Raw genomic sequence first — 221,162 nt, 5'->3', positions numbered from 1 at the left:
GTCTTCAGTCCCGGGGGAGGTTTTTGCAGGCGGTGAATACGGAAGAAAGAAATCTGCTGCGGGGACCGCTTCCGCTTATGGAATGCGCAGCGGATGCTAAGGCGCCATAATACAGCACCCAAGCACCGGCGGATTCCAACATCCCCTCCGCAGATTTTTTCTTCCTCCTTCCCCACGGGCAGATTATGGACCGGGACTGAAGACGCGTAGTTTTTTCGCCATCCCTCCCAGCGGCCTGCTGCCGCTGGATTGTCTGCATTTTTCAAAGGGGATGGGGGTTGCTGCCACTATGTAATACTGATGCGCAGGCTGATACATGGTGCTGATATTGTTCAGTTTTTTTTTGTTCTGGGAGAATTAATAGTTGAAAAGATACCGGTTTCCGTTCTTTCTGATTATTACTCTATCATCACATTAAGAATGTAAAAGCTGTCACAGAACCCCAAAAAATCATCTTTATGCAGTGACTGCGGCCATACTTTCCCCCTTGAAGAAAGGGGACAGATTAGCCTCCGCAGTCCGCTCGGAATGGCGAAAAACCTTCGCGTCTTCGGTCCCGGTCGGAACCTTCCCGGTGGGGGTGGAGGAAGAAAAAATCTCCGAAGGGGACGTTGAAGTCCGCCGCTTCTTAGCGAGGTTTCTTACGAGCTTAGAAGCGCTGCGCACTTCATCAGCGGGAGCGGTCCCCGCAGGAGATTTCTTTCTTCCGTAACCTCCACCCACAACATCATACAGCCCGGGACCGAAGACTCATAACCTCCCTCTCACCATTCCTCCCGCCCACCCCGGCGGCGTCTCCTGTCTCAATCAACTCTCCACTCGGTTACTTCCTCTATTCCTTTCCTCGGCCTCGCGGCAGGCTGCTCATCCGCATAACCCAGCGCCAGGGCCGCAAACAATTCTCCTTCGGTTCCCAGAAAGCGGTTCAGCTCTTCGTAGGCAAAACAGGTGTCACAAATCCACAGGCTGCCCAGCCCCTGCTCTTCCGCTGCCAGGCACATGTTCTCGATGGCCGCTCCGATGGACTGGGCGTTACACATCTCGTATATGCGCTCCTCCGGGGTCAGTACGGAGTGGATAGAGAGGCCGAGCGTGTTGATAATGAAAATAACGATGGGCGCCTGCTCCATGATCCGGAGTGTGTTTTTTGCGCCGCCGATATACTGGGTGCAGCCGGGAAGGAGCGGAGTTTCTTTTTCTCTATGAAGTCCTCTCTCCATGGCGGTAAGCGCCTCTCTTTTTGCCGTGCCCGACGTCACGATAAATTTCCAGGGCTGCCTGTTTTTGGAAGAAGGGGCAAGTATCCCCGCCTCTATAATCTCTTCTATCATCTTCCTTGGCACATTCTGGTTTTTGTATCTGCGTATGCTGCGTCTGTTGTTTATGGCTGTTATCATCGATTCTTCCATTCCTTTCAGATGTATCTCTTTATCGAGTCTCTTTATAATAACTCTTTGTTCTATTTCTCTTTCGCTATCCTGTTAGCTGCCGTGCGAAAAGAAAACAGCAAGTCTCTGCCCGGCCCGCTGGCCGTTTCATTATACCGTTTGAAATCTTAAAAGGCAAGGAGCGGAAAGACAGCAACGTGAATCCTTTTATATTTTAAAATAAGACAGATGTAGTATTGACATTTCCATAAGACTATAGTAGTATATGAATACAAGATACTACTACAGTCTTATAAATGGAACGAGGTGAATTGAATGGATATTAAACTGGTGGACAGCGAAATTAAAGTTATGGATGTTCTCTGGAAAGAGGGGGACACAATGGCAAAGCACGTTGCCGACGTGATGAATGAGAGGTATGGCTGGAATGTCAATACCACCTATACCCTGCTGAAGCGCTGTATCAAAAAGGGAGCCGTGGAACGGATCGAGCCAAACTTTGTATGCCGTGCGCTTATTCCGCAGGAACTGGTGCAGGAACAGGAAACCGAAGAGCTGCTGCACAAGGTGTTCGATGGCTCCGTTGATAAATTGTTTGCCTCTCTGCTGGGGAGGAAAAATCTGTCTGCGGAGCAGGTTAGAAAGCTGAGACAGATGGTAGAGGAGTTAGGGGGTGGCGAATCATGAGTCTGCTGCAAATGAGTTTTTCTGCTGCCGTTATGATTTTGATTATTACGGTTATCCGGGCGCTTTTCATCAACCGCCTTCCCAAGGCGACGTTTATTGCCCTGTGGGGGATTGCGCTGATACGGCTGCTGGTTCCATTCTCGCTGCCTTCGCCGCTGAGCGTCTATTCCCTTGCCAACCGGTCGGAAGCCATACACATTCCCGTTGTTCCGGCATCAGGCATGCCCGGCACTCCGGCGGCAGGCATTCCGCCGCTTATACCAACAGCCTCAGCCATGCCGGTTTCCGCCTTTGCCGCCGGAATTACACTGTGGGGATGGATCTGGATCGCCGGCACGGCTTTATGTGCTCTCTATTTTACAATTGCCTACATCAGATGCCGCCGCGGTTTTATGACTTCCCTCCCGGCAGAGAATGATTTTGCCGTGGAATGGCTGGCCTCCCATCGTTGTAACCGGCCGCTCTCAATCCGCCGGTCAGGCAGCATTACGGCCCCTCTTACCTATGGATTATTCCGACCCGTTATCTTGATGCCGGTACAAACGGATTGGGCCGACACAAAAAAATTACGGTATATTCTTACCCATGAATATGTGCATATCCGGCGCTTTGACGGGGGAACAAAACTTCTGCTGGCCGCCGCCCTGTGCATTCACTGGTTCAATCCCCTGGTCTGGGTGATGTATATTTTAGCAAACCGGGATCTCGAACTGTCCTGTGATGAAAAAGTAGTCCGGATGTTCGGAGAAACCGTAAAATCCGCCTATGCGCTCACGCTGATCGACATGGAGGAACAAAGAATCGGACTGACTCCGCTATGCAGCCATTTTAGTAAAAATGCGATCGAAGAAAGAATCGAGGCCATTATGAAAATCAAGAAATTTTCAATGTTTACCATAATCATTGCTTTTGCTGTTGTAGCTACTGTTGGAAGTACATTTGCCACTTCCGCCGCCGCTGCGGAGAATAAACCATATGATCCCGTTCTCACAAAAGAGCATATTGTTTTGTCTCCCGATTACACCTATGCCTACAAATTCCTGCCCGCCCCCGACATCTACGCAAAGTATTCTTCCTATGGAATTTCCATCTCGGACGACGGAACAGCGCTGCTTTACAATGGACAGAAGGTAAAGCTTTTCATGGACCCGTATTCCGATACCGAGGCCTTCTACTATGATGAGGATGGCGCCGCCTATCTGTCGGCCTCACGCGATTCATCCGGTAAGATTACCGGCGTAAATACGATATCGAAGAAGGACGCAGAAACGTACCGTGACGCATTTTTCGACTATGACGCAACGAATGGCAACGTTATAAACGGAATCAAAGACAGTGTAAAGAATGAAGCCGGGACAAACGGGACGAAATATGACGAATACCTGCCCTATGGCATTACCCTGGATGCAGAAAAAGACAGTATCTATTTTAACGGCCAGCGTGTAAGAATGCTTGTAGATGAGAGAAAAAAAGACGGTTTCTTTTATACGTTCTGGGCCGATGAAGCCGGGACGGTTGATTTATCCGTCGTGCGGGACTCCTCCGACCGGATTACCCGGATAGAGGCTCTTTCAAAAGAAAAGGAGCAGGAGTATCTCGAATCTGCCCGCAGGCAGGAACAGGATGAACCGGAGGATCTGGAGGACAGAGTAACAGAACGGGCAGAAAAACGAATTCATGATTTATATCCGGATTTATAATACCGGTAATAGGCATGCCGCAGAGTTCCATCACTCTGCGGTTTTGTCTTTTGCGGTTTTGTCTTTTGCGGTTTTGTCTTTTTCACTTGCATCCGGTCCGGTTTCTGTTGTTTTGTATTTATATTCTGCAATTCTCGTATACTCCCTGAGCGCGAAGGTTCCGTCATGGGAGCCTGTAATTTCAAATTCACTCATATTGTCCAGACCACACAGATTGGTCAGGCCGCACTGTTCGAACAGCCGGCCCAGTTCCCGGCTCTCCGGATACATTCCCACCGTTTGAAGATGGCGTTTGGACGAATAGAGGGCGGTAATAATCTGTTCTCTCGGAAGGGGTTTGACAAGGACGTTGCCGAACTGGCCGGAGACCTCCAGCTTATTATCATCTATGCAGATAACGCTGCCGCTTCCGGCCCTGTACACACGGCATGACGGCGCCTTCCCTGATGCGCTGTTTGCCTGCGCCTTCCCTGCCGCCCGGCTTACCTGCGTCTTCTCTGATGCCCGGCATCCTGTCCCGCTCACCCGTTCCAGTCTTCTGGTCATCAGCTCCACCGTGACTTTCCCCTGAACAAAAAGTGAGCTTCCTTCTGTCCCCTCCTCCCGTTTCATTATCTCTGCAAAATATCTTCCAAACCGCTTTACTTCCTCAAAATCATCCGTATTTAGATAAATCACCTGACAGGAACTGCAGAGCAGCTGTTTTGTGCCGAAAATGTGGCGTGCCAGCGCACCTAATTTCTCCTCCGGTGGGTCAAGGTCATCAAGATAGGCGAAACTGAGGCGGTGCCCCCATTCTATCAGCTTTACATTAGCGGGTGCGCTTCTTCTCACCGCCAGGATAGTCTCGTCGGAGCCCCAGACGGCAATGCCTCCGGCCAGCCGCATCATCATTTTCATCGTCTTTTCATCCCCGGAGGGCGTGTCCACCACGTAAATATACTCTTTCAGGACCGGTTCATATTCCGTCAGTTATTTCAGTATAAAAAGCGACAGTCCGTCATCCCCGGCCGGAAGTTTCAAAATATTGATATTACCGGCCAAAAGGCCCTCCAATACGCTGTATGCAGGCAGACCCTCCGCATTTCCCGCCGCGATATGGAGGAGCACGCCAATCGGAAGGCGGCGAAAACGTTTTCCTTCCGCACTGTTGTCCGGGAGCCCGGACAGTTCCAGTTGAAACTTCTTTCTCAGAGAGTCCGCGCAGAACAATTCCGCCATTGAAGCAGACAGGCCGTCGTGAACGTTCAAAAATTCCTTCCCCGGTTGACTGCCGCCCGGCTGCAGATACCGTGCAAACTCCCGGTCGAATTTCCCCGCCATGGCATCCTGCGCCATCCTTCCGGCCGCGTTTATCACTCTCTCCGGGTCAAGCTTCTCCCCGGAGAGGGTTCTTTTAATCCGTTTGTCCATCAGCCTGATTGCCATTCTGTAATTCACGGAATCAGATATTTTTCCGTTCATAAAAATCATATGGTACCCTCTCGTTATTGTTATTCTTTTCTCAGAAACCAGCTTACAGCCAGATCCATAGCCGCCCTGCATGCATTAGTCTGATCCAATGCGTTCAGCATCACAAAATCGTGGATTGTCGCCCTGACGCGCACCGACGTCACATCGACCCCGGCCTGCAAAAGCTTTGAGGCATAGGCCTCCCCGTCGTCGCGCAGCACATCCGCCTCCCCGTTAATAATCAGGGCCGGTGGAAGTCCCGAAAGCTCTTCGAGTCCGGCTCTCAGCGGAGATGCCGTAATCTGGGACCGGTCGGCTTCGCACCGGGTATACTGGTTCCAGAACCAGATCATGCCCTCCCGGTACAGATAATAGTCCGTTGCAAATTCGCAGTAAGTGCAGGTGTCAAAACAGGCATTGGTAACCGGATAAAAAAGAAGCTGCCTTGCAATCCCGGGACCGCAGCGGAACTTAGTCATCAGCGTCATGGCGATCGCTATGTTGCCTCCGACGCTGTCTCCCGCAACGCTTAAGCGATCCAGGTTAAACGGTCCTCCCGTCTCCCGGGTAAACGCGGGAAGGGCGCACAGCAGACTGTAACACTGCTCAATGGCTGTGGGATACTTTGCCTCCGGCGACAGGCTGTACTCCGGGAAAACAACGACGGAACCCGTACGCGCCGCCAGCTCCCTGACCAGCTTCTCATGGGTGTGGAAATTTCCGAATACCCAGCCCGCGCCGTGGATATAAAGGATCGTATCGGCATCCGGGGAACAGTTTTCCGGCCTCACAATGTAAACGCGGATCATTCCCCATCTTCCCGTATTAAAATTCATCATGCCGACGGAGGCCGGGTACATGTAAACGGGGGCATTCTGCGCCTCATCCAGCTTTATCCTGCCCTGCCACGGCGGCAGCTGAAAAATCAGGGGCGGTTTTGAGTTGTCAATGCAGACCTGCAGGGCCGCCTTTTCCAGCGGAATTCTCTTTATCATATCAATATCCTTTGGTGGCTTTACTTCTATTTTATACAGAGCCGACCGGAAATGCCGCTTGTACCGGCTTTTTTTCTTTCTTTCCCATATGGCTGTGTCGGCTGCACCGTCACTCCGCCTGCCGCCAGTACTCCGCAGCTCCGGCGGCACACGTTTTAACGCCTTTTACCCCGGTCCGCCCAAGGAGCTTAAGATAAGGGGACTCTATGCCGCAGCCGCAGTCTTTTCCCTCATACAATACACCGATATCGTCGGTCATCACACTCATCAGGGGCAGATCCGAACCGATGGGAGTCATCAGATTTACCAGGCCCGCCCGGCCTTTCGGCAGGACTTTCAAGGTTTTCACGTCCCGGATCAGTACGTCTGCATACGCCGGTATATGGAAATGGTGGTTCCTGCAGCTGCAGTAAAGAACAGGATGTTCCGCTGCGCCGAAAAATTCATGGACATGGTCCTCACCGACGCCGAGCACCTCCCGGATCAGGGAATACAGCTCCCCCTTTGAAATTTCATCCCCGGCAAACTGTTTCCAGCCCCCGCCCAGCATCACCCTGGAACCGGCAGGAAGTTTACAGCTTATTCGCTCCTCCTTCATCTTTCTAAGCAGGAAATACGTATAGGACGGAAAGCCCACAATCCTGATCGGATTCCTTCCTGAAGAAAAAGATACCAGCTTATCAAGAATCCCCTCCAGATTCAGCCTGTACCCTCCTCCGGAGCCGTTTCTCCCTCTTCTGTATTCCAAAGCATACGCCCGGTCAAGGCCCGGAGCATACCAGGTTGAAAGATAGGCTGTTTTGGAGATAACCGCTTTATTCTCCCTCACCGGCTGATATCCCAGCATGATATAATGGACCGGTCTCAGAGAAAAAAGGCGGTGCACCCGCCCCAGGTTTGCCGCCATTGCTGCCAGAAGGCACAGTTCCCCTGCCGTGTACCGGATCCGGCTGACGGAGCCTCCCGTACCGGAGGAAGTCACTAAAATGGCCGGCCCCCGCCTGATTCCCGCGTGATTCCTTTTAAAATACAGTGTCGGAATGACGGGGAGCTTCCTCAGATCTCCCGCACTTTTCAGGCTCCGCAGGCTAAAACCGGCATCGTCGCAGATAGCGCGGTATTCCGGGGAGCGCTTGATAAAATATAACGTCTTCCGTTTCATTGCACGAAAAAAACGTATTCTGTTTCTTTCCGCACCGTAGGGCCGCCGCGTTGCAAACAGCCTCATTAAATCTATATCCATATTGTCTCCGTTTTTCTTCTTAACACTTGTATGTCCGCAGACCAGGCAGACGCCATGATCCCCTTTTCCCAGCCATTATATCATTGCTGCAGACAGGCTGGCAATATCAATTGGAGCTGCCGCTGCGCACCACAAAAAAATGAGTTGTCCACCGCCCGAATATCCCGGCAGCGGGCAACTCATTTTTTAATGGTTTCCCTGCATTTATTCATTTTTCTGACTACTCCTAATCAGTCCATGCTTTTTTGTACTTGACTTTTCTGTAAAACTTCCAGATAATCAGCGCCGGCAGGCTTATTGTTAAAACAGCAGTGGAAAGCCCTCCAATCACCGCGTAAACAATAATAAGTAAAATCGCAACCAGATTCATCTATTATCCCTCCTTCTCTACCTACCTCCATTCTATTCATGTTTTGAAAAAAGGGAAGAGATTTGGGCGTTCCTTTGCGGCGTTTTAATGATCCTTTCACTGTCTTTAAATAAAATAAAGAAATTCGAAAGATAGGTTAGCGCAGAGTTAATGAAAGGTGAAACATATACGGTATTTCTTAACGCGATCGTTTCAGGCGGAATTTAACCGGGGCAGCCGGGCGGCTTTTCCGCCTCCTGAACATCAGGTGCTTTCCGCCGCCCCGGCATGTTTCTCATTCCTTCACCTTACTCCCACAAAATCCGTCCGTCATCCGCCCGGATTGAGAGAATAATCCCATCCTGTTGTGTCATCTCCCCGCCGACGCTCTCTATCAGCTCCGCCTCTGCTGCCGTTTCCTGCCCGCGTGAGACACTTCCGTAAAAATTCCATACAGGAATCAGTTCCTGCTCCGTCGCCTTTTTCCTGTTTTCACGTCCAATGAAGGCATATTCCATCTTTACTTTGCTGACATTCACCATGGTCACAGGCTCTGTCCATCCGGCAGGCGCCTTTTCATCTTTCTGGTAGGACTGCAGCCCGCTCTCGCTGTTCCTGCCATAGGAATCCTTGCAGTACTGCTCGAATAACTCATGGATTGCTTCAAAGGGAAGCAGAAAGGTTCCGTCATTAGCACTGACTTCCAGCTCCTCTTTATCAATCAGTTTGAGGTGAGTCAAGGTTCCGTCTTCACTGTATACCACATCGATATAGGGTCCTTCCAGGCTTGAATTGGCAGGCAGGTTGAGACTTGGGCAGGTTACTCCGACACCGTCAATGGAAGGGGTGAACGTGATCCGGTATTTAAAATCCGATACGCGCTCTCCGTCTATTGTATAAAACGCCTCCCTCCATCTTGTGTCGTAAATCTTATATCCCTTTATACCGAATTGTTTGAGCAGCTCTTCCGCCTTTTTTTCAAGCTCTCTGGCTTTTCCCGCCCGTGAAACGGCGGCCGCATCGTCATTCTCATAGACAGCCGACGGCTTTTCCGTATGGCGGCCGTCATTATATATTTCGGTCAGCCAGATCAGGGAAATGGGCGGGCGAAAATCTTCTGTTCCCGTACGGTAGGTGAGCTGGTAAACCGATCCCGATTCATTCTCTCCCCAGGTATTTATACTTTCGCCATATACGTCACCGTTTTTCAGAGGCATTTCATCCGAACCGGCAGCAGCCGCATCACCGCCAGCAGCCGCACTGTTCTCTATGCTGATTGAAGTCTCTTCCTCACCTTCGTAAAAATACAGGGTGTTGACCTTCTCTTCTTCCCAGGTAACTCCCAGCGCTTCCGCCAGAGTCTTTTTTACCTGCTCATACTCTTCTTTTGTATAATTTACGGATTTAGCACTTTTGATCACGGCCTGTTTGAGTTCCGGGACCGTGACCGGGGCATTAGCCGAGAGTATCATTCCTTTTTCTTTTACTTCCGTCTTATAATGTTCCGGCGCCTGCACCTGTTCCGGCACACTGAGTTCATGGTTTCCGGCCGTCTCGTCTTCCGCGCTTCCGCTCCCGCCGCCTGCGCTCTGGTCCACAGCGGAAGACTCTGTTTTTTCTCCGATTACCTGCTTATCCCCTCCCGTGCCGCAGCCGGCAGTAAGAGCTGCAATAGCAGCCGTTAGCAGGATCAGACAGGACATGTTTTTCCTTTTCACTTTTTCTTCTCTCCTTATCACTTGTAACGGTAAATCATCACCTGTAAACAGTGAATTAAGCATCCGTCGGACGCCTCATTACCGTTTGATATAGAGATTCTACCTTTTTATGCAGGCAAAGTCCTCATCAAAATGTAAACGTTTTGTAAATGCGGTCCTCAGCTCTGCGGCTTCCCGCCAGGCTGTAAATTGCAGTGGAGGATGACCTGCGTTCCGCATTCTTGCTCCGGAAATCCGTCCGCCTTGTGCCGGCTCTTAATTTCCATTCTCACGCCGTGCAGTGAGGCAATCTTTTCACAGAGGGCCAGCCCCAGCCCGGAGCCGCCCTCATTCCGGCTTCTGGACTTATCCGCCATGTAGAACGCTTCCGTCACATGGGACAGATCCCGGGCCGGAATCCCGCAGCCCTCATCCGTGATGACAATTCGGTCTTCTCCGGCTTCAATTCTGATTTTCCCTCCCGGTTTCGATGCCTTCACCGCATTGTGGATCAGATTAAAGAGAAGGGACAAAAACAGCTCCCTGTCCGCCTGAATCATCGGCTCCGTTTCCTGCGCCTTTTTCCCTGTTATAAGCGGTTTCTCTATTATAACCTTTTTGGCGCTCCATAGCGGTTCCGTCTCCTTTACAGCGGCGTCAATCAGCTCCCATACCTGCAGCGGTTCAAAGCGCACTTCCTCATTTTCATACCGGCCGAGGAGGCTCAGCATCTTGGAGGAAAGGCGTTCCAGGCGCAGGCCCGCGTCATGGATTTGCTCCAGGGAGCGTTTCTTTTGCTCCTCGGACAGTTTGACGTGCAGCAGGCTGTCTGAATACCCTATCACCGCCGTCATCGGAGTTTTAATCTCATGGGCCAGCGCCCCTAAAAGCAGCTCCAAATCTTCTACCTGCTTTTCCACCTTTTCCGTCATCTGGTTGAATGCCCCGGCAAACTCTCCGATTTCATCCCGGCTGTTCACCGGCACCCGCTCACCAAGGCTGCCGTTGCCAATCTTGACGGCGGCTCTCGTCAGCTCCTCCAGCGGTTTCAGCGCTTTATGGGTCATGAAAAGAGCCGCAGCGGCGGTCAATACCCAGACTCCTGCGCATAACAGCGCCAGAAATATTCCCCTGCGTTCTATCTCCTGATAATAGGGGGTGATATTCTGTGCCATCAGCACATCATAGCCCGGAAACTGGCTGATCTCACGCTTCATCAGGAGCACCGCCTTTTTTCCCAGGCGCTGGATTTTGTACGGACCATCCAGGGCTCCCGGATCCAGAATCTCAAAATCGGTCAGATTTACAATACACTCCTCCCCCTTCAAAAGGGCATACCCGTCCTTATAACATTTCCTGAACTGGTATTTCAGATAGGCCTCGGCGGCAATGTCTCCCATGGCCTCAAAATCCTCTCTGGTCCCTATCTCAGAAAATGCATAGGAAATGGAGTCCATCTGCCTGTCGTAGTTATCCACGGCCACGGAAATACTCTGGGAGCGCATCTGCCAGAACGCCAGAATACTGACGGCCAGAAAGGCCGCCGCCAGACTGGCGGAGAGAATCACAATCAGTTTTTTCGTTAGTTTCATATGGCAGTTACACCTCCAGGCGGTATCCCAGCTTCGGTATAGTCTGTATTCTCGATGCGGCTTTAAGCTTCTTTCTCAAACTGGCGACATGGACGTCCACGGTCCTTGTCTCTCCCCCATAGTCGCCGCCCCATATCTTATCAAGCAGCTGGTTTCTTGTAAAGGCAACATTCCGGTTGCGGCAGAGAAACAGGAACAGATCGTATTCCATCGGCTTTAACTGGATTTCCTCACCGTCCTCATAAACCTTGTGTCCCGCCAGATCGATCCGGCAGCCGTCAAGTTCTACCGTGCTTTTCAGTTTTCTCCTCCGCTTCAGGACGTTCTCCACCCTGGCGAATAATTCCATCATTTCAAACGGTTTGACGATATAGTCCTCCGCACCCAGCCGGAGTCCCTTGACCTTCGACGCCACGTCGGCTTTTGCCGTCAGGAAAATACAGGGAATCTCCTTTCCGTTCAGCCCTTCAATCAGATCAAAACCGTCCGGTCCGGGCAGCATCACATCCACCAGCGCCAGATCGTATTCTCCCCTGTCTTCCCGGATTTTCCGCTCCGCCTCCGTGCCGTCACAGGCTGTCTCCGTCTCATACCCGACCGCCTCCAGGTTCATGCAGAGCAGTTCCCTGATTGCGGCCTCGTCTTCTATAATGAGGATCTTATTTTTCTCCATGTCTCCCCCTGTATCCGCCGTAATTTTATCTTCCCGCGGCTTTTCATCAGTCATCCAGCTTAAGTCCTTTAAAAGCCTCCGCAAACGCATTGTTGAGCGGCGCCTCCGCCTCTTTTTTCTGCTGGTTCAGGTATTTTGCCACGTCTTTTTTTGATACTCCGGCCCCCTCTTTTTTCCTGCGTTCCTGGAAGGCGGACAGTTTCTCTTTATATCCGCAGCGGCAGACAAAAATCTGCCCTTCCCCTTTTCCGCGCAGTTCCAGTTTCTTATGGCAGACCGGGCATCTGGCATTGGATGTCCTGGAAACGGTCTCCCTGTGGCCGCACTCACGGTCCTGGCAGACTAACATTTCACTGTTTTTTCCTTTTACAGAAAGCATCCTTTTACCGCAGACCGGGCATTTTGTATTCGTCAGGTTGTCGTGGCGGAAGTTCCCCTCACCGGCCTTAATCTGTGCAATCAGCTCCACCGAATACTCCCTGATATCTCTCATAAATGCATCGCGCTTTAAACCGCCCTTCGCCATCTTTGAAAGCTTCATCTCCCATTCGGCCGTCAGTTCCGGTTTCTTTAAATCCTCCGGAACCAGATTCAGAAGCTGCCTGGCCTTGGAGGTGAGATAAATATCTTTTCCCCGTTTTTCCAGAAGAAAGCTTGAAAAGAGTTTTTCGATAATATCGGCCCGTGTCGCAACCGTCCCGAGTCCGCCCGTCTCGCCTAATGTCTTCACCATCTCACGGTCCTTTGATTCCATGTAGGCCGCCGGATTTTCCATTGCCGAGAGCAGGGTGGCCTCATTGAACGGGGCCGGAGCTTTCGTCTTTCCTTCCGTCAGCTGGAACGTAAGGCCGCTCAGCACATCACCCTTCCCGATATCCGGCAGTTTCTGAGATTTGATCTCCTGCCCGTCCTCATCCGGTTCTTCTTCCTGATTCCCGTTCTCATAGACCTCATGCCAGCCCGGTATCTTCACAATCTCACCTCTGGCCGTGAACCGCTCCCCGCCTGCCTTTACTGTAAGAGAAGTCTGTTCATATTCAAACGGAGGATACAGAACAGCCAGGAAACGGCGGACTACCAGATCATAGATACGCCGTTCATCCACGGTCATATGATCCAGCTGTACGTACTGCTCGGTCGGGATGATGGCGTGATGATCCGATACCTTGCCGTTATCCACGAAAAACAGCTTCTCCGGCAGGGCGCGCCCCTGAAGGCGTCCGGCCAGCGTCTTATAAGGCCCCGTGCCGCAGGCCTTTAACCGTTCTTTCAGGGTCGGCACAATGTCTGCGCTCAGATATCTGGAATCCGTTCTCGGATACGTCAGGACCTTGTGGTTTTCATACAGCCGCTGCATGATGTTTAACGTCTCCTTGGCCGAATAATTAAACCGTTTGTTCGCATCCCGCTGGAGCTCCGTGAGATCGTAGAGAAGCGGCGCCCATGTCTTCTTCGGCGTGCGCTTTACCTCCTCCACTCTTCCCTTCTCCCCCTGCAGGGAGGAGAGAATCCCTTCCATCCTGTTTTTGTCGAAGGAGCGGGCGCTTCCCGATTTCTCATCCTGCCACGTCAGTGTCAGGGAAGGAGCCTGGCTTTTTGCGCGGATGCCGAAATAAGGCTGCGGGACAAATTTCTTTATCTCCTCCTCGCGCGCCGCAATCATGGCAAGAGTGGGAGTCTGTACACGGCCGCAGGATAACTGGGCGTTGTATTTGCAGGTCAGCGCCCTTGTCGCGTTGATTCCCACCATCCAGTCCGCCTCGGCGCGGCACATGGCGGCATCGTAGAGGTTGTCGTATTCCCTCCCGTCCTTCAGATGGGCAAATCCCTCCCGGATCGCCTTATCCGTAACCGATGAAATCCACAGTCTCCGGACGGGTTTCCTGCTGCCGGCCTTTTTAAGGATCAGACGGGCCACGAGTTCTCCCTCCCGCCCCGCATCCGTAGCTATGATGACGTCTCCCACATCATTCCTGTAAAGCTGCGTTTTCACCGCGTTATACTGTTTCGCCGTCTGCTTTATGACCTCCAGCTTGAAGGTGTCCGGCAGCATCGGCAGATCTTCCATCTTCCATTCCTTATACTTGGGACTGTAGTCCTCCGGATCGGCCAGCGTGACGAGATGGCCCAGTCCCCATGTTACGATATATTCCTGGCCTTCGATGGCCCCGTTAAGCGATTTTCCGCATTTCAGGACCCGGGCTATGTCGCGGGCCACCGACGGTTTCTCTGCTATTACTAATGATTTCATCTGTTAAATTCTCCTCTGCTTCCCGGTTCTTCACCGTCATTTCTTTCTCTGATAAATGGGGCGTACATCATAATGTTAGATATCCTCCTCTTCTCAAACGACACGGACGGTACATCATTTATTCTAACATGGGCGATTGCTTCTGACAACTGCGCCATATATTTCCTGATGCCGCCCCAGCCTTGTAATTCCCTCCGTCCTGTGCTATGATTTTTGTTAGCAGAAACTAACTCTTGAAAAATAACAGTATCCGGCGCGTATCCATGATCGTTTTGCCGGACCGTCCGGCAGGAGGCATACCGATGAAACATCACAATGATAAAAATTACTGGAAACATATGTCACGGTTCTACACCTTTTTCGCAAGGAGCCATTCCGCGCTCTACCGGAGTATCTGCGGCCGTATCGCTCCATACCTTAATCGGGATATGAACGTACTGGAGGTGGCCTGCGGCACGGGTCAGCTCTCCTTCCCGCTCTCCTGCCGCGTGCGTCTTTGGGAGGCCACCGACTTCTCGGAACAGATGATTGAGCGCGCAAAAAAGCAGGCGGGTTCTTCCCGCCTGCACTTTACCGTACAGGATGCAAATTCTCTGCCTTATGCGCCCCAGACATTCGACGCTGCCGTCATCTCCAACGCCCTCCATATCATGCCCCATCCGGAGCAGGTCCTGTCCGAGATACACCGCGTACTGAAGCCGGGAGGCCTGCTCTTTGCCCCCACCTTCATTCACGGCGGAAAAACACGTTCCCGTTTCAGGATGCATCTGGTAAACATGACAGGCTTCCAGTCTTATTATAAGTGGGATGAACAGGAATTCATAAAGTTCCTGTCAGGACACGGGTTTACCGTGACGGAGCACGCCGTGCTGGGCGGAGGCCCCGCGCCGGTCTGTTTTGCCGCAGCAAAGAAAGGGACACCTCATCCTTCCAATTGATTTCATCCCGCCCTGCGCGCTTCCTTCTTCTCTTCCAGTCTGGATACAATCAGGGCACAGGCTGCGTCGCCCGTAATATTGACGGTTGTCCTGCCCATATCAAAAATCCGGTCAATTCCGGCCACAAGGGCAATTCCCTCAATCGGAAGGTTAACGCTCTGAAGAACCATCGCCAGCATAATCATACCGGCTCCCGGAACTCCCGCGGTGCCGATTGACGCCAGCGTGGCGGTCAGGATAATCGTAAGCTGCTGTCCCAGCGTCAGATCCACCCGGAAACAGGCCGCGATAAAAATCGCGCATACCCCCTGATAAATAGCGGTTCCGTCCATGTTAATCGTAGCGCCTAACGGAAGCACAAAGCTGGCCACATCTCTCCTGCCCCCCATCTTCTCCACACACTCCAGATTCAGAGGCAGCGTCCCCACCGAGGAAGCGCTTGAAAAAGCCATAATCATTGCAGGCGCCATGCCGCTGAAAAAGCGGAGAGGACTCATTTTACCGAGCATACTCACCGTTGCGGAGTATACCACAACCATGTGAATGATATATCCGGCATAGGCCACCAAAAGGACCGCCAGCAGGTTTCCCAGTATGTTGGGGCCGTTCTCGGCCACCACAGGCGTGATCAGGCAGAATACGCCGATGGGGCTGAATTTGATGATCGTTTCCATAATCACCATCGAAACGGTATTGGCGCTCTCCACAAAATCGGCGAACGGTTTTCCCTTTTCCCCCACCGAGATAACGCCGAAACCAAAGAACAGGGCAATCACAATGACCTGAAGCATGTTTGCCTCCGACATGGGGCCTATGATATTGCTTGGGAAAATATTGACCAGGGTTTCAATGAAGCTGGGCGCCTCTTTCGCGGTATACTCAAGCTCCGTCACGGAAATCGCTTTAAAGCTTCCCTTGAACAGATTGGCAAGTACAAGGCCAATCACTACCGCAACCGCCGTCGTGCACATGTAATAGACGATCGTCTTGACTCCGATGCTGCCCACCTTGCGTATGTCTTTCATGGCGATCACGCCGGACATGATGGAGAAGAGGACAATCGGAACGACAATAAATTTGACAAGATTCAGGAACAGCGTACCAAAGGGCTTGATGTATTTTACCGCGATCTCGGGCGTCTTCATCAACCCGATTCCGGCTAAGATACCTAACAGAAGACCTGTGAAAATCCAGAAAGCCAGCGGTAACTTTTTCTTTTCATTTGCCATAAACACTTCCCCCTATTTTGTTTTCTTAAATCAACAGTTGCGTTTCCTCTATTGTACCTTAAAAAATACAATTGTGCAATTTTATCATTTATTTAACATAGTTGACTTTATCAGAATATTGTGATATCCCCCGGGCGTAATTATCCGCCTGAGGGGCCGCTTGAGCGGTATAATTCCCTTCCGCCGCAGGACTTTCCGGCCTATTTTCACAAAAACTGAAAAAAACTGAATAAAAAGTAATTTGAACCGCTTATAAATCTTGACAAACTCGATTTTGCGTGCTATATTGAATGAGTATTTTTCATAAAGCTTAGATTTCACATATTTGTTGTAAATCGGTTTGTTGATTTACAAGGATATGTGAATTTTGTTTTATAAAGAAATATAATATTTTAACAGGAGGTATCTTTCATGAATAAAGGTACAGTAAAATGGTTTAACTCTCAGAAGGGATATGGCTTCATCAGCGATGAGCAGGGCAACGATATTTTCGTTCACTTCTCCGGACTTGCAATGGACGGTTACAAAACATTAGAAGACGGCCAGTCCGTATCCTTCGAAGTTACTGAAGGCGCTCGTGGATTACAGGCAGTTAACGTTACAGTTAACAACTAATTTTTGCATGATGCAAAGACGATATAAGGCGCGCTCTGCGGACCTTATGGCGTTCACAATAAAAAGGGATGAAATCAGTTGAATGATTTTATCCCTTTTTATTGTCTTCCGACTATTTTCACTTATAAGATCTCTCCAGAATTCCTTCGATATCCTCCGCCGTCAGAGCCTCCGGATACCGGTCCATATCGGCAATGCCTGTATTATTGACGGTCATATCCGCGATCTTTTTGCAGTCTTCCTTCCTGATTCCGAATTCACTCATGGTCAGGCAATCCATTCCGGTTACGTGCAGCAGTCCGGTAAGCGCCGTGACAAAGCCTGCTCCCGGATGCTCCGGATCCGCTTTCACTCCCATGAATTCTCCCATCTCGTCAAACAGCTCCGGGAAATACCGGCAAACGCGTTTATAATATTCCTCTGCAATCAGAATCAGGCTGGCGCCGTGGGCTACATTGGGAAATAAACCGCCCATGGTCTGGCCCGTGATATGATGGGAGGTGCAGTTGATGAGGGACTGTGTATAACCGGCCAGAATATTAGCCGCATAGGACATATTGACGCGTCCTTCCAGGTTCGATCCGTCTTTTGCCACAATCGGGAGCCATTTTGCAACCGCCCTGATTCCGTCCTCGGAATAGATATCCACCAGCCTGTTTTCATGGTTATTGGTGATATAACATTCCGATAAATGGAACAGCGCATCAAAGCCCTGATACAGCGTCAGGCTTCTCGGCAGCGTTACCATCAGTTCCGGATCAATGACGGAAATCACCGGGAAAATTGCATCCACTGCAAAATCAAGTTTTTCATTCGTATCGGTTCTTGTGATGACACAGTAGGGATCGGTCTCTGTGCCGGTACCTGCCGTAGTCGAGATGGTTACAACCGGAGCCGCAACCTTAATCTCCTTCCTGCCTCCCGTTCCCGTGTAGGCATAATCCCACAGATCGCCCTCATTTGCCATCATAATTGCGGCTGCCTTCGCCGTATCCACGCTGCTGCCGCCGCCGAGGCCGATGAGGAAATCGCAGCCTTCCGCTTTTGCAAGAGCCGTCGCAGCCTCCACGCCGGCCTTGGTCGGGTTGGGCGTCACCTTATCAAAGACAACGGCCTCAGTATGGTTCTTTGCAAGAAGTTCAAGCACCCTCTGCTGAATCCCCAGTTTTTCCATCAGACCGTCTTCCGTCACGCAGATCAGCGCCTTTTTCCCCGGCAGTTCCACCTCTGCCAGTTCTTTTAACCTGCCTGCGCCAAAGATTACCCTCGTTGGGGTGTAATTATTTACTGTAAACATCATTCTCTCTCCTGTATCAGAGCCGCAGCTGCGGCCAAATCATTTTAGTTACAACTCACTGCCACAAATCACTGCCAGCTGAAGGCATCATCCGAACATTCCGACTGAAACGCTGACAAAATATGCGAGTAAAACGGAAATCGGTCCGGTAATCATACGGCTGAACAGAAATGCGGGAACCGCCATTTCCACCGTCTCATCTTTTGCCTCGGCAAGCGACAGGCCGACCGGAATAAAGTCCGAGCCAACGTGCGCGTTGATTGCAAACAGGGCCGGAAGCGCGTAGACCGGAGAAATTACCCCTGCCGCGATCTGCGTGCCGATCAAAATACTGGCAACCTGGCCAACCGCGGCGGCCGGCGCAAGAATCGGAGCCAGGAACGGCAGAACACAGACAAAGCTCATAACCATCATACTAGGAAGGTTTGACATAACCGGAGCAATCAGTCCGGCCAGCCAGTTTCCAACGCCCGTATAATTTACGATTCCGACAATCAGACTGATAAATACCATAAACGGGAGCACTGTCTCAAGAACCATTTTCACGGCATCTTTAGCAGAATCCATAATTTTCTCAACGACGCTTCCTACCGCTGCGCCTATATTCGCAATGATATCCAATAATTTATTCATGGACCTGGCCTCCCTTCTTATTCTTTCTTCCCTGCATCACAGCAAACATTTTTTCCGTAACAATACCCCTGATCAGGCACAGTACGATGCCGACGGCAATATACCAGATTGCCAGGATATTTTTGTCGAACCCGAGTTCCGTAATACCACTTGCAATTCCCATAAAGATGAACAGCTCGGCCGGACATACATGAGGAAACAGGCCGGTCAGCGGATGGAGAATCGTCATTTCGCAGTCATACAGAGCAATCTTGTATTTTTCCTCCACAAACCGGTTCATGGTATGGCACATGGGATCCGTTAAGAAAATCTGGGCCAGCAGCGGGTAAATGGTATATCTTGTAATCGCGTATTTCGTACATTTTCTAAGGAAATTTGTGATACGCTCCTCTCCGACCAGGCGGATTAAAAGGTTGATAAACGTTAAAAGGACCAGCAAGGTTGGAATAATTCCCGCAACCAGATCCAGAAAATAAGAGCCTCCGGCATTAAATATCCCGATGAAGCTTGCCGCCGCGGCAGCTAATTTTTCAATCATATGACCCCTCCATATACCGGACGGCCTGTACGACGCAGGCCATCCGTTTGTCTTTGCTATAGTAGTCTTTGACGGCGGAATAATGCTCCCCGTCATGGCCGGATAACTGCTTAAGCTTTGCAAAAACCGTTATACCGGATAAAATATACGCCTCGTTAAGAATCCCCGAGGAATTAAAGCCAAGCACAGCCGTTCTGTTCATGCCCCTGTATGTACTCTTGCCCACGGAAACAACTGCGTTGCGTTTTCTGATTTCCTGATAGTCCCTGGTGACCCGTTTATACTGCGCCAGACTTCCCCATGTCTGCAGAAAGAGGGCCGCCGCAAGGCAGATTCCAAACATCAGTGCTGAATTCATTTCCTTCTCCTATTATGCATCCTCACAGTTACAGGCTTAACAGCGTTTCAATCTCCTCTTTCGGAAGATCCGCCGGCTCCCCGATCAATTTGGCCAGGGTACAGATTTTACATGCGTTCTCCACCGACTCCAGCTTATTCATCGCGTCGAATACCGTGGTTCCCACAGACAACACCCCGTGGTTGGCCAACAGGCAGATGTCTCTTCCTTTCTGGAAAATCGTTTCCGCTCCCTTATAGATATCATCGGAACCCGGCCTTCCGTAAGGCACCACTTCCACTTTCTTGTGATCCCAGAGCATTTCGGCATGGGCAAAAGATTCAAACGGTTTTGCACAGAGCGCATAGGCGGTCAGGAACGGTGTATGTGCATGTACTACGCCTCCTATATTATCCCTCATCTTATAAACGGCCGTGTGCATTTTAAGCTCTGAGGACGCCGGGAAAATGCCGGACACCTGGTTTCCCTCCTCGTCAAATACGGCGATCATCTCCTCCGTAAGCGTTGCTTTATTCTTGCCCGATGGCGTAATATAAAGGAATCCGTCTCTTTTTACCGATACATTTCCCTCAAATGCATTACACAGTCCCTTGTCATCCAGTCTCTTAGCAATAGTTAATACTTCATGAATCGCCCTGATATCCATTCTTTTTCCTCCTGATTTCCATACCGTATTATTAGTTAATCGTTCTGATCCTTACTCTGCAACAGCCGCCCGGATCTCGTCCAGATGCTCCCGCATAAAGTGAACGCTCTCCACAAACCTCCATGTGTTGACGAACATTCTGTGCACTTCCGACTCGTGGTTTTCATAGCAGGTGAAGTCCATAATAACCTTGACCGCCCCGATAATCATCATGACCGGATAGAACATCCGCTCCGCGCCGTTCAGTTCCCCGAGTTCGCAGCCCGTCTCTTTCATGGTCTGGTTGTAGATGGAAATGAATCTGCCGATTTTCTCCACAGCCACATCTCCGAAGGATGCCGTATCCCAGGACGCCAGCGCCTGATAACTCATCCATCCCAGATCATAAAGCCTGTAATCCGTGTTAACCCAGTCCAGATCGAACACCGCAATGATTTTGTCATTTTTATCAAACATGACGTTACCGGGATTCAAATCCTTATGGCAGATGCACTTTTTAAGCTGTTCCCTGCACTTTGCAAGCTCGCTGTCACAGAAATCAATGGTATCGATGAGATACGGAATCTCTTTTTCAAAATAATCCGTAAAACGCTTAAATACCTTCGGATTCTGTTTCTTCTCCGCCTGTGCGGCCGGAAGATCCTGCTTCCATACTTTAAACTGCTCCTCTAACTCCGGTTCACTTCTTCCGCTGCCCTCCGGTCCCACAAAACCGTATGCCCATGACTGGAACCTGGCGCATATCTCGGCGCAGGAATCCTTGGCTTCCTGCGGCATCTCGTTGTACTCCCAGGAATACGGCTCCAGTCCGCTGATGGTGTTAAATACCGCATAGAAGTTGCTCTGGCCTTCAAACTCCGCCACCAGCCACGTTTTACCGGTGCGGTTTACCACCGGAGTCATGGTCTGCATCGCGCCGTTTACATTAGCCGAATAATATTTCTCAAATGCATGTTCATAAATGATATCCTGCTCCTGTTCGGCCGTGTTGTACTGGCGCACATACCATTTTTTCTTTTCCCCGTCTTTATTGGCAATAGCGAAAAAGCTGTTGTTCGTATCCCCCGCCTTAATCGGCTCTACCTCTGTGATTTCCCCCAAATCATAATTTTCCTGCAGTAAACCCTGTACAAATTCCGCTACATGTCTCATATTGGCGCACACCCTTTCCTTTTCGTGTTTTATACCTTCTCATCTATTGCTTTTAACCCCGGACGCTTTTACTGATTAGACAGCACGATGTCCACCCCTGTGTCCAGAATATTTTCAATCACTGTTTTCCCCACATAGAACGGCGGGGTTGCCACTGCTTTCTGAATCTCGGCCATTGCGTCGAATATCTTTTCCTTCGGCATCGGTTTATTGGAGCGGACCGCGATGATCGGGCAGCTGTACCCCTCCGCCTTCACGGTGGTGGCCAGAGTCCGCATCGGCGAGATATACTCCGCCTCCGCATAGTCCTTCCCTCGTTTACAGGTGTAACCGCTTATCTCACTGACTGTTTTCCCGTCTCCTTTTACGGTGACATGGCAGCTGGACGGACAGATGACACAGATTACTTCTTTTTCGATCATGCCTTCACCTCCTCCTTTGTGACATTCACAATGATTTCCCCTTGCGTCAAACCGGAAAGTTTTTCGGCCGGTATCCTGATCTGCTCAATTTCCCCCGGATTTACAAATGCTTTTCTGGCCTTATAGAGAACCTTATCTCCGCAGGACGCTTCGATCGTTACCTGCTTCGTCGGAGCCAGCACACGGAAATACATCTTTACTTCCTTCTCCGTCTTATCCGGTTTGACGGACTGCGGAACCATGTACCGCACCAGATTTCCCGGTTTGACAGGTATCACCGTCCCGCCTTCTCCGCTCTGTCCGGCCGCATAGCGGGCCGCATAAGTACCGGCCAGTTCACTTTCCGTGGACACATTGTCCACCAGATCATTGACATGGACCACATTACCACAGGCAAAGATTCCGGGTATATTCGTCATCATCGTGTTATCTACTACCGGGCCGTTTGTCACGCGGTCAAGGGCCACGCCGGCCGTCTTCGACACCTCATTTTCCGGTATCAGTCCAACCGACAGGAGTACGGTATCGCAGTCAATCTTAAACTCCGTTCCGGGTACCGGCTGTTTCTTTTCATCCACCTTTGCCACCGTCACGCCTTTTACACGGCGCTTTCCGTCGATATCAACGATGGTATGGCTTAAATAGAGCGGAATTCCAAAATCATCCAGGCACTGTACCCTGTTTCTGGTGAGTCCCGCCAGGTAAGGCATCACTTCAATAACCGCCTTCACTTTCGCGCCCTCTAACGTCATCCTGCGGGCCATGATCATTCCGATATCACCGGAACCGACAATCACGATTTCATTACCTACAATATGGTTCTGCACATTGCAGAAGCGCTGTGCCGTTCCCGCCGTATAAACGCCTGCGGGACGGGAACCAGGAATTACAATCTGCGCCCTTGTGCGCTCCCGGCAGCCCATGGAGAGGATAATCGCTCCCGCCTCCACCAGTACGGCCCCCGATTTATTCGCCGCATGGATCAGATGGTTCGGTCCGTCGATGCTTAAAACCATCGTGTTTAACATCATCTCAATGCCGAGCTCATCACAGACCTTTATAAAACGCTCCGCGTATTCAGGCCCTGCCAGCTCTTCACCGAAATATTTAAGTCCGAATCCGGTATGGATGCACTGCTCCAGAATTCCGCCCGGACGGAAATCGCGCTCAATCAGAACTACTTTCTCTGCGCCTTCTTTTTTCGCTGCCGCCGCTGCCGCCAGGCCCGCGGGTCCCGCTCCAATGACAGCTACGTCCACATATCTCTCATTCATCCTGTCATCCTCACTTTCTGTTTACGCGAACCAGCATTTCTGAACCCGGCTCATTCTTGCAGATTTCTTCCTCGGTTACCGCAAGCTCACGCGCAAGAATTTCCACAACACGCGGTCCGCAGAAGCCGCCCTGGCAGCGTCCCATTCCGGCGCGCAGCCTGCGCTTGATAGCGTCTACGCTCCTCGCCCCCGGTCCTTTATGGATCGCCTCCACAATCTCTCCCTCCGTGACCGTCTCACAGCGGCAGATAATATTTCCATAACTGGGGTTCTTCCGGATTGCCTCGTCCCGTTCCTCCTCGGTCATCGAGGCAAAGCGTCTGATTGCCTTTCTTTCGGAAATCCAGTTTTTCTTCTCCGTCATTTCAAGACCTTCATCATCCAGCAGTTCGCCCACATATTTGGCAACCCCCGGCGCCGCGCTGATTCCCTGGTTAATTCCAACCGCTTCTATGTATCCCTTACATCCGTCTACCGTGCGGATTCTCCAGTCCTTTTTCGGGTAAATCGCAGGGCGCACGCCGCAGAACTGCGTCACGGAATCAAACGGGCTCACGGCCGGTATCATCTTCCGGCAGTCCGAGACAATGCTGTCCATGGTCTCTTTATCTGTCTTGGTGCACTCCCGGTCACTCATGTTATCCGCCGATGGCCCCACCAGGAGGTTCCCGTGTATGGTAGGCGTCAAAAGACGGCCGCGGCTCACCGGTGTGGGAAGGGGAACGATGATATGTTCCGGTTTGTATGGTAAATTCTTATCAAGAACGAAAAACTGCCCTGTGCGGGGATAATTGTAATAATCACAGAAACCGACCGACTGTGCCAGCTTATCCGCATAGATTGCCGCGGCATTAATTGCAAACCGGCATTCAATCTCTCCCTTATCGGTCACCACCGATTTTACGGCATGCGTTTCCGGGTCCACATTGATCCGGGAAACGGTTGTGCCAAGCATAACCTTAACCCCGTTATCCATCGCATTCTCGACAAAGGCAAACAGCAGCTCCATCACATCCACAATCGCCTCGTTCGGCACCAGCAGGCCGCCGACAATATCCGGGTTCAGGGAAGGCTCCATCTGATGAACCTTTTCTCCCGAAAGCATTTCCACATTGTACTCGCCGTTCAGGATGGCTTTCTTCCTGATCGCCTTAAGCTGCTCCAGCTCTTTTTCATCATGGGCCACATAAATCATACCCAGCCGCTTCATCTCCACATCCAGATCTTTACAGACCTGGTCGTAAGCCCGGTTGGAAGCCGATGTAAGTCTCGCCTCCAGGGACCCCGGCTCCGCATCGTGTCCGCTGCACAGTGTCGCGCTGTTACACTTCGATGCGTATCCGCCCACATCCTCATTCCGCTCAACCAGAATGACATTTAACTCGTAGCGGGAAAGCTCCCTTGCGATGGCAGAACCCGTCGCGCCTGCACCAATAATCACAACATCCGCCTGCATTATTTCATCCCCTCCTCATATCTTCCATGTATCTTTTTTCCAAGGACACGTTGTCTGTCCTGTTCACAGGCTTAAATTAGCACAAAGAAAACCGTCTGTCAACTCATGCAAATGTTTTAACAGACGGGATATTTTTAACTATTTTCTCTCTATTGTGTGGCCATATTTCAATAAAACCACAAAATTCCAAACAGGGGCGGGTTACTGTTCACGAGGGAGCGAACACTGTGTCCCTGATCATTTCGCCGCGCAGTAAACCTTGATTCCCATGGATGTATAATAGGACAGCTCTTTTTTTGTAATATGCCAGTCCGTTATCATCTGATGTACGGCCTCAATTCCGGCAAACCGGCAGAATGCCACCACTCCGAACTTTGTGGAGTCATTTAAAAGAATTCTCTCGCGGCTCATCTCGATTGCCGCCCGCAGAAGTTCACTCTCCTCCTCCGTATACTCCGTGAGCCCGTCGGACGGTGAGACTCCGGAAACGCTGAAAAACGCCTTGTCCACCCGGTATCTGCGGAAACAGTATGCCGTCAGTTCCCCCATTGTCTTCTGCTGGTTATGCCAGATATTGCCGGCAGTGAGTATGACGTGGTTACTCATATTGGAAGATATCTGGTTTCCAAGCTGGATGGAGTTCGTCACAACGGTCAGGTTGTTTTTAGCCGCCAGATACTTCCCGAGCGGCAGAGTCGTCGTGGAGGCCAGAATCGCCAGGGACTGGCCGTCCTGCACCAGCTCCGCCGCCTCTCTGCAGATCGCCTCTTTCTCCATCGGGTTATTATTGATGCGCACCTCCACCTCATATTCATTAGCCGTAAAGGAATCATACACCGCGCCGCCGTGGACGCAGCGCAGCAGCCCCTGCTTTTCAAGCTCCATCAGATCTCTCCGGATGGTTTCATCGGAAACCTGGAAATATTCTTTCAAATCTTTGACACGTACGTTCTGCTGCTCGCGAATCTTGTTAACAATAAATTTAAGGCGTTCGTTTTTTAGCATAAATGATTCTCCTTTATTCAGTGAGTGGAAGATGTTGAAAATCCGCAAAAATCCGCATTTTTCCATTTGTGCATATTGCATAATTTTTCATTGGTATCAGTCTTCATTTTTCTATCTTTAGTGAAATGCCAAATGCGGATTCCCGGTTATATTTGATACATTCTTAACAATTTTATCATATTCTTCTTCAGATATTATATCATATCATACAGTTTCCGGATGTAAAATCGCGCCATTTTTTTCCGGTTTAAATGTGGGATTATGCTTCTGTTCACAGGTGATGTCCCGCAAGATTTTTCACCCGCCTTTTGTTCCGCACCATAAAGTGACGGATCTCTCACCTGAAAGTCACGCAAAAGTAAGCCAGATGTTCTATAATACAGATAAAGGAAAGGAGGAGCACAGAATGGATTTTTTAAAGGTTGAAAATTTATGCAAGGTTTACGGCAGGGGAGAAAACCAGGTAACCGCCCTTGACCATGTGAATCTTACGATTGGTAAAGGAGAATTCACCGCCATCATCGGGTCTTCCGGCTCCGGTAAATCCACGCTTCTTCATGCAATTGCCGGTGTGGATGTGCCGACGGACGGTAAAATATTTCTGGACGGACAGGACGTATATGCAAAAAGCAATGAAAAGCTCGCCGTGTTCCGCCGGAGGCAGGTGGGGCTGATTTACCAGTTCCATAATCTCATTCCCACCCTGAATGTGGTGGAAAATATTACCCTGCCTATTCTGATGGACCGGAGAAAGGTGAATGAGGAGCGTTTAAATGATCTGCTTGATCTTTTGGGGCTTCAGGATAGGAAGAACCATCTGCCCAACCAGCTTTCCGGCGGACAGCAGCAGCGTGCCGCCATCGGCCGCGCCCTGATGAACGCACCGGCCGTCATGCTGGCGGATGAACCGACGGGCAGCCTGGACAGCCGCAACGGCAAAGAAATCATCCATCTGCTGAAGGAGAGCCACAAAAAGTACCGTCAGACCCTGATTATCGTCACCCACGATGAGAATATCGCCCTGCAGGCGGACCGCATTATCACCATCTCAGACGGCAGGGTGGTCCGGGATGAGAGGCAGGTGGGGAGCTCATGAATATTTTTAATAAAACAGCATTGCAGGGACTGAGGAAGAACCGCGCAAGAACGCTTGTGACAATAGCCGGAGTGGCCCTGTCGGCCGCCCTGATTACGGCGGTTGCAACCTTTTCCGTGTCACTGCAGACTTATCTGATTAACGGAGCCATCGAAAAAACCGGGGACTGGCACGTTGAGTTTTACGGCGCCGACTCCTCTTTCGTGCAGGGGCAGGCCGCAGACAGCCGGATTAAAAATGCCTCATTTTTTGAAAATATCGGCTACACAGCGCTGGACGGCGGAATCAATCCCGACAAACCGTATTTATTTATAGCGGGTTTCAACCGTGAAACCTTTGATATGATTCACATCCATCTCCTCTCGGGCCGGCTGCCGGAAAACAGCAATGAAATCCTGGTTCCGGCGCATGTTGCCGCAAACGGAGGCGTAAAGATTTCGATCGGCGACACCCTTATCGTGCCGGTCGGAACCCGGCAGACGGGAAATCTCACTCTCAGCCAGCACGATCCTTACCGTCCCGGTGAGGAAACGCTGACCCATGAGGCAGTCCAGACCTATAAGGTCGTCGGAATCTTCCAGAGACCCGCATTCGAAGAGCGTTCCGCCCCCGGATATACCCTGATAACAAGAGCAGATTCAGCAGATCCCGGGAATAGCCTGAGCGCCTTTGTCACACTGAAAAAGCCTCGCAGTGTCCGCGCCTACACAGACGGTGCAGCCGGAGGGCTGTCTTATGTTCTGAACGACGATGTGCTCCGTTTTATGGGAATCTCGGACGACACCATGTTTAATACTCTGCTCTATTCAACCGGCGCCATTTTAATCGCTCTGGTTATGACAGGATCCGTATTTCTCATTTATAATTCATTTCATATCTCACTCAACGAGCGCACGCACCAGTTTGGAATTCTCATGTCGGTCGGAGCCACGGAAAAACAGCTTCGCAGTTCCGTTTTATTTGAGGGACTGGTAATCGGCGCAATTGGTATACCGATCGGTATCCTGATCGGCATACCCGGCATCCAGTTTGTGATTTCCCTGGTGGCCGGGAATTTTAGAGCCGTCATGTATGACAGCGTTCCTTTGACCCTGTGTATTTCTATACCCGCAATCTGCGCCGCCGCGGTCATCAGCATGATTACGATTCTCATATCGGCTTATATTCCGGCAAGGAAAGCCGCACGCACCCCCGTGATGGAATGCATCAGCCAGACCAATGAGATAAAAGTCGATCCGGGAGCCGTGAAGACGCCAAAATTCGCGGGAAAAATATACGGCCTTGAAGGAACTCTTGCACTAAAAAATTTCAAGCGGAACAAGGGGCGTTACCGCAGCATTGTCCTGTCGCTCACCTTAAGCGTCGTACTGTTTGTATCGACAAGCTCCTTTGCAATGAATTTAAGCGGGGTTGCGAATCAGTCGGCTGTGGAAATGGACGGGGATATTGTGTTTTATACAAAGGATACGGACGAAAATGAACTGCTCCGTCTATACGGTGAAATGAAAACCGCAGATGGCGTCTGCAAAAGCACCCATCAGACGGTCTCAACCTATTCCTGCAGGGTGGACACGGGTGATTTTACAGCTGAATTCCGTGACTATTACCTGGAATCACAGGGGTTAGACCCGGACTGCCAAACGGTGAACCTGTTCATGGATGTCCAGTTTATCGAGGAGGACATCTATAAGGACTTTCTTGAAAGCCTCGGCCTGCCTGCATCAAATTCCGGCGGACAGGATGGAACTATGATCATTGTGGGAAAAAGGCCGGGTAATATTGATATTTTCAAAAATAAAACCATGGATTTCACAATCCGCAACGAATCCGGGGAAGCGGCCCGGACAATCCATACATTTTTTGCCGACACCTACCCGCTGGATCCGCCGCCCCTCGATCCGCCCGCAAAAAGGGACTACGTTTTAATGGTAGTTGCCCCTTACGGGATGAAACCGCAGTTTGACCTTCCGGGTGCGTCACAACGGCAGGCCTTCACCTTCTGGTCCAAAACGCCCGGACTGTCTGCCGCACAGATGCAGACCATGATCGACGGATCCGGCATTACCTCCACCTACAACCTGTTCAACCTCCATGCCGTGCTGGAGGAAAACCGCAATATCATATTTATTGTAAATCTGTTCACCGTTGTGTTTGTTATCATGATCTCGCTGATTGGAACGGCCAATGTGTTCAATACGATTTCCACCAACATCAGGCTGAGAAGACGGGAACTGGCTATGCTCCGCTCCGTGGGCCTGTCCGACCGCTCTTTTAACCGGATGATGCGTTTCGAGTGTGCCCTTTACGGCATAAAAACACTGCTGTTCGGGCTGCCGATCTCGGGTGTTCTATCCTGGCTGATTTACAAGGGGATGGTACTCGGGGGCGGGGAAATCCGGTATATTTTCCCCTGGGACAGTATCGCGGTCAGCGTGCTTGGCGTATTCATCGTGATATTTATTACCATGTTGTATGCTACGGGGAAGATTCGGAAGGAGAATATTATTGAGGCGCTGAGGGATGATATGACGTGATGGCGGGTGAAAAATGAGAACGCCGCCGTCAGGTCGGGGGGCGGGGTGGTGAGAAGGAAGCTATGAGTCTTCAGTCCCGGGTTTTAGGTTATCGCGGGTGGGGAATCCAGGAGAAAAAATTCCTACGGGGACTCGCTCCCGCTTGTGGAATGCGCAACGGATGCTAGCTTCGTAAGAAACCTCAGCAAGCACCGGCGGATTCCAATGTCCCCTTCGGAAAGTTTTCTCCTTCCTTCCCCGGGCAGGTTGCCGACGGGACTGAAGACGCGAAGGTTTTTGCCATCCTGATGAACTGTCCCCTTTGTCAAGGACACTTTATGAAGTGGGGGACCCGTTTTTTCAGACACCCTTCCTTCCGTGTAGCCTTGATCATGGACACTGAAACAGAGGGAATCCCCCCGGTTGGATAATCGGCCCAAAGTGTATCCTGATTCTTAGACACACGCTCTCCCCTGCCATGGTATTCTATATGATTGGGTGACTCTCGGTACGGGAGGGGCCCGCACTGGCACCAAGTTCCTCCGGTTTCCGGGCAATCGCCGGAAGTGCCGGTACGTTGGGAATATCCAGTGGATATTCTCCGGTGGTGATAAAGTGGTAAAACTCATTGGGGGCAAGCTTTGCAAGATGCCACTGGTAACGCCGGTTATTGTAATACTCCATATAGTCATCAATGATGGACTGTACTTCGCGAAAAGTCCCGCATCCAGCCAGTTTCGCCCGGATGTGGTCTTTCATATGGCCAAAGAAACTTTCCTGTGGGGCATTGTCCCAGCAGTTGCCCCGGCGTGACATGGACTGGCGCAGCTTCTTGTCGGAAAGGATGCGGATAAATCGGTAGCTGGTATAATGGCAGCCCTGGTCACTGTGGACAATGGTTTCCTCATGAAGGGAAAGCCCATGGTTTTTAACCAGCTGCTTCACCGTTTCAAGGACAAAATCCACTTCCAGGGATTCACTCAGCACATACGAAAGGATTTGCCGGGTGAAGGCGTCCAGGACCGTTGATAAATAAGCAAAGGTCCCGTTATAGGGCAGGTAAGTGATATCGGTTAACAGGACCATCCTGGGCCCATAGCAGTCGAACTCCCGCTTTAGCAGGTTATCAGCGACATGGCTGGTTTTCAGGGCCCTTGCCATCCTTTTATAAGGGTTGGGGCCCCGGTGCGGGCAGGAAAGCTTAAACTTATCCATCAGCCTCCGGATCTTTTTCAGGTTCATGACGGCCGGCGGGGTCATATGGAGCAGGGCCATGTAGATCCCTCTGGCCCCTTTGGTGTAACCGTGGAGCCCGTAAGCCGCCAGGATCCGCTCAAAATCCGCACGGTCCTTCTGTTCCTGAAGTTCTCTGGCCGGGGCCGCTTTCAGCCAGGCATAATAACCGCTCCTGGAAACACCGGCGGTGGAACAGAGTTCTTTCACTGAAAGGACATTTCCGCTTTGCTGCAGGGTGTTACTGATGATTTCGAAGACACAGGAAGAATCGTTCATTAGCCATGCACCTACTTCCTTGTGGTTCGGATGGAGGAAATTTTTTTTAAAAAGGCAACTTCCTGTTTCAGGTAATCAACCTCGTGCCGGAGCTGTTTGAGTTCCTCTTTTCCCGATACAGGCATACCAGAGTCCGAAGAGGCGGGATTTGCCCTGCTGGAAGAGACACTCCCATCGTGGAAACCGCCATATTTGTTGTACTGCTCTCGGATATGGCCGGAGATGCCCCATACCCTGCGCTGGCCGAGGACGGCGGGATCGTAGCCGTATTTCTCGAGGATCTGCCGAGGGGGCATCCCCGCCTGATACTCCGAATAAAAGAGTTCCTTGAATTCCTTGGTAAAAGCTAACCTGGCCTGGTCCACCCGGTAGGTGAAAGGGTTTTCACGCAGCACCAAAACCTGCTCAGCGGTGAAAAGATTTTTAATCATGGGATTCCTCCTGTTCTTGCTTAAGAATACCATAGGCGGCGGAATGTGTCGAAAGGAAAAGGATGTGCGGCCATCATCCAGGTCAGATACGTCCCTCCTGTCTTTCCATAAGGTGTGTCCACGATAAGGGGAATGGGATGTGGGGGATGTCTAAAAGATGGGGCCCCCACTTCGTTCCGTGTCCACACTTATGGGTACATTATATGAACCCCGGCCTGCGGCCGCTGATTTGTTCTTATTCCTTCAAAGGGGGAGGTATTATCGCTGCCACTACTTTTCTCGAATACCAGGAGAATGCCTCCTATTTGGTATTAAATTGGTTAGTTTGAGCTTTAGCACCTGACCTATCCTTAAATAACCACTTAATTTTTAATCAATCGTAAAATATTACTTTATATTATCTCTGAATACAGCCCGAAATACCTCAAGGTAAAAGATTCACGACTACATAGTGACCGCGATAAGACCTCCCTCCGCACTGCTTGACGAAAGAGACAATCAACCTCTGAAGACGACGGACAGGGCGACAACCTTCACTGAGTTTTCAGTCCCGTCGACAACCTGCCCCGGGAAGGAAGGAGAAAACTTTCCGAAGGGGACATTGGAATCCGCCGGTGCTTGATGAGGTATTTTCGAATCTAGCACCCGTTGCGCATTCCACAAGCGGGAGCGAGTCCCCGTAGGAATTTTTTCTCCTGGATTCCCCCTCACCACAACTTCCCGCCGGGACTGAAGACTCATCCATCCAACCTCCCCCCGTCCGCCGTCTTACAGAGGCGTCCTCTCATCTCAACCAAACCCAAAAAAGGAACTTTACCGGAGCAGAATCCTACTCCTGCTCCGGCAAAGTTCCCTGTCCGTTGGCAATCCCCGGCGCGCCTCTATCTGCGCAGGGTCATTCCTTCTATATATGTTATCATCTCTTCCAATCCATTGCACAGCCGGTTTTTGTACCGCATAAAGTCAGTTAAGGCCATCAGATAATACGCTCTCTCTGTGTTATCCCTGGTAATTCCTCCAAACTGCGCTATATCGGCAAATACCCCGAACGGGCATCCGCAGTCGTGGGTATAGGCGTCTTTCCTGCAGTAAAACAGGTGGAGCGCCTTCCCCACAACCGTCTTTATATCTAAATCTTCTGCCAGACCCTTTTCTGTCATTCCCTCAAATGCAGTCAGGCTCTCTTTGGCTCTCTGCCATACTTCTCTGATTTCACGGCCGTCAAAGTCTTTTGTCAATGAAGCCAGAATCCGGTTCAGCCGTTCGTCCATATCCCGGGTGAATTCCGGGATGTTGACCGGCAGGATCTCAGCCCCCTCAATGGCTTTGATCAGTTCCAGATTGATTCCGGCATCACGCATCATGATTGTCTCATCCAGCTTATCGAGCGTGTCCTCCGGTGTGTGCCACCACGGGCCTCCGCTGGGGCAGTCCGACAGACGCCTGTCTTTTTCCGGCTCATACTTTAACATAATCGTGATGGGGATATCGGCTCCCCAGAAGGACTGGTCCGCGCCGCGTATCATCGGAACGTAGGCGTCGGGCCGTTTTCCCGTGTATTTCTCAATCAGTTTTCCGGTAAAATCAAGTCCCTCCGTACCGGCAGTGCGCGCCACGATTTGCTCCGCATTTCTGCATCCTGTCAAATCCAGGTTGACATGGGCTACGCAGCGCTTTTTAAGCTGGCTGTAATGGCTGTCGCAGTACCAGGCGGAACCGGAAAAACGTCCGTCGGAATGGCCCGACCACCAGGCAATCCTGATTCCGCGGCGCAGGAGGCCGCGTCGTTTATTCAGAATCCGTGCATACTCCAGAAGAATCGCATCGCTGACGGCATTATCCGTAATTCCCTCATACCAGGAATCATAGTGCCCCGACACCAGGACAAAATTTTCACTTTTCCCGGGTATGTCGGCAATAACCATCGTACTCTTCCTGATTCCGGTGTCCATCTTAACCGAGAGAACGGCTTCCCGTTTTCCTTCTGCCAGAATCCCGATTAATTCCTCCCCGTCCTCACGGCTGATTCCGGCCGACGGAAGAAAACGCATATAAACAGCTTCATCAAGCCCCGGCATTCCCCAGACACTTCCGATATTGCTGTGATGGATATAGCCGCCTTTCGTGCCGCAGATATGTAGGACCGCCAGCGCTCCGGCATCCAGGGCTTTTCTTGCAAAATCACCCTTTCCATCCCAGGTCAGGACGATTTTGCCGAAAAATGCCCTGAAACGTTCATGTTCCTGCCTTTGCGACCGTTTTTTCTCCCTGCACGGAAAGTCGTAATACAACTCGCCGGACAGTCCGTCGGCCTCCTCACTGTACACATCGCCAACAAGACGGTATTGTTTTCCCTCCACCGTCACCTCTGCGGACAAGGGGGTACTGAAGAATCCCTCATATTCACAAAGCTCATACGGAACACCGTAACAGTCCAGCTTCTCTTTCAGGTAGCCGGCCGCTTTTTCTCCGTCCTCCGTGCCGCTGTAACGGAACAGCTCATTAAACCGTCCCACCGTTTCCAGCATATTATCTCTGCTGATTTCATTTAACAGTTCTGTCTCTGTCTGTTTCATCTTATACTCTCCATCAGAATGGACCGTAGTGGATTACCTGGGCGATTACCATACCCACACATGATATGACAATCCAGGCGGCAAAAATCCTGCCCATGAATTTCATCCATTTGTCGTAAGGAACGCCCGCAGCCATCAGATTGGCCATCAGTGCGGACGACATCGGCAGGATATAATTACCCAGGCCGTCTCCGAAATTAAATGCCAGTACAACAGACTGCCTCGTCATGCCGATCAGATCCGCCACCGGGGTCATCAGAGGCATCACGGCCGCCGCCTGTCCCGAACCGGACGGAATAAATACATTGATAATCAGGTTGGCAAAGAACATCAGCGGACCCTGAAGGAATGCCGGGCATGCCATCAGCACTCCCGCAATCGCATTGACTATCGTATCGATAATTTTACCCTCCGTCAGGATACTGGAGATTGCCGTTGCAATGCCGATCATGATGGCCGCAGTCATCATTTTAGCAGCCCCTTTGCTGAATTTCTTTGAAATATCGCTGGGAGACAATCCGCCGGCAAGGCCGCCGATTACCGCAAGCCACACAAACTGTACCGCCGTCTCCGTATTCCCCCATCCGAGTTTGATTCCGCCGTATACCTGGAGCGCCGTGCTTGCCAGAAACACAAGAAGCACCGCGATTTGGCGCCTGGAAATCGTCTGTTCCCTGTCAATGCTTAAGTCGTAGCCGCCCTTTCTGGCTTCTTCCTCTATCTCGAATATGATACTGTCCTTCGGATTTTTCTTAACCTTCATGGCGTATGACACGATGAAATACCCGTTGACCACGAGGAGCGCCGCACACAGTAAAAGGCGGTATCCAATTCCCGAAAAAATTGGGAGGTCTGCAAATCCCTGGGCAATTGCCGTCGTTGCCGGGGCCACGGGGCCAATGCTCTGGCTGCCTCCCGCTGCCAGGATTATGATAGCGGATGCCACAATCGCATCATAGCCGCACATACGGCAGAACAGCACGAGAATCGGTATAAATCCCACCATGCCCACCGGATTCTGCCTCATCCCGTAAATCCCAAATACAGCAATCGTGACAATTAAAAGCATTTTTTCGCTGTTCTTGTATTTGTGGATCATCCTGTTGATAGCCGCGTCAAACGCTCCCGTAGCCAGCAGCACTTCAATTGAAGCCGCGCTGAAAATAGTCATCCAAATCAGACTGGAACCCGACAGAGCCTTCACAATATAGTTGGGTATCTTTAAGAAACTGATTGGATTCTGCGCTACCCAGGCAAATGATCCCGGATCTACCATCTTCTTTCCCGTAGCGGCATTTTCAATCCTGGCATACTCCCCTGCCGGCACAAAATACGTCATCGCCGTAACGATTACCACAAGCATCACCAGAATGACAAACACATGCGGAATTTGGAATTTTTTTTTCGTCTCGTTACTCATCTTCCCCTCTTCTCCTTTGCTTTTGATAGCGAAAACTATATCAGATATGCCCGAAGTATCTCAACAAAATTTGTAACAGTGTAACTTTTGTTACACCACTTCCCCGAGCCGTTTCTTGACGGACCGTCTATTCAATGATAAAATTTCCAATAAGACAAACGACAGCTTAGAATCGGCAGATACCGTAGACAGACGAATTTCGAGGTAACGATGTGGATAGAGAATATTGTGTGAATTTTGAACCCCGGGAAAATGAAGAACTGAAGCTCCTGATAGAACGATATGCCAGACGAGAGGATATCCCGCAGGGAACCTACTATGTGAAACCGGGCGACATCCTTCGGGAAATCTCCTACCTGTATGCAGGCCAGAGCGCCCATACGATGTTCAACGGAGACGGGCAGGAGAAGCTTTCCTACATATTGACGGACGGCTGGTTTCTCGCAGAAGGCCTGTTCAGTGACGGCGCCGATATAAGAATCGCGGAGCGCTACTCCTGGGCCCGGACGCCGCTGACCCTGTACCGGATTGACCGGAACGTCTATCGGACGCTGATCGAAAACCCCGTGTTCCGCAACGCCCTGATTAACAGCATCAGCGCCAAAAGGGCATATCTGCAGAGGGAGCTGGAAAGCGTCATACTGGAACGCACCAAAGACCGCCTCAAAAAGCTGTTTATCATGCTGTCTGATCCGTCCTCCAGCGCGGACGGCGAATGGTATCCCCTGTCCCATGATTATTACCATAGAGACATTGCCTCCATCATCGGAAGCAACCGTGTGACGGTCAGCCGCTTCGTAAGCGAGCTCGCCCAGGAAGGTTTCCTCCGGGTGGTAAATAAGAGGATACAGATTAGTAAAGACCATATAACAGACTGCTGAATGCCGCCGGACGCCCTCCTGGTCCGACGGCGTTTCTGCGGTTTCTGCCGCCTCTGTATTAAAATTCCCGCGGTATCACTGTAACATTTGTTACACTGTAATGAATCCTATCGATCACAGGCCGTTTATTTACTATAATGAGGCGCAGTGAAAGTGAACAGTACTGTTATTATATCCAGTACAGGAAGGTTTTATGGAGGTCGTTATGGAAAACATGATGCAGGAAATTTTTGACTATGTTGATCAGCATTTTGGGGAAATGGTGGAAGAACTTGTAGAACTCTGTTCCTACCGCAGTGCAGCCGGGGATGAACAGGGTCTTTCGCAGACAAGGGAATGGATTTTAAATAAATTAGGCCGCTTAAACATTCCCCACAGATGTCATCCGGTTGAGGGAGGAAATGCCGTCATATCTGCCTGTATAGCCGGAACATCACGGAAAATACGGGAAATACCGCAGGAGGGAAGCTCAATGCAAGTCAACACCGCCGGGAATCCGCTCCCCACCCTGCTCTTTTATAACCATTATGACGTTGTCCAGGAAGGAAAGAAGGAACTTTGGAGCTCCTCCCCCTTTATTCCTGAAATCCGTGACGAAGTCATGTACGCCAGGGGAGTTTCCGACAATAAAGGGCCTCTTCTGTCCCGCATACAGGCCGTTCAGGCCGTTCTTGCAGTCACGGGGAAGCTTCCGGTCAATGTGAAATTCTTTTTCGAGGGAGATGAGGAAACCAGCAGCCCTTCCCTGGGTAAGTTTACAGCCCGGCAGCCGGAACTTTTTAAGGAACTCACGAAAGCCGATGCCTGCCTGTGGGAAAACGGGCGCAAAGACAGCAAAGGACGTCCGTGGGCCAGATTCGGCGTGCGCGGCAGCATCAGTTTTGATTTGTCCGTGGAGACGTCGGCAAAGGATGTCCATGCCAGAATGGGAACCGTAATCCCCAGCGCCTCCTGGCGTCTTGTCTGGGCCCTCGCCAGCCTGAAAAATGAGGACGAGCGGATTGCCATCGACGGATTTTATGAAGACGTGCTCCCCGTCACCACAGACGATGAAAAAATTCTGGAATCATTTCCCTACGATGAGGATGATTTAAAGAATAAGATGAAGCTCGGCTCCTTTCTCAGGGATGCCACAGGCCTTCAGTTAAAAAAACAGATTTATATGGAACCTTCCGTTTCCATATGCGGCCTGGAGGCCGGGGAAATGTACAACGGAATCCGCGGGATTGTACCGCACAAGGCCTCGGCCAGGGTCTCCTTTTATCTTGTCGCCAACCAGGATCCGAAAAAGGTGGAGCGCCAATTCCGGGAACACCTGGACCGCCGCGGCTTCTCCGATATCATAATATCAGCCCGCGGAGTGAACACCCCGGTCCGCACGCCGGTCGATATCCCGTTCAAAGACCAGCTCATCCGTGCGGCCGCAAAGGTATACCGGGAGCCCATGGTCATTGAACCGACACAGCTCGGCGGAGGCCCTGCCATCTATTTCCACCGCGCGTGGCCCCAGATGCCTATCGTTGGGGCCGGCCCCGGAAATACCGACGGAAACCACCATGCCCCGGATGAAAACATACGCCTCCTGGATTATAAAGAATCCATCAAACATATGATTGCCCTTCTTTATGAGATGGGCGGCTGCAGTGAATAGCGGGAAAAACAGACTATGAGATAATCTTTAACATAGTCGCTATGTCCTCGGCAGCCATCTGCGCTTTTGACTTTTCAATCAGGATATTGCCTCCTGTCATGATGTAAGACGGCAATATCCTGATATTACCGTAATAGAGCTCGGTATTTCTTAACTTGTACGTGGAAACAGCCGGAACTGCGTTCTTCTTTGCTGCTTTTTTTGTAATCGCATTAAAAGCTTTCTTCGCCACATCCCCCATCAGCATGATGACCATGAGGTTGGGAAACAGGGCAATCTCCTTTTCCAGACAAGGCAGGCTTTTTTCAATGCTGCTTTTCTCTACGGCGTACTCCGACTTTGGAGTTTTAACCGCATTCGTAATATAAATTCCCTTCTGCAATATGTCCTGAATGGACGTTACAGCCGCCCCCGCATCCCGAAAAAGAGGAATTGTGGTTTTCATGTAGTCTGCGTCCGCCGGTCCGTAAAAATCCTGAAGCGGATCCGCCGGGACCACCTCGTTGATCATCATCGCTTTCACCGCCGACGGATCAATCTCGATGTCATTGAGATATAGGCCATCCGTTATCCCGGCTGTTTTTTCCAGCTCTTTTTTAATATTCATTGTTTCACTCCTTTGTGGTGATTCAGCGCGGCTTCACACCGCTCTGTCAGCCTGCGGCGCACGGACTCCGGACGGAGCACCGTGACTCTGCTGCCAAAAGACAGAAGGAAGTCATAAAGCCATTCATTTTCCGGGAGCGTAAGCTTTACCAGATAGCTGTCATCCTTTTTTCTTATGGCACTGTCTTCTAATAGATCGAATAACTTATATCCTGTTTCCAGGGAACATTCCAATTCCAGCTCGACAGGCTCCCCCATATCCTGCACTTTAGGAAAGACCATTCTGCCTTTTTCCATACTGCGTGTAAAATGCTGCTCTGTCAGGGACAGATTTTTTATCCGGGTAAGGCGGAACAGTCTGTAATCGTTCCGCGAAAGACAGAAACCGTACAGATACCATGCCCTGTCTCTGTAAACCAGTTTACCGGGATGTACATCCCGCCTGGTATGTTCCCCGTTCGAACTATAATAGTCAAAAATAATTTGGCGGCTTTCAAATATCGCCTGCTTTATCTCACGATACAGCCTGTCCTCTTTTTCCGCTGCGCTGCCCCAGCGGGAAAAATCAACGCTGATCCAGTCGGTGAGCGTGGTTTGGAAGACCGCGCCCAGTTTCCGGAGGATCGCGTCTTCCTCCGGGTTTTGTACCGCAGAAAGACTTTGCAGGCCGGATAAAATCGCCTGCTTCTCACTGTCTGAAAAGAGGGATTTATCAAGTACATAACCGTCCAGAAACCGTATGCCTCCGCTTCTTCCGGCCGTCACGTAGACGGGGATGCCCACGCCGCTGAGAACATCAATATCCCGATAGATTGTACGGACGGACACTTCAAATTTCTCCGCTAATTCGGGCGCCGTGGCATGTCCCCGCTCCAGCAGGTAATACAGTATTTGAAACAGTCTTCTCTCCTGCAATCTTACACCTCCCGCAGTTTCTGTCTTATACAGTTTCTCTCTTATTCAGTTTCCGGCTCCTGTAGTTTCCGGCTCCTATAGTTCCAGGCTCCTGTAGTTCCCGGCAGTTTATCTGCCTTTGCAGCCCATCGGTTCCTGACGCTTTCCGCCTCACCCAATTCCCTTGTTTTCACAAGTCATTCCCACTTACCGGTTTCTGCTCCCACAAGTTTATTATATTGTACTAACCATGACAACGTCATGTCAAGGTTAATACCAAAAGGACAAAAAGGCTAAAATTCCCTCTGAAAATGGATAACTTCATCTCCCGCACCGGCAGTTAAAAACAGACCATATTCACGGATTATTTCCGCTAGTTTCCTCCGCAGCCTAATAAGATCCATATAATTATCCCGGAAGTCCGGGAATATGCCAGGCACGGCAGAAATAAAGGAGGAAACATATGGGGGCACAAATTGTGGATTCTGTTTTTACATTGTCATTTGACAGTATTGGCACCATGACGCTGGGCGCTATCTTGCTGCTGATTGGTTACTGGATTAAAGGGAGGGTATATTTTCTGGAGAAATTCTATATTCCGGCGCCTGTTGTCGGAGCATTCCTGATCGACGTATTTTATCAGCCCTTTGTCATCTGGTGCATCAACGTGCTCTGCTAGTTTACCAAATACCGCGTAAACGGTAACAATACAGCGCCTTTTATATCCATTCGCTTTTCATGGGGAATACAAAACAGCGTTTCTATGGTATTCTCTTATTAAAAACAGGGTGGTGATTTGAATGAACCAGAAGAAAATCGGAAATTTTATATCGGAGGTCCGCAGGGAAAAAGGAATGACTCAGGCAGAACTCGCAGAAAAACTCGGCGTTACCAATAAGACCGTTTCCCGGTGGGAAACAGGCAATTATATGCCTGACTTATCGACAATTCAGTCATTGTGCACGGAACTGGACATCGGCGTAAATGAATTTATAAGCGGGGAACGGATCAGCAGTGAATCGTTCCGGGAGCATGCCGACAACAATGTCATCTCCGTTTTAAACAGGGAAGCCCAGATGTTGAAGGAAAAAAGAATAAGTGATTTTTTAAGCGGCGGCGGAACCGGTCTGCTTCTGTCCGCCCTGTCGTCTGCCAATGGTCTGGGAAGAACCGTCGTTACTGTCACAGGGCTCCTGATGATATTTACAGGGTGGTATTTCAGGTCGAAACTCGATAAGAGGATTTTATCGGCCCCTGGTACCGAAAAATAATCAGGTCGGAAAACCGCCACGGATTTTCCCTCCTGTCACACCGTTTCTGTCAAATGCATTCAAAAAGCTCCCGGAAGTCAAATCTCCCCGGAGCTTTTTCCGACGAAATACCTCGTCATAAACATGCCTATTTGCGTAACACGTCGACCGCATGGCTCGTAATACCCACCATATCTTCGCGTTCGCAGGTGGCAAAATGATAATTCAAATATAACCGGAATGTTTCGTTATCCATCGCATCCACCGCTTCCCGCATCAATAAGGCGCAGCCGTCGGCCGCAACGTAATGAAGCCTTGTCACCGGCAATTCAGCCATCAAATCATCGATCTCTTCCCTGCGGACAAGTTCAAACAAATCCCTGGGTTCCGACTTTGCGGCAAATGTCCGGGAATCCAGCAATCCCCGGCTGATATAATCGGCAACGCTGATATTACCCCGGTTGAATCCTTCATCAAGGAGACAGCCGTCGGATATCACATAGGCGGCAAATATAATGCCTCCCTGCTTTGTGACCCGGACTGCCTCGCGAAGCGCCTGCAGTTTATCTTCTCTTTTGTAGAGGTGATACAGAGGACCTAATAACAGTGTAATGTCATATCTATTATCCGGGAAAGCAGATAAATCCAGGGCATTCCCCTGGCTTACCGATATGTTTTCATCCGGCATGGTATTTTGGCGGAAAACCTCTATATTATGTTCAACCAGCTCCACTGCGTCGACATCATATCCCCGCCGTGCCAGCGCATGGGAATACCGGCCGGTACCCGCACCGACTTCAAGGACGCGGTCACCCGGTTTTAAGTATTTCTCTATATAGCGCATTGTTGTAAGAAATTCGACGGTCCCATGCTTTAACTTAAGCCGCCTGTCCTCGTCGTAGTGATTGTAAAAGTCAATTACATATTGATTCGTTCTCATATGATATTCCAATCCGGCTTTTCCTGCCTGATAACAGCTGACAATACATTTACCAACATTTTTTCGGCGCTGTTTCGATCCAACGACATTTTTTTCGTCGCTGTTAAAACCGCTATGCCATGGGTATAGAGAAACAAATCCAGGAAAATTACCTTTCCGCGCTCCAACTCTATCCCAATCTGTTCTGAAAAAACCGCCGCCCTCTTTTCATTATCCGCCTCGTTATAGAAATCCTTCGCCTTCTCCATTTTTAAATCCATATCATTTATAAAAAGGAGCTTGAATAAATGCGTCTCCTCCCGTGCAAATTCAATATAAGAAAGGGGCAGAACTAAAATAGGACTGACACCCGCGGAATTACTGTAATGAATGACATACCGACTGTAAAATTCATACGCATAGTCGAGGAATTCCTGTTTCAGCTCCTCCATATTCTCATAACACGTAAAAATAGGGCGTGTAGAACATTTCAGTTTTCCTGCAATACTTCTCGCATTGACAGTTTCAAATCCGGTTTCTCTTGTTATGTCTAAAACCGTATTTAATATCATTTCTTTTGTTATTTTCGCTGTAGGCGGCATATGGGTACACCTTTCTTTAAAAATTTCGTTATGACACATACGTTATGTAACTATTGTTACATATTGCATCCGTTTTGTCAAGCATGCTCTTTCGTGGTTTTCGTCTTCTCTTCTTCCGCAACTTAATTTAGAAAGCCATTGACAAGTAAACGAACGTTCACTATAATACAATCATAAGCAGTAAACGATCGTTCACATCAAGGGAGGCATTGGGTATGACCGACACAAAGGAAAATATTCTGATGACATCTCTCCGTCTGTTTGCACAAGACGGGTATGAGGCGGTTTCCGTCAGTAAAATTGCAGGGGAACTGGGTATGACAAAAGGCGCATTGTATAAGCACTACAAGAATAAGCGCGCCATTTTCGACAGTATTTTTGAGCGCTTATGCCGGTTGGATATCGAGCGTTCCAAAGAGGCCGGCATGCCGGAACAAAAGGTTAATGAGGTTCCGGTTTTTCAGAGTGCTTCCGTGGAAAGTGTGAAAGCATACATGGTATCTCAGTTTTATTACTGGACGGAAGATGAAACCGCCTGCAATTTCCGAAAAATGCTGACTCTGGAACAGTACAGGAACCCTGAAATGACGAAATTATATCAAAAGGTTTTAACCGGAGGACCGGTTTCCTTTGTGGAGGCTTTGTTTCATGAAATGATGGAACAGGGAACCCTGCGCAGCGGAAGTCCCCGGCAAATGGCCGTTGAATTCTTTGCCCCGTTCTATCTGCTTTTAAGTCTTTCGGACGCAGCGCCGGACAAAGAAGAAAAAAAGAAGATAAATAATCTTTTTCTGGCACATATTGATTGTTTTACCGGAAAATATGCTGCCGAAGAACCGTAAACATCCAACAAAAGTTGTGATTAAATAAAAGAAAACAGGAGAATTTTTATGAAAAAATATAGCAGCCGGAGTATTGTGCGCTGACCGGGAGGTTTGCATGAAAACAAGTTCCGACAGGCCTCCCAAAAAGGAATCTGATAACCGCTTTTTGGAGGATATAATCTTATGAACAGAGAAAATAAACGAAAACAATATGAAAAAGGATATTACAAATCCCACGCCTGTAACGACAGCTTTACCTGCAAGGTCTGTGACAGACCCGTCATGGCAGCAGGCGCAGGGAGCGATCACCGCAACCACTGCCCTAACTGCCTGTGCAGTCTTCACGTGGACCTCGAACCAGGCGACCGCGAATCAGACTGCGGAGGCATTATGGATCCGATAGCAGTCTGGGTGCGGAAAAATGGCGAATGGGCCATTATTCACCGCTGCCGCAGATGCGGGCAGCTTTCATCGAACCGCATAGCGGCCGACGACAATCCTATGAAACTGATGTCTATTGCAATGAAACCGGCCGCTCTTCCACCGTTTCCCCTTGAGAGGATTGAGGAAATGACGGAACTGATGGGCGGCGACGGGAATTTAAAATAAGCACCGGAATAAGAAAAAGCCTATGAATTATGATTCCACATATATCATAGGCTTTTTCTTAACTTTAAGGATATTCAGATTTTAGTCTGATTCGATCCAGTTAAACTCCATCTGTTCCTTTCTGAATATTATCAGAAGACCAAATAAATATTTGTTACTTTGCACTTAATGGGCGCAACTGCTTTCTTCTACCGTTTCATTCCCTTAGAACTTTCCAGCCTCAGAAGCTTCCTGCACACTGACTGCAACGGCTACCGTCATTCCGACCATCGGGTTATTGCCTGCGCCGATCAGACCCATCATCTCAACGTGAGCCGGAACGGAGGAGGAACCTGCGAACTGAGCGTCGGAGTGCATACGGCCCAGTGTATCCGTCATACCGTAGGAAGCAGGACCTGCCGCCATGTTGTCCGGATGAAGGGTACGGCCTGTACCGCCGCCGGATGCAACGGAAAAGTATTTTTTACCTTTTTCAATACATTCTTTCTTGTAAGTACCTGCCACCGGATGCTGGAATCTTGTCGGGTTGGTGGAGTTTCCGGTGATGGAAACGTCTACGCCCTCTTTCCACATGATGGCAACGCCTTCTGTTACGTCATTTGCGCCGTAACAGTTAACTTTCGCTCTCAAGCCTTCGGAGTAGGATTTTCTCCACAGCTCTTTCACTTCGCCCGTATAGTAGTCCATCTCCGTCTCAACATAAGTAAAGCCGTTGATACGGGAAATGATCTGGGCTGCGTCTTTGCCAAGTCCGTTTAAGATGACACGGAGCGGTTTCTGACGTACTTTGTTGGCCTTCTCGGCAATACCGATAGCGCCCTCTGCGGCTGCAAAGGACTCATGGCCTGCTAGGAAACAGAAACAGTCGGTCTCTTCTTCCAGAAGCATCTTGCCAAGGTTGCCGTGGCCTAAACCAACTTTACGCTGGTCGGCAACGGAGCCCGGGATACAGAAGGACTGAAGTCCCTCACCGATTGCCGCCGCTGCGTCTGCCGCTCTTCTGCATCCTTTTTTGATGGCAATAGCAGCGCCTACTGTGTAAGCCCAGCCTGCGTTCTCAAAGCAGATAGGCTGAATTTTCTTCACCTGGTCATATACGTTCAGTCCAGCATCTTTCGTGATTTTCTCGGCCTCTTCAATGGAAGCGATGCCATAGCTGTTTAATACGGAATTGATTTTGTCAATTCGTCTCTCATATGATTCAAATAATGCCATAACTCTATGATCCTCCTTAATATTTTACCTGCTATTAAGTCTTTGTCTATGTAATACCTTTACTGCTCCGTAATGATAACCGATTATTCCTGTCTCGGATCGATAATCTTCACAGCGTCGTCCACACGGCCGTACTGGCCTTTGGATTTCTCATATGCAGTAGCCGGATCGTCGCCCTTCTTAATGAAATCCGTCATCTTGCCAAAGTTTACGAACTGGTAACCGATGATCTGATTCTCGTCATCAAGAGCGATTCCTGTTACATAGCCTTCCGCCATCTCCAGGTAACGCGGACCTTTCTTTAATGTTCCATACATTGTACCAACCTGAGAACGAAGTCCCTTGCCCAGATCCTCAAGACCTGCACCGATTGGAAGACCATCCTCTGAGAATGCACTCTGTGTTCTTCCGTATGCGATCTGAAGAAAAAGCTCTCTCATTGCCGTATTAATTGCATCACAGACAAGGTCGGTGTTCAGCGCCTCCAGAACGGTTCTTCCCGGGAGAATTTCTGCTGCCATGGCTGCGGAGTGTGTCATACCTGAGCATCCGATTGTCTCTACTAAAGCTTCCTGAATGATTCCCTCTTTTACATTCAGAGTCAGCTTACAGGCGCCCTGCTGGGGAGCACACCAGCCCACGCCGTGAGTTAAACCGGAGATATCTTTCACCTCTCTGGATTTTACCCATTTTGCTTCTTCCGGAATCGGAGCACAGCCGTGATTAACGCCCTGCGCTACTGGACACATACTTTCAACTTCGTGTGAATAAATCATTTTAAGACTCCTTTCAAAATGAATGTGTTAGTACTTTGTTAATTTTATCACATCATACTTGTTCCTATTATCTCACGTATCTTTTAATTCGTCTATAGTTTTTTCGAGAAAACTTTTCACAAAAACACCAGCCGTTTTTTGAAGTTTTACGTCGTTTTTTGTAATGGAATTCCCATCCTTTTTTCCATTTTTTTCAATGTTATTTTATAAGCAATGTAGAAAATGATTCCCTTTGCCACGCTGGATACGGTGAGCGCCCACCAGATGCCGTTTAAGCCAAGTCCCATGGCGGAAAACAGCATCGCCAGCGGGATTCTGGCCGAGGTCAGGGTAATGCTTAACACAGACGGGATGGAAGTCTTTCCAAGGCCGGCAAAGGCGCCGACCGACGTTACCTCTATCAGCATAAAGAACTGGGAAAGTCCGAGAATTTGAAGATATTCCACTCCGGCCTGAAGCACTTCCGGTTCATGGATGAATATTCCAAAAATCGGCCTCGCCATGAAAATCAGCAGTGCGGTTGTCATCAGTCCCCATACCCCCATCATTTTTACCGCTGCCGAGAAACCTTTCTTAACGCGGTCAAACATTCCCGCGCCGAAGTTCTGCCCGGTAAATGAGTTGACGGCGGCTGCAAAACCTTCCCCCACCATCCAGGAGACGGATTCCACCTGTCCGCCTACTCTCTGGATCGCCACCGCCGTATCTCCCCAGCTTGTCACCAGCCTCGTCAAAATCATCGATATTCCCGCATAGATCAGGTTCTGTATCGATGCCGGGAATCCAATAGTCACAATCTCTTTTATGTACCGGATTGGAGTCCTGGAAAACAGCCTGAACTGTTTGAAAAGCGCCGTATCCCGGCTGACCGCCAGGATAAAAATGACAGAAACCGTGATCTGCGCCGTCACCGTCGCAATGGCGGCTCCGACCACTCCGAGAACCGGAAACGGACCGATCCCAAAGATCAGGACAGGGTCGAGGACCATATTGGCCGCCAGACCGATGACATTAGCCTTAAACGGTGTTTTGCTGTCACCGGTGGCCGTCAGGATACCGGTCAGCACCGAGTTGATATAGGGAAAAATAATCAGGCCGCAGACAATCCGAAGGTAATTCTCCGAATTTGCTATGATTGCCGGATCTTTAAGCCCGAAGAACCCAATCAGATGTTTTGCCCCAAACAGAGATATCATTCCAAAGATCACGGCGAATAAAAGCCCCATCTGGATGGCGCCTTTTGCATACTGTGCCGCTTCCTTGTCATTACCGGCGCCCAGCGCATGGGCCACCTTAACCTGGCCGCCAATTTTAGCCAGATCCACAATCCCCTGTGAAAGCCAGCTGTACATTCCGGCGGTTCCTACGGCCGTCACTGCGCCGGCTCCCAGTCTGCCAATCCATGCCATATCCGTCAGGTTATAAGCCATCTGGACCAGCGACGTGGCCATAATCGGCACTGCCAGCCGCGTCAGCGCCGGCAGAATCGGCTCATGGAGTAAATCTACCTTTTTATTCATCTTTTTTCCCTCTAAATTGATTATTTGTAACAGTTCAGACAGCATGAACTGTTACGATTATTTCCACCATCACAAAACAGCCCCGGCCATCACAAATAAGCTCCGGCCAGGGCTGCACTTCATACAAATGCCGGCTGCTAAAGCTGTTGTGCTAAAGCTTTCGCAAACCGCATCATTATTTACCTGAAAGGTACTCGTCAATCCCGCGCGCCCCGGCACGTCCCGCCTCCATGGCAAGGATGACGGTCGCCGCACCGGTCACGGCATCTCCGCCCGCATAGACGCCCTCTTTCGTCGTCTTTCCATCCTTCTCATCGGCGATAATGCATTTCCAGCGGTTTACGGACAGGCCCTCCGTCGTGGCGGAGATCAGCGGGTTCGGGGACGTCCCAAGCGCCATGATCACTGTGTCGGCGTCGATCCTGAAATCCGATCCCGCCTGCTCAACCGGCCTTCTCCTTCCCGATTCATCCGGCTCGCCAAGCTCCATCCTCCGGCAGATGATGCCGCTCACCCAGCCGTTATCATCCGTCAGGATCTCCACCGGGTTGGTCAGGAGGTCGAACTTAATCCCCTCCTCCTTTGCATGGTGGACTTCCTCTGCCCTGGCCGGCAGCTCCTTCTCACTTCTCCTGTATACGATATGTACCTCGGCCCCAAGGCGAAGCGCCGTCCTGGCCGCGTCCATAGCCACGTTCCCGCCGCCGACTACCACCACGTTTTTCCCAATCATCAGCGGGGTGTCATAATCGTCTCGGAACGCCTTCATCAGGTTGCTCCTGGTCAGGTACTCATTAGCCGAGAACACCCCGTTGGCATTCTCCCCCGGGATCCCCATGAATTTCGGGAGGCCCGCCCCCGAACCGATAAATACGGCTTTGAACCCTTCCTCTTCCATCAGTTCATCGATGGTAACCGACTTCCCGATCACCACGTTTGTCTCGATCCTGACGCCCAGCTTCTTTACGTTGTCAATCTCCGGCTGGACCACATCCGCCTTCGGCAGACGGAACTCCGGGATTCCGTAAGTGAGCACGCCGCCCGCCTCATGGAGGGCCTCGAAAATAGTCACTTCATATCCCAGCTTTGCCAGGTCTCCGGCGCAGGTCAGGCCGCAGGGGCCGGAGCCGATCACGGCCACCTTCTTCCCGTTCGTCTTCTCCGGGGCCTCCGGCACAAAGCCGTGTTCCCTCGACCAGTCCGCCACAAACCGCTCCAGTTTGCCGATGGAGACCGGCTCCCCTTTGATTCCCCTGATGCAGAGCCCCTCACACTGGGTCTCCTGCGGGCAGACGCGGCCGCAGACGGCCGGGAGGGCAGACGCCCTGGCAATCACACGGGCCGCTCCCTCGATCTCCCCGTTCTTCACTTCCTGGATAAACGCCGGGATGTCGATGGACACCGGGCAGCCAGCGATGCACTTTGCATTTTTGCAGTTTAAGCAGCGCTCCGCCTCCGCCATGGCCTCCTCTTTATTATAACCCAGGCACACCTCCTCAAAGTTAGCGGCGCGCACCTTTGGATCCTGTTCCCTTACCGGGACCTTTACCATCATGTCTCTCTTCGTTTCCATCTATTCTTCACCTCCGCAATGTCCGCATCCGCCGTGGTGGGTATCCCCCTCCTGAATCCTGAGCATGGCCCGGCCCTCCTGGGTGCGGTACAGCTGCTGGCGTTTCATGGCTTCGTCAAAATTTACCAGATGGCCGTCGAATTCCGGGCCGTCCACGCAGGCGAATTTCACCTTGTCTCCCACTGTCACGCGGCAGGCCCCACACATCCCGGTCCCGTCCACCATGATCGGGTTTAAGCTGACCACCGTTGGAATTGCCAGCTTCTTTGTCAGCAGACAGACGAATTTCATCATAATCATCGGGCCGATCGCCACACAGGTGTCGTATTTCTTCCCCTGGCTCTCCACCAGGTCCGTGATGACCTCCGTCACCATTCCCTTATGGCCGAAGCTGCCGTCATCGGTTGTTATGTAAAGGCTGCCCGCCTGTTTTTCCATCTCTTCCGTCAGGATCAGGAGGTCCTTTGTCTTGGAGCCTACGATGACGTCCACGTCAATGCCGTGCTCCTTCATCCACTTCACCTGCGGATACACAGGGGCGGCGCCGACTCCTCCGGCCACAAAAAGGATTTTCTTCTTTTTCAGTGTCTCCGGGTCTTCTTTTACAAACTCGGATGGGTTTCCAAGGGGGCCGACAAAATCGCGGAAGGCATCCCCGGCCTTCAAATCACTCATCCTCTGTGTGGATGCGCCGACCGTCTGGAAGACAATTGTTACGGTTCCCTTCTCCCGGTCATAATCGCAAATGGTCAGAGGAACCCTCTCCCCTTCTTCATCTATCTTGACAATCACAAACTCACCCGGTTCGCAGGAACGTGCAATCCTGGGGGCTTCCACGACCATCAGATAAATTTTATCAGCCAGCTTTTCCGCTTTTAATATCTGGTACATGCTTTTCCTCCTGTTTCCTCTGTTCTATTCGATGTATTTCGGCTTTTGCATACTTTATAAATAAACTGCTGTATACTGCTGGAACATTACCTGTAAAACTCTGCTGTTTTGGGGTCAGTTCTGCAGAAAATGACATAAATATGCAAAAGATTGCCTACATTTTACCACTTCACCTCTATAAAGACAAGCAAAAACATGTCTTCCCCTTTAAAAATACTGTTGTAATCAGAAAAGCGGTTTAGAATTGTACAGATATTCTCCCCTATGGCCTTCTGTATTTTCTGAACTCATAACAGAGATCAAAGTAGGTCTGTTCGTCACTTTCCTCGGTCACAACCCATCCCTCTTTTTCCAGATTCACAAGATAGGTATCGGCCTGATATGCATAGTCGATGTATGTGATGTGGGCCGTATCGCAGTATGGCAGAAATTGCTCATAGATGCTCTGTCCTCCGATAATATAAATATCCTGATCCGTGAATCCGCGTTCTTTTTTATACCATTCAAGTTTTTCCATCGCCTCATCCATACTGTAGCAGACATCGGCTCCCTTCATCTGAAAGCTCCTGTCCGTCGTCAGAATCAGGTTGATTCTTCCGTCTAACGGGCGTTCCCCCGGAAGCGTGAGGAAGGTTTTTCTTCCCATTACAATAATCTTTCCCATTGTCTCCTGACGGAACAGCTTCTGATCCGCCGGTATCGTAACCAGCATCTGTCCCTTCTGCCCGATGGCCCAGTTTTTGTCTACCGCCGCTATTAACTGCATACCGCACCTGCCTTTCCGATATTCCCTGTCTACGTGTTTCTTCTATTAAATACAGTGTTGCTCCTCAAATTCTTCCGGAAACTGACGCCGCAGCGTTTTCATCATGCTCAGCGCATTGATATCGAACGCCTCATCCGGCTGCTCTTTCTTATCAACCTTCTCATGGAAGACGCTCTCCATCATTTTGAGGGCCTCCTCGTCCGAAGCGCATTCTTTCATAATCCGGACCATCCTGTTCTTACTGCTCTCCAGTTTTTCCATCATAATATCCCAGATGCGCGGTTTATCTTCTTCGTTTACAAATCCATAATGATTTAAGATAATGTCTTTCACATGATAATTCCTGGACTTGATAATGGACTCCCTGGCTCCCTTATAATCCACCAGAAATGCGGGCATATAACCGCCGGACGGCCCGAGCACGCCGACCGATTCGCTGCACAGCATCAATTCATTGTCCACAATATAAGAAAGAGAACATTTTGTATGTCCCAATGTTTCAAACGCAAATACCTTGTGATCCCCAAGCTGGACCGTTTCCCCGTCATTGAGCACCACGTCGACCCTTAAATCCTCATCCCGGTAGTCCTGAGCCCAGCTCATGCCGGCCGCACCGGCCGCAATCCTGCTTAAGTTCCGGATTGTCGAAAGCGCCGACGGCTTCGTAAGAATCTCCTTCGCCCGCTCCGAGGCATACACCTTCACCTCCGGCCAGGCTTTCCGCACAGCCGGAAGACCTGCCACATGGTCATAATGGGAGTGGGACAAAAGAACCGCGTCCACCTTCCCCCCATCCAGCTCACGCCTGATTTTCTCGACCATCAAATCAGCCGCATAGGCCATTCCCGCCTCAAACAGGATATTCGATTTTCCCTTTATCAGGAAAACGGCCGCCGCTCCAACTCCGGATACATCTATTACTCTCATGTTATTCTCCTTATTTCAAACTCTCATTCACCAGGATTCCAGGTTTTTGGGAATATACTCCCCAATTTTTGCCTGTAGCCGGACTGTTACGTATTCTACTATATTTTTACCGTAAATACAAGCTCTACTCTGATTAGTTGAGATGCGAGGACGCCTCTGAAAGATGGCGGACGGGGGAGTGGGATGGATTGGTGAGTCTTCAGTCCCGGTTTGTAGGGTGTAGTTAGGGGGGAATCCAGGAGAAAAAATTCCTACGGGGACCCGCTCCCGCTTGTGGAGCGCACAGCGGATGCTAAGACGTCAAAGAACGCCGTCCAAGCACCGGCGGGCTCCAATGTCCCCTTCGGAAAGTTTTCTCCTTCCTTCCCCCGGGCAGGTTGTCGACGGGACTGAAGACTCAGCGAAGTGTGTTGCCCCGTCCGCCGGCTTCAGGGGCTGATTGTCTCTTTCGTCAAGTGCGGGGGAGGTATTGTTGCGTCCACTATGTAGTCGTGAATCTTTTACCTTAAGAAGGTATTTCGGGTTGGAATCAGAGAAAAATCCAAAACGAAATTTAATGATGAATCAAAAAATTCAATGGTTATTCAAAGATAGGTCAGGAGCTAAAGCTCTGATCCATCAATTGAATACCATGCAAAAGGCATTCTCCCGGAATTCGAGGAAATGTAGTGGCAGCGACAATCCCTCCCCCCTTTGAAGGAATAAGAACAATTCAGCGGCCACAGGCCAGGGATCGGGATGGCGAAACCCTTCGCGTCTTCAGTCCCGGCCCATAACCTGCCCGTGGGGAAGTAGGGAGAAAACTTTCCGGAGGGGACATTGGAATCCGCCGGTGCTTGATGAGGTTTTACACGAATCTAGCACCCGCTGCGCATTCCACAAGCGGGAGCGGGTCCCCGCAGGAATTTTTTCTCCCGGATTCCCCACCTGCGACAACCTAAAATCCGGGACTGAAGACTCATCCCCTCCCTCTCACCATCCCGCCCCCCGACCGTCCCGGCGGCGTTCTCATTTCTCCTCCAATCTTACAATTGATTTTTTATCTTCTTCTGGTATAATAATTTTAGTACCACGAAAACAGGGAATCGATGAAAGGAATCACCATGATTATATTAGAAAGAACCAGCGTAATGAATATGGAGAATGCTCTCCGCGGCGCAAGAAATCCCCTTAACAGCTGGAACCGCACGGACAGCTCTTATGATGAGAAGGGCAACTATATCCTCGGTCCGAATGATTTGAATCTGGCGAAGAAGCTGCGCATGGCCGGAAGCGATCACCGCAAGTATGTCCGTCAGATCCTCGTATCTGTTGACATTACAGCTCCGCTCTACTGGTGGAAAGAATATGATACATATAAAATTGCAACCGTTGCCAATTCCTGCAGTACAATGCATAAGATTGCAAGCAAGCCGTTCACGTTAGACGATTTCAGCTGCGATCACATGACACCTGCAACAAAAGAATTTATGCAGGGCGTTGTAGATAAGATGGAGGAAATCCGCCTCAGATATCTGGAGACGAAGAGCAAAGACGACTGGTATGATATGATCCAGCTCCTTCCTACCAGCTACAACCAGCTTCGGACATGCTCCTTTAACTATGAGACTCTGATCAATATCTACTACGCGAGAAAAGATCATAAGCTGACCGAGTGGCACACCTTCTGTGATTGGATCCAGACATTGCCGTATGCACAGGAGATCATCATCGCAGACGGCAAATAATTGGAAATTGAATATTGATTAAGAAAGAGGGACAGGAAGAATTTCACTTCCGGCCCCTCTTTTTAAGTCTGACGCGACAATTTACATCTCTTCTTTAAATGTTTATGTATCCGGCCGCAGGGCCGTTTCCGCAATTGGCGCTCATATCCCGTTAAATAAGTTTACACGGCTGCAGATCCTTTCTTTTCACTGCGCGTGTCGCAACGAAGCAGGGAATGTTGTGCTCTTTTAAATTTCCTTCGTCATTGATATCTTCCATTATATGAGTCAGGATGAATCCCGACTCAAGCTGTCCTCCAAGCTGCTCATCCATTGTATGGGAAAACTGTACTCCGCTGTTGTCTGCCTGAAGCTGCTTCATATGCTCCTCATTTTTCAGCGGATTAAAGGGCAGGGAATTCAAAAGCTCTTTCTCGTCATCGTCAAAAATATAGTTTATGCCGTTGTCAAGCCCCGCAAGCAGGATTCCTCCGTCCTTCAGGACGCGGTAGCACTCCCTGAAAATCGGTTTTACTTCTTCCACATAGCAATTGGAAACAGGATGGAAAATCAGATCAAAGCTCTCATCTTCAAATGGAAGCGGTTTCGTCATATCCGCCCGGATAATTGTGATGTCGTAGCCCTCCCGCTCCGCTACCATTTTTTCCTGAGCCAGTTGTTTCTCTGAGTAGTCAAGCACAGTACACTGCGCACCTGCTGCCGTAAAGAGCGGCATCTGCTGTCCCCCGCCGCTTGCAAGTCCCAGCACTTTCTTTCCGCGCAGATCGCCGAACCATTCTGCCGGTACTGCTTTATTCGGCGTCAGTACGACCTTCCAGTCGCCGCAGAGAGCGCGCTCATATTCTTCATGTGATATGGGAATTCCCCATACCCAGCCATCCTTCACCCATTGGTCAATGGTTTTTGAATTAATATCTTGATAGTTCATTATTGTCTCCTTATGAATTCTTCCGGTTCCCGTGATGCGGGGCGGCGGCCGCACCTTTTTTATTGTATTATAGATGGAGATGTCTGTCAAATAAGGAAAGCCTCAGGAAAAGGCCTTGATAATCAAAGGCATAATCAAAGTATTCCCTGAATGATTTGACATTTTCACCGGCAGATATTAGACTGAAGATAACCGGGTAAAAAAAGACCCCACCGCCCGAATCATATGCGGTGAAAAAACGCAGCACAGGAAAATAAAAGGAAATTAAATAACTATGATGAATATTTTGGTTAAAACAGAACGCCTTTGCATCGAGCCACAGAATATCGAAGAAATGAACGCTTTATATCACAGCGAAAAAGACAGCGGAATGAAACAGGCCTACCATGAAATGATCGAAACCATGCAAAGCCTGCCCGGACGGGAGGAATGGGGCTCCAACTGGAGAATCACGCTGTCCGGCGGGACGCAGGTCGGTGAAATCGGATTTAAAGGCGCTCCTGATGCGGAAGGCGCCGTGGAGCTGGGTTATGGGATCGGTGAGGAGTTCAGGAGGAACGGCTATGCAACAGAGGCCGTAAAAGGCTTATCCAATTGGGCATTCGGGCAGGAAGGCGTCGAATGCGTCACCGCCCAGACCGAACCGGATAACAAAGCATCCCAGAGGGTGCTGCAAAAGAGCGGTTTTATCCGGGATGGTTACGGTGATGAAGGCCCCCTCTTTAAAAAATTCAAGCCGGACACTCTTTAAAAAAAATAAAAATAAACCGTACAGCAGCAGTTTCCAGGCTAACTCTGATACGGTTTATTTTTTATTTGTCACAAATCCATATTTCACAAAATATGATTTATGATATTTATTTCACTATCAATTCTCTTTGTTTTACGTGACTGTCTCAATGTTATCGTTACTTTGTCTATTAAATTCTGGACAGGCAGTTCTTAATGATTTCTGCCGTTCCCTCAATACCGAATTTGGAGCTTGTGACTACCAAATCATATTCCACCGGTTTTCCGTCTGCGGTTACCGCGAAGTGCTTTCTCGTCTCTTTGCGCTTATTGTCCATCTGGGCGATGATTTCCTCCGCCTTATCGCGCTCCACTTTTTCACTCTCCATGGCCCAGAAAATCTTGCTTTCCATGTCGGCTTTGATAAATACGTTGAAATTCCTCGGTCTTCCCTGGAGAACTGCGGAAGCGCACGTGCCTACGAAAATGCAGGAACCCTTGTCCGCCAGGAATTTAATGGTTTCACAGTAGGTCTTATATTCGTTCTCCTCTGCGTCTTCCCCATTCTCCTGAACCAGTCCGTACTTCTCAGCGGCCTCTAACAGTTCGCTCTTGCCATAGCAGTGAATTCCCGTGCTTTTGGAGAGCCACTCCGCAATTTTTTTCCCGTTGCTTCCATATTCTCTCTCGATACATACTGTCCTGTTCGTCATATCCGTTCCTCCTGATTGGGTATCCCCCGTTCTTTATACCCCTATTATACGTTATTTTTTTAACGATATCTAATACTTATTTTTTATCTTTTCATAACTTTCATGTTATGATTTTCTCTTATTTTGTTGTGTTTTTGACGTGTAGGAATTATAATGTAACTGTTCAGAAGGTAGTATTCCGCGAGGTGTTTTCATGCATTTTTGCATGAAAACCCCGAGTTTAGCCAGCGCGAAACAGCGTTTTCTGCTGTTTCTGTGCATCGCGAAGCGGTAACTATGAAGGTACTGAATCGTTACATTATAGTATAATTATATCCTGTCACGTTTCAGGAGGCCGCATTTCCGGACATACAGAACAAAAGAAAGGACCTGTTATGGAACTATTACAGCTCCGCTACTTCCTTGTAGCGGCAAAATACCAGCATATGACAAAAGCGGCCGAGGCGCTTCAAATTGCCCAGCCCGCCCTCTCCCAGTCCATTAAACGTCTTGAAAACGAACTGGGTGTCACACTCTTCGACCGCGAAAAAAGAAATATCCGCCTCAACGACACCGGCCGTTTTCTGGAAAAGCAGTTAATTCCCATCCTGGCTTCCTTAGATGAACTGCCGGCCGCCCTGCAGGAAAGAGCCAGCCAATCGGTGCACACGATACACCTGAATCTGCTGGCCGCATCAAGACTGGTCACCGACTGTATTATAGAATATAAGCAGCTTCATCCCGAGGTGAATTTCCGGCTCTGGCAGAACCCCGACGTGGAAAATGAAGATTTATGCATCTCCACTGCTTTTCCCGGGGAAGAACTAAAGGAAAACGGAAGCATTATTTTAAAGGAGGCATTTTTTATGGCTGTCCCCTCCTCATCCCCTGTAGCCGGACGTTCTTCCGTCCGCCTTGAGGAATTGCAGGAGGAAGGTTTTATCAGCCTGTCAAATAACCGGCCGATGCGGCGTATCTGTGACCGTTTCTGTCTGGAATCCGGATTTACGCCGCATATCATCTGTGAAAGTGACAATCCCGAATCCGTGCGCAACCTGATTGCGGCCGGCCTTGGCATCGGCTTCTGGCCTGAATACTCCTGGGGGCTTTTATCAACGCCAAAGGTCGCCCTGATTCCAATTGAACATCCCGTCTGCAAACGCGATATTATCCTGACCCGGCGCTCCACTGAAGAAAATGAGAAGGTGCTTGAAGACTTCTGCCGTTTTCTCAGTGAATATGCAAAACGGGAGGACGTAAAACAGTCCTCCCATTAGTGATTTACTTATTCATTTATCTGCAGGAATTCTGCATGGACGCTGCCGGTCTTCCACCGAAGGACGGAAGTGTCTGGATTCCGTTCTGCCATCCGGCGCCTGTATTGCCGCCCTGGCAGTTACCGCCGGTCTGACAGTTTCCGGTCTGGCAGTTACCGCCGCTCAGACAATCCGTACCATTCTGGCAGTTTCCTCCTGTCAGACAATCGCCGCAGCTGAAATCGCCGCAGAATCCCTGACTGCCTCTCTGGCCGAAGTTTCCTGAAAGCATTACTGAATTAAATATAGAACCGGAGCTGTTACCCGGAACGCAGGTTGTGAACATTGCCGCCTGGGATGTCATTGCCGGTGCTGCTGCAACCATAAATACGGTCAGGGCTGCTGCGGAAAGTAAACGTAATTTCATCATGGTAAATCCTCCTATTTGTTTCAAAATTATTACATTTCTGTTACAAAACTATAATATCACAATAAAACTGGAAGATATACCGGTAAATTCTGCCATATGTTGCTTCTGATTTTTATACTATTCTCCCTATTTCCCCTGATCCAGCGGGCAAACCGGAATTTCGGAAGGGATATTTCCACTGCTCTCATCCGCAAAATCCCTGTAATGCTGCGTTTTATAGAAATTAATTCCTCCCTCCATAACCTGGACCCGTGAAAAGCCATTCTGCATCAGGATGCGTGCCCCGTTGTAGGCTCTAATCCCAGCCGCACAGATAACGGCCGTCAGCTTATCCTTATCAATCTCGCCAAGACGCTCCCTCAGCTTGCCAAGCGGAATATGCACGGAACCAGGAATGTGATATTCGGCAAATTCTCCGTCCTCCCTCACATCCAGGATTGTCATATCCTTTGCCGCTTCTGCATCCGCCGCCATTTCATCCAGTCCTGCGCAGCTGATAAATGCCACCAGACCGTCCAGCACATTCTCCGCTACAAATCCCAGCATATTGACCGGATCCTTTGCCGATGAGAAAGGCGGGGCATACGCTAACTCCAGTTCCTCTAAATCGTATATCGTACCATGGCTGCGCATAACCGACGCAATCACGTCAATCCTCTTATCCGCCCCTTCCGGCCCCACAGCCTGGGCGCCGAACAGATGGCCGTCACGGTCAAACAGCATTTTAAGATGAAGAACCGTGGAGCCGGGGTAATATCCCGCATGAGATCTCTGGCTGATGAGGATGGAAAAATAATCTTTATTCTTCTCTTTCCCCATGGCCCGGAGCGTCTTCTCATTGACTCCTGTAACGGCTGCCGAATAATCAAAGACCTTGGCAACCGAGGTTCCCATTGTTCCATGGTACTCTTTTTTGTCTCCGGCCAGATTGTCGGCACAGATTCTGGCCTGCCGGTTAGCTGGGCCTGCAAGCGGTATCATCGCAGGCGTTTCCAGGACAAAATTCTCCACCTCGACCGCATCACCCACCGCATATATGTTTTCATCGGATGTCTTCATAAAGGAATCCGTCACAATACCGCCCCGAGAATTCAGCTTAAGTCCTGCTTCTCCCGCGAGTCCGCTGTTCGGTTTCACCCCAATTGAGAGCAGCACCATATCGGCCCTGACTGTTTTCCCGCTGCTCAGCGTAATCAGAGTGCTTCCTCCTTCTAATGCATTAAAAGAGGACACCCCGTCGCCCAGAACCAGGTTTACGCCATTCGCCGTCATGTTTTCATGGAGCAGCTGCGCAAGCTCATAATCTAAAGGCGCCATTACCTGGTTCTGCATCTCGATCACACTCACGCCGATTCCGGCCTCATGAAGGTTCTCAGCCATCTCAAGGCCGATAAAGCCTCCTCCTATCACGGCTGCCGTGGCCGGTTTCTTTTCCTCTATCATTTTTTTAATCCGGTCTGTATCCGGCACGGTCCAAAGCGTATAGATTCCCTCCCCGTCTATGCCCGGAATCGGAGGAACCACCGGAGAGGAGCCCGTTGCAATCACCAGATCATCGTAAGGCTCTTCATATATTTTTCCTGTTTTCTTTTCAAGCACCGAGATTGTCTTGTCTTCCCTGTGAATGGCTGTTACTTCGTTACCGGTCCGTACATCGATGTCAAAACGGGCCTTCATGGTCCCGGGATTCATTAAGAGCAGTGCATTCCTGTCCTGAATCACCCCGCCGATGTAATATGGCAGTCCACAGTTTGCATAGGAAATATAATCACCGCGCTCAAATACGATAATTTCCCTGTCGTTGTCTCTTCTCCTGAGCCTGGCCGCTGCTGTGGCGCCTCCCGCTACCCCGCCTATGATGAGAGTTCTTCTCTTTCCGTTTTTATCCATATCGATACTCCGCCTTTCACGTTGATTTTAAATACATCTTTCTTATGATACTATTATAACCATATCTATATGTTTTTTCTGTGATTTTGTCACATTCTTTGCAATCCGCAAATTTGACAGAAGCTCTCCTCCCCTTTATAATAGAAACCAGCGCCGGAACCGCCGTTATTATTCAACCGGCCGATGCTTCGGCTACCGATTAATATTTTAGACAGGAGGCATATGCCATGAACCCAATGGAACTTTTACAGATCAAAAATTCCTGCGATACATTTGTGAAAAATCACCCAAAATTTCCGCAGTTTTTAAATGCCGTTTACAACAGCGGCCTGGCGGAGGGTAATATTATAGAACTTTCGGTTAAAACAACGGACGGAAGAAATCTGGAGTCCAACCTGAAGCTGACTCCTTCCGATGTGGAACTTCTCCGCCAGCTCAGGGAGATGATCCGGAACAGGTAACAACGCGAAAGACAATGGTTATACCGCTGATGCGTTATGATAAATAATCACAGAAAGGAGGGCAAACAATGAAAACAACAACATTTAACACAACCACAGCCAAAACAGGAGGTATTATGGAAGCATAACGTTACCGGGCACGGAGTGAACGGTAACTGCATAACCTCCTGCGGCATTAAGGAGATTATAGTATGAGTTATATAGAAGGCAACAAAGAGGCCTGGGAAGAGGCATTTGAGCACAGACAACCCAACTGGGGCGATGAAAATTACATACGGCTGCTGAATGAAAAACTTCCTTTTTTTGATAAAAACGCCGAAGAAGAATTGCAAAAGCTCCATTTTGCAGGAAAGGATATTGCACAGTTCTGCTGCAACAACGGGCGTGAGCTTTTGTCGCTCATAAAGAACGGGGCGAATTCCGGCGTCGGCTTTGATATCGCGGAAAACATTCTGGAACAGGCAAGGATAACGGCCGAAAAAGCGGGCATTACAAACTGCAGCTTTGTGGCGGCCAATATTCTGGATATTCCGGAAGAATACCATACTTCCTTTGATCTCGTCATGTTTACCATCGGAGCCATCACCTGGTTTGAAAATCTGGAGCTCTTATTCCAAAAAGCGGCCGACTGTTTAAGGCCCGGCGGAGTCATGTATATCCAGGATTTCCATCCTATCATGAACATGCTGGCCCTGCCCGGCTCTCCTGAATATGATGAACAGAAGATACACGGAGCAGCCTACTCTTATTTCAGAAAAGAGCCGTGGGTTGAGAACGAGGGAATGGGTTATATGTCTGAAACATACGATTCCAAAACATTTATCAGCTTTTCACATACAATGGCCGCTATTATTAATGCGGCCTGCAAGGCAGGCCTTCGGATTACGGGGCTGAAGGAATACGACTATGATGTCGGCCTGTCCGAGATTTACGACGGGAAAGGTTATCCGCTGTCCTTTATTCTGACCGCCGAAAAATAGCGTGGGATAAAGTCATTAAAAAAGATGCAGACGTTCTGCCTTTCAGGCATGGCGTTTGCATCTTTTTAATTTCAAATGATTCCATTCTCCCGTTCTTAATTATGACAGATGACCGGTATTCCCTGGTATACGAGATCGTACAGCAGCTTAGCCTTGGCCGGGGGAAGGTTGATACATCCGTGACTTCCGCCGTACTGATAAATCGTACCGCCGAACTTGCTTCTCCAGTTGGCGTCATGCAGACCGATTCCTCCGTTGAACGGCATCCAGTAATCCACGTGGCTCTCATATTCATAAGTGCCGTCGGCCTGTTTTGCACCTCTTAAGATCCGGTCCGTCTGTTTGTAATTGAGGCTGTAGATTCCCTCCGGCGTTGTATAGTTCTTTGAAACGTTGCCGGTTACGGTCGGGGCATCCCAGACAAGGGCGCCGTCCTTAAACATATAGACATGCTGGCCTCCCAGGTCAACCTCGACATAAGTATTCCCCCAGTCCGGCGCTGTTCTGCTGGCGGCGGTTGCAGAATACTGCGGAGCCCATGTCTGGCTCTGGCCCGTCTGTATCATCGCAATCAGGGCTTCCACTTCCACGGCCTGATTGAGTTTCCATCCGTAAGGGCCTGTCAGCGTCACATCCTTGCCCGTAGCGGTATGGAATACCCTGGCCGTGCCTGCCGTGTCGTATTTGGCAGCCAGTGAGGCAATGTATGCCGCGGCGGCGGTTCTGTCCACCTGAATCTGACCGTCGGCAGAACCTGTAAACCAGCTTGTAAACACTGCTCCTGTAAGCTCTTCCGTGTTGTCGCCGTATGTATAGGTGATAACCATATCCCTGCTCTGGTTCATCTTATCGCAGAGCGCTTTCAGCTGCTCGCTGTCCTTTGTCACCTGCACCGAATAATAACATCCATTTGCCGCCAAATCCACCTGGCTCTGTCCTGTGGCCGCGGCGCCCTTGATAACGGCCTCCGTCTTCGCGGCATCCACGTTGTTGCCCTGGACTTCCGGAATAATCGTGAACGGCTGTCCCTCCTGATAGGGGGAGATGCGGGCATCCGCCGTTGTGATGATATCTCCGCCGCTGATGCATTCCAGGCTCCTGATACGGGCCGTGAGAAGCGCGTCATCATAGCTGGCCTGCAGCTCCAGTGTATGGGAGTTATCGGAGGAAGGGCCGGACTGGCGTCCCGTGTCGTTCTGCTGGCTCAGAATTTCCTGCAGATTGCTGGGGACCGTAACCCGGTATCCTATCTCTGTTCCGTTAATATTCTCTTTCTTTCCGTCCTTCTCAATAATTGTCAGGTTGTAGCTTGAAGCGTAGGACTGTTCAATTTTGGCCTTTGCTTCTGCTTCTGTAAGTCCTCCTATCACAATACCGTTCACGTCTGTCCCCGTCACAAAACGTGACGCGTCATCTGCCAGAGTAGTAAAGCTGAACGCAAGCGTCAGAAGTGACACCGCTCCCAGAGTTCTTAAGACCTTTCTTTTTCTCATTCTTTCAACCTCTATCTGTTTTCATTTTGGCCGTCAGGCGGCCTGCCTATAATATAGCACGTCCCCCGGTGGAATTTCCACCGTTTTTTGCAACTCGTACAAAATTGTTATAAAAACTTAAGCTTTTCCTTATTTTTCAACAGAATTGAAGGCGGTTTTGCCGCAAAGGGCCATGCCGCAAAAAAAGAACCTTAATGGAAAATGCATAGGAAAAGAATGCACGGGGATACTTATTTTTATAAATGCACCTGCTTCAACCGGTGCCGGAACTCGGGATTTTCACAAAAAACACGTGAAAACACCTCGCGGAATACATCCCGAGTGAACAGTAACCCGGAAGCACTCTCCAGGCCGTACTTTCCCCATTATAACAGAAAGAACCCGGAAATCCAGTACAAATACTCCAGACTTCCATTTTCTTACATTTTTTTCGTTGCGTAACATTTGTTACGGACTTTCACGCTTTTTTATGGTATCTTATCTACAGAACAACAAAACAAATAAAAATGATTATACAGGAGGTCTGATATGAATAAATTTTACAGAAGTGACGACAAGAAAAATATCTTATTGAATCTGGTATCTTTAGACGGCGGAGAAAATGGAATTGCCCTGGAGGCCCTGAAGGCTAATACTTCAGACGGCGCGGCTGAGAAACATGTGCCTGTTGTCTCCATCAACGAAAATACCGTGGAAGTAGCCATCGGCTCGGTTGCCCATCCTATGCTGGAAGAGCACTATATCACAGGTATTTTCATTGAAACAACATCCGGCGGGCAGTTCGCTTCCCTTAAACCGGGTGAAGAACCAAAGGCTGTCTTCATTTTAAAAGACGGCGACGAATTTATTGCAGCATACGAGTACTGCAACCTTCACGGTCTCTGGAAGGCCGGAAAATAATCTCTGTCCACATAAAAGCCTGTATCCGGCGGGACGGAATATAAAAGTTTAAATTATTTCGGAGGTAATTGACAATGAAAAAATATGTATGTGAACCATGCGGCTATGAGTATGACCCTGAGGTCGGAGATCCGGACAACGGAATTGCTCCGGGAACTGCATTCGAGGATATCCCAGACGATTGGGTATGCCCGCTTTGCGGTCTTGGAAAAGACGTTTTCGTTCCCGAAGACTGATTGCATTAATTTATAACTCCTCTAACTTTAACCAACAAAATCGGCCAGGTCTTCCTGAAGCCGGGAACAGTCAAGGATCGCAATGGATTTACGCCCCTCCATTTTAATAATCCCCTCCTCCTGCATCTGAGACAATTCCCTGGACAGAGAAGGCCTGGCCGCATTTAAACTGGCCGCCAGCTCCTCCCTGTTCATGGCAAGCTCCACCCTTTTATTTCCGCCGCTGTTCTGCAGGAGGTAAAGGGCAATCCTCTGTCTCAGGCTCCCGCAGGTCAAAAGCTGTACCTTCTTTGAATTCTTTTCTGCCTCTTCGGCAAATACCCCCATCATATTAAATAGAATCTTGCTGTGATGGACACAGTTTTTTTCACAGGTTCCGTAGAAAAAATGACTGGAAATCCGAAGCAGTTTTACGTGGCTTCTCGCTTTTGCCGAGTAGGAGTACCGCTCCCTCTCCAGAAACAAATCCACCACGCCGAACTGCTGCCTTATCCCCAGGCACTCTGCATAAGTCTGGCGCCCCGAAAGATTAGCCTGCTCAAGCAGAACCTCCCCCGACAGTATCATGTAGATCCATTTCGGCCTTTCACCCTGAGTAAAAATATACTCCTCTTTTTCATATTCCACGATCCCGGACCGGGAACAGACAAGGCTTCTCTGAAGTTCCTCCTCCGTCAGCCCGTTAAAAAGTTTCAGTTCCTGTATTTCCATCATTCTCTCCTATCTTCACACATGGAATGCGCACTTCCGCCTTAAAAAGCCTTCCCCTTTTCCCGCAGCGGAAGGTTCCCCCGTGACGTTCCAGTATCGTTCCGCATGTTTTAAGTCCGATATTGGTGCTCTCGCGTTCCGGCTCAACAGCCGCTGTACTGTTTTTAAGGCAGATAATCAATTCTTTTTCCGTCTCACGGTATTCTGCTTCCACCGGCTGCTGCCGATCCGCATATTTGAGAATATTCGAAAACAGGTTTCCAAATACCCTGCGCATCAGTTCTACATCCACGGACAGGCTGCACGTGATCTCACCCGTTTTACGCACTACCCGAAGGCCCTCGCTCTCCAGATCGAACAGGCTCTCTTCTACGATCTGCCCCACGAATTCCGCCCCGTTTACCTCATCGCGGTGCAGTTCGTCCTGATCCCTGCTATACACGAGAAAATACTCAAACAGCTTGTCGGACAGGCTCTTTATCTGGGCCGCCTTATCGCGGCAGACAGACAGGTATTTCTTCTGTTTTTCCCCATCCGTTTCCATGCCCAGGATATCCAGATAGCCCATCAGGGACGTCAAAGGAGTCCTCAAATCGTGCGAAATGGCCGTGACCATGTCCCGGTTTGCGATCCGCAGCAGCTCCTCCTCCTCCTGTCTTGAAAGAATCGCCCTCCGCATGGAATCCAGCTCTCCCGCCAGAGAAGACAGTTCGTCGTTTCCTTTTACCGTAACCTGGTAATTCAGCTCTCCGCTTTTCAGAATCTCCATCTCTTTGCCGAGAAGTTCAATATATTTTACTTTTTTCCGGATCAGAACGTATAAGATCAGAACAAAACAAATGCCGCTGAACACGGTGGAGAGCACATATATAAATTCGTCTTCCTCATTTCCAATATAAAACAGAACCGCCGACGCGGCGCCGTCTGAAAAAGCGACGGAATATCCCGCCGGCCCCATATCCTCCCCTGTGCCCGGATCCATATCCGGCATTATATCCAACTCCGTATCATCAGGGCTGTCCGGCATTGTCGCCACAATCCGTCCGTCACTGCTGAATATGGCTCTGCCATCGTGGTACAGCGTCATAATCATCTTTCTGTCCTGCTCCGTAAAGCTCTGAATTTGATTACCGTCATTCATGGAAATCCTGTTTTCCGTAACAAACGCCTGGAGTTTGCGGATGTATTCATTTTCCTTTCTGGCAATGACGGCCGGCATATAATTACGATCCAGGATATAATAGCCCAGATCCATAACCTGGACTAAGATAAAAAAGGCGCAGACGGCAGCAAAGGCAACCGACAGAATTAATTTTATCCACAATCTGCTGCGATACTTCCTCTTCATTCTATCCGGTACCCCTTTCCCCAAACGTTTACAAGATATTTTGGATTTTTCGGATCCTTTTCCAGTTTTTTTCTCAGGTTCCGGATATGTACCATCACCGTGTTGTTGGAGGTGTAATAGTAGGGTTCCTCCCACACGCTCTCATAAATATTCTGTATTGTAAAGATTTTTCCTCTGTTCTCGGCCATGAGCAGCAAAATCCTGTATTCCAGATCGGTTAAAAGCACCTCTTCACCCTCCAGGCGGACTTCCCGGCTGTCCCTGTCGATGGACATATCTTTAATCCGGATCACGGCCGTTTTCTCCCCGCCGGCAGCCCCTCCCTGATAAACATAACATCTTCTGAGCATCGCTTTGACCCTGGCCACCAGCTCCGTGTAGGAGAACGGTTTAGCCAGATAATCGTCGCCGCCCGCGCTGAAGCCCAGCGCTTTATCCGAGTCCTGTGTCCTGGCCGTAAGAAATAGAATCGGCACCGTCAGTTTCTTCCGGATGTCCAGGCATGCCAGGATTCCTGATTTTCCCGGCATCATGATATCCAGGATGATCAAATCCACCCTATTGTCCGCTTTTTCCACCGCCTCCTTCCCATTGCAGGCCTCGATCACTTCGAAGCCTTCGTGCTCTAAAAGGATGCGGACCACCTCCCTGATCTCGGGGTCATCATCAGCAAATAATATTCTTTTTCTGTCCGTATTCATCTTTATCCGCCTCCTCCATGTGTTCCGTCGCAATCCACTGTATCCCAAGCTGTTCCAGATATCCTTTGAGCATCTGGATCAGGATTCTCACCGGCTCCGGACATTCTTTTTTATTTTTCAGAAGCATATAGACCACCCTGTCCTCGGGGCCGTCCTTCATCGGCAGCAGTTTCACCGCCATTCTGCTTTCCATGCTCAGAGCCGCCGATTGGGGCAGCACGGTCCAGTATTCATCCTGCTCGATGAGCTGCTCCAGAAGCTGCATATTATCGGTCTCCACCCGGCATCTTCTCCCGTCCCCGAACCAGTAAGTATGCCACATGACAAACTCCGGATGCCATTCCAGGTAGATCTCATTTCTGACGGACAGTGCCGATGGGTGGACCGTTCCGTCATAGGAACTGCCTTTCCCGCAAACGAAACACATCGGTTCCTTAAAGAGGGGGATGGAGGCCACCGTCCTGGAATAACCGGGGTTGGCAATCAGGCCAGCCTCCAGTTCTCCCGACTCGATCAGTTTATAAGTATCCCTCGACTCTAACGCCAGGATACACATATCGCAGTCGTCCGCCCTGTTTAAAAACTCCCGGTACACAGGCCCCATCAGGTACGTCTGGACGCTTTGGATTGTTGAGAGAAACATCGTCTGCCGCTCCTCTCTCCAGATTGCTTCCCTGGTCTCCTGCCAGAGCTTCTTCCATTTTTCCGCCACCGGGACCATGCGTTTCCCCGCTTCGGTCAGTTTAACCCTGCGGATTCCCTTCTTCCTTATCAGAAGCGGCGCTCCCAGCTCCTTCTCCAGGCTGTCCAGACGGCTGCTCAGCGTGGATTGGGTCAGATACAGCCGTTCCGCCGCTTTAGTCAGGGAACCATACTCGATTATTGCCAGAAATGCATCAATTTCAGACTGAGTCATACCATCCTCCGTATACAATTTCCTCTGAAGTTAATATCGATTTTATCAATATTATATACCCGGATAATCCATTTTACAAATATATATTTTTCTACTATGATAAGGAAAATAGGGATTGGGTTGAGAAATGAGGACGCCGCCGTCAGGCTGGGGACCAGGTGGTGAGGGGGATCGATGAGTCTTTCGTCCCGGGCGTCAGATTGTCGCGGGCGGGGAATCCGGGCAGAAAAAGTTCCTGCGGGAAACGCTTGCGCTCGTTGGAGTACATAATGGGACTAACCTCGAAAAGACCTCGGTAAGTACCAATGAACTCCCAGGTTCCCTCCGGAATCTTTTTCTCCCTTCTTCCCCACAGGAAGGTTATGGCCGGGACGAAAGACTCCGCGAAGATAGCGGCCCGGCCCCCGGCCTGCGGCGGCTGATCTGTCCTCTTTCTTTAAGAGGGGAGGCGCTTGTCGCTGCCACTACGTTTCTCAGAATGCCGGAAAACTACATCCTATTCATTCTGGGACTATAGAAGCTTACAATCTTAGAGGTGCTTATTCTGATACTCTTTTTTATGCAGCCCAAGGTGTCATCAGAATGTAAAAGAATCACTACTATATAGTGGAAGCGACAATACTACCACCACACTTGACGAAAGAGACAATCAGCCCCTGAAGCCGGCGGACGGGGCAATACCCTCGCTGAGTCTTCAGTCCCGCCGACAACCTGCCCGGGGAAGGAAGGAGAAAACTTTCCGAAGGGAGACCTTGGAATCCGCCGGTGCTTGCTGAGGTCTTACACGAAGCTAGCATCCGCTGCGCATTCCACAAGCGGGAGCGAGTCCCCGCAGGAATTTTTTCTCCTGGATTCCCCCTCACCAAACCCTACCAACCGGGACTGAAGACTCATAAACACCCACCCACTCCCCCGTCCGCCGTCTTACAAAGGCGTCCTCGCATCTCAACTAAATCCACACACAAAGGGGAATTTCCATGAAAGAAGACAGCCCATACCGTTTTGTCATTTGCACTCTCAGCACGGCCACTGTTTTTGTATGCGTCGGGCTGGTAAGCAACGCATTTTCCATCTATCTGCCTTTTATTATTAAAGTCCACGGATTTACCAACACCCAGCTCTCCCTGATGGCTGCGGTGAGAAGCGTGGCATCTCTGGCTGCTATGTTCGCAGTGGATTGCTACTATGCCAAACTGGGGCTTAAGAAAGGTATTGCCCTGGCTCTTTTCTGCGCCCCCGCTGCCTTTCTAATTTATGGCTTTTCCTCCACACCCGCCCTTTATTATCTTGCTTCCGCCATAGCCGGATTTAGTTATGCGCTGGGAGGCATGGTTCCGGCTTCTCTCCTCATCCGGCAGTGGTTTCCGCTTAAACCGGCTGCCGCGCTGGGAATCGCCGCCTCCGGGAGCGGTCTGGGCGCCATCCTCGGCCCAGTAGCCCTGATGTTTTTAATCAATCGCTTCGGCCTCTCCTCATCTTTTCTTATTGAGGCGCTGGCCATTGCCGTTTTTGCCATACCCGTAATTATTCTGATACGTGAAAATCCGGCGCTTTCCACACCCGGACGTCCCGCAGGCCCTGGCGGAACAGAGACATCATTCGCAGTGAAACGGAGCGGACGCGCCTCTGACCGGGACAGTAAGATGCTGTTACACGACCGTTTGAATCCGCGGGAGCATTTTTTTATTATGGCCGGTATCTTTTTAATCGGGGTGGTCGGACTTACCGGATACAATAATCTGTCCCTTTTGTACACGACCACCGGCCATTCGGCTGCTATGGTATCATTTTTCTTATCATTAATGGGCGCGCTGCTTATCATCGGCAAGTGCTCGTTTGGATGGATTGCGGACCGGATTGGAAGTTATCCCGCCGCCGCCCTCTTCTGCCTGCTGCTCTGCATCGGGCAGACGCTCTGCTGTTTTGCTCCGCAGGCCGGCGGCCTCTTATTTGGCGTCACTTTCCTGTTCCTGGGGATAGGGCTCGCCCTGGCATCTGTGGGGCTCTCCCTGATGGCATCCGATTTCTGCCGGAAAGGCAATTTCGCCACGGTGCTTAAAAATTATCAGCTTGCTTACACCTTAGGCGGTCTCGTGTCCAGCGCCGTTCCTGGGATTCTGGCCGATAAAACAGGAAGTTATCTTCCGTCCTATATCCTGTTTTTCATTTTTTCCATTGCCATTTTTCTATTTATTGTACCCGTATACAGGCATCATGGAGGCACTCTCCCCCACAGGCCTCTGAAAACCGCCTGAGCTTACAGGGTCCCCTTCCTGTGAGACCGAGTTCCTTTGCGGAGCTCCCGCGCCAAGCGCGGAAAAAGAAGGTGAAAGTTCCGCCCCCCGGATCTCTCACCTTCTTTTTTTTACTTTACATCCCTGTCGCCGCCCTGTGGAACTGGCGTGCTCTTTCTTCTATCTCCTCAAAGGCTCCGGCGCGGATTTTTTCTAAATCCACAAGATTGCCTCCGATCCCAAAACAGGAGACCCCGGCTGCCAGAAATTCCGGCACCGTTTCCGGAGTGACGCCTCCGACTGCCGATACGGGGATATGTCCAAGCGGGCCTCTCAGGGCCTTAATATAAGAAAGGCCCATAAGAGCTGCCGGAAACAGCTTCACGATATCGGCCCCGGCCTCATATGCAGTCACAACCTCGGTCGGAGTAAAGGCTCCCGGCATAGAAACCATATTAAGCTCCCTCGTTCTTCTGATCACCTTCTCATTGACATTCGGAGAAATGACGTAATCGGCCCCCGCCTCTTTCGCATCCTCCACGTCACGCTCCGTAAGCACGGTTCCTGCTCCGAGCAGCACCCGCTCTCCCAGCTTCTGCCTGACAAGCTCCAGACATTCCAGTGTTTCCTTCCGTCCTTCCTCCGACGAATGGTTATAGGTTATCTCCGCCAGACAGACTCCGCCTTTTAACAGAGCGCGGATCGTCTGTTCCATACAGTCGAAAGGGACTCCCCTGACAATAGCAATGACCTTGTCCTCTTTCATCCTCTTAAGTATCTCACTTCTCATTCTTTTCACTGCTCCTGTGCTTTTTCCGGTTCTCCTGGACTGCCTGGATTGTGGCATCGATATGTTTCTGCATATACATGGTGGCAAAATCCACATCCTTTTCTTTTATGTATTTCAGGATAAACTCGTGATATTCCAGCCCAATATCAGGTCCAATCCAGAGATTAACGTGTTCCTGGTGGCGCAGCAGGACTTTATTGAGGGAATTTGATATCCGGAAAATAAACTCCTTTTTCGTCCCCTTTGCAATGATGTCATGGAAATGGTAATCCGCCGTATAAAAGGCCTCCATGTCATCCCCGCATCCTTTCATGATCTCATACTGCCTCTCCAGTTCTTCTATATCCTCCTGCGTTGCATTTCTGATAAACAGCGCCACATTCCCGCACTCATAATAGCGCCGGTATTCCAGGATACTGATCAGATCATCATATACGACGCTGTCAAAACCCAGATCTAAATCCTCCTGCGGTTTGGGGGCCTGGACATAGGTTCCCGAGCCCTGTATACAGTAAACAACTGACAGAGACACCAGTTTATTGAGAGCCTGTCTCACGGCAACGCGGCTGATCTGAAGCTCTTTGCAGAGCATGGCTTCCGTCCAGATTTTGTCCCCCGGTTTCCACTCCCCGCTTTCAATCTTCTCCTGAATAAATGTATAGGCTTTTTCTGTCGCATTTTTCGTATATGCCACCTGCAATTCCTCCCGGGTTATATTTTATAACGTGTAGATAACGATTCGTTACCTTCATGATTTTCTTCCGAACCGTTAAACCAAAGCGTATTTAAAAATTCAGATACGCATCAGCCTGCCGTTTTCATCAAATGCAGTTTCGGCCCGGCCTTCTATCCCGGCATCTTCTCTCCGTTCAAACTCGTCGAGAAGCGCCTCCGACACCCGGATCTCATCGAGCTCCAGCGTGTTTTTTATCCAGATAATTCTGGGGGAATCCGTATGGAGCGGAGCGGCGATCTTGATAGCCGTCCTGATTGCTTCCCTGTCATTATTCAGGATAATAGGAAGCCTGGATGGACCCAGGATTCCTGCCGTGATGGAATTGGTGTACATAATCCCCAGATCCAGGTTTCTGACACAATCCAGTGTCGTAATATCCGCCATGCCAAGACCGGCGCCATTACCTCCGGATTTTCCGGTGGTTCCCAGGACGACAATATTCTTGATTCTGATATCGGTAAAACCTACATTCAAGCCGGAGCCGGGACGTCCCGTCACGTTGGGATCCATACCCTCGCCGCTGATATTTTTACCAATCTCCTCGATTATCAGCACATCCACTTCCCTGGCCTTCAGACAGGGCATATTGGCTTTTGCCAGCTTCAAAAGTTCCCTGTCCCTTTCAAGCAGGCGTTCCGGCAGAACAGCCTCCAGAACCATCGGTTCATCATAAGCATTATCCACAATCGCCAGTCCCCCCAGTACGGGAGCCTGTTTTAAGATGATTTCCGCCGCTTCAGGAAGGGCCCAGGGGAAATTTTCAAATCCCAGTTTGTGAAGGCTGGCACAGCCCTTATGCTTTCCAAGGCCGATCACCAGCATTTTTACAAGGCCGCTCTCGTGCTCTCCCTTAAAATCAGCATGAGGTTTTATCTTATTGACCAGGAAAATACCGTCCGCCTCCATGGCTGCTTTGGAAAAATAAAGTGGAAGCCCGTTGGATAGATGTCCGGCGGCTACCGTATCCATCTCTGCTGCAAATTCTGCCCCAAGGCTCTCCGGGGTCAGCCCCAGATGACGCAGCACCTCCATCTGCCCTTCCACGGTCCCGCCTCCGTGGCTTCCCATGGACGGAATAACAAACGGCTCTGCTCCCTTATCTTTGAAAAATTTAATAATTTCCTGTAAAATTCCGGCACAGTGGGAAATCCCACGGCTGCCTGCCGTCACCGCGATTTTCTTCCCCGCAAGGGAGGCAGCGCCGAATTTTGACTCCATCTCATCCCTTACCGTCTTCTCTATCTCCTCTATCTTCTCCTCCGGAAACTTTTGATGCACCCGGTACATTTTCGGCATCTCAATTCCATCCAGCAGATTACCGAAGTTTACCGCAATCTTATCGCCGCTCTGTCTATCCATTACTGCCCTCCTTTTTTCCGAAACGTATTTGAAACTACTCCATGCCGTGTTTCTTGCCCAGATAAATGCCGGCAATCCCAAAAGCCCCTCTGGCCGAGAGAGACGGTCCCGGCTCAGGTTCACGCCGCCTTACTTCTTTCAGGTATCCGTCCTCCGACAGTAGATCGGTCAGGCCGCTTATAAACGGCTCTTTCCCGGCCACGATCCCGATCGTCTGCGCAGCCCGCTCTTCGCTGCAGCAGCCCCGCAGAGCCGCCACGTCGTTCCAGAGTACGGTTCCCAGCAGAAAATTAGCGGTCCACACGCTCTCCTTCTCCTCACTGTTTCCGAACATTCGGTAAATCCTGGACAGGAACGCCGCGCGTCCAAATCCCTGCGTTTTCGCCGCATGGTATCCCGCCAGAACCGCATTTTTTTGATAGGTTTCCCCGGAAACAAAACGCTTTTCCACGGCGTCCGCCAGGATTGTATTGTTCGTTACCGTCTCCAGCAGCTCTCCGGTCAGGGTTGTCAGACAACCCGTAATTTCTTTTCTCTCATTGACGAAGACAAACTTTGTATGGGAGCCCGGAAGGATAAAAACGTAAGGCATTCCCGCCGGATACTCCGTCAGAAGGGCCAGCGTCTCAACCTCTTCCCCTCTCATTATATCCATATTGTCCAGATTTTTCCAATCCTTTAATTCATTCTTAAGGCCTCTGATGAAATAGAAGGGAACGGGGCACACCCCGGGCAGATCCGCCTGAAACACGCTGTCTGCAAAATCAGAGGCGCAGGCCGGAGCCGTGAGATGAGGCACCTCCATTAGCCCTACATTGGACGTCACCATGCCCGATGCGAATATGCCCGCTACCTGTTCAAAAGCCACACCGTTTTCCGACGTCAGTTTCCTCAGACAGGCCCCCGTTTCTTTTTTCAGAAATTCGTTGTTTCCGTCAATTGCCGTATTCCTGACCCCGGCCCGGGACTTTTCTTCTCCCAGAAATGTCCCGTCCAGGCGCCACAGGGAGGCCCTTGTATTGGTTGTCCCCGTATCCAGGGTTATAATATACTCTTTCAATTTCCTATTCCCCCTATCCGTTCAGCACTGCCGGAAGCGCCAGGCTGACGGCCGGTACAAATGATATCAGCAGCAGGACGATAAACATGACTGCAAAATACGGCAGGATAGCTTTCGTTATCTCCTCCACCTTAAGCCCGCTGATGCCGCTCGCCACAAAGAGATTTACTCCCAAAGGAGGCGTACAGAAGCCGATGGCAAGGTTGGCCGTCATCATAACTCCGAACATGACCGGATCCACGCCAAGCCCTGTTACAACAGGCAGGAGAATCGGTGTCAGGATTATAATGGAAGCAATCGTCTCCATAAACATTCCGACAAAAATCAGGAAGATATTAATCAGAAGGAGAATGATGTACCTGTTGGAGGAAATGCCCGCTATAAAATTCGCCAGGTTGTTCGGCACCTGCTCCAGTGTCAGGAGACGGCCGAATGTGGAGGCAAATGCAACGAGTCCCATACAGGTTGCCGTTGTCTTGGTGCTTTTGATGAAAGCTTCCACCAGTGTTTTGACGGTGAGCTCTTTATAGACAAAAAATCCTATCACAATTGCATAAAATACGGAAACTGCAGCCGCTTCCGTCGGCGAAAAAATTCCGCCGTAAATTCCGCCCAGGACAATTACGGGTGCGAGCACGGCAAAAATGCTGTCTTTTGTAACCACCAGAGCTTCTTTCAGATTGAATTTCCGGACTTCGCTCTCAATTTTCTTTTTGCCGTACAGGAATCGCGCCATCAGGCAGAAACCTACGGAAAACATAAGTCCGGGTATGATTCCCGCCATAAAAAGCGTGCTGACCGAGGCTCCTGACGAAATGCCGTACATGACAAAGGGGATGCTGGGTGGAATCAGTACGCCTACAATTCCGGCTGCCGCCGCCAGGGCCGTACTGTAATCCCGGGGATATCCCCTCTTCTCCATCTCCGGAACCACGTTAGAACCGATAGCCGCCACCGTGGCCGGACCGGATCCTGAAATCGCAGCGAAAAATGTGGAAGCCGCCACCGTGGCGTAGGCCAGGCTCGCCTTAACGGAGCCCAGCCAGGCATCCGCCAGCCTGACCAGACGTTTCGATAAGCCGCCTGTATACATCAGGTCACCTGCCAGGATAAAAAGCGGAATTGCAAGAAGCGGATAGGAACTTACGGCCGTCACGATGGAACGTACCTGAAGAAGCGGAGTTGCCGTCCCATAGACCAGTATGGTAAGGGCGGACGACATGGCCAGCGCGATAGCGATCGGCATGCCCACCAGAATTAACACAAGCAATGAAATAAATAAAACGCCTGCTGCCATTTACACTACCTCCTTTTCTCTGACAATTCCCGCCAGAATCTGGACAATCCTTAAAATGCTGAGCGCCGAACCGATCGGAGTCGCCAGGTAAAGGCTCCACATCGGATATTTGATCAGCAGTCCGTACTTCCCGACCACTGAGGAATCAAACAGCAGACGCACACCGAAATAAAAGATATAACAGAATCCCGCAAAGGCAATTGCATAGCAGGTTATCCTGAGGGCCTTCTGCACTTTCCACGGGAACAGGCCAACGACGGCCGTCACATTGACATGGGAACCTGCCCTGAATCCATAGCTTATAGCGAACCATACAAACCATACAAACAGAAACAGCACCAGATCGGACGCCCAGGGAATTGCCTGTCTGACCACGTATCTCATAAATACATTTACTACCATAATCGCTGTAAAAACCATAAAAAGCGCTACACAGACAAACTTTTCCAGGTTTTCATCAAGCCAGCCAATTACTTTTTTCATAGAAACCTCCTTATACAATGCAGGCGGCCGCTATCCCGGGTTCTCATGTGGAATACACAGCGCCGGATAGCGTCCGCCGCAATCAGGACTTCAGTCAAACAGCTATTTTGCCGCCGCTTTTTCCACCGCCTGTGCAAACTCATCGTATACTTCGGCGCCGACTTTTTCCCTGTATTTTTCAAGTGTCGGCTGTGCGGCGTCGATAAATGCCTGCTTTTCCTCATCCGTAAGCTTTGTGACTACGCAGCCGGCCGCTTCCATCTCTTTTAACTGGCTCTCTTCTTCCGTCTCCACCAGTTCCATCTGGTAGTCATACGCCTGTTTAAACGCATCATTTAAAATGGTCTGCTGTTCCTGCGTAAGGCCGTTCCAGAAATCGGTTGTCACAAGAGGAATGTATGCGCAGTAAACGTGTTCAGACAGGGTAATGTACTTCTGCACTTCATAAAATTTCTGGGAATAGATATGGGCAATCGGGTTTTCCTCACCGTCGAACACCCCTGTGCTCAGGTTTGTGTACAGCTCTGAGAACGGAGAACCTTCCGCCGAGCAGCCAAGGCTGTTCCAAAAATCCACATGGGCCTCTACCTGCATGGTCCTGATTTTCATACCGTTTAAATCGGCCGGCAGATGAATCTCTTTTTTGCTGTTTGTCAGATGGCGCATTCCGTTCTCCATGTATCCGAGTCCGTGAAGTCCTGCTTTCTCCAGTTCGGCAAGCTCCTTCTGTCCCCACTCTCCGTTCAGTGTCGCAAGGGCCGTTTCACGGTTTGGATATACATAAGGAAGCTCAATCAGGCTCATGCTGGGGCATTCATCCGTCAAATAGGAGCTGGGCGACACCGCCATGGTCAAATCTCCCGTCTTTACCCCCTCTATCATCTCTCCGTCGGAACCGAACTGCTGGTTCGGGTAAATTTCCACCTTAAATTTACCGGTCTCCTCCACAATATCCTTGAATTTCAGAAGAGCCCTGTGCAGATGGTATGTCTCGCTGGCGCCATGCGCGATCTTAAGCGTAATCGGAGCGTCTGTTCCCGCCTGCTTGTCCTGTTTTGCCGCGCCGCCTTCCGATGAACCGGAACACGCTGTAAGTGATAATGCCATTGCTGCCGACAATATAACCGCCGATAATTTTTTCATTTGCTTCATTTTTTTATCCTCCCAATTCTTCTGCTCTTTAAACACCCATTGGTCACTGGTCATTTTTATTTTTATTTTTAAGGGTCCCCTGTTCCTTTTCCTTAGATTCGTCCGAATTTTGCCAGCAATTCCTCCACGCCTGCCCCCTTCAGAATTTCTTCTCTCGTTGCAATCTCGCGGTCCGCCTGCTCCCTCGCAACCGGATAAACTTCAGCCAGTTTTTCATAAGGAACGACTGCAACTCCAATTTCATCCGCCACAATCAAATCTCCCGGATTTACAACCAGGCCTCCGCAGCACACCGGAACATTAATTTCGATAGGCTCTTTCCTTCCCGAATAAGCCGTGTGGGCCGCTCTTGGGCCGCATACCTTGGCTGTGATCGGGAAATCCATCATTCTGGCCTCATCCGTGTCACGGCAGCTTCCGTCAATTACCGCCCCGGCTACCCCGGCGTTTCTGGCTATTCCTGACATCAGACCTCCCCAAATCGATGTCTCCGTCTCACCAAAAGCGTCGATCACGATAACGTCTCCCGGCTTTGCAATCTCAAATACCCTGAGGCAGTCTACGATGTCTCCCGCCGTCAGCTTTACTGTAATAGCCGGTCCGATAATCTTTTTATCGGCTGCTTTGGGTTTCATGTCATGGCGCATTACATTATCGCGCTCCATCGCATCCCCCACAACGCAGGAGAGTGAAAGTACATCCTCCATGTCCCTGAATGGCTTAATTAATTTTTCATCGATTTCCGGTCTCTCATTAACGATACATTTCATTTGGTTTCTCCTTCTGTTTTGATGTGATATTTTAAAATTTTTCTGGTTCCTGTTTTTATTTTCTATATTCATGTAACGCTTCTATTTTCTTTTTGCCGGGTATACCTGATTGGCAGGACGTTCTCCCATAAGCACCGCTTTCACATTTCCCGCAGCGATCCGGCGGCACTCGTCCAGCGCCTCTCTGCTTATGTACGCCGTGTGAGGAGTGAAAAAGCAGTTGTCCAGCCGGAACAGAGGATTGAGCTCCGGAGTCCAGTCATGCATCTTCATCGGCTCCTCCTCCGGATCATCCAGAGCCGCCCCGGCAATCCATCCTTCCTTTAACGCCTTGTAGAGCGCCTTGTTGTCCACGCATTTTCCTCTTGTGACACCTACAATATAGCTGTCAGGCTGCATTAAGCGCAGCATTTCTTCATTGACGATATGGTGCGTTGCTTCCATATAAGGAGTCAGGACACATACGACCGTCGAGGTGCGAAACAGCTCTTCCTGCTCTACCTTCTTCACTCCGAAGGTTCTCATATAGCTCTCCGATACGAACGGGTCACTGGAAATTAATTCAAAACCGAATGCCGCCATCTTTCTGGCCAGATTCTGTGCGATCCTTCCAAATCCCAGAAAACCGTACCTGGCATTCCTGCATCGCCGGATTGGAGCTCTCCAGTCCTGCCACTGGTAGCTGCCGGCATGAACCTTCTCATTATAAAACGGAACATTACGCACCAGCATCATGGAGCAGGCAGCCGCGTGATCCGCAACCTCATCCAGACAATAGTCGGGCACGTTGGTCACGACCATTCCATGTTCGTAAGCAGCTTCCACATCCAGGATATCCACTCCGATTCCGTATCTGGCAATTACCTTACAGTTTTTGAGCTGTTCTATCGTGCTCCTCGGAATCTTTGCGTACTGCTGTATGATGGCATCTGCATCCCCGGCATACTGCGGGAGGGTCTTTCCCGTATTGTCTTTCAGCCCAATCACCTCAGCCCCGATAGGCTCCAGGATGCTTTTTTCAATATCAATATTTTCATAATCGTAATCACTGATATAAACTTTAAACTTCTGTTTCATCTTTGTCCCCTGATCTTTCACAATTGATAATACCAATTTGTTTTAAACAATATATTGTTTTTTCTAAAATACCATTTTCAACTTTTAAAGTAAATAGTTTTGTGCATATTTGCTCATTTTCAGCGTGTTTCACAATTTTCTTTTGGATGTTTTTGATACAACTTTAGAATTTGTATTATCTTTATCTTGACATCTTGTATGATCATTTGCGGGATTGGTTTGTTTTTTCATCCGGCCATACCTTCCGGCCGTTCATATATTTCCATTTTGCCGGAATACCCTTGGCAAACCGTTATTTTCCATATATACTCTCTTTATAACTGTCTCTGTCTGCACAGAAAGACGTAAACCGTAATAAAGCAAGGAGGAAACGGCAATGAAATACAGGAAATTGGGCAATACCGGACTGGAAGTAAGTGAAATCGGACTCGGGGCCGAATGGCTGGAACGCCATAATGCACGCGAAATCAAAGAAGTGGTTGATGCGTGTGAAAAAGAGGGAATCAATATTTTAGACTGCTGGATGTCTGAGCCGAACGTCCGCACTAATATCGGAGTTGCACTTGAGGGTAGGAGGGAAAACTGGATTATCCAGGGCCATATCGGTTCCACCTGGCAGGACGGCCAGTATGTCAGGACGCGTGATCTTCCTAGGGTAAAAGAGGCATTTGAAGATTTGCTTAAAAGGCTTAAGACGGATTACATCGATCTCGGTATGATTCACTTTGTGGATGATACGGCTGAATTTGAGAGAATTATGTCCGGAGAATACATAGAATACGTACGCAGCCTGAAGGAAAAGGGAACAATCCGCCATATCGGCCTGAGTTCCCACAACCCCGACGTGGCGAAAATGGCGGCGCTGTGCGGTGAAATAGAAATGATTCTGTTCAGCATCAACCCGGCCTTTGATCTGCTGCCGGCCACTGATGATATCACAAAATATTTTGAAGAGCAATACGACGAATCACTGGGCGGCATTGCTCCGGAGCGCGAGGAGCTATACCGGGTCTGTGAGCGCCAGGGCGTCGGCATCACCGTCATGAAAGGATATGCCGGAGGCCGTCTATTTGATGAGCGCACCTCGCCGTTCGGCGTAGCCCTCACCCCGGTGCAGTGCCTGCATTATGCCCTGACCCGGCCGGCGGTAGCCAGTGTCATGGTGGGATATGATACACCGGAGCATGTGCTGGCCGCAGTGGCTTATGAGACTGCTTCGGAGCAGGAGAAGGATTATGCAACTATCCTCGCGGACGCCCCGCATCACGCTTACGCTGCAGGCCAATGCACGTACTGCGGCCACTGTGCTCCCTGCCCTGCCGGGATTGATATTGCCATGGTCAATAAGCTTTATGACCTGGCTTCCATGCATCAGGAGGTTCCTTCAGCCGTGCGCGAACATTACCGGCAGTTAAACGCCAACGCCTCCGTCTGTATCGGATGCAAAAACTGTGAGAGCCGCTGTCCTTTCAATGTTTCCGTTGCAGAGCGGATGGAAAAGGCAGACCAATTGTTCAAATAAAAGATTGGCATTCAAGGTTCCAGGCAGTAAAATACCGTTCTGCCATACCGAGCGGCAGAACGGTATTCGATTGAAATTAAAATCTCATCCACGGACAAGCATTTTTTACTATTCCTTTTCCGGATCGCTTTGATCCATGATTTCGATGGCCATCTTTGCCACTGCGTCCGGATGTTCCCAGGCATCGTCCTCCCAAAGACTGTAAGTAATGTCCTTACATGTCCATGTGGCGAGCACTCCGTGGACATCCGAATTTTCCGCCGTCACCTGGACGGTGATATCAATCCTGGTTCCATCCTGAAGCTTTGTAAACCAGCTCTGCTTTTTACTGCCGTCAAAAACATAGTAGATACCGGAGATATCACCCTCCGCGCTCTTACCTGCCCTTGCAATGGCATCGGAACCTGTAATCTCGTCCACAAACTGAATCTGGGCCACTCCGCCCCCAATTACACTGAAAAGAGGATCACTGTACCACTGGTCATTGACCGGAAGTTCAAGTTTCAGGCCAAGAGATGCAAAATCGGATGAAGAATCCACCTGTACGACCGGATTTGGCATAGCCGCATTCTCCTGCTGCACCCCCGTCTCTTGCTCCGTTTCTTTCTTCGTTTCCTGTGTCTCCCTGCCTGCTTCTTCCTTCACCTCAGCATCCGGTCCTGCTTTTTCTGCTTCCGCTTTAGAAGTTTCCGCTTTCGTAACCTCATCACCCGAATTGTGCGTTTCAGCCTGACCCACAGCAGCAGCCTCAGTCTCCGTCCCGCCCGTCTTACTGCCTCCGGCGCAGGCGGCCAAAGAAAGACTCATAAAAATGACGGTTCCCGGCACCAGCAGTTTTCTGAAAAAATTTGAATTCGTCATATCCGTCACAATCTTTTTATCCATAAATATTCACCCGGCTTTCTGAAATTTAACTTAATTATAGCGTTACATTCCGTCTGTCACAACCAAAATTATCCTTACAGTTCTTACAATTTATAATAATGATATTTTCTAAAAACTGGAAAATTTCTGGAAAGAATATGTGCTGATACTTTTCCCTAATCCTCACATACTAATTGTGGAGGTGATAAACATGAGTCCAAAGGAATTAGATTATATTGAAGACGCTTTAGGACACGAGAAATTTTTCAAAACTCAGTGTCAGGATGCAATTCAGAATCTTCAGGATCAGGAGCTGAAAACCTGTGTTCAGCAGATCGCTGAAAAACATCAGCAGATTTTTGACAGTATCTACCGCTTAACGTAATAATGAAACAGAAAGGAGGAATGTGAGATGGATGACAGATGTATAATGGAAAACCTGCTTCTGACCACTAAGGGTGTATGCGATCTGTATATGCACGGAACGATTGAATCTTCTACGGCCGATGTGCGTCAGAGCTTTGATCAGGCTTTGAATAACAGCCTTTGCATGCAGGACGATATTTACAAGAAGATGTCCGCTAAGGGATGGTACACCACCGAACAGGCGGAGGCCATGAAAATCCAGAAGGTAAGAAACCAGTTCTCAGGTATTTCATAAAAACCTGATTTTATAAACCCTTCCGTCCTTTTCCCGGTAACAGGCTGCTATCAGGAAAATAACGGAAGGGTTTTATTCTTTGCACGTCACAGGTGCGAAGAGAAGCGGTCTAACACCTTACATATGCCACTCCGCCGCAGTCCATTAATAATTTGGTCAGCTCCATCTTGCCGAATTCTTTCGGAAGGAACACTCCCATCTCGATTTGATACTCCTGTTTCTCAGTCATCTTGATTTCCAGGTCTACCACTTCGATTCGCCGGCCGGTCAGCTTTTCCTGAATCTCCTCGATCTGCGGATTTTCTTTGATGACCATGACCACTTTCTCATATTTGTGCTCTTTTTTCATGACAAATTGTTTATGCAGGATAAACTGCATCAGCACAATCAGAACCGTGACGGCAATGCCGATATAATACATTCCCGAACCGACCGCCATACCGACGCCGGCGGTGGCCCAGATTCCGGCTGCCGTGGTAAGTCCGCTGACAGCCCTGTTTCTGATAAATATAATCCCCGCGCCAAGAAAGCCGATTCCGCTGACAATCTGCGCCGCGACCCTGGATGCGTCATAATTCTGGATATCGTAAAAACCGTATTTAGAGACTATCATAATCAGGGCCGCTCCCAGGGCGACAATCGCATGGGTCCTGATTCCCGCCTCCTTGTTCCTGTTTTCCCTCTCATATCCAATCACAAGCCCGCACGCCGAGGCCGTCAAAATGCGCAGAAAAAACTCCGCCATCGTCGCAAATTCCTGCTGTGTCATGTCATGTTCCTCCCGTTGTATTAAAAGTCATATCCCGTGTTCTGCTTTCCGTCCGGTCAGGCATAATGCCAGTTCCTGACCGCTCATTGGAACCGATACTCTATTATATCATAATAGAACAGATGGCAGAATACTTTATTGTGAAAGAAACGGTTAGTAAAAGAAATAGTTAGTCCTCCTCTTTTTCAATTGTCAGGTTCTCGCAGTATTTCCGTTCCATCTGATGTCTGGCCTTGCGCTCTTCCACGGAATCGAAAATGATTGAAAAATCGTAATCCGGCGGGTAAAGCTCTGCGGCCGCCACGTGAAGTTTGATGCGTTTATGGTTGATCCAGATTTTTTTATCTTTCATCTGGACCTGGAGCACTCCTTTATCATTGGCGGTGCAGCACACAATGCCTGTTTTTTTGTCCGGATACACCATGACACAGTCGCCCAGCCTGAAGGAGTCCGCATCCGCCTGGTTTTTCCTGACTAGTTTTTCTTTCTGGAGCACAGGGGCGGACTGGCGCGTCAGGTGTTCCGGTCCGGGATCCCGGTTCTCCATCTGAAGTTCTTTTCCATAAGCCGCCCGGCTTGCCCTCTGCAGCATGTCGTCCGGCATGCCGAGGCTCTTTGCGATATAAAAAGCGCAGCTTTCCCCGGCCCGCCCTATCTCCAGACGGTATTGGGGCTTCAGGGTTTCCCTGTCAAAGGCCATCCTTGCATTTAAGACGCCCTCCGCAGTCTCACCGTACTGTTTCACCTCCGGGTAATGGGTTGTCACAAGGTACAGGCAGCCGCTTCTCCGGAGTTCTTCCAGAATAGCGATCGCAATTCCCATTCCTTCGGCCGGATCGGTTCCTGAGCCCAGCTCATCCATTACCACCAGGCTGTCTCGGTTTACTTTCCTCAAAATATCGAGTGCATTTGTAATATGGGCCGAAAACGTGGACAGGTTTTCCGTCATGTTCTGTCCGTCTCCGATATCACAGAGTACCTGGCTGTTCATACAGATATCCGCTTCCTCACACGGAAGGTGCAGGCCGCACTGGGCCATCAGGCAGTAAAGCCCCACCGTCTTGATGGCAACTGTCTTTCCGCCGGTGTTCGGTCCCGTGATGATGACGCCCCTTGTCTTTCCTCCTATCTCAAAATCCAGCGGCACACAGACCTCTCTGTCGAGAAGCGGATGGCGTCCTTTTCTGATTCGTATTCTCCGCTCCAGATTTATGGCAGGAACACTGCCGTCCTGAAGGGCGCTCAGTTTTCCCTTGGCAAAAATATAGTCCAGTTTTTCTATAATCCTGATATTCTGGTAAAACAATTCTTTCTGATCCGCCACCATCGCGGTCAGAGTATAGAGAATCCTCCTGACCTCGTTCTCTTCATCCAGCTTTAAAAGCTGCAGCTCCTCTCCGTACTTTGCCACGGAAACCGGTTCGACAAACAGCGTGGAGCCGGTGGATGATTTATCAATTACAATTCCCGGAATCCGGAATTTACAGTCCTTCTTGACCGGAATGCAGATACGTCCGTTCCGTGATGTAATAAACTGCTCCGACACGGCGTCCTTATTGGCTTTCAGAACGGATTCTGCCTTTGTGCGCATCTTTTCTTCCGTTCTTGCAATCAGTTCTCTCGTGTCCTTCAGGAATTTGCTCGCATAGTCCTGAACCTGGTTATTCCGGACGGCCGCCGTCAGTTCTTCTTTGATATCGGTCATTGGATCAAGATCCGCCTCGTAATAAGCCAGACCTAATTCCAGATATTTTCCCCGGCACAGGAAATCTTTCAGTCTCTCCACTGCGGTCAGCGTGATCGCAATATATTCAAGCTGTTCTGCCGTCAGGCATCCTTCCTTTTCCGCCGTACTTAAAAGAGATTCTACCTGATCCAGTGATACCAGAGGCGGATTCCCCAAGGCATCCAGCATCTTCCTGGCTTCCGTCGTCTCCCGCAGAGCCACTTTCACATCGGTCTCCCGCAGATACGGTTTCAATTGCCTGATCTTTTCCTTGCTTTTTTCCGTGTATGCAAGTTCTCCTAATTGCTCTAATATATGGCTAAATTCTAATATTTCAAATTCTCTGTTCAAAGTATTTCCTCCTGTAATCAATAAAATAAGCCTATGGCCGCGTTTATCCACGTTCACAGACTTATCCCCTTAAAGATGTTTGAACAACGAAAAAAGGAGCTACCGCTCCCTTCAAATTCAACCTCAGGTTTGTGTATGAAGTGGTGGTAAATGCAGATTTCATCGGCCACAGACATGCCGACAAAAGGGTAGACTTCCAGCGTGAAACGCCAAAAGCTGCCGCTCTTTATGCAACTATTTTGCTGCTTTTCCTGCAATTAACACACTTAACAAACACACACCTCACGATCATAATTTATTTTATCGTAATATATCATACTAAACGGCTTCTGTCAAATAGAAAATAATACCACAACTATATTTCTGCTATTTCACCGGCTGTCTCCTTGTCTGGCTGCTGGAAAGGAAAAGGCGGCCGTGAGTTATCCGCCCGGTATCGGTCATTATCTAAATCACATATTCGTACAGCAGGAACTCCGTCAGTCCCGTATCCTCGTAAAACAGACTCACCGTACCGCGGTATTCAAATCCCAATGCCAGATAAAATCTTTGTGCAGCAACATTACCCGCCAGCACATCGAGACGGACTGCTTTCTGTCCATTTTCGGGAGCGCGGCTAATGGCATCCCTTACCATCTCCCCTGCCAGTCCCTGTCTCTGATGCCGGGGGGATATTCCCAGGGCATGTATGACCGTCACTTCCCCGGGTTTTGCGTCAGCTTTCCATTCAACGGTTTCATAGGCCTCGGCAGCCTCATGATTCACCACCATAGCTCCGACAAACTCACCGTCTAAAATACCGACATACAGTTCCTGCTTTTCAATCGCTTCTTTCACAAACTTTTCGTCCGGATAAATGCCTTTCTTCCATCCGGGTTTATACTTCTCATTCTGCATTCCGTCAATCATGGAATTATAGAGTAAAACCACCTTTTCCAGTTCTTCCTTTTTCGCAGTCCGTATCAGCATACCGATTCCCCTCTTTCCTTCTCTTACAGCTTTACTGCATTTTCCTCCTGCTTCTGAACGCATTTTCCAAATATGCACAGATTATAAGTCCGTCCATCTTTCGTCACCGCGTTTTTAAGCGTTCCCTCATGAATAAACCCATTCTTTTTAAGAACCTTTTTGGACGCCTCATTCGGTTCATATACCTGTCCCGTTATTCTGATTATATCCAGTTCTTTAAAGGCAATCGGGCAAATCTGCCTGACCGCTTCCGTGGCAATTCCCCTGGACCAGCAGTCACTTAAAAGCAGATATCCTATCTCGCCGTCGCGGCGGTAGACATCGCTCTTCTGCTCTATGCTTATATTTCCAACATATTCGCCGTCTGCAATAATGGCGCGGAATATTCCGGTCCTGCCGTCCTGCTCCCCGACCATTCCAATCCACCAGTCAGCGTCTTTCTCCGTGTATGGGTAAGGAAGCCGGTCCGCCAGATAACTCCGGTCCGTTCCATTGCATATTTTCATCAATCTTTTTTTATCTTCCTGCCGCCATTTTCTTAATTGAACATCCATAGAACCCTCCTGTCACAACTTCCGGTCACTGGCCTTGCCCCGCCGCATTCAATATTTTTCACATTATCCCTTAAGCGAATTCTAGCACATATTCGCCCCTCCGTCCACTGCGGTTTAACTAATACTACCTGCAAAAAGTATCCGGCAGAGCATAACCGAATCGCGAATGAATATGATTCATTGACATATTGATTCGTTTATGCTATTCTTAACCTGAGCTCAAAGGAGGTGGATATATGCCTCGTATCACAAAGGAACCAGAGGAACGAAGGCAGGAAATATTAGAAACCGCAATCCGGTTATTCTACGAAAAAGGATACGAAAAAACTTCAATTTCCGATATCGCAAAGGAGATGAATGTGGCGCAGGGACTCTGCTACCGCTACTTTCCTTCAAAGGAGACGCTGTTTGACACGGCTATTGACCAATATGCACAGACGCTGGCAGACCGGATGGCCTCCGTTTTAAACAGCGGTGATATAACGCTTAAGGAATTGATTACCCGGATGCCGACCTTCCTGGATACGGAGAAAAATGACAATTATACTTATAAACTCTGCCACGGACCAGAGGGAAGGAAGATACACAACCAGCTTTCCATGGCTGTCTGTGCCAAACTGCTTCCTATTGTCCAGGCTCAATTCGACCTGGCGAATGAGTGCGGTGAGGTTCATCTTGAAGACACCCTGACTGCCGCTTCTTTCTTCGTATATGGCCAGCTCGGCATGCTGATGCAGACGGAGATTCCGGGAGAAGAACGCGTCAAACGTATCAAAAAATTTTTTAATGACATTTTATTTGCACCCAAAGACTAATCTTTATCCGGCAGCATCCCCGCATCATAGCGGGGATATAAAAAGCAATATAAATGAATGATATTCATTCAATATCAAGAAAGGAATCACTATATGAAGACACAAATCGATTTTATTAACGGCAGCACACGGCGCTGCTTACTGGCAATGGCTCTTCCCATGCTGGCTGCAATGTTTCTGAACATGGCGTACAATCTGGTTGACAGCCTGTGGATTGGAAATCTTCTCGGAGAAACGGCATATGCGGCGCTGACCAACTCAACTCCTATTATCCTGATTTTAAATTCATTTGCAATGGGCATTACAAACGGAACCTCAATTCTGCTCTCCCATGCAATCGGCGCCAAAGAACAGGAACAGACGGAAAATATGATTGCCACATCGCTCATAATCTCCGTGTTTCTTGCACTGTTTATAACAGCCGGACTCGAACTGTCCCTGAAACCGCTCTTACTCTTCTTAAAAACTCCGGCAGAAACATTTCAGATGGCTTATGATTATCTGGCGATCTATCTCCTGGGCTATCTGGCGGTTTATCTGTACTGCTATTTCACCGCCGTACTCAGGAGCTTCGGCAATTCAGTTTTTCAGGCAGCGGCCATGCTTCTATGCACCGTGCTGAATGCCATACTCGATCCGCTCTTCATCCATTTTCTGGGGTTTTCCGGCGCAGCTATTGCGACGATACTGTCGCAGAGCGTCTGTCTGCTGGCAATGCTCTTTTACCTGTTCCGTAAAAAGCTGTTTGCCTTCCGCCTGTCCGCGTTTCGGAGAGAGTATATCGCCCCTTACTTTTCAAATGGAATTCCGGCTGCCTTTCAACAAAGTATCCCGGCCTTCAGCACCAGCTTTTTAACCGCGCTTGTCAGCGGATACGGCATCACTGCGCTGGCGGCTTACGGTATTACCGGCAAACTGGAGACAGTTCTCTTCTATCCCGCTATGGCGCTCAACATGGTTTTAACAACGATTGTCGGCCAATGTACCGGCGGCAGGCGCATCGACCGCGCAAAGGATTATCTGAAAACTGCACTTCTCTTCGGCAGCGTACTGTTGCTTGCCCTTTCACTGATTATTGTCTGTTTCTCGCGCAGTCTGTCGGCCCTGTTTGTTAACAGCCCCGACGCTTCGGAGATCGTCGGAGGCTATTTTATGATTGTCGGGATTGGCTATGTTTTAAATACCGTTACAAACTGCTTTTTAGGAGCCGTCAATGGAATGGGGAAACCCTTAAAAAGCATGATATGTATGGTCTTATATTACATTGCTGTCCGTATGCCGCTGTCATGGTTATTCTCCCATTCGGGGTTCGGGCTTCCCGGAATATGGACCGCGGTCTTAATCAGCCATATCCTCGCCGCCGTCATCGCCGGACTCGCTTTTAAATCCCAGTTGGCCTCGAGTGCCGGACCTTCCGGGCAATAACCCGGTACCGGCCGCCTTTTTCCACTATTATACATACCAAAAGAGGCCGTGCATATTTCCGGTGCACAGCCTCTGCTTTAATTTAAGAAAATAATGGGGGACTTATGTAATATCTGCTATATGAAATATCTGTTATGAGAGGAAATTCATCACTACAAATCCCCAGACAGGCACGAATGCCATCATGATGGCCGCCGTAATCCATCCCGCCACCAGCAGGGTTTTCATGTTTTCACTTCTGGCAAAGCCGAGATGTGCCGCGTAGTTGGCCGACGGATAAACGATGGAAGTAATTCGCACGGCTGCAATCAGTACGATGGACCATGCAGTCATCGGAATCCCCATGTTGGAAGCGATATCCCAGAATGCGCTCTGGATAATCTGCATCTGTGTCACCACAGCGCCTTCCACGCCGAATCCTCCTACAAAGGACGCAATCACCATCAGCAGATATTTGCCGTTGGAACCTATGATGTGAAGAATCAGATCAGACAGCGCCTCCCAGCCGCCTCCCAGGCTGATCGTGTCAATCATGACGCCCGTCAGGAGGAAGGAAAGGAACATACCGCCCATCTTTCCCATTCCCCGGCCGAACAGGGCGATTGTTTTATCATACGGCTGTTTGATAAAACATCCCACAACGGCGCTGAGGAATAGGATTACGAACATCACGTATTTCATGGTACTGCCGACAATCAGTCCATAGATAAGGCATACAATGAAGGCGGTGAGGAACCCGATACAGGCATTACGCTGGCGGGCGGTTGCGTGGAATTCGGACGGAATCTCCACTGCCTCATATTTCTCTCCCTGCGTCTTTGTCTTCTTCTGGATCCTGACAGCGATCATAAAGCTGACAATACTCCATACAAGCGAATAAGGAATCGCCGAATAAATCATATAGTCCTGATAGCTCAGTCCGCTGACGCCCAGCGCCGCCGCCACTGCGGAACAGAACGGTCCAATTGTAACGCCCACAAGGCCGGCATTAAACATCAGGAAGCAGACGGTTGTCGGCGTCAGCCCCGCAGCTGCCACGATAGGAAGAATGATTGGAGCCACCACGGCATTTCCGCCGTTCAGCGTTCCAATCAGGACCACCATGATAAGAGAAACCAGGTAGCAGGCAAACATTCCTTTCCGCTCGCTGTTGACACCGATTTTCTTTACTACAAAATTTACAATTACCTCGTTGATTCCGGCGGCGTCCATGACAAGGCCGAGGCCGCTGCCGAACATAATAATGAGACCGACCTGGCCAAGGGTTCCTCCCAGGTTGTCTACCAGTATGCCTGCAAATTCCGCAGGCCCCTGTCCCATCAGGATGCAGCCGAGTATGGCTGCGATTCCGACACTGAGCGTATAGTTTTTGCCCCGCAGTGTCAGAACCAGGAAAAGTATCATAGGCACAAGTGCCCATAGCGATGGTGCTGTGATAAGGGAAGTCATAATATTTTCTCCTTCGTGATGTTAGTCTTTTCTCTTTCTCTCGTTTTCAGTTTATACCTACCAATGCGGTATGCGAATCTCCGGATACTCGGTAATACCGTCTCATTGACTGACTATAGTATATCTCTTAACCCTAATAGTGTAAAATATCTAATTTATATACAGATATAGGCAATGCCTATCTTAAAGCGAAATTTTCCTTGCATTTCCCTTTCACAATACGTTATAGTTAGATTATTACGTTACAGATACATTATAGATCAGGTTTAAGACGGGAAAGGTGGATAAATTTTCCATCTTTACCTGTTTCAGGAGGAAACAACGATGCGTTTGGAACAGTTACGGTACATTATAGAGATCGCGGACACGGGATCGTTTACGCTGGCCAGCGAGCGTCTTTTTATCGCCCAGCCCAGCATCAGCCAGGCGGTCACCGCCCTGGAAAAAGAGCTGAATCTCACCCTTTTCAACCGTTACCGGACAGGAGCGGTGCCGACCCAGATCGGCCTTCAGGTCATTGCCCATGCCAGAGAGGTTTTAAAAGAAGTCGGCGAGATAGAAAAACTTTCGGCCAGCGATTACAGCCAGCTCACTACCACGGTCACTATCGGGGTGATTCCCAGCTTAAGTTCGGTTCTGCTGCCCCGGGTCATTTCAGACTACCGCCGCATTTTTCCCAATGTCTCCATCCGCATCTGCGAACAGGGCACTGAAAAAACGGTGAAGGACTGCCTGAAAGGCGAGGTAAACCTGGGTCTGATCGCTCTCCATGGAAAGAAACATCTCGAAAGGGAAAACCAGCTGCTTTTCCAGTCCCTGTTCGACGGAAAACTGATGGCCTACGTAGGCGCCCAGTCCATGCTGGCCAGCCGCAAGAAAATCACATTCAAGGAGCTGCTGCCGTTCCAGCTGTTCCTGTACGGGAATGATTTTGCACTGCACCGCTACTGTCTGGAACAGATCAGCCAATATGGCACCCCCAACATCCTTTCAACCACCCACAATCCGGAATCCATCAAGCATTTTGTCATGCAGACGGAAGCGGTGGGATTTGGCCCCGACATCTCACTGCTGGGCGATATCTATGTCAAAACAGGAGCCATTTTCCCTCTGGAAATAACGGATGCATCGGAAATCCACTTCGGCGTCCTGACAAACAGAAAAAGGAAACCGGATATTGCCGTAGACGCCCTGATTAAGGAAATACTGGCACAGTCTGCACGATGACATTTGCATGCATGAGGCACATCAAATTGATTTAATATAGGCATTTCCTATGGTTTTATCACTATTCCATATTTTACAACCGCTGTATACTCCTTTAAAATGGTCTTAGAAAATACAAGACTGAATTTAAAGGAGGTTTTTATCATGGCAAACCGCAATCACTGGACTATCCTCGGGGAACTGGATCCTGAACTGAACAACCGCATTACGGAATGGCGCACCTATCTTGTAAACGACAACGATTCCCTGGAACGCAAATACCGTGAACTCATCAACGTGGCTATGGCATGTATCCTGAAACAGGAGCCGGTCATTCTGGCCCACTCTAAGCTGGCCCACCAGTTCGGCGCGACAAAGCGCGAAATCCTGGCTACGGTGGAGCAGGTCCTTACAATGGGCGGCTTTCCGTCATTCCGCATGGCTATGCTGACGCTGGATGATTTTTTCCAGGAGGAAGAGACGGAATAACTGCTGCACACAGTGTAAACAGCAGCGATAAATCATTTGACGAAAGGAGCTTTACCAATGCTGCAGATCATTTTTAAGCCGGAGCTTCACCGTTTTGAAAATGTCCGTTCATTTGCGGAAACATTTTCCCTTGGCGAGGGCGATCTGGTTATCACCAACGAATTTATCTACCAGCCCTTTTTTGGAGCGCTGGCGCTCCCCTGTAACGTCATCTATCAGGAAAAATACGGACTGGGTGAGCCGAGTGACGGGATGGTGGAGGCAATAATCTCCGATATCCAGAAAATGACGCCTCCCCGCCGAATTATCGGAATCGGCGGAGGCACCGTCCTCGACATCTCCAAAATACTGGCCCTCAAACATACCTCTCCCATCGAAAAACTCTACGCCGGAGAACTGCCCGTCATCAAGGATAAGGAACTGTTCCTCGTTCCCACCACCTGTGGAACCGGATCCGAAATGACGAATATCTCCATTCTTGCATTTCCGGGAAAAAACACGAAAATCGGACTTGCCGGTGACGCGCTGTATGCCGACAAGGCGGTAATGGTCCCGGAGCTGCTTGAAAAGCTTCCCTATCAGGTATTTGCCACCAGTTCCGTTGACGCGCTGATCCATGCGGTGGAATCCAGCCTGTCCCCGAAGGCTACAGACTACACCAGACTGTTCGGATACCGGGCGGTTCAAATGATTCTGAACGGATATCTGAAGATCGCAGCGGAGGGGCCCGATGCGAGACTTCCGCTGCTGGGTGATTTTCTCACCGCCTCGGGCTTTGCCGGTTTGGCCTTTGGGACCGCCGGCTGCGGCGCTGTGCATGCCATGAGCTATCCCTTAAGCGGCACCTTCCACGTCCCTCACGGCGAGGCCAATTACGCTGTTTTTGCCGGGGTTATCCGCGAATACTTAAGCATCCGCCGCGACGGGGCCATCCTTCTTCTTCAGGAGGAAATCGGACGTATTCTCCACTGTCCGGCTCCGGAAGCCTTTGACAGAATGTTCGAACTGCTTTCCGGAATCTTAAGCTGTAAAACCCTGAAAGAATATGGGGCGGATCCGGATATGCTTGCACGCTGGGCGGATGAGGTTGTCACCGGACAGACAAGGCTGATGAACAATAACTTTGTGCCGCTTGACTATGGTCACGTCCTTCAAATATACCGGGGCCTGTATTCATAAAACGCAACTGAACGATTCGATACTTTCTGTGCATGGGGTATCGTCAGCATTACGTTACTGTAAAAGGAGTATCAATGGAAGAAAAAATAGAAAAAGACAAGCTCTGCACTCTGCGGATGGCCGAATATGCCGTCTGCGATCACACCGCGCAGCTGACTGAAAAGGACATCCGCATGACAAGGCTCTCCTTCTTAGACTGGCTGTCCGCCGCCGTCTCCGGCTGCAAAGAAAAATCCGCCGGCCTTCTGATGGATATGGCCTGTGAGGAACATGCCTCAGGAGACTGTGTCCTGATTGGGCAGAATAAATGCACTTCCCCGCTTTACGCCGCCCTGATCAACGGCACCCTGTCCCATGCCATCGACTTTGACGATATCCATGATTTCCTTTCCCTCCACCTGTCGTCCCCCGTATTTCCGGCGGCTCTGGCAGCCGCACAGATTTCCGGGGCCTCCGGAATGGAACTGATAAACGGTTCCATAAACGGAATGCAGATCATGGTAGCCGTCTCCGCCGCCATCATGCCGGAGCATTATAATATCGGTCGTTTTCATGCCACGGGCACGATCGGAATCTTCGGCGCCGCCGCTGCCGCAGGTGCAATCCTTAAACTGACGCCGGAGCAGATGTGCAATGCCTTTGGAATCTCAGCCGGCCTCATGAGCGGCATCCAGCTCAATTTCGGCACCATGGCAAAGCCGATGGCGGCCGGAATGGCGGCTAAGAACGGCCTTATGGCGGCTCTTCTTGCAAAAAAGGGATTTACCGGCAGGGCCGATCTCTTCGACACCGATTTTTTAAGCTGTCTGTCCTCCAGTGCATCCGCGGAAAAAATGATAGAACGGCTGTCCGGGCCTTTTGGAATCCATGAGCTGCGCTTTAAACGGTATCCCTGCGGAGCCCCGACCCACAGCGGCATTATTAACTGTAAAAAAATAATCGCGGATCATAAGATTAAAACGGAAGAAATCGAGAAAATAATCTTTGAACCGTACCCCCGCGCCATCCGCCTGGTGGGCATCACCCATCCGAAGACGGGTCTGGAAGGCAAGTTCAGTATTCCATTCACGGCAGCCGCCCAGATTGTGTTCGGCCGGGTCACTATGGAAACCTTCACCGACGAGGCAGTCAGAAATCCCGCTGTTTTACAGCTGCTCGACCGGATGGAGATGATCCCCAATGATGAATTCACACCGTCCCGGGGAGGCAGGGCCACAATCCTTTTAAAGGACGGGCGGAAATTCTCGAACTCCACTTATCTGCTGGGCCATGAGCTGAATCTGGACGAATCGGAAAAAGAGGTCGTTGAAAAATATGGAGAAATCCTGAATCCGAGACTTGGTTCCGAAAGGACAGAGGCCATTTACCGCGAAATCATGAACCTTGACAAGGCAGGCCGCCTGGACGTGCTTTGCAGCCTGCTTTAAGGAGGAATCTTTTATATGACTTTGGAAGAAAAAAAATACTGGATTGATTCTTATATTCAATTTCCCACCGGCAATATTTCCGATGCGATGGACAGCCTCGGGCTCGCCAGAGGCGCCATTTTTGGCCTCACCCCTCTGAATGCAAATCAGCCCCCGGCGGCAGGTTTTGCCTTTACTATCCGGCAGATACGCAGACGCACTCCCTGGGACGGTAAAAATCTTGCCCGCCAGGGAGCAGTCATCGACAGTCAGACACAGGCAGGCGATTTTCTTGTCATCGATATGGGAGATATCACGGACGTCTGCACAGGAGGGGCTATTCTGGCTCTGCGGGCGCAGATGCGCGGAGTGACCGGCGAGATTACAAACGGCTGTCTGAGAGATGCCGAAGAAATCGCCGGACTGAACTTCCCCGTTCTCTGCGGCGGAACCTCCCCCGTCAAAAGCGCTTACGATATCGAGACAGAAGGCGTCAATGTCCCTGTCTCCATAAAGAATGTGCAGATCATGCCGGGCGACCTGATCCTGATTGATCGGACCGGCGCTATTGCCGTTCCGGCAGAACAATTAAAACCCGTTCTTGAGGCCGCCGGGAAAATCGCTGCAAAGGAAGCAAAAATGACGGAGATGATACGCCGGGGGAAGTCTCTGGCCGAAGCCAGGCAGATCATGGCTTAAAAATACTGTAATAACGTCCACAAAAGGGTGTATTGTCATGCCCGACACTACACCCTTTTTCTATATATCTATTTTGTTCCCTCTCCAGCCCAAAACAGGCCGCCGGTTCCCTGTTTTGCATGGTTTTTCCCACTCTTTACCAGGATTTCTCCAGCTTCAGGTTCCAGTCGATTGCAAATGGGTTAAATGCGCTTGTCTTCAGCCCTTCATATATGGCCCGTCTGTCTTCTTTCGCCCCGGCCCAGGCCGCGTATCCCTCCAGATAACTGTTGACAAACTGATCCCAGGACGAGAATCTTGTCTGGATTACCTTTGCAAGCTCCAGAGACTTGTCAAGCGCTTCTGTCTCGGTATAATATTCTGCCCGGTAATAAAAGCCTATGTTAGACATCGCACGGCTGTAGTCCCAGGCCGATCCGGCTGCATTGCCGCTTTCTATCAGAGCGGAAAGCGTCGCATCTGCCGTCGCACGGTCAGTGACGCCCCAGGAAGTTACCAGGCCTTCCCTCATCCTATCCCGGTCGTAATCGTCTACCTCCCGATATGATTCCTTGATTTCTCCAAGTTTGACGCGGCCACTGTACATCCTGATATTTTCCCCGTTACTCTTTGTCATAATTGCATAAGTAGCATTGATCCACTGCACGGTCTGGTTATTATTATAGGGATTCATCCTGTTATTCGCGGTCTGCTGTTCCTCGGTAAGGGCGTAGTCACTCTTAACCGGAGCCGCCTCCGTCAACGTCAGGGCGCCGTCGCTTCCCAGATTGTACCTGGCCCCGTCTATGGTTATATGATCCAGTTTTCCTGCGGTTAAAAGCGCACCGTCGGATGTGAATTTGTATTCTTTCCCGCCGATCTGCTTTACCGCGCTGTAGACCATATACCCATTTTCATCAAAATAAAACGTCATGCCGTTATCCTGATGCCAGGCGTTACGGAGTTTCTGCCCGTTTTCCACATAGGTCCATTTCTTATCTTCTTTCTTCCACGCCGGATTCAGTTTCCGCATCGTATCATAATCATAATTGCCGTCTTCTCCATGGGCGATTCCCTGCTCATCAAAAACGTATTTTTTTCCATTATAACTGCGGTTTTTCTCGTTTCCTCCGTTTAAGCTGGTCAGGATTTCTCCCGTTTTAGAGTCGCCAAAATATACTTTGCCATCCACGATAATGCGGCTCTTGATGAGCTGGCCGAACTTGTTAAAATAACGGTATTTGCCATCCACGGTCTGGAAACCGGTAACTGCGATTCCATTTCCGTCAAAATAATACCAGGTTCGCGTCTTTTCGTAGTATAGCCAGTGATTCACGTATACCTGTCCGTCACTGCCTGTAAACATACGGCCCTGTTCCGTATCTGTAAACGTGCCTCCGGTCAATTGGCTGTTTGCCTCATCCCCCGGCTGCGTACAGTAATACGCGGCGAGAGCCGCCTGGCTCAATGACATAGATAAGATCCCCGTACACAATAACAGTTTCCATTTTCTGTACTTCATTACAACTCCCCCTCAACCTTTCATTCATGAATTTGGCCCTGCCCTGCCGGCAGAACGGTATTCTCATTTTTCTATACTCTGATTCTACCACTTTCCTGAATAATCGTGTTAAACGGAACAGTAAATTACTGTTCAAAACAGTAATTTGTCAGCATCGGTTTTAGTCTTTCGCTAAAAGCGGACTAATTGTTGTCCAGGCAGTAAAACGTAAACTCCCCTTCCGCCAGAACCACATCGCGCCCAGGTTCCATGACGCTGGAACGGCAGACGCAGATCTTCCTTCCCCGGTTCATTACAACTGCTTTCGCAATCAATTTCTCCGCCTGGTTTGTCCCCTTAAGGAACTGGAACGAACTGTTCACCGTGACATGGCGGCGGCCGTCGTTTCTCGTCAGCAGACCGGCGGCTGTCTCGGCCATGATAAACATAAGTCCGCCGTGAACGCTCTCCATCGCATTCAGGGAAACCGGCGTAATCGCCGCAGTGACCCGGGCCTCCCCGTCGGTCAGCATGGCAGCGGTGATATTGTTGTGAATCATAAAATGATTAGTCTCATTGGTCTTTCTGATCTGTTCTGCGTAATCCATTTTTACCACTCCTTTTCCGGTACATCATTTCAGGACTCAGCCCCGCAGGAAAACATCTGCGGAGGCCGGGTCCCGTGCTGCTTGTTTATATTGTCTATCATACCTGATTTAAAGGAGTTCTTCCAGCTTTTTATACTGCACCTTTCCCGCCTCGTTCTTTGGTATCTCCTCCACCATAACCACGCGGAATACTCTGCCTGGCAGTTTTGTTTTCCCCTCCAGAAAAAGAACAATTTCTTCTTTCCCCGGCTCTTCTTCCCCGGCCGGGGCCGTAAAAATGTTCATGCCCTCATCGTTCCCGGTACAGGCAAATCCGCAGTCTGCGAAGTTCTGTTTTAAAAGACGTTCCGTACCGTCCAGGCTGATCCGGTTGCCGTACAGTTTTAAAAACCTCTTCTTCCTTCCCTCAATATAGTAAAAGCCCTCTTCATCGCGCTTTGCCATATCGCCGGTAAATAGAATTCCGCCGCAGTCATCACCTTTCGAGAGGTCTTTTCTGTCCTTTGCATATCCCATCATCACATTTTTCCCCTCGTAAACCAGCTCTCCCGTCACTCCGGCCTCTTCTATCTCCCTTTTGTCAGCCCCAAGCAGCCTGAATTTACCGCCCGGAATAGCGATTCCCATGCTGCCGCAACGGTCCAGCGCATCCTGCCAGGGAAGGTATCCCATTCTTGCCGTGGCCTCCGTCTGGCCGTACATTACGATAAACTTTTTTCCGTTTTCTGCCGCATACTCTGCAAATTCGCGGTGAAGTTCATATGGCAGTTTCCCTCCCGCCTGCGTCATTGTCTTCAGATAGGGATGGGGACTGTCTGTAAAATGGAGTTTTTTCAGTATTTCATAAGTATAAGGAACCCCGGAAAATGAGGTTGCCATTTCCCGATCGGCAAACTCCCAGAATTCCCTGTCAAACAGCGTTTTATCCGTCAAAAGCACCGTCCCGCCTGCCAATGCATGGCTGTTTATTACGGACAGCCCATAGGTGTAATTCATCGGGAGCGTGGTAATAGGCCGCTCCGACCGGCTCAGCTCCAGATAACTGGCGATAGACGCCGCATTGGAACTCAGATTCTTATAGCTCAGCCTGACAAGTTTCGGACTGCCCGTGCTGCCCGACGTAGTCAGAAGAAGGGCCAGTTCCTCATGCAGAGGCTCCCCGGACTGCCGTTCCCTGTTCACCGGCAGACTCAGGCAGACATACCCTCTCTCCCTCCACACCGGCTGCGCCTCTTTAAAAAAGTCTCCATTTTTTTCCAGGACCTCTTCCGGCGCCGCAAAATACTCCGGCCTGTAGTCCTTAAGCAGACCCTCGAGCAGCTCCCTCTGGGATTCGTCATCCATGATGCGGCCGTTTAAAAGCAGAGGGACAATGCGGTTTCTCAGAGCGGCAAAATAAGAAAATACGGAGCCGATGCTGTTTCCGCATAAAATAAAGAGCAGGCTCCTGCTTTTCATCCTGCCTGCCGTCCTGCGGCAAAAATCATCTAAATCACCGTATGATGCCCGGCCTCCCTTATCGTCCGCCAGCATCGGCCTGTCTTTTAATTCCTGTCTTTCTTCATAAAATGTTCCTAACATACTATACCATCCTGTCCTTCCCTGGCCGGCTATGTAATTTCCCTGGACAGCCTCTCTATCAGGTTCATTCCGTCCCAGGTCAAATCCATGGCAAGCGCCTGTCCTGCCGGAACCACGCGGTCGATTCCCCGAAGCCGCTGATCCCGGATAAAACTTTGCAGTCTCTCCTTCTGATATCCGTAAAAAGTCATGGTCTGGATCTTTTCCGTTATTACTGGAATCAGTTCCTCCAGCGTTTCAATCCTATATTCATAAAAGAGGCCAAATTTTCCCTTCAGCCCTGATGCTCCTTCCGTGATGCTTTTCACCGGCACCACCCAGATGAGATTTCCATACCGGGACATCTCCCCCAGATTGTTGTGCGCCATAGCCGCCGTGCATAAGGCGCCAAACTTTCCGGCCACTTTATGTGCCGTGAGCTCATAATCTGCCGCCGCCTTTTCCACCGCTGTCCACCAGCGTTTCCTCACCTGCCCCGCCCTGCTGTTTATCTGCGTCCCGGCATAGCCTGATACGTTTTCATCTGATACGTTTTCATCTGTCCCGTCTTCCCAGAAGACCAGGGATGGACTGGAACAGGCATTCTGATCCATGTTGTAGGTATCCATGCAGAATCTGTGAGCCAGGTTTTCAAGCTCTTCCTCTCCCAGTTTTGAAATCTCATCTGTGTTTAGAAGCAGAATGGAGGTACGGTCGGGAAACGCGATTTCACCGGCCCCGGCCTTCAGAGGAATTTTACGTATCTCTTCCATGGTTCTGTCCCCGCCCCAGATGATTCTCGTATCACACCGGGAAGAAAAATATTCCGTGCGCTCTTTGTCCCGGCTGTCGTAAGATACAAAGCGGACCATATTCCCGACCGTTTCCTTCTCCCCGGACGATGCAAACGTATCCTCTATCAGCGCCTTAAGCTTAAACCCGGTTCCGGAGAGCCTTGAAGAGATACGGATGATATTGGAATTGCCGGCCAGCAGCCCGATTGCCATGGACCAGGCAAACATCGTCTGTATGTTGGACGGTGTAATATGAAAGACAAGGCCTCTGCCTAGGCGGACTCCATTTCCTGAATATTTTTCTTTTAAACGTTCCAGATTGGCTCTGCGGCACCAGAAGCCAAAGGCACGGATTTCCTCATCCCTTCCCAGTTCCCGGTCATTCCGGATAAGGCATGACAGCTCGGCCAGGAAATCCAGGACCTGATTGGAAAATGGGATTTCCACCTGTTCTCCGGCTTTCCCACTGATTATCCCTTCCTTCCTCTCATCCTTCATATGTATCACTGCACCCCCTGATTTCCGACTCGGCTATCCGGCCGGCCACCTTAAAATATTTTCCTTTCCTGCCGCAGGGACAATCGTCAATTCCCAAAATAATCCCCTCATCCTCCGTCAGCAAAGAATGGCCCGGATACGACTGGGCTGCCGCGGAAATCACCTGAATAATCCCCTTCTCCCCAATCTCACAGGGTGAGAAATCATAACTTCTTCGGGTAATAACCTCCGAGTAACTGCTGGCATGAAGATGGCCGAACCTGCACTCCATATAAATGCTCCCCGTCTGTTCCGCCATCCCATAGTAATCGTGCACCTGCCGGATTCCGGTCTGCCGCCTAAGCGTTTCCCGGAATTCCTGCTCCGTCACCGCTTCGTTCTTCATCTTCTTCCAGCCGCCTCCATGGATCAGGCAGCCGTTATTAATGTCGAGGCGGAGCCCCTTTTCCCTCAGAGCCAGGCAGAAATAGTTCCATACAAGATAGGTAAACCCGAAGAGAAGAATTCTTTCACCCTTGTTTTGCTCTAAAAACGCTTCAATCACCTCCAGATTCAGGCTCATGTCACTGTTCAGTGCATACTTTCTCCCGGTCCCAAAAACGGAAAATCCCACAATTCCGGCTCCTCTGGCTGAGTACAGATTCCTGTCCTTCAAAACGTCGGGTGAATCAATGATAAGCATCGGCATCCGCCTGTTACCCACAAAGTCTCCTGCAATAGCCGTAAGAGTTTTCTGCTGATCCGCCGCGGTCATGCGGTCCAGCGAAATCACGGAAGGCTGCTGCCCTGTGGTTCCGGAGGATTTGACCGTACTGAAAACCTCACTGCCGGAGATGCTTCTGAGCCCGCTCTCCTTGAACACAGAGACAGGTATCATTGGGAGATCTTCCAGTTTTTCAAGCTCCCCGGCCTTTTCCCTGCTGTATCCCAGTACGTTCAGAATCCCTGCATACTCCCGGCACTTTTCCCTGTGCCGTTCCGTCAGAAGGCTCAAATAGGGCAGAAGCCTCCGCTCCTTTTCGGCCTGTGCCACCCCGAACGGCGTCATGTCGAGCACTGCCTGATAATTCATGCTTTTTTGGCCTCCTCAAAAATAACGCCGTATTCTTCCAGTACCTCCATACCTTTTTCATAGGATGTCAAATCCAGCATATCCGACGTTTCCAGTCTGATTTCAAACGCCTCTTCCAGCTCGGCCACCAGATCCATATGCCCGATGGAGTCCCAGAGATCAAAACCTCTGTATTTAAGCCCCTTTAACTCCTCCTCTTTTTTCCTGAAAACATTCATAAAAATGTTGTTGTATCTCTCAAGATTGGTCATTGTAATCTCCTTTTCCATTTCTTATTTTTAGTTGGCAGCCGCTGCGTGCTTTTATATTTTCTGCTCCCTTTTCTGCTCTATCATGCACAAAACAGTCAGAACCGATGTTTATGCCGGAAAGATTCATCTTCTCTTCAAATGCCGTCTTCCGTTTTTTCCTTCTCTTCATCTTCCACGCAGAATAATGTTTTCATCATCATCTGCCTTGCCGTTCCGGTGGCCACCGTTTCCCCCCTCTGGTTTTTGCATTCGCCGTAAAATTCACCAACGTAAAATTTTTTCGTTTCCCGGAAGGAAATGAACGTCACCGTGGCCTCAACGGTATCTCCAAAATAGACCGGATTTATAAATTCCAGATTCTCACTCATCAGGATCGTGCCATGCCCCGGAAGTATCGTACCCATCACCGTGGAAATCAGGCTGGCCGTCAGGACGCCATGGACCACAGGGCGGGCAAACCACTGTTTCTCAGCAAATTCCCGGTCCGTGTGGAGGCGGTTTCTGTCCCCGGTCAGGAGGGCAAATTTATCTGCGTCTTCTTTATAAAAGGTCTTTGTAAAGGATGCTCTTTCGCCTAAGTGAAGATATCGGATGCCGTTTTCCTCATATTGTTTATCCTCCTGCCGTTCCTTCTCTTTTTGCTCCTCTTTTAACAGATAATCTTCTATACCCACAAATTCCTTCATGCTTGTCAGCAGGAAGCGCTGTTTTACCGCAATCAGCCCATCGTCTGAAACGCAGGCAGCCGGACAGCCGCAGACGAGAAGCCAGATATCGCATTCCTTCTGCTCCTTTAACGTCACGTATGTATGGGATGGAAAACGGGTTTTGAGCTTTTTTACAAGCGCCTCCCTCTGGTACCGCGGATTACAGCCGCCGCAATACTTGATTCCGATTACCATAAATGCCTCCCTACCAGTTCAGGCCGGATTTGTTCCTGCCCTCTCCCAGTTCATGGTTCAGTATCTTACGTGCCAAATCCAGCAGTTCGCCGCTTACCTCGTGCACCAGTAAAACCTGCTCCACCACGGGAAGTTTTTCTTTTATCCTTTTCTCAATTACTTCCTCTGTCGTGAGCTGTGCCGATGGACATCCCGAGCACTGCCCTGTCAGACGGACACGGAGTGTCCTGGTTTCCTCATCAAAAGATACAATCTGCACATTTCCTTCATGCGAAAGCAGGGCGGGTCTTACATCCTGTTCCAGCACTTTTTCTATTTGTTCAATCATCTCAGCCATTTTTGCTGCCTCCTGTCTTTATCTTCATTTATTCTGACTATATAGTAAGCAATTTTCATGCCAGACATATTTCGCACCATTTCACCTCTCTTTTCCTCTGTGAACGTTTTATCCCCTCTCTTTGTTGCAGATTTGGTGTTGCAAAAATGCAACATCTATCCAGGCGTTGCATTTTTGCAACAATTTCTTATCATTTCTAAACGCTTTAAAAGAATCTTTTTTCTCCGACAGAAAATACAGAGCTCCCCAACATTGGTTCCTATCCGGGTTTGTTACTGTTCACTCCGTACCCTGTAACACGACCCACGGGACATTCGCTGTGAGCGGCAACCGAATTTTGCTGTTTTTTCCAATTTTACGAATAGCCGATTATTTTTTGGCACGGTAATTGCTTTTAATATGGTCAGAAAAAACACTATTAACTTTTATTTAGGAAAGGATGAATCATTATGGCTTTAATGACAGGGGAACAGTACGTTGAAAGTATGAGGAAATTGAACCTTCAGGTTTACATGTTTGGGGAAAAGATTGAGAATCCGGTTGACGATCCGATTCTGCGTCCGTCTCTTAACTCGGTAAAAATGACATATGATCTGGCTCAGATGCCGGAATATGAAGATTTAATGACTGCCTCCTCCAACCTGACGGGGGAAAAGATTAACCGTTTTACAAATATTCATCTGAATGCGCAGGACCTCATTAAAAAAGTTAAAATGCAGCGCCTCTGCGGACAGAAAACGGCAGCCTGCTTCCAGCGCTGTGTCGGTATGGATGCCTTCAACGCAGTCTACAGCACCACCTATGAAATCGATGAAAAGTATGGCACAGATTATTTTGAAAATTTCAAGAAATTCCTTCTTTATACACAGGAAAATGATCTCACCGTGGACGGCGCCATGACGGATCCAAAGGGTGACCGCTCCCTGGCTCCGCATGCCCAGAAGGATCCCGACCTTTTCCTCCGCGTTGTGGAAAGACGGCCGGACGGCATTGTAGTCCGGGGCGCCAAGGCTCATCAGACCGGCTTTGTAAACTCCCACGAAGTGATTGTTATGCCCACACAGTCCATGGGACCGGATGACAGGGATTATGCCGTATCTTTCGCATGTCCTACGGATGCGGATGGCATTTTCATGATTGTAGGCCGTCAGTCCTGCGATACAAGAAAGCTGGAAGACTCTGATATCGATGTCGGCAACAGCCGGTTCGGCGGAATGGAAGCGCTTGTTATTTTCGATGACGTATTTATTCCCAATGACCGCATTTTCCTCAATGGGGAAGCCGAGTTTGCCGGGGTATTAGTGGAGCGTTTTGCCGGCTATCACAGGCAGTCCTACGGCGGCTGCAAGGTAGGCGTCGGTGACGTCCTGATTGGGGCAGCCGCAACCGCAGCCGATTATAACGGCGCAGCCAGGGCATCCCATGTAAAAGATAAACTGATCGAGATGACTCACTTAAACGAAACACTTTACTGCTGCGGCATCGCGTGTTCGGCCGAGGGTACCCCGACAAAATCAGGCAACTACCTCATCGATCTTCTCCTTGCTAACGTGTGCAAACAGAACGTTACGAGATTTCCGTATGAGATTGCAAGACTGGCCGAGGATATTGCCGGCGGCCTGATGGTTACGGCCCCGTCCGAGAAGGATTTAAGGGACCCGAAACTTGGAAAATACATAGACAAATATTTCCGGGGTGTGAACGATATTCCGACGGAAGACAGAATGCGTATCATGCGCCTGATCGAAAACCTTACTCTCGGCTCGGCCGCGGTCGGCTACCGCACCGAATCCATGCACGGAGCCGGTTCCCCTCAGGCCCAGAGAATCATGATTGCCCGCCAGGGTAATATCGGAATGAAGAAAAAACTGGCTAAAGAGATTGCCGGAATCAGCCGGGATTGATTCAGGTGCAGGATCCGTCACAATATCAGACAGGAGGAACTACCGATTATGTCTTTTGAAGAGCTTTACCAAAGTAAAAAAATGGACGCGGATCAGGCGCTTAACCTGATCCACTCCGGAGATCGCGTCGTAGTCGGACACGCCTGCGGAGAACCGTCCTATCTTTTAGATGTTTTAGTTAAAAAAGCCGGGCAGTATGAAAATGTAGAGATCGTGCACATGGTAGCCATGGGCAGAGCCGAATACTGCGCCCCGGGAATGGAAAAACATTTCCGCCACAATTCCCTGTTTGTCGGAGGTTCCACCAGAAAAGCAGTAGCGGAAGGACGGGGCGACTTCACTCCCTGTTTTTTCTCTGAAATACCGCGTCTGTTCAGAAACGGCAGCCTCCCGGTGGATGTCGCCCTGATTCAGGCCGCCCCTCCCGATGAGAACGGCAATTTAAGCCTGGGAGTCTCCGTAGATTACACGCTTCAGGCGGCAAAATCGGCAAAAACCGTGATCGTCCAGGTAAACCCGCAGATGCCTGCAACCTTCGGCGGAACAGTCAATCTGTCGGAAGTTACCGCCATTGTCGAGCACGACGCTCCTCTCCTCACACTGGCTCCCCCTGTAATCGGGGATGTGGAGCTTGCCATAGGCGCCAACTGTGCAGAACTTATCCGGGATGGAGATACATTGCAGCTTGGAATCGGAGCCATTCCCGACGCCGTACTCCGTTTTCTGGGGAATAAAAAAGATTTGGGCATCCACTCGGAGATGTTTTCCGACGGGGTTGTGGAGCTGGCCGAAGCAGGAGTCATCACAAACCGCCTGAAAAAGACGAATCCCGGCAAATATGTAGCCAGCTTCCTGATGGGTACAAAAAAACTCTACGATTTTGTAGACAAAAATCCCGATGTCACCATGCTGCCGGTCGACTATGTCAATAATCCGGTGGAAGTCATGAAGGAAGACAATATCGTTTCCATCAACTCCTGCGTCCAGGTCGATCTCATGGGCCAGGCCGCATCCGAATCCGTTGGGCTCACCCAGATCAGCGGTGTCGGCGGACAGGTTGATTTCGTGCGCGGCGCAGCCATGGCGGCAAACGGCCGTTCTATCCTCGCTTTCCCCTCCACCGCAGCAAAAGGAAAAATCTCCAAGATTGTTCCCCTGCTCGATGAAGGCGCCGCCGTCACTACTTCCAGAAATGATATCGACTATGTAGTGACGGAATACGGGGTTGCAAAACTGAAGGGAAAAACTTTGAGGCAGAGGGCTGCAGCTCTGATTGAGGTGGCCCACCCTGATTTCAGGGATGGTTTAAGAAAGGTGTATGAAGAACGTTTTCATTGTGATTAACAATTCCGTTGTTGTAACGAAAAAAGCAGGGTTCTCACATTCCCTGCTTTTTTCGTTGAATACTCCATCTCACCCGTCCCGGTATTATGGATAGACTCACGGACTCAATGAATTAAAGAATAAATATTTGCCGCTACAACGACAAGTGCCAGAATGATTAATAATAAATAAAATATCTTCATCATTCCCGACTCCGTCTTCTTTCTCGAATACAGTAAAAAGGCCGTCCAGATGCTGAATGTGCATATGACAACAATCCTGCTTCTTAAGCACAGGGACAGGAAAAACAATACGTTTACAATTCTCATCCCATTCTCTGAAAATAACATTTTCTTAAACTTTTCTATCATCTGCCATCTCCTCCATCTGCCGTCAGCCCGTTCTCTGTGAGCCGCTGCAAGAGCTGTTCAAGATAAACCGCTTTGTGATATGTCCCGGCCCGGTCACTTACATTAAGTATAAGCTGTACCCGATTCTCCGTCAATCCACTCTTTTTCTTCCTGTACCATTGGATTCTTTCCTATGATATTAAAAAGGTATCGCGCGATACCGTCTTCACACTAGGAAACGGTTCCGCACAATACCTTTTTCGCTTGCGGCGTTTAATTTATTGACAGTTACAATCCGGCAGGCTGGTTTAATTTCACCACAAAATCCTTCATAGCCCCTGCTATTCCAAGCTGCTGCGGACAGACGGCCTCACAGCTCCGGCAGCCGATACATGCATCGGGCCGTTTATCTTCCTGCAGGGCATCAACAGCCATGTGGGTGATCAGTCCGTTTACATAGCGTGTTTCATTATACAGGGATAACAGTACCGGAATATCCAGCCCTTTGGGACAGTGGGTTACACAGTAGCGGCAGGCGGTACACGGAAGAATATCCAACATACTGTCGGCAATTTCAAGAAGTGCCTCCATCTCTCCTTCGCTCAGCGGTTTATCCTGAGTATATGTCTCAATATTCTTTTCAAGCTGCTCCATACTCGACATGCCGGAGAGCGTCACCGTTACTCCCGATATTGTCTGAAGGAACCGGAATGCCCAGGCAGGAATCTCTTCTTCCGGCCGGAGCGCCTTCAGCTTTGCCTCATTTTCCTCCGAAAGCTCAGCCAGTTTGCCGCCCCGCAAAGGCTCCATCACCCAAATGGGAATGTTATATTGATTCAGAAGCTCCGCCTTTGCCCTGGCATCCTGCAGTTTCCAGTCCAGATAATTAAGCTGGATTTGGCAGAACTCCATCCTGTCCCCATAGACATCCAGAAAACGTTTCATTGTATCATAACGGCCGTGCGCGGAAAAACCAAGATGCCGGATACGCCCGCTCTCCTTCTGTTTCATCAGATAATCCATAATTCCGTATTGGGGATCCAGATACGGGTCGATATTTTTTTCATATACATTGTGTAACAGATAAAAATCAAAATAATCCGCACCGCATTTTTTAAGCTGCTCCTCAAAAATCTCCTCGACCTTTCCCATATTCGATAAATCATATCCGGGAAATTTTGTGGCCAGATAATAACTGTCTCTGGGATATGCGCTCAGCACCTTTCCCATGACAATCTCAGACTTTCCGTCATGGTAGCCATACGCGGTATCAAAATAATTCACGCCATGTTTGATAGCATAATCCACCATCTCAGCCGTCCGTACTTCATCAATTGGTGAATCCGGCGTATCCCCCGCCACAGGCAGACGCATCGCCCCAAATCCAAGAGCCGATAATTTCAAACCCTGAAATTCTTTATATACCATTTTAAACCTCCTTTGGTCGTCCGTTTCCTTTATCTTTAAAAGCATACACCTTGGAGTTAACTCGAAGTCAAGCTTTTTTGAACGGATTTGTCGGATTTGTGGAAAATGGTGAACGGCATGGGACGGTGGTTGGCTGAGTCTTCAGTCCCGGCGGTTGGTTTGGCGAGGGGAATCCCGGACAGGTTAGCGGCGGGACTGAAGACCGGGGAGGATTCGGCCCCGTCCGTCATTTGCATTTACCAGATTATCAGATTCGGTAAGACCATAGCCATAAAAACAGCATAAATCAAATCCAGCCACATCATGGAGCCTATCGCGCCCAGATAAATGAGACCGATCACGGGTGCAGTTATGATTTTGACCGCCGGATTTACATCCGGATTCTTTAAAATATTCTGTACCATCACCTTGGCATCTCCCGTGCTTGGGAAGGAATGCATCAGAATGGAAATTCCCAGCCAGCCGAGGATCAGCGCCAGCGGATTGTGATATACCTTAAACTGGAACAGTTCAATCGCCGCCGGAAAGACTACAAACATTCCCACAATTGTATTGACGATAAACGGTCCTACTGAAATCATAAACGATGCCAGAGGATTCTCCGCGGGTTCGTGGGACACATAGCCGCTCGGGTTTTTCATCTGGAAATAGACGACATCATAGACAGGCACTCCGAACAGGCGGCAAAATAGCTGATGCGCAAATTCATGGACCATCACGCCCGGAAATGTCAGCATTGAAATCAAAAATCCTGGAATTATGATCATAGCTCTCCCTCCCCTGCATCCACATAGTAATCATGGAGACTGACTTTGCCGCTCAGATAGCCGCCGAATTCCCCGTCAAACTCCGTCCCTTCCTTCTCAAATTGCGCCTGATACTCTTTCGCTTTAGAATTATCTCCATTTTCCATGCAGGCGATGATCAGCGTTTCTTTTACATACGCCAGCTCCGGGTTCTCCTCGTAGGCCTGGTTCACCAATTCAAGTCCTCTCTCCTTCTCTCCCTCCAGCAGGCAGAGAATACCCAGGGCACGAAGTGCACCGGCATCGTGGTGATCCCTGGAATAAACTTTCTCATAGCATTCCCTTGCGCCGTCGAAATCGCCGCTCCTTCTCATATTGGTTCCCAGAAGGACCAGAGGCTCATTAAAACGGCCGTCTGCCTTGACGCTCTCTTCCAGGTAGCCCCTGGCCTCCTTCTGATCCTCCGTAAAACTGGCCAGATAGTAATAGAGCAGCGTCTTATCGTAGTCGTCATCCTTTAAAAGTTCAAATAAACGTTCTTTAAGCGTGTCATAAGGAGGGGCATCCGGGTTTTCAGAAAGAACTTCCGCTGCAATTACCTCCATTTGATCTGAAGTGTTATAAAAACGCTCCAGCTTATACGTATACCCCATTATTTTTGAATACGTATTGTCATTGACCTCTTCACCCACCAGATATTCATTCAGGAAGTAAGCTGCCGCATCGTAGTAGCCGTATTCCATAGCCAGATCAATCATCTCCTCGGCAACCGGAACCGATCCGGGATAGGCTTCCATCACTTCCATAAGATTCTGAAGAACCGGGTAAATTTCCCCCTCCGAGGCCTGGCGTTCCGCCTGACTGTAAATCTTGTAGTATTTTATAACCTTGGGGGTCCGGGCCATAGCCAGTGCAATCACGGCAAGAGCCACAAGTACGATTGGTATCATCAGCTTTGGAAATGGATACCGGATCTGCTCTTCCCTGCATTGACGGCAGAGGATTGAATTACGGCTTTTACTCCTGTCAATTCTCCTCTGTCCGCACTTGCGGCAGAGTTCCTCCTTCGGAATAACAAACTCCGGCCTCACCGTGTAAAGTTCTTCTTCCGTCTCCGGACCCGTATCGATTTCGCTGTTTTCATTCTCTTCCATACTCTTATCTCCCCGTAATCTGTTCTCTCGTATTCTGTTCTCTCGTATTCCTGTTTCCCTACTCCTCCAGGATCTCTGCCGCTTTTGAAAGTTCATCCCGGATAGAAATATGCTGAGGACATACTTCCTCGCAGGCTCCGCATCCTATACACTCAGATGCCTTTGCCCAGCCATGGCCGTTGGTGTTCCAGATGTATTTGCCCCTGGCTCCCTTCAAATCCTGGTACCTGTTATAAATATTTACCGCCTGGAATGTGCCGTAGATTGCCACGGATTTCGGACAGCCTTCCATGCAGTAACCGCAGGCCGTACAGGGAACCGTATGGCAGGAATCGAGAACTTTTTTCACCCTGGCGATGGTTTCATAATCTTGTTCCGTAAGCGGTTTAAAATCTCTCATAAAAGAAATATTATCCTTCATCTGCGCCGTGTCCGACATTCCCGAGAGGACGGTAATCACGCCGTCAAGGGAAGCGGCATAACGGATAGCCCAGGAGGAAGGTGACGCCTCAGGATCCGCCTCCCTGAAAATGGCCTCGGCCTCCTCCGGGAGGGCTGCCAGCGTTCCTCCTTTTACAGGTTCCATGATAATAACAGGTTTTCCGTGCTTTCTGGCTACCTCATAGCAATTACCCGACTCCACGTATGGATCTTCCCAATCCGCATAATTAATCTGAAGCTGTACAAATTCCATCTCAGGATGCGCAGTCAGAATCTTATCCAGCTCCTCCGCCTTGTCGTGGAACGAAAAACCGAGATGCCGGATCAGGCCCTCCGCTTTCTTTTCCGCCAGGAAATCCCAGATTCCATAGTCATCAAAAAAATGGCTACGGCTCTCTCCCAGATTATGGAGCAGATAAAAATCAAAATATCCGGCTCCGGTGCGTTCAAGCGACATGGAAAACATCTTTTTTGCCTTCTCCTCGGATTTTGCCGCCCATGCGGGACATTTCGTCGCCAGCAGATAGCTGTCGCGCGGATGGCGTTTTACCAGAGCTTCTCTGGCTGCATCCTCGGAACCGATATACCCCCATGACGTATCAAAATAATTGAATCCGGCCTCCAAAAACAGATCGACCATCTCTTTCGTCTGTTCCACATCAATTGCTTCTCCATTTTTCGGGAGCCTCATAAGGCCAAACCCCAGTTTTGGAATCTCTTTTCCCAGATATTGTTCCATTTCTCATCCTCCTGTCATATATCTCTTTCTTTTTCGGACAAACGTAGAGGCCGTCATTCCCAGACTCCGGGCGGCGTCCCTGACGTTGCCGTATTTCTCATATGCATGGTTTATGTATTCCAGCTCCAGCTCTTCCATCGCCGTTTTCAGGTCCTCCACCTGCCCGATCATAACCGGCTTCTGTCTTGCATCTTCCCGCACCGGATGCCCATGGGGGAAAATAGGCAGGCACTCCGGAGTAATCTCATCCCCGGCGCTTATAATTACCGCCCTCTCAACGATATTTCTGAGTTCCCTGATATTGCCGGGCCAGTGATAGTCAATCATGAGCCGGCAGGCCTCCCGGGTAAATCTCCTGTGAAATCCATATTTTCCGTTCAGCTCCTCCAGAAATCGGGTGGATAAGGGGACAATATCCTCGCGGCGCTCACGCAGCGGAGGTATCGTAATCGGAAAGACCATCAGCCGGTAATAGAGATCCTCCCGGAACATCTTTTTTTCCACCATCTCCTCCAGGTTCCGGTTCGTCGCTGCAATCACACGGACATTTACCTTTACCGGTTTTGAACTTCCAATCCTGGTTGTCTCTTTCTCCTGCAGGACACGCAGCAGTTTTACCTGCATCTTCATCGGAAGCTCCCCTATCTCGTCAAGAAAAATGGTTCCGTGATTGGCGGCCTCAAAAAGGCCTATCTTTCCATTCCTCTCCGCCCCGGTAAAAGCTCCTTTTTCATATCCGAACAGCTCGCTCTCAATCAGATTTTCCGGAATTGCCCCACAGTTAACTTTGATAAAGCTCTGTTCCTTCCTTCCGCTTCCCGAATAGATATATTTTGCAAATACTTCCTTTCCGACTCCTGTTTCCCCAAGGAGCATCACTGTCGTGTCTAAGGGGGCCACCTTGTCGGCCAGAACAAAAGCCTGGAGAGAATTCCGATCCACCGCAACAATCTGATCGCCCACGCTGAACCGCTCATAGACGTGGCTCAGTTCCCTTTTCAGGCGCATCTCTTCCTGCTTTGTCTTCTCCACCTCTTCCCGCAGACTGTACAGCTCGGTCAGATCCCGGACATTAGTGACTACCATGACAATCTCATCTTTTTCATTATAAATGGGAGAACTGGTAATCAGCGCCTTCTTGCCCGTTTTAAACTCCTGGCGTATTGTGACGGGGCGCTTTTCCCTGATGGCGATCAGGGAGCCGCTGGCCGATACTATCCCTTTCTCCACCAGCTCCTCCATGTTGCAGCCGATCACCTCGGATTTCTTAAGGCCCGTAATCGTCTCATAGGCCCTGTTGGCCTTGATGGTATTGGCGCTGCCGTCCGTTATGTATATTCCGTCAAAAGAATGTTCAATAATGGCATCCAGCCATTCATTAGCCTCCTGGAGGTTTGAGAACATTTCCAACGCTTTTTTGTTCTTCAAAGGGTCACCTCTTCTCTGCTCTGAGGATTCGGCAGGTTCAATTTCTCCGTTATTTATGATTTTCAGGAAATGGCCTGCGTATATGTTTTCTTTGCGATATTTACTTTTATTATACAGGAAGATGGGGGGATTCTCAATCAAAATAGTTGGGGAGAAAGAGGCGTTGATGGGATGGGATGAGGATGGAAAAGGAAGGTGGTGAGTCTTCGGGGCTGGGCGGAGGATATCGGCGGGGTGGGGAATCCGGAAGAAAGAACTTTCCTGCGGGAGCCGCTTGCGCTTGATGAAGTGCATAGCAGACACTGGAGCGGGTCTAAAAATTGCTTTCCGTCAGCTGTGTGTCACACTTTGTGGGAGATTTGGGACCAATGAAGGAGGCGTAGTGGGCTACGCTGACTGAATTGGGCCCAAATATGCCGCGAAGTGGGGCATACAGATGGCGGGAATGAATTTTCAAACACGCTCTAGGACGTCACAATACGCCGTCCAAGTGCTGATGGACTTCAACACTCCCTCCGGAAAGTTTTTCTTCCTCCTCCCCCACAGGTCAGACTATGACCGGCCCCGAAGACGCGTTATGTATCGGCCATCCATCACGCCTGCCATCGCTTGATTGCCCTCTTCTCTTTCTCAGGGGGCCGCCCCAAAGGCCCCTCCTGTCGCCGCCGCTACTTGTACCCTGATAATTAATATCAGATAATAAATTGCATTTATAAATAAATGAACTGCACCTTATCACATTGGATAAGGCACAGTTTAAATTTCAATGGTGAACGCTGGAATTATACTTTAAGCTTTAAATTTTAAGTATAGGGAACTGTCACAGTATTTTATTCATATTATCACTTTGCTTGTCTCTTCTCCCATCCCCGATCCCAGGCGTCCTGGTTTTTTACCTGCTATCCTCTTTGAATTTTTCTATTCCCGCATCCGTCAGCGGATGTTTCGTCATCTGCATCAGCACATTCCAGGGAACAGTCGCGATATCCGCCCCTGCGAGGGCACAGTCCGTCACATGAAGCGGATTTCTTACGCTCGCCGCAATGATCTCGGTGGTGATGTCACCGTAGTGGGAGAAAATGCCGGCTATCGTACGGATTAAATCAACGCCGCAGACAGATATGTCATCGAGCCTGCCGAGGAAAGGCGATACATAGGATGCACCCGCCCTGGCGGCAAGGATTGCCTGGTTTGCCGTGAAGACCAGGGTCACATTGGTCTTTATTCCCTCCGACGCCAGAATCTTCACCGCCTTCAGTCCCTCTGCGGTCATTGGAATCTTGACTATCATGTTTTTGTGGATGGCGGCTATCTCCCGCCCCTCTTTTACCATTCCTTCGGCATCCGTCGTGGACGCTCTCACCTCTCCGCTTATGGGGCCATCCACGACAGAGGTTATCTCTTTGATAACTTCATTAAAATTTCTTCCCTCTTTTGCTATCAGAGACGGATTTGTCGTAACGCCGCAGATGATTCCCATGTCGTTTGCTTTTTTGATATCCTCGACTTTTGCCGTATCGATAAAAAATTTCATATTTTTCTCCTTCTATAGTCCCGGATCGCTCTGTCCGGCGGCTGCCGGACATGCGCGGGGCATGCTTTCCGTTATATTTAATCTTCTAATACAGTTCTCTGTATATTTTATAAATGCGTTTTTTATCAAACGGCACAAAATTATTCGCCAGGAGACGTCCCTGATTTTCCAGGACGGAGTCCGTAAATTCTTCCAGATCGCGTTCCGTCACACCATACTCATGGAGCGCTTTCTTCTCAATCATATGGTTTAAGAGTTCCTCCAGCTTATCGTACACCCCGGATGTTCCACACCCAAGGATTCCGGCCATATACCGGTTTAACCGGTCTATCTCCCCGTCACACCGGATTTCCATATAGTTCTTCATAACACCGGTAAACATGGCATAGTTGGATTCCCCATGCGCCACATGATATTTGGCCCCAAGCGGATAACTGAGGGCGTGTACGGCTGCACATCCCGCATTTCCGAATGCAATCCCGGCAAAAGTACTGGCGGTGAGGAAGTCTCCCAGCAGGGGGATTCTTGCCTTCTCTCCGCCTTCTGCAATCTTTTTATATCCTTCCAGAATCATTTCAATAGCCTGGTAACTGAACAGGCGCGTCATCTCGTTGCCTTTCGGAGACAGGCTGGACTCGACGGCATGAATCAGCGCATCGATGGAGCTGGTGGCAAAGAAGCGGAACGGAAGTCCTCCTAAAAGCTCCGGAATCAGCACCGCGCTGTCCGCGTACATCTCATCCACGGCCAGGCCCTTTTTCGTGCCTTTTTTATTCAGAGCCAGGATTGCAATGTTCGTCACCTCGCTGCCGGTCCCGCAGGTTGTCGGCACCAGGATTAATTCTTTATCTTTTACAATCTCAAGTTTGCCATCGTATAAATCTTCAACCGGGGACACATTTTTCAGGGCAAATAATTTGGAGATATCGATTACGGTGCCTCCGCCGATGGCAATAATCCTCCTGTAATTTCCTTTCATATCGCGGTACATCGCCCCCGCCATATCATCCGACGGTTCTCCGGCTCCGTATTTTTCCTGGAAAAGGACGTCGCAGGCGAGGTCCAGTCCTCCAAAATACGGCTCGTAGATATACTGGTTTGTGATGACCAGATCGCCCTTCCCCAGGTCAAACTCGGCGGCAAATTCCGCGGCCTTTTCATATTTCCAAATCACCGGTTTTATCATTAACTGTTTCATACGTTTACTCTCTTTCCTCCGGCGGCTCCCACCGGATTTTCCGGCCGCAATGCAGCATTAAAGCAGGATCATGGTTTTCAGCCAGTTTCCTCCCTGAGCAAGGGTATCGTTAAATGCCTGCTCTATTTCCTCCAGAGGATAAACCCTGGAGATCATTTTATCGGTGACAATTCCTTCCTTAAGCCACTCCGTCACAGTTTGGAAACGGCTGCAGTTCATTCTGGAACCTGAGATGGTCAATTCCTTTTTTGTAATGTCTATCGGCCGGACTGACGCTTCTGTTTCGTCAAAACCAATCTCCACAATCCTCGCGCACGGAGCCGCCAGTGCAATACACTGCGCAAGGATGGAGGCCGTTCCCACCGCATCAATCAGGATGTCTGCACCTCCCGGGCTGAACGCTTCAACAGCATCTCCCAGCTTTTCTTTTGTGCTGTTAACGGCCAAATCGGCCCCAAACTCCTCCGCCATCGCCAGTTTGGCATCGGCTATATCTGAAACCAGAACCATATTCCCCATTTTCTTTACCGCCTGCAAAACGGCGATCCCGATTGTTCCGGCGCCGAATATGACAACGCGGTCATTCTCCCCGATATCTGCCCTCGCAATAATATTAGCGGCAATGGAGAACGGTTCCGCCAGGGCGCCGCATTCAAATGATATCTGCTCCGGCACGGCATAGAGTTTATTTTCCGAAACCACGATATAATCCTGGAAACCTCCGTCCATCTGGACACCGAAACATTTCACGTTACGGCATACGTTTTCGTGGCCGGCGGCACATGTACGGCACCGGCCGCAGGCGTGCACCGGGTCGAAGACGACATGATCTCCCTTTTTTACCCGGACAACTGCCTCCCCTGTATCCACTACGACTCCTGAAAGCTCATGGCCCATTACCCTCGGAAAATCAACATCGGTCCGTTCCCCCTTAAATGTGTGAAGATCCGTCCCGCATATTCCCACCGCCCTGACCCGAACGAGTACCTGATCAGACCCGGAAATCTGCGGTTCCGGGACCTCTTCTATCTCAATCCTGTATGGCGCAACCAACTTCGCTGTCCGCATGTTCTTCACTCCTTCCGCTGCATTTCACTTCATTTTCTTCTGAGGTATGGCATTGAATTCCCATCACCATCTCCCTTAAGCACTCTCTGTTTTTTTCAAAATAATCCTGTTTTGCAATCATGGTCCCCATCACGATCCGGCCGCTGTCGGGGCAGTAAAAAGCGGCCTGCATCACTTCCAGTTCCAGTGATTTTCCCATAGCCTTAAAAACATGGGTACTGGATAAGAGCTGCGCCCTCATAAAACCGGCCTCGTGCCCATTGATCTCCGTCCGCTCTTTTTCCAGTATCCGGCAGCGGCCTTTCACTTTTTTAGCATAGTTTTTTTCCGCGCTTTCCAGGTAACCTCCCGCAAATCCCGTGACCGGCGCTGTTTTTTCCCACGAGAGGGTAAACGACGCCCTGCTATCCGCTCCGGCTATATCATCAAATTTAAGTATTCCGTCGTCCATGCTGAAGCTCTGGTTCTGGGGAATGTAGATTCTCCACTCGGAGGGATAGCTTACCGAGATGCCATACGCCTGAAATAAACATTTCATTTTTATCATCCTTCCCCGGCCGTCCGCAGTCCCTCAGCACACATTTGCTTTGCTTCGTTTACGGCTGCGTTCGTCACTTCAAATACTTCCGGGCTGCCGCTGATAATCTTATCCACCCTGACAATGTATTTTTCAACTATCTCCTCAGGCACCACCGTCACCATGCTCACGGCCACATACAGCAGAATATTTACGGCAAGTCCCCATAGAAGGGCTGAAAAACCGAAAGGAGGGGCAATCACGAATGTCATAAGGAAGGTCACGACAACTCCGGCAACCGTTCCCGCCATGGCTCCCTCTTTTGTCCCCTTTTTCCAGAACAGCCCTCCGATGGTGCAGGGGAGAATCATAGCAAAGAACGGGGAGGATAATTTATATGCATACTCCGTTATGTACGTAGATTTGGTTGCCGTTACTATGATGCACGCTATCATCAGCACGACCAGGATAACTCTTCCGAAATATACAACCTGTCTGGAATCGGCCTGTTTTCCCCTTAATTCATAAAAATGGCGCACATAAATATCTCTGGATGCCAGCGCGCTTGCGGAAAGAAGCAGCGAATCGGCTGTAGACACCGCAAAAGCGAACAGACAGAGTATCGAAATAAAGGAAATGAGCGGCGGGCAGTACTGCGTTACCAGCGTCGGCAGAAGATTGTCCACATCCTGAAACCCTGCGCCAAAAACGGCCGGGCCAATCAGGGAACCTACAATTACAAGACCGAAAACTGGAACCACATAGGCAATCGGCAGGGCCCATGACATAACCTTAAAATTCCTGGTTCCTTTTGCAATATAACATCTCATAAAGATATGCGGCCATACAATCGTCGCTACCGCCGCCGTCAGAGCCTGGTTTAAAAGCCCCTTCCAGGTGTATATACCGTTCGGCCCCGGTGTGCTGAGAATAGGCGCTGTCTCCGGATTGTTCTTCACAATGGCGGCCGCCTCCGCGAGACCTCCCACCGGAAAGAAATGTTTTACAAGGTAAAATACCACAATGTAAACGGCGCACACACCTAAAATTGCATGGAATGTATCCAGCCAGGCAACCGACTTCATGCCGCCTCCGATTACATGCAGGGATACGCAGACGGTGCCCAGAAGCACCGCCGGCAGGTACGGAAACATTCCCTTTGTCGTCACTTCGATTCCGCTTCCGATTGTCATAAGCTGTACGGCTACGTAGGGAACGATAAAAATCACCAGAAGCACCGATACAAACAGCCCGAAACCTTCCGAATAATAACGGGAACGCAGATAGTCGGAGGGCGTCTGAAAACCGTACTCGCGCCCCAAAATCCAGATGCGGTACCCAATCAGGCAGAACAGGAGTCCGCTGACCGCGCAGCCTGCCGCCGTGACATAGCCGATTCCGTTTGCATAAGTCGATGCCGGATAACCGTAGTAGGACAGCCCGCTGTATACGGAAATTGCCGTGGTGCATACGAGAACAAAAGAATTGACTCCCCTGTCCGCATTAAAAAAGCTCTCCGATGATTTAGAGGTCGCCCGGAAATTCATAAAGCCGTGGCTCACCATAAAAAGTGCATAAGCAATAATTCCAATAATAATCCAAACTTCTGTACGCATTTAACCCCTCCTGTAAAGATGCTTTACTGTTCCCCATATTTCTCATCAACATGTTTCTGCCTGTTAAAAAAGCAATTATAGTACAGGCCCCATACCACTGCCGCCACTACGATGGAGGCGTAGAAAAAGAATAGCTGAAACGGAATCCATCCAAACAGCAGCCCGGTCGGAAACCATGCTACAAAAATATAATTTAATGACAGCAGTACGATATTAAAAACTGCAAATATAATCTTTGACATTTTACTCATCTGCTCACTCTCCCTCTGTGATACCTTCCCCGCGGACAGGTACGATAATGTGTTTAAATCCTTCACCATCAATAGCGCTGTTAAATCCCTTTTCCCACTCTTCCAGGGAACAGGCGGAACTCAAAAGCGGTTTCAGCCTGATTTTCCCGTCCCTCAAAAGTTCCAGGGTCTTGTCCCACCAGATTGGCCTTGTTGCATAGGTGCCTCTGATCGTGTACTCCCTGAGCACGACTTTTCCCATGTCGATTGCGGCTTCGCGGCCCGGTATTCCGACCTGTGTGTAACATGCCCCTTTTCGCATCAGATCCATGGACAGCCGGATTGCCGCCACGGAACCGGAGCATTCAAATACTGCGTCCGCCCCGAGTCCCCTGCTGCTTTTTCTCACTCTGCCGGCGATATCTTCTTCCTCAACATACATGATTTCATCGGCTCCCAGTTCCAGTGCCATGTTCAGGCGTTTTTCGTCTTTTTTCGTTCCCAGCACAATGGTTCGGCATCCGAACAGCTTTATCACCTGAAGTGTCAAAAGTCCGATGGTTCCCGGACCCGTCACCACCACACAGTCCTCCGGCGAGAGCCTGGAATGCTGGAATACCGCCTGCACGCAGCAGACGAGCGGCTCCGTCATGCAGGCCTCCTCAAAACTGAGGGATTCCGGAAACCGGTGCAGGTTTTTAGAAGGCACCTTCACGTATTCCGCCATGGCCCCATCCACCCCGCTGCCGATTGACAGTTTCTCTTCACACAGGTTGATATTTCCCGTCTTGCAGAAAAAACATTTGCCGCAGGTGTGGTAATAAGTTTCGCTGACCACGCGTTCCCCTAGCTCCCAACCGTGAACCTTCTCACCTATCTCCTCGATCGTTCCCGACACCTCGTGCCCCAGTGTCACCGGCGGCCTGACGGGATAACTGTCGTCCCTCAGAATATGCAGATCCGTTCCGCATATTCCGGCTCCCATCACCTTAAGAAGCACTTCTTCCGGCCCGATAACCGGTTTTTCCACCTCTCCGGCCCTCACATTGCCTGCCCCCGGCTGATACTTTATAAGAGCTTTCATTCTTCTCCTCCTTTACTGCCTTTCCAATTCTCCGCCATTTCCTGCGGCTAGTCACTCCTGTTACGTTATTTTTCGCATGATTGCACTTTTTACCGCTGCTGCTATAGAATCTGCTTTCAACCCAAAACGCTCCGCCAGATAATCCAGGTTTCCTACTTCTCCGAACTGATCCTGTATGCCAATCATCTCCACGGGCACAGGGGATTTTTTAACGAGAACTTCCGATACGGCCGAACCCAGCCCGTTAATCACGTTGTGGTTCTCTGCCGTCACTATAGCTCCCGTGTCCTTCGCGGCCTGTATTACCGCCTCCTCATCAACTGGTTTCCAGGTAAACATATCAATCACCTGTATCTCAATTCCTTCCTCTGAAAGCATCTGCGCTGCTTTAAGCGCCTCTGCAATGCAGTAACCGCTGGCAATCACCGCCGCGTCCTGCCCCTCCCGGATTGTTACGGCTTTTCCTATCTTGAACTCGGAACCTTCCTCATAAATTTTCATACAGGATTTCCGTACCAGTCTCATATAATACATCCCATAGTTTTCCTTCATCTGCCGCAGAACCGATTTAAGCATCGTAACATCGGTTGGTTCTACAATTGTCATCTCCGGAATTCCCCGCATAATTCCCATATCCTCAAACGGCATATGGGTGCCGCCGTTAATCTGCGCCGTGATTCCAGGGTCGGAACCGACCAGCTTCACATTCAGCTTCGCATAGGCTCCCGACATAAATACCTGATCGCAGGCTCTTCTTGTGATAAAGGGGCCGAAAGAGTGGACAAAAGGGATTTTCCCAACCGCCGAAAGGCCTGCCGCCACTCCCACCGCGTTTGCTTCCTGTATTCCGCAGTCAATTGTCTGGGAAGGGAATTTCCGGGCAAATGGCTTCGTTCCCATTGCCCCCATCAGATCCCCATCCATCAGAAGCACATTACCGTCTTCCTCCGCCAGTTCCATCAGAGTATCACAAAAAGCCTTTCTCATCTCCGTCTCTTCCGGACGAACTCCGCCTGCCAGCCTGATCATAATGTTTCCTCCTCGATTTTTCCGTACGCCTGCCGCATTTCTTCAAGAGCCGCTTTCAACTGTTCCTCCGATACCGTCGGGCAATGTCCGTTCAGCTTTCCGGCAATCTCGCTCCATCCATGGCCCTTTTCCGTCTCCAGCACTATCATGGAAGGTTTTTCATTCTGGGCCTTTGCATTACAGACAGCCCGATCGATTGCTTCCACGTCATGGCCGTCCACATCCTGCGCATACCAGCCGAATGCCTCAAATTTGGCTTTCACATCCCCCAGGGAACAGATATCATCCGTATATCCATCCAGCTGGATATGATTATAATCTACAAATGCGATTAGATTGGAAAGTTTTCTCTGGGAGGCAAACAATGCCATCTCCCATACCTGCCCCTCCTGAATCTCGCCGTCTCCCAGAATCAGGTAAACAAAGTTATTCTTTCCGTCCAGTTTCATTCCAAAGGCGACGCCTGCTGCCGTGGACGCTCCCTGCCCCAGAGAACCCGTTGTCATATCGATGCCCGTCGTCAGGTTCCTGTCACAATGGCTGGGAAGACGGGTACCCGGCCGGTTTAGTGTCTGAAGCTCACTCTCGGGGAAAAATCCTTTCAGAGCAAGAGCCGAATAAACCGCCGGTCCGGCATGGCCCTTCGAACATACCAGCCAGTCCCTTTCCTCCCAGTCCGGCCTGTTGCTGTCATATTTCATCGCCTTTCCATAGAGCACCGCCAGCAAATCCGCAACCGACAAAGAACCTCCAACATGTCCTACCCCTAGTGAACCAATTGTTCTCATAGTATACATCTGAATTCTTTTGGAAAAAAGCCGCAGCTCTTTCTTGTCAATCTTTTCCAACTTGTCTCCTCCTATATTTTATTATAACAGATAAACTTTATAAAGTTTGTTTATGTATAATATAATATTATAAAGTTTAATAATTTACAATTGGCGTTTTATACAAATTATAACCTTTGTTTTCAGTAATAAAGTTATCAATTATTTTGTTATAAAAATATAACTTTATAAAATCTTGGTTTTATTATTGAATTTATTGAAATATTACTATATAATAGAGTCAGCCATCGGAGAACGCGTAGTTACTGTTCGATCCGTGAACAATAAAAAAGAGCATCAGCAGAACCGATTTTCAGGCGCTCTCTCAGTCGGCAGCGCCGCGACTAATGTTAAAAGGGGGATTTTTCTGTGAAAACACAATCTTCTGCCAGCCTGGCAGAACCCGTATATGAACATATACTGAATATGATATTAAATATGGAATTAAAACCGGGAGATCGGATACCTGAAGTAGAAATTGCAAAAGATCTCGGCGTCAGCCGGACTCCTGTCAGAAGCGCCTTAAAGCAGCTTGAGAGCGAAGGACTTGTCACCATTTATCCAAACCGCTTTGTCAAAGTGGCGACCTTTGATGATGAAATGATTCAAAACCTCGGCATTATGAGAATCGCCGTGGACTGCATGGCCGTCCGCCTCGCTATTTTCCGCGGAAGCAACGAAGACTTCCGCCAGCTCAGCCTCCTGGCCGATAAATGCAGGGAGAACGGCATCTCTGACAGGGAAGATCGCATGGAACATATCAAGAACGACTACCTGTTCCACCTCCAGCTCAGTATTATTGCAAAGAATCCTGTTTTGGAAAAATATCAGTTACAGTTTCTGAGACAGATGGAAGTCATGCTGTCCCACCGTTACGCCGACGTGATTGCTAATAAGATTACACACCGCATGATCGCCGATGCTATCGAAGCCAGGGATGAGGAACTGGCTGTCCGGCTGACGGCAACTCATCTGGCGGAGTTTTATCATCTGAAGGATAATTTTCCATTTCTATTGAAAAATACACATCTTCTTTAATGTGCGCATCGGCTGGAAAAGCCTGTATTCTGTTAAACCGGTAGGTTCAGAATGCAGGCTTTTTACTGAGCAATTTTCTATTAAATTTTTATAGAACGCCATTTTATTTTGTTTTATTAATTACAAAGCTGTAAATGCTGCAATGGGGGCTGTAATGAACTATTTCAGATAGTCAAGCGCAACCGCCGCCATCGTCCTCGTTGCCAGCTTGATATATGCCTCATCCACCTTAAATCCGGGATTGTGGACCGGGGCTCCTTCCCCTGTTCCCATCATGATATAACATGTTTTTGCTTTCTGTGAATAGAACCCAAAATCCTCCGATGCCAGCCTTAAAAGATCTCCTGTTATAATTTCAGGATATGGGGCGCTGAGCGGATACCCTTTATAAAGAGTATCCGCATTTTTTTCCATGATGGAAATCACCTGGCCGGCCAATGCTTTATCATTGATTACGGAGGCGGAACCCTCATCAAACCTTACATCGCAACTGCCCCCCATCGCGCAGGCAATCCCCTCGGACAGGGAGCGGATCTTTTCCATCATTACTCCCCGTGTATGTGATTTTGCATTGCGCATCATTCCATGCAGTTCCACCCGATCCGTGATCACATTGAGAGCGGTTCCGCCTGAAATCATTCCCATATTCAGGGTGGAATGCTCCATGGGACTTAAGTTTTTCGGCACCAGCGTATTGAGTGCGACAATGATGGATGCAGCAATGTATACGGCATCGACGCCATCCTGCGGTTCGGATGAGTGAGCGGCCTTTCCGTGCACCACAATCTCACAGCGGTCGGAAAAGGCGGTCAGCGGACCGACTCCCACATAAAATTGTCCGCGCTGATCCGTTGTTACATGAAGAGCCATGCAGGCATCCGGCAGTTCATCCAGAAGACCTTCCTCTATCATCCGCCTTCCGCCGCCCCCATGTTCCTCCGCCGGCTGAAACACCAGCTTTACCCGGCCGTTCCAATACTCTTTCATCCTGTTCAAAATCTCCCCGACCGCCAGCAGATTAGACGTGTGGACATCGTGTCCGCAGGCGTGCATGACGCCCTTATTCCGGGAACAGAACGGCACATCCGCGGTCTCCTCAATAGGAAGCGCATCCATATCTGCGCGCAGCATCAAAAGACGCCCGGGCTTGCCGCTGTCAATCTCGGCCACAATTCCCGGTTTCACAGGACTGTTAGTATAGGGAATCCCTATCCGTTCCAGTTCCTTCCGGACCAGTTCCGCCGTCTCAAATTCCTGGAACGACAGTTCCGGATTCTGATGAATCTGTCTTCTGACGGCGATCGTGTGCTGTTCCAGCTCATCCGATATCTCCGCCAATAGCTCCATTGGTTCCATTTCCTTTACTCCTCCCGACTCCTGCTGCATTTTATTCACCCTTTTTAAGCGCCCGGATTCCATTCTCCAGTCCGCTAACTGTAAGGGGAAACATGGCTATCCGCTCCCGTATCAGGCCGATAGTCTGATAGCCGTATGTGTAATCCCAAACCTTTTCATTGATCGGGTTCAGCCAGATAGACGATGGGAATCTCCGTTTTAATGTCTCCAGCCAGTAAAGCCCTGTCTTGTCGTTGCGGTGAAAATAATCGAGGCTCCCGCCACGGTAAAGCAGTTCCGACGGAGCCATCGCTCCGTCTCCCACCAGAATCACCTTATATTCCGATTTCAGGTTGTTCATCACCCACTCCGTCTGCACTTTTTCCCTCCAGTTGCAGGACGGCGTTGTAAAAAGGTAGTCATAAAAACAATTATGAAAATAGTATACCTTCAAATCTTTAAAATGGGCGGACCGGTCCACCGCCTGAAACAGCCTGTTGCAGAGCTCGGCATAACTCCACATGGAGCCGCCGCTGTCCATGAGAAGGAGCAGTTTCGTCTGATTTTTTCTCGGCCGTTCCATGACAAGCTCCAGTCTTCCGCCCTGGTCACACGTTCTTTCTATCGTCTTCTCCACGTTGAGTTCCGTCTTCGGACCGTCCTCACGGCAGGAAAGAAGGCGCAGCTTCCTAAGGGCAATCTGGAATTGCCGTACCTGAAGGACGGAATCGTCCCTGAAATCTCTGTAACTGCGCTCCTCCGCCACCTGGAGGGCGCTTCTGTTCTTACCCGGGCCGCCTACCCGTATCCCTTTGGGGCTGTAGCCGGAATGGCCGAATGCACTCGTTCCCCCCGTCCCGATCCATTTATTGCCGCCGTGGTGCTGCTCATGCTGTTCCTTCAGGCGCTCCTCCATCATTTTCCGGATTTCGTCAAGGCCAAGTCCTTCAAAACGGGCATCCACCTCATCCTTATCATAGGGCGTCTGTTCCCTGGCTTTGGAGAGCCAGTCGAGGACTTCCTGGGGCAGACTTTCGTACGTGGTGACGTTTTTAAAATATTCCAGGAAAGCCTGGTCGAACTTATCATAATCCGATTCTTTCTTTACGAGAACCGCCCTGGCCATATAGTAAAATTCCGTCAGGCTGGCCTCGTTCAGATTCATAGACAAAGCGTCCATCAGGCTGTTCCACTCATTCAGCCCCGTCTTCATTCCCTGACGGCGCAAAAGATAAAGAAAATCAGTAAACATGCTTGTTCTCCACCTGCTTTAAATCCTCTGTTTTCTTTAACAGAACTCCGGCAAATGGTATCTCCCGTTCCAGTTTCTTTACGGAAATACCGCCGATGGACAGCGCCTGTATCCAGTCGAGGACCTCGGACGTGCTTGGTTTCTTCTGAAGTCCCCTGATATCCCTGACTCTGTAAAATGCATCCAGCACCCCGTCAATCAGTTTCTGATCCAGCTCCGGATAATGGGCTTTTATAATCCGCTCCATCATCGGCGCATCCGGAAATGCAATATAGTGGAAAATACAGCGTCTCAGGAACGCGTCCGGCAGCTCCTTCTCCGCATTCGAGGTGATAATGACGATCGGGCGCACCGATGCCTTTACCGTCTCCCCGGTCTCGGGAATGTAGAATTCCATCTTGTCCAGTTCCCAGAGAAGGTCATTCGGAAACTCCAGATCGGCCTTGTCAATCTCATCGATCAGCAGAACCACTTGTTTATCCCGTTTAAAAGCCTCTCCCAGTTTGCCAAGGCGGATGTATTTACTGATATCATTTACCCCCTCCGTTCCAAACTGACTGTCATACAGCCTCTGGACCGTATCATAAACATAGAGGCCGTCCTGTGCCCTGGTCGTGGATTTAATATTCCAAATCAGAAGCTCCATGCCCAGAGAATTGGCGATTGCCTCAGCCAGCATCGTCTTACCGGTTCCCGGCTCCCCTTTCAGAAGCAGGGGCTTCTTTAATGCAGCAGCGATATTGACACTGCGGCTCAGCTCGTCTGATGCGATATATTCTTCACTTCCATGAAATTGCAGCATGTGATTCTCCTTTTAGATAATATTATTTCAGTGGCTCCCCATATTGGAGAAATCCCGATTTAGTGCTCATAGTATATCATATCCACTTCGCGAATATGAGTCTCCCACAGAATTCAGCGCCAGACTTTCTGCGGCAAGCGCAGAAATCTGCATGCGCATGATATAATGTCCGCAATGCGGACATTATATCATAACCCCAGTCCAATTAACCACTATTATTTTATAAAAAATTCATTATCCGTGACCAAAACAAGTCAGGAGAACGCCGCCGGGAAGCCGAATGACGCCCCTCCGTCATCTTGACAGAGGCATTCCCGCATCTCAATTAACTGCCAAACTTCACAAGAGGCGCTGAAAAATCAGTGACTTTTTATAACGCCTATGCTATTATGAGATCAGCCATCCAGGCTGTAATATCATCCAGCATGGTACCGGCTAAACAGCAATGAATCAGGAGTTATCTATGACAAAAGGAAATATCACAAAAATACTGTTTCAATTTGCGGCCCCTCTCGTGGCAAGCAGCCTGCTGCAACAATTGTATAATATCGCCGATTCCATGATTGCCGGCAACTTTATCGGTGAAAATGCGGTCGCCGCCATCGGTGTTTCAACCAGTATCGTCATGTTCTTTACCAACGTGATAATCGGTTTTACCACCGGCGTCTCTATCTATATCGCTCAATTGACGGGGCGTCAGGAGAATGGGAAAATCGGGGAGGCTACCCGCACATCCTTTCTCTATCTTCTCCCCGCTTCCATCATAATGGCCTTTCTAAGCCTTGGCATTATTGATCAGGTGCTGGTCATGATGCATACGGATGCAAGTATCTTCGCCATGACAAAAACTTATATTTCCGTGATTTTCATCGGAATTCCATTTGTCATGCTTTATAACATATGCAGCTCCATCCTGCGGGGTATGGGAAACAGCAGGACCTCCATGGAGGCCATTGTCATTGCCACATTTACCAACATCATTGTGGATGTCCTCTTCGTAGCCGTATTTCACTGGGGAATCATGGGCGCCGCACTGGCAACGGTGCTGTCGCAGCTCTTCTCCTGTCTCTATGTCCTCATATATCTGTACATACATGTCATCAGGAAAATACCCTGCCGGCACAATTTTACCGTGGAGGCATTAAGGGAACAGACAAGGCTCGGCCTGCCCTGTGTGCTCCAGTCGGGAGTTATGTCCTTTGGAAGCATCATCCTGCAGGGTATTATGAATACGCTGGGCGTGCAGGCCGTTACAGCCATAACCTCCGCCTACCGGCTCGACTCTCTTGCCATGCTGCCGGCGGTCAGCGTAGCCTCCGCCGTCTCCACCTTTACCGCCCAGAATATGGGAGCGGGACAGTATAAGAGAATACAGGAGGGCTATTCCATCGGAGTTAAAATGATGCTTGCCCTCTCTGTCACCATAGCCGGGATTGTCATCCTCTTCGGCAAACCGTTCATTCTTCTGTTCGGTGTCAGTGAGGAGGTTGCAAACCTTGGACAGAGTTTTCTGTTTATGCTGTCCATCTTTTATCCTGTTTTCGGTATGCTTAACCTTTTCATCGGCTTTCTTCAGGGAACCGGCAATGTGGTCACTCCGGCCGTCTGTAATATCGCCGGCCTCGTTGTCCGCCTGACCCTTGCTGCCCTGTTAGTCGCTCCTCTGGGTTTCCCATCCGTTCCTTACAGCGAAGGGATATCCTGGATCGTCGCCGCCTGTCTGTGCTACAGTAAGTGCCGTAAAGCTAAGAAGAAACTATCGGAGGCAATCGCAGCTCGGCCGTCAGCCAGTGAGTGAGCGCTTCTTCAAAGCTTACCATACTAAACGGCAAAAAAACTCTGTGGACTAATCACGGTCAATTAACGGCAGTCCACTGTCCCGAGCACAGGCTGCCGTCACCAACAACGAAAAGCACGCTTCGCGAACCTTTCATTGTCACTCAATATAAGGCGCTGTTCCATTCCCTTAAACCAGGTATGAAACAGCGCCTTTATTATTTCATTTTATTTTGTTATCCCATTTATCAATTGGAATTTTCCTGTTCTTCCTTCAGTTCCCGGATTACCTGCTCTATCACAGACAGCTCTTCTTCCAGTTCCTCCGCTATGATTATTGCACTCTTTCCTTTTGCCAGTTTTCTTGCGGTCTGCTCCTTAAGTTTGCAATACCGGCCCTCTCTGAGGCCGCATTCCAATCCCTCCGCACGGCCACGTTCAATCCCAACAGATAATATACTCATCTTCACAGCCTCCCATTCTTCTGACTGCTTCACTTCGGTTACGATTTCATCCAGTTTCCGGATTCTTTCATCCATTATTACAACCTCCGGATTGTCCAGCCGCGTTTCCTTCATATACTGCAGCAGACTGACCAGGGTCGGCTCCCCATTTCTACTTGTCATATTTAGAAAAATCTTGGTGGTCCCATCCTCCAGACAAAGACCGGATATTTCCCGGGCCGTCTCATTTCTTCCCTCATGACGTTTCTTCCTTTCTGTAAATTCCGACAGGAAGAACCTCTGCCTCCCTGCCTACGGTGTATTGGAGCGTTAAGCAAAGAGTCTTTTGAATGCCATATCTGGCATAAGAATGTTAAGATTTGAAATAGAATTTTCGAAACCTTGCTTAAATTTATCGTAGCATGGTGGACATAGGATTGCAAGAAAAAAATTGATGAATTAAGCAGTCCAGATGATTGGTTGCGGCGGGGGGAAGGAGGGGAAAACTTTCCGAAAGGGACCATTTTTCCCCGGATTCCCCATCCGCGACAACCTACAAACCGGGACTGAAGACTCACAACCTCCCTCTCACCATTCCGCCCCCGGCCGTCCCGGCGGCATTCTCATTCCTCAGCAACATCCTTCCGGCTCGCGGCAATAATCTGTTTCCCCATCACCTTCATCGTCAGCGCAAAGGTCAAAAGCGCCATAACTCCCGGGATTATCATATACAGATACATCTGCTGGAACCCAAAAGCATCAATAAGCACACCGACTACGGTGGAGGCCACCATGGTTCCCACGTCGGCTCCCAGCATATAGGTAGCGTTGGCTGCTCCCGCCCTCTCACGGCTGACAGTTCTCATGCAGACTGCCGTCATAACCGGCTGCGCGCCGCCGAATCCAATAGCGAACAGAACGGCCGCCACCAGTACCATAGTAAAATTGTCCGTGCTTCCCAGAATTGCCACGGTAACTATCATCAGGATGAGACATGGATACATGGTCCTGCGGATTCCGATTTTGTCTGCCAGATAGCCGCCCAGTCCCCGGGTCGCCACCTGGGCGCCGTTATAGAATGTCATAAACAAGGCAATCTGCCCAAATCCCATGGCATCCCCGTATACCACGATATTCATGATAACAGCGGTAAAAACCATACCCGTAAAAATATTGGACAGCGTCGGCAGAAATGCCTCCACCGCAATAATATTATTCCAGGAAAATTTCTTTTTCTCCTTCTTCACCCCTGCTGTAAAATCGATTTTCAGAGTGATCAGCAGAATCAGGGCTATGGCGATCAGGACAATCGATACCGTATAGCTGGCGGCAAATCCCCAGTTATCCACGAGGAAAAGGGAAATATTTGGTGTGAAGATCTTCAGAACCAGAGGAAGCATCATATAAAGGCCAAGCCCCTGGGCCATCTTTTCCTTTGGCATTGCGCGGCCTACCACCGTCGGCATCGTAACGCCGATAGCCCCGAAAGCCAGGCCGTATACCAGACGGCTGGCAACGTAAACTCCCAGACTTCCGGCCACCGCTGATAATACGTAGGAAGTGACAAGCAGGGTATACTGCCCGATCAGCACATATTTCGGATTGATGCGGTCAATGGCAATTCCGGCCACCGGACGCATTACCATGTACATTCCGGACATAACGGAAGACAGAATTCCCAAAAATGTCATGCTGGCCCCAAGGCTGACCCCCTGGCGTCCGATGGGGGTGGCGATGAAGGTGGCCGCCATATTATAACAACACTGGATTACCAGGATTACCACAAATGTCCTTGTAAAAAATGTATGCTTTGCCGTCTGATTCACTGTTACTGTTGACTCCATAATGACCTCCCCATTTCTTCGATTGCTTTCTCAATACTCCTGTTTACCGTAACCCAGTCATGCCCGCTGTCAAAGAGTGTAAATTTGTGCGGGATATTTAATGCCTCAAGTTTCATATGCAGTCTCACATTTACCACTCTGGCAAGCGCATCCTTTTCACCGCAGAAAAGGTACAGCGCAGGAAGTTTCTTTCCTTCCCCGTAAAGGCGGGCAACCAGATTTTCCGGATTGTAGTCGGATTTTTCAAACTCTTCCGGTGTTTTCAGGCCGAACATCCGCTCAATCAGTCCCGGATTCATTGTTCCGATATCATAGTAAAAACTGTAGGCATCCAGTCCTCCGCCCCCAATCGAGATGACGGTTCCGTACTGCTCCGGATGGCTCATTCCCATCCTGAAAGCAATATAACTGCCCTTTGAAAAACCTGTAATATAATTAAATTCCGGTTCCCGGCAGACGGGAAAAACCGTTTCTACCAAAGCCGGCAGTTCCCGGGTCAGGTAATCTTCAAAATAGTAATTCTCAGCAGGCCGGTTTAAACCTCCCCAGGTATCCGTGGTGTCCACGCTGACTACGGCTATCCCAGCCTCCTCCGCCAGACGGCAGATATCACTCTGCATCATCCATTTTCTGTGATCGCCCGGTCCCACTGTCCACAATACCGGAATGGAATTCTTTCCATCATTCTCCCTGTTTTTGGGTACAAAAATCATAACCTTGGCTTCGCCGCCCAGGCACTCCGATAAAAACACATATTCTTTTGCTTCCACTGTAAAATAAATCCTCCCTCTATCTGTTCTCACTCAGCCACTTGTCAAGCTGATCCTGTTTCATTCTGATAATTGTTTCATGGCCTGCACTCTTCAGTTTCTGCCGGAACTCCGGCAGCACCTTTTCCACGTCCACCACACCCGAAAGCAGCGGGTTCACATACTGAGCCATCACATTGGCAACGGCCGCCACTTCCGATTTGCAGGCCGTCATATCCGCCGTAAATCCCACAATCGGAGATACCGCAAAGGTATCCCGAAACGCCAGGACCTGCTCATAAATATCGGACGGTAATGGTTCCATCACAAAGCATTCCGGGTTAATGTCCGTAATTCCGGGGCTCTTCAGGAAATAACCCGTCGTAGTTGCATCCACGCCGTCAGGATATCGGATTACATTCTCCTCTTCCGTCTTTTCATAGTGAACTCCCTCTATCCCATATTGCAGCAGATTACCAATCTCCGCATCCGTGTAAAGAAGGTTTAAAAACTGCATTGCCTTGTCGGGATGCTCCGATGTAACGGGAATTCCCCAACAGGTAAGCTGCATCATGCTCGTCACAAGAATCGGGCTGTTCCCCAAATGGATCGTCGTCGTATTGTACATCGCGTCTTCCCGCATGGAATTCGCCGGGTTATAAGAAAAAGCAACACTTGCGGCCGCACGTCCGGCATTCATCAGGCTGTTGCGCGAATCCGTATTAGTCGAGGCGTTCGGCATCAGCAGGCCTTTCCCGTGCCAGTCTTTTATAAGTGCCGCAAGCTCCTCGTAAACCGGATGGCTGTAAAGGCTTGAAACCGTCATTGTCGCGTAATCCAGCACGCAGCCGTCTCCCAGATCTTCCAGTCCATGGCTGTTTAAAAACAGGTTCTGAAGACTCTTATACCCAAGCTTTGTACTTGCGTTGGCCAGCGGGATCATGTCGGGATGGTTGTCCCTGATTGTTTGGAGAACCTGCTCCACATCCTCCACCGTATGGACGGAGGAAAGATCAATCCTGCAGCACGCAAGAATCTCATTGCTGACCGCAAAGCTGGTATCCTGCGCCATTACCAGAGGAATCCCGGTAACCCCATACACTTTTCCGTTTACGCGGGTACAGCCCAGGAGTTCTTCCCCTAGCGAATCCTTTACCCCCTGTCCATACTGCTCAAGCAGTTCATCCATCTCCATAAAAAAACCTTTTGTCACGCACTGCGCGTAGCTTGTGTTGGTGCTGGTAGCCATCAAATCCACCGAATCCCCGGTCAGCATCAGGTTGGCCTGCGTATCGTAACTCGAGGAGGAAAAAACATTCAGCTTTACCGCTGCCCCTATTTTCTCCGCCAGAATCACGTTAAGGGCATTTTCCACGTCCTGAAGGTCCGAAGGTATGCTGCCCCCATAGGATGCAAACATGACGTTCAGCACCGGCAATTCCTGTTCCTTTTTGTCCTCTTCCCTGCGGCTGCAGCCGTTTGCCAGGATCGCCGCCCCCAGGGCAAACAGCAGGAATAACCACCGTTTTCTCCTGAATTTCAAGTTTTCCACCTCCCCTTTTCCTTATGAAACCCCGATTCTCAAAACCTTGTAAAGCCAGTTAACCGCCAGTTCCGGCCACATCATCGTATTGACTGATGCCCCTTCTTTGCCCATTCCCACGCAGTTAACGCCCTCGTCATAAAACACATGGACCTCATACGGAATTCCTTCCCGTTTCAGCGCATTAGCATAGGCGAACGTATCTCCCGGAAAATCCGTTGTGGATTTCCAAAGGAAAGCGGGACATGTATCTTTGGTAACAAGGTCGTGGGTCGTCAGTTCGTGAATATCCGCCCAGCGCGTCCCTTCCTTTCCCAACAGGTTACCGGGTCCCTGGCCCTTAAAGTTGGCCAGCACTTCCGGCGGCTGTTCAAAAAAGTCGGCAAATATTGTCGGCGTATATCCCGTGACAATGGCATTCGGCCGGTTCCCTCCGTATGGCATACCGTCCCTTTGGCATTCTTCATACTGCCACATCGTGCTTAGCGCGGTGCACAGATGGGCGCCGGCGGACATGCCCAGCAGACTGATGCGTTCCGGATCCACATTCCATTCAGCGGCGTTTTTCCGTACCAGCCACACTGCCCTGGACGCTTCCAGGAGCGGGGCCGGATAAGCCGCCTTCTCATTGATTGAATAGTTGACTACAAAAACATGAAACCCCTTATTCCTGAAAAATTCGGCAACCGGCTCTACGCTCGGCTCATGGATATTGTGATAACCGCCTCCAGGAAAATACACGATTGCAGGCCTTGGGCCTTCCGTTTTCGTGTTCAGACGCAGACGCATAAATGCGTCCTGGTTTGTCTCCGATAAAGAAATTCTCTGTTCCTCCATCTTACCCTCCTTGCTGTTCCCTCATATAATTCTTTGATATCAGTTACATCTGAGTTTACCACAGCCGTTTCATTCGGTGTTATAACAAATCCGACCTGTTGGAGCGACATTTAAGACGTCTGTTTTGGCCGTTAAAAAGTATGTTTTGGAACGTCGGTCCGTGGAAGCACAATCTTTACATGGGCGCCGTTTTCGTTGTAAAAAGAGATTTTTTCCTCCCCGTTATAGATCACGTTGGTCCGGCGGATTGCATTCTCAATGCCGATATGTTTCCTATTGTCATAGAGAATACTTTCCTTATTGCGCAGTTTTTCCAGTATTTCCAAACTGAACCCTTTTCCGTTATCGGATACGGTAATTTCCAGTTCCTCTCCCCATAAAACTCCGACCTTAATTTCCAAAAGCTGGTTGCTGGACAGCATACCGGAGTGTTTGATGGAGTTTTCCACAAATGTCTGGATCAGAAGAGGCGGTATCTGCTCCGTTCCCGCCTCTTCGTCTATCCTGATCTGGTAGCGGAACCGGTTCGGATAGCGCATCTCCTGGATATGCAGGAAATTTTCCAGATGGGAAATCTCGTCCCGTATCAGCACCAGCTCGTCCGTTTTTCCAAAGATATAGCGGAAATATTTGATCAGATACTCTACCATCTGCCGGATTAAGCGGTAGTCTTCCATATTAGTCAGGCTGTAGATAATATTCAGGCAGTTCAGGAAGAAATGAGGGTTGACCTGCTGTTTTAAATACTCCATCATGATGTCGTTTTTCCTCAGTTCTTCCTCATATACCTTAATTTTCAATTCCTTAATTTCGTCCACCATCTCATCCAGCGTGTCATAAACCACCCTGTATTCATTAGCGACATTCCCCGGGCGTGCCTTCGGCATGTCCGCGCCCCCCTTAATGAGACGCATAGCCAGGACCAGTTCATTTAACGGCCCCACCAAAAGAACCTTAAAAAAATAGATCTGGAATATCAGAAGGACCGCAAATCCGAATATTGTGATATACGTGACATTGCGCGCCGTAGACAGTTCCTCGGCTATCTTATCCATCGGAACCATCGTATGCAGCACCAGACCGCCGAACCTGGATTCCCGCTCCACCGCCAGATAACGCTTCCCATTTTCCGCCCTGTATATCTTCTCTCCTTTTTTCATGGATAAGGTTCCGCCGGCAGAGGGGAAAGAGCCTGACAGCACTTTTCCTTCACCGTCCGTAAAAAAGGCGGCAGCCCCCTCTCCGAAGCTCCCCGACTCCATCTGTTCACTCAGATTCTCCATATTCAGCCAGGCGCCGATCATAATGCCGTCCACATTTTCAGCAATCAGCAGATAATTCGTGCCTAATACGGGATGTATCTGCCAGTTACCGTTCTGCCAGGAGAGATCCCGGCGTTTTTCTTTCAGATACCGCCCCATAATATCTTTCTCTTTCAGGGCAAGTTCATCATTTCCCACGGTATTAAACGTATTATAATTCTCGTCCAGAATAAAGAAGGCATCATAATAAGTCAGGCCCAGTATGCTTTTCTCCATATCCTGGAACAAACGATAAAGAGCCAGATTTGACTCTGACTCTGTGTCCGCTTCCGCCATATTATAAACATTCATGTTATTCGTCAGAATAATCCGCAGAAATTCGCTGTTCTTCATCAGACTGTCATCCACACTTTTCATCGACATATCCATGAGTTGTGAATTGGCCTCCAGAATACTTTTTTCATATGTCTTCATCGACAGTGCGTAATTGAGCAGGAGAATTACAATCATAGCACAGATGATAAACACCGTCATAATCCTGAAACGGAAATTGATGCTGAAATACTTTCTTTCCCTTACTCCCTCCTGCATAATACCTCCTCCGCCGTATGATTCCTCCTGTATTCCCTGGGAGTCACCCCTGTTTCCTTCTTGAACGACTTATTAAAATATGCCACATTGGTATAGCCTACCCGGAAGACAATATCACCGACCGGGATATCCGTCTCCAGCAGCAGAAACTTTGCAACCGACAGCTTTTTCTGGGCAATATATTCTCCGACCGACAAGCCGGTCTCCTTTTTGATGACCCTGTTCATATAATCGGCATTTAAAAATACGTGATCCGCCACATCCTTGCGGCTGATGCACTCATCAATGTGGTCCACAATGAACGTATCCACCTCCCGCAGCAGATTGGACATTCCGGGTTCCCGCTTCTGATGAATCGGAACATACTTTTTCATTAGCTCCGCCAGTTTCAAATCGCAGAATCTTCTGTTCTGTTCCAGGATCATCTGATGGGCGGAATCTAAAAGGCGTGTCAGCTCTTCCTCATCAACCGGTTTCAGTATATAGTTGACCGCCCCCAGCTGAAGCGCCTGCTGGACGTACCGGAACCTGTCGTGGCATGACAAAAAAATGGTTTTCGTATCCGGGGAGTAATCATTGACCCAGCGCAGCAGATCAATGCCATTCTCCTCCTCCATCTCAATGTCGCAGAGCATCACATCAATATTATTCTGCAAAAATATCTGTTTGGCATCTCTTAAATTATAAGCGCAGAAAACGTTCTGAACCGGCGAATCAATCCGGTTAATCAGCTTTTTCAGCCCCTCCACCGCATAATATTCATCGTCCACAATCAGAAGTTCCATCTAAAATCCGCCCCTTTCATCCTGCACCGCCCCTGTTATAGTACATGTCCTGCAAAAAACGGCATTTCGCGAACAGCTCCCTGTCACTATCCTTTCACCGCTCCAAACGTAATCCCCTTGACAAAATATTTCTGGAAAATCGGAAAAATAAGCACGACCGGAAGCAGAGATATTAACGCAATCGCCATCCTTATACTCATGGAAGGAAGCACATATCCCACATCCATCATCATTTCCCCCGACTGAAGATAATTCATATCATTCAGAATCCGGTTCAACAGATTCTGGATACTGAAAAGCTGCGGCTCATTCACGTAATAGAGGCCGTTCAGCCAGTCATTCCAGTAATTCAGCATCGTAAAGAGGCCGACCGTCGCAACAATCGGTTTCGACATCGGCAGGGCAACATACCAGAAAATTTTCAGCTCATTATCCGCATCCAGCTCCGCAGCCTCATAAATCTCCTCCGGGATCGTGGATGCAAAATAGTTCTTAACTAATATTACATTAAATCCGCTCAGAAGTAAATTGGGAACAATGAGGGCTGCCAGTGTATCGCGGATATGGAACATCTGCGTATAAATAAGGTAGGTCGGAACCAGCCCGCCGTTAAACAGCATCGTCAAAAGCACATAGACCGTCAGAAATTTACGGAAGGGGAATGTCTTCCTGGCCATCACGTATCCTAGCAGCAGCGTCATGACAAGGCTGGCCGTCCCCCCCACCGCCGTGACGAGCAGAGTGATACCGTATGCGTGACCGATCGTCCCAAGTTCTTTGACCAGATATTCATACGCCGCCAGCGAAAACTCACGCGGAATCAGCCCGTAACCGTCCCGAATCAGGGAGGCCTCCGAGGTCAGGGAAGACGATATCATCAGTAAAAAGGGAAACAGACAGAATATCATTGCCAGCAGCAGTATCGCGCCGCCTGCCAGTTCCACAAGGTAATTATTTAACCGTTTTCCTCTCATCATTCCCACTCCTTCCAATCCTTCTAAAAAATTGAGTTCTCCGGACTGTACTTCTGCAGTCCCCAATTTGTCAAAAATACCAGGGTAAAGCCTAAAAGTGACTGTATAAGCCCCGCTGCAGATGCCATCCCGATATCATTCAACTGAATCAGTCCCCGGTACACATAAGTGTCCAGTACATTCGTCGTACTGTACAGCGCGCCCGAATCCATAGGAACCTGATAAAATAACCCGAAGTTCGAGGTAAACAGCCGTCCCAGCGCCAGCACTACCATAAGCGCAATCGTCCTTTTCAGCAGTGGAACTGTAATATAGACTGCCTGCTGGAAGCGCGAAGCTCCGTCCATGGACGCCGCCTCATAGTAAGTCCTGTCAAAGCTGATCAGGGATGCATAATAAATGATGCTCGTCTGCCCGACATTGGACCACAAGTTCAGAAGGGGCAGCAACACAATCCACACTTTAGGCTCACTGTACCAGGCGACCGGATTAAGCCCGAGGGCAGGAAAAAGCGCGCTGTTGAAAAAACCGGACTTTTCATCCAGCATCGTAAGAACCATATATGTGAGAATCACGCTGGATACCAGGGTTGGAAGTAAATAAACGGTCTGAAGGATACGCACCAGAATCTTATTCCTCACCCCGCTTAAAAGAATCGCCAGAACAATCCCGCCGGCCGTGGTCAATATAAGAAAAACAGCATTATAAAGCACCGTATTTTTCATGACATAGAAAATATCGGCTGTCTTAAAAAGGAATTCAAAGTTCTTACCGCCGCAGAACTCACTCCCCCAGATTCCTTTTAAGGGATTATAATCTTTAAAAGCCACGGTGATTCCCGCCATCGGGAGATAGTTGTTGATCAGAAGATAAAGACATCCGGGCAGCAGCATGAGAAATAAAAAGAATGTGTTTTTTCTTTTATAATACTTGCGTGATTTCATATCCATCCCCCTCGTTTTCATTGTAATATCATTATAGCAGCTGCAAAAAAGACAGGTTATAACGATACAGACTATTTTTCTGGCTTATAACGATTTTAGTTTATGGATGGTGTTACCCAGGCAACGTGATGTAATGCAAAAAGAGCTTTCCGGAAATCTCCGGACTGCCCTTTTTAAGAAAACCTTATTTGTTTTAAATCTCTAATTCTTGAACTTGTTATCGCGTTATTCCTATTATTGTGTTATTGCTGTTCTTTCTTCAATTCCCGGATCAACTGCTCAATCACCGGAAGCTCTTCTTCCAGTTCTTCTGCTATGATTTCTGCATTTTTCCCTTTGACCAGTTTTTTTTCTATCTGTTCTTTGATTTTACTCTGTCGGCCCTCTATGCGTCCGCACTCCCGACCTTCAGCACGGCCACGTTCAATTCCCTGCTTAATACCACGTTCAATTCCTACAGATAATATACTCATCTTCACAGCCTCCCATTCTTCTGACTGCTTCACTTCGGTTACGATTTCATCCAGCTTTCGGATCCTTTCATCTCTTACTACTATCTCCGGATTGTCCAGCCGTGTCTCTTTCATATACTGCAGCAGGCTGACCAGGGTGGGTTCCCCATTCCGGCTTGCCATGTTGAGGAAAATCTTGGTTGTCCCATCCTCCAGACAAAGACCGGCTGCTTCCTCGCATTGCTCCGTAAACGTATATTTTGCCAAATCACGCCCGAAAATATCCTCCTGCGTTATGAATGTCACTATTGTGGACGGAAGGTATTTATACCGGGTTTCCCTGCCTGATTTTAAGAGCGGAGTATCCAAAAGTCCCTGATAATACCGAGCTCTCCGCCTTACATCATCCTTCTCCGTATCATTCTGCATCTCCGTAGCATAATGCCGGTTCCGGCTGTCTACCGCCCAGGCATCCAGGCGGATGGCCCTTTTTCCAATATGGTTCAAAACCACCTCTTCCACATGGACTTCTGTCAGTTCGAGTTCCGGCTCTTCCATGATAATGCTCAATACGTTCCGGTGCGCCTCCCTGTTTTTCATAACTGACAAAAACAGTGCAAAATCACTCAAATTAAACTCCATCTCCTCCGGAAACTGCAATTCTTCGCTGGGCCCGGCATGTTTTGTAGTTTGTCTTAGTTCTTCCTTCATAACGGTTCTCCCTTTCAGTAAACTACGACAGGAAGAACGTCCGTCTCCCTGCCTACAATGTGTGTTGGATCATAAGCAAAGAGTCTTTTGAATGCCATATTCGGCATGAGAATGTAAGATGTGAAATAGAATTTCCGTAACTCTGCTTAAATTTATGGTAGCATAGCGGAAGTAGAATTGCAAGAAGAATGTTGAGGTGCGAGGACGCCTCTGTAAGACGGCGGACGGGGGAGTGGGAGGGTGTTTATGAGTCTTCAGTCCCGGTTGGTAGGGTGTGGTGAGGGGGAATCCAGGAGAAAAAATTCCTACGGGGACTCGCTCCCGCTTGTGGAATGCGCAGCGGATGCTAGATTCGAAAAGACCTCATCAAGCACCGGCGGATTCCAAGGTCTCCCTTCGGAAAGTTTTCTCCTTCCTTCCCCGGGTAGGTGGTCGGCGGGACTGAAGACTCAGCGAAGGTATTGCCCCGTCGGCTTCAGGGGCTGGTTGTCTCTTTCGTCAAGTGGGGAGGTGGTATTGTCACAGCCACAATATAGTCGTAACCAGTTTACATTCTGACGATATCCTGGGATGCATAAAAAGAGTATCAGAATAAACGCTCTAAGATTATAAGTTTACATAGTCTCATAGTGTACAGGATGTAGTTTTCAGGCATTCTTATAGAGACGTAGTGGCAGCGACAAGCGCCTCCCCCATTGAAAGAATAGGACAGATCAGCCGCCGCAGGCCGGGGGCCGGGCAGACATCTTGGCGGAGTCTTTCGTCCCGGCCATAACCTTCCTGCGGGGAAGAAGGGAGAAAAAGATTCCGGAGGGAACCTGGGAGTTCATTGGTACTTACCGAGGTCTTTTCGAGGTTAGTACCATATGTACTCCAACGAGCGCAAGCGTTTCCCGGAGGAACTTTTTCTGCCCGGATTCCCCGCCCGCGACACCCTGACGCCCGGGACGAAAGACTCATCGATCCCCCTCACCACCCCGGTCCCCGGCCTGACGGCGGCGTCCTCATTTCTCAATCAAATCCCCATAAAAAGAGGTCCACCAGTCACCTGGTGAACCTCCTGATTTCGCTGTCCCGCCGAATACTCGGTGAAGCGCAATTATTTGTTATTCAGAGCTGCCTGAGCTGCTGCCAGACGTGCGATCGGCACACGGAATGGGGAGCAGGATACGTAGTTAAGGCCTACTTTGTGGCAGAACTCTACAGAAGACGGATCTCCGCCGTGCTCGCCGCAGATACCGCACTTAAGGTCAGGACGTGCCTGACGTCCTTTCTTAACTGCCATCTCTACTAACTGGCCAACACCTGTCTGGTCAAGTCTTGCGAATGGATCGGACTCGTAAATTTTTGCTTTGTAGTAAGAATCCAGGAACTTGCCTGCATCATCACGGGAGAATCCGAATGTCATCTGTGTTAAGTCGTTTGTACCGAAGGAGAAGAACTCTGCCTCTTCAGCGATAGCGTCTGCTGTAAGAGCAGCACGAGGAATCTCGATCATGGTACCGATGTGGTACTGCATGTCAGAATTTTTCTCTTTCTTAACCTGCTCGGCAACTTCAACTACTACGTCCTTAACGAACTTAAGCTCTTTCTTCTCGCCTACCAACGGAATCATGATCTCTGGAACGATATCAAATCCGCACTCTTCTTTTACTTCGATAGCAGCTTCCATAACGGCTCTTGTCTGCATCTTTGCAATCTCCGGATAGGTAACTGCAAGACGGCAGCCACGATGACCCATCATTGGGTTGAACTCGTGTAATTCGTCAACTTTTGCTTTTACTTCTGCTAAGGTAAGACCCATGTTCTTAGCCAGTTCAGCCTGCTCTTCTTCTGTATGAGGAACAAACTCATGCAGCGGCGGATCCAGGTAACGAACTGTCATTGGTCTGCCTTCCAGGGCTTTGTACATTGCCTTGAAGTCACCCTTCTGGAATGGGATTAATTCGTTCAGCGCTTCTTCTCTTGCTTCTACTGTTTCGGAAAGGATCATCTTTCTGATCTTCATAATTCTGTCGGCTTCGAAGAACATATGCTCCGTACGGCAAAGGCCGATGCCCTCTGCACCCAGTTTTACAGCATTTAAAGTATCAGCCGGTGTGTCGGCATTTGTACGAACTTTTAAGGTTCTGAACTTGTCGGCCCATACCATGATACGCTCAAAGTTTCCGCTTACGGAAGCTTCCTGTGTCTCGATATCGCCCTTGTAAATCTTACCGGTGGAACCGTCTAAGGAGATGTAATCTCCCTCATGGAAGGTATGTCCGCCGAGTGTGAAGGTCTTAGCCTCCTCATCGATCTTGATCTCGCCGCATCCGGATACACAGCATGTACCCATACCACGTGCAACTACGGCTGCGTGGCTTGTCATACCGCCGCGGACAGTCAGGATACCCTGAGCTGCATGCATACCCTCGATATCCTCTGGAGAAGTCTCCAGACGAACCAGGATTACGCGCTCGCCTCTGCCGCCTTTGCCTGCTGCTTTTGCTTCGTCAGCAGTAAAGTAAACTTTACCTGCTGCAGCGCCTGGTGATGCAGGAAGAGCGGAACCGATGACTTCGCCGGCCTTTAATGCCGCCGGGTTGAATGTCGGGTGAAGTAACTGATCAAGGGATTTTGCTTCAATTCTGCAAACAGCCTCTTCCTCTGTGATCATGCCTTCGTCTACTAAATCGCAGGCAATCTGAAGTGCAGCCGGAGCTGTTCTCTTGCCGTTACGTGTCTGTAAGAAGTAAAGTTTGCCTTCTTCAATTGTGAACTCCATATCCTGCATATCACGGAAATGTTTCTCCAGCTTCATAGCCAGATCCATGAACTGTTTGTAGCAGTCAGGCATATCGTTCTCTAACTGGGTAATTGGCTGTGGTGTACGAACGCCTGCAACAACGTCCTCGCCCTGTGCATTGATCAGGTACTCACCGTAAATGCCTTTTTCACCTGTGGATGGGTTACGTGTAAAGGCAACGCCTGTACCGCTTGTCTCACCCTTGTTACCGAATACCATAGTCTGTACGTTTACTGCGGTACCCCAATCGCCAGGGATATCATTCATACGGCGGTAAACGATGGCACGCGGGTTGTCCCAGGAACGGAATACGGCTTTAACAGCGCCCATTAACTGATCCTTCGGCTCCTGTGGAAACTCTTCGCCGTTCATAGCTTCTTTGTAAACAGCTTTGAATTTGGCTGCCAGTTCTTTTAAGTCATCGGCAGTTAAGTCTGTATCGAAGTGTACGCCTTTTTCTTCTTTCATCGCATCGATGATTTTCTCGAAATGGGACTTCGGAACTTCCATAACTACGTCGGAATACATCTGGATAAATCTTCTGTAAGAATCATATGCAAATCTTGGATTTCCTGTCTTCTTTGCAAAGCCTTCTACCGCAACGTCATTTAAGCCAAGGTTCAGGATTGTGTCCATCATACCAGGCATGGATGCACGTGCACCGGAACGTACAGATACAAGTAACGGATCTTCCGTATCGCCGAATTTCTTACCATTGATACTCTCTAACCAGGTAATTGCTTCGAAAATCTGATCCTGAATTTCCTGTGTGATCTGTTTTCCACTGTTGTAGTAATCTGTACAAGCCTCTGTTGTTACTGTGAAGCCCTGTGGAATCGGCATTCCTAAGTTGGTCATCTCTGCAAGGTTGCAGCCTTTGCCTCCGAGAAGGTTTCTCATTGCCGCACTGCCTTCTTCGAACTTATAAACCCATTTTGCCATAAGTTTTCTTCCTCCTAAAGTTTATATGTTTAACATTTACATGTTTTGATGAGACGTGGATTGAGACTGCCCACAGACTGAAGTTCCTCGCCTGTCCGTCTGCGGTACGCTCTCGCAAGCGCACATTTAAACGTCTATTTTCCCAAAAGTAAAGAGCCCGGCTTCCGGACCCGCGTGCGGCCGCTTTGCGGCGTACTGCATCTTCGCGCAAATGTGCATCCGCGCGGAGCTTTTTTACTCAATAGGCGCTTAAATGCACGCTCAGGTCCCACTCTTACAGGCGCATATCCAGATGTCCACTGCTGCTTACATGCATACATGACGCTGCAATGGGTATCTGGATATGCGCCTGCTCAATCCGCCCATCGTGAATATTATAACATAAACTTTCCTCTAGTAAAGGGGTTTTCCAGAAATATTTCCAAATTATTTACAAAATTTATCATTTCTTAACCTCAGTCCCGGAAAGCAGGGAGACTGTCTTGTACTTTATTCCGGAATACGCTAAAATAAATGCCAAATCAGGTATTTTTCTTTACAAAAATGGGGTGAGGTGAAAAAATGCAAAAAATTCCTTGGTATCAAAAAATCCAGATTCAGATTCCGATGATTGTTTTTCTCATCATTCTGATTCCTGCCGCTGCGTTCGGCTCCTACGATATCGGCACGTCCAGGCAGGCACAGTTGAAAGCGGCCGAAACTCAGACGGCGGAACGACTCTATGAAACCTCCCTGCTGATGCAGGACGTCATGAAAGAGCTTGAAAACACCGGTAAAACGCTGTCGGGAAACAGAGAATTTCTGGAACTTTTAAAAAAGTATCTCAAATCCCCGTGGGAACCAGGACTCCAAAGCGGCCTTCTCCTTGCCCTGGGACAGAGTTCCTGGCCAAACAGCTATATTGAACATATGTATCTCGTTTCAGATAACCCACCCTCTGTCCTTTCGTCCGACCCGGACGAAAAGCTTCCGGATCCGAAAGGAAGGGGACGTTTTCTTTACCAGGCCTGGCTTGACGGCATGCAGGGCCAGACCACCTGGTCCCTGCTCCCCTCCGGTGAAAACGGTGAGACACGCCTGGCCTGCTGGAGAGCCATCCCGGGCGGTGAAAATACCGGCGGCGCTTCCCTTGTTTGCGTGCTGAAGAACGGGTATTTGGAAAATATCACGGCAGGCCTGCGCGGCCGGGAGGGGAGCCTGAACGTAATCGGCTCCTATCAGGGGCGCCTTCTCTACTGCGACGCCCCGGACGACGGCTCCATTATGCCGGATGAAACGCTGGCAGAGAATCCTCTGTTCAGGGAAGCTTACTCCAAAACGGAAAATACGGGCAGCTATTTTGCCGAAGCCGATGGGCGGCGATGGCTGGTCTGTTACTATAATTCTCTCGAGGACGGCTGGAAATATATGTGCGCAGTCCCGGAACAGCTGATTTATACGGGCATTGCAGACCGCAAATTTATCGCCATCCTGCTTATTTCCGGTCTGGCCGGCGTTCTGCTCGGGTCACTGATCCTCTATTTTCTGGTGGTCCGGCCCCTTGGAAAACTACAGAAGAAAATGGAACTGATGGAAAAAGGGCAGCTGGAACCCCTCGGCTTTTCCGGAGGCAAAAATGAAATCGGCCTTGTGCTTCATGCCTACGATCATATGATCATCCGGCTGAAGAAGCTGATCGATGAGGTCTATGTGCAGCAGCTCCTCCGCAAACAGGCGGAACTCTCTTCTCTCCAGTCCCAGATGGACGAACACTTTTTATACAATACCCTGAACACGATTTACTGCAAGGCAGACGAAGAGAAGGCAAATGTTTCCGCCGCCATGATTTTGAAGCTGTCCCAGTATTTCCGCCTGAATCTGGCTGGGGGGCAGGAAAAAATCCCCTTGAATGAGATTCTTAAATTGCTCCATGCCTACCTGCAGATCCAACAGATGCGTTACGGACAGGCTATGGAATGCCGGATAGAAACCTTTCCCGATATGGACTCTTATATCTCATTAAAGCAGTTGTACCAGCCAATCGTAGAAAACGCCATTGTCCACGGCTTTGAAAAGAAACCCGGAAACCACCGCCTCCGAATCAATTTCCAAAAAGCAGGTACGAGACTCCGCTTCACCGTGCAGGATGACGGGATCGGCATGTCGGATGAAACATGCAGGGAAGTGCTCTCCGAAATGACCGCCTTTGACCATGTCCGCGGTAAAGGCTATGCCCTGCGCAATATCAGGGAACAGATCCGAATCACCTATGGGGAGGACTACGGCATTACAATGGAAAGCCGGCCGGGACTAGGTACCACCGTGATATTAGAAGTGCCGCTTGAAAGGAGAAACAAATGCAGCGAAAATATAGAATGATAGTCGTGGACGATGAACCAGCCGCCAGAAAATATGCTTTGCAGCAAATTGAATGGGAACGTCTGGGAATCACGGCGCTTTACGAGGCTGAAAACGGTCTGGACGCCCTTCGGATCATGGAAACAGCTAAACCGGATATCATGATCCTTGATATCCGGATGCCGGGTATGGACGGAGTCATGCTCTTAGAGGAAATCTGCCGGAGAAAATACGATATCGCCGTGATAGGACTCAGCGGATACAGTGATTTTGAAGCAGCCCGCAGAATGCTCTCCAGCGGCCGTGTCGTTGAGTACCTGCTCAAACCGGCCTCCGCCGACGCACTGTTCGAAGCAGTGACAAGATGTCTGGAAAAAATCGAAGAACGCGAGCAGATGGAACTGCTTCGAAACGGCCTTCAAAACCACTCCTCTCCTTTTCCACTGCCTCCGGATGAGGAGGAGACCGGCTGTGAATCACCCGAATCTTCGGAGGAACTGCCGCCGGAGGTAAGCGGCCGCAAAAGCGCAATTGTCCGCCTGGCCAAAGAATATATCCAGCTTCACTATGGAGAGAGACTTTCCCTTGAACAGGTCGCGGCCCAGGTCTACATTAACCCGTCCTATCTGTCCCGGATCTTCACCGAGGTGGAGGGGACCGGTTTTAATAAATATCTTCAGAAGTTGAGAGTCGATAAGGCAAAAGAACTGCTCCGCGATCCCGGCTATAAGGTGTACGAGGTTGCAGACTTGGTCGGATATCCGAATTTCCAGCATTTTTTGAAAATCTTTAAACGACTTGAAAACACGACTCCCAGCAAATACCGTGAAAACGCCATGTGGCTGATCGGACAGTAACGGCAGGCAAAAAGTAAATAAAAGACGCAAAAGTGAAAAAATGGTGTATTTAAACAATTTTTCACTTCAGTTATAATAAATTTAGTCAAAAATGACGGAAAGATAGAAATGAAAAAGACAAATTTACAATTTGGTAAAATCAGGCCTGTTCTTCATAAATTATACTTCTTTGGGATACTCCTGTCTCTTCTGCCGATCGCAGGGTGCAGCCGGGCCGGAGAAGAACAGCCGGAACCCCCGGCTGTTAAAGAAGGCTATTATACAATCGGAGTCAGCATGCCCACCACCCGGCTCGCTTACCGGAAGGCAATGAAGGAGCTTGTGGAAAAGGCATATCCGGAAAACGGAGAGAGTCTCCGGGCAGAGATTATTCTATTCGATGCAGACGGAAGCCAGAAACAACAGAACCAGGATATCCTGAACATGGCAGACAGCGGCGTAGACGGAATTGTACTCGTTCCGAACACAATGGAGAGCTGCCTCTCCTCGGTCGAATACGCAAATACAAAGGGTATTCCTGTTATCACCGTGGATAACCGCATCCGCAGCTCACCCTCCGCCCGGGTTGTAAGTTTTGTGGGAGCTGATCACTACTCCATGGGAAAAGAAGCCGCCCTGCTGTTTTTGCAGATACTGGAGGAGCGTTTTCCCGATAAAGAGGAGTGGAATGTCATCCAGCTCACCGGGATTCCTGATTCCTCGGGTACAATCGACCGCGGCCAGGCAATTGCGGATGTGCTCGCCGGAAGCAGCCGGATTCATGTTCTCGGTGAATATGACGGTGAGTTTACGGTAAAAAATGCAAAAAGCGTGATGGAGGACTGTCTCCGGATTTACGATAACATAGACGGTGTCATCTGCCAGAACGACAATATGGCGGAAGGATGTTACCAGGCGCTCCGCGAGGCCGGGGCAGACGGACAAATCGCAGTCGTAGGCATCGACGGCCAGAAAAGCACGCTCAAAATCATGGCAGAAGGAGGCATTCACGGGACTGTCCTGCAGCATCCGTCCATGATTCTGGATGGAATTGAATATCTCTGCGGCTATCTGGACGGAAAAACTTTAAACGATTTTTATTATGAACCCACCGATACCATCACGGTGGAAAATGCAGATTATTATCTGGAACATGATCTTTCGTGGTGAACCTTCTCCAAGGGCCCTGGCTGATGCGTTATCACCTGAGGATAAAAAAATGAAAGGAAAAATAACTATCCGGAATCTGAATAGTTACAGGAAAAATTTATTATGACTCAGGTACAAGAAAAAAACACAGGCCTGCGCATTCTACAGGGAATTATGAAGGCAATACAGGAATGCATGATCCCGGTCATTCCCCTGATTATGGCAGGAGGTCTGATTAAGGTCCTGATTATTATCCTGACGCTCTGCGGCGTCCTCCCCTCCGGGAGCCAGACCTACACAATATTAAGCGCCATCGGAGACGCCCCTTACTACTTTCTCCCCTTTGAGGTGGCGGTATCTGCGGCAAAGTATTTCAAGCTTCCCGCCCTGCTCCCCGTAGCCGCGGTTGGAATCATGTTTTCACCGGACTTTCTGAGTCTGTTTTCAGGGGGCGCCGTCTCCTTTTTCGGCCTTCCTGTCTCGGACGTTACATACAGCTACAGCGTATTGCCTATTATTCTTCTCGTATGGGTCATGGGGCTGCTCTACCGCGAGGTGGAAAAACGGCTGCCGGAAAGCCTGTTTAATTTCTTCGGTCAAATGCTGGTCCTGCTGCTCTCCTCACTTCTCGCAGTGATTGTGATCGGACCAATCGGCAACGGAATCGCAGAGCTGATCCGCGCCTTTGTCATGTGGATTCAGTCGGTCAACCATGTGCTTGCGGAAATCTGTTTCGCAGTTATGTTCCCGTTCTTAAACATGTGCGGCATGCAGTGGCCTTTCATTCTGGACGCCATCTCTACCGTGGGACTGAACGGATATGAAGCGCTGTGTATCATTTCTCTGCTCTGCGTAAACGTATCCCAGGGAGGCGCCTGTCTGGCCACCGCCGTCAGGGCAAAGGATAAGAAGCGAAAGGAACAGTGTTTCGGAATGGGAATCACAGCCGTATTAAGCGGCGCCAGCGAACCATCCACTTACTCTAATTTCCGCTACAAAAGACCCATGATTGCCGCCCTGATCGGCAGCGCCGCCGCAGGCCTGTATGCCGGCCTTGTAACGGTCCGGGCATTTTCCTTCGTGCCTCCTGCCGCAGCCTCCATCCTCATTTTCATGGATGTACAGAACGCAATGAACCTGGTCCATGCCGTCATCACGGGATTGATCGCGCTGGGCGTAAGCTTTGCTGCCGGCATGATTCTTGGATTTGATGAACCGGAAGCGGATAATGCAGAAGTTTAACCATACGGAAAATACGTCACTGTTCACGGGTAGTATCTCGCGAGATGTTTTTGTGAGTGAACCGCAGCGAAAGTCACTGACATCTTACCCTTTGGGTAAAACCCGATTAATCAGATAACGGAGGATAGAAATATGATCGAATTAAAAGGAAACAGACTAATAGATTTAAGCCATACGGCAGAGGCCGATATGCCCTGTGATCCGGCGCTTGCACTCCCGGAATTAGACTTCTTCTCCAGGGAAGGCGACGGCCCCGCGCTTCACAACCTGGAAGTGATACGCTATTGTCCCCACACCGGCACCCATATGGATTCCCCTTTCCATGTGTGCAGTCAATGGGGCGGCATTGAAACGGTTGACCCGGCCGTTCTAATCGGCCCGGCCACCATAGTGAACCTCTCCGTCCCGGAGTATGATTATGCCGTAACAAAGGATGATCTGAGACAGTGGGAAGAGGTAAACGGCGCCATCCCCGACAGGGACGCGGTTCTGCTCCACACCGGCCATGCTGATAAATGGACGGATGGCAGCGACGGTTATATCAACAGAGGTTATATCCGCCTCGCACCGTCAGCGGCAGAATACCTGGTGACGAAGAAAAGCCGCTTTATTGCCCTTGAAAGCATCAGCGTGGACGGCAGCGATACAGAGGTGCATAAAATTCTGATGGGAAACGGCATCTGTATTGTAGAAAACGTCTGCAACCTGGAAAAATTGGGCTGCACGCACTGCAGTACCATCGGAACTTTTCCCGCCGTTAAAGGGGCGAGTGGTGTGTGGGTGCGGCTGATGGCTCTGGTTTGACATCGTTTTGTAAAGTAGAATAGCGCACCCATGTTAAGGACGTTTTTACTAAAAAAGGCCTCCGGCTGCAGCTTCTTAAACTGTAACCGAAGGCCCTTGTCAACCCAAAGAAATCAGGGCCAGGAACAGTCCCAGGAAGGCAAAAAACGCCACCAGCCCTATAACCAGAACATTGAACCGCATGGATGGAGCCATCTCGGTAAAAACCTTTCGAAATCCACCGCCGCTTCTGTCCGCCTCATCTTCTTCCCCGCCTGCCTCATCCTCTTCTTCCGGCATATCAAGAAAAATGACAGGCTCTGCCCTGTCCTTTTCAGACTCCTCCGCCGCCTCATTAAGAACAGCCAATGCCTCTTCCAAACTGCTCCTGTCCACATAATAATTTGTAACCGGAACTATATCGATGGTATTCTCACGGTAATTATCCGTAGGCACGGCGTTTTGCATCTCTTCCACGAAAAAGGGAATGTTTCTCCGTCTCAGGCCTTCCTCCAGATACACCGTCTCTATCTCCGGGCTGCCCGTCAGCAGAACGGGTTCCTTCATCATAGACAGGGCCATTTCAAAATCATATTCAATATCAGCCAGCCTTTTTTTGCACTCCGGGCATACAATGACATCCTGCGGATAGATTTTTCTGCATCCCGGGCAGATTCGTTTCGCCATCACTTCTCCTCCGATCGTAAGCAGGGCCGGAATCACAGGTGATTCCGGCCCCGAGCTGTCTTATATCATTGTTTTAGAATCTGAATTTATCCTCAAAATAATCCTTCAGCTCTGCAATCGGAACACGTACCTGCTCCATTGTGTCACGGTCTCTGACCGTAACAGCGTTGTCTGTCTCGGAGTCAAAGTCATAGGTGATACAGAACGGTGTTCCAATCTCATCCTGTCTTCTGTAACGTTTTCCGATGTTGCCTCTGTCGTCAAACTCACAGTTGTAGTATTTGCAAAGCTCTGCGTAAACCTTCTCCGCACCCTCGTTCAGTTTCTTGGACAGAGGGAGCACGCCTACTTTTACAGGTGCAAGCGCCGGATGGAAATGAAGGACGGTTCTGACATCGCCTTCTCCAATCTCCTCCTCGTCATATGCTGCGCAGAGGAATGCCAGTGTCACACGGTCGGCGCCCAGTGACGGCTCAACTACGTAAGGGATATATTTCGTCTTCTTCTCATCATCAAAGTAAGCCATATCCTGTCCGGATGTGTTCTGATGCTGTGTCAGGTCATAATCGGTTCTGTCCGCAATACCCCAGAGTTCTCCCCAGCCGAACGGGAACAGGAATTCCAGATCCGTTGTGGCTTTGCTGTAGAAACTCAGCTCTTCCTTCTCGTGATCTCTTGCACGCATCTCTTCGTCTTTAATGCCTAACGCTTTCAGCCAGTTAATGCAGTAATCTTTCCAGTATGCGAACCACTCCAGGTCGGTATCCGGCTCGCAGAAGAACTCAAGCTCCATCTGCTCGAACTCTCTTGTACGGAATGTGAAGTTTCCAGGTGTGATCTCATTACGGAAGGACTTTCCAACCTGGGCAATTCCGAACGGGATCTTCTTTCTGGAAGTTCTCTGTACGTTCTTAAAGTTAACGAAAATACCCTGGGCAGTCTCAGGCCTTAAATATACGGTATTCTTGGCATCCTCCGTTACACCCTGGAATGTCTTGAACATCAGGTTGAACTGGCGGATATCGGTGAAATCATGCTTGCCGCAGCTTGGGCAGCAGATGTTGTTGTCGTCGATGTACTTTTTCATCTCTTCCTGGGACCAGGCGTCAACGGAACCCTCGATTTTGATTCCTTTTTCATCCATATAGTCCTCAATCAGCTTGTCGGCACGGAAACGCTCTTTACATGCCTTACAGTCCATAAGAGGATCGGAAAATCCGCCGAGATGGCCGGAAGCTACCCATGTCTGGGAGTTCATTAAGATTGCGCAGTCAACGCCTACGTTGTACGGGCTCTCCTGTACGAATTTCTGCCACCATGCTCTCTTTACATTGTTTTTCAGCTCCACACCGAGGTTACCATAGTCCCATGTATTGGCAAGTCCGCCGTAAATCTCAGAACCGGGGTATACAAAACCTCTTGATTTGGCAAGGGCTACAATTTTTTCCATTGTCTTTTCCATCTTTAATTTATCCTCCTATCTATTTGAACACGACCAGGGCTTTGCCGCCCTCCGGTATTGTTACCGTGTATTCATCTTTCTTTTCTGTACCTTCCGTCATGTAAAGGACTTTGCCGGAAAACATCACATTACCGCCGCCTTCTATCATAGCGACAGATGCCTCGGCATTCGACTTTATCTCGTCCGCCGCAGCCTCTTTCCCGTCCGCTTTCACAAACTTCGCATCGGCGAACCAGCCCGCCGTATCGGCATCGGCAGTTTTCTTTACCTCAAGAGCCGTGACCGAATTGCTCATATCCTCGTTGTCATTTGTCTGGCGGAAATGAATCAGATCCTCCAGGGACGCATAGTCGAATATGGCCTTCAGCACGCCTTTGTCGGCGGTGGAACTCTGTAACGATACAGGAAGCTTACTGCCTCCCATCTTGTTCTCCGCCAGCCCTTCGGCCCCGTTCTCCTGATTGAACCGGATCACAGCGGCTTCCAGATACTTCTGTAAATCTTTGCCGTCGACAGCATCTCCTTCATATTCCTGAACCAGCGCACTGGAAACTGCGCCATCCTGCGCCACATATACACAGCTTACAGACGGAGAGAATGTACTTTTCTGCCTGGAACCGCAGCCTGTCATCAGCATTACGGCCACAGCAGCAACTGCCAAAAGCAGTCCTGACTTTTTCATCACTCATCCTCCCTTATAGTTTTGCATCAAGTTTTTATAGTATACCTTCTTTTTCCTTTATTTTCAATAGGCGCCCCGGTTTTTCTTTACATGGAATCACACAATTGCCTCCAGGATCTCCAGGGAATGAAATTTTTTGTCTATGTAGTGCTTTTTATTATCTTCGACGCAGCGTCTGAACTCCTCAAACACCTCATCGGTAAGCAGAAACGTATACAGTTTTTCCACCGGTGAAAATACGATAAATTCCCAGGCATACACGGCCGACTCACTGACGGCCCGGCCCGGGCGTTCCGTGTACTCGCCGTTAATAGACATGGCCTTAAGCTCAAAAATCCGCTGTACCAGCCTGTTTGGGATTGCAGGTTTTAAGAGGGCCCTGAAGGATTGGTAGAGAAGCTTAAGCATCTCCGTCCCCTCAATCCCCTCTCTCTCATAATAGTCGGCAAACTCCACAAAATAGGAGGCATAGCAGGCACATTCCATGTCCCTTTCAAGGCCCTCGAAATAATTTTCTATCTCAGCGCCGTAGAGGTTATATGCATCCCGCCCCTCCGACAGAGAAAACACGCCGAACGCAAAGGGACGGCTGGACGCCCGAAGCAGGCTTCCCGGCCTTTTGGCCCCTCTTGCAAAGGCAGTGATTTTCCCCCGCTCTTTTGTCAGGATGACAAGACGTTTGTCGTATTCCCCTACCGGAAATGCGCTGAGCACCATACCCGTGGTTTTAACCAGTTCTCTCAAAACTTCCGCCTCCTGACCTTTTTCAGGGCACTGATTTCCAGTTCTGGAAAGCTGTGTCCTCTGAGCTTCTATAGAGTTACGGTTCACTCCGTGCCTGTAACTCTATATATCCTTCGGGTTATAACCGTAATTCTTCATATAAAGATCACTGTCACGCCACTCTTTTCTGACCTTAACCCAGAGTTTTAAGTTCACCTGGGTGTCCATCAGGTTCTGGATCTCCGTCCTGGCCGAGGTCCCAATCTTCTTTAACTTCCCGCCGTTCTTCCCGATAATGATTCCCTTGTGGGACTCGCGTTCGCAGACGATCGTAGCGTCGATATCAATGAGTCCGTTCGGACGTTCCTTCATCTGGTCGATAACAACGGCAATGCCGTGAGGAATTTCGTCATCCAGCATTCTCAGGGCTTTCTCCCTGATAAGCTCGGCGGCAATCTGGCGCATGGGCTGGTCTGTCACCGTGTCCTCGTCGTAGAATTGCGGGCCGCAGGGCAGATATTTGAAAATGCAGTCTTTTACATCCTCGATATTGATTTCCTTTAACGCCGACACGGGGATAATCTCGGCAAATTTGCAGATGTCCTTATAGGCTGCGATAAAGGTGAGGATTTCCTCTCTCTTTACCGTGTCAATCTTATTGATGACCAGCATGACCGGTGTCTTTACCTTATTAAGCTGCTCTGCGATATGACGCTCTCCCGCACCGATAAATGTGCTCGGCTCCACCAGCCACAGAATCACATCGACTTCCTTCAGCGTGTGTTCCGCCACGCTGACCATGTATTCCCCCAGCTTGTTCTTTGCTTTGTGGATGCCCGGGGTGTCAAGGAAGATAATCTGTCCTCTTTCGTCCGTATACACCGTCTGGATTCTGTTCCTGGTCGTCTGCGGCTTATCGGACGTGATCGCGATCTTCTGTCCAATAAGATGATTCATGAGCGTGGATTTTCCCACATTCGGCCTTCCTATTAAAGTTACAAATCCTGATTTTAAATTATCCTGCATTCATGCTCCTTCATCCGTAACGGTCCACACGCTTTGAAAACTGCCTTCTGGAAACTTTAAGCGTATGAACCGTTACATTTATTCTTCATTCGTTGTTTCAATCTTTTCCCGTTTAATTAAACAGGTTCTTTATGCTGCCGAACAGCTCTTTATTTTCTTTGATTTTCTCGGCATTACCCACCACACAGAAGCTTCCTGTGCTTAAGATAGCCCTGATAATGCCTGCCAGCGCGCGGATATCCTCCGGTTTCGCTGTCAGGATCTGTCTTCTCTCCTCCGCAAGCATCTCGTCGGTCACGCCTGAATACCAGGCTGAAACTGCTTTGGCTCCTTTGTAGGGAGGTAAGAGCGGTGTATCCAGATCACTGATAGTGCCGATTACGTATTTCGTCATATCCCTCTCGTCCGCATCGAACTGCTCCAGATATTCTGCCACGCCCTCAAAGACCTGATCCGTCTCTTTCAGGTTCGGATCACGGTAGGATACAAAATATCCCTCGCCGGACCGTCCTGCACTGTTCATGACACCGTAAGCTCCGCCCTTAACACGGATATTGAGCCATAGATAGTCATAACCCAGGATCGGTTTTAATACGCGCAGCGCACCCGTGTAGGAATATCCGCTGCCGGAGAAGGTGCCGCAGCGCGCCACATAGTTCACCTGTGAAGAGGTCATGAAACCTTCGTTCCTGTTGCCCTTTTCCCATACGAACGGATACGCCGGGCCGCCGGTCTTTGGAAGTTTATCCTTTAAAAGCTTCATGGCAGATTCCAGATATTGAAATCCCGCATCGTCCGCCGTGTAGCTCACCGTCATATTATCGGCCGTGAAAAGGCGTCCTGCCGTCTCTTTTAACTTCTGCATCAGAACTTCTTTTTTCGCGTCGTAATTCTTCGCCATATCTTCGAGGAACTGATAATAGGCAATTCCTCCCGTCACATCGTTGAAAGCAGAGGTGGCCGAAAAATAGGACGTGGCTCTTGCCACTGCCGCGGAATGGGCTGCTGCATTCAGCTTTGCCTGGCTCCTGGACTTCATTTCTCCCACAATTTCACCGAGACGTTTTCCGTCATCCAGAATGGAATCCATAAGCATCTCACCAATCATTGTAAAACCAAAATCAAGCTTATCGTAAAGCACGCGCGCACTGGCAGTAAAGGCTCCCGTGAACTTCTCCGGATCCGATAAATCAGGGAAAGAGGTTACGCTCAGGCTGATTCCGCCGCTGTTTAAATTGATCTCATTAGCCAGATCACTGTAGCTGTGCTCTTTTGTGTTCACATAACCCAGAACGGCTTTCAGGAGGCCGACATAAGGCAGATCCTCCGACGGCACCCGGTTTGTGTCAAACATCACCTTCAGGTATCCGATTCCGGATGTGAACATATTGTGGCAGAGCACGGTCGTTCCGTCCATCTCCTTCACTTCCAAGCAGAGTTTCTCCGGTTTTTCTTCTATATCTTCACGTTTAAGCAGAGGAATCTTCTCCAGATCCCCCCTGGGTGACGGGGTATCCTGATAGGTTTTCAGTTCCTTCGTCTTTTCCACCAGGACCTTAATTTCACTTTCCGTAAGGCTCTTCTTATATTCAGCCAGCTTCTTCCGTAAATTTTCATCCTCGATGGCCGTCAGATTGCGCTTCGGGCTGACCGTGATGACAGCTTCAAACGGGTTATCCAGAAGGAAGGTCCGGATCAGGTTCTCAAAATATCCCTCATCCACTGCTTTCTTCAGGAATTCAAATGTCTTTTCATATTCCAGATGCATCAGAGGATCACCGTCATAAAGCCAGCTGTCCATACTCTGGAGACCGTACATCAGTCCCTTGGGCGCCGAACCGAAGTCTGCCTCCCTGTAACGGAACTCATAGTAATTGATGCCGGCCAGAAGGCTCTTCTTATTGATCCCCTGGTCGGCCAGTTTCCGCAGAGTGCCCTTGACCACGGCCAGGAATTCACCCAGCTGTTCCTTGTCTGCATCCTTGGCTATCACGGAAAAATAGGGCTGCAAAATGCCGTTCTCGTAACCGCCCAGGATATCCTGGCCGATTCCCGCCTTTACAAGTTCCTCTTTCAATGGAGCTCCCGGCGCATCAATCAGCGTGTATTCCAGAATCTGGAACGCCATATAGTGGAGGGGATTGAGATCGTCTCCCACGACGGTATTCACGGAGAGGTAGGTCGCCTGTTCCTCCGGCTCGGAATCCGTAATGGAATAAAAGATTTCGCGTTCCTCCGGCTTATCAAATGGTTTCTGCATATGAATCTCGGAATCTACCGCCTGCCTGTCGTAGCGGCTCAGATATTCCCGATCCAGCCAGTCCAGTTTCTCCGCCATATCCATATCGCCGTAAAGGTAGATAAAGCTGTTGGACGGGTGATAATATTTGCTGTGGAAATCCAGGAATTCTTTATAGGTCAGGGACGGAATCACATCCGGAGCGCCTCCCGATTCGTTGCTGTAGCAGGTGTCGGGGAAAAGCACATTTCTCGTATACCGGTCCAGTACGCTCTCCGGTGATGAAAAGGCTCCCTTCATCTCATTGTAAACGACTCCGTTGTAGGTGACGGGACCGTCCTCGGATTCCATCTCATAGTGCCATCCTTCCTGCATGAAGATCTTTTCCTCATTGTAAATATTGGGATGAAGCACAGCATCCATATAGACATCCATCAGGTTCTGGAAATCCTTGTCATTGCAGCTTGCTACCGGGTAAACCGTTTTATCCGGATAAGTCATGGCATTTAAGAATGTGTTGAGGGATCCCTTTACCAGTTCTACAAACGGATCCTTTACAGGGAATTTTTCCGATCCGCAGAGCACGCTGTGCTCCAGAATGTGGGGAACTCCCGTGCTGTCGGACGGAGGTGTCCTGAAGCCAATGGTAAATACCTTATTTTCGTCCTCATTAGAAAGCAGGAAAATCCTGGCGCCGGTTTTCTTGTGCTCCAGGATCATTGCTTCTGAATTTAATTCTTTTACATACGTTTCTGTTATTACCTGATATGCATTTAAATCCTTCACTGTCATTCTCATCATCCTTTTCCTGATTGTTCGTATCGCTGTCTGCGGCGTTTGCCTTTTCTCAGTCTATAAACGGCAATACATTCCTTTCTTACATTTTACCCATAAATTTGTCTTTCAGTACAGCAAAACCTTCTCTTACCCACATATGTATGGCTAAAACAGGATCTCCCGGGGCTGCAATCCCAGAAACATTGTAGATTTCCTGTTTTTTCGCAATGGATTTGGCCCTGAAAACATGGTAATTGCTGGTCAGAACCGCAATCTTCACGGAGTCGGACCGCTCCCTGTAGCTGCCCATCAGGCTTTCTTTCGCAGCCATGGCCTTATATTTTTCCTGGTAATCAATTACCTTTTTACTGTAAACAATGTTCTGCACCGTGTTGACTGACTGCTCTTCCAGCAGAAGCTGGGATTCGGGAATGCCGTTGTACAGAAGATAATCATACATGGCTCTGGCCTCACTGATATCTTCGCCCGCTCCCTGCCCGCCCGAAAGCACCAGTACGGTATTCGGATTATTCTCCGCATAATTAAGCGCCCTGTCCAGCCTTTTCTTCAGGGAATTGCTCACCTCACTGCCCCTCACCTTGGCTCCCAGCACAATCACGTACTCGGCGGCCCGCCGGCTGGATGCAATAGCGCTCCATCCAATCATCAGCTCCACCGCCACAAAGATGACGGCGCAGGCCGTACAAAATGTGGCTACCGACACCGGCAGCCAGTGGGGAACCGACTGAGGATGCTTATTATAGTAATGAAGCCCCGCCGCAAGCAGCGCAAAAACAACGGCCATCGACGGCCAGAACAGTGCAAACGAAGTGGACAGCCCAGAATACAGTGCGATAATCCCATAGTAAAGCAGACATAAAACGGCCGCGCCTTCCAAGATCCAGGTCATTGATTTCCTCCTTTGTAGGGTAAACCTCCAATGTAAACAGTATCTGCAGCGTTACATCTCGCTTCTGCGGATAATATCATAGTACTCCGCATTTCCTCCCAGATCCACATAAAGAATCTGTTTGGGATGGGGCGCACTTTCCATCTGATTTCCTTCCTCATCGTAAATGGCCGCAACCTGAATTTCCAGATTCCTGCCGTCCGGTTTCATAATCTCCACTGTCTCGCCCACGGAAAACTTGTTTTTCTGTTCGATCCGGATTAGGCCGTCCTCCCTGACTTCCTCCACCGTGCCGAGATACGTATAATTCTTCACATAAGTGTTGCTGTCGTAAATCTGTGTGGTGGCATCCGGCTTATTAAAATAGAAACCTGTTGTGAATTCCCTGTACGTGCATTTCCCGATTTCCGCTTTATACCACTCCATATTCTCCCTGTAAAGCTCCGGGCTCTTCAGATAATCATCGATCGCTTTTCTGTAAGTCCTGGCTACCGTGGCTACATAGAGTGCTGTCTTCATCCTGCCTTCTATCTTAAAGCTGTCGATTCCCGCCTCGATCATCTCCGGAATGTGCTCAATCATGCACAGATCCTTGGAATTGAAAATATAGGTTCCTCGCTCATTTTCGTATACGGGCATGTATTCTCCCGGTCTCGTCTCCTCCACCACCGAATATTTCCAGCGGCACGGATGGGTGCAGGCGCCCTGGTTGGCATCCCTGCCTACAAAATAATTGCTCAGCAGGCAGCGGCCCGAGTAGGAAATACACATTGCCCCGTGCATGAAGCTTTCTATCTCCATATCCTCCGGAATCTTATCCCTGATTTCCCGTATCTCTTTCAGAGACAGCTCCCGGGCGGTAACGACTCTCTTTGCCCCCAGGCCGTACCAGAACAGGTAGGTTCCATAGTTGGTATTATTGGCCTGGGTGCTGATATGAATCTCCATATCGGGAAGGACCCTCTTTGCAATGGCAAATACGCCGGGATCCGAGATAATCAGCGCATCCGGCTTTATCTCCTTCAGCTCCTCAAAATAGCGCTCCACTCCCGGCAGATCTTCATTGTGCGCCAGGATGTTGGCTGTTATATAAACTTTGACACCTCTCCCGTGTGCAAAGGCAATTCCCTCTTTAATCTCTTCATTGGTAAAATTCTTGGCCTTGGCCCGCAGGCCGAACGCCTCTCCGCCGAGATAGACGGCATCGGCTCCGTAAATTACCGCAGTCTTTAACCCATCCAGACTTCCCGCCGGAATCAAAAGCTCCAGTTTTCTCATATTCCAGGTCCTCATTTCTTTACGCTGATTGTGACTCCGTCCCCTATCGGGACAATCGATGTCTCAAATTCTTCCATATGGGTGAGCGTATAAAGATATTCCCTCATCCTCGCATGGATAGTCCTGTTCCTGCGCTCCACCGCATACCGGGATTCGATGATATCGCCGTCCTGGAGCACATTGTCGGATACCAGAACGCCCCCCTTGGGAAGCAGTTTCAGGATAACGGGCAGCCAGTGCATATACTGCCCTTTGGCCGCATCCATGAATATAAAATCATAAGGGCCGGAAAGCGCGCTCAGAATTTCTTCTGCATCACCTTCCAATAAGGTGATCCGCCCTTCTTCCCCTGCCCTTTTAAAATTGTCTTTCGCTATAGGAATACGTTTTTCGTATTTTTCAATTGTTGTAATGTGGCAGTCTTTTGGCATCGCACGGCTCATCAGCAGAGCGGAATAACCCACTGCGGTGCCCACCTCCAGAATTTCCTTTGGCTGTTTCATTGCCACAAGGGTCTTTAACAGAGCCGACGTCTCTTTTCTGATAATCGGGACATAAGAAGAAACAGCCTCCTCTTCTATTTCATCACAGAGACTGCCGTTTCCCGTATCCAGAGAATTGATATATGATGTTATTCTCTCATTTACTACCATGACTCATAAGCTCCATCTTCATCGGCTACGTCGCCGGCCGGAAGGCCGTCGGCCGCGCTGCCGTTATTCACTTCGCCGCCAACCGCGCTGCCGCCGTTTTCATTCGCGGCGCTTACGCCGGCCGCTGCAGTTCCCTCACCCGCACCGCCGCTTTCCTGGCTTTGCGTGTCCTGGCTGCCGCTCTCCGCCTCAGTGCTTGAAGACGAAGCGGTTTCGGCGCTGCTTTCTTTGGCTTTCGCTTTTTCGATCTCAATTCCACTCTCATCGATCAGTTTCAACATATCTTTTGATGTCATTGACGTATTGAGCGTGTAAGTCCCCGGATATACTTCGTAATCATAAAATTTAGCCTGGATAACAAAAATCAGCTTATTCTTAACCAGTCCGCTCTTTTCCAGTTCTCCGGCCACAGCCGACACGGACTCGCCCTTTTTTACCGTAATCTCCATATCTTTACCCGGCGCCTCGGCCACAGCCGTGGGAGAAAAAATCTCATGCCCGATACTGTACCCTCTGGTGATGCCTTCATAAAGCAGGAAAAATACAAGAGCATAGAACAGCAGCCTGATTGACATGCTGATAATTGTCGTGGTTATCCTGTTAATTTCTCTTGTTGTCCGGCTCATACGCGGTCACTCCTGTCTATCCGCCGGATTCCGGCCTGCATTCCAGGCCGGTCCCGGCGCTTCTATCCTCTACCGGTATTACACTTCCATGATAATCGGAAGGATCATCGGATTTCTCTTCATCTTCTTCCAGAGGAAGTCGCTTAAGCTGTCTCTGATAATATTTTTAATCTTACCCCAGTCGCTCACGTGGCGTTTCAGGCAGTCCTGTACGGCTGCATCCACGATCTTCTGGGCTTCATCCATCAGATCCTCCGACTCTCTGACGTATACAAAACCTCTCGATACGATGTCAGGGCCGGCCATGAGCTGGTTGCTGTATTTTTCAAGTGTCAGCACTACGATAATGATACCGTTCTGTGCCAGGTTCTGACGGTCGCGCAGGACGATATTACCCACATCGCCGATACCGAGTCCGTCCACAAGGATTCCTCCCGCCTGAACGTGATCTTCGATTTTGTAGCCCTCGTCCCCAATCTCCACCACATCGCCGGACGACATGATGATGACATTCTCCTTCGGAATACCCATGGACTCCGCCAGGCCCTTCTGAGCCATCAGATGACGGTACTCGCCGTGCACAGGAATCGCATATTTGGGGCGGATCAGGGAATACATCAGTTTAATTTCTTCCTGGCAGGCATGTCCGGAAACATGGGTATCCTGGAAAATAACCTCGGCTCCCTTCATGGAAAGCTCGTTGATTACCTTGGAAACTGCCTTTTCATTTCCTGGAATTGGTGTTGAACTTAATATTACCACATCTCCCGGCATAATGGATACTTTTTTATGAAGACTGGCGGCCATTCTGGAAAGGGCGGCCATGGATTCTCCCTGGCTTCCCGTTGTAATCAGGACCGTATCCTCCTTCTTGTAATTTTTCAGGTGTTCAATATCGATCAGCGTTCCCTCCGGAATATTGATATATCCCAGTTCGCTGGCCGTGCCGATTACATTGACCATGCTTCGGCCTTCCACCACTACTTTTCTTCCATACTTATAGGCCGAGTTGATAATCTGCTGAACGCGGTCTACATTGGATGCAAAAGTTGCGACGAGAATCCTGTTATTCTTATGTTCTGCAAAAATGGAATCAAAGGTTTTTCCAACCGTTCTCTCCGACATGGTGAATCCCGGTCTGATAGCATTGGTACTGTCGCACATAAGCGCCAGAACGCCTTTCTTGCCAAGTTCCGCAAAACGCTGCAGGTCAGCCGGCTCACCGAATACAGGCGTATAGTCGATCTTGAAGTCACCAGTGTGAAGAATGATTCCGGCCGGTGTGAAAATTGCAAGAGCCGATGCATCTGCAATGCTGTGGTTCGTCTTAACGAATTCGATTCTGAAGCAGCCCAGGTTGATGGACTGGCCGTGTTTTACCACCTTGCGTTTGATGGACTTCGTCATGTTGTGTTCTTTTAATTTATTGTCAATCAGTCCGATTGTCAGCTTTGTTCCATATACGGGAGCCGGTACGTCTTTCAGTACGTACGGCAGCGCGCCGATATGATCCTCATGGCCGTGCGTGATAACAAAGCCCTTCACCTTGCTGATATTGTTCTTTAAATATGTTACGTCCGGGATAACCAAATCGATTCCCAGCATGTCGTCGCTTGGGAATGCCAGACCGCAGTCCACGACAATAATACTGTCTTCATATTCAAAGGCAGTCATGTTCATGCCGATCTGTTCCAGTCCTCCGAGCGGAATGATCTTTACCTTATTTTGTTTAATATCCTGTTTCAAAGATTGCACCTCCGTGTGTCTTTTATTTTCATTTTTCATTTATTTTTCGATCTCTACTCCCAGGTCGCTCATAAGCTCCTCAAAAATTTTGGACATGTAATCAAGTTCTCCGTCATCGTCCACAAATTCATAAGATGCTTCCGGGTCTTCCGGTTTTGATTTATCTCTTAAAAGATAGCAGTCGCCGTCTTCCTCTTTTGAATCGGTCACTAAAAGATAGGTCTCCCCATTCATCTTAGTCTCTTCCAGTACATAAAAACTGATTGATTCTCCATCCTCAGTCTGGAGCGTAATCATATCGTCGCTGTTTTCCATAATTTTGTCAAATGTATCCATTCTGATTTTCCTTTCCTGCCTGCAGAATTATCCCGGCGCACCGTTGCCTTCTGCGGCACTATTCCTCCGACTGTTCCATCGGCTGTGTATTTGCCATATTTTCCTTACTGATAGCCAGTGAATCCAGATAGCCCTGCAAAATAAGGGAAGCCGCAACTTTATCAATCACTGCTTTCCTGTTCTCGCGGCGCACTCCGCTTTCTATTAAAATCTGCTCTGCAGCAGTCGTAGTCAAACGCTCGTCCCATAAAATCACAGGCAGACCGGTGCGGCGCTCCAGCATTTCTTTAAATGCAAGAGTCTTCTCCACGCGCTCTCCCGATGTATTATTCATATTCTTAGGATACCCTAAAACTATCGTTTCAATCTGGTATTCCCCAATCAATTCTTCTATCCGCGCGCACGTCTGGCGCAGTTTATTCTCGTCCTTGCGGGTAATCGTCTCAACGCCCTGGGCCGTGAAACCCAGCAGATCGCTGACCGCCACCCCCGTCGTCTTGGACCCAAAGTCAAGTCCCATCACTCTCATAAGCTGTTTTACCCATAACAAAACAAGCTGGCATATCGCCAACCGTCCTGCCTTTCCTATCTTACGCTGTTATCTGTTCCGTAATCATACAGAACAAAAGAAAACGGCCAAAAGCCGTCCCACAAAACCAATCCCCGGGGCCAGCCCGGACTATTTAAGTTTTGTCTCCACGTAAACCTTCATCAGTTCTTCCAGAATCTCATCACGCTCAACCTTCATAATCAGGCTCCTGGCGCTCTTATGGCTGGTAATATAGGTCGGATCTCCAGACATAATATACCCGACCATCTGATTAATAGGGTTGTACCCCTTTTCAGTCAAAGCAACATAAACCTGCTCCAGAACCTGGCTAACTTCCAGCTTCTTCTCTTCCTGTACTGCCTTAAAATATTGTGTATTACTAATATCGCCCATGATTTTATCCACGTCCTTTAAACTACTCTTATCTATTCTACATTAAAAACCCCCATTCGGCAAGAGAAATTTTCGCGCCCGCTTTGAGCAGTGCGAAAAAACGGCCAAGTATAACTCTGTTGGGAGCTTGCTCACATAAGGAGTTATGCTTGGTTGTTTTTTCATAGGGCGAATGCCCGCGACTGAGATGCAGCGCAGCGGAATGGAAGTTGTGCACTGCGGCGTAGTGGGACGCCACCAGTTCTTTTCCTTATCCCCCCTATTCCCGCTTCCCTATTCATCTATTCTTTCTCCCCTGCCGTTTTTCTTCTACCGTTATATTCTTCCACCGCTTTTTCATCTATCATTTTTCACCTGTCGTTTTTTACCTATCTTTCCTTCATCCGTTCTCATATCCTATCATTCCATTTTACCACATTTATAAATAATGCAAAAGGCACAGCAGACCATTCACAATAGTCCGCTGTGCCTTTCCAATACTATTCACAGGTAATATCCCGCGTTAACAGTCACCTTAATTCTTCCAGAAGGAGAATCTCATCCGTCAGTTTCCCCTTCAAAATCCCCTTAACCGTGGCATTCTTAAGCCCTTCCCTGAACGGCACCGCTGCCTTTACATACTGTCTGGTATGCCCCATCATATAAGTATCGCCTTCTATGATAACAGGCTCCTCCAGAAGCACCTCTGTCTCTTTTCCAAGGAATGATTCGCGGTATGCCCCAGACATTTGACGCTCCAGTGTAAGAAGAATTTCACTGCGGACCGATTTCACCGGCTCCGGCACCTGATTTTCCATCACGGCAGCCTTGGTTCCCTCCCGCTTCGAATACTTGAAAATGTGCATCTCGTAAAACCGGACGGTCTCCAAAAACTCTTTTGTGGCGGCGAATTCTTCCTCCGTCTCTCCCGGAAATCCGACAATCACATCCGTCGTGACAGCCGGATTGTCGAAGTGTTTTCTGAGAATCCCGCACCGTTCCAAATAATCCTCCGCCGTATAATGGCGGTTCATTCTGGCCAGGGTTGCATTGCATCCGCTCTGAAGGGAAAGATGGAAATGGGGGCAGATCGTTCTGAGGGATGCCAGGGCAGAAGTGAATTCCTCCGTTATAATGCGCGGTTCCAGCGAACCAAGGCGGATTCTCTCGATCCCCTCTATCTTATCAAGCTTCTGAATAAGCCCCAGCAGATTTTCCTTCTTCTCCCCGGCAAAATCGACACCATAGGAGCTCAGGTGGATTCCCGTCAAGACAATCTCTTTATATCCCGCTGCCGCCAGACCTTCGACTTCCCTCACCACATCCTCCACAGCACGGCTTCTGACCCGTCCTCTTGTGTAAGGAATGATGCAATAGCTGCAGAACTGGTTGCAGCCGTCCTGGACCTTAATAAAGGCTCTTGTGTGGCCCGCAATTTTTTTAACGTGAAGTTCTTCGTATTCATGGGACGCGGCGATGTCAATCACTTCCTCACGCTCTTCCCTGTCGCCGAAATACCGTTCCAAAAGCTCCACCAAATCTTTTTTCTTATTATTTCCAATTATTAAATCCACTGCGCTGTCTTTTTCCAAATCATCCTTCGCAGCCTGGACATAACAGCCCACAGCCACAACAACGGATTCCGGATTCATCTTCTTGGCGCGGTGCAGCATTTGCCTCGATTTTTTGTCCGCCACATTTGTTACGGAACAAGTGTTGATAATATATACGTCGGCCCCTTCCTTAAAGGGCACGATCTCATAGCCGGCATCTTCCAGGAGCTGCTGCATGGCTTCTGTCTCATAGGCATTTACCTTGCATCCCAGATTGTGCAGTGCTGCTTTTTTCATTGTCATTCTCCTTAAACTAAAATTTGACCGGACGGACTAAACTGTAATCAGCCGCTCTGTACCTAGCAGACCGGCCCGTGGAATACAATCCGGCGTGAACAATCATACGCTTCGCGGAATACTGCCTGTGCACAGTAACATGCTGCGTGATGCACAGAAACGGCAAAGCACCTGATTTCATACAATCTCTCTCTTGACTTTTCCTCCATATCTCGGTAGTATAGAGTTAGCATTTTACCATCATAATACGCTGTAACAACTTAGCAGCAAGAGGAGGTTTTTTCATGAAAACAGTTAGTATTTCTTTAAATTCTATTGATAAAGTTAAATCCTTTGTGAATGATTTAGCAAAATTTAATGTCGATTTTGATCTTGTATCCGGCAGGTATGTAATTGATGCAAAGTCCATCATGGGTATCTTCAGCCTTGATTTGTCCAAGCCTATCGATCTGAACATCCATTCTGAATCAGAAATTGATGAGATTCTGACCATCTTAGCACCATACATTGTATAAGTGATTACCTTCAACAAAAAAATACGCACTGTTGACGGAAAAAACCGCTGCCTGAGCACCTGCTTTGCAGCGGTTCTTTTTTATGTCAGCACCTTATTATTTCTGCCGTTTCTATCGCCTGTTTCAGCATCTCATCAATTTTCTCTTCCAGTTTTTTCTCCGACTTTCGGATAAATTCCAGGTTAGGTTTTGTAACGGGATGTTTTGCTACAAAGATCGTACAGCAATCCTCATAAGGTTCGATCGATGTCTCAAACGTTCCGATCTTCTGTGAAATATCCACTATCTCCTGTTTATCAAATCCAATTACCGGACGGAATACCGGCAGTGTGCAAACTTCGTTTGTGACAGCCAGTGAATGTACGGTCTGGGAAGCCACCTGTCCGATACTCTCCCCTGTGATCAGGCCGAGGCAGCCATCCTTTTTAGCCAGCTCTTCCGCAATCTTCATCATGTAACGGCGCATGATAATCGTCAGCTCCTCATGAGGGCACTGATCATAGATATAAAGCTGAATATCGGTAAAATTCACGATGTGCAGCTTAATCGGTCCCGAATACCTGGATACCAGCTTTGCCAAATCCACAACCTTCTGCTTGGCCCTCTCGCTCGTGTAAGGCGGAGCATGGAAATACGTAGCCTCGATCATGACGCCACGTTTTGCAATCATATAGCCCGCCACCGGACTGTCGATACCGCCTGATAAGAGAAGCATGGCCTTTCCGTTGGTTCCCACCGGCATGCCTCCTGGACCCGGAATAACGAGGGAATAAAGGTTGATGAGCTTTCCTCTGATCTCCACATGGAGAAGCACGTCCGGATTATGGACATCCACCTTTGTTTCAGCGTATGTTTCCAGGATAATCTCACCCAAATCACGGTTGATCTGGTCGGATGTATGGGGATACTGTTTGTTGGCCCTTCTCGTGTCCACTTTAAACGTAAAATTTTTGTCGGGATACGTTTCGTCAATATATTTAACAACCTGCTCTTTTAAATCATCATATCCCTTGTCCTCAATCTGGACCATCGGGCAGATACCGGCAATGCCGAATACGCACTGCAGAGCCGCCACAACCTCGTCATAATCGAATTCCGAAGCCGCATGCGCATAAATGCGCCCCGACTCTTTTGTAACGGAGAAATTGCCGTCCAGGCGTTTTAACGCGTGATGAATGTGGGAGGTCAGTTTGTCCTCAAAAATGTATCTGTTCTTACCTTTAACGCCAATCTCGGCATACTTTATTAAAAATGACCGTACCATAAATTAATTTATCCTCTCTGTCTCTCTGAATGGCTTATCCGTTTTCACTGTCCTGCGTCATTGGATGCCATATTATTTCGCTCTATAACGTCTCAGTACCGGCAGCAGCTCTTTCAGCGTTTCAACGGCGTAGTCTACCTCTTCCTCCGTGTTAAACATCCCAAAGCTGAAACGCAGCGTAGAATCCTGCAGTTCTTTTTTCACGCCGATTGCCTTGAGTGTTCCGCTGACTCCCGGATGGTTGGATGAACAGGCCGAACCGGAAGAAACATAGATTCCCTTGTCCTCCAGCGCATGAAGAAGGACTTCGCTCTTAACCCCCTCAAAGCTGGCGCTGACCACCTGGGGGGCATTCTGTCTGTCCTCATGGCCGTTGATTGTCACACCTTCAATGGTCTTAAGTCCGGCTATCAGCCGCTCTCTCAGAGTATAGAGTTTCTCCACATGCTCCGCGTGATCCCGGTAAATTTCCTTAACCGCCGCTCCCAGACCGGCACAGCCCGGTACATTCTCGGTTCCGGAACGCATCCCCTTCTGCTGGCCGCCGCCGAAAATAATAGGGCGGATCTTTGTCTTCTCATCAATATATAAAAAGCCAATCCCTTTTGGACCGTGAATCTTATGACCGCTGACGGAAAGCAGATCGATCCCCTGTTTTTTCGGCCGGATCTGATATTTGCCATAGGCCTGGATTGCATCCACATGGAAATACGTCTTTGGATTCTTTTTCTTAATGCACCGTGAAATTTCTTCCACCGGCTCTACCGCGCCAATCTCATTATTGACATACATGACGGAGACCAGGATTGTATCCTCCCTGACCGCCCCGGAAAGCTCCTCCAGTGAAATGCAGCCGAATGAATCCACAGGAAGATAGGTAACTTCAAATCCCTGCTCCTCCAGCCATGCCATTGTATTGTAGATGGACGGATGTTCCACAGCCGTCGTGATCAGGTGTTTACCGGTTCTCTGGTTTGCCAGCGCCGTTCCAATCAATGCGAGGTTATTGGATTCCGTTCCACCGGAAGTGAACAGAATTTCTTTTTCCTGCACTTTCAGGGAGTTTGCAATCTCTCTTTTGGCCTCTTTAATAATATTTTCCGCCTCCACACCCTTCATGTGACGGGCCGCCGCATTGCCGTAGTCCATGGTCATGGCATTCACTACCGCGTCTTTCACGCAGTCAAAAACCTGCGTAGTGGCCGAATTGTCAAAGTATGCTTCCATGTTCATTCCTCTTTTCTATTGTTCCAGTGAAATCATCAGCGCCGACAAAATGCACAGCCCCGCCGTCTCTGTTCTCAAAATACGTTTTCCAAGTGTGACAGGGTAAATCTCCCTCTCATTTGCCTGGCGTATTTCCTCTTCCTCAAAGCCGCCTTCCGGACCGATAAACACCGCGATATCCATGCCCGGCTCCGCCTTTCCCAGAAGTCTTCTGGTCTCTTCCATCCCCTCGGCACATTCATAGGGAACCAGTTTGAGTCCAAAGCCATCTGTCATCTGAAGCGCTTCTCTATATTTTACCACACCGGTTACCTCGGGGATTATGCTGCGTTTCGACTGTTTGGCCGCGCTCTCGGAAATGGCATTCCAGCGTTTCAGCCTGGCCTCCTCTTTTTTCGCGTCCAGCTTTACCACCACACGTTTTGTCTCCACCGGAATGATCCGGTAAACGCCAAGCTCCACAGCCTTCTGGATGATAAGTTCCATCTTATCACTTTTAGGCAGTCCCTGAAACAGGTGTATTCTGGCAGGAAGCTCCATTCCGTTTTCTCTGGCCTCCAAAATGCCGAAAAGTACGGTTTCCCGAGTGAAATCCTTCACCTCACACAGGTAATCGCCGCCTCTCTTGTCGCTGATCAGCACCTGCTCTCCCGGATTCATCCTGAGGACATTTTTTATATGGTTTACATCGGAGCCGACAACCGTGATGACATCCTCTCCGATCTGTTCGCGTTCTACAAAAAAATGATACATATTTTCCCCTTAATGGCTGAAGTGACGCCCTGCTTTGGAATCTTTTCTGTACTCTTATTTCTTACGCGCCGTTACGGAAACCCACTCTCCCTGATATGTCACTTCAATCACTTCGAATGCATCATTAGCCGCAAATGCCGCTTTAACAGCTTCTTCCTTCATATTGATAATTCCGGAGGTAATAAAAATTCCTCCCTTTTTAATGTGTACCGGAATTTCCTTCTGCAGCAGGATGATGATATCAGCCAGGATATTAGCAACCGCCACATCGTAACACTCATAGCCTGCAATGTCCTGCACGCTCTTGTCGTCAATAATATTTCCCTGCAGTACCTTAAAACGGTCGGTGGAAATGCCGTTGGCCTCCAGGTTTTCCCCTACGGCCGTGATGGCATTCTCGTCCAGATCGGTGCCAAACACCTCTTTGGCGCCAAGTTTCAGGGCTGTAATTCCAAGAATTCCGCTTCCGGTTCCCACGTCCAGGACTTTTGTATCACAGTTTACATATTTTTGAAGCTGACGAATGCAGAGCTGTGTCGTCTCATGCATTCCCGTTCCAAATGCCGTTCCCGGATCGATCTGGATCAAAAGCTTGTCTTTATGCTCTTCCGGTATAGTTTCCCATGTTGGTTTGATCAGGATATTGTCCACGGTGAACGGTTTGAAATACTGTTTCCAGTTGTTAATCCAGTCCTTGTCCTCCGTCTCCGACGCCTCGATGGTGCATGCGCCAAGGTCGGTAAACATCTTAAGCTCTTCCAGAGCCTCGTCCACTTTCTTTAACATTTCTTCCACATTCTCGTCGTCATCCAGATAAAAACTGACCTTTGCCACACCTTCATCGGGCGGAAGCTCGGGAAGAATGTCGATAAACATCCCCTTCGTCTCTTTTTCCGTCAGCGGAATGTTATCCTCAATTTCAATTCCTTCTATACCTATCTCGTCAAATGTGCAACTGATTAAATCAACGGCCTCTGTCGTTGTCGTCAGGGTGAATTTTTTCCATTTCATGGGTCTTCCTCCATATTGATATTTTCTATATCATTGTCATTTTATGAATTTTGTTAAACGATGAATTTTGTTAAATATTGAATTTTGTTAAATATAGAGTATTATGCTGCCATCCTGTTTTTTATCTGTTTATCCAAACAGGATTTTTCCAAACAGGATTGTCAGCACGACCAGCACCAGTGGGCGCACTATTTTCTGTCCGTTGGAAAGGACGAGGCCGGAGCCGATATAATTTCCGACTATGCTGCAGAGCCCTGCTGCCAGGCCAAGGGGGTATAAAACCTTCCCGTTTATGATAAAAGTAACGAGCGCAGCGATATTGGACGACAGGTTGATAGCCTTTGTCGTTCCGGCTGCCTCTTTCAGCGTATACTTTGCCGCACCTGTAAGGATGAGGATCAGAAATGTACCTGTTCCCGGGCCGTAAAAACCGTCATAGATGCCAAACACAAACGCCGCGGTGAGTGACACAATAAATGACTTTTTAGGCGATATCGTGCCTGCCTGTGAATCATCACCGATTTTCTTATTGCAGAGCACATAAAAAGCAACGATGGGAAGCACTATCACCATCAGGTACTCTATGATTTTCTCACTCACCAGAAGCGTCAGGTTTGAACCAATCGTGGAACCTGTCAGGGCTGCTGCAATAAACCAGATGACTTTTTTCAAATGAATATATCCGTTTTTTGCAAAGCGGAATGTGGAAACAGTTGCCCCCATGGAGGAGCCCATTTTGTTGGTTCCAAGCGCCATATGCGGAGGGATTCCGGCAATCAGAAAAGCCGGGAGCGAAATCAGACCGCCCCCTCCTGCAATTGAATCCAGCAAGCCTGCCAAAAATAAAAGGGGACATACGATCAAATAGTGTGTCAATGTGATTTCCATTATGTGGTTCCTCCCGGATGAAGCTGATTTACTTCTTTTTTTAATCTTATAACTTTGTTGTCAAGCTTTTTATCGCTTTTTATATCTTTTTATCGCTTTTTATAATATCTCTTTTTATAATGTCTTTTTTATAATAGCGCATTTATAAATGTTATCGTTTCTTTAAAACTCACTATATAATAGCAAATACATATATAAATGTAAAGATTTCCTTACAGGCGCGAATGATTCCTGCGTTTTGCGCGTTGCAGTTCGGGATTTCTATGCAAGATGCGCGCATAAACACCTCGCGGAATATTACCTGCGAACAGCAGCCTGTGTGCCCTTTTTTCTTCTATAAGATCTTATAGAAGATTTTTATAGAAGAAATTCGGCCAGCACGCAGTTACTCACATCAAGTCCAAACCCGGTCAGCTGATATCTTCTTTCCTCCCCTGTCCCCGTCATCCGGATCAGGCCTTCTTCCATCAGCTTTCCAAAGATTTCACCGTATATCTTTTCTATATTAATGCCAAACCGGATTTCAAAGTCCCTGGCCAAAACACCGTCAGTCAGCCGAAGTCCCAGGAACATGAATTCTTCCATCTTCTCCTGCTCCGTCAGACTCTCCCGGTTCTCATATTGAAGTCCCGCTGCCAGTTCTTCTACGGTTAACGCAAGATACCGCTCCATATCCCTGGTTACGGAAAACCGCTCCCCGCCTGCAAGTGACGCGGCCCCCAGGCCGATACCGAGATAATCGGTGCCGAGCCAATATCCCTTATTGTGGACGCACTCCCTGCCCGGCCTGGAATAATTGGAGATTTCATAACGGTGATACCCTTTTTCAGCCAGGTATTCTTTCGTGTAATGATACATCCTCCGTTCTTCCTCTTCATCCGGAAGCGGAACTAGTTCCGGAGACTCCTCCGTTACATTGGAAACATCTTTTTGCCGTACTGCTCCATATTTCCTGATTTCTTCTTCCATTAATGAATATTTCTCATAGAAAGGGGTTCCCTCCTCAATGATGAGACTGTATGCCGAAATATGTTCCGGTTCGAGAAGTACAACGCATTCGAGCGTGTCGGCATAAGATTCAAAGCTCTGCCCGGGAAGCGCCGACATCAGATCGATATTGATATTCTCAAAACCGGCTGCCCGTGCCAAACGGAAGCTTTCCAAAAATTCATTCCAGGTATGGATTCGGCCAAGCGCCTTTAATTCACTTGGATTGGCCGACTGCAGGCCCAGGCTAAGGCGGTTGATTCCGGCCGCCCTGTAAGCATGCAGCTTATCAGCGGTAAGCGTTCCCGGATTGGCCTCGATTGTAATCTCTGCATTCGGCAATAAAGTGAAATTTTCTTTTATCGCATTCATAATAGAGGTAATGTGGCGGTGGTCCAGGGAGGACGGGGTGCCGCCTCCTATAAACGCAGAAATTACCGGGAAGGACGTTTTCGCGCCCTGCCCGGTCATTCTCTTCCCGCATATGCCGATTTCTTTTACTAATTGATCCACATATCTTTGTTTTGTCTCTTCGTCCGCTGCAAAAGAAAGGAAATCGCAGTATTGACATTTTTTAACGCAGAATGGAATGTGGATGTATAATTCCAGTGTTTTCTTCTTTTCCATTTTCCCTGCCTGATTGATGATTTGTTGTGGTTTCTGTTACTCTTCATCCAGCTTCAAAACGCTCATAAATGCTTTCTGTGGAATCTCCACGTTACCGATCTGACGCATTCTCTTCTTGCCTTCCTTCTGTTTTTCCAGAAGTTTTCTCTTACGCGAGATATCGCCGCCATAACATTTGGCGAGTACGTCTTTTCTCATTGCCTTGACTGTCTCCCTGGCAATGATTTTTCCGCCTACGGCAGCCTGAATCGGAATTTCAAACAGGTGTCTCGGAATTTCATCCTTTAACTTCTCACACATCCTTCTGCCGCGTTCATAGGCAGAACCTTCGAATACAATAAAGGAAAGTGCATCGACCTCTTCCCGGTTCACAAGAATGTCGAGTTTCACCAGCTTGGACTCTTCATATCCTTTCAGTTCGTAATCAAAAGAGGCATATCCGCGTGAGCGTGATTTCAGTGCGTCAAAGAAGTCATAGATAATCTCATTCAGTGGAAGCTCATATTTTAACAAGGCTCTGGTCGCCTCAATATACTCCATTCCAAGGTAAACGCCGCGGCGCTCCTGGCACAGTGTCATGATAGCACCGACAAATTCGGTTGTTACCATGATTTCTGCAGACACAATTGGCTCTTCCATATATTCGATTTCGGACGGATCCGGAAGATTGGATGGATTCGTAAGCTCCATCATATCCCCGTTTGTCTTGTGCACACGGTAAACAACGCCGGGGGCCGTCGTCACGAGATCCAGGTTATATTCACGTTCCAGACGCTCTTCAATGATATCAAGGTGCAGAAGGCCTAAGAAGCCGCAGCGGAAACCAAATCCGAGGGCGATGGATGTCTCCGGTTCAAAGAAGAGGGAGGCATCATTTAACTGAAGTTTTTCCAGTGCGTCCCGGAGATCGGGATATTTTGCCCCGTCGGCCGGATAAAGGCCGCAGTATACCATCGGAGTCACTTTTTTATATCCCGGAAGCGGTTCTGAGCATGGATTCTCCTCATTTGTAATGGTATCACCCACCATAGTGTCTCTTACATTCTTGATGCTGGCCGTGATGTAGCCTACCATTCCGGCTTCCAGTTCCTCACACGGGAAGAACTGACCGGCTCCGAAGTAGCCGACCTCCACAACGTCGGCCGTAGCCCCGGTTGCCATCATTTTAATCGGAGTCCCTTTTCGGACGCTTCCGTTCTTGATTCGGCAGAATACGATAACGCCCTTGTATGAATCATACAGGGAATCGAAAATAAGGGCCTGAAGCGGGGCGGATGTATCCCCCTGCGGGGCAGGAATTTTCTCTACGATCTGTTCCAGGACTTCATCGATATTCAAGCCTATTTTGGCAGAGATTCTCGGTGCATCATGCGCTTCAATTCCGATTACGTCTTCGATTTCGGCAGCAACCCTGTCCGGTTCTGCGCTAGGAAGATCGATTTTATTGATAACCGGAAATACATCCAGGTTATGATCGAGGGCAAGGTATACGTTCGCCAGTGTCTGCGCCTCGATTCCCTGGGCGGCATCCACGACAAGGATAGCTCCGTCACAGGCTGCCAGACTCCGCGACACCTCGTAATTGAAATCGACATGGCCTGGGGTATCGATCAGGTTAAATATATATTCTTCTCCATCTTTTGCTGTGTATACGGTACGGACAGCCTGAGCTTTAATCGTGATTCCGCGCTCACGCTCTAAATCCATGTTGTCAAGTACCTGGGACTGCATCTCCCTGCTGGTAAGTAAGCCGGTTCTCTCTATGATTCGGTCTGCAAGGGTTGACTTGCCGTGATCAATGTGGGCGATGATGCAGAAATTTCTGATTTTGCTCTGGTCAACTATTGCCATGGGGGTCCTCTCTTTTCTTGGGTTTTAAGTGAAATTACGTATTAAAATTATGGCCTTAGATAAATTGCATTTGCCGCTGTTCGATAATAATCCAGAATTTGGGCATAACTCAGTCTAGTAGAATATAGCATTTTTTTTGTGAGCTTTCAAGAGGGTTCAGGGGAATGAGGAGATTTTTGCATGATTTTCTTATGATTAAGAGCACTTTAATTATGGGTGATGATAGATTTGGTAAGAATGACCGAATTTTTACAAACAGTTTGATTTATTACTCTTCCGTTGTCTAATCTTTATATAAATATATATGACCGACTGATTATATCCAGCCAGCTATCAACGTACATGAATACAAAACATTTGAATAGTACCACTGTATACGTTTAGGTTTTATAATTTTTCAGGATGCGCTTTCTTTCACATATATTAATTCCTGTAATGTAAATTAACACACAATATCTGCAGTCTCTATTAGATTAATATGTAGATATTTTTCTCCTAGCAAAATGGTTGTAATGTCAGAAAAAATAGTCAACTGTTGGAAATAGTGGCCAACGGTACCATAATGATCAATTAGTATTTACCGAAATGAATATAACAATTATCCGATACAAGCTTTAAAAGAAAATAGTTCCTAGCACTCCAGATATGAATAAATAATAAGAAGCCATGGGTTATCGATTTCAACTGAAGGCAAATTCATAAGATTTTGAATCTTCCATACAATTTAGGAGCATGCCACCGCCAAATAACATTCAACTTTATATTTCTCCGTTATTACATACCCCCAAAAGCCAAGTATATCTTCCAGTAAATCGCTCATATTTCTTTTATGTCTTCCCGCACTTTGCCATACAATGTCTTCTTTCTATATTGGTTTATGAATTCGATATGGTACTAGCATTTCCAACGAGTGGATGATGTACTTTTATTGTCCATTGGGATCGCCTCTTATGTTTGAATTTAGCTTGCACCACCCTTTTTGTATCATAAGAGGCTTTATATTATTCTCACCGTCCCCACAACCACTATTTTCCATAACATAGTTCAGAAAGTAGTACTTTTTATTTTAATCTCCATTTTCTTAATTATAATTATATTGAACCGAAAGCCCAGACACCTTTATCCTAAATGCATAAATCTATCAATAATTCTATTTTTCCTTCAGATAATGTATAATTTCGTAAAATATAACTATTTTCTTAAAAGGCCCCCAAAAAGTTGATATTTTATATTTTCATTAAATAATCTAATGTTTCTTTAATCCCTTCCTCTATACTCCAATGAGCTTCCCACCCTAGCTTCCGCAATTTTGATGAATCCAACAACGCTTTTGTTGCCTTAGAATATCCTGCCTGCTCTGTCTTATTCGGAATTTCAAATACTATCTTTGTTCCGACATAGTCAGCAATCAGCTGTGCTAAATCTCGTAATGTTATATCCGATTTCTTATCTGCAATATTATAAGCTTCACCGCATTCTCCGCACAAAAGTACTGTCAAAAGACCTGATACTGAATCTGCTACATAATTATAAGAGTACAATTGACTTCCTTCACTTTTTAATATTATTTCTTCCCCTTTAGCCCCATTTTTGATAAACTGGGATATCGCTTTTGTATCAGACCTTAACATAGTTGGCCCGTATGTTCGAGAAAGGCGTGCTGTCACAATATTCATATTATAACAATCTATATAAGCTTGACATAATGCTTCACCTGTACGTTTACTTTCGGGATAACCTGCTCGCAATGTGTTACAGTCAATATAACCACAATATGACTCGTCAAAGTACTCTATATCACCTTTATTTTCTCCATACACTTCCACACTGGACGCAAATAAAAAACGACATTCTGCATTTTTACGAGCATGTTCCAACAAATTGTATGTTCCAATAACATTAGTCGTTATCGTACCAATGGGATCCATTGCATAAGCAACAGGATGTGTATTGCTAGCAGCATGAATTAAATAATCTACACTCGGAATATCCTCTGTGAGAGGTTGATTGATATCATGAGAAATAAATGTAAAGTATTTAGAATCCCAATACTCAAAAAAAACATTCTTAGCTGTTACCATATTTCTGCCTAACGCAACTACTTTAATTTGCTCATTTTTCTCCAATAAAACCCGAACCAAAAAACTGCCAATCAATCCACTGGCTCCTGATACCAAAACGGTTTTTCCTTTCAGCTTTTCCCACGGCAAATCTAATTTTTTCACATATTCAATATTTTGCATAAACCGAATCATTTGAGCCACGTATCCCTTTCTAATTTGAGATATGCTTTAAACATCTCTAAGTCATCTTTTGTTGTTAACTTAATATTTCTATCAGAACCCGCTGCAAAATATAATGTCTCGCCTAAATCGACCATCATTGTATTTGCATATGAAGAACCATATATGCCGATTTTCTTTTCAAATGCTTCATGATATGCCCAATCAAGTTTACTAAACTTATAAGCTTGCGGAGTTGATACACGACGGAGTGTTTCACGTGGAATATACTCTTCCGTTGATTTTTCATCTTTAATCCGAAAAATTTGTTCATTATATGGAAGTGACGTAACCGCATTTCCGTACTTCTTGCACTTCTCAATTACATCCGAAAGAACGGTATCATCAATCATAGGGCGAATACCATCATGGATAATGACAATATCATCATTCGAACATTTTCCCTCCAAGTGATAAATACCATTTCGGATAGATTCTTGACCTGTATTTCCCCCCGAAACAACCCATTCTAGTTTCGTAATATTAAACTGCTTCGCATAAGCCCATAAAATATCATGCCAACCGTCCAAACAAACAACCTCAATAGCATCAATATCCGGGTGCCGCTGAAATCCCTCCAATGTATATATCAGAACCGGTTTATCATACACATTAATAAACTGTTTTGGTATGTCCTGCTTCATGCGGTGACCGCTGCCCCCTGCAATAATAAGTGCAATATTCATATATTACTCCCTTCACTTCTTATAAAAAATTCTTTTTGCATATTGTACAAGTTCCATCATAATCTCATAATTCAGAATATAGTTAAACAAAATAAAAAGAAAAGAATTGATAGTTATGCTACAAAATCCAAATACTACGAAATCTAAATAATTATTTATCCTTAAAGAAATAAAAATAGATTCCATACATATTAAAATAGCTGAAACAATACAATTTAAAAAAACAGTTCTAATAAAGGGATATAGTTTTTTTTCAAAAAAAATGCAATGTGTAAAATGAATCTCTAATATTGCCAAAAAAATCGCTGTTACTAAAACACCACTTAAAATTCCACGAAATCCCCCTACCTGATTACCAAAAAACATACCAATTACTAGCAAACCACAAGCTGAAGTTTGAAACTGTCGGCTTACCTTAAAAAAGCCGGCCATATTGATCACATGACCACTAGGAATATGAATAATTTCAAAAAAAGTAATTCCCATCAGGACTCCGCCTATAAAATAACTTCGATAGTCAACGTCAGAGACTCCTGCTGTGTATAGCATAATGAATGGCATAAGTAACACTGCCGTTGTACTTAGCAATATAAAAAGTATGATAACCACTAATGTTTCATATTTCACATAAATTTGATATGTCCTTTCTTTATCGTTTTCAGCAATAACCTGACCCAATCCTAACCTAGGTGCATCAATCACCGCATATAATATACTTTTTAATAAAGCAAAAATACTATTATATACTGCATACACACTGGCTAATAGTGTTCCACCACCAGAAATTGAAATAGATACGATAGGCAATGTTGAATAAATTACTCCTGTTATTTTCTGTATAAATACTTCTTTGGTTCCTTTAATAGCAGCAAAATCAGGTTCTACAGAAAAATCAAACATTTTATATTTTTTTCTACAATATATAGAAATAATAATGCTGTTAATGAGCGAATAAACCATTGTTATTAATCGAATTAAGCCAATTTGTTTCACAGTGTTAATTAAAATCAGATTTGTAATGTGCCCTAAAGAAACAGTCACTAATGTTATAAGCGAAATAACGTATTCTTTTTGTTCCGCTTGCAACATGACACGATATTTTAAAACAAAGAAGAGATTAATAGCAGAAGGAAATACCGTCATAACGAAAACTAAAAGAACAAAATCTTGGGGCAGCATACTATTAACAAAATTACTATAAATAAAAGAAATGAAAATTCCAACACATAAAAAAAGCAATCCTATCTGTTGAAATCTTTTTTTTACGGCAACAATAATACGATGTATAGTAAAATAATCTTTTTCCACATATGGTTTGAAAATGGCAACATTGGCCGCCAGTGTAAATCCCCCTTCCAAAACCAACATCATATTAACTAATTGTGTAGCTGTAGAATTCAAGCCGTTAAAATCAGATCCAAATACTCGAATAATATTTTGGGTTACTATAAGCCCAAGTAAACCATTTGAAATGGTAAGCATTATAGCTGACAGTGCATTATATAGACTATTTCTTGTACGATGCATATATTACCTTTCTCTAATATTTAGAACTGTGTCTAAAAACTTTCTGTTGATAGACTTTCCCGAAAGTTCTGGCATTCTAGATATTATTTCATCATATGTGTATGAGACATTTATTTTCTCATATATAAATTGCAAAAGGTTCTTTTTTTGTGTCTCTATCCCACCCTTATATTCATATATAACATATGCAATTGGATATTTTTTTAAGTATGGAAGACAGGGATCTTCCTGTATTTTACTGAAATGTACAATCGGTTTTCCCATTGCCATATACTCAAAAATTTTTCCAGGTACTTGAAATTGGACGGTATTTCCAATGTTAATTAAAATATCCGCCTGTTGCATAGTACCATAAGTTACATTACGACTTTCTCTTCCATATATAATTACATTGTCCGCTGTCTCATCAATTTTTTTTCTAAGAAACTTGATATTGGATTGAGTTATTATAAATAGCTTAATATTTTTATGAAGGCTATGAAATAAATCAATTGCAAATATAGGATTTCTTATTATAGGATCGATCGCCCCTCCAAAAACACAATAAACTTCTTTTTCCTTACGTTTTATCAAGCCCATATCTTTAAAATCTTCTATTGGAATCATATTGGCTAATGGAAGCTCTATCATTTTTGAAGAAAAACTTCGAAAATTTGTATTTTGATAAAATTCCCCCAATGCAGGCGTTACAATTATCTCATCACATTCCTTAAAAAATCTTTCTTGAACTAAACTAAAACGCTTATAAGCATTTTTACCATACGCTGCCACATTATAACAAAACGGATCCATTTCATACAAAATCCAGTTTATTGATGTGTGTTTTTTCAGTTCGGATGCTATATAATGTGTAATAGCCGGTGTAGATAAAGATAGTACAGCATTGTATACATTTAATTCATGCAGGGATAGGCACTTATTTAAAACCTCTTCTTTAGACCATGCGCTATAACGATTATCTTTGATGGACTGATAATATCGAAGGTAAAAATAAATCTTTGATAAAGCCATACAGCAATAATTCATCCACCTAAATATTATCGGCAAATCAATTTTCATATGTTCCTGCCAACAAATTGTATTCATTGTTCGTATATCATTAATGCGATATACTGTCATACCATGATATTTTTCATATTCAGGGGTGGTGATACTGTGTCTTCGTGTTACTACATCTACCTGCCAACCTTCTTTATAAAGGTATTCTAACAGTGGCACAATACAATTGATATTTGATGATGGATATGGAAAAAATTCCCCTAAAATTACAAGTAGTTTTTTATTATTCATGTCTTTGCCCTCAATTGTTTACAAAACATTTTTACTTTTCTTATATTTGACAAAGAAAGAACTTTCCATCTAATCCGTCCTATTAGATAGCATCCACTGATGGCTATCCAAAAATAGGGATGTACTAAGTGCATAACCATATATAATGCGTCTGACCTTGGCGTATAAAATAGCTGAAAAAATGCAAATATACTTATAGTTGATAATAACCAGTTCTTTTGAATCCAAAAAATGACTCTCTCTAAGCAAATACCAAGTATAAAGTTATATATAATCACTCCAAACCAACCAAAGTCCGAGAACACTTCCAAAATATATACAACACCCACACCATGTCCCTGAAAATACATATTTCCCATCAAGATATAGGATAAGTGTGCTTTCATATCATGACTAATCTGCAATGCCTCCTGTGTTTGAATATTAGTTGGAACTGTATTAAACAACGTTCTTCCAATAATATTATTATGAACCAAATTATCATACACAGGCCCCAAAGTGTATCCCGGCCATTTATTTTCAGGTAATTCTTTAAGAACATCAAAAGCTTTAACTAAAACATCAAAGGAATTTCCTTGTTGGTAAATAAATCGAAATAAAAGGTTTTCGCCAGAAAATAGATCGACGGAATTATTATTTCTCCAATATGTATAGGCAAACAAAAAAACAATCATTAACGGAATCGACAATAAAATAATAATTTTTTCACATAAACCAATCCATTTTTCCGAGTATGGAATCCTATTAATATCCCTGATAAAATAATAAATAAATATAAAAGAGCATGCTAACAGTGTAGGGGAACGCATACCGACTAATAAATACGGAATTGTAGAAAGCAAATATGCCAAAAGAGGTAGAAACGCTTTTCTTTTGCTTGGCATAGTTGCCAGAAATATACATAACGTAGGTTTCATGAGTTGAATAAATCCTTTAACAATAAGTGGCTGTTGTGTTCGATATGATGTATAATATTCTACATATGTATGATTGAACATGTATGCAATTTTTTCAAACCCCTCTAAGAATGTACATATTATTGCTACACAAAAAACAAACAAGGCTCCTTGACGTAAACGCTGCAAAAATATGCGTTTATCTTCCAAAATTTTCAGCTCAGTACTTTTGTACTTTGTAAAAACCTTAGACTCACTAAAACAGGCTCCAATCAAAAGAAATAGTATAGAAACATATAAGCTAAGCAACGCAAGAATTACGGCCTCACCAGAAGCAATCTGCCACCATATATTCCCCCTAAGTAGGGAAATTACTGGTCGCCCTATTAGAAACAAGAACATAGACAAAAGGAATAAAAGCAATACAATTCTTTTTTGTATTTGCTGCCACGAAAAAACCACTCCACCACACCATAAGAAAATAATTGAAAATAATATTAAATTGTAATCATGACATAATATTCCTAAAGGAAATAATATGCTTGATACTCCAATTAAAATAAAAGAAATTATCAGCAACTCTAATTTCCTCCTTTGTTATAATTTTTACTAAATAGAAAATGTAAATCCTTAAGATGTACTTTCAATGCTCTATTAAAATTTAACTACATTATCTTTACACCACTTTATTATCCAGAAAAGTTTCTTGTTCCATTCTTATTTTTTGTATAAATTGTATACAAAATAAAATAAACCTGGAGAGAAACTATAAAGTAACGCTGTTGCTTTTTCTTTATGTGTTAGATATGGATTATCGATAAATTTATTTCTACGCTTTCTGATTTCTGGAAGAATATACTTGCATATATCTAGATAATATCTTTTATAAGACTTCCGCATTGACAAAATCAAACCAATACTTTGCCTAAAAAAGACGCATGTACCAACCGCTTCATATAAGGGCTCCGCTGCTAATAACATTTTTTCAATTTTTGTATTAATTTCCAGGACCTTTAACCATTCCTGTGTATATACCGAGCGGGTTGCACTTGTTAAATTTATCCGCCGCTTATAAAATGGGGCATTAATTACAGACACTCGTTTTGCATTGAGCAACGCTTTACAAAGAAAAAAACCATCCTCTCCTTGTGTATAACCCACTGGAAATAAAATGTTATTTAATACCTCTCTTTGAAATAGTCCCAAACAAACAGATCTCGAGTATAGAAACACGTTATTTATTTTATCGAAACCAGAATAAGTTACATGTTGATAAAAAGTCTCCTGCCCAACTGTGGTTTCCAATTCTTGCGATAAGGTAAAAAATTCATATTCATATCGAACAACCTCTGCATTTGTTTCTTCCATAATTGAAGCCGATACCGAATATGTATTTAAATCAATAAAATCATCCGGATCCACAAAACTTATTAACGATCCCGTAGCTACTCGTAATCCACAATTTCTTGCTGCTGAAACTCCCTGATTTTTCTGATGAATCACTATGATATTTTCGTATTGCTGTGCATATTTGTCACATATTAACCCACATTTATCAGGAGAGCCATCATCTATAAGAATAATTTCTATTGAAGGATAGTGTTGACTTAGTAAAGAATCTATGCACTTTGATAAATACAGTTCCACATTATAAACCGGGACGATTATAGAAATTTTTTTTAGCATAGCAAAAAGCATTCCTTTTTTCATAATATATTTTGCTCTATATTTATTACATTACTTTGACTAGCCACTTGGCAATAGATTCTGCCGCCGTCCCAGATTCGTAACTCCCCATTTCTTTTAAATGTTTTTTTAAGTTTTTCATATAATCTTCGGACGCAAATTTTTTAATATTTTCTAATAATTCTAAATTATTATGCGCAAGGGGAAATGGCCATTGAGCAATCGGAACATAAAAATCTCTTGATTGCATATATGAATCTAAATCGGGAGCGAAAATGAAACACGGTCTACCCGTTAACGAAAAATCCCACATAATAGACGAATAATCTGTAATCATAGCATCCGATATAAGTAAAAGTTCTTGCACATCACCATAATCAGATACATTTATTGCCCCAGTAATATCATCAAACAAAGTACCTGATGCAAGCGGATGTAGGCGATAAAGGAACTTCCATTTTCCACCCCAACGTTTTTCTAGCTCATCTAGTAATTTTATCACGTTTAACCTACCATCAAATGCCTCTTTTCTCATAAGAACATTTGATTCAAAGTTTCTATATGTCGGTACATAAAGCATTACTTTTTCGTCAATTGAGATATTTAACTTCTTTTTTACCTGTTCTCGAAGATTAGAATTCTTTGCAAAGAACAAATCATTACGAGGAAAACCAAATGGTAATTTTGTACATCTTTCAAAGCACATACTTGGTATTCCAAATTCCTCAAATTTTTTACATGAGATAAGAATCGCTGTTGTTTTTTTCGCATTCAGTCTGCAGTCTTTAATGTAATATTTGGAATCATATACATCGATTCCTGTTTTTTTATATGCTCCTCCACCATGCCATGTATTTAATACTATCTGACTTTTTTTAATAGGGAGATATGATATCCCACCATTATTTGTAATAATCACTCTACTCGTCATAATATAATAAAAATATTGTATTGTATTATACTTAACTGCAATCAAACCATTACTCTCTAATATATTTTTTTGTGAAATTTCTTTGTATGCATATACTAATTTTAAATCTTTATTATGTAGTCGTCTTAAATACAGTGCGATATACTTGGGATTATCTCCCCATTTATATGACATAGAATTCAGAAAAAATATTTGATTCAAATTAACTCGAAAAAGTTGAAACGGATATAATAGAATAGTGATCAGATTTTTCAGAAACCAACGAATCCATGCCATCTTTATATTCCCTCCACACTTTTATTTTTTCCAAACCATCTTATTTATAATTCCAACATAACTCTGAATGATCTTAATAACTTTTACACTTACATTTTCATCTGCATATGCAGGAACTTCTATTGTGTCATCTCCATTAGCTTTCAGAGAAGCAGCCAGTTCTACTGCTTGCAAAACTTGCTCTGTTGTAATACTTCCGACCGTAAATACTCCCTTGTCCATAGCCTCTGGTCGCTCTGTACTTGTTCTGATCGAAACTGCCGGAAAGCCAAAATATGCAGCTTCCTCCGGAACCGTCCCACTATCTGATACCACGCAGAAAGCATTTTGCTGCAATTTGTTATAATCGAAAAATCCAAAAGGCTGATGTTGAATCACTCTGCCAGAAAATTTGAATCCTCTTTGGTCAATATATTTTTTGCTTCTAGGATGGCAGGAGTATAAAATCGGCATGTTATATGTCTCAGCCATCGCATTTACCGCATTCATTAAAGATAAGAAATTGCTTTCGATATTAATATTTTCTTCTCTGTGTGCAGACAATAAAATATAGTGGCCTTTCTCAAGTCCTAATTTTTCAAGAATATTGCTTTTATCAATATTCTCAATACAGTTGTTTAATACCTCTCTCATAGGAGAGCCAACAACATAGGTATACTCTGGCTTTACACCCGTGTCCAGAATATATCTTCTAGCATGCTCGGAATAGCAAAGATTTACATCACTGGTTACATCTACAATTCGACGTATTACTTCTTCTGGAAGATTTTCATCTTTGCAACGGTTCCCTGCTTCCATATGAAATATCGGAATTTTTAATCGTTTTGCAGCAATTACTGATAAACAGGAATTTGTATCACCTAAAACAATAATTGCATCTGGTTTTATTTCTGTCATCAACTCATATGATTTTGTAATTATATTTCCCATGGTCTGACCCAAATTGCCTCCCACCACACCAAGATAGTAATCCGGTTTTCTAAGGCAAAGTTCTTCAAAAAAAACTTCATTCAATGTATAATCATAATTCTGACCTGTATGTACAATAATATGCTCAAAATATTGATCACATTTTTTAATGATTGCTGACATTTTTATAATTTCCGGTCTTGTTCCTACAAGTGTCATTAACCTTAACTTACTCATTTTATTCTCCATTTTCTTTCAACAATAATTATAAACTATAATGTGGATATAAATGTCGGTGATCCCGCATCCATTCAGCCATCTCCGATATCATCGTTTCATAATTTGGAACGACACAATCAAACTCAAAATTTGTTCTAATTAGTGTCTTATCTAAGATAAGACCTTCATAAGGCCTTATCTTTATTTCATCATTTCGCAAATATTTATTAAATAGTTTTAATAATTTGTACTTACTTATATTACCCTCATTGACCATATTTATTAAACCATAAGTTTTTCTCTGCGCTGCTATCTCCATTGTTTTTGCAAGCTGCAGAGTTGTCATTCCTGTCCACATGGCATGAGTGAAACCGTTAACCTCTCCTTCTTGCTTCATAAACCAATTAAGCAAACCAATCCCTTTTTCATTAATATCAGGGCCTACAATACTATTACGTAATGTAAGATTTTTATTATCCTCCAGTTCTCCCATTGCCTTTGAGCGATCATAAAATGTTTCTCCATCTCGATTTGATTTTTCGGTATAAGGGCCCTTCTTTCCTGAAAACACACAATCTGTACTCATATGTATAATCTGTGTATCCAAATCTGCAGTTATTTTTGCAAGAAAATGTGGAAAATAGGAATTTAAAAAAACCGCCCCTTCCTTATCTGCCTCAGCCAACTGATTTAGTACACCAATTGCATTAATTATCGTATCAAAATTTCTTTGCCTAATAATATTTGTTAAAGTCTCGGTATCTTTTGCATCACCTAAAATAGACTCGACATAATTAGTCTTTCTTCTGCTGTAACCAACGACTTCATGTCCCTGTTCTTTCAAATAAATCGATATTACATGTCCGGCCATTCCAGAAGCCCCTAAAACGAGAAAACGCATCACTTTGCCTCCCACGCTTTTAATTCATTTTTAACATAAGATAATGAAAACAACTTTTCTTTTACCTGCTCAACAGATAATAATTTCGTATTATTGGAATTAAACTCTGTTAGTATATTTCTCTCTGTATCTCCGTGTATAAAAAATTTATCATAATTTAAATCGCGTTTATCACATGGTACTCTATAAAATTTTCCTAGATCTACTGCATTTGCACACTCTTCATTTGTAAGTAGAGTTTCATACATTTTTTCTCCATGCCGAATTCCAATTATTTTTATTTTATGCCCCGGAGCAAACAACTCTACTACTGCTTCTGCAAGTACTTTTATTGTACATGCCGGTGCTTTTTGTACTAAAATATCTCCACTATTTCCTTTTTCAAATGCAAACAGAACTAAATCAACTGCTTCTTCCAATGACATGACAAAACGAGTCATATCCGGCTCAGTTATCGTAATGGGTTTTCCTGCTTTAATCTGCTCGAGCCAAAGTGGAATTACAGAACCACGACTACACATTACATTTCCGTATCGTGTACAACATATCTTCGTCCTGTCCTGAGAAACCGTTCTGCTCTTTGCCACGATAACCTTTTCCATCATAGCTTTACTTGTGCCCATGGCATTAACTGGATAAGCAGCTTTATCTGTCGAAAGACAAATGACTGACTTAACTCCTTCATCAATTGCTGCAGTAAGTACGTTTTCTGTTCCTAACACATTAGTTTTAACCGCCTCTACTGGAAAAAATTCACACGAAGGAACTTGTTTTAATGCAGCAGCATGAAAAATGTAATTCACATCATGCATTGCATTCCTAACAGACTGAATATCTCTTACATCACCTATGTAAAACTTAATTTTATCACTATATTCTGGAAACCTAGCTTGATACTGATGTCGCATATCATCCTGCTTTTTCTCATCCCTAGATAAAATACGAATTTCTCCTATATCAGAGGATAAAAAACCATTCAACACTGCATTTCCAAAAGATCCGGTTCCCCCTGTAATCAATAACGTTTTTCCTTCAAACATACTTCTATGTCTCCTTTAATTTTTCAAATTGATTTAGCAATTCTTTCATGAATATATCCTTAGTAAAATTTCGCTTAAAATACGCTCTTCCAGCCTCTCCACAAGAAGCATAATTGCATCTATTCAAAACAAATTCTTCTATAATATTTGCAAGCCCTTGATAATCTCCAGCTGCAACTTGCATTCCACAATGTGATTCTTCGATAATTTCTTTAGCCGCCCCATCTATAGCAGCTAAAACCATTTTTCCAGCTGCCATATATCCCTGCAATTTCGATGGAATTGTCGCCCCTATAAAATTATCTCCAGTCAAAGTAAGCAAACATGCATCTGCCATCTTATAGAAATCCGGCATATCCTTTAAAGGGTACCGCCCATAAAAAGTCACTCTATCATCTATCTCAAATTCTTTTACCATTTTTTTACTAGCTTCTAATTCTGAACCGTCTCCAACTATATGCAAATGAACTTTTAAATTCTTATTTAGAATTTTCATCGCCTTTAGTGCACATGGCATATCTTGCACTCGGCCAATATTACCACAAAATAAAAGCTGGATCTCTTCTCCTGCCGAACTAGACAACTCCATATTCAAATATGATTCTTCTGCATGTTGAGGCATATAATATATGGGAATACTTATATGATGAATTGAGTGAAAGTATTCGATAAATGTTTTAGAAGTTACCGCAATCATATCGCCTCCAGAATATAGAAAATAGCAAATTTTTTTTATAATTTGAAATAATAAATTTTTTTCTTTAATATTATATGCCTTTAGGGATTCCGGCCATAAATCACAGCAGTAAATCAATACCGGAATTTTTTTCCTAAATTTCATTATTCTAGCTGGTAACAACACAAAAACAGGAGATAACTGATATACATAAATCACATCGTAATTCCCCTTCAAAAATAGTGCCTTCCAAGACGAGGAGACAGCTAATGATAAATAATTTAATCCAAGACCGATAATACCGTTCTTTCTTCCTCGTTCATAAGTACGGATTATTTCCACACCTGCAACATATTCTTTTCTGTTTTTAAATTTACAATATCGTTCTGAGATATTTCCTGATGGATAATTAGGCAGCCCTGTCAGAACAGTCACTTTATGCCCTCTTTTAACCAAATCTTTAGCTATATCATTAATTCGAAAAGTCTCCGGAAAAAAACGTTGACTGATAATCAAAATATTCATATAAACTCCCAACAATTTTATGAATTTGAGATATGTAATTTTATATAATATATTTTACTTTTTCATTTTTCCCGTTCCTCCCTCTATCACACCTTCATGTTTTAAAACTGATATAATAGTCTTTAAGATACAGTAACAATCCATTTGTAATCCCATATGCTCAATATAGTACTTATCTAATTTTGCTTTTACTGGGATTTCCAATTCATCTCGACCATTGATTTGAGCCCACCCCGTTAGTCCCGGAGCAATCTGATGAACTCCGTATTCATCGCGCTTTTCTATCAGATCATATTGATTCCAAAGTGCAGGGCGAGGCGCAACAATATACATGTCATTTTTGATAATATTAAATATCTGAGGAAGTTCATCTAAGCTTGTCTTTCGCAACAAACTGCCGATCTTTGTAATATACTGGTCTGGTTCCGCCAACATATGAGTCGGCATATTCTTGGGAGTGTCTGTCCGCATGGTTCTAAATTTGTATATTTCAAATAATTTTTTATCTTTTCCAACTCTCTTTTGTTTAAAAAAAACAGGACCTTTAGAATCTCGCTTAATAGCTATTGCTATTCCAAAAAGAAGTGGACTCAATACAATAACTGCACTGACAGACATAAATAAATCTAATATTCTTTTGACTATCAAATAGTTTTTTTGCTTTCTACTTAATACATGGGCTTCAACCAAACTCTGTTCGTTCATCTTATCAATTCCTTTATCTATAATGTTATAACTTGAAAGAATAGTATTTGTAATTAGAAGAAACTGGTTTCTTACTCCAATTTTATTTTGTACTTATCACCACAACTTCTGTTCTAGTTTAAAATAGTTCTTTATTACTCTTTACCCTGTATAATATTAATTTCTTTCATACCAAAAAAAAGGGACAAAAGCATCAACTCTCCTCCCTATACTAAAATTCTCAAATTAATGTTCTCTATATTGATTAATTCCTATCCATTCTTCCTAACCATATTTGTTGTAACTAACACAATGAATTTCCTGATTCACTTGATTTCTTTATCCTTTTCAAGCTGTATCCCAAATATCAGTGTTCTTTCTTCTCCAATCATCAACGTCTTCACCATTGCATATCTCTTGTGAAGATTCACCTTAATGTTCTCTCTTTCAAAAAACTCCAATGCACCCTCTACAGAAACCACATTTCCAATTACATCCGTCTTCACAACTGTCAACCGTACAACAGAGCTGCTAAAATCCCCACTACTGTCTATAATTGCCCGCAGAAATCTCTCCTCTGCCTCTTTCACCGGGATAAACTCATTTTTACCGTTCCCCAACAGTCTGGAGAATCTCGGTACACTTTTCAATTCCATATAGATTCTCTCCGGTTCATCCGTTTCTATAAATACATATCCGGGAAATAAAGGCCTTAACTGCAACTGCCACTCTCCCCCCAGCCGTTTCAGCCATTCCGCCCGAATCATAAAGCAATTCTCAAAATGCTCCCGGCTCAACAATGTACGTATAAAGAGCATCAGCTCTTCCTCTTTTCCGGTAACAGTCTGAATCACATACCACATATCCGAACTCCTCTCTGTCCGAAAAAGACATGGCTCCGCCATCCCTGCAGTTATAAAAAATCCAGAGCCTTTTTCAGATTTTTAGCCAAAAGAATTTCAGCATTCTCAGAACCTACTATAATTATAAGTTCCAAAACACCTCACCTCTTCGGTACCTTAATCCGACCTGTATAACAACACAATCCGACTGCATGCCTCAATAGCTGTACAACCTTTTCGCATATTTTTATGAAACGAGAACTTGTACTTCCTTTTGTCTCATTTCCTGTCTCTCGTCACTCCGGCCTTCCAGGATTTTCTCATCAATTCCAATCCCGGCCCAGACCACAACCTTTTTCCGTGATACCGGAATTTCCACCTGGGCAAAGCGGCGATGCCAGTCAAACTTAACAATCTGATTTTCAAGTCCTTTCAAGGGACCTTCCGTAATATAAGAAGTTCCTTTTTCCTGGTCTTTGTAACCATAGGACATTCTAAGATAATGATGTTCGCCGCAAAGCTTCCTTAGATACCGTTCTTCCTCCTCATACACAGAAATCAGATATCCCGATTCTTCCATCACTCTCAGTATCTTACGATAAATTTCCAGTTCTTCCGATAGCTTATCGGGTCTCCTGCTCTCAAGGAACACATATCCCGGAAACAATTCTTTCTCCACCAGTTTCCAGATACCATCCGAGCGCCAGAGCCTCTCACAGCGGAATGCAAACGCATCATCAAGGGCATCCTGTGAAATATGCTGTCTGCAGGAGCGGATAATCGTATCTTCCCGGCCCGTTCTACACTGTAATACATACCAGCTCATGAATGCCCCCTTCCTGAAAAGGATCGCTTAACTGACTATTAAGCGACATTTTTTTCAGTTTTCTCACCACTGCTAGATTCCTGTAAATTATAACACCCTTTCATGGGATGGTCAACTGATAGAAAATGAATCTTAAGGTAATAAATGTTAAAAAAATCTTGTTTTTTCTTAATAATTATCCATGCTTTATCGAAAATTTCAAAATAGACGTTTAAAACGCACTCCTCATTCCTTTTGAAAATCGAACAAACAATAACACTATTCTTATATATGAATATAAGGATAGTGCAAAAAATGTCGCTTAATAGTCAGTTAAGCGACATTTTTTCATCCCAATCAACAATACTGTAACGGCAGAAATATCTAATAAAACGTCTTTCCCCACTCTTTCCATTATCCTCACATTCCCCTTCTCTCACCCACAATCCTGTAAATTACCACCGAAATTGTAACAGCAAGGCATACAATCACAAAAACAGCCAGGTCCGTTCCAGCTGGATTATCCTCCTTGTAATTTATGCTTTTCATATTCTAGTACTACAGCGAACTCTTTAAAAGCCTGGTTTTCCGGTGTGATAAATATGCATTATGGTTCCTGCGTATATGGTAACTTACAATTTTTTTCATATCGGTTACTGTATATACAATTATCCCATTCATTAGTTTTATTACCAATGGGATTGCTTTTTTTAAAGATTTCCCGTATTTGAGTGGTAAATAAATGGGTTATCATTACAAACAGCATATGGCGGCTCCAGCCTTGGTAACTGCGGCACTCATAATCTCCCATATCTAGATTGCCTTTGCATTCCTCGAAACACTGTTCAATCGGCCAGCGTAACGTTGCCGCCCTGTCCAGTTCTCTTGCCGGGAGATCCGCAGGAGCATTACAGACGAAATATTTTATTTCATCATCTGCATATTTCCTCAGATAAAGCCATATTTCATCCCCAGACTTCACATAATTCCGGCTTCCATCTGCACGGCAGGAAAAACAGCGCAGAATTTTTCGTTCTGCAGGGATCGGGCCTTTTGCCCCTTCTGCCAGTATCACGGTTTCCCATGGTAAAGTTGGATCTTCTGCAATATCACGCGCGGATGTTGGTTCATGTGAAAGTACCGGGTGTTTACGGGGACGCCCTCTTTTCATCTTGGGGTAAGACAGCAGCGGATACTCCAGGAATACCTGCTTCTTTGCATTGGTTGCTGCAAAGTACCATACATCTTCCGGCAGTTCCAATCCGTCCAGAAAAACATGGTCATTTCCGTATGCTGCATCACATCCTCCCCACTGGTTCTGGAACTAGCCACTCCCTATCACTTGATTGAGCAAGCGATGGGCTATCTCATTTTTGATAGCAAAGTTTTTTTCTTCCGGGATATGACATTCCTTACGTAGCCTGGAATAATCTTCGCTGAACTATTCCTTTGGAATGTACAGGTCATAATCCACAAGCCCATATCCTTTGTCACCAGCATAGGCAAGGAACACTCCTGATTGGCAGTTTTCTGTTTTTCCCAGGCGGCCACAGTATTGCCGCCTTACACCGGCGGAATGCTTTCCTTTTTTCACAAAGCTGGTATCGTCCACGGACAACATGCCGCGGCCTGCTCCAATCTGCTCGGCCAAGAGCTCCTGATAGGTATCCAGAAGTAGCTGTTCATCAAAGCGTGAACGGGTAAAAAACTGTTGAAGGGGTCTGACGTACTTTTCCCCAGAAAAGTGTAGTGCGATTGGCTCAATCGATTTGCGTTCCAATGGACTCAAAAGCCCCTGTACAAAGGTTTGGAACAATCTTCGTTGTGGCTGCAGAAAAAAGCAGGGGAAATAATTCTGGAGATAGTTTTCCAGTTCCGCTTGAAGTAAAAAATCATTCCCTTCATCGGAATACCAGGCTTCTAATGCAATAGGATTGAACATCGTAGGATTCATCATAATATCAGCCCCTTTTTCTTTAATTGTACCAAAAAAAGAGGGAAAACTGCCACTCAAAGAGTTCGCTCTAGTACTAGCCCGCTACATGACATCTATGTCAATCATAGTAATTCGGAGGCTCCTTATGTGAGCGGCCACTATTCCTCTGCAATCGAACAGTCCGACTTGGTCTTCAATTGGATGAACAATGTGTTCTTTCCTGTTTACATGCAGTTTTATATAATTCTATAATGCTCCTCTTTCCCCTTGCCGCATGGCATCTGATCATGACGCATTATAACCGGGCAGGCTGTTGTGAATTACGGCTTTATCATAAACAGCTAAGCTTTTACCCTTCCGGCCTCACCACCATATCCACCAGCTCCGCCAGCGGTTCCATCGCATTCCTGGCCTCCTCATACGTATTATTCTGGGCCCCCACCTCAATAAGCGCCGAACACGGCCTAACATGCTGGTTATAGCGGAGCCCTTTCAGGTAAATCTTCCGCGTAAATCCGGGATAACAGGCGTCGGCACAGAGCTTCATCTGGAAGCTGAACGCCATATTATCGGTCCGGTAGGGGTTTTTAAGGTATTCAATCGCCCCGTCCGGGGTCTGGCTGGTTCCGTTGAAAAACATAATTGTAGCCGTCTTTTTCCCATTTATCTCATTAACCAGATGCGTGCTTTCTTTCACGCCGTCCCTGTGAATGTCGAGGACCACCTGAATAGACGGATTTTTCTGCAGGATAGCCGTTATTCCGTCCAGTGCATATGTATAAGCCTTGCTCCGATCCAGTTTCCCATCCCGGAGGTCGTAAACAGAAGTGTCATGAATGACATTATATCCCTTCTGCTCAAGCAGCTCGGTGAGATAGGCGCCGACTCCCACGATTGTGGCATCCTTGTTTCCTTCATGATAGTCTGCAAATTCTTCCTGCGAATGTGTATGGTAAATCAGGATCTGCGGTTTATCACTGCCTTGTTTCAGCGAGAAATCCTCCGACAAAAATGTTTTCGCGCTCATCATATCCCTGCCCGCCGTTGTGGTCGGGTGTACCGTATAAAAATGTTTCATCAGGAAATCGTAGTCGGCCAATTGGGCTGAAACGTATCTGATTCCGGATGAGCTGACGGTTCCCTTATTAATAAGCGAATCTCCGGCCGGACTTCCGGCAGCCTGAAGCTGACCGCCCGCTTCACTTTGGCCCCCGGCTGTCTGCACGGACTCTCCCTGTCCCTCTCCAGTGCCCGAACCCGCAGTATTGCCGGGGTACATCCCTGCTGCCCCGGATCTATTTTCGTCTTCCGACGTATTAGTATATGTAGAAACACCGCCCGAGGCCAGCACACTGCTGCCTTCCAAATCTCTGACAAGACACTCATATTCCTTTAAAATCCGGCTGCTCTCCAGATAATTCCCATACGACGGATCCGGCTCCAGCTCTCTGTGCAGTTTCCCCTGATTACCCTCGGCCAGCCTGTAGTAAGGCACCTGTTTTAAAATAAAGCCTGCCAGGCGGCCCGCCATTTCATCAACCTCTTTGCTTGCCCCACCGGAGTTTATACCTGTAAATCCGGCCGACGGATACCAGTTTTTCCAAATAAAAAGCGCTGTCCGGCTCTCGTAGCCGCTGAATGAATTCGAAACTATATTCCCCACAGCCAACGGCAGTCCCCGCAATGCCCTGCCTCCAAAGAAAGCGAACAGGAACAGGCACAAAATTGCTGCCGCCGGCCGGAAGATTGATATTTTTCTATTTCCTGCAATATATTCTCTAATGATTCTTATTTTTCCCGGCCTCATGTCTGTCCCGCCTTAAAAATTCTCTCCTTTTACCATTCTATGCAGGAGCCGGTTCTTTTTACCTGAATCTTGCCGGATTTCTTAATCTGGTAGCCGCTGCATAAGTTCCGCTTTACAAAGCGCCCGGAATTTAAGCCATGCCGCGCCGGCATTCACTCACTCTTTCTTACCGTACAATGCCCTGTGAATACCCTCGGACACGGTGAAGCTGAGCTGTTTTACCCTCTCGTCGATATCCTGGGGCGTTACAAACATCGGACCGAACTCCGGCTCCATCAGCTCTCTGATCAGCTCATACTGGCTCTCCGGATCAAGGTCCTCAATATATTTCGCATATCCTTCGGTCCCGCTGTTCAGCGTCAGTGTATGAATCAGCGCCTCCACCGTGCCGTGTACAATAGCTGCCGCACCTACTACAGTTGGGATTCCCAGAGCCGCCACCGGCACTCCCAGGCTCTCCTTCGTCATACTGTGCCTGTGGTTTCCCACGCCGGAACCCGGATGGATTCCCGTATCCGTAAGCTGGATTGTAGACGCCAGACGTCTGACGTTTCTTGCCGCCAGGGCATCGATTGCCAGGACCATGTCCGGTTTCGTCTCCTCCACAATTCCTTTTACAATCTCGGCCGTCTCCATTCCCGTCTGCGCCATGACGCCGGGTACAATGCCGCTCAGTACGGGAAGTTTGTTCTTTTCACAGAAATCATCCCCGTATTCTCCCAGGAAATGTCTTGTCATCTGAAGGTTATCCACCACCCTCGGCCCAAGGGAATCCGGCGTCACCTGGATATTACCAAGGCCCACAACGAGGATCGAGGCCTGCTCTTTCTTCTGCGGACACATTTTCTTAATAAGCTGGTTTAATTGCTTTCCCAGCTCCTCGGCCACCTCCTCATGATAGCCGTCATCCTTTTCCGCCATATCCGGGACATCCAGGGTCAGATAGGTTCCCATCGGTTTTCCCATGGCTTTTGCCCCACGCTCATCCAGAATGGAAACTTCCGTCATCCTGATATGGCTGTTCCTGTGATGCCATTCGCGGAGCGCAACGCCCTTTATTTCTCCTCCGTCCCCGGCAAAGCTTTCCTGTTCCTCCACAGCCAGGTCGGTCCTGGCTTCAAATGACGGTAATTCGCCTATTTTATTTTCATCGGTTATCCTGCTGTTTTTCCGGCCAAACATCGCAAATCTCCTTTCGCGGTTCATGGGTACTTTAACTCTTTATAGTTTTTCTGTTTTTCCTTTAAAATATACTGAAAAAACTGTATAAATCCGGAAAATACATATTGACATCCCTGACTTTATTCGATAAAATACAATAGTATGTTTACATTGAACTGTCCGTGTCCAGGCTTTAATGCAAACCAAAGAATTGATAATATATGATATATCAGATGGAGGTGTACAGATTGGCTAACATTAAATCTGCAAAGAAAAGAATTTTAGTAGCTGAAACAAGAGCTGAAAGAAACAAAGCGATCAGATCCAAGGTTAAAACAGTTACCAAGAAAGTTGATGCTGCAATTACTGCCGGTGACAAGGCTGCTGCACAGGCTGCATTATTAGTTGCAATCAGCGAGATTGACAAGGCTACCACAAAGGGAGTTTATCACAAAAATACAGCTTCCCGTAAAGTATCCCGTTTATCTAAAGCCGTTAACGCAATGGCTTAATTTTTGGAACTTTCAATTTATACAATTAATTAACCCATTATATAGAAAAAAGGTTTCCGCTCAGGTGTGGCGGAAACCTTTTTTCTATTCTTTCAATATCAGTACTTTTTCGTAATCAGAAGTTCAACTGCCATCCTGTCATTCAGCCTTCCCGTTTTCACCGCTTCCTCTGCCTCCACACATCCCTTCACACAGGCCAGAATCTGCTCCTTTGTAAATGCCCCGGCCTGAGCCGAAACCTTTCCTGCAACAAACGGCGGAATCTTCAGTTTTGATGCAATTGTACCTCTGTCAGTTCCCTTTGCCGTCAGTTCTTTTACCAGTAATAACTGGTTAAACTGTCTTGCTATCAGGAACAGAATACGCATCGGCGGTTCTTTCAGTGTGAGGAGATCTTCATATAAATCCATAGCAAGCCTCGTTTTTCTCGTTACGATGGCATTGACCATATCGAATATCTTATTTGTCACCTGGACCGTTGTTACGGCCTCCACATCCTCTGAAGTGACCACGTCCGCCCCCATCGTATAGGAAATCAGCTTTTCAAGCTCCATTCTGATATTCTCCATATCGTCGCCGGTCCGCTCCAAAAACAGGTTCATCGTGGCATTCGTGATTTTTCTCCCGTTCTGTGCCAGAATTGTACCGGCCCATCTGGCGAGCTGCGCGCTGTCCTGCCGCTTCATCTCGGCAACGTGGCCCAGCTCCTTTACTTTTTTAAAGAGCCGGTTTCTCTTGTCCACGGCATCTTCCACAAATACAATACACGTTGTATCAGGTACCGAAGGGAGATAGTCGGTCAGCGCATCGGCGGAAGTTTTGAAAAATCCGCTGTCCTCCACCACAATCAGACGCCTGTCACTGAAAAACGGCATCGTATCGGCAAGACTGATCAGTTCATTCACATCCAGTCCTTTCCCCTCAAAATAATTGTAATTCATTGTATCGTCACCGGCAATAGCCTCTTTGAGCTTCTTTTTATAGCTCTGCTTTAAAAATGACTCTTCACCGAACAGCAGGTATACCGTTTTGTATTGTCCGCTCTTTATATCCTCATTGATTATCTGCATCTGTCATCTGCTCCTCCATGCTGCTAGAATGTCGCCGGGTTTTACTTCACCCGTTTTCGCCTCTGCCGCTGATATCCAACAGCAGTCCGTCAGGAGATTGTCCTGCTGGTATTATAGACCGGAACCACGGTTTCTGTCCAGCAAAAAACCACTTACCTTCATTTTCTTTCCATCTGTCGTAACGTGAATGGCACCCGATCGTTCCGTGCTCCAAATCCCGGTTCCGATTTCTTCCAGACGTTCCACCACCTCCAGTGAAGGATGACCGTACGAATTCCCCCGGCCGTACGACAGGATTGTGACCGACGGTTTCACACAGGCCAGAAATTCCTGCCCTGTAGAGGTAGAGGAACCGTGATGGGCTGCTTTCAAAACCGAAATTCTCCCTTCAAACCGGCCTTCCGGCTGCTCTTTGTACGGTCCGTCTCCCGTCTCCGTCTGCATACCATAAGTTTCCGCACTCTCCCTCTTATCACGTTTCCCTGCTGTTTCCCTCTCCAACGAACCCATCTCTAACATTCTCTTCTCTCCCGCAGTCCCCACATCCCCTGTCAGCAGCATGCTATATTCTTTATAATTGACGGAAAGCACCAGTGAATGCCCGTTTCTGTCCTTCGAATAGACATCCTTATCCGGATAAATGGCGGCGATTTTCAGCGTTCCCTCATCCAGCTTTTGCCCGGCCTCCATATAAATAATATCCGCCCCTCTCATTTTCCCCAGCGTTTCTATCTGCCTGTAAACTTCCTCCCCTTCTCCCAGACAGGGCATGACAATCTGGCCAACCGATATATTTTCCTCATTTTCCAGCATCCAGACGATTCCGTTTATATGATCGCTGTCGCCATGGCTGATAAAAATGTAGTCCAGCCTGCTAATCCCTTTACTTTTCAAAAAAGGAACCAGCCTGTTTTTTCCCACACTTTTAAGCTGGCTGCTTCCGCAGTCCGTCAGCGCCGTGATGGTTCCTGTGCGAAAAAATATCCCGTCCCCCTGGCCCACATCCAGGAAATAAACTTCCAGCCCCCTGACCCGCGGCCTTACCGTCAGAAACAACACGGCAAAGAAACAGGCGGCGGTTTTAGCCATTCTTTCAGCCCTGACTCCAAATGCAGTTCTAACCGTTCTTTCACCCTCAGCCCTTGCCGTCCTTTTCACTGCCTGAATATACACAAATACCAGCGCACCGTAATAAATGCCAATGCACCAAAGCGGAGGACGCCCCGTAAGCGCCGTTGCCAACGGAAGCTGCAGGGTGAAACGGCAAAGCCCACGGTAAAGGGACAAAATGTAGTGTCCTGGCCCCGCCGCACCATGGCTGATGATACCAAGTAAGTATGCGGCTCCTCCCAGAAACTGCTTCAGCCCGCTTTTCAAAACGCCGCCTATCTCCCCTCCTGCAGTCACCAGATTTAAGACACCCACAGCCTTCCACATACCGTAAAGACCTATCGCCGCAATACCCGTTCCCGCCACATATGCCATCAGCGGAATCACCACCAGGTTAAGAATCACACCATACAGGGGAAATTCAAAAAAATGATACAATATTGCAGGAAGAGTGACAACCTGAATCGCCAGACTGACAGACATGGCCGATTGAAGCGCCCTCAGCATAGTTCCCACATCCACCATCCCGTCTTTCATCTTTTTTCCGTTCTCCCCCGATAACCGCCTCTCCTTTCCCTGCGCTGACCGCCAGTCATTACAAAGTCCCACGGCCCCTACCGCGCCATATGACAATTGCAGCCCGCTTGTAAAAAGCAGGTATGGAGAATCAAAAAGAAGGAAAATAAGGGAAAGCGCCATGGCAGACAGTAAATCATAGGTGCGCCCGAGATACGAAGCCAGAAATGAACAAAAAACCATAAAAACCGCCCGGAAAACAGAGGCCCCAAATCCCGTCATCGAGCCGTAGAAAAAAAGCAGCGCCGCCGATACAACACCGGCTTTTCCATATCCAACGCCTCTTTTTCTCAGAAATCCATATAGACTCATCCCAATTAAAGAAACATGTAAACCGCTCACCGCGAGTACATGGGCAATCCCTCCGTCCTGATACAGCTCACGTATTTCACTGTCCATCTCACTCTTATCTCCCAGAAGAATAGCCTGAAAAACACCTCTGTCTTCCTCACCATAAAGAAAAGCGAGCGCTTCTTTCACAAATTGCCTGACGGATGAAATCTGTCTCCAAAAAGCAGCCTCATCCCCACCCGACGTTTCTATCTTATCCGCTTTAATCCTGCAGCGCAGCTTCTGAGAGCGGTAATACATCCTGTAATCAAACTCTCCCGGATTTCTGGCCTCCTGAAACAATTCCGCTTTTCCTCTCACCCACAGATTCATTCCGACCTTCAAACGGTTCACCGGCAGGCGTTCCGCCGTCTTAGCCTCCGCCGAAACCATGATCCGTTTCTCCTCATATCTCTCCTCCCCGGCCGTAACCGTCACCGGCTCCAAAATAAGAGTATATATCTCATTTTTAAACGATACATCGCGGATCCTGCCTTCCGCCTCCACCCGCGTTCCCGTCTTACCGCCCCGCTCTTCCCCGTATTCCCTCTCCGCCAATACAGCCTCCAGCGGCCATTTCTTCATTTCCACTCTCATCCTAAACCAGCCCGACAAACAGAAAAACGTCAGAATAGCCAGTAAAAGCCACACCCTGGGGACCTTTTCATCCCCAATCAACAAAAGCAGACTCCCCGTTCCAGTCCTCAGATAAAACCCAAGCAAAATACCTGCCGCCAACAATACCGCCACCACAAACAAGCCGCCTGAAATAGCCGCCCGTCCTGTGTATTCCGTCATTTTACCGAACCAGTAAGCAGCGACCTCTCCAAGTACATATGCTCCTGCAATCCATAAAAACGGTCTTTTTATTTTATTACCTCCAAAATTGGGATTTAGTTAGATGCGAGGACGCGCCCCTCTGAAAGATAGCGACGGGGTAGATAAAACAGAACAATTCAGCAGCCGCAGACCGGGCCGGAATGGTAAGCGATAACCTCGGCGTCTTCATTCCCGGATCATAACCTGCCCGTGGGGAAGTAGGGAGAAAAAGATTCCGGAGGGAACCTGGGAGTCCATCAGCACTTAGGCGGCGTCTCTCAGACGCCTTAGTACTGTTATGTACTCCAAAGAGCGCAAGCGTTTCCCGCAGGAACTTTTTCTGCCCGGATTCCCCACCCGCGACATCCCACAGCCCGGGACTGAAGACTCACAGCCTCCCACTCACCATCCCGCCCCCCAGCCTGCGGCGACGTTCTCATTTCTCATCCACAATATACTTCTTCTCCCTCTCCAAAGGCGTCGAAAGAGAAATCGCATTGCGGTACATCACATTAGCCGACCCGTTCACCGTAATCTGGACCTTATTAACCGTCTGCAGTTCCGTCAGTGAATTGACCAGCGCGTAGACAGGAATATAATCTGCCGCCTCCACCTCGCCGTTTATAAATGTACTGTCGAGATTTACATAGCAGGTATTATCCGTCAGGGACACGTTCAAAATCCTGGTGTCCTTTGGAAGCACGGGCGAATTCCCCGCCTGCGAACCGGCTATCAGCTGTTCTACCACGAGTCTCTCCAGCGAGGTATTGACATTGTGGACGACTTCCCTTGTCTCTTCCACCAGCATATCTTTCTTTTCGTTGGCAAAATAGAGCTTCAGCTCCACTCTCTCAAAGGAGTTCACGTCGGAGATGCTCTCCGCGAAATCAGAGGCTGAAAATGCTCCCACCGGGTTGCCCTGGTGATCAAGCAGCGGCTGTCCGTCGCAGTTGATACTGATATAATCAATTCCATCCACCTGGGTAAAGGTCTTTGCCATTGCCGCCCGGCACAGAATCTCCCTCGTCGCCTTCATCGCCGTATAATCTTTATTAAAATTCAGGTACAGAACATTGTCCTCTTTTCTCATATCCAGAAGTATTACTTTTTCTCCCAGCGCAGCCTGGTAATCCGGGTTATCCGGAGCCTCTAAAAGCTGTCCCGCCAGTTCTCCGATCAATGTCTCCTGATCGGTTGTTTCCGTTTTATACTCCACGCTGGCAAGCTTTGTCCTGGAGGGATTCAGATAATAAATCCTGTAACTGCCTTTTTCCGGCTCGGCAATTTTCTTCTCCCGTCCGCATCCCGAAATTCCAAGACACAGCAAAAGAGCCGCCATAAGGCAAAATAATCGTTTCAAATATACTTCCATCCTTTCACATCTAAGGGTTCCGGAGCCGAAAATGTTGCTGTCCGCCCCATGCCCAGTAACCTGAAAACAGCCATAACGGGATATTACGGAATGTAATTAAGAGGAATGCGGACCGTAAATGTGGTTCCCTCCCCTTCTTTACTCTGGAGCTTAATCGCCCCCTGGTGCAGAATTACAATATTTTTTGTAATCGCCAGGCCCAGGCCGGTTCCGCCCGTCTCCCTTGAGCGCGCCTTATCCACCCTGTAGAAACGCTCAAACACGTGCTCCTGAAACTCCTGAGGAATCCCGATTCCGTTGTCAATTACCTTTACATAAAAGAATTTATGATCCGCGTCCAGAACCACATGGACCCATCCGTCCTCACGGTTGTACTTGACCGCATTTTCCACCAGGTTGCTTAAGGCCAGCGACAGTTTTACCTCGTCGATATCGGCCGTAACCTCTCTCTGGCTCTCAAATACCAGCTCAATATTGCGCCTCTTGGCAATCGGCCTCAGGCGCTTTAAAATCTGTTCCATCAGCGCATTGATGGAAATAGATGCAATATTCATATCCGGTGAGGATTTATCCATCTTAACAAGCGAAAGAAGATCGTCGATAATCTTGCCCTCGCGGTCGATCTCATCCGAGATATCCGCCATGAATTCCTTATACAATTCCACCGGAGCATCCTCCATCCCCATCAGTGAATCCGCCAGCACCCGGATTGAGGTGATAGGCGTCTTAAGTTCATGGGAAACGTTGGATACAAACTCCTGTCTGGACTGGTCCACGGCCTTTAACTTTTTTAGTGTCTGGCTGACTGCGTCGGATATGCCTTTTGTCTCTTTGTAATCTTCCACCTGGATATCCTGATCGAGATTCCCCTCCGAGACAAGGTTCAGCCTCTCCTGAAGCTTTCTGAACGGTTTCATAAGAAACGCTGCCGCCAGAAAATCCACCGCTATCACAAAGCACAGAAGCACAAACTGCAGAAATCCCGCCTTATGCATAACCTGGCTTTCCAGAAGGGCCATACTCTCTGTGGAGGCTGTCATCAGGAGGACTCCCTCCACCTTCTTGGCATCCGCTTTAGAATAAACCGGGAGTGTCAGATAAAAATAATCCTTCTTTTTGTTCCGCCGGTTTATAGTTTCTCCCTCAAATGAGCGCAGAACCTCCTCCACCACACTTGTTTTTCCCTTGGTCAGCTCAAACGTGTCTTTAATTATCTTAAAGCTGCTGTCTATGACGATGATACGCCCGTTAAACAAATCCGCCGTCACATTCATCTCGGCATCCAGGCCGGGATTGTTGGATGGATTGTTAATATAATCCAGGGTCACCATCTTGTTGGCAAGCATCAGGCATTTGCTCTGTGCCTCTATCATGCTCTCCTCAATCTGGCTCTGACGGAAAAATCCGGCCAGAAACCTGGCCTGTATGAGAAGCGGCATCAGAGTCACCAGCAGGAAACAGAAAAGCAGCGGCACCTTCATGCTTACGGAACGCTTTAATTTCCTTCTCAGTCTCTTCATCTCTCTCATTTAGCTCTCGATTTTCTTCACTGCCGCGATCGCCAGCCCTCCCGGGCCGATATGGCACGCAACACTCAGTGACAGGGGATCCATATAAATATCCGTATCCGGGAAAATCTCCTGCAGCTCCTCTTTCAGCTGTAAAGCAGCTTCCTCACTGTTGCTGTGGGCAATTTCAAGGTGGGTGTTCTTTCCCTCCCTGTCGTTCCATCTTGTCTCCAAATCGTGCTGGATGGCGGAAATCATCATCGCTTTAGCCTGCTTCATCGTCCTTGCCTTGGCAAAAGCATCCAGCTTCTCTCCCTGTATCGTGAGGACCGGTTTCAGTCTGAGAAGTGTTCCGAGAGCCGCGGCGGCCGGCGTGATCCTGCCGCCCTTTTTAAGGTATTTCAGGGTGTCCACCGTGATATAGATCGTGGAATTATGGCTGGTCCGTTCAAGCTCCTCCTTGATTTCCAGGGCGCTCATCCCCCTCTCAGCCATCGTGAGGGCATCCAGGGCCGACTGTCTCTGGGTTACGGATATCTGGTGGTTATTTACCACCTGGACACGGCCGTCGTAGTCCTCGGCCAGCATCAGAGCCGTCTGGCAGGAACCCGACAGGCCGCTGGACATCGGAATATGGACAATCTCATCATATTCTTCAAGGAGTCCGTCCCACAGCTCCACAATTGAATCCGGCGACGGCTGGGAAGTGGAAATATCCAAGTCCTCGGCCATCTTCTCATAAAATTCGCGCTGTGTCAGGCTGATATCCTCCATATATTCTTTTCCATCAATCATAAAAGGCATAGGAAGAACCTTGATTCCAAGTTCCTTGCCCTGCGCCTGCGTAATACCGCTGTTGCTGTCTGTCACAACTGCAATTTTCATTTTGTTTCCTCCAATCGTTCTGCCCCGTCATCTTCAAATCCGTTGGCAGATGTATATAAATGATAGTAGATTCCCTGTTTTTCCATCAGCTCGTCGTGGCTTCCCTCTTCCTGTATGCCGTTGCCGGACAATACAAGAATCCGGTCCGCGCCTCGGATGGTGCTGAGCCTGTGGGCAATCGTAAGTGTTGTCCTTCCCACAGCCAGCTTATCGAGAGACTGTGACACCATCTTTTCACTCTCATTGTCGAGAGCCGATGTCGCCTCATCCAGAATCAGAATCGGCGGATTTTTCAAAAATACCCTGGCAATGCTGATACGCTGTTTCTGTCCTCCCGACAGCTTCACGCCGCGCTCCCCCACATAGGTATCGTAGCCCCCGGACATCCCGTCAATAAACTCATCGGCACCGGCCATCCTGGCCGCCTCGATGACTTCCTCTCTGGACGCTCCCGGCCTTCCGTATACAATATTGTCATAGATCGTACCGGAGAACAGGTACACATCCTGCTGCACCATACCCACCTGGCTTCTCAGGCTCTCCAGCGTAATTCCCCGCAGATCTTTCCCATCCACGCAGATCCTTCCTTCGGTCGGGTCATAAAACCTCGGAATCAGGTTACAGAGCGTCGTCTTACCGCCGCCGGAAGGTCCCACCAGGGCAATCTTCTCCCCCGGACGGATAGTCAGATTAATCCCGGATAACACCAGTGTGTGATCATCCGGATATTCAAACGAAACATTTTCAAATGTAATCTCTCCGCGGGAATCTTTAAGTTCCACCGCATCGTCCTCATTGAAAATATCAATGTCAGCGTCCATAATTTCACAGAATCTTTCAATTCCGGTCATTCCGCGCTGGAACTGCTCGGCAAATTCAATGATTCTGCGGATCGTGGATAAAAGCGTCGTCACATACATCGTATAGGCCACCAAATCTCCGGGGCTTATAATCCCTCTCACCAGAAATGTCCCGCCGGCGATGATGACAACCACATACATCACACCGTCAAACATCCTGACCGTGTCCTGGAATGCCGCCATGTAAAAATAAGTCTGCTTTTTGATTTCGAGGAATTTGAGATTATCCTGCTGGAACTTTTCAATTTCCAGTTTTTCATTGCCAAAGGCCCTGACCACTCTGTTTCCCAGAAGGCTGTCCTCGATTCGGGCGTTCAGTTCCCCGACATGGTTGCGCTGCATCTTAAAAGCTGCGCGCACCTTCAGGTTGAAGTAAGTACAGGATACCGCCATAACGGGAATGAAGATAAAGATCACTATGGTCAGCAGCAGATTAATCCTGGCCAGTATGAAAAATGAGATTATGATTTTCAGGAATGCAATAAAAAATTCTTCGGGACAGTGATGGGCAAATTCCGTCACGTCAAACAAATCGCTTGTAATGCGGGACATAATCTGCCCCACCTTCGTGTTGCTGTAAAAACTGTCCGACAGCTTCTGCAGGTGGCAGAATGCGTCCTTCCTCATATCCGTCTCAATCCTGGCTCCCATAATGTGGCCCGTGTAGGCCATATAAAAGCTGGCCAGCCCATCCACGATTCTGAGCCCAAAGTACATAAGGCCGATGGTGACAATCGTCTTTACCGTAAGGTTTGCCAGATTATACATCCCCTCGTTGGTAATATACCGCAAAATAAGCGGCAGCACGATCTCACACAGCGTCGTCAGCGCAGCACAGAATAAATCAAACAGCAGCACCTTCCAATATCTCAGATAATACGGTGCGAAGCGTTTCATCAGTTCACTCGTCTTCATTCGGTTCATCAGTATCTCTTCCCTTCTTTTGAACGCTCTTTTTATTCTATCTTATTTTGAGGGTAAATGGAAGTGGATAAAGAAATTTCTTTCCTGGATGGCGATTGAGAAAAGGGTACCGCGCAACTGCTTCAGTGAAGTAATTGCACGGTACCCCTTGGGTATTTATTACTGATAAATCTGGTTGATTTTCCAGTAGCCGTTGAATTTGTACATGTTGAGTCCGGAACTATTGCCCATCTGGACGCCGGAGTTTCCGATTTCCTGGAGCTTTTTGATATCGGTCTGGTCTATTGCTGTTGAAAGTTTTTTTGTGAAGACTTTATCTTCTCCGAGTTTGATGAGCTGCTGGGGCGTGCTGTATTCAACGGAACTGCCGTCGGCATAGGTAATGATGACCGGGTAGTTGCACATCTTGGAAAGAGTTTCCAGGTCACGGTAGGAGAATGTTTTCTGTATCAGTTCCGCCATCTGGGCCGCATCTTTAACGTTGACAGAATCGGATACAGTGCTTTTAACGCTGTCTAAAATAAAATTGTTGATTTTCCACTTCCCGTTAATCTTGCAGAGCGCCAGTCCGTAATCCCCGCCCATCTGTACGGCTCCGTTGCCGGCGCCGCTCAGCTTGGCAATGTTTGTGGATTCAATTGAATCAAGAAGCTTCTGCGTAAAAACCGTTGAGTTTCCCAGGGCCATAAAACCGGCTTTATCAGGGATTTCCTCCAATTCGCCACTCGCATAGGAAATGACCACCGGAAACGCACAGAGGTCCGCCACCTTTCCAAGATCCTGTTTCTTAAATGCATGCTGCACCTTTTCCGCAATATCCTGCATCTTAGCCGTATCTTTCCCGGCAGAGGCTGTAGCATGGTTCCGCCGCGCCGCATAAGCAGGCATGGCAGGAACCGCATTCACCATAGCCAGAGCACACATTGCAACAGCAGCATATTTTTTAACCTTGTTTAATTTCATCATTTTTTTCTCCTTTTTAATTTTTTCGTTTTAACTGTCTTTTCAAATATTAGACTGCCAAAGAAGAAAAAAAGTTGCCGCTGGATCAAAAAAATTTTATCATCGCGCAGACGTCCTCATTTCTCAACTCCCTCTGGACGTATCTCCGTTTCTATCTTATAATAAACCTATATAAAATACCAAGGAGAACTGATTATGCCATATTGCCCGAAATGCGACATGGAATTTGTCGATGGAATCACTACATGCAGTGACTGCGGCGGTGAGCTCGTGGAGTCACAGGAAGCTTATGAAGCCGAAAAACGTGCACTGGAGAAGCAGCAGAAAATAGAAGCTGCCACGGACCGCTACCATGACATGGAGGGCTTTGACGCCTCGCAGCTCATGGATAACCTGATTGATTTTGAACACCTGGACAGTCTGGAAAACCTGGAGAATTTTGAGACGTTTTTAAGCCGCGACAGCGAACCGGAGGACAAGACAGAAGGTGCCGGCACGGGCGGAACACAGGAACCCCGGGCCAGGGCCGTCTCGCCCGGAGTCTATGTCAGCGGCCGTCAGCGCTGCGAGGATCTTCGTTCTTCCGGCTCCGCTTTTCTGATGGTGGGAGGTGCTGCGGTCGTGTTTGCCGCCGTCTGCTGGGCCGGAATTATCAATCTTCCAATGGCCGGAGGCTCCAAAATTTTCTTCCAGTCGGTTATTACGCTCATCGGCCTTGCCTGCCTCGTCGTCTCATTCAAGACCCGCAGTTCCCTGGCCACAGCCCTGAAACAGGCGGAAGCGGAAGAAAAACGCACGGAGGAGCTGATTGCATGGTTTACCTCCACCTGGACCGGAACCCAACTGGATGAGGAACTGAAAAAAGAGGAACCAGGACTGGCCGGGGAAGAACTGGAATTGAAGCGGTTCGAATTAATTCAGGATCGTCTGATTACAGGACAGGATCTTCCGAACCAGGCCTATGTTGATGCCCTCAGCGAAGAAATCTATCACAAGCTTTACGAGTAATTCAACGTCCGGTGAAGCGATGCCCTTTCAATGATGCAGAAAACACCCCGGATTACCGGTTCTCTTTTCAGGAGTTTCCGGTCGGCCGGGGTGTTTCTTATTTATTATTTCTCATCTTTTATCTTTTAATTCAGGAGCAGTAATTTACTGTCACTTTATTAGCTTAGATTTTCCCGTCACCTCACAAGCAGGGATTTTCCCGTCATTTCCTTCGGCTGTTCCATTCCCATCAATTCAATTAAGGTTGGAGCAATATCGGCCAGACATCCGCCTTCCCTCAATTTGTAAGCCGGATCTGCGTTTACAAGGATGAAAGGCACCTGGTTCGTCGTATGGGCAGTCCAGGGTTCGCCTGTCTCATAATCCACAAGCTGCTCTGCATTACCATGGTCGGCACAGATGAAGAGCACGCCGTCCGTTTCCCTGATGGCATCCACGGTTCTTCCCACGCAGGCATCCACCGTTTCAATTGCCTTAATGGCGGCCGCTTCAACTCCCGTATGGCCTACCATATCAGGATTTGCAAAGTTGATAATAATCACATCATATTTTCCTGACCTTATTGCCTCCACCAGTTTATCACATACCTGCGGTGCACTCATCTCCGGTTTCAGATCATAGGTCGGAACTTCTTTCGGTGACGGAACAAGAATACGGTCCTCGCCTTTGTTCGGCTCCTCGATTCCTCCGTTAAAGAAGAATGTCACATGGGCGTATTTCTCCGTCTCGGCGATCCTTGCCTGCGTTTTTCCATGCGCCGCCAGAAATTCACCGAATGTATTGGTAATCTCTTCTTTTCTGAAAGCAACCAGTTTATTGCCGATTGTCTCGTCATAATCCGTAAAGCATACAAACACCAGATCAAGACGTTTTTTTCTTTCAAAACCGGTAAAGTCATCATCACAGAATGCTCTTGTAATCTCCCTTGCGCGGTCGGGACGGAAGTTATAGAAAATCACGGAATCCCCGTCCTGAATCAGAGCGGCAGGTTTACCGTTCTCCTCCACATTGAAGGGAACCACAAACTCATCATTAATTTCCTTATCGTAGGATGCCTGGATGCCGCCTGTCGCACTGTCCGCCTTCTCTCCCTCGCCGTCCACCAGAACCTTATATGCACGCTCCACACGATCCCAGTTTTTGTCACGGTCCATTACATAGTAGCGTCCCATTACGGAAGCCACGCGGCCGACGCCAATCTCTTTCATCTTCTCTTCCAGCGCGGCGACAAAACTCCTGCCCGATGCAGGCGGTGTATCGCGGCCGTCCAGGAAACAGTGTACGAATACTTTCTCCAGGCCGTTTTTCTTAGCCAGTTCAAGGAGGCCGTAGATGTGGGTATTATGGCTGTGCACGCCTCCGTCGGAAACCAGTCCGAACAGATGAAGAGCCGAATTATTCTTTTTGCAGTTTTCCACTGCTTTCATAAATTCCGGGACGGTGAAGAAATCACCGTCTTCGATAGATTTTGTAATTCTTGTAAGTTCCTGATATACAATACGGCCGGCTCCCATATTCAAATGGCCTACTTCAGAGTTGCCCATCTGGCCGTCGGGAAGACCGACAGCAAGACCGCTGGCATTGCCTCTCACGTAAGGACACTGGCTCATCAACTGATCCATAACCGGCGTCTTCGCCTCACAAACCGCATTGTGCTCACAATTGCTGTTAAGGCCGTAACCATCAAGTATCATTAATACAGTTGGTTTCTTGCTCATAATCTATCTCCTTTATCTTCTTCTCCTGTTTCACCCGGGCGCATTCTTAAGCCGGGTCTGATGCCCCAAAAAAAGCCACTGAAACTCCGGATATCACGGGCAAAACAGAAGGCATTTATATTATTCTTGCCAATTTCTTATTTTACATGATTTTGCGGTAAGTTTCAATGGCTGTATGATAAATTTTTGACGAATTTTACCTGGTTTTCCTGTTTATTCCGTCGGTATATCGGGCTCATAAACGGTATATCCGTTCTTGCCCCTTTCCTTTGTCTGATAAAGCGCTGTGTCGGCATTCCTGTATAACTCAAAGAACTGTTTTCCTCCGGATGGAAAAACTGCCACGCCGATGCTTGCCGATATATTCCACTTCATATCCCGGTACTCCATCACTGTATCAAGAGCTTCTGTAAGCTGTTTGGCTTTTTCCCTTACCCAGTTCTCATCCGGAACACGGGCAAAAGCAGCAAATTCGTCGCCTCCAATCCTCCCCAGGATGTCCTCTTCGCCAAAATGGCTTCTGATAATACCGGTAAATTCTTTAATGCAGTAATCCCCAAATGCATGGCCAAACTGATCGTTTACCAGTTTAAAATTGTCAATATCAAAAATGAAGAACGCGTACATTTCCTGCAGGGGTTTCGTCAGCGCCGCATCAATCAGGCGCTCCGTTTCCGTCTTACTGTAGAAAAGCGTCATCTGATCCATTACGGCCTGTATCTCTTTTTCCTTTTCCTTCTCTATATTCTTTCTGTAGGTAAACATATGAAGTGACTTGTCTTCTGCCGAAAGGAATACATAGGCGTCTATCCGCATCCAGAAATAAGAAGATCCATCCTGCGTAATTTGAAAATCATAGCAAAGGTGGCTGTTGCCGCTTTCATACTCTTTTATAACATTGGACGGCTCAAAAGTTCTGATATAACCTTCCCTGAATTCCTCTTTAATCTGTTTTTCAGCAATAACGCGAAGCCCCTCGCTGTATGGAAGGCCTTTTGCGCCAAGGCTCTCAAAATATTCCTCGGTTCTTTTTCCTACGGTACAGTCTTTCGTAATATTCAGCTCATAAATATTATCGTAAAGCTGCTCCGTCGCCCTTTTAAAACTCCCCTGCCTCTCTTCCATCAACTCGGTAATCTGCCTGTTAAAGTTACGGATTACTGCAGTAATGACAAACAGAACAATTATAACTATAAGGAAAAGCATTATTCCGGTGGTCAAAAGCTGTAATCTTATGTCATTGAGAAGCTGGCCCGTGTTCTGTTCCACTGTAAGTAACCAGGACAGCTCCGGAATATAGCGTACCACCACATAGCTTTTTTCCTGGTTTTGGCCTCCCTGCGATGCCCATGTCTCCAGATTAGAATCAGTTTCCCTCCACTCCAGAATCTGTCCCCTTATCGATTCACAGTCATTTACCTCAAACCAGTCTGTCTTGTCATAGCCATTAAAAGTAGTCGATATCTCAATCGTTCCGTCCAGACTGAGCAGACTGGCCTTTATGTTAAATTTATCCTCATAACTCTGAAGCAGATCTTTCAGATAATTAATCCGTATCCCGACTCCAATAATTCCCAGTGTCGCGCCGTCGTTATCCTGCACCTTGCAATTCACAAACACAGTGATCACATTGTCAGCGCCGGCCACTTCATCATTATCCACGTTCAGTGAATAATCCTGATTGCTTTTCAGCAGTTCATAATACCAGGCGTTTTCCGGGCTGTCCTCAGTCAGAATACGGTCAACTCCATTAAAATTATAGTATCGGGAAGTGGCTGCGGAGACGAGAAACACGGAATCGAATCCGTATTTTTCCCGGTATGTGTCGAGGTATGTTTTCGTTTTTTCTATATAGTCTTCATCCTCAAGATGATCAAGCTCTTCCGAAAGATGCTCCAGCAGCAAACTGTCATGGGCCATGGTCAATGAAGTATTGACGGGCTTTGTAAACTTTGTCGTCAACTGATAATAAATTCCTTCTGCAGTCAGGGATGACACCTGCTCAATGTTATCAAGCGACGCACGATAATTAGCCCGATAGCTTAACATGGCCGTAAGAGTAAAACCAATTACCAGAATGAGGCTGACCAGCGCATTCGTCTTAAAAAGCTTGCTATTTTTCATACCGATTTCTCCCCTTTGTTTCGAATTGTCCCACTCTGTCAGAAAAGGAAATTCATTTGCAGCAGTCTGATATCATCCTCTGTCACACCGTACCGCTTTAAATATTCAGGCAGAGAAATCTCCCTGTAAAAATCCAGAAGACGCTCCATACTCTGCGCGTCCGCCTTCATAAACGGCTCCATCCTGCCCCTGGCCTCTTCGTCCAGCATCCCCAGCAGTTTGTTCATACCTTTTTTATTATATGTATAGGTCACTTCATAATCTGCTATTATATCTTCATCGGCAATACCGCAGAGAAAGTAAATGCAGGAAGCTACAATGCCGGTTCTGTCTTTTCCTGCCGTACAGTGAAACAGCACTGCACCGCGCTCCAGCCCGGCAATCAGCTTACGGACCGTCTCTGCCAAAAGTGCGCCGTGGTTTCTGACAATGTTCATATATCCTTCCGTAAGGCTCCCGGCAAATGCTTTCTCGGCAGATTCCGATATGTCCTTTGCATCAATCTGTTCTGTCTGAATTGGACAGTGGTACCATTCCACCCCTTCAGGCACATTATCCGGCCCCTGTTCTATCTCCGGCAGACTGCGCAGATCCAGCACTGTCCTCACCCCGTAATCCATGAGGCGTTTCCACTCCCCCTCCGTCAGGTTCTGAAGAGCTCCTGCCCTCAAAAGTTTCCCAAAAGCAGTGTTTCTGCCGTCGGCTGTCTCATAGCCCCCCAAATCCCTCATATTAAGACAATGTTCCAGGCGGAACCTTTTAACCGGTCTGTCCATTTGTTCTGTCCCCTTTCTGTCATGGCAATCTCTCTTTGTGAGCTTGACCAATTTATTATAACACAGTAAAACGGGCGTTTCAACGCTCTACCCCACCGGGTTGTGATTGCATAATACAAGTTTGGTAATTTTACCCTTTTCTTCTCTTTATGACGGATATCCGTAATCAAGCACCAGAGACTCTCCAGCTCCTGTAAAAGGTCCTATCTTTTTCGTCGGTTCTCTCAACGCTTGAATTGTATGTGTTTTTATACTATACTTTTCCTGTGACATTGAAAGGCCGGAACATCTCAACGCAAAATTCTCCATCACAACAGAAAGGGGGCGGGGCAGGTGAAAATATCTTTAAGCATATTACAGACAGTGCTGCTGGTCTCTTTTAATCTGGTTATGCTCTGTCTTACATTCCGAAACAGGAAAAAACTGTTCGGTGCAAAATTTTATTTCGTTATCGCCTCCGGACTTGCTGTTACTGCTGTTTCCAGTTACTACCTGAGTGTTTTTAAAGTAGCGGCCGTGTGGCAATACTGTTACATCGTAATCTACTTTTTGCTGACCATGCTGTTGTGCCGCCTGCTCTTTTACTGTCGGCTCAGTGAATGCGTTTTTTTCTACTTTGTAATCCAAACCTATGTGGATGACACGTTTATGGCAGCTAAAGTGATTCAGTATTATCTCCTTGGCCGTGTAACCGACAATATGTTTTTTTTCTATCCTATCCAATTTGCTCTCATTGCAGCCGGCATTCCGCTCATCTGGCGGTTTTCAAAAGAAAAGCTCACTGGGCTGGCGGACACCACGGCAGGAATGAGATTTTGGCGGTACATCTGGATCATGCCCCTGTCTTTTTATATCGTTTACCGCATCGGCATATCTGAGCAGTACGTCGTTCTGGACAGTGTCTGGTCGGATATGAATATCATGGTTCCTCTGTTCTGGGCCATCGCTACTATTCTGGCATACTATTTGGTAATCAGCACCCTGCTCGAGGTGGTAAAGCATGTGGAAGACCGGGAAAAACTGGCAGCCGCCGGCCGGCAGCTTCAGATGCAGAAAGAACAGTACCAAAAACTCAGCGAAAGCATTGAGGAGACCCGTCGGATGCGTCATGATCTGGGCCATCAGATGCGCGCAATCGCTGGTTATGCAGGCAGAGGCGAGACGGAAAAGCTGAAAGAATATGTCAGCTCTTATCTGGAACAGATGGAATCGGAAGAACTTCCGCTGTGTGAAAATCATGCCCTGGATTCCATGATTCATTTTTACATACGGACTGCCAAACGGGAAAATATACGTATGAATGTCATACTGGAAACACTAAAAGAATTGCCATGCCGCGAGAATGATGTTTGCGTTGTACTGGGAAACCTCTTAGAAAACGCACTGGAAGCCTGCCGACGCCAAGCATCAGGGGAACGCTATATTGACCTGAAGCTGAGCACCGGAAGCCAGAATTTCATTGCCATTCAAGTTGTCAACAGCTGCGATGACGCCGTCCGGCAGCGCTCCGGAACATTTCTGTCAGCCAAGAGAAACTATGGTTCCCCCGGAATCGGAATCTCTTCAATAAAAAAGATCGCAGAACGCTATCGCGGAAGCGCGGATTTTGCATATCAGGACGGTAAATTTCAGGCAAGAATCTTTTTAAACAGGGATTTAGAAAAATAATTTTCCAAGAACTCTTTTTACATCATAGGAGCACTTCCGATGTTACCTCTGCGCGGCATGTGCATCCTCGCGGAGCGTTTTTTAATCCATATGACGTAATTTCCTATGAATTAAAAAAGGAGCCACCTGGCTTTACGTCATTTGGCTCCTGATTTACTCAGACTAATTTATTTATAATTCACAATTTTCCCAAACTCTTCTTTCAGGGAAGCTCCGCCTACCAGGCCGCCGTCGATATCCGGCTGTGCAAACAGTTCCGCAGCGTTGCCGCCGTTTACAGAACCGCCGTACTGGATGCGGATTGCCTCTGCCGTCGCCTCATCGTAAATCTCACCGATGCATACGCGGATTGCCGCACATACCTCTTCTGCCTGCTCCGTTGTAGCCGTCTTTCCTGTTCCGATAGCCCAGATTGGCTCATAGGCAATTACGGCAGTTTTGGCCTGCTCTGCGGTCACGTCCAAGAAAGCAATCTTAATCTGCTGGCGGATCCAGTCGATCGTAATTCCCTGTTCTCTCTGTGTCAGAGTCTCTCCGCAGCATACGATTGGAGTGAGGCCGTGTTCAAAAGCCTTCAGGACTTTTTTATTTACGGTCTCATTCGTCTCTGCAAAGTACTCTCTTCTCTCGGAATGTCCGATAATCACATATTTCACTCCGGCGTCCGTGAGCATGTTTGGTGCGATTTCTCCGGTGTATGCGCCTTTTTCTTCAAAGTACATATTCTCGGCGCCCACTGCGATATTGCTTCCCTTGCAGGCTTCAACGACTGGGATAATGTCGATTGCCGGAACACAGAAAACAACGTCCGTCTCTTCTGAAGCTACCAGTGGTTTTAATGTATTTACAAGGGCAACTGCCTCCGTTGGGGTCATATTCATCTTCCAGTTGCCTGCAACAATCTTTCTTCTTGCCATCTTTTTATCCTCCTACACTCCGTTTCGTCTTATCGATCGTTGGCTGCCGCCACACCGGGAAGCTCTTTGCCTTCCAGAAATTCCAGGGAAGCGCCGCCGCCTGTGGAAATATGGCTCATCTTATCGCCAAAACCAAGCTGGTTCACTGCGGCGGCAGAGTCGCCTCCGCCGATAATTGTAGTTGCCTCCGTCTCAGCCAGCGCTTCTGCCACGGCGATTGTTCCTTTTGCAAGGACAGGGTTCTCAAATACACCCATCGGTCCGTTCCATACGACTGTCTTTGCGGATTTTACCGCATCAGCATAGAGTTTAGCCGTCTCGGTTCCGATATCGAGTCCCATTGTATCTGCCGGGATCGCATCTACCGCTACATAGCGGACCTCGATCGGCGCATCGATTGGGTTCGGGAAGGATTCTGCCACAGCGGCGTCTACAGGAAGAAGCAGTTTCTTGCCGAGTTTTTCAGCCTTCTCCACCATATCTCTGCAGTAATCTAATTTTGTATCGTCTACAAGAGATTTTCCAATCTCAAGTCCCTGTGCCTTTAAGAAGGTAAATGCCATGCCTCCGCCGATAATCAGGGTATCACATTTTTCAAGAAGGTTTGAAATAACATTCAGTTTGTCGGCAACTTTGGCTCCGCCCAGGATTGCAACGAAAGGACGAACCGGACTGTCAACGGCATTGCCGAGGAAATCGATCTCTTTCTGCATTAAGTAGCCTACAGCGGCCTCTGAAACATACTGGGTTACGCCGACGTTGGAACAGTGCGCCCTGTGGGCCGTTCCGAATGCGTCGTCCACATAGACCTCACACAGAGATGCCAGTTCTTTGCTGAACGCCTCTCCGTTCTTTGTCTCTTCCGCCCTGTAACGCGTATTCTCCAGTAATACCACGTCTCCGTCCTTCATGGCGGCAACGGCGGCCTTTGCATTTGGTCCCACTACCTCGGGATCCGCTGCAAACTTTACTTCCTGTCCGAGTAATTCGGAAAGGCGTACGGCTACCGGCGCTAAGGAAAGTTCCGGTTTCGGCTCGCCCTTCGGTTTGCCGAGGTGGGAACAAAGAATCACTTTTCCGCCGTCCCCGATTAATTTCTTGATAGTCGGAAGAGCTGCCACCAGACGGTTCTCGTCGGTGATTTTACCTTCCTTTAAAGGTACGTTGAAGTCACAGCGCACCAGAACTTTTTTGCCTTTAACATTGATATCATCAACTGATTTCTTATTCAGCATGCAAAATGCTCCTTTCTTGACTGTCTACAGGGTTGTTTTATTTTACTTCCCGGACTTTTCATTGCCTTTCAAACAAAACAGGGTCCGGTCCCGAGGACCGGACCCATGTTGAATCCTTATATGCTTGTTCGCTCTCTCCGTCCACAAAGGAGCGGGGATCAAATCACTGCAAATACGTTCTGCTGTCTCTCCGATTATGATAATTCTGCGAAGTATTTGATTGTACGAACCATCTGGCTTGTATAGGAGTTTTCGTTGTCATACCAGGAAACAACCTGTACCTGATATAAGTCGTCGCCGATAGGGGAAACCATGGTCTGTGTTGCATCGAATAAAGAACCATATCTTACGCCAACAATATCGGAGGAAACAATCTCATCCTCTGTGTAACCAAAGGACTCAGTGGAGGCTGCTTTCATAGCTGCGTTGATTTCTTCTTTTGTAACACCGGCTTTTTTAACTACTGCTACAAGGATTGTTGTGGAGCCTGTCGGTACCGGAACACGCTGTGCGGAACCGATTAATTTGCCGTTTAATTCCGGAATTACAAGGCCGATTGCTTTTGCAGCGCCTGTGGAGTTCGGAACGATATTAACAGCGCCTGCTCTTGCTCTTCTTAAATCGCCTTTTCTGTGCGGTCCGTCGAGGATCATCTGATCGCCTGTGTATGCATGGATTGTGGACATGATACCGGACTGAATCGGAGCATAATCATTTAATGCCTTAGCCATAGGAGCCAGACAGTTTGTTGTACAGGATGCTGCGGAGATAATGGTATCTTCTTTTGTCAGTATGTCGTGGTTTACGTTGAAAACGACTGTAGGAAGGTCATTGCCTGCCGGAGCGGAGATAACTACTTTCTTAGCGCCTGCATCGATATGAGCCTGTGCTTTTGCTTTTGATGTATAAAAACCGGTACATTCTAATACTACGTCTACACCGATCTCTCCCCAAGGAAGTTCAGCAGCGTTAGCTTTAGCGTAGATTGTGATCTTCTTGCCGTCTACAACGATGTAATCTTCGCCTGCTTCTACGGTATGTCCTTCATATCTGCCCTGTGCAGAATCATACTTTAAAAGATGAGCTAACATTGTTGGATTTGTTAAGTCGTTGATTGCTACTACCTCGTAACCTTCAGCGCCAAACATCTGTCTGAATGCCAGACGGCCAATACGGCCAAAACCATTGATTGCAACTTTTACTGCCATGATTTCATTCCTCCTAAGAATATATTAAATTCATGATTGTTAAATAATAATCAACCTACCTTGTATTGTAACCAATTAATCCCAAAATAGCAAGGGTTTTTTTGAAATTTCATAAATATTATTCCCGCTCATTCGCATTTCATCCGCGGTATTTGCCTGCTTGTGCAAAATTTTGTAGTTTTACATGAAACAACATGATAAAATACCATCATAGTATGATTGCAACAGACAAAAATATAAATTTCGGGAGAATAAAAAATGAAACAGATATTAGTCGTTCAGGGCGGCGGCCGGCCGCATGGAAACACAAGCCGGCTCGCGCCATTTGCAAAGGAGGTGCACCGTGGATCAGACGGATTCCCGGAATGCGCTTGAAAAAGAGCTGTACCGCTCTTTCACACTGTTATCCGCATTCGTAATCGTATTTTCGCTGGCAATTACCCTTTATTTTGATATTACGAGGCAGCGCCGGGATATGGACGCCATCATAAGCGGCACCGCCTCTTATATTGCCTCCATGCCGGAAGTCATTTCCATGCTCGAGAACGGTTATCCAAGCAATATAGCCAAGGAGGACATCGACTCTCTCAGCGCCAACATTCCCGACATCAGCGTTGTCGTCATCTATGACAACAACGGACTGCGTTTCTATCACACGGATCGCCTGAAAACGGGTGAAACCTTTGTGGATGGGGATGAAACCATGATCTTACAAGGGAGCGAACCTTATATCACAACCGGATATGGGACAAAAGGCGCCCAGAGGCGCGCTTTCCATGCCGTCAAGAGAAAGGATGGAAAAATCATCGGTTTTGTTATGGCCTCCGTCTTTACCGCGCATATATCGGCGAGACACCGGAATATACTGCTTGTGCATATAGCGATTTTCTTCCTGATGATGCTTGTCAGCATTCCGCTGACCCACGCCTTTATCCGGTTTTTAAGAAAATCCCTGATGGGCTTTAACCCACATGAGCTTCTCAACATGTACATACGGCAGGACGAGGTGATGAATGCCATTGAGGAAGGCCTGATTGCCACGGATACCGAGGGTAAAATCCTGTTTTCCAACATTGTCGCCAGAAATCTTTTTCACGACGGGCCTGAGGAAGGGCCTCCGCTGATGGGAAAATATTTCCGTGAGCTTTACCCTGCCACAAATTTTGACTCAGTTGTAAGTAAGGGCAAATCCGTCCACCGCCAGTCCTGTATGATCGGCGGCCGTTCGATCCTGATGAATGAAATTCCAATCCAGGGGAAAGGTAAAAAACCGATTCAGGGCATGCTCGTAATCATGGTGGATCGCACGGATATGCTCGCCATGTCCGACGAACTGTCAGGCACCAGGAGCATGCTTGATACGCTGCGCGCTTTTAACCATGAATTCTTGAATAAACTCCATGTCATTCTGGGATACCTCCAGATCGGAGAGATCGAGCAGGCCATCCAGTTTATCATCAACAGCAACCTGGTATCCAGCCAGTCCATACGCGAGACAGCCGACTGTATCCGGGTATCCAGAATCTGTGCACTGATTATCGGTAAAATGATGCATGCCGCAGAGTTGGGAATCCGCCTTTCCCTGACGCCTGACAGCAGCTGCATCGAAAGTGAGCTGATCCTCCCTCAGGATGCCTTTATCACCATTATCGGCAATCTGCTGGAAAATGCCATTGAAGAGCTGAACAGCTGCCAAAACTGCGACAATGAGCTGAAAGAGATCACCCTTGGAATCTACTGCCGCCCCGACTGCAACATTATTACATGCGAGGATACCGGAGGCGGAATCAGCCAGGAACTGCTTGAGCATATTTTTGAAAAGGGCATTTCCTCCAAGGGAGAGACCCGCGGAACCGGACTCTATCTGCTGCATCAGATTGCAGAAGAATATAACGGCGATATCGCCATTGATACCGAAAAAGGCGAGGGTTCCTGTTTTACCCTCACCTTTACAAGAAAGGAGAACCTGTAATGTATCAGGTCATTATCATAGAAGACGATCCCATGGTGGCGTCCATCAACAAACAATATGTGGAGCTTACCCCCTCTTTCCGGGTGGTTAATATTTTTAAAAGCGGCATTGAAGCCCTTGAATATCTGCAGGATAATGATGTGGATTTGATTATTCTGGATTACTACACCCCATTAATGAACGGCTCTGAATTTATCGACCAGCTACATGCCATGGGCATAGCGCCCTCCATTATCATGGTGACCTCGGCAAGCGATACGGACATCGTGCTTCAGCTCCTCTCCCGGGGTGTGATCGATTATCTTGTCAAACCGTTTGAATATTCACGTTTTAAGGCGGCCCTGGATAAATACAGCCAGATGAAAGAATATGTAAGCCAGGCCAAAAGTAATATGAAGCAGGGTGAAATCGATAAACTGCTGATCCGGCAGGAAAGCACAGCGGCGGCCGCAGCTAACCTCACAAAGGGGTTAAATGAGACGACTCTTGGTCTGATTCGTGCGTTTCTAAAAGAGAACAGGGATGACGCCTATTCCAGTGAACAGATTGCCGAACAGATTCATCTGTCCCGTATTACAATCCGCAGATATATGAATTATATGGTGGAAACAGGGGAGCTTATCAGTACAATTGATTATCAGACCGGGGGAAGACCGTCAATCCGGTACCGATACGTAAAAGATTAGAATTCCAGAGGATGCCGGACGACGCATACAAATCCCTTTGCGTTTGGTATCCCGATTTCAGGGGGAAAAATGAAGTTCAGTAGCATTTCCGGAAATCCGATTTAACTAAAAAGCATATGGTTACAGCGCTGGTTTTATCAGCGCTTTTTGTGGTGTTTAAAATCGGAAAGGAAATGACTTAATGAAAAAAAATATTTATCTTATGTATGTTATTGCACTTATGCATGGCATGGTCTTTTATGGTCCTATAGCGGCTCTTTACCGGCAGTCGCAGGGTGTTACCATTTTCCAGATATCTCTTATCGAAAGCATTTCTCTGGTTTTATGTCTTCTATGCGAGATTCCATGGGGAATCCTTGCCGATAAAATTGGATATAAACGTACGATGGTATTCTGCTGTTTTCTCTATTTTGTATCAAAAATTGTGTTCTGGCGGGCAGATGGGTTTTTGTGGTTTCTGGCGGAACGCATTATGCTCAGCATTGTCATTGCGGGACTCTCTGGTGTTGATGCCAGCATTCTTTATCTTTCATGTGAAGGAAAAAACAGCCAGAAGGTTTTTGGTATTTATAACAGCCTGCAGACGGCCGGGTTGTTGGGCGCCGCTGCCGTTTTTTCCGTTTTTGCAGGGGATAACTACAGACTCGCAGGATTCCTCACCGTCGTAAGCTATGGTATTGCGGCATTAGCCTCATTATGGCTGGTGGAAGTAAAAAATAATCAAACGCATGCATTTTGTATCACCGGGTTTAGGAAAATGGTGAGTCATACGCTGAAGGACAGGCATCTGCTGCTCTTTCTGGCCGCTGTAGCTTTCCTGACGGAAACTCACCAGACAATCACGGTATTTCTTATTCAGCTTCAATATATGAAGTGCGGACTGTCTGTGCAGCAAATCGGATATGTCTATATTGCTGTTACGCTGACAGGGCTGTGCGGCGCCGCCTCATCCTGTCTTTCCCGGCGTTCCGGGATAAAATATGCCGGAATTTTACTTTATGTCATGGCAGTGCTCTCCTGTTTTGCACTGGCTTTTACAGAAAAAGCATGGGTTACCATTGGTTCTGTTTTAATTCTGCGTATCTCGAACAGTCTGTTTCAGCCTTTCCAGATGGAACTTCAAAACAGGCAGATTCTTTCAGAAAACCGTGCTACGGCTCTGAGCATTAACGCAATGATTGCCGACACCGTCGGCGCGGGTACGAATCTTGTATTTGGAATCTTAGCTGATTCCAGACTGAGCAGCGCCTTCCTTTTTGGATCTTTCTTATGTATGGCCGGGTTAATGATGTTTATTGCCTGGCATCGGAATTGGATAAAGAAATAATTCTGATTGCCCGGATACTGATTCAGTGGTTATTCCAGTTTTTCCCTAATGGTTTTCCAGTTATTATGTGTTAATATAATTTTGTAACAAATATGTAATAATTATGTAACAACTAAGGAGGAAAACCATGAGACGAATATTAGTTAACACTTTATCTGCTGCTGCGGTTATGTTTGCAGCGGCTGCAATGCCAATGACATCCCTGGCTGCGGTATCTACCTATCAGATTCCTTTTTCAGGCGGAAGCGCTTATGTAATTGGAATCGGAGGAAAGGACTGCCTTCCCGGCAGCGGAAATTGGGGACAGAACGGCAACTGGAACCAGGGCGGAAACTGGAATCAAAATGGTAACTGGGGTACAGGTCCGGTTCTGCCGGAAATGACTCCTCCTGATTTTATTTTCCCGACACCGGAGCTGCCGGGACCGGAACTGCCGAATCAGCCCGGTGACATGATTCCGGAGCAGCCTGAAAATCCAGGTGTGACACCGGAAGCTCCGGACGATGAGACTCCCGATCAACCGGATCAGGAAGAAAGCCAGGATGCGTATAGCAATGCAGTTGTCGCCCTGGTAAATGCGGAGCGTGCAAAAGCCGGTTTAAGTCCTCTGACTGCCGATACACGCGTGGCGGAGGCAGCCCAGCTCCGCGCCCAGGAAATCAAGAAAACATTTTCCCACACCAGGCCGGACGGCAGCAGTTTCAGCACCGCTCTGAACCAGGCCGGAGTCAGCTACAGAGGAACCGGAGAAAACATCGCCTATGGCCAGAATTCACCGGAGGCCGTAATGCAGGGCTGGATGAACAGTTCAGGACACAAGGCAAATATCCTTAATAAAGACTACACCACTATCGGCGTAGGACATTACAAAGACGCCAGCGGAACAGATTACTGGACACAGCTTTTTATTTATTAGGGAAAAATCATCTTAAGATATGACTTAAATGCATGTCCTTCAGACAGCAGACAAACTTAGCTTCTATGATTTTTTTAATTCAAATAGTATATAAAAATGCAGGACACCAGATAATTCAAGCGCTCTGGTGTCCTTATTACGATTCATTAAACCGGAATTGCACTTCTGTTCCATTCCCATGTACATGCCCGCCCGGCCAACACCCGGGGGAATTCCCGCTTCTTTAGGTCCGCACTCTGAATGACAAAGCTGATTGGACCACCATTTAAGCCGAACTTCAAAGTGTTCGGCGCAACAGACTTAAATTGTTTACTTCCAATCTCTCTTCTCTCAATCAGTCCTAAGGTATTTTGGATCTACCCCATTATCTAACAGTATTTTAGAAATTTCGTCAAATAACTGTAAAACAGCGCTTCCTTTATATGGCGGAGCTCCAATGATTCCAACATCAACATTTCCTCTGAATGCCCAAATATTATATGCGGTAATTTCGTTTGCAAAATTTTCGTCCAGTATAAATTCAAATGTGTTGATAACCCCATCAAGCACCGTTGGAAACTCAATTTCTTTATATTGGAAAATGTCTGTGTGACTATGCATTGCATTCTTTATTGCATTAATATCTTTCTGATTGATTGTAGTAAAGAAAGAGTCAACATTGGTATTGCCCTCTTTGGTCAGGCTGCGTGGTCTGTCAAAATATAAACATCTTATATTTTTATCTTCAATCCCCTCTAATACCTCAACTTGCGAAATAGTATCTTTCCATGCGTCAGCAAGGGTATATCTGAAAATGCGTCTTTCTTCTGTTTTGCTTTTTGTTTTATCTGAACTTTCTGTATTCATCATTTTCCACCCTTTCAAAATAATTCTTTCATTAAGCCCAATGGACGCAAACTGCCTTGTCAAGATGCTTCCCTCGCTCTGCCCGGTCAATTCCGATTTATTCTATTATACAATACTGCAGGCCAGAAGTATAGAAATGCATATTTATATTTGAGAAACAAGGACACTTAACAGCTGCAGGCCGGGCATCGGTATGGTGAAAACCTTCGAGTCTTCAGGCCCGGGCCATAACCTCCCTCCGGGACTGAAGACTCACCCCCTCCCTCTCACCATCCCAATCCCCCTGCCTGCCGTCCGACTTTCTCACCAATTCCCCCCTTATTCACTTACTATAGTTACTAAACCCTTTACTTAATTACATAAATTGACTTCGATTAATGAATCTTTTACACTAAATTTATAAAAAAAATATAAACTTTATTAAAAGAAATGGAGGGTATTGTTTCTATGGAAACTATCATGGGCTATTTCGGTACTTACACACCGGCAGCAGATGGGGCTGTTGCAAATTTCAAGTTCGAGTATCTCACCACACTGGGCTTCGCCGCCATTGTAATTTTTCTGGGCCGTGCGATTGTAAACCACTCAAAATTACTGCGTAAATACGCAATCCCGGCACCGGTTGTATCCGGTATCATTTTCTCGGTTGTTGTCGCTATCATCAAAGGATCCGGCATCATCGGCCTTTCCTTCGACGC

Annotated in this window: 200 protein-coding genes and 3 pseudogenes (1 of these 203 only partly in view); 50 read left to right on the top strand and 153 right to left on the bottom strand. The window is 47.9% G+C overall.

Annotated features, from left to right (window positions below; genetic code table 11):
• Positions 1-803 precede the first annotated feature (803 nt).
• Entirely contained in the window at positions 804-1,397 is a 594-nt protein-coding gene (locus EJL91_RS22400; protein ID WP_125144179.1) for a nitroreductase family protein, read from the bottom strand.
• Positions 1,398-1,703: 306 nt separating this feature from the next.
• Here EJL91_RS22400 and EJL91_RS22395 point away from each other — a divergent pair, with 306 nt between their 5' ends.
• Both EJL91_RS22395 and EJL91_RS22390 read left to right on the top strand, forming a co-directional pair.
• The gene (locus EJL91_RS22395; protein ID WP_125144178.1) at positions 1,704-2,075 is read left to right on the top strand and encodes a BlaI/MecI/CopY family transcriptional regulator; all 372 of its coding nucleotides are present in this window, start codon (positions 1,704-1,706) and stop codon (positions 2,073-2,075) included.
• Entirely contained in the window at positions 2,072-3,775 is a 1,704-nt protein-coding gene (locus tag EJL91_RS22390) for a M56 family metallopeptidase (protein WP_125144177.1), read from the top strand. The genes EJL91_RS22395 and EJL91_RS22390 overlap by 4 nt, the downstream gene beginning before the upstream one ends.
• Positions 3,776-3,805: 30 nt before the next feature.
• On the opposite strand, the gene EJL91_RS25060 is transcribed toward EJL91_RS22390, so the two are convergent.
• The 9 genes and pseudogenes from EJL91_RS25060 to EJL91_RS22355 all read right to left on the bottom strand — a co-directional run bounded on the left by EJL91_RS25060 (position 3,806) and on the right by EJL91_RS22355 (position 14,027).
• Complete coding sequence (locus EJL91_RS25060) at positions 3,806-4,321, bottom strand: acyl-CoA reductase (RefSeq protein ID WP_243125533.1); 516 nt, start codon at positions 4,319-4,321, stop codon at positions 3,806-3,808.
• A gap of 66 nt (positions 4,322-4,387) precedes the next feature.
• A pseudogene (locus EJL91_RS25055) lies at positions 4,388-5,188 on the bottom strand (acyl-CoA reductase); the annotation flags it as partial.
• 80 nt (positions 5,189-5,268) lie between these two features.
• The gene (locus EJL91_RS22380; RefSeq protein ID WP_125144176.1) at positions 5,269-6,222 is read right to left on the bottom strand and encodes an alpha/beta hydrolase; all 954 of its coding nucleotides are present in this window, start codon (positions 6,220-6,222) and stop codon (positions 5,269-5,271) included.
• A 109-nt stretch (positions 6,223-6,331) separates the two neighbouring features.
• Complete coding sequence (locus EJL91_RS22375) at positions 6,332-7,465, bottom strand: LuxE/PaaK family acyltransferase (protein ID WP_125144175.1); 1,134 nt, start codon at positions 7,463-7,465, stop codon at positions 6,332-6,334.
• Positions 7,466-7,691: 226 nt separating this feature from the next.
• Entirely contained in the window at positions 7,692-7,835 is a 144-nt protein-coding gene (locus EJL91_RS24725; RefSeq protein WP_164516924.1) for a hypothetical protein, read from the bottom strand.
• A 287-nt stretch (positions 7,836-8,122) separates the two neighbouring features.
• A complete protein-coding gene (locus EJL91_RS22370; RefSeq protein ID WP_125144174.1) occupies positions 8,123-9,532 on the bottom strand; it encodes a DUF6034 family protein in 1,410 nt (469 codons plus the stop codon).
• Between the two features lie 158 nt (positions 9,533-9,690).
• Positions 9,691-11,103: a sensor histidine kinase gene (locus tag EJL91_RS22365; RefSeq protein WP_125144173.1), complete on the bottom strand. Its 1,413-nt coding sequence runs from the start codon at positions 11,101-11,103 to the stop codon at positions 9,691-9,693.
• A 7-nt stretch (positions 11,104-11,110) separates the two neighbouring features.
• Positions 11,111-11,776 carry a response regulator transcription factor gene (locus tag EJL91_RS22360; RefSeq protein ID WP_125144172.1) on the bottom strand — a complete coding sequence of 222 codons (666 nt, stop codon included), beginning with the start codon at positions 11,774-11,776 and terminating at the stop codon, positions 11,111-11,113.
• Between the two features lie 46 nt (positions 11,777-11,822).
• Positions 11,823-14,027, bottom strand: a complete 2,205-nt coding sequence (locus EJL91_RS22355) for a DNA topoisomerase III (protein ID WP_125144171.1) — start codon at positions 14,025-14,027, stop codon at positions 11,823-11,825.
• Between the two features lie 302 nt (positions 14,028-14,329).
• Between EJL91_RS22355 and EJL91_RS22350 the strand changes: the two genes are divergently transcribed.
• Positions 14,330-14,965, top strand: coding sequence for a class I SAM-dependent methyltransferase (locus EJL91_RS22350; protein ID WP_125144170.1), 636 nt, complete (start codon positions 14,330-14,332; stop codon positions 14,963-14,965).
• Positions 14,966-14,967: 2 nt separating this feature from the next.
• Here the strand turns inward: EJL91_RS22350 and EJL91_RS22345 are convergent, their stop codons facing one another.
• Positions 14,968-16,194 carry a dicarboxylate/amino acid:cation symporter gene (locus tag EJL91_RS22345; protein ID WP_125144169.1) on the bottom strand — a complete coding sequence of 409 codons (1,227 nt, stop codon included), beginning with the start codon at positions 16,192-16,194 and terminating at the stop codon, positions 14,968-14,970.
• A 411-nt stretch (positions 16,195-16,605) separates the two neighbouring features.
• On the opposite strand from EJL91_RS22345, the gene EJL91_RS22340 reads away from it, so the two are divergent.
• Complete coding sequence (locus EJL91_RS22340; protein WP_003498636.1) at positions 16,606-16,809, top strand: cold-shock protein; 204 nt, start codon at positions 16,606-16,608, stop codon at positions 16,807-16,809.
• 118 nt (positions 16,810-16,927) lie between these two features.
• On the opposite strand, the gene EJL91_RS22335 is transcribed toward EJL91_RS22340, so the two are convergent.
• From EJL91_RS22335 to EJL91_RS22290, 10 genes are all read right to left on the bottom strand, one after another.
• Positions 16,928-18,109, bottom strand: a complete 1,182-nt coding sequence (locus EJL91_RS22335) for an iron-containing alcohol dehydrogenase (RefSeq protein WP_125144168.1) — start codon at positions 18,107-18,109, stop codon at positions 16,928-16,930.
• Between the two features lie 84 nt (positions 18,110-18,193).
• Entirely contained in the window at positions 18,194-18,739 is a 546-nt protein-coding gene (locus EJL91_RS22330; RefSeq protein WP_125144167.1) for a PTS glucitol/sorbitol transporter subunit IIB, read from the bottom strand.
• On the bottom strand, positions 18,732-19,277 hold the full coding sequence (gene srlA / locus EJL91_RS22325) for a PTS glucitol/sorbitol transporter subunit IIC (RefSeq protein ID WP_243125530.1): 546 nt from the start codon (positions 19,275-19,277) through the stop codon (positions 18,732-18,734). The genes EJL91_RS22330 and srlA overlap by 8 nt, the downstream gene beginning before the upstream one ends.
• Entirely contained in the window at positions 19,270-19,635 is a 366-nt protein-coding gene (locus EJL91_RS22320; protein ID WP_125144166.1) for a transcriptional regulator GutM, read from the bottom strand. The genes srlA and EJL91_RS22320 overlap by 8 nt, the downstream gene beginning before the upstream one ends.
• A 28-nt stretch (positions 19,636-19,663) precedes the next feature.
• Positions 19,664-20,281 (bottom strand): class II aldolase/adducin family protein, encoded by a 618-nt coding sequence (locus EJL91_RS22315; protein ID WP_125144165.1) that lies wholly within the window; start codon positions 20,279-20,281, stop codon positions 19,664-19,666.
• Positions 20,282-20,332: 51 nt separating this feature from the next.
• A complete protein-coding gene (locus EJL91_RS22310; RefSeq protein WP_125144164.1) occupies positions 20,333-21,433 on the bottom strand; it encodes a phosphotransferase enzyme family protein in 1,101 nt (366 codons plus the stop codon).
• 68 nt (positions 21,434-21,501) lie between these two features.
• Complete coding sequence (locus tag EJL91_RS22305) at positions 21,502-21,855, bottom strand: DUF1667 domain-containing protein (RefSeq protein WP_125144163.1); 354 nt, start codon at positions 21,853-21,855, stop codon at positions 21,502-21,504.
• Positions 21,852-23,129 carry an NAD(P)/FAD-dependent oxidoreductase gene (locus EJL91_RS22300; RefSeq protein ID WP_125144162.1) on the bottom strand — a complete coding sequence of 426 codons (1,278 nt, stop codon included), beginning with the start codon at positions 23,127-23,129 and terminating at the stop codon, positions 21,852-21,854. The genes EJL91_RS22305 and EJL91_RS22300 overlap by 4 nt, the downstream gene beginning before the upstream one ends.
• 10 nt (positions 23,130-23,139) lie before the next feature.
• Positions 23,140-24,585 (bottom strand): NAD(P)/FAD-dependent oxidoreductase, encoded by a 1,446-nt coding sequence (locus tag EJL91_RS22295; RefSeq protein ID WP_125144161.1) that lies wholly within the window; start codon positions 24,583-24,585, stop codon positions 23,140-23,142.
• Between the two features lie 237 nt (positions 24,586-24,822).
• The gene (locus EJL91_RS22290; protein ID WP_164516923.1) at positions 24,823-25,590 is read right to left on the bottom strand and encodes a DeoR/GlpR family DNA-binding transcription regulator; all 768 of its coding nucleotides are present in this window, start codon (positions 25,588-25,590) and stop codon (positions 24,823-24,825) included.
• 406 nt (positions 25,591-25,996) lie between these two features.
• Between EJL91_RS22290 and EJL91_RS22285 the strand changes: the two genes are divergently transcribed.
• Positions 25,997-26,686, top strand: coding sequence for an ABC transporter ATP-binding protein (locus EJL91_RS22285; protein ID WP_125144159.1), 690 nt, complete (start codon positions 25,997-25,999; stop codon positions 26,684-26,686).
• Complete coding sequence (locus EJL91_RS22280; RefSeq protein ID WP_125144158.1) at positions 26,683-29,220, top strand: ABC transporter permease; 2,538 nt, start codon at positions 26,683-26,685, stop codon at positions 29,218-29,220. Before EJL91_RS22285 ends, EJL91_RS22280 begins: the two co-directional genes overlap by 4 nt.
• A gap of 465 nt (positions 29,221-29,685) precedes the next feature.
• On the opposite strand, the gene EJL91_RS22275 is transcribed toward EJL91_RS22280, so the two are convergent.
• The 4 genes from EJL91_RS22275 to EJL91_RS22260 form a co-directional block, all read right to left on the bottom strand.
• Positions 29,686-30,711 carry an IS3 family transposase gene (locus tag EJL91_RS22275; RefSeq protein WP_125144157.1) on the bottom strand — a complete coding sequence of 342 codons (1,026 nt, stop codon included), beginning with the start codon at positions 30,709-30,711 and terminating at the stop codon, positions 29,686-29,688.
• Between the two features lie 11 nt (positions 30,712-30,722).
• Positions 30,723-31,142 (bottom strand): HTH domain-containing protein, encoded by a 420-nt coding sequence (locus EJL91_RS22270; RefSeq protein ID WP_125144156.1) that lies wholly within the window; start codon positions 31,140-31,142, stop codon positions 30,723-30,725.
• 881 nt (positions 31,143-32,023) lie between these two features.
• Positions 32,024-33,718: a M28 family metallopeptidase gene (locus EJL91_RS22265; protein WP_125144155.1), complete on the bottom strand. Its 1,695-nt coding sequence runs from the start codon at positions 33,716-33,718 to the stop codon at positions 32,024-32,026.
• A 13-nt stretch (positions 33,719-33,731) separates the two neighbouring features.
• A complete protein-coding gene (locus tag EJL91_RS22260; protein WP_125144154.1) occupies positions 33,732-35,138 on the bottom strand; it encodes a YfcC family protein in 1,407 nt (468 codons plus the stop codon).
• A 230-nt stretch (positions 35,139-35,368) separates the two neighbouring features.
• On the opposite strand from EJL91_RS22260, the gene EJL91_RS22255 reads away from it, so the two are divergent.
• Both EJL91_RS22255 and EJL91_RS22250 read left to right on the top strand, forming a co-directional pair.
• Positions 35,369-36,019: a Crp/Fnr family transcriptional regulator gene (locus tag EJL91_RS22255; protein ID WP_125144153.1), complete on the top strand. Its 651-nt coding sequence runs from the start codon at positions 35,369-35,371 to the stop codon at positions 36,017-36,019.
• 205 nt (positions 36,020-36,224) lie between these two features.
• Entirely contained in the window at positions 36,225-37,670 is a 1,446-nt protein-coding gene (locus tag EJL91_RS22250) for a M20/M25/M40 family metallo-hydrolase (protein WP_164516922.1), read from the top strand.
• A gap of 13 nt (positions 37,671-37,683) precedes the next feature.
• Here EJL91_RS22250 and EJL91_RS22245 read toward each other — a convergent pair whose 3' ends face one another.
• Positions 37,684-38,277, bottom strand: coding sequence for a uracil-DNA glycosylase family protein (locus EJL91_RS22245; RefSeq protein WP_125144151.1), 594 nt, complete (start codon positions 38,275-38,277; stop codon positions 37,684-37,686).
• Positions 38,274-39,191: a helix-turn-helix transcriptional regulator gene (locus tag EJL91_RS22240; RefSeq protein ID WP_125144150.1), complete on the bottom strand. Its 918-nt coding sequence runs from the start codon at positions 39,189-39,191 to the stop codon at positions 38,274-38,276. The genes EJL91_RS22245 and EJL91_RS22240 overlap by 4 nt, the downstream gene beginning before the upstream one ends.
• A gap of 442 nt (positions 39,192-39,633) precedes the next feature.
• Between EJL91_RS22240 and EJL91_RS22235 the strand changes: the two genes are divergently transcribed.
• Both EJL91_RS22235 and EJL91_RS22230 read left to right on the top strand, forming a co-directional pair.
• Positions 39,634-39,849 carry a sodium/glutamate symporter gene (locus EJL91_RS22235; protein WP_125144149.1) on the top strand — a complete coding sequence of 72 codons (216 nt, stop codon included), beginning with the start codon at positions 39,634-39,636 and terminating at the stop codon, positions 39,847-39,849.
• Positions 39,850-39,970: 121 nt separating this feature from the next.
• The gene (locus tag EJL91_RS22230) at positions 39,971-40,441 is read left to right on the top strand and encodes a helix-turn-helix transcriptional regulator (RefSeq protein WP_125144148.1); all 471 of its coding nucleotides are present in this window, start codon (positions 39,971-39,973) and stop codon (positions 40,439-40,441) included.
• Positions 40,442-40,568: 127 nt separating this feature from the next.
• Here EJL91_RS22230 and EJL91_RS22225 read toward each other — a convergent pair whose 3' ends face one another.
• Positions 40,569-41,360, bottom strand: a complete 792-nt coding sequence (locus tag EJL91_RS22225; RefSeq protein ID WP_125144147.1) for a class I SAM-dependent methyltransferase — start codon at positions 41,358-41,360, stop codon at positions 40,569-40,571.
• Complete coding sequence (locus EJL91_RS22220) at positions 41,357-41,941, bottom strand: TetR/AcrR family transcriptional regulator (protein WP_125144146.1); 585 nt, start codon at positions 41,939-41,941, stop codon at positions 41,357-41,359. The genes EJL91_RS22225 and EJL91_RS22220 overlap by 4 nt, the downstream gene beginning before the upstream one ends.
• A 215-nt stretch (positions 41,942-42,156) precedes the next feature.
• Here EJL91_RS22220 and EJL91_RS22215 point away from each other — a divergent pair, with 215 nt between their 5' ends.
• Complete coding sequence (locus tag EJL91_RS22215; protein WP_125144145.1) at positions 42,157-42,783, top strand: TetR/AcrR family transcriptional regulator; 627 nt, start codon at positions 42,157-42,159, stop codon at positions 42,781-42,783.
• A gap of 165 nt (positions 42,784-42,948) precedes the next feature.
• Positions 42,949-43,374 carry an RNHCP domain-containing protein gene (locus tag EJL91_RS22210; RefSeq protein WP_125144144.1) on the top strand — a complete coding sequence of 142 codons (426 nt, stop codon included), beginning with the start codon at positions 42,949-42,951 and terminating at the stop codon, positions 43,372-43,374.
• Between the two features lie 204 nt (positions 43,375-43,578).
• On the opposite strand, the gene EJL91_RS22205 is transcribed toward EJL91_RS22210, so the two are convergent.
• The 7 genes from EJL91_RS22205 to EJL91_RS22175 all read right to left on the bottom strand — a co-directional run bounded on the left by EJL91_RS22205 (position 43,579) and on the right by EJL91_RS22175 (position 51,042).
• The gene (locus EJL91_RS22205; RefSeq protein WP_125144143.1) at positions 43,579-44,589 is read right to left on the bottom strand and encodes a GGGtGRT protein; all 1,011 of its coding nucleotides are present in this window, start codon (positions 44,587-44,589) and stop codon (positions 43,579-43,581) included.
• Positions 44,590-44,672: 83 nt separating this feature from the next.
• Positions 44,673-45,365, bottom strand: a complete 693-nt coding sequence (locus EJL91_RS22200; RefSeq protein WP_125144142.1) for an iron-sulfur cluster assembly scaffold protein — start codon at positions 45,363-45,365, stop codon at positions 44,673-44,675.
• A gap of 146 nt (positions 45,366-45,511) precedes the next feature.
• Positions 45,512-46,885: an MATE family efflux transporter gene (locus EJL91_RS22195; protein ID WP_125144141.1), complete on the bottom strand. Its 1,374-nt coding sequence runs from the start codon at positions 46,883-46,885 to the stop codon at positions 45,512-45,514.
• A 175-nt stretch (positions 46,886-47,060) separates the two neighbouring features.
• Positions 47,061-48,458: an NADPH-dependent glutamate synthase gene (gene gltA / locus EJL91_RS22190; protein ID WP_125144140.1), complete on the bottom strand. Its 1,398-nt coding sequence runs from the start codon at positions 48,456-48,458 to the stop codon at positions 47,061-47,063.
• A complete protein-coding gene (locus EJL91_RS22185; RefSeq protein WP_125144139.1) occupies positions 48,459-49,349 on the bottom strand; it encodes a sulfide/dihydroorotate dehydrogenase-like FAD/NAD-binding protein in 891 nt (296 codons plus the stop codon). It abuts the gene before it with no gap.
• 262 nt (positions 49,350-49,611) lie between these two features.
• Positions 49,612-50,115, bottom strand: coding sequence for a dihydrofolate reductase (locus tag EJL91_RS22180; protein WP_125144138.1), 504 nt, complete (start codon positions 50,113-50,115; stop codon positions 49,612-49,614).
• 45 nt (positions 50,116-50,160) lie between these two features.
• Positions 50,161-51,042, bottom strand: coding sequence for an MBL fold metallo-hydrolase (locus EJL91_RS22175; protein ID WP_125144137.1), 882 nt, complete (start codon positions 51,040-51,042; stop codon positions 50,161-50,163).
• A gap of 1,103 nt (positions 51,043-52,145) precedes the next feature.
• On the opposite strand from EJL91_RS22175, the gene EJL91_RS22170 reads away from it, so the two are divergent.
• Positions 52,146-52,769, top strand: coding sequence for a hypothetical protein (locus EJL91_RS22170; RefSeq protein WP_164516921.1), 624 nt, complete (start codon positions 52,146-52,148; stop codon positions 52,767-52,769).
• Positions 52,770-52,920: 151 nt separating this feature from the next.
• On the opposite strand, the gene EJL91_RS22165 is transcribed toward EJL91_RS22170, so the two are convergent.
• Positions 52,921-53,697 (bottom strand): class I SAM-dependent methyltransferase, encoded by a 777-nt coding sequence (locus EJL91_RS22165; RefSeq protein WP_125144135.1) that lies wholly within the window; start codon positions 53,695-53,697, stop codon positions 52,921-52,923.
• Positions 53,698-53,971: 274 nt separating this feature from the next.
• Between EJL91_RS22165 and EJL91_RS22160 the strand changes: the two genes are divergently transcribed.
• Entirely contained in the window at positions 53,972-54,448 is a 477-nt protein-coding gene (locus tag EJL91_RS22160) for a GNAT family N-acetyltransferase (protein ID WP_125144134.1), read from the top strand.
• Between the two features lie 169 nt (positions 54,449-54,617).
• Here EJL91_RS22160 and EJL91_RS22155 read toward each other — a convergent pair whose 3' ends face one another.
• Complete coding sequence (locus EJL91_RS22155) at positions 54,618-55,139, bottom strand: cytidylate kinase-like family protein (RefSeq protein WP_125144133.1); 522 nt, start codon at positions 55,137-55,139, stop codon at positions 54,618-54,620.
• Between the two features lie 374 nt (positions 55,140-55,513).
• On the opposite strand from EJL91_RS22155, the gene EJL91_RS22150 reads away from it, so the two are divergent.
• Entirely contained in the window at positions 55,514-56,395 is an 882-nt protein-coding gene (locus EJL91_RS22150; protein WP_125144132.1) for a LysR family transcriptional regulator, read from the top strand.
• Positions 56,396-56,411: 16 nt separating this feature from the next.
• On the opposite strand, the gene EJL91_RS22145 is transcribed toward EJL91_RS22150, so the two are convergent.
• Together EJL91_RS22145 and EJL91_RS22140 are read right to left on the bottom strand one after the other, a co-directional pair.
• Entirely contained in the window at positions 56,412-56,804 is a 393-nt protein-coding gene (locus tag EJL91_RS22145) for a hypothetical protein (RefSeq protein ID WP_125144131.1), read from the bottom strand.
• A 126-nt stretch (positions 56,805-56,930) separates the two neighbouring features.
• Positions 56,931-58,694: an FAD-dependent oxidoreductase gene (locus EJL91_RS22140; protein WP_125144130.1), complete on the bottom strand. Its 1,764-nt coding sequence runs from the start codon at positions 58,692-58,694 to the stop codon at positions 56,931-56,933.
• A 227-nt stretch (positions 58,695-58,921) separates the two neighbouring features.
• On the opposite strand from EJL91_RS22140, the gene EJL91_RS22135 reads away from it, so the two are divergent.
• Both EJL91_RS22135 and EJL91_RS22130 read left to right on the top strand, forming a co-directional pair.
• A complete protein-coding gene (locus EJL91_RS22135) occupies positions 58,922-59,155 on the top strand; it encodes a hypothetical protein (RefSeq protein ID WP_125144129.1) in 234 nt (77 codons plus the stop codon).
• 191 nt (positions 59,156-59,346) lie between these two features.
• Positions 59,347-60,135: a class I SAM-dependent methyltransferase gene (locus EJL91_RS22130; protein ID WP_125144128.1), complete on the top strand. Its 789-nt coding sequence runs from the start codon at positions 59,347-59,349 to the stop codon at positions 60,133-60,135.
• Between the two features lie 95 nt (positions 60,136-60,230).
• On the opposite strand, the gene EJL91_RS22125 is transcribed toward EJL91_RS22130, so the two are convergent.
• Entirely contained in the window at positions 60,231-61,628 is a 1,398-nt protein-coding gene (locus tag EJL91_RS22125) for a L,D-transpeptidase (protein ID WP_125144127.1), read from the bottom strand.
• A gap of 528 nt (positions 61,629-62,156) precedes the next feature.
• Between EJL91_RS22125 and EJL91_RS22115 the strand changes: the two genes are divergently transcribed.
• Together EJL91_RS22115 and rd are read left to right on the top strand one after the other, a co-directional pair.
• Positions 62,157-62,528: a desulfoferrodoxin family protein gene (locus EJL91_RS22115; protein ID WP_125144126.1), complete on the top strand. Its 372-nt coding sequence runs from the start codon at positions 62,157-62,159 to the stop codon at positions 62,526-62,528.
• A 74-nt stretch (positions 62,529-62,602) separates the two neighbouring features.
• Positions 62,603-62,764 carry a rubredoxin gene (gene rd, locus EJL91_RS22110; protein WP_125144125.1) on the top strand — a complete coding sequence of 54 codons (162 nt, stop codon included), beginning with the start codon at positions 62,603-62,605 and terminating at the stop codon, positions 62,762-62,764.
• Between the two features lie 27 nt (positions 62,765-62,791).
• Here rd and EJL91_RS22105 read toward each other — a convergent pair whose 3' ends face one another.
• The 5 genes from EJL91_RS22105 to EJL91_RS25205 form a co-directional block, all read right to left on the bottom strand.
• Complete coding sequence (locus tag EJL91_RS22105; protein ID WP_243125529.1) at positions 62,792-63,478, bottom strand: Crp/Fnr family transcriptional regulator; 687 nt, start codon at positions 63,476-63,478, stop codon at positions 62,792-62,794.
• The gene (locus EJL91_RS22100; protein ID WP_243125528.1) at positions 63,447-64,799 is read right to left on the bottom strand and encodes a sensor histidine kinase; all 1,353 of its coding nucleotides are present in this window, start codon (positions 64,797-64,799) and stop codon (positions 63,447-63,449) included. The genes EJL91_RS22105 and EJL91_RS22100 overlap by 32 nt, the downstream gene beginning before the upstream one ends.
• Before the next feature lie 20 nt (positions 64,800-64,819).
• Positions 64,820-65,524 carry a response regulator transcription factor gene (locus EJL91_RS22095; protein WP_164516920.1) on the bottom strand — a complete coding sequence of 235 codons (705 nt, stop codon included), beginning with the start codon at positions 65,522-65,524 and terminating at the stop codon, positions 64,820-64,822.
• Positions 65,490-66,440 (bottom strand): LysR family transcriptional regulator, encoded by a 951-nt coding sequence (locus tag EJL91_RS22090; protein WP_125144123.1) that lies wholly within the window; start codon positions 66,438-66,440, stop codon positions 65,490-65,492. The genes EJL91_RS22095 and EJL91_RS22090 overlap by 35 nt, the downstream gene beginning before the upstream one ends.
• Positions 66,441-66,582: 142 nt before the next feature.
• Positions 66,583-66,708, bottom strand: a complete 126-nt coding sequence (locus tag EJL91_RS25205; protein WP_279230061.1) for a hypothetical protein — start codon at positions 66,706-66,708, stop codon at positions 66,583-66,585.
• Positions 66,709-67,417: 709 nt separating this feature from the next.
• On the opposite strand from EJL91_RS25205, the gene EJL91_RS22085 reads away from it, so the two are divergent.
• Positions 67,418-68,695, top strand: a complete 1,278-nt coding sequence (locus EJL91_RS22085; RefSeq protein WP_125144122.1) for an MFS transporter — start codon at positions 67,418-67,420, stop codon at positions 68,693-68,695.
• Positions 68,696-68,810: 115 nt separating this feature from the next.
• Here EJL91_RS22085 and EJL91_RS22080 read toward each other — a convergent pair whose 3' ends face one another.
• The 9 genes from EJL91_RS22080 to EJL91_RS22040 all read right to left on the bottom strand — a co-directional run bounded on the left by EJL91_RS22080 (position 68,811) and on the right by EJL91_RS22040 (position 77,398).
• The gene (locus EJL91_RS22080; protein WP_125144121.1) at positions 68,811-69,464 is read right to left on the bottom strand and encodes a bifunctional 4-hydroxy-2-oxoglutarate aldolase/2-dehydro-3-deoxy-phosphogluconate aldolase; all 654 of its coding nucleotides are present in this window, start codon (positions 69,462-69,464) and stop codon (positions 68,811-68,813) included.
• Positions 69,454-70,158: a FadR/GntR family transcriptional regulator gene (locus tag EJL91_RS22075; protein ID WP_125144120.1), complete on the bottom strand. Its 705-nt coding sequence runs from the start codon at positions 70,156-70,158 to the stop codon at positions 69,454-69,456. The genes EJL91_RS22080 and EJL91_RS22075 overlap by 11 nt, the downstream gene beginning before the upstream one ends.
• Positions 70,159-70,257: 99 nt before the next feature.
• Complete coding sequence (locus EJL91_RS22070; RefSeq protein ID WP_125144119.1) at positions 70,258-71,559, bottom strand: nickel pincer cofactor-dependent isomerase, group 22; 1,302 nt, start codon at positions 71,557-71,559, stop codon at positions 70,258-70,260.
• Positions 71,560-71,593: 34 nt separating this feature from the next.
• Complete coding sequence (locus EJL91_RS22065; protein ID WP_125144118.1) at positions 71,594-72,619, bottom strand: 2-dehydro-3-deoxygalactonokinase; 1,026 nt, start codon at positions 72,617-72,619, stop codon at positions 71,594-71,596.
• A gap of 13 nt (positions 72,620-72,632) precedes the next feature.
• Entirely contained in the window at positions 72,633-73,916 is a 1,284-nt protein-coding gene (locus EJL91_RS22060; RefSeq protein WP_125144117.1) for a TRAP transporter large permease, read from the bottom strand.
• A complete protein-coding gene (locus EJL91_RS22055; protein WP_125144116.1) occupies positions 73,917-74,399 on the bottom strand; it encodes a TRAP transporter small permease in 483 nt (160 codons plus the stop codon).
• A gap of 102 nt (positions 74,400-74,501) precedes the next feature.
• Positions 74,502-75,551, bottom strand: a complete 1,050-nt coding sequence (locus EJL91_RS22050) for a TRAP transporter substrate-binding protein (RefSeq protein ID WP_164516919.1) — start codon at positions 75,549-75,551, stop codon at positions 74,502-74,504.
• Positions 75,552-75,643: 92 nt separating this feature from the next.
• A complete protein-coding gene (locus EJL91_RS22045) occupies positions 75,644-76,321 on the bottom strand; it encodes an RraA family protein (protein ID WP_164516918.1) in 678 nt (225 codons plus the stop codon).
• Positions 76,322-76,402: 81 nt separating this feature from the next.
• Positions 76,403-77,398 (bottom strand): C-terminal binding protein, encoded by a 996-nt coding sequence (locus EJL91_RS22040; protein WP_125144113.1) that lies wholly within the window; start codon positions 77,396-77,398, stop codon positions 76,403-76,405.
• Between the two features lie 376 nt (positions 77,399-77,774).
• Here EJL91_RS22040 and EJL91_RS22035 point away from each other — a divergent pair, with 376 nt between their 5' ends.
• Complete coding sequence (locus EJL91_RS22035) at positions 77,775-78,920, top strand: aldo/keto reductase (RefSeq protein ID WP_125144112.1); 1,146 nt, start codon at positions 77,775-77,777, stop codon at positions 78,918-78,920.
• A gap of 108 nt (positions 78,921-79,028) precedes the next feature.
• On the opposite strand, the gene EJL91_RS25050 is transcribed toward EJL91_RS22035, so the two are convergent.
• Positions 79,029-79,805: a hypothetical protein gene (locus EJL91_RS25050; protein ID WP_243125526.1), complete on the bottom strand. Its 777-nt coding sequence runs from the start codon at positions 79,803-79,805 to the stop codon at positions 79,029-79,031.
• A gap of 190 nt (positions 79,806-79,995) precedes the next feature.
• Between EJL91_RS25050 and EJL91_RS24720 the strand changes: the two genes are divergently transcribed.
• Together EJL91_RS24720 and EJL91_RS22025 are read left to right on the top strand one after the other, a co-directional pair.
• Positions 79,996-80,169, top strand: coding sequence for a hypothetical protein (locus tag EJL91_RS24720; RefSeq protein ID WP_164516917.1), 174 nt, complete (start codon positions 79,996-79,998; stop codon positions 80,167-80,169).
• 27 nt (positions 80,170-80,196) lie between these two features.
• Positions 80,197-80,445, top strand: coding sequence for a spore coat protein (locus EJL91_RS22025; protein ID WP_125144111.1), 249 nt, complete (start codon positions 80,197-80,199; stop codon positions 80,443-80,445).
• Positions 80,446-80,554: 109 nt separating this feature from the next.
• Here the strand turns inward: EJL91_RS22025 and EJL91_RS22020 are convergent, their stop codons facing one another.
• The 4 genes from EJL91_RS22020 to EJL91_RS22005 all read right to left on the bottom strand — a co-directional run bounded on the left by EJL91_RS22020 (position 80,555) and on the right by EJL91_RS22005 (position 84,814).
• Positions 80,555-81,214 (bottom strand): MgtC/SapB family protein, encoded by a 660-nt coding sequence (locus EJL91_RS22020; RefSeq protein ID WP_125144110.1) that lies wholly within the window; start codon positions 81,212-81,214, stop codon positions 80,555-80,557.
• 169 nt (positions 81,215-81,383) lie between these two features.
• Entirely contained in the window at positions 81,384-83,291 is a 1,908-nt protein-coding gene (locus tag EJL91_RS22015) for an endonuclease MutS2 (RefSeq protein WP_125144109.1), read from the bottom strand.
• Positions 83,292-83,738: 447 nt separating this feature from the next.
• Positions 83,739-84,260, bottom strand: coding sequence for a GNAT family N-acetyltransferase (locus EJL91_RS22010; protein ID WP_125144108.1), 522 nt, complete (start codon positions 84,258-84,260; stop codon positions 83,739-83,741).
• A 23-nt stretch (positions 84,261-84,283) separates the two neighbouring features.
• Positions 84,284-84,814, bottom strand: coding sequence for a GNAT family N-acetyltransferase (locus EJL91_RS22005; protein ID WP_125144107.1), 531 nt, complete (start codon positions 84,812-84,814; stop codon positions 84,284-84,286).
• Between the two features lie 236 nt (positions 84,815-85,050).
• Here EJL91_RS22005 and EJL91_RS22000 point away from each other — a divergent pair, with 236 nt between their 5' ends.
• Together EJL91_RS22000 and EJL91_RS21995 are read left to right on the top strand one after the other, a co-directional pair.
• Entirely contained in the window at positions 85,051-85,629 is a 579-nt protein-coding gene (locus EJL91_RS22000; protein ID WP_125144106.1) for a TetR/AcrR family transcriptional regulator, read from the top strand.
• A gap of 93 nt (positions 85,630-85,722) precedes the next feature.
• Positions 85,723-87,054 (top strand): MATE family efflux transporter, encoded by a 1,332-nt coding sequence (locus tag EJL91_RS21995; RefSeq protein WP_125144105.1) that lies wholly within the window; start codon positions 85,723-85,725, stop codon positions 87,052-87,054.
• Positions 87,055-87,186: 132 nt separating this feature from the next.
• On the opposite strand, the gene EJL91_RS21990 is transcribed toward EJL91_RS21995, so the two are convergent.
• Entirely contained in the window at positions 87,187-88,503 is a 1,317-nt protein-coding gene (locus EJL91_RS21990) for a GntT/GntP/DsdX family permease (RefSeq protein WP_125144104.1), read from the bottom strand.
• A gap of 324 nt (positions 88,504-88,827) precedes the next feature.
• Here EJL91_RS21990 and EJL91_RS21985 point away from each other — a divergent pair, with 324 nt between their 5' ends.
• The 5 genes from EJL91_RS21985 (at position 88,828) to EJL91_RS21965 (ending at position 93,482) form a co-directional block, all read left to right on the top strand.
• Complete coding sequence (locus tag EJL91_RS21985) at positions 88,828-89,730, top strand: LysR family transcriptional regulator (RefSeq protein ID WP_125144103.1); 903 nt, start codon at positions 88,828-88,830, stop codon at positions 89,728-89,730.
• A gap of 144 nt (positions 89,731-89,874) precedes the next feature.
• Positions 89,875-90,198: a carboxymuconolactone decarboxylase family protein gene (locus EJL91_RS21980; RefSeq protein ID WP_164516916.1), complete on the top strand. Its 324-nt coding sequence runs from the start codon at positions 89,875-89,877 to the stop codon at positions 90,196-90,198.
• Between the two features lie 57 nt (positions 90,199-90,255).
• On the top strand, positions 90,256-91,377 hold the full coding sequence (locus tag EJL91_RS21975) for a 4-hydroxybutyrate dehydrogenase (protein ID WP_125144101.1): 1,122 nt from the start codon (positions 90,256-90,258) through the stop codon (positions 91,375-91,377).
• Between the two features lie 74 nt (positions 91,378-91,451).
• The gene (locus tag EJL91_RS21970; protein WP_164516915.1) at positions 91,452-92,804 is read left to right on the top strand and encodes an MmgE/PrpD family protein; all 1,353 of its coding nucleotides are present in this window, start codon (positions 91,452-91,454) and stop codon (positions 92,802-92,804) included.
• Between the two features lie 15 nt (positions 92,805-92,819).
• Positions 92,820-93,482, top strand: coding sequence for an RraA family protein (locus tag EJL91_RS21965; RefSeq protein WP_125144099.1), 663 nt, complete (start codon positions 92,820-92,822; stop codon positions 93,480-93,482).
• A gap of 136 nt (positions 93,483-93,618) precedes the next feature.
• On the opposite strand, the gene EJL91_RS21960 is transcribed toward EJL91_RS21965, so the two are convergent.
• From EJL91_RS21960 to EJL91_RS21925, 8 genes are all read right to left on the bottom strand, one after another.
• Positions 93,619-94,983 (bottom strand): DUF1266 domain-containing protein, encoded by a 1,365-nt coding sequence (locus EJL91_RS21960; RefSeq protein ID WP_125144098.1) that lies wholly within the window; start codon positions 94,981-94,983, stop codon positions 93,619-93,621.
• 182 nt (positions 94,984-95,165) lie between these two features.
• Entirely contained in the window at positions 95,166-95,570 is a 405-nt protein-coding gene (locus tag EJL91_RS21955; RefSeq protein ID WP_125144097.1) for a PaaI family thioesterase, read from the bottom strand.
• Between the two features lie 108 nt (positions 95,571-95,678).
• Positions 95,679-97,151 (bottom strand): AMP-binding protein, encoded by a 1,473-nt coding sequence (locus EJL91_RS21950; protein WP_125144096.1) that lies wholly within the window; start codon positions 97,149-97,151, stop codon positions 95,679-95,681.
• A gap of 29 nt (positions 97,152-97,180) precedes the next feature.
• Entirely contained in the window at positions 97,181-98,422 is a 1,242-nt protein-coding gene (locus EJL91_RS21945; protein ID WP_125144196.1) for an acyl-CoA reductase, read from the bottom strand.
• A complete protein-coding gene (locus EJL91_RS21940) occupies positions 98,412-99,494 on the bottom strand; it encodes a LuxE/PaaK family acyltransferase (protein WP_125144095.1) in 1,083 nt (360 codons plus the stop codon). The genes EJL91_RS21945 and EJL91_RS21940 overlap by 11 nt, the downstream gene beginning before the upstream one ends.
• Complete coding sequence (locus EJL91_RS21935) at positions 99,491-99,745, bottom strand: acyl carrier protein (protein ID WP_125144094.1); 255 nt, start codon at positions 99,743-99,745, stop codon at positions 99,491-99,493. Before EJL91_RS21935 ends, EJL91_RS21940 begins: the two co-directional genes overlap by 4 nt.
• 134 nt (positions 99,746-99,879) lie before the next feature.
• A complete protein-coding gene (locus tag EJL91_RS21930; protein WP_125144093.1) occupies positions 99,880-100,647 on the bottom strand; it encodes a MaoC family dehydratase in 768 nt (255 codons plus the stop codon).
• A 10-nt stretch (positions 100,648-100,657) separates the two neighbouring features.
• Entirely contained in the window at positions 100,658-100,984 is a 327-nt protein-coding gene (locus EJL91_RS21925; protein WP_125144092.1) for a NifU family protein, read from the bottom strand.
• A 449-nt stretch (positions 100,985-101,433) separates the two neighbouring features.
• On the opposite strand from EJL91_RS21925, the gene EJL91_RS21920 reads away from it, so the two are divergent.
• A complete protein-coding gene (locus EJL91_RS21920; protein WP_125144091.1) occupies positions 101,434-102,888 on the top strand; it encodes a 4-hydroxyphenylacetate 3-hydroxylase family protein in 1,455 nt (484 codons plus the stop codon).
• A gap of 48 nt (positions 102,889-102,936) precedes the next feature.
• Positions 102,937-104,232 (top strand): acetyl-CoA hydrolase/transferase family protein, encoded by a 1,296-nt coding sequence (locus tag EJL91_RS21915; protein WP_125144090.1) that lies wholly within the window; start codon positions 102,937-102,939, stop codon positions 104,230-104,232.
• A 104-nt stretch (positions 104,233-104,336) separates the two neighbouring features.
• On the opposite strand, the gene EJL91_RS21910 is transcribed toward EJL91_RS21915, so the two are convergent.
• The 7 genes and pseudogenes from EJL91_RS21910 to EJL91_RS25305 all read right to left on the bottom strand — a co-directional run.
• Complete coding sequence (locus EJL91_RS21910; RefSeq protein ID WP_125144089.1) at positions 104,337-104,582, bottom strand: hypothetical protein; 246 nt, start codon at positions 104,580-104,582, stop codon at positions 104,337-104,339.
• 267 nt (positions 104,583-104,849) lie between these two features.
• A complete protein-coding gene (locus EJL91_RS21905) occupies positions 104,850-105,989 on the bottom strand; it encodes an aldo/keto reductase (protein WP_125144088.1) in 1,140 nt (379 codons plus the stop codon).
• A 236-nt stretch (positions 105,990-106,225) separates the two neighbouring features.
• On the bottom strand, positions 106,226-106,756 hold the full coding sequence (locus tag EJL91_RS21900) for a metalloprotease family protein (protein WP_125144087.1): 531 nt from the start codon (positions 106,754-106,756) through the stop codon (positions 106,226-106,228).
• The gene (locus tag EJL91_RS21895; protein ID WP_125144086.1) at positions 106,753-107,889 is read right to left on the bottom strand and encodes a tetratricopeptide repeat protein; all 1,137 of its coding nucleotides are present in this window, start codon (positions 107,887-107,889) and stop codon (positions 106,753-106,755) included. Before EJL91_RS21895 ends, EJL91_RS21900 begins: the two co-directional genes overlap by 4 nt.
• 58 nt (positions 107,890-107,947) lie before the next feature.
• The gene (locus EJL91_RS21890) at positions 107,948-109,069 is read right to left on the bottom strand and encodes an aldo/keto reductase (RefSeq protein ID WP_125144085.1); all 1,122 of its coding nucleotides are present in this window, start codon (positions 109,067-109,069) and stop codon (positions 107,948-107,950) included.
• Between the two features lie 3 nt (positions 109,070-109,072).
• A complete protein-coding gene (locus tag EJL91_RS21885) occupies positions 109,073-110,497 on the bottom strand; it encodes a sigma-54 interaction domain-containing protein (RefSeq protein WP_341467045.1) in 1,425 nt (474 codons plus the stop codon).
• 313 nt (positions 110,498-110,810) lie between these two features.
• Positions 110,811-110,894, bottom strand: a pseudogene (locus EJL91_RS25305) (DUF6783 domain-containing protein); the annotation flags it as partial.
• Between EJL91_RS25305 and EJL91_RS25300 the strand changes: the two are divergent.
• Positions 110,871-111,110, top strand: a pseudogene (locus EJL91_RS25300) (DUF6783 domain-containing protein); the annotation flags it as partial. The pseudogenes EJL91_RS25305 and EJL91_RS25300 sit on opposite strands and share 24 nt — an antisense overlap.
• A gap of 279 nt (positions 111,111-111,389) precedes the next feature.
• Here the strand turns inward: EJL91_RS25300 and fsa are convergent.
• The 9 genes from fsa to EJL91_RS21840 all read right to left on the bottom strand — a co-directional run bounded on the left by fsa (position 111,390) and on the right by EJL91_RS21840 (position 119,621).
• Entirely contained in the window at positions 111,390-112,031 is a 642-nt protein-coding gene (fsa, locus tag EJL91_RS21880) for a fructose-6-phosphate aldolase (RefSeq protein ID WP_125144084.1), read from the bottom strand.
• 85 nt (positions 112,032-112,116) lie between these two features.
• Positions 112,117-113,229: a 4-hydroxybutyrate dehydrogenase gene (locus EJL91_RS21875; protein WP_125144083.1), complete on the bottom strand. Its 1,113-nt coding sequence runs from the start codon at positions 113,227-113,229 to the stop codon at positions 112,117-112,119.
• A 57-nt stretch (positions 113,230-113,286) separates the two neighbouring features.
• Entirely contained in the window at positions 113,287-114,297 is a 1,011-nt protein-coding gene (locus EJL91_RS21870) for an alcohol dehydrogenase catalytic domain-containing protein (RefSeq protein WP_125144082.1), read from the bottom strand.
• Entirely contained in the window at positions 114,260-114,835 is a 576-nt protein-coding gene (locus EJL91_RS21865; RefSeq protein ID WP_125144081.1) for a hypothetical protein, read from the bottom strand. The genes EJL91_RS21870 and EJL91_RS21865 overlap by 38 nt, the downstream gene beginning before the upstream one ends.
• Before the next feature lie 5 nt (positions 114,836-114,840).
• The gene (locus EJL91_RS21860; protein WP_125144080.1) at positions 114,841-116,430 is read right to left on the bottom strand and encodes a sodium:solute symporter family protein; all 1,590 of its coding nucleotides are present in this window, start codon (positions 116,428-116,430) and stop codon (positions 114,841-114,843) included.
• A gap of 23 nt (positions 116,431-116,453) precedes the next feature.
• Complete coding sequence (locus EJL91_RS21855; RefSeq protein WP_125144079.1) at positions 116,454-116,681, bottom strand: hypothetical protein; 228 nt, start codon at positions 116,679-116,681, stop codon at positions 116,454-116,456.
• Positions 116,682-116,685: 4 nt separating this feature from the next.
• On the bottom strand, positions 116,686-117,744 hold the full coding sequence (locus EJL91_RS21850) for a zinc-binding dehydrogenase (RefSeq protein ID WP_125144078.1): 1,059 nt from the start codon (positions 117,742-117,744) through the stop codon (positions 116,686-116,688).
• Positions 117,745-117,804: 60 nt separating this feature from the next.
• A complete protein-coding gene (locus tag EJL91_RS21845) occupies positions 117,805-118,773 on the bottom strand; it encodes a transketolase family protein (RefSeq protein ID WP_125144077.1) in 969 nt (322 codons plus the stop codon).
• Positions 118,770-119,621 (bottom strand): transketolase, encoded by an 852-nt coding sequence (locus tag EJL91_RS21840; protein WP_243125525.1) that lies wholly within the window; start codon positions 119,619-119,621, stop codon positions 118,770-118,772. The genes EJL91_RS21845 and EJL91_RS21840 overlap by 4 nt, the downstream gene beginning before the upstream one ends.
• Positions 119,622-119,969: 348 nt before the next feature.
• Here EJL91_RS21840 and EJL91_RS21835 point away from each other — a divergent pair, with 348 nt between their 5' ends.
• On the top strand, positions 119,970-120,638 hold the full coding sequence (locus EJL91_RS21835; protein WP_125144076.1) for a GntR family transcriptional regulator: 669 nt from the start codon (positions 119,970-119,972) through the stop codon (positions 120,636-120,638).
• 159 nt (positions 120,639-120,797) lie between these two features.
• Here the strand turns inward: EJL91_RS21835 and EJL91_RS21830 are convergent, their stop codons facing one another.
• Genes EJL91_RS21830 through EJL91_RS21820 form a run of 3 tightly spaced genes read right to left on the bottom strand, consistent with a single transcriptional unit; the run spans position 120,798 to position 124,027 of the window.
• On the bottom strand, positions 120,798-121,994 hold the full coding sequence (locus tag EJL91_RS21830; RefSeq protein ID WP_125144075.1) for a M20 metallopeptidase family protein: 1,197 nt from the start codon (positions 121,992-121,994) through the stop codon (positions 120,798-120,800).
• A 31-nt stretch (positions 121,995-122,025) separates the two neighbouring features.
• The gene (locus EJL91_RS21825) at positions 122,026-123,225 is read right to left on the bottom strand and encodes a vWA domain-containing protein (RefSeq protein ID WP_125144074.1); all 1,200 of its coding nucleotides are present in this window, start codon (positions 123,223-123,225) and stop codon (positions 122,026-122,028) included.
• Entirely contained in the window at positions 123,215-124,027 is an 813-nt protein-coding gene (locus EJL91_RS21820) for an AAA family ATPase (protein WP_125144073.1), read from the bottom strand. The genes EJL91_RS21825 and EJL91_RS21820 overlap by 11 nt, the downstream gene beginning before the upstream one ends.
• A gap of 463 nt (positions 124,028-124,490) precedes the next feature.
• On the opposite strand from EJL91_RS21820, the gene EJL91_RS21815 reads away from it, so the two are divergent.
• Positions 124,491-125,825, top strand: a complete 1,335-nt coding sequence (locus EJL91_RS21815; protein ID WP_125144072.1) for an MATE family efflux transporter — start codon at positions 124,491-124,493, stop codon at positions 125,823-125,825.
• Between the two features lie 226 nt (positions 125,826-126,051).
• On the opposite strand, the gene EJL91_RS21810 is transcribed toward EJL91_RS21815, so the two are convergent.
• The 10 genes from EJL91_RS21810 to EJL91_RS21765 form a co-directional block, all read right to left on the bottom strand.
• The gene (locus tag EJL91_RS21810) at positions 126,052-126,429 is read right to left on the bottom strand and encodes a hypothetical protein (protein WP_125144071.1); all 378 of its coding nucleotides are present in this window, start codon (positions 126,427-126,429) and stop codon (positions 126,052-126,054) included.
• Positions 126,430-126,869: 440 nt separating this feature from the next.
• A complete protein-coding gene (locus EJL91_RS21805; protein WP_125144070.1) occupies positions 126,870-128,090 on the bottom strand; it encodes an MFS transporter in 1,221 nt (406 codons plus the stop codon).
• A complete protein-coding gene (locus tag EJL91_RS21800; protein ID WP_125144069.1) occupies positions 128,075-128,860 on the bottom strand; it encodes an alpha/beta hydrolase in 786 nt (261 codons plus the stop codon). Before EJL91_RS21800 ends, EJL91_RS21805 begins: the two co-directional genes overlap by 16 nt.
• Positions 128,861-128,879: 19 nt before the next feature.
• Positions 128,880-130,382, bottom strand: coding sequence for an ABC transporter substrate-binding protein (locus EJL91_RS21795; RefSeq protein ID WP_125144068.1), 1,503 nt, complete (start codon positions 130,380-130,382; stop codon positions 128,880-128,882).
• Between the two features lie 21 nt (positions 130,383-130,403).
• Positions 130,404-131,219: an alpha/beta hydrolase gene (locus EJL91_RS21790; RefSeq protein ID WP_125144067.1), complete on the bottom strand. Its 816-nt coding sequence runs from the start codon at positions 131,217-131,219 to the stop codon at positions 130,404-130,406.
• Between the two features lie 131 nt (positions 131,220-131,350).
• Positions 131,351-133,072 carry a cache domain-containing sensor histidine kinase gene (locus tag EJL91_RS21785; RefSeq protein WP_125144066.1) on the bottom strand — a complete coding sequence of 574 codons (1,722 nt, stop codon included), beginning with the start codon at positions 133,070-133,072 and terminating at the stop codon, positions 131,351-131,353.
• The gene (locus tag EJL91_RS21780; protein WP_125144065.1) at positions 133,057-133,857 is read right to left on the bottom strand and encodes a response regulator transcription factor; all 801 of its coding nucleotides are present in this window, start codon (positions 133,855-133,857) and stop codon (positions 133,057-133,059) included. The genes EJL91_RS21785 and EJL91_RS21780 overlap by 16 nt, the downstream gene beginning before the upstream one ends.
• A gap of 86 nt (positions 133,858-133,943) precedes the next feature.
• Positions 133,944-134,834, bottom strand: coding sequence for a carbohydrate ABC transporter permease (locus EJL91_RS21775; RefSeq protein ID WP_243125524.1), 891 nt, complete (start codon positions 134,832-134,834; stop codon positions 133,944-133,946).
• Positions 134,835-134,854: 20 nt separating this feature from the next.
• Positions 134,855-135,775 carry an ABC transporter permease subunit gene (locus tag EJL91_RS21770; RefSeq protein WP_243125522.1) on the bottom strand — a complete coding sequence of 307 codons (921 nt, stop codon included), beginning with the start codon at positions 135,773-135,775 and terminating at the stop codon, positions 134,855-134,857.
• Positions 135,776-136,017: 242 nt separating this feature from the next.
• Complete coding sequence (locus EJL91_RS21765; protein WP_125144064.1) at positions 136,018-136,938, bottom strand: Rpn family recombination-promoting nuclease/putative transposase; 921 nt, start codon at positions 136,936-136,938, stop codon at positions 136,018-136,020.
• Positions 136,939-137,804: 866 nt separating this feature from the next.
• Here EJL91_RS21765 and EJL91_RS21760 point away from each other — a divergent pair.
• Positions 137,805-137,993 carry a hypothetical protein gene (locus EJL91_RS21760; RefSeq protein ID WP_125144063.1) on the top strand — a complete coding sequence of 63 codons (189 nt, stop codon included), beginning with the start codon at positions 137,805-137,807 and terminating at the stop codon, positions 137,991-137,993.
• 44 nt (positions 137,994-138,037) lie between these two features.
• Here the strand turns inward: EJL91_RS21760 and ppdK are convergent, their stop codons facing one another.
• Positions 138,038-140,668: a pyruvate, phosphate dikinase gene (gene ppdK, locus EJL91_RS21755; protein WP_125144062.1), complete on the bottom strand. Its 2,631-nt coding sequence runs from the start codon at positions 140,666-140,668 to the stop codon at positions 138,038-138,040.
• Positions 140,669-141,229: 561 nt separating this feature from the next.
• Here ppdK and EJL91_RS21750 point away from each other — a divergent pair.
• From EJL91_RS21750 to EJL91_RS21730, 5 genes are all read left to right on the top strand, one after another.
• Entirely contained in the window at positions 141,230-143,026 is a 1,797-nt protein-coding gene (locus tag EJL91_RS21750) for a cache domain-containing sensor histidine kinase (RefSeq protein ID WP_125144061.1), read from the top strand.
• Complete coding sequence (locus EJL91_RS21745; protein ID WP_125144060.1) at positions 143,005-143,862, top strand: response regulator transcription factor; 858 nt, start codon at positions 143,005-143,007, stop codon at positions 143,860-143,862. Before EJL91_RS21750 ends, EJL91_RS21745 begins: the two co-directional genes overlap by 22 nt.
• A gap of 108 nt (positions 143,863-143,970) precedes the next feature.
• A complete protein-coding gene (locus tag EJL91_RS21740; protein WP_125144059.1) occupies positions 143,971-145,011 on the top strand; it encodes a sugar ABC transporter substrate-binding protein in 1,041 nt (346 codons plus the stop codon).
• Positions 145,012-145,113: 102 nt separating this feature from the next.
• Complete coding sequence (locus EJL91_RS21735; RefSeq protein WP_125144058.1) at positions 145,114-146,232, top strand: PTS sugar transporter subunit IIC; 1,119 nt, start codon at positions 145,114-145,116, stop codon at positions 146,230-146,232.
• Positions 146,233-146,364: 132 nt separating this feature from the next.
• Positions 146,365-147,036, top strand: a complete 672-nt coding sequence (locus tag EJL91_RS21730; protein ID WP_125144057.1) for a cyclase family protein — start codon at positions 146,365-146,367, stop codon at positions 147,034-147,036.
• Between the two features lie 99 nt (positions 147,037-147,135).
• Here the strand turns inward: EJL91_RS21730 and EJL91_RS21725 are convergent, their stop codons facing one another.
• The 15 genes from EJL91_RS21725 to mtaB form a co-directional block, all read right to left on the bottom strand.
• Complete coding sequence (locus EJL91_RS21725) at positions 147,136-147,702, bottom strand: hypothetical protein (RefSeq protein ID WP_125144056.1); 567 nt, start codon at positions 147,700-147,702, stop codon at positions 147,136-147,138.
• Between the two features lie 73 nt (positions 147,703-147,775).
• Complete coding sequence (locus EJL91_RS21720) at positions 147,776-149,164, bottom strand: glycine--tRNA ligase (RefSeq protein ID WP_125144055.1); 1,389 nt, start codon at positions 149,162-149,164, stop codon at positions 147,776-147,778.
• A gap of 19 nt (positions 149,165-149,183) precedes the next feature.
• The gene (locus tag EJL91_RS21715; protein ID WP_125144054.1) at positions 149,184-149,846 is read right to left on the bottom strand and encodes a hypothetical protein; all 663 of its coding nucleotides are present in this window, start codon (positions 149,844-149,846) and stop codon (positions 149,184-149,186) included.
• 96 nt (positions 149,847-149,942) lie between these two features.
• The gene (gene recO, locus EJL91_RS21710) at positions 149,943-150,590 is read right to left on the bottom strand and encodes a DNA repair protein RecO (RefSeq protein ID WP_125144053.1); all 648 of its coding nucleotides are present in this window, start codon (positions 150,588-150,590) and stop codon (positions 149,943-149,945) included.
• 102 nt (positions 150,591-150,692) lie between these two features.
• Positions 150,693-151,595, bottom strand: a complete 903-nt coding sequence (era, locus tag EJL91_RS21705) for a GTPase Era (RefSeq protein ID WP_125144052.1) — start codon at positions 151,593-151,595, stop codon at positions 150,693-150,695.
• Positions 151,596-151,707: 112 nt separating this feature from the next.
• Complete coding sequence (locus EJL91_RS21700; RefSeq protein WP_125144191.1) at positions 151,708-154,632, bottom strand: insulinase family protein; 2,925 nt, start codon at positions 154,630-154,632, stop codon at positions 151,708-151,710.
• 79 nt (positions 154,633-154,711) lie between these two features.
• Positions 154,712-155,521: a YdcF family protein gene (locus tag EJL91_RS21695; RefSeq protein ID WP_125144051.1), complete on the bottom strand. Its 810-nt coding sequence runs from the start codon at positions 155,519-155,521 to the stop codon at positions 154,712-154,714.
• Positions 155,522-155,572: 51 nt separating this feature from the next.
• Positions 155,573-156,799: a peptidase U32 family protein gene (locus EJL91_RS21690; protein WP_125144050.1), complete on the bottom strand. Its 1,227-nt coding sequence runs from the start codon at positions 156,797-156,799 to the stop codon at positions 155,573-155,575.
• A gap of 11 nt (positions 156,800-156,810) precedes the next feature.
• Positions 156,811-157,452 carry an O-methyltransferase gene (locus tag EJL91_RS21685; protein ID WP_125144049.1) on the bottom strand — a complete coding sequence of 214 codons (642 nt, stop codon included), beginning with the start codon at positions 157,450-157,452 and terminating at the stop codon, positions 156,811-156,813.
• On the bottom strand, positions 157,446-158,078 hold the full coding sequence (locus tag EJL91_RS21680) for an endolytic transglycosylase MltG (protein ID WP_125144048.1): 633 nt from the start codon (positions 158,076-158,078) through the stop codon (positions 157,446-157,448). Before EJL91_RS21680 ends, EJL91_RS21685 begins: the two co-directional genes overlap by 7 nt.
• Positions 158,079-158,156: 78 nt before the next feature.
• On the bottom strand, positions 158,157-159,824 hold the full coding sequence (locus tag EJL91_RS21675; RefSeq protein WP_125144047.1) for a ribonuclease J: 1,668 nt from the start codon (positions 159,822-159,824) through the stop codon (positions 158,157-158,159).
• Positions 159,825-159,863: 39 nt separating this feature from the next.
• Positions 159,864-160,160, bottom strand: coding sequence for a DUF1292 domain-containing protein (locus tag EJL91_RS21670; RefSeq protein WP_125144046.1), 297 nt, complete (start codon positions 160,158-160,160; stop codon positions 159,864-159,866).
• Positions 160,161-160,218: 58 nt separating this feature from the next.
• Positions 160,219-160,689 (bottom strand): Holliday junction resolvase RuvX, encoded by a 471-nt coding sequence (ruvX, locus tag EJL91_RS21665; RefSeq protein WP_125144190.1) that lies wholly within the window; start codon positions 160,687-160,689, stop codon positions 160,219-160,221.
• Positions 160,690-160,839: 150 nt separating this feature from the next.
• On the bottom strand, positions 160,840-161,103 hold the full coding sequence (locus tag EJL91_RS21660) for an IreB family regulatory phosphoprotein (RefSeq protein ID WP_125144045.1): 264 nt from the start codon (positions 161,101-161,103) through the stop codon (positions 160,840-160,842).
• 509 nt (positions 161,104-161,612) lie between these two features.
• Positions 161,613-162,932, bottom strand: a complete 1,320-nt coding sequence (mtaB, locus tag EJL91_RS21655; protein WP_125144044.1) for a tRNA (N(6)-L-threonylcarbamoyladenosine(37)-C(2))-methylthiotransferase MtaB — start codon at positions 162,930-162,932, stop codon at positions 161,613-161,615.
• A gap of 284 nt (positions 162,933-163,216) precedes the next feature.
• Here mtaB and EJL91_RS21650 point away from each other — a divergent pair, with 284 nt between their 5' ends.
• The gene (locus EJL91_RS21650; RefSeq protein ID WP_125144043.1) at positions 163,217-163,447 is read left to right on the top strand and encodes an HPr family phosphocarrier protein; all 231 of its coding nucleotides are present in this window, start codon (positions 163,217-163,219) and stop codon (positions 163,445-163,447) included.
• Between the two features lie 85 nt (positions 163,448-163,532).
• Here the strand turns inward: EJL91_RS21650 and thiI are convergent, their stop codons facing one another.
• The 25 genes from thiI to gpr all read right to left on the bottom strand — a co-directional run bounded on the left by thiI (position 163,533) and on the right by gpr (position 193,155).
• Entirely contained in the window at positions 163,533-164,711 is a 1,179-nt protein-coding gene (gene thiI, locus EJL91_RS21645) for a tRNA uracil 4-sulfurtransferase ThiI (RefSeq protein ID WP_125144042.1), read from the bottom strand.
• 72 nt (positions 164,712-164,783) lie between these two features.
• Positions 164,784-165,938, bottom strand: a complete 1,155-nt coding sequence (locus EJL91_RS21640) for a cysteine desulfurase family protein (RefSeq protein WP_125144041.1) — start codon at positions 165,936-165,938, stop codon at positions 164,784-164,786.
• 15 nt (positions 165,939-165,953) lie between these two features.
• Positions 165,954-166,691 (bottom strand): 16S rRNA (uracil(1498)-N(3))-methyltransferase, encoded by a 738-nt coding sequence (locus EJL91_RS21635; RefSeq protein WP_125144040.1) that lies wholly within the window; start codon positions 166,689-166,691, stop codon positions 165,954-165,956.
• Positions 166,692-166,745: 54 nt separating this feature from the next.
• Positions 166,746-167,702 (bottom strand): 50S ribosomal protein L11 methyltransferase, encoded by a 957-nt coding sequence (prmA, locus tag EJL91_RS21630; protein WP_125144039.1) that lies wholly within the window; start codon positions 167,700-167,702, stop codon positions 166,746-166,748.
• A gap of 129 nt (positions 167,703-167,831) precedes the next feature.
• Positions 167,832-168,590: a sulfite exporter TauE/SafE family protein gene (locus EJL91_RS21625; protein ID WP_125144038.1), complete on the bottom strand. Its 759-nt coding sequence runs from the start codon at positions 168,588-168,590 to the stop codon at positions 167,832-167,834.
• Positions 168,591-168,947: 357 nt separating this feature from the next.
• A complete protein-coding gene (gene hemW, locus EJL91_RS21620) occupies positions 168,948-170,204 on the bottom strand; it encodes a radical SAM family heme chaperone HemW (RefSeq protein ID WP_125144037.1) in 1,257 nt (418 codons plus the stop codon).
• 36 nt (positions 170,205-170,240) lie between these two features.
• Positions 170,241-172,055 carry a translation elongation factor 4 gene (gene lepA / locus EJL91_RS21615; protein ID WP_125144036.1) on the bottom strand — a complete coding sequence of 605 codons (1,815 nt, stop codon included), beginning with the start codon at positions 172,053-172,055 and terminating at the stop codon, positions 170,241-170,243.
• 1,226 nt (positions 172,056-173,281) lie between these two features.
• On the bottom strand, positions 173,282-174,310 hold the full coding sequence (locus tag EJL91_RS21605) for an NAD-dependent epimerase/dehydratase family protein (protein WP_125144189.1): 1,029 nt from the start codon (positions 174,308-174,310) through the stop codon (positions 173,282-173,284).
• Positions 174,307-175,023, bottom strand: coding sequence for an IspD/TarI family cytidylyltransferase (locus EJL91_RS21600; RefSeq protein WP_125144035.1), 717 nt, complete (start codon positions 175,021-175,023; stop codon positions 174,307-174,309). The genes EJL91_RS21605 and EJL91_RS21600 overlap by 4 nt, the downstream gene beginning before the upstream one ends.
• A 12-nt stretch (positions 175,024-175,035) precedes the next feature.
• Complete coding sequence (locus EJL91_RS21595; RefSeq protein WP_125144034.1) at positions 175,036-176,550, bottom strand: hypothetical protein; 1,515 nt, start codon at positions 176,548-176,550, stop codon at positions 175,036-175,038.
• A gap of 3 nt (positions 176,551-176,553) precedes the next feature.
• Positions 176,554-177,840, bottom strand: a complete 1,287-nt coding sequence (locus tag EJL91_RS21590; protein ID WP_125144033.1) for a glycosyltransferase family protein — start codon at positions 177,838-177,840, stop codon at positions 176,554-176,556.
• Complete coding sequence (locus EJL91_RS21585; protein WP_125144032.1) at positions 177,837-179,315, bottom strand: O-antigen polysaccharide polymerase Wzy family protein; 1,479 nt, start codon at positions 179,313-179,315, stop codon at positions 177,837-177,839. The genes EJL91_RS21590 and EJL91_RS21585 overlap by 4 nt, the downstream gene beginning before the upstream one ends.
• Before the next feature lie 138 nt (positions 179,316-179,453).
• On the bottom strand, positions 179,454-180,446 hold the full coding sequence (locus tag EJL91_RS21580; RefSeq protein WP_206429535.1) for a glycosyltransferase family 2 protein: 993 nt from the start codon (positions 180,444-180,446) through the stop codon (positions 179,454-179,456).
• A gap of 22 nt (positions 180,447-180,468) precedes the next feature.
• A complete protein-coding gene (locus EJL91_RS21575; RefSeq protein ID WP_125144031.1) occupies positions 180,469-181,629 on the bottom strand; it encodes a CDP-glycerol glycerophosphotransferase family protein in 1,161 nt (386 codons plus the stop codon).
• Between the two features lie 21 nt (positions 181,630-181,650).
• A complete protein-coding gene (gene wecB, locus EJL91_RS21570; protein WP_125144030.1) occupies positions 181,651-182,775 on the bottom strand; it encodes a non-hydrolyzing UDP-N-acetylglucosamine 2-epimerase in 1,125 nt (374 codons plus the stop codon).
• Between the two features lie 28 nt (positions 182,776-182,803).
• Positions 182,804-183,658 (bottom strand): SDR family oxidoreductase, encoded by an 855-nt coding sequence (locus tag EJL91_RS21565; protein ID WP_125144029.1) that lies wholly within the window; start codon positions 183,656-183,658, stop codon positions 182,804-182,806.
• The gene (locus tag EJL91_RS21560; RefSeq protein WP_125144028.1) at positions 183,658-184,698 is read right to left on the bottom strand and encodes a polysaccharide biosynthesis protein; all 1,041 of its coding nucleotides are present in this window, start codon (positions 184,696-184,698) and stop codon (positions 183,658-183,660) included. Before EJL91_RS21560 ends, EJL91_RS21565 begins: the two co-directional genes overlap by 1 nt.
• A 4-nt stretch (positions 184,699-184,702) precedes the next feature.
• Positions 184,703-185,899: a glycosyltransferase family 4 protein gene (locus tag EJL91_RS21555; protein ID WP_125144027.1), complete on the bottom strand. Its 1,197-nt coding sequence runs from the start codon at positions 185,897-185,899 to the stop codon at positions 184,703-184,705.
• 54 nt (positions 185,900-185,953) lie between these two features.
• Positions 185,954-186,604, bottom strand: coding sequence for a sugar transferase (locus EJL91_RS21550; protein WP_125144026.1), 651 nt, complete (start codon positions 186,602-186,604; stop codon positions 185,954-185,956).
• A 305-nt stretch (positions 186,605-186,909) separates the two neighbouring features.
• Positions 186,910-187,446 (bottom strand): transcription termination/antitermination NusG family protein, encoded by a 537-nt coding sequence (locus tag EJL91_RS21545; protein ID WP_125144025.1) that lies wholly within the window; start codon positions 187,444-187,446, stop codon positions 186,910-186,912.
• Between the two features lie 226 nt (positions 187,447-187,672).
• Positions 187,673-188,251, bottom strand: coding sequence for a transcription termination/antitermination NusG family protein (locus EJL91_RS21540; protein WP_125144024.1), 579 nt, complete (start codon positions 188,249-188,251; stop codon positions 187,673-187,675).
• A 586-nt stretch (positions 188,252-188,837) separates the two neighbouring features.
• Positions 188,838-189,491 (bottom strand): hypothetical protein, encoded by a 654-nt coding sequence (locus EJL91_RS21535; RefSeq protein ID WP_243125521.1) that lies wholly within the window; start codon positions 189,489-189,491, stop codon positions 188,838-188,840.
• Positions 189,492-189,671: 180 nt separating this feature from the next.
• Positions 189,672-190,244, bottom strand: coding sequence for an IS701 family transposase (locus tag EJL91_RS21530; RefSeq protein WP_125144023.1), 573 nt, complete (start codon positions 190,242-190,244; stop codon positions 189,672-189,674).
• 271 nt (positions 190,245-190,515) lie between these two features.
• The gene (gene spoIIP / locus EJL91_RS21525) at positions 190,516-191,973 is read right to left on the bottom strand and encodes a stage II sporulation protein P (RefSeq protein ID WP_243125519.1); all 1,458 of its coding nucleotides are present in this window, start codon (positions 191,971-191,973) and stop codon (positions 190,516-190,518) included.
• Positions 191,974-192,129: 156 nt separating this feature from the next.
• Positions 192,130-193,155: a GPR endopeptidase gene (gene gpr, locus EJL91_RS21520; protein WP_125144022.1), complete on the bottom strand. Its 1,026-nt coding sequence runs from the start codon at positions 193,153-193,155 to the stop codon at positions 192,130-192,132.
• 227 nt (positions 193,156-193,382) lie between these two features.
• Here gpr and rpsT point away from each other — a divergent pair, with 227 nt between their 5' ends.
• Positions 193,383-193,646: a 30S ribosomal protein S20 gene (gene rpsT / locus EJL91_RS21515; protein ID WP_125144021.1), complete on the top strand. Its 264-nt coding sequence runs from the start codon at positions 193,383-193,385 to the stop codon at positions 193,644-193,646.
• A 98-nt stretch (positions 193,647-193,744) separates the two neighbouring features.
• Here rpsT and holA read toward each other — a convergent pair whose 3' ends face one another.
• The 7 genes from holA to EJL91_RS21480 form a co-directional block, all read right to left on the bottom strand.
• On the bottom strand, positions 193,745-194,716 hold the full coding sequence (holA, locus tag EJL91_RS21510; protein WP_125144020.1) for a DNA polymerase III subunit delta: 972 nt from the start codon (positions 194,714-194,716) through the stop codon (positions 193,745-193,747).
• Between the two features lie 111 nt (positions 194,717-194,827).
• The gene (locus EJL91_RS21505) at positions 194,828-197,530 is read right to left on the bottom strand and encodes a ComEC/Rec2 family competence protein (RefSeq protein WP_125144019.1); all 2,703 of its coding nucleotides are present in this window, start codon (positions 197,528-197,530) and stop codon (positions 194,828-194,830) included.
• A 457-nt stretch (positions 197,531-197,987) separates the two neighbouring features.
• Complete coding sequence (locus EJL91_RS21500) at positions 197,988-198,911, bottom strand: GerMN domain-containing protein (RefSeq protein WP_125144018.1); 924 nt, start codon at positions 198,909-198,911, stop codon at positions 197,988-197,990.
• A 95-nt stretch (positions 198,912-199,006) separates the two neighbouring features.
• The gene (locus tag EJL91_RS21495) at positions 199,007-200,452 is read right to left on the bottom strand and encodes a sensor histidine kinase (protein ID WP_206429534.1); all 1,446 of its coding nucleotides are present in this window, start codon (positions 200,450-200,452) and stop codon (positions 199,007-199,009) included.
• Positions 200,453-201,316, bottom strand: a complete 864-nt coding sequence (locus EJL91_RS21490) for a DegV family protein (RefSeq protein ID WP_125144017.1) — start codon at positions 201,314-201,316, stop codon at positions 200,453-200,455.
• The gene (locus EJL91_RS21485; RefSeq protein WP_423243463.1) at positions 201,313-203,091 is read right to left on the bottom strand and encodes an ABC transporter ATP-binding protein; all 1,779 of its coding nucleotides are present in this window, start codon (positions 203,089-203,091) and stop codon (positions 201,313-201,315) included. The genes EJL91_RS21490 and EJL91_RS21485 overlap by 4 nt, the downstream gene beginning before the upstream one ends.
• A 168-nt stretch (positions 203,092-203,259) precedes the next feature.
• On the bottom strand, positions 203,260-204,066 hold the full coding sequence (locus EJL91_RS21480; RefSeq protein ID WP_243125517.1) for a hypothetical protein: 807 nt from the start codon (positions 204,064-204,066) through the stop codon (positions 203,260-203,262).
• Between the two features lie 192 nt (positions 204,067-204,258).
• Between EJL91_RS21480 and EJL91_RS21475 the strand changes: the two genes are divergently transcribed.
• Entirely contained in the window at positions 204,259-205,071 is an 813-nt protein-coding gene (locus tag EJL91_RS21475) for a hypothetical protein (RefSeq protein ID WP_125144015.1), read from the top strand.
• Between the two features lie 176 nt (positions 205,072-205,247).
• Here the strand turns inward: EJL91_RS21475 and gpmI are convergent, their stop codons facing one another.
• From gpmI to EJL91_RS21460, 3 genes are all read right to left on the bottom strand, one after another.
• The gene (gene gpmI / locus EJL91_RS21470; protein WP_125144014.1) at positions 205,248-206,789 is read right to left on the bottom strand and encodes a 2,3-bisphosphoglycerate-independent phosphoglycerate mutase; all 1,542 of its coding nucleotides are present in this window, start codon (positions 206,787-206,789) and stop codon (positions 205,248-205,250) included.
• Between the two features lie 213 nt (positions 206,790-207,002).
• Complete coding sequence (locus tag EJL91_RS21465; RefSeq protein WP_125144013.1) at positions 207,003-208,913, bottom strand: sensor domain-containing diguanylate cyclase; 1,911 nt, start codon at positions 208,911-208,913, stop codon at positions 207,003-207,005.
• A 38-nt stretch (positions 208,914-208,951) separates the two neighbouring features.
• Positions 208,952-209,689, bottom strand: a complete 738-nt coding sequence (locus tag EJL91_RS21460) for a tyrosine-protein phosphatase (RefSeq protein ID WP_125144012.1) — start codon at positions 209,687-209,689, stop codon at positions 208,952-208,954.
• A gap of 333 nt (positions 209,690-210,022) precedes the next feature.
• Between EJL91_RS21460 and EJL91_RS21455 the strand changes: the two genes are divergently transcribed.
• Complete coding sequence (locus EJL91_RS21455; RefSeq protein WP_125144011.1) at positions 210,023-211,357, top strand: sensor histidine kinase; 1,335 nt, start codon at positions 210,023-210,025, stop codon at positions 211,355-211,357.
• A gap of 167 nt (positions 211,358-211,524) precedes the next feature.
• Here EJL91_RS21455 and tpiA read toward each other — a convergent pair whose 3' ends face one another.
• The 3 genes from tpiA to gap all read right to left on the bottom strand — a co-directional run bounded on the left by tpiA (position 211,525) and on the right by gap (position 214,717).
• The gene (gene tpiA, locus EJL91_RS21450; protein WP_125144010.1) at positions 211,525-212,274 is read right to left on the bottom strand and encodes a triose-phosphate isomerase; all 750 of its coding nucleotides are present in this window, start codon (positions 212,272-212,274) and stop codon (positions 211,525-211,527) included.
• 29 nt (positions 212,275-212,303) lie between these two features.
• Complete coding sequence (locus EJL91_RS21445) at positions 212,304-213,509, bottom strand: phosphoglycerate kinase (protein ID WP_125144009.1); 1,206 nt, start codon at positions 213,507-213,509, stop codon at positions 212,304-212,306.
• Positions 213,510-213,703: 194 nt separating this feature from the next.
• Positions 213,704-214,717, bottom strand: a complete 1,014-nt coding sequence (gene gap / locus EJL91_RS21440) for a type I glyceraldehyde-3-phosphate dehydrogenase (RefSeq protein ID WP_125144008.1) — start codon at positions 214,715-214,717, stop codon at positions 213,704-213,706.
• 343 nt (positions 214,718-215,060) lie between these two features.
• Here gap and EJL91_RS21435 point away from each other — a divergent pair, with 343 nt between their 5' ends.
• The 4 genes from EJL91_RS21435 to EJL91_RS21420 all read left to right on the top strand — a co-directional run bounded on the left by EJL91_RS21435 (position 215,061) and on the right by EJL91_RS21420 (position 219,618).
• Complete coding sequence (locus EJL91_RS21435; protein ID WP_125144007.1) at positions 215,061-216,689, top strand: sensor histidine kinase; 1,629 nt, start codon at positions 215,061-215,063, stop codon at positions 216,687-216,689.
• Positions 216,689-217,375: a response regulator gene (locus EJL91_RS21430; protein WP_125144006.1), complete on the top strand. Its 687-nt coding sequence runs from the start codon at positions 216,689-216,691 to the stop codon at positions 217,373-217,375. The genes EJL91_RS21435 and EJL91_RS21430 overlap by 1 nt, the downstream gene beginning before the upstream one ends.
• A gap of 181 nt (positions 217,376-217,556) precedes the next feature.
• On the top strand, positions 217,557-218,702 hold the full coding sequence (locus EJL91_RS21425) for an MFS transporter (RefSeq protein WP_125144005.1): 1,146 nt from the start codon (positions 217,557-217,559) through the stop codon (positions 218,700-218,702).
• A gap of 127 nt (positions 218,703-218,829) precedes the next feature.
• On the top strand, positions 218,830-219,618 hold the full coding sequence (locus EJL91_RS21420) for a CAP domain-containing protein (RefSeq protein WP_125144004.1): 789 nt from the start codon (positions 218,830-218,832) through the stop codon (positions 219,616-219,618).
• A gap of 330 nt (positions 219,619-219,948) precedes the next feature.
• Here EJL91_RS21420 and EJL91_RS21415 read toward each other — a convergent pair whose 3' ends face one another.
• Positions 219,949-220,467, bottom strand: coding sequence for a hypothetical protein (locus tag EJL91_RS21415; RefSeq protein WP_243125514.1), 519 nt, complete (start codon positions 220,465-220,467; stop codon positions 219,949-219,951).
• Positions 220,468-220,911: 444 nt separating this feature from the next.
• Between EJL91_RS21415 and EJL91_RS21410 the strand changes: the two genes are divergently transcribed.
• On the top strand, positions 220,912-221,162 hold the beginning of the coding sequence (locus EJL91_RS21410) for a sodium/glutamate symporter (RefSeq protein WP_125144003.1). The gene runs 997 nt beyond the window's last position; only the first 251 of its 1,248 coding nucleotides appear in the window; its start codon is at positions 220,912-220,914; the stop codon falls past the right edge of the window.

Origin of the sequence: Clostridium transplantifaecale, assembly GCF_900626075.1 — a bacterium.
In the GTDB taxonomy this organism is placed as follows: Bacteria; Bacillota; Clostridia; order Lachnospirales; family Lachnospiraceae; genus Otoolea; species Otoolea transplantifaecalis.
Note: the sequence above shows the minus strand (reverse complement) of the source record. Positions and strands in the feature narration are given on the sequence as shown.

Excerpts from the sequence above, each read along its gene's own strand:
- spoIIP (WP_243125519.1), bottom strand. The coding sequence starts at position 191,973 with ATGAGGCCGGGAAAAATAAGAATCATTAGAGAATATATTGCAGGAAAT.
- EJL91_RS22170 (WP_164516921.1), top strand. The coding sequence starts at position 52,146 with ATGATTATATTAGAAAGAACCAGCGTAATGAATATGGAGAATGCTCTC.
- EJL91_RS21505 (WP_125144019.1), bottom strand. The coding sequence starts at position 197,530 with ATGACGGAATACACAGGACGGGCGGCTATTTCAGGCGGCTTGTTTGTG.
- EJL91_RS21595 (WP_125144034.1), bottom strand. The coding sequence starts at position 176,550 with ATGCATCGTACAAGAAATAGTCTATATAATGCACTGTCAGCTATAATG.
- EJL91_RS21775 (WP_243125524.1), bottom strand. The coding sequence starts at position 134,834 with ATGATGAGAGGAAAACGGTTAAATAATTACCTTGTGGAACTGGCAGGC.
- EJL91_RS25050 (WP_243125526.1), bottom strand. The coding sequence starts at position 79,805 with ATGGATAAAAAGATTGTGACGGATATGACGAATTCAAATTTTTTCAGA.
- era (WP_125144052.1), bottom strand. The coding sequence starts at position 151,595 with ATGCAGGATAATTTAAAATCAGGATTTGTAACTTTAATAGGAAGGCCG.
- EJL91_RS21715 (WP_125144054.1), bottom strand. The coding sequence starts at position 149,846 with ATGAAAAAGTCAGGACTGCTTTTGGCAGTTGCTGCTGTGGCCGTAATG.
- EJL91_RS22045 (WP_164516918.1), bottom strand. The coding sequence starts at position 76,321 with ATGAAATGTATCGTTAATGAGAGACCGGAAATCGATGAAAAATTAATT.
- EJL91_RS21930 (WP_125144093.1), bottom strand. The coding sequence starts at position 100,647 with ATGGTAATCGGAATCAAGTATTGCGGCGGCTGTAATCCGCGGTACCAG.
- EJL91_RS21560 (WP_125144028.1), bottom strand. The coding sequence starts at position 184,698 with ATGTTTGAAGGAAAAACGTTATTGATTACAGGGGGAACCGGATCTTTT.
- EJL91_RS22125 (WP_125144127.1), bottom strand. The coding sequence starts at position 61,628 with ATGAGAAAAAGAAAGGTCTTAAGAACTCTGGGAGCGGTGTCACTTCTG.
- EJL91_RS21430 (WP_125144006.1), top strand. The coding sequence starts at position 216,689 with ATGTATCAGGTCATTATCATAGAAGACGATCCCATGGTGGCGTCCATC.
- EJL91_RS22345 (WP_125144169.1), bottom strand. The coding sequence starts at position 16,194 with ATGGCAAATGAAAAGAAAAAGTTACCGCTGGCTTTCTGGATTTTCACA.
- EJL91_RS21780 (WP_125144065.1), bottom strand. The coding sequence starts at position 133,857 with ATGGAACTTCTGATTGTGGACGATGAATATTATGCGGTGGAGGGGCTG.
- rd (WP_125144125.1), top strand. The coding sequence starts at position 62,603 with ATGAAAAAATATGTATGTGAACCATGCGGCTATGAGTATGACCCTGAG.
- EJL91_RS21545 (WP_125144025.1), bottom strand. The coding sequence starts at position 187,446 with ATGTGGTATGTGATTCAGACTGTTACCGGAAAAGAGGAAGAGCTGATG.
- EJL91_RS22395 (WP_125144178.1), top strand. The coding sequence starts at position 1,704 with ATGGATATTAAACTGGTGGACAGCGAAATTAAAGTTATGGATGTTCTC.
- EJL91_RS21540 (WP_125144024.1), bottom strand. The coding sequence starts at position 188,251 with ATGAGCTGGTATGTATTACAGTGTAGAACGGGCCGGGAAGATACGATT.
- EJL91_RS21995 (WP_125144105.1), top strand. The coding sequence starts at position 85,723 with ATGAAGACACAAATCGATTTTATTAACGGCAGCACACGGCGCTGCTTA.
- EJL91_RS22245 (WP_125144151.1), bottom strand. The coding sequence starts at position 38,277 with ATGAATATTAAAAAAGAGCTGGAAAAAACAGCCGGGATAACGGATGGC.
- EJL91_RS21625 (WP_125144038.1), bottom strand. The coding sequence starts at position 168,590 with ATGGAAATCACATTGACACACTATTTGATCGTATGTCCCCTTTTATTT.
- EJL91_RS21910 (WP_125144089.1), bottom strand. The coding sequence starts at position 104,582 with ATGATAGAAAAGTTTAAGAAAATGTTATTTTCAGAGAATGGGATGAGA.
- EJL91_RS21695 (WP_125144051.1), bottom strand. The coding sequence starts at position 155,521 with ATGACCTGGATCTTGGAAGGCGCGGCCGTTTTATGTCTGCTTTACTAT.
- EJL91_RS21860 (WP_125144080.1), bottom strand. The coding sequence starts at position 116,430 with ATGCGTACAGAAGTTTGGATTATTATTGGAATTATTGCTTATGCACTT.
- EJL91_RS24725 (WP_164516924.1), bottom strand. The coding sequence starts at position 7,835 with ATGAATCTGGTTGCGATTTTACTTATTATTGTTTACGCGGTGATTGGA.
- EJL91_RS22115 (WP_125144126.1), top strand. The coding sequence starts at position 62,157 with ATGAATAAATTTTACAGAAGTGACGACAAGAAAAATATCTTATTGAAT.
- EJL91_RS21950 (WP_125144096.1), bottom strand. The coding sequence starts at position 97,151 with ATGTTAGGAACATTTTATGAAGAAAGACAGGAATTAAAAGACAGGCCG.
- EJL91_RS25060 (WP_243125533.1), bottom strand. The coding sequence starts at position 4,321 with ATGACCAGAAGACTGGAACGGGTGAGCGGGACAGGATGCCGGGCATCA.
- EJL91_RS22060 (WP_125144117.1), bottom strand. The coding sequence starts at position 73,916 with ATGGCAGCAGGCGTTTTATTTATTTCATTGCTTGTGTTAATTCTGGTG.
- EJL91_RS22160 (WP_125144134.1), top strand. The coding sequence starts at position 53,972 with ATGATGAATATTTTGGTTAAAACAGAACGCCTTTGCATCGAGCCACAG.
- fsa (WP_125144084.1), bottom strand. The coding sequence starts at position 112,031 with ATGAAATTTTTTATCGATACGGCAAAAGTCGAGGATATCAAAAAAGCA.
- EJL91_RS21895 (WP_125144086.1), bottom strand. The coding sequence starts at position 107,889 with ATGGAAGAGAATGAAAACAGCGAAATCGATACGGGTCCGGAGACGGAA.
- EJL91_RS22225 (WP_125144147.1), bottom strand. The coding sequence starts at position 41,360 with ATGAGAACGAATCAATATGTAATTGACTTTTACAATCACTACGACGAG.
- EJL91_RS22205 (WP_125144143.1), bottom strand. The coding sequence starts at position 44,589 with ATGGCATTATTTGAATCATATGAGAGACGAATTGACAAAATCAATTCC.
- EJL91_RS21790 (WP_125144067.1), bottom strand. The coding sequence starts at position 131,219 with ATGGAGGAACAGAGAATTTCTTTATCGGAGACAAACCAGGACGCATTT.
- EJL91_RS21635 (WP_125144040.1), bottom strand. The coding sequence starts at position 166,691 with ATGTATCATTTTTTTGTAGAACGCGAACAGATCGGAGAGGATGTCATC.
- EJL91_RS21920 (WP_125144091.1), top strand. The coding sequence starts at position 101,434 with ATGGCTTTAATGACAGGGGAACAGTACGTTGAAAGTATGAGGAAATTG.
- EJL91_RS22095 (WP_164516920.1), bottom strand. The coding sequence starts at position 65,524 with ATGAATACGGACAGAAAAAGAATATTATTTGCTGATGATGACCCCGAG.
- EJL91_RS21975 (WP_125144101.1), top strand. The coding sequence starts at position 90,256 with ATGCTGCAGATCATTTTTAAGCCGGAGCTTCACCGTTTTGAAAATGTC.
- EJL91_RS21650 (WP_125144043.1), top strand. The coding sequence starts at position 163,217 with ATGAAAACAGTTAGTATTTCTTTAAATTCTATTGATAAAGTTAAATCC.
- EJL91_RS21815 (WP_125144072.1), top strand. The coding sequence starts at position 124,491 with ATGACAAAAGGAAATATCACAAAAATACTGTTTCAATTTGCGGCCCCT.
- EJL91_RS21890 (WP_125144085.1), bottom strand. The coding sequence starts at position 109,069 with ATGGAACAATATCTGGGAAAAGAGATTCCAAAACTGGGGTTTGGCCTT.
- EJL91_RS21425 (WP_125144005.1), top strand. The coding sequence starts at position 217,557 with ATGAAAAAAAATATTTATCTTATGTATGTTATTGCACTTATGCATGGC.
- EJL91_RS21490 (WP_125144017.1), bottom strand. The coding sequence starts at position 201,316 with ATGAAAATTGCAGTTGTGACAGACAGCAACAGCGGTATTACGCAGGCG.
- EJL91_RS21745 (WP_125144060.1), top strand. The coding sequence starts at position 143,005 with ATGCAGCGAAAATATAGAATGATAGTCGTGGACGATGAACCAGCCGCC.
- EJL91_RS22035 (WP_125144112.1), top strand. The coding sequence starts at position 77,775 with ATGAAATACAGGAAATTGGGCAATACCGGACTGGAAGTAAGTGAAATC.
- EJL91_RS22085 (WP_125144122.1), top strand. The coding sequence starts at position 67,418 with ATGAAAGAAGACAGCCCATACCGTTTTGTCATTTGCACTCTCAGCACG.
- EJL91_RS21905 (WP_125144088.1), bottom strand. The coding sequence starts at position 105,989 with ATGGTATATAAAGAATTTCAGGGTTTGAAATTATCGGCTCTTGGATTT.
- EJL91_RS21670 (WP_125144046.1), bottom strand. The coding sequence starts at position 160,160 with ATGGATACATTTGACAAAATTATGGAAAACAGCGACGATATGATTACG.
- EJL91_RS21555 (WP_125144027.1), bottom strand. The coding sequence starts at position 185,899 with ATGAATATTTTGATTATCAGTCAACGTTTTTTTCCGGAGACTTTTCGA.
- EJL91_RS22020 (WP_125144110.1), bottom strand. The coding sequence starts at position 81,214 with ATGACACAGCAGGAATTTGCGACGATGGCGGAGTTTTTTCTGCGCATT.
- EJL91_RS21985 (WP_125144103.1), top strand. The coding sequence starts at position 88,828 with ATGCGTTTGGAACAGTTACGGTACATTATAGAGATCGCGGACACGGGA.
- EJL91_RS21565 (WP_125144029.1), bottom strand. The coding sequence starts at position 183,658 with ATGCGTTTTCTCGTTTTAGGGGCTTCTGGAATGGCCGGACATGTAATA.
- prmA (WP_125144039.1), bottom strand. The coding sequence starts at position 167,702 with ATGAAATGGAAAAAATTCACCCTGACGACAACGACAGAGGCCGTTGAT.
- EJL91_RS22155 (WP_125144133.1), bottom strand. The coding sequence starts at position 55,139 with ATGACGAACAGGACAGTATGTATCGAGAGAGAATATGGAAGCAACGGG.
- EJL91_RS21970 (WP_164516915.1), top strand. The coding sequence starts at position 91,452 with ATGGAAGAAAAAATAGAAAAAGACAAGCTCTGCACTCTGCGGATGGCC.
- holA (WP_125144020.1), bottom strand. The coding sequence starts at position 194,716 with ATGCAGATAATCAATGAGGATATAAAGAGCGGACAATACAAAACGGTA.
- EJL91_RS21875 (WP_125144083.1), bottom strand. The coding sequence starts at position 113,229 with ATGAAACAGTTAATGATAAAACCGGTGATTTGGAAATATGAAAAGGCC.
- EJL91_RS22400 (WP_125144179.1), bottom strand. The coding sequence starts at position 1,397 with ATGATAACAGCCATAAACAACAGACGCAGCATACGCAGATACAAAAAC.
- EJL91_RS21415 (WP_243125514.1), bottom strand. The coding sequence starts at position 220,467 with ATGATGAATACAGAAAGTTCAGATAAAACAAAAAGCAAAACAGAAGAA.
- EJL91_RS22335 (WP_125144168.1), bottom strand. The coding sequence starts at position 18,109 with ATGATGTTTACAGTAAATAATTACACCCCAACGAGGGTAATCTTTGGC.
- EJL91_RS22390 (WP_125144177.1), top strand. The coding sequence starts at position 2,072 with ATGAGTCTGCTGCAAATGAGTTTTTCTGCTGCCGTTATGATTTTGATT.
- EJL91_RS22195 (WP_125144141.1), bottom strand. The coding sequence starts at position 46,885 with ATGAATAAAAAGGTAGATTTACTCCATGAGCCGATTCTGCCGGCGCTG.
- EJL91_RS22265 (WP_125144155.1), bottom strand. The coding sequence starts at position 33,718 with ATGAAACAGACAGAGACAGAACTGTTAAATGAAATCAGCAGAGATAAT.
- EJL91_RS22275 (WP_125144157.1), bottom strand. The coding sequence starts at position 30,711 with ATGAACGATTCTTCCTGTGTCTTCGAAATCATCAGTAACACCCTGCAG.
- EJL91_RS22355 (WP_125144171.1), bottom strand. The coding sequence starts at position 14,027 with ATGAAATCATTAGTAATAGCAGAGAAACCGTCGGTGGCCCGCGACATA.
- EJL91_RS22300 (WP_125144162.1), bottom strand. The coding sequence starts at position 23,129 with ATGAATGAGAGATATGTGGACGTAGCTGTCATTGGAGCGGGACCCGCG.
- EJL91_RS22050 (WP_164516919.1), bottom strand. The coding sequence starts at position 75,551 with ATGAAGCAAATGAAAAAATTATCGGCGGTTATATTGTCGGCAGCAATG.
- EJL91_RS22005 (WP_125144107.1), bottom strand. The coding sequence starts at position 84,814 with ATGGATGTTCAATTAAGAAAATGGCGGCAGGAAGATAAAAAAAGATTG.
- EJL91_RS21730 (WP_125144057.1), top strand. The coding sequence starts at position 146,365 with ATGATCGAATTAAAAGGAAACAGACTAATAGATTTAAGCCATACGGCA.
- EJL91_RS22165 (WP_125144135.1), bottom strand. The coding sequence starts at position 53,697 with ATGAACTATCAAGATATTAATTCAAAAACCATTGACCAATGGGTGAAG.
- srlA (WP_243125530.1), bottom strand. The coding sequence starts at position 19,277 with ATGATTGAAAAATTAGCTGCCGCGGCGGCAAGCTTCATCGGGATATTT.
- EJL91_RS21820 (WP_125144073.1), bottom strand. The coding sequence starts at position 124,027 with ATGCTGCAATTTCATGGAAGTGAAGAATATATCGCATCAGACGAGCTG.
- EJL91_RS21495 (WP_206429534.1), bottom strand. The coding sequence starts at position 200,452 with ATGAGAGAGATGAAGAGACTGAGAAGGAAATTAAAGCGTTCCGTAAGC.
- EJL91_RS22305 (WP_125144163.1), bottom strand. The coding sequence starts at position 21,855 with ATGATCGAAAAAGAAGTAATCTGTGTCATCTGTCCGTCCAGCTGCCAT.
- EJL91_RS21485 (WP_423243463.1), bottom strand. The coding sequence starts at position 203,091 with ATGAAGACGAGTGAACTGATGAAACGCTTCGCACCGTATTATCTGAGA.
- EJL91_RS21480 (WP_243125517.1), bottom strand. The coding sequence starts at position 204,066 with ATGATGAAATTAAACAAGGTTAAAAAATATGCTGCTGTTGCAATGTGT.
- EJL91_RS22340 (WP_003498636.1), top strand. The coding sequence starts at position 16,606 with ATGAATAAAGGTACAGTAAAATGGTTTAACTCTCAGAAGGGATATGGC.
- EJL91_RS22360 (WP_125144172.1), bottom strand. The coding sequence starts at position 11,776 with ATGGAGAAAAATAAGATCCTCATTATAGAAGACGAGGCCGCAATCAGG.
- EJL91_RS21605 (WP_125144189.1), bottom strand. The coding sequence starts at position 174,310 with ATGATTCGGTTTATGCAAAATATTGAATATGTGAAAAAATTAGATTTG.
- hemW (WP_125144037.1), bottom strand. The coding sequence starts at position 170,204 with ATGGAAAAGAAGAAAACACTGGAATTATACATCCACATTCCATTCTGC.
- EJL91_RS21965 (WP_125144099.1), top strand. The coding sequence starts at position 92,820 with ATGACTTTGGAAGAAAAAAAATACTGGATTGATTCTTATATTCAATTT.
- EJL91_RS22295 (WP_125144161.1), bottom strand. The coding sequence starts at position 24,585 with ATGCAGGCGGATGTTGTGATTATTGGTGCAGGCGCGACGGGTTCTGCC.
- EJL91_RS22375 (WP_125144175.1), bottom strand. The coding sequence starts at position 7,465 with ATGGATATAGATTTAATGAGGCTGTTTGCAACGCGGCGGCCCTACGGT.
- EJL91_RS22315 (WP_125144165.1), bottom strand. The coding sequence starts at position 20,281 with ATGGATATCAGGGCGATTCATGAAGTATTAACTATTGCTAAGAGACTG.
- EJL91_RS22260 (WP_125144154.1), bottom strand. The coding sequence starts at position 35,138 with ATGAGTAACGAGACGAAAAAAAAATTCCAAATTCCGCATGTGTTTGTC.
- EJL91_RS21960 (WP_125144098.1), bottom strand. The coding sequence starts at position 94,983 with ATGAAGTACAGAAAATGGAAACTGTTATTGTGTACGGGGATCTTATCT.
- EJL91_RS22180 (WP_125144138.1), bottom strand. The coding sequence starts at position 50,115 with ATGCAGTTAATAGCGGCGGTAGACAAAAACTGGGCCATCGGGCAGAAG.
- EJL91_RS22350 (WP_125144170.1), top strand. The coding sequence starts at position 14,330 with ATGAAACATCACAATGATAAAAATTACTGGAAACATATGTCACGGTTC.
- EJL91_RS21825 (WP_125144074.1), bottom strand. The coding sequence starts at position 123,225 with ATGTTTACTGATTTTCTTTATCTTTTGCGCCGTCAGGGAATGAAGACG.
- EJL91_RS21460 (WP_125144012.1), bottom strand. The coding sequence starts at position 209,689 with ATGGACAGACCGGTTAAAAGGTTCCGCCTGGAACATTGTCTTAATATG.
- EJL91_RS21955 (WP_125144097.1), bottom strand. The coding sequence starts at position 95,570 with ATGGATTACGCAGAACAGATCAGAAAGACCAATGAGACTAATCATTTT.
- EJL91_RS22320 (WP_125144166.1), bottom strand. The coding sequence starts at position 19,635 with ATGAATTCAGCACTGATGTTTGGAATCTGCCTTGCGGCGGCCCTCTTT.
- EJL91_RS21690 (WP_125144050.1), bottom strand. The coding sequence starts at position 156,799 with ATGAGAAAACTGGAGCTTTTGATTCCGGCGGGAAGTCTGGATGGGTTA.
- EJL91_RS22250 (WP_164516922.1), top strand. The coding sequence starts at position 36,225 with ATGGAAAACATGATGCAGGAAATTTTTGACTATGTTGATCAGCATTTT.
- EJL91_RS21940 (WP_125144095.1), bottom strand. The coding sequence starts at position 99,494 with ATGAATTATCAGGCAGTGCTCGACATGACGCCGTTCGGGGTGGCACAG.
- EJL91_RS22010 (WP_125144108.1), bottom strand. The coding sequence starts at position 84,260 with ATGCTGATACGGACTGCGAAAAAGGAAGAACTGGAAAAGGTGGTTTTA.
- EJL91_RS22380 (WP_125144176.1), bottom strand. The coding sequence starts at position 6,222 with ATGATAAAGAGAATTCCGCTGGAAAAGGCGGCCCTGCAGGTCTGCATT.
- EJL91_RS21900 (WP_125144087.1), bottom strand. The coding sequence starts at position 106,756 with ATGATCATAATTCCAGGATTTTTGATTTCAATGCTGACATTTCCGGGC.
- thiI (WP_125144042.1), bottom strand. The coding sequence starts at position 164,711 with ATGGTACGGTCATTTTTAATAAAGTATGCCGAGATTGGCGTTAAAGGT.
- EJL91_RS22290 (WP_164516923.1), bottom strand. The coding sequence starts at position 25,590 with ATGCTAAAAAACGAACGCCTTAAATTTATTGTTAACAAGATTCGCGAG.
- lepA (WP_125144036.1), bottom strand. The coding sequence starts at position 172,055 with ATGGCAATAGTTGACCAGAGCAAAATCAGAAATTTCTGCATCATCGCC.
- EJL91_RS21720 (WP_125144055.1), bottom strand. The coding sequence starts at position 149,164 with ATGGAAAAGACAATGGAAAAAATTGTAGCCCTTGCCAAATCAAGAGGT.
- EJL91_RS21805 (WP_125144070.1), bottom strand. The coding sequence starts at position 128,090 with ATGGAGTCAACAGTAACAGTGAATCAGACGGCAAAGCATACATTTTTT.
- EJL91_RS21580 (WP_206429535.1), bottom strand. The coding sequence starts at position 180,446 with ATGAAAAAAGGAATGCTTTTTGCTATGCTAAAAAAAATTTCTATAATC.
- EJL91_RS21445 (WP_125144009.1), bottom strand. The coding sequence starts at position 213,509 with ATGCTGAATAAGAAATCAGTTGATGATATCAATGTTAAAGGCAAAAAA.
- EJL91_RS21765 (WP_125144064.1), bottom strand. The coding sequence starts at position 136,938 with ATGAAGGAAGAACTAAGACAAACTACAAAACATGCCGGGCCCAGCGAA.
- EJL91_RS22330 (WP_125144167.1), bottom strand. The coding sequence starts at position 18,739 with ATGAATAAATTATTGGATATCATTGCGAATATAGGCGCAGCGGTAGGA.
- EJL91_RS22105 (WP_243125529.1), bottom strand. The coding sequence starts at position 63,478 with ATGATGGAAATACAGGAACTGAAACTTTTTAACGGGCTGACGGAGGAG.
- EJL91_RS21475 (WP_125144015.1), top strand. The coding sequence starts at position 204,259 with ATGCCATATTGCCCGAAATGCGACATGGAATTTGTCGATGGAATCACT.
- EJL91_RS22140 (WP_125144130.1), bottom strand. The coding sequence starts at position 58,694 with ATGGATAAAAACGGAAAGAGAAGAACTCTCATCATAGGCGGGGTAGCG.
- EJL91_RS21770 (WP_243125522.1), bottom strand. The coding sequence starts at position 135,775 with ATGAAATCACGCAAGTATTATAAAAGAAAAAACACATTCTTTTTATTT.
- EJL91_RS21740 (WP_125144059.1), top strand. The coding sequence starts at position 143,971 with ATGAAAAAGACAAATTTACAATTTGGTAAAATCAGGCCTGTTCTTCAT.
- wecB (WP_125144030.1), bottom strand. The coding sequence starts at position 182,775 with ATGAGTAAGTTAAGGTTAATGACACTTGTAGGAACAAGACCGGAAATT.
- EJL91_RS22230 (WP_125144148.1), top strand. The coding sequence starts at position 39,971 with ATGAACCAGAAGAAAATCGGAAATTTTATATCGGAGGTCCGCAGGGAA.
- EJL91_RS21990 (WP_125144104.1), bottom strand. The coding sequence starts at position 88,503 with ATGACTTCCCTTATCACAGCACCATCGCTATGGGCACTTGTGCCTATG.
- EJL91_RS21640 (WP_125144041.1), bottom strand. The coding sequence starts at position 165,938 with ATGGAAGCATACTTTGACAATTCGGCCACTACGCAGGTTTTTGACTGC.
- EJL91_RS21845 (WP_125144077.1), bottom strand. The coding sequence starts at position 118,773 with ATGATCAGGCTGGCAGGCGGAGTTCGTCCGGAAGAGACGGAGATGAGA.
- gpr (WP_125144022.1), bottom strand. The coding sequence starts at position 193,155 with ATGTTTGGCCGGAAAAACAGCAGGATAACCGATGAAAATAAAATAGGC.
- EJL91_RS22220 (WP_125144146.1), bottom strand. The coding sequence starts at position 41,941 with ATGCCGCCTACAGCGAAAATAACAAAAGAAATGATATTAAATACGGTT.
- EJL91_RS21855 (WP_125144079.1), bottom strand. The coding sequence starts at position 116,681 with ATGAGTAAAATGTCAAAGATTATATTTGCAGTTTTTAATATCGTACTG.
- EJL91_RS21915 (WP_125144090.1), top strand. The coding sequence starts at position 102,937 with ATGTCTTTTGAAGAGCTTTACCAAAGTAAAAAAATGGACGCGGATCAG.
- gpmI (WP_125144014.1), bottom strand. The coding sequence starts at position 206,789 with ATGAGCAAGAAACCAACTGTATTAATGATACTTGATGGTTACGGCCTT.
- EJL91_RS21465 (WP_125144013.1), bottom strand. The coding sequence starts at position 208,913 with ATGAAAAATAGCAAGCTTTTTAAGACGAATGCGCTGGTCAGCCTCATT.
- EJL91_RS22130 (WP_125144128.1), top strand. The coding sequence starts at position 59,347 with ATGAGTTATATAGAAGGCAACAAAGAGGCCTGGGAAGAGGCATTTGAG.
- EJL91_RS25205 (WP_279230061.1), bottom strand. The coding sequence starts at position 66,708 with ATGTACTCCAACGAGCGCAAGCGTTTCCCGCAGGAACTTTTTCTGCCC.
- EJL91_RS21420 (WP_125144004.1), top strand. The coding sequence starts at position 218,830 with ATGAGACGAATATTAGTTAACACTTTATCTGCTGCTGCGGTTATGTTT.
- EJL91_RS21735 (WP_125144058.1), top strand. The coding sequence starts at position 145,114 with ATGACTCAGGTACAAGAAAAAAACACAGGCCTGCGCATTCTACAGGGA.
- EJL91_RS21980 (WP_164516916.1), top strand. The coding sequence starts at position 89,875 with ATGGCAAACCGCAATCACTGGACTATCCTCGGGGAACTGGATCCTGAA.
- EJL91_RS21870 (WP_125144082.1), bottom strand. The coding sequence starts at position 114,297 with ATGCGGACAGCGAAGTTGGTTGCGCCATACAGGATTGAGATAGAAGAG.
- tpiA (WP_125144010.1), bottom strand. The coding sequence starts at position 212,274 with ATGGCAAGAAGAAAGATTGTTGCAGGCAACTGGAAGATGAATATGACC.
- EJL91_RS22080 (WP_125144121.1), bottom strand. The coding sequence starts at position 69,464 with ATGAGAAGTGAGATACTTAAGAGGATGAAAGAGGACAAGGTCATTGCT.
- EJL91_RS22280 (WP_125144158.1), top strand. The coding sequence starts at position 26,683 with ATGAATATTTTTAATAAAACAGCATTGCAGGGACTGAGGAAGAACCGC.
- EJL91_RS21810 (WP_125144071.1), bottom strand. The coding sequence starts at position 126,429 with ATGACAAGTAGAAATGGGGAGCCGACCCTGGTCAGTCTGCTGCAGTAT.
- EJL91_RS21785 (WP_125144066.1), bottom strand. The coding sequence starts at position 133,072 with ATGCAGGAGGGAGTAAGGGAAAGAAAGTATTTCAGCATCAATTTCCGT.
- EJL91_RS21680 (WP_125144048.1), bottom strand. The coding sequence starts at position 158,078 with ATGAGCCGGACAACAAGAGAAATTAACAGGATAACCACGACAATTATC.
- EJL91_RS21850 (WP_125144078.1), bottom strand. The coding sequence starts at position 117,744 with ATGAAAGCTCTTATAAAGTATCAGCCGGGGGCAGGCAATGTGAGGGCC.
- EJL91_RS22285 (WP_125144159.1), top strand. The coding sequence starts at position 25,997 with ATGGATTTTTTAAAGGTTGAAAATTTATGCAAGGTTTACGGCAGGGGA.
- EJL91_RS22185 (WP_125144139.1), bottom strand. The coding sequence starts at position 49,349 with ATGTACCAGATATTAAAAGCGGAAAAGCTGGCTGATAAAATTTATCTG.
- EJL91_RS22150 (WP_125144132.1), top strand. The coding sequence starts at position 55,514 with ATGGAACTATTACAGCTCCGCTACTTCCTTGTAGCGGCAAAATACCAG.
- EJL91_RS22215 (WP_125144145.1), top strand. The coding sequence starts at position 42,157 with ATGACCGACACAAAGGAAAATATTCTGATGACATCTCTCCGTCTGTTT.
- EJL91_RS21600 (WP_125144035.1), bottom strand. The coding sequence starts at position 175,023 with ATGAATATTGCACTTATTATTGCAGGGGGCAGCGGTCACCGCATGAAG.
- EJL91_RS22135 (WP_125144129.1), top strand. The coding sequence starts at position 58,922 with ATGAACCCAATGGAACTTTTACAGATCAAAAATTCCTGCGATACATTT.
- EJL91_RS22090 (WP_125144123.1), bottom strand. The coding sequence starts at position 66,440 with ATGACTCAGTCTGAAATTGATGCATTTCTGGCAATAATCGAGTATGGT.
- EJL91_RS22145 (WP_125144131.1), bottom strand. The coding sequence starts at position 56,804 with ATGATGAAATTACGTTTACTTTCCGCAGCAGCCCTGACCGTATTTATG.
- EJL91_RS22070 (WP_125144119.1), bottom strand. The coding sequence starts at position 71,559 with ATGGATAGACAGAGCGGCGATAAGATTGCGGTAAACTTCGGTAATCTG.
- EJL91_RS21830 (WP_125144075.1), bottom strand. The coding sequence starts at position 121,994 with ATGGAACCAATGGAGCTATTGGCGGAGATATCGGATGAGCTGGAACAG.
- EJL91_RS21590 (WP_125144033.1), bottom strand. The coding sequence starts at position 177,840 with ATGAATAATAAAAAACTACTTGTAATTTTAGGGGAATTTTTTCCATAT.
- EJL91_RS22000 (WP_125144106.1), top strand. The coding sequence starts at position 85,051 with ATGCCTCGTATCACAAAGGAACCAGAGGAACGAAGGCAGGAAATATTA.
- mtaB (WP_125144044.1), bottom strand. The coding sequence starts at position 162,932 with ATGAAAAAAGCAGCACTGCACAATCTGGGATGCAAGGTAAATGCCTAT.
- ppdK (WP_125144062.1), bottom strand. The coding sequence starts at position 140,668 with ATGGCAAAATGGGTTTATAAGTTCGAAGAAGGCAGTGCGGCAATGAGA.
- EJL91_RS21700 (WP_125144191.1), bottom strand. The coding sequence starts at position 154,632 with ATGAGAATGACAGTGAAGGATTTAAATGCATATCAGGTAATAACAGAA.
- ruvX (WP_125144190.1), bottom strand. The coding sequence starts at position 160,689 with ATGAGAGTGATGGGACTTGACTTTGGGTCCAAGACGACGGGGGTGGCG.
- EJL91_RS21550 (WP_125144026.1), bottom strand. The coding sequence starts at position 186,604 with ATGAACGAACAGAGTTTGGTTGAAGCCCATGTATTAAGTAGAAAGCAA.
- EJL91_RS22270 (WP_125144156.1), bottom strand. The coding sequence starts at position 31,142 with ATGATTAAAAATCTTTTCACCGCTGAGCAGGTTTTGGTGCTGCGTGAA.
- EJL91_RS22310 (WP_125144164.1), bottom strand. The coding sequence starts at position 21,433 with ATGAGACATGTAGCGGAATTTGTACAGGGTTTACTGCAGGAAAATTAT.
- EJL91_RS21575 (WP_125144031.1), bottom strand. The coding sequence starts at position 181,629 with ATGGCATGGATTCGTTGGTTTCTGAAAAATCTGATCACTATTCTATTA.
- EJL91_RS21865 (WP_125144081.1), bottom strand. The coding sequence starts at position 114,835 with ATGAAATGTTTATTTCAGGCGTATGGCATCTCGGTAAGCTATCCCTCC.
- EJL91_RS22235 (WP_125144149.1), top strand. The coding sequence starts at position 39,634 with ATGGGGGCACAAATTGTGGATTCTGTTTTTACATTGTCATTTGACAGT.
- EJL91_RS21760 (WP_125144063.1), top strand. The coding sequence starts at position 137,805 with ATGTACTCCAACGAGCGCAAGCGTTTCCCGGAGGAACTTTTTCTGCCC.
- EJL91_RS22365 (WP_125144173.1), bottom strand. The coding sequence starts at position 11,103 with ATGAAACTAACGAAAAAACTGATTGTGATTCTCTCCGCCAGTCTGGCG.
- EJL91_RS21945 (WP_125144196.1), bottom strand. The coding sequence starts at position 98,422 with ATGAAGGATGAGAGGAAGGAAGGGATAATCAGTGGGAAAGCCGGAGAA.
- EJL91_RS22210 (WP_125144144.1), top strand. The coding sequence starts at position 42,949 with ATGAACAGAGAAAATAAACGAAAACAATATGAAAAAGGATATTACAAA.
- EJL91_RS21685 (WP_125144049.1), bottom strand. The coding sequence starts at position 157,452 with ATGGTAGTAAATGAGAGAATAACATCATATATCAATTCTCTGGATACG.
- EJL91_RS22200 (WP_125144142.1), bottom strand. The coding sequence starts at position 45,365 with ATGATTTATTCACACGAAGTTGAAAGTATGTGTCCAGTAGCGCAGGGC.
- EJL91_RS21935 (WP_125144094.1), bottom strand. The coding sequence starts at position 99,745 with ATGACCAATCTTGAGAGATACAACAACATTTTTATGAATGTTTTCAGG.
- EJL91_RS22025 (WP_125144111.1), top strand. The coding sequence starts at position 80,197 with ATGGATGACAGATGTATAATGGAAAACCTGCTTCTGACCACTAAGGGT.
- EJL91_RS21660 (WP_125144045.1), bottom strand. The coding sequence starts at position 161,103 with ATGGGCGATATTAGTAATACACAATATTTTAAGGCAGTACAGGAAGAG.
- EJL91_RS21925 (WP_125144092.1), bottom strand. The coding sequence starts at position 100,984 with ATGGCTGAGATGATTGAACAAATAGAAAAAGTGCTGGAACAGGATGTA.
- EJL91_RS22055 (WP_125144116.1), bottom strand. The coding sequence starts at position 74,399 with ATGAAAAAAGTAATTGGCTGGCTTGATGAAAACCTGGAAAAGTTTGTC.
- EJL91_RS24720 (WP_164516917.1), top strand. The coding sequence starts at position 79,996 with ATGAGTCCAAAGGAATTAGATTATATTGAAGACGCTTTAGGACACGAG.
- gltA (WP_125144140.1), bottom strand. The coding sequence starts at position 48,458 with ATGGAAACGAAGAGAGACATGATGGTAAAGGTCCCGGTAAGGGAACAG.
- EJL91_RS21750 (WP_125144061.1), top strand. The coding sequence starts at position 141,230 with ATGCAAAAAATTCCTTGGTATCAAAAAATCCAGATTCAGATTCCGATG.
- gap (WP_125144008.1), bottom strand. The coding sequence starts at position 214,717 with ATGGCAGTAAAAGTTGCAATCAATGGTTTTGGCCGTATTGGCCGTCTG.
- EJL91_RS22040 (WP_125144113.1), bottom strand. The coding sequence starts at position 77,398 with ATGAAACAGAAGTTTAAAGTTTATATCAGTGATTACGATTATGAAAAT.
- EJL91_RS21725 (WP_125144056.1), bottom strand. The coding sequence starts at position 147,702 with ATGGCGAAACGAATCTGCCCGGGATGCAGAAAAATCTATCCGCAGGAT.
- EJL91_RS22175 (WP_125144137.1), bottom strand. The coding sequence starts at position 51,042 with ATGAGAGTAATAGATGTATCCGGAGTTGGAGCGGCGGCCGTTTTCCTG.